At 67.7% G+C, this 230,686-nt stretch carries 189 protein-coding genes, 1 pseudogene and 2 CRISPR repeat arrays (1 of these 192 cut by a window edge); of the genes and pseudogenes, 80 read left to right on the top strand and 110 right to left on the bottom strand.

The window, feature by feature from the left end:
* Together CW348_RS05145 and CW348_RS05140 are read right to left on the bottom strand one after the other, a co-directional pair.
* Positions 1 to 14: the 5' portion of a carbohydrate ABC transporter permease gene (locus tag CW348_RS05145; protein WP_016188731.1), read on the bottom strand. 877 nt of this gene lie to the left of the window's left edge; the window shows 14 of its 891 coding nt (coding positions 1-14); the start codon lies at positions 12 to 14; its stop codon lies beyond the left edge, outside the window.
* Positions 11 to 1,315 (bottom strand): ABC transporter substrate-binding protein, encoded by a 1,305-nt coding sequence (locus tag CW348_RS05140; RefSeq protein ID WP_011292045.1) that lies wholly within the window; start codon positions 1,313 to 1,315, stop codon positions 11 to 13. The genes CW348_RS05145 and CW348_RS05140 overlap by 4 nt, the downstream gene beginning before the upstream one ends.
* Before the next feature lie 295 nt (positions 1,316 to 1,610).
* Here CW348_RS05140 and CW348_RS05135 point away from each other — a divergent pair, with 295 nt between their 5' ends.
* The gene (locus tag CW348_RS05135) at positions 1,611 to 2,624 is read left to right on the top strand and encodes a LacI family DNA-binding transcriptional regulator (RefSeq protein WP_104612933.1); all 1,014 of its coding nucleotides are present in this window, start codon (positions 1,611 to 1,613) and stop codon (positions 2,622 to 2,624) included.
* A gap of 285 nt (positions 2,625 to 2,909) precedes the next feature.
* Here the strand turns inward: CW348_RS05135 and CW348_RS05130 are convergent, their stop codons facing one another.
* A complete protein-coding gene (locus CW348_RS05130) occupies positions 2,910 to 4,328 on the bottom strand; it encodes a polysaccharide deacetylase family protein (RefSeq protein WP_227480873.1) in 1,419 nt (472 codons plus the stop codon).
* Positions 4,329 to 4,718: 390 nt separating this feature from the next.
* Between CW348_RS05130 and CW348_RS05125 the strand changes: the two genes are divergently transcribed.
* The gene (locus CW348_RS05125; RefSeq protein WP_011292048.1) at positions 4,719 to 5,720 is read left to right on the top strand and encodes an NAD-dependent epimerase/dehydratase family protein; all 1,002 of its coding nucleotides are present in this window, start codon (positions 4,719 to 4,721) and stop codon (positions 5,718 to 5,720) included.
* A 178-nt stretch (positions 5,721 to 5,898) separates the two neighbouring features.
* Here CW348_RS05125 and CW348_RS05120 read toward each other — a convergent pair whose 3' ends face one another.
* The gene (locus CW348_RS05120) at positions 5,899 to 6,999 is read right to left on the bottom strand and encodes a dual specificity protein phosphatase family protein (RefSeq protein WP_011292049.1); all 1,101 of its coding nucleotides are present in this window, start codon (positions 6,997 to 6,999) and stop codon (positions 5,899 to 5,901) included.
* Positions 7,000 to 7,148: 149 nt separating this feature from the next.
* Between CW348_RS05120 and fdhD the strand changes: the two genes are divergently transcribed.
* Positions 7,149 to 7,976, top strand: coding sequence for a formate dehydrogenase accessory sulfurtransferase FdhD (gene fdhD, locus CW348_RS05115; protein WP_016188736.1), 828 nt, complete (start codon positions 7,149 to 7,151; stop codon positions 7,974 to 7,976).
* Positions 7,977 to 8,053: 77 nt separating this feature from the next.
* On the opposite strand, the gene CW348_RS05110 is transcribed toward fdhD, so the two are convergent.
* The 5 genes from CW348_RS05110 to CW348_RS05090 form a co-directional block, all read right to left on the bottom strand.
* Entirely contained in the window at positions 8,054 to 9,028 is a 975-nt protein-coding gene (locus CW348_RS05110; protein ID WP_011292051.1) for a DMT family transporter, read from the bottom strand.
* Positions 9,029 to 9,155: 127 nt separating this feature from the next.
* Positions 9,156 to 9,881, bottom strand: coding sequence for a FadR/GntR family transcriptional regulator (locus CW348_RS05105; RefSeq protein ID WP_011292052.1), 726 nt, complete (start codon positions 9,879 to 9,881; stop codon positions 9,156 to 9,158).
* 138 nt (positions 9,882 to 10,019) lie between these two features.
* Positions 10,020 to 12,941 (bottom strand): glycoside hydrolase family 9 protein, encoded by a 2,922-nt coding sequence (locus tag CW348_RS05100; RefSeq protein ID WP_016188738.1) that lies wholly within the window; start codon positions 12,939 to 12,941, stop codon positions 10,020 to 10,022.
* A gap of 253 nt (positions 12,942 to 13,194) precedes the next feature.
* Positions 13,195 to 14,334, bottom strand: coding sequence for a YeiH family protein (locus CW348_RS05095; protein WP_016188739.1), 1,140 nt, complete (start codon positions 14,332 to 14,334; stop codon positions 13,195 to 13,197).
* Positions 14,334 to 14,468 carry a hypothetical protein gene (locus CW348_RS05090; RefSeq protein ID WP_258076890.1) on the bottom strand — a complete coding sequence of 45 codons (135 nt, stop codon included), beginning with the start codon at positions 14,466 to 14,468 and terminating at the stop codon, positions 14,334 to 14,336. Before CW348_RS05090 ends, CW348_RS05095 begins: the two co-directional genes overlap by 1 nt.
* A 198-nt stretch (positions 14,469 to 14,666) precedes the next feature.
* Here CW348_RS05090 and CW348_RS05085 point away from each other — a divergent pair, with 198 nt between their 5' ends.
* Positions 14,667 to 16,058 carry a GH1 family beta-glucosidase gene (locus CW348_RS05085; RefSeq protein ID WP_104612935.1) on the top strand — a complete coding sequence of 464 codons (1,392 nt, stop codon included), beginning with the start codon at positions 14,667 to 14,669 and terminating at the stop codon, positions 16,056 to 16,058.
* Between the two features lie 210 nt (positions 16,059 to 16,268).
* Positions 16,269 to 16,514: a hypothetical protein gene (locus CW348_RS05080; protein WP_146088111.1), complete on the top strand. Its 246-nt coding sequence runs from the start codon at positions 16,269 to 16,271 to the stop codon at positions 16,512 to 16,514.
* A 191-nt stretch (positions 16,515 to 16,705) separates the two neighbouring features.
* Here CW348_RS05080 and CW348_RS05075 read toward each other — a convergent pair whose 3' ends face one another.
* The 5 genes from CW348_RS05075 to CW348_RS05055 form a co-directional block, all read right to left on the bottom strand.
* A complete protein-coding gene (locus tag CW348_RS05075) occupies positions 16,706 to 18,844 on the bottom strand; it encodes an ABC transporter ATP-binding protein (RefSeq protein ID WP_016188740.1) in 2,139 nt (712 codons plus the stop codon).
* Positions 18,841 to 19,779 carry an ABC transporter permease gene (locus tag CW348_RS05070; RefSeq protein WP_011292057.1) on the bottom strand — a complete coding sequence of 313 codons (939 nt, stop codon included), beginning with the start codon at positions 19,777 to 19,779 and terminating at the stop codon, positions 18,841 to 18,843. The genes CW348_RS05075 and CW348_RS05070 overlap by 4 nt, the downstream gene beginning before the upstream one ends.
* Positions 19,772 to 20,782, bottom strand: coding sequence for an ABC transporter permease (locus CW348_RS05065; RefSeq protein WP_011292058.1), 1,011 nt, complete (start codon positions 20,780 to 20,782; stop codon positions 19,772 to 19,774). Before CW348_RS05065 ends, CW348_RS05070 begins: the two co-directional genes overlap by 8 nt.
* A gap of 68 nt (positions 20,783 to 20,850) precedes the next feature.
* A complete protein-coding gene (locus CW348_RS05060; RefSeq protein ID WP_276527020.1) occupies positions 20,851 to 22,362 on the bottom strand; it encodes an ABC transporter family substrate-binding protein in 1,512 nt (503 codons plus the stop codon).
* A gap of 638 nt (positions 22,363 to 23,000) precedes the next feature.
* A complete protein-coding gene (locus CW348_RS05055) occupies positions 23,001 to 23,855 on the bottom strand; it encodes a putative RNA methyltransferase (protein ID WP_041428040.1) in 855 nt (284 codons plus the stop codon).
* A 199-nt stretch (positions 23,856 to 24,054) separates the two neighbouring features.
* Here CW348_RS05055 and aroQ point away from each other — a divergent pair, with 199 nt between their 5' ends.
* From aroQ to CW348_RS05040, 3 genes are all read left to right on the top strand, one after another.
* Positions 24,055 to 24,504, top strand: a complete 450-nt coding sequence (gene aroQ / locus CW348_RS05050) for a type II 3-dehydroquinate dehydratase (RefSeq protein ID WP_011292061.1) — start codon at positions 24,055 to 24,057, stop codon at positions 24,502 to 24,504.
* 102 nt (positions 24,505 to 24,606) lie between these two features.
* Positions 24,607 to 25,713, top strand: a complete 1,107-nt coding sequence (gene pstS, locus CW348_RS05045) for a phosphate ABC transporter substrate-binding protein PstS (RefSeq protein ID WP_104612937.1) — start codon at positions 24,607 to 24,609, stop codon at positions 25,711 to 25,713.
* 86 nt (positions 25,714 to 25,799) lie between these two features.
* Positions 25,800 to 26,591, top strand: coding sequence for a nucleotidyltransferase domain-containing protein (locus CW348_RS05040; RefSeq protein WP_104612938.1), 792 nt, complete (start codon positions 25,800 to 25,802; stop codon positions 26,589 to 26,591).
* Between the two features lie 8 nt (positions 26,592 to 26,599).
* Here CW348_RS05040 and CW348_RS05035 read toward each other — a convergent pair whose 3' ends face one another.
* The 6 genes from CW348_RS05035 to CW348_RS05010 form a co-directional block, all read right to left on the bottom strand.
* Positions 26,600 to 27,412 (bottom strand): CPBP family intramembrane glutamic endopeptidase, encoded by an 813-nt coding sequence (locus CW348_RS05035; protein WP_104612939.1) that lies wholly within the window; start codon positions 27,410 to 27,412, stop codon positions 26,600 to 26,602.
* A 134-nt stretch (positions 27,413 to 27,546) separates the two neighbouring features.
* Positions 27,547 to 29,046 (bottom strand): glycosyltransferase, encoded by a 1,500-nt coding sequence (locus CW348_RS05030; RefSeq protein WP_159055960.1) that lies wholly within the window; start codon positions 29,044 to 29,046, stop codon positions 27,547 to 27,549.
* Positions 29,047 to 29,428: 382 nt separating this feature from the next.
* Positions 29,429 to 30,379 (bottom strand): D-alanine--D-alanine ligase, encoded by a 951-nt coding sequence (locus CW348_RS05025; RefSeq protein WP_016188746.1) that lies wholly within the window; start codon positions 30,377 to 30,379, stop codon positions 29,429 to 29,431.
* Between the two features lie 53 nt (positions 30,380 to 30,432).
* Positions 30,433 to 31,755 carry a PLP-dependent aminotransferase family protein gene (locus tag CW348_RS05020; RefSeq protein WP_011292067.1) on the bottom strand — a complete coding sequence of 441 codons (1,323 nt, stop codon included), beginning with the start codon at positions 31,753 to 31,755 and terminating at the stop codon, positions 30,433 to 30,435.
* A gap of 381 nt (positions 31,756 to 32,136) precedes the next feature.
* A complete protein-coding gene (locus CW348_RS05015) occupies positions 32,137 to 32,580 on the bottom strand; it encodes an RNA-binding S4 domain-containing protein (RefSeq protein WP_011292068.1) in 444 nt (147 codons plus the stop codon).
* A gap of 88 nt (positions 32,581 to 32,668) precedes the next feature.
* Complete coding sequence (locus CW348_RS05010) at positions 32,669 to 34,306, bottom strand: RICIN domain-containing protein (RefSeq protein WP_234351649.1); 1,638 nt, start codon at positions 34,304 to 34,306, stop codon at positions 32,669 to 32,671.
* Between the two features lie 254 nt (positions 34,307 to 34,560).
* Between CW348_RS05010 and CW348_RS05005 the strand changes: the two genes are divergently transcribed.
* Positions 34,561 to 37,125: a penicillin acylase family protein gene (locus CW348_RS05005; protein WP_287462966.1), complete on the top strand. Its 2,565-nt coding sequence runs from the start codon at positions 34,561 to 34,563 to the stop codon at positions 37,123 to 37,125.
* 110 nt (positions 37,126 to 37,235) lie between these two features.
* On the opposite strand, the gene CW348_RS05000 is transcribed toward CW348_RS05005, so the two are convergent.
* Complete coding sequence (locus CW348_RS05000) at positions 37,236 to 38,069, bottom strand: SAM-dependent methyltransferase (RefSeq protein ID WP_011292071.1); 834 nt, start codon at positions 38,067 to 38,069, stop codon at positions 37,236 to 37,238.
* A gap of 156 nt (positions 38,070 to 38,225) precedes the next feature.
* The gene (locus tag CW348_RS04995; RefSeq protein ID WP_104612942.1) at positions 38,226 to 38,927 is read right to left on the bottom strand and encodes a TetR/AcrR family transcriptional regulator; all 702 of its coding nucleotides are present in this window, start codon (positions 38,925 to 38,927) and stop codon (positions 38,226 to 38,228) included.
* 142 nt (positions 38,928 to 39,069) lie between these two features.
* Between CW348_RS04995 and CW348_RS04990 the strand changes: the two genes are divergently transcribed.
* A complete protein-coding gene (locus CW348_RS04990) occupies positions 39,070 to 40,227 on the top strand; it encodes an acyl-CoA dehydrogenase family protein (protein ID WP_016188750.1) in 1,158 nt (385 codons plus the stop codon).
* Between the two features lie 1,547 nt (positions 40,228 to 41,774).
* Positions 41,775 to 43,259, top strand: a complete 1,485-nt coding sequence (locus tag CW348_RS04985) for a catalase (RefSeq protein ID WP_258076891.1) — start codon at positions 41,775 to 41,777, stop codon at positions 43,257 to 43,259.
* 143 nt (positions 43,260 to 43,402) lie between these two features.
* Here CW348_RS04985 and CW348_RS04980 read toward each other — a convergent pair whose 3' ends face one another.
* The 6 genes from CW348_RS04980 to CW348_RS04955 all read right to left on the bottom strand — a co-directional run bounded on the left by CW348_RS04980 (position 43,403) and on the right by CW348_RS04955 (position 48,541).
* A complete protein-coding gene (locus CW348_RS04980) occupies positions 43,403 to 43,873 on the bottom strand; it encodes a DUF421 domain-containing protein (RefSeq protein ID WP_011292076.1) in 471 nt (156 codons plus the stop codon).
* Between the two features lie 13 nt (positions 43,874 to 43,886).
* A complete protein-coding gene (locus CW348_RS04975) occupies positions 43,887 to 44,390 on the bottom strand; it encodes a hypothetical protein (RefSeq protein WP_011292077.1) in 504 nt (167 codons plus the stop codon).
* 118 nt (positions 44,391 to 44,508) lie between these two features.
* A complete protein-coding gene (locus CW348_RS04970) occupies positions 44,509 to 45,276 on the bottom strand; it encodes an SDR family oxidoreductase (RefSeq protein ID WP_011292078.1) in 768 nt (255 codons plus the stop codon).
* 247 nt (positions 45,277 to 45,523) lie between these two features.
* Complete coding sequence (locus CW348_RS04965; protein WP_011292079.1) at positions 45,524 to 46,357, bottom strand: alpha/beta fold hydrolase; 834 nt, start codon at positions 46,355 to 46,357, stop codon at positions 45,524 to 45,526.
* Positions 46,358 to 46,933: 576 nt separating this feature from the next.
* Positions 46,934 to 47,644: a DUF6882 domain-containing protein gene (locus CW348_RS04960; protein ID WP_287462959.1), complete on the bottom strand. Its 711-nt coding sequence runs from the start codon at positions 47,642 to 47,644 to the stop codon at positions 46,934 to 46,936.
* Between the two features lie 453 nt (positions 47,645 to 48,097).
* Positions 48,098 to 48,541, bottom strand: coding sequence for an ATP-binding protein (locus CW348_RS04955; RefSeq protein WP_227481039.1), 444 nt, complete (start codon positions 48,539 to 48,541; stop codon positions 48,098 to 48,100).
* A gap of 313 nt (positions 48,542 to 48,854) precedes the next feature.
* Between CW348_RS04955 and CW348_RS04950 the strand changes: the two genes are divergently transcribed.
* Positions 48,855 to 49,658 carry a helix-turn-helix transcriptional regulator gene (locus tag CW348_RS04950; protein WP_011292082.1) on the top strand — a complete coding sequence of 268 codons (804 nt, stop codon included), beginning with the start codon at positions 48,855 to 48,857 and terminating at the stop codon, positions 49,656 to 49,658.
* Positions 49,655 to 49,861 carry a DUF397 domain-containing protein gene (locus CW348_RS04945; RefSeq protein ID WP_016188755.1) on the top strand — a complete coding sequence of 69 codons (207 nt, stop codon included), beginning with the start codon at positions 49,655 to 49,657 and terminating at the stop codon, positions 49,859 to 49,861. Before CW348_RS04950 ends, CW348_RS04945 begins: the two co-directional genes overlap by 4 nt.
* Positions 49,862 to 50,073: 212 nt before the next feature.
* On the opposite strand, the gene CW348_RS04940 is transcribed toward CW348_RS04945, so the two are convergent.
* Entirely contained in the window at positions 50,074 to 51,687 is a 1,614-nt protein-coding gene (locus CW348_RS04940) for a serine/threonine-protein kinase (RefSeq protein WP_287462956.1), read from the bottom strand.
* Between the two features lie 595 nt (positions 51,688 to 52,282).
* On the opposite strand from CW348_RS04940, the gene CW348_RS04935 reads away from it, so the two are divergent.
* Positions 52,283 to 52,684 carry a nuclear transport factor 2 family protein gene (locus CW348_RS04935; protein WP_104612700.1) on the top strand — a complete coding sequence of 134 codons (402 nt, stop codon included), beginning with the start codon at positions 52,283 to 52,285 and terminating at the stop codon, positions 52,682 to 52,684.
* A gap of 389 nt (positions 52,685 to 53,073) precedes the next feature.
* On the opposite strand, the gene lhgO is transcribed toward CW348_RS04935, so the two are convergent.
* From lhgO to CW348_RS04910, 5 genes are all read right to left on the bottom strand, one after another.
* Positions 53,074 to 54,279, bottom strand: a complete 1,206-nt coding sequence (gene lhgO, locus CW348_RS04930) for an L-2-hydroxyglutarate oxidase (RefSeq protein WP_038043772.1) — start codon at positions 54,277 to 54,279, stop codon at positions 53,074 to 53,076.
* Between the two features lie 704 nt (positions 54,280 to 54,983).
* On the bottom strand, positions 54,984 to 55,895 hold the full coding sequence (locus CW348_RS04925) for a metal ABC transporter permease (protein WP_011292087.1): 912 nt from the start codon (positions 55,893 to 55,895) through the stop codon (positions 54,984 to 54,986).
* A complete protein-coding gene (locus CW348_RS04920; protein ID WP_011292088.1) occupies positions 55,892 to 56,623 on the bottom strand; it encodes a metal ABC transporter ATP-binding protein in 732 nt (243 codons plus the stop codon). The genes CW348_RS04925 and CW348_RS04920 overlap by 4 nt, the downstream gene beginning before the upstream one ends.
* A complete protein-coding gene (locus CW348_RS04915) occupies positions 56,620 to 57,516 on the bottom strand; it encodes a metal ABC transporter substrate-binding protein (protein WP_016188759.1) in 897 nt (298 codons plus the stop codon). The genes CW348_RS04920 and CW348_RS04915 overlap by 4 nt, the downstream gene beginning before the upstream one ends.
* A 115-nt stretch (positions 57,517 to 57,631) precedes the next feature.
* Positions 57,632 to 58,321, bottom strand: a complete 690-nt coding sequence (locus tag CW348_RS04910) for a metal-dependent transcriptional regulator (protein WP_011292090.1) — start codon at positions 58,319 to 58,321, stop codon at positions 57,632 to 57,634.
* 420 nt (positions 58,322 to 58,741) lie between these two features.
* Here CW348_RS04910 and CW348_RS04905 point away from each other — a divergent pair, with 420 nt between their 5' ends.
* Positions 58,742 to 60,052 (top strand): lytic polysaccharide monooxygenase, encoded by a 1,311-nt coding sequence (locus CW348_RS04905; protein ID WP_258076862.1) that lies wholly within the window; start codon positions 58,742 to 58,744, stop codon positions 60,050 to 60,052.
* A gap of 88 nt (positions 60,053 to 60,140) precedes the next feature.
* On the opposite strand, the gene pabB is transcribed toward CW348_RS04905, so the two are convergent.
* A complete protein-coding gene (gene pabB, locus CW348_RS04900; protein ID WP_061783671.1) occupies positions 60,141 to 62,243 on the bottom strand; it encodes an aminodeoxychorismate synthase component I in 2,103 nt (700 codons plus the stop codon).
* Between the two features lie 282 nt (positions 62,244 to 62,525).
* On the opposite strand from pabB, the gene CW348_RS04895 reads away from it, so the two are divergent.
* Positions 62,526 to 62,921 carry a MerR family transcriptional regulator gene (locus tag CW348_RS04895; protein ID WP_016188762.1) on the top strand — a complete coding sequence of 132 codons (396 nt, stop codon included), beginning with the start codon at positions 62,526 to 62,528 and terminating at the stop codon, positions 62,919 to 62,921.
* 213 nt (positions 62,922 to 63,134) lie between these two features.
* Here CW348_RS04895 and CW348_RS04890 read toward each other — a convergent pair whose 3' ends face one another.
* A complete protein-coding gene (locus CW348_RS04890; RefSeq protein ID WP_011292094.1) occupies positions 63,135 to 64,553 on the bottom strand; it encodes a sugar porter family MFS transporter in 1,419 nt (472 codons plus the stop codon).
* Positions 64,554 to 64,816: 263 nt separating this feature from the next.
* Here CW348_RS04890 and CW348_RS04885 point away from each other — a divergent pair, with 263 nt between their 5' ends.
* The 3 genes from CW348_RS04885 to CW348_RS04875 all read left to right on the top strand — a co-directional run bounded on the left by CW348_RS04885 (position 64,817) and on the right by CW348_RS04875 (position 67,640).
* Positions 64,817 to 65,782 carry an LLM class F420-dependent oxidoreductase gene (locus CW348_RS04885; protein ID WP_011292095.1) on the top strand — a complete coding sequence of 322 codons (966 nt, stop codon included), beginning with the start codon at positions 64,817 to 64,819 and terminating at the stop codon, positions 65,780 to 65,782.
* A gap of 155 nt (positions 65,783 to 65,937) precedes the next feature.
* Positions 65,938 to 66,408 (top strand): GNAT family N-acetyltransferase, encoded by a 471-nt coding sequence (locus CW348_RS04880; RefSeq protein ID WP_011292096.1) that lies wholly within the window; start codon positions 65,938 to 65,940, stop codon positions 66,406 to 66,408.
* A gap of 476 nt (positions 66,409 to 66,884) precedes the next feature.
* Positions 66,885 to 67,640, top strand: coding sequence for a class I SAM-dependent methyltransferase (locus tag CW348_RS04875; RefSeq protein ID WP_011292097.1), 756 nt, complete (start codon positions 66,885 to 66,887; stop codon positions 67,638 to 67,640).
* 22 nt (positions 67,641 to 67,662) lie between these two features.
* Here the strand turns inward: CW348_RS04875 and CW348_RS04870 are convergent, their stop codons facing one another.
* Together CW348_RS04870 and CW348_RS04865 are read right to left on the bottom strand one after the other, a co-directional pair.
* Positions 67,663 to 68,664, bottom strand: a complete 1,002-nt coding sequence (locus CW348_RS04870) for a Gfo/Idh/MocA family protein (RefSeq protein WP_011292098.1) — start codon at positions 68,662 to 68,664, stop codon at positions 67,663 to 67,665.
* Positions 68,665 to 68,711: 47 nt separating this feature from the next.
* On the bottom strand, positions 68,712 to 70,286 hold the full coding sequence (locus CW348_RS04865; RefSeq protein ID WP_011292099.1) for an alkaline phosphatase: 1,575 nt from the start codon (positions 70,284 to 70,286) through the stop codon (positions 68,712 to 68,714).
* A gap of 187 nt (positions 70,287 to 70,473) precedes the next feature.
* Between CW348_RS04865 and CW348_RS04860 the strand changes: the two genes are divergently transcribed.
* On the top strand, positions 70,474 to 71,451 hold the full coding sequence (locus CW348_RS04860) for an aldo/keto reductase (RefSeq protein ID WP_016188767.1): 978 nt from the start codon (positions 70,474 to 70,476) through the stop codon (positions 71,449 to 71,451).
* 29 nt (positions 71,452 to 71,480) lie between these two features.
* Here CW348_RS04860 and CW348_RS04855 read toward each other — a convergent pair whose 3' ends face one another.
* A complete protein-coding gene (locus CW348_RS04855; RefSeq protein WP_011292101.1) occupies positions 71,481 to 72,305 on the bottom strand; it encodes a hypothetical protein in 825 nt (274 codons plus the stop codon).
* An 89-nt stretch (positions 72,306 to 72,394) separates the two neighbouring features.
* Between CW348_RS04855 and CW348_RS04850 the strand changes: the two genes are divergently transcribed.
* The 5 genes from CW348_RS04850 (at position 72,395) to CW348_RS04830 (ending at position 76,966) form a co-directional block, all read left to right on the top strand.
* Positions 72,395 to 73,414, top strand: coding sequence for a MoxR family ATPase (locus tag CW348_RS04850; protein WP_011292102.1), 1,020 nt, complete (start codon positions 72,395 to 72,397; stop codon positions 73,412 to 73,414).
* Complete coding sequence (locus CW348_RS04845) at positions 73,411 to 74,382, top strand: DUF58 domain-containing protein (RefSeq protein ID WP_011292103.1); 972 nt, start codon at positions 73,411 to 73,413, stop codon at positions 74,380 to 74,382. The genes CW348_RS04850 and CW348_RS04845 overlap by 4 nt, the downstream gene beginning before the upstream one ends.
* Positions 74,379 to 75,326 (top strand): VWA domain-containing protein, encoded by a 948-nt coding sequence (locus CW348_RS04840; protein ID WP_011292104.1) that lies wholly within the window; start codon positions 74,379 to 74,381, stop codon positions 75,324 to 75,326. Before CW348_RS04845 ends, CW348_RS04840 begins: the two co-directional genes overlap by 4 nt.
* Positions 75,327 to 75,422: 96 nt before the next feature.
* Positions 75,423 to 76,160, top strand: a complete 738-nt coding sequence (locus CW348_RS04835) for an HAD family hydrolase (RefSeq protein WP_011292105.1) — start codon at positions 75,423 to 75,425, stop codon at positions 76,158 to 76,160.
* A complete protein-coding gene (locus CW348_RS04830; protein WP_104612704.1) occupies positions 76,157 to 76,966 on the top strand; it encodes an NUDIX hydrolase in 810 nt (269 codons plus the stop codon). Before CW348_RS04835 ends, CW348_RS04830 begins: the two co-directional genes overlap by 4 nt.
* A gap of 61 nt (positions 76,967 to 77,027) precedes the next feature.
* Here the strand turns inward: CW348_RS04830 and CW348_RS04825 are convergent, their stop codons facing one another.
* Positions 77,028 to 78,293, bottom strand: coding sequence for an APC family permease (locus tag CW348_RS04825; RefSeq protein ID WP_159055992.1), 1,266 nt, complete (start codon positions 78,291 to 78,293; stop codon positions 77,028 to 77,030).
* Between the two features lie 143 nt (positions 78,294 to 78,436).
* On the bottom strand, positions 78,437 to 79,195 hold the full coding sequence (locus CW348_RS04820) for an SDR family oxidoreductase (protein WP_011292108.1): 759 nt from the start codon (positions 79,193 to 79,195) through the stop codon (positions 78,437 to 78,439).
* 114 nt (positions 79,196 to 79,309) lie between these two features.
* On the opposite strand from CW348_RS04820, the gene CW348_RS04815 reads away from it, so the two are divergent.
* From CW348_RS04815 to CW348_RS04795, 5 genes are all read left to right on the top strand, one after another.
* The gene (locus CW348_RS04815) at positions 79,310 to 79,927 is read left to right on the top strand and encodes a class I SAM-dependent methyltransferase (RefSeq protein ID WP_061783675.1); all 618 of its coding nucleotides are present in this window, start codon (positions 79,310 to 79,312) and stop codon (positions 79,925 to 79,927) included.
* Positions 79,928 to 79,980: 53 nt separating this feature from the next.
* A complete protein-coding gene (locus CW348_RS04810; protein ID WP_011292110.1) occupies positions 79,981 to 80,535 on the top strand; it encodes a TrmH family RNA methyltransferase in 555 nt (184 codons plus the stop codon).
* A 241-nt stretch (positions 80,536 to 80,776) separates the two neighbouring features.
* Positions 80,777 to 82,156 carry a hemolysin family protein gene (locus tag CW348_RS04805; protein ID WP_016188772.1) on the top strand — a complete coding sequence of 460 codons (1,380 nt, stop codon included), beginning with the start codon at positions 80,777 to 80,779 and terminating at the stop codon, positions 82,154 to 82,156.
* Positions 82,153 to 83,175 (top strand): hemolysin family protein, encoded by a 1,023-nt coding sequence (locus CW348_RS04800; RefSeq protein ID WP_011292112.1) that lies wholly within the window; start codon positions 82,153 to 82,155, stop codon positions 83,173 to 83,175. Before CW348_RS04805 ends, CW348_RS04800 begins: the two co-directional genes overlap by 4 nt.
* A gap of 125 nt (positions 83,176 to 83,300) precedes the next feature.
* Positions 83,301 to 84,077 (top strand): aldo/keto reductase, encoded by a 777-nt coding sequence (locus CW348_RS04795; RefSeq protein ID WP_011292113.1) that lies wholly within the window; start codon positions 83,301 to 83,303, stop codon positions 84,075 to 84,077.
* Positions 84,078 to 84,184: 107 nt separating this feature from the next.
* On the opposite strand, the gene CW348_RS04790 is transcribed toward CW348_RS04795, so the two are convergent.
* Positions 84,185 to 85,705 (bottom strand): aldehyde dehydrogenase family protein, encoded by a 1,521-nt coding sequence (locus CW348_RS04790; RefSeq protein ID WP_051122469.1) that lies wholly within the window; start codon positions 85,703 to 85,705, stop codon positions 84,185 to 84,187.
* A gap of 102 nt (positions 85,706 to 85,807) precedes the next feature.
* Positions 85,808 to 86,890, bottom strand: coding sequence for a VIT1/CCC1 transporter family protein (locus CW348_RS04785; protein WP_016188774.1), 1,083 nt, complete (start codon positions 86,888 to 86,890; stop codon positions 85,808 to 85,810).
* 193 nt (positions 86,891 to 87,083) lie between these two features.
* Here CW348_RS04785 and CW348_RS04780 point away from each other — a divergent pair, with 193 nt between their 5' ends.
* The 5 genes from CW348_RS04780 to CW348_RS04760 all read left to right on the top strand — a co-directional run bounded on the left by CW348_RS04780 (position 87,084) and on the right by CW348_RS04760 (position 92,318).
* Positions 87,084 to 88,175, top strand: coding sequence for an ABC transporter substrate-binding protein (locus tag CW348_RS04780; RefSeq protein ID WP_011292116.1), 1,092 nt, complete (start codon positions 87,084 to 87,086; stop codon positions 88,173 to 88,175).
* Entirely contained in the window at positions 88,172 to 89,014 is an 843-nt protein-coding gene (locus tag CW348_RS04775) for an ABC transporter ATP-binding protein (protein ID WP_011292117.1), read from the top strand. The genes CW348_RS04780 and CW348_RS04775 overlap by 4 nt, the downstream gene beginning before the upstream one ends.
* Positions 89,007 to 89,852 (top strand): ABC transporter permease, encoded by an 846-nt coding sequence (locus tag CW348_RS04770; protein ID WP_016188775.1) that lies wholly within the window; start codon positions 89,007 to 89,009, stop codon positions 89,850 to 89,852. Before CW348_RS04775 ends, CW348_RS04770 begins: the two co-directional genes overlap by 8 nt.
* Before the next feature lie 25 nt (positions 89,853 to 89,877).
* The gene (locus tag CW348_RS04765) at positions 89,878 to 91,227 is read left to right on the top strand and encodes an LLM class flavin-dependent oxidoreductase (protein WP_011292119.1); all 1,350 of its coding nucleotides are present in this window, start codon (positions 89,878 to 89,880) and stop codon (positions 91,225 to 91,227) included.
* A gap of 167 nt (positions 91,228 to 91,394) precedes the next feature.
* On the top strand, positions 91,395 to 92,318 hold the full coding sequence (locus CW348_RS04760) for a sulfite exporter TauE/SafE family protein (RefSeq protein WP_011292120.1): 924 nt from the start codon (positions 91,395 to 91,397) through the stop codon (positions 92,316 to 92,318).
* Between the two features lie 60 nt (positions 92,319 to 92,378).
* Here the strand turns inward: CW348_RS04760 and ctaD are convergent, their stop codons facing one another.
* A complete protein-coding gene (gene ctaD, locus CW348_RS04755) occupies positions 92,379 to 94,091 on the bottom strand; it encodes a cytochrome c oxidase subunit I (RefSeq protein ID WP_104612708.1) in 1,713 nt (570 codons plus the stop codon).
* Positions 94,092 to 94,916: 825 nt separating this feature from the next.
* On the opposite strand from ctaD, the gene CW348_RS04750 reads away from it, so the two are divergent.
* From CW348_RS04750 to CW348_RS04730, 5 genes are all read left to right on the top strand, one after another.
* Positions 94,917 to 96,812, top strand: a complete 1,896-nt coding sequence (locus tag CW348_RS04750; RefSeq protein ID WP_104612709.1) for an ABC transporter ATP-binding protein — start codon at positions 94,917 to 94,919, stop codon at positions 96,810 to 96,812.
* A 279-nt stretch (positions 96,813 to 97,091) separates the two neighbouring features.
* Positions 97,092 to 98,618, top strand: coding sequence for an NAD(P)/FAD-dependent oxidoreductase (locus CW348_RS04745; protein ID WP_011292124.1), 1,527 nt, complete (start codon positions 97,092 to 97,094; stop codon positions 98,616 to 98,618).
* Positions 98,615 to 99,553 carry an alpha/beta fold hydrolase gene (locus tag CW348_RS04740; RefSeq protein ID WP_011292125.1) on the top strand — a complete coding sequence of 313 codons (939 nt, stop codon included), beginning with the start codon at positions 98,615 to 98,617 and terminating at the stop codon, positions 99,551 to 99,553. Before CW348_RS04745 ends, CW348_RS04740 begins: the two co-directional genes overlap by 4 nt.
* Complete coding sequence (locus tag CW348_RS04735; RefSeq protein WP_016188778.1) at positions 99,550 to 100,455, top strand: SDR family oxidoreductase; 906 nt, start codon at positions 99,550 to 99,552, stop codon at positions 100,453 to 100,455. Before CW348_RS04740 ends, CW348_RS04735 begins: the two co-directional genes overlap by 4 nt.
* Before the next feature lie 275 nt (positions 100,456 to 100,730).
* Positions 100,731 to 102,752 (top strand): acyltransferase family protein, encoded by a 2,022-nt coding sequence (locus CW348_RS04730; protein ID WP_016188779.1) that lies wholly within the window; start codon positions 100,731 to 100,733, stop codon positions 102,750 to 102,752.
* 111 nt (positions 102,753 to 102,863) lie between these two features.
* Here CW348_RS04730 and CW348_RS04725 read toward each other — a convergent pair whose 3' ends face one another.
* The 3 genes from CW348_RS04725 to CW348_RS04715 are packed head-to-tail and all read right to left on the bottom strand — an operon-like array spanning position 102,864 to position 106,050.
* Positions 102,864 to 104,192 carry an ABC transporter substrate-binding protein gene (locus tag CW348_RS04725; protein ID WP_011292128.1) on the bottom strand — a complete coding sequence of 443 codons (1,329 nt, stop codon included), beginning with the start codon at positions 104,190 to 104,192 and terminating at the stop codon, positions 102,864 to 102,866.
* An 18-nt stretch (positions 104,193 to 104,210) separates the two neighbouring features.
* A complete protein-coding gene (locus tag CW348_RS04720; RefSeq protein WP_061783680.1) occupies positions 104,211 to 105,086 on the bottom strand; it encodes a carbohydrate ABC transporter permease in 876 nt (291 codons plus the stop codon).
* Positions 105,076 to 106,050 (bottom strand): carbohydrate ABC transporter permease, encoded by a 975-nt coding sequence (locus CW348_RS04715; RefSeq protein ID WP_011292130.1) that lies wholly within the window; start codon positions 106,048 to 106,050, stop codon positions 105,076 to 105,078. The genes CW348_RS04720 and CW348_RS04715 overlap by 11 nt, the downstream gene beginning before the upstream one ends.
* Before the next feature lie 490 nt (positions 106,051 to 106,540).
* On the opposite strand from CW348_RS04715, the gene CW348_RS04710 reads away from it, so the two are divergent.
* Complete coding sequence (locus CW348_RS04710) at positions 106,541 to 107,875, top strand: Gfo/Idh/MocA family protein (RefSeq protein ID WP_011292131.1); 1,335 nt, start codon at positions 106,541 to 106,543, stop codon at positions 107,873 to 107,875.
* A gap of 179 nt (positions 107,876 to 108,054) precedes the next feature.
* Here the strand turns inward: CW348_RS04710 and CW348_RS04705 are convergent, their stop codons facing one another.
* Positions 108,055 to 109,575, bottom strand: coding sequence for an aldehyde dehydrogenase (NADP(+)) (locus CW348_RS04705; RefSeq protein ID WP_104612710.1), 1,521 nt, complete (start codon positions 109,573 to 109,575; stop codon positions 108,055 to 108,057).
* 162 nt (positions 109,576 to 109,737) lie between these two features.
* Here CW348_RS04705 and CW348_RS04700 point away from each other — a divergent pair, with 162 nt between their 5' ends.
* From CW348_RS04700 to CW348_RS04655, 10 genes are all read left to right on the top strand, one after another.
* On the top strand, positions 109,738 to 110,892 hold the full coding sequence (locus tag CW348_RS04700; RefSeq protein ID WP_104612711.1) for a Gfo/Idh/MocA family protein: 1,155 nt from the start codon (positions 109,738 to 109,740) through the stop codon (positions 110,890 to 110,892).
* Positions 110,889 to 111,746, top strand: a complete 858-nt coding sequence (locus CW348_RS04695) for a PmoA family protein (protein ID WP_104612712.1) — start codon at positions 110,889 to 110,891, stop codon at positions 111,744 to 111,746. Before CW348_RS04700 ends, CW348_RS04695 begins: the two co-directional genes overlap by 4 nt.
* Positions 111,747 to 111,769: 23 nt before the next feature.
* Positions 111,770 to 112,684, top strand: coding sequence for an NAD(P)-dependent oxidoreductase (locus CW348_RS04690; RefSeq protein ID WP_016188785.1), 915 nt, complete (start codon positions 111,770 to 111,772; stop codon positions 112,682 to 112,684).
* 71 nt (positions 112,685 to 112,755) lie between these two features.
* Positions 112,756 to 113,790: a LacI family DNA-binding transcriptional regulator gene (locus tag CW348_RS04685; RefSeq protein WP_011292136.1), complete on the top strand. Its 1,035-nt coding sequence runs from the start codon at positions 112,756 to 112,758 to the stop codon at positions 113,788 to 113,790.
* Positions 113,791 to 114,059: 269 nt separating this feature from the next.
* The gene (locus tag CW348_RS04680; RefSeq protein WP_011292137.1) at positions 114,060 to 114,740 is read left to right on the top strand and encodes a GntR family transcriptional regulator; all 681 of its coding nucleotides are present in this window, start codon (positions 114,060 to 114,062) and stop codon (positions 114,738 to 114,740) included.
* A gap of 120 nt (positions 114,741 to 114,860) precedes the next feature.
* Positions 114,861 to 115,838 (top strand): tripartite tricarboxylate transporter substrate binding protein, encoded by a 978-nt coding sequence (locus CW348_RS04675; RefSeq protein WP_011292138.1) that lies wholly within the window; start codon positions 114,861 to 114,863, stop codon positions 115,836 to 115,838.
* Positions 115,839 to 115,843: 5 nt separating this feature from the next.
* Entirely contained in the window at positions 115,844 to 116,344 is a 501-nt protein-coding gene (locus CW348_RS04670; protein WP_011292139.1) for a tripartite tricarboxylate transporter TctB family protein, read from the top strand.
* 133 nt (positions 116,345 to 116,477) lie between these two features.
* A complete protein-coding gene (locus CW348_RS04665) occupies positions 116,478 to 117,980 on the top strand; it encodes a tripartite tricarboxylate transporter permease (RefSeq protein WP_011292140.1) in 1,503 nt (500 codons plus the stop codon).
* A 30-nt stretch (positions 117,981 to 118,010) separates the two neighbouring features.
* Entirely contained in the window at positions 118,011 to 118,877 is an 867-nt protein-coding gene (locus tag CW348_RS04660; protein ID WP_104612713.1) for a dihydrodipicolinate synthase family protein, read from the top strand.
* A gap of 73 nt (positions 118,878 to 118,950) precedes the next feature.
* Entirely contained in the window at positions 118,951 to 120,669 is a 1,719-nt protein-coding gene (locus tag CW348_RS04655) for a dihydroxyacetone kinase family protein (protein ID WP_219821483.1), read from the top strand.
* Positions 120,670 to 120,802: 133 nt separating this feature from the next.
* On the opposite strand, the gene CW348_RS04650 is transcribed toward CW348_RS04655, so the two are convergent.
* The 11 genes from CW348_RS04650 to CW348_RS04600 form a co-directional block, all read right to left on the bottom strand.
* The gene (locus tag CW348_RS04650; protein WP_011292143.1) at positions 120,803 to 121,882 is read right to left on the bottom strand and encodes a mandelate racemase/muconate lactonizing enzyme family protein; all 1,080 of its coding nucleotides are present in this window, start codon (positions 121,880 to 121,882) and stop codon (positions 120,803 to 120,805) included.
* A gap of 4 nt (positions 121,883 to 121,886) precedes the next feature.
* Positions 121,887 to 122,792 carry a 5-dehydro-4-deoxyglucarate dehydratase gene (locus tag CW348_RS04645; protein ID WP_011292144.1) on the bottom strand — a complete coding sequence of 302 codons (906 nt, stop codon included), beginning with the start codon at positions 122,790 to 122,792 and terminating at the stop codon, positions 121,887 to 121,889.
* 58 nt (positions 122,793 to 122,850) lie between these two features.
* The gene (locus tag CW348_RS04640; protein WP_011292145.1) at positions 122,851 to 123,732 is read right to left on the bottom strand and encodes a sugar phosphate isomerase/epimerase; all 882 of its coding nucleotides are present in this window, start codon (positions 123,730 to 123,732) and stop codon (positions 122,851 to 122,853) included.
* Entirely contained in the window at positions 123,729 to 124,895 is a 1,167-nt protein-coding gene (locus CW348_RS04635) for a dihydrodipicolinate synthase family protein (RefSeq protein ID WP_011292146.1), read from the bottom strand. Before CW348_RS04635 ends, CW348_RS04640 begins: the two co-directional genes overlap by 4 nt.
* Positions 124,892 to 126,046, bottom strand: a complete 1,155-nt coding sequence (locus tag CW348_RS04630; RefSeq protein ID WP_011292147.1) for a Gfo/Idh/MocA family protein — start codon at positions 126,044 to 126,046, stop codon at positions 124,892 to 124,894. Before CW348_RS04630 ends, CW348_RS04635 begins: the two co-directional genes overlap by 4 nt.
* Before the next feature lie 1,017 nt (positions 126,047 to 127,063).
* Positions 127,064 to 127,663, bottom strand: coding sequence for a cyclase family protein (locus CW348_RS04625; RefSeq protein WP_159055912.1), 600 nt, complete (start codon positions 127,661 to 127,663; stop codon positions 127,064 to 127,066).
* Between the two features lie 9 nt (positions 127,664 to 127,672).
* Positions 127,673 to 128,164, bottom strand: coding sequence for a nucleoside deaminase (locus CW348_RS04620; RefSeq protein ID WP_016188791.1), 492 nt, complete (start codon positions 128,162 to 128,164; stop codon positions 127,673 to 127,675).
* A gap of 317 nt (positions 128,165 to 128,481) precedes the next feature.
* A complete protein-coding gene (locus tag CW348_RS04615) occupies positions 128,482 to 128,919 on the bottom strand; it encodes a hypothetical protein (RefSeq protein WP_234351614.1) in 438 nt (145 codons plus the stop codon).
* Between the two features lie 94 nt (positions 128,920 to 129,013).
* A complete protein-coding gene (locus tag CW348_RS04610; RefSeq protein WP_041428065.1) occupies positions 129,014 to 129,424 on the bottom strand; it encodes a VOC family protein in 411 nt (136 codons plus the stop codon).
* A 48-nt stretch (positions 129,425 to 129,472) separates the two neighbouring features.
* Positions 129,473 to 130,138 carry a peptide deformylase gene (gene def, locus CW348_RS04605; RefSeq protein WP_011292152.1) on the bottom strand — a complete coding sequence of 222 codons (666 nt, stop codon included), beginning with the start codon at positions 130,136 to 130,138 and terminating at the stop codon, positions 129,473 to 129,475.
* Positions 130,139 to 130,445: 307 nt separating this feature from the next.
* On the bottom strand, positions 130,446 to 131,129 hold the full coding sequence (locus CW348_RS04600) for an HAD family hydrolase (protein WP_011292153.1): 684 nt from the start codon (positions 131,127 to 131,129) through the stop codon (positions 130,446 to 130,448).
* Between the two features lie 419 nt (positions 131,130 to 131,548).
* On the opposite strand from CW348_RS04600, the gene CW348_RS04595 reads away from it, so the two are divergent.
* The 3 genes from CW348_RS04595 (at position 131,549) to CW348_RS04585 (ending at position 136,672) form a co-directional block, all read left to right on the top strand.
* Entirely contained in the window at positions 131,549 to 132,871 is a 1,323-nt protein-coding gene (locus CW348_RS04595) for a multidrug effflux MFS transporter (protein ID WP_011292154.1), read from the top strand.
* Between the two features lie 386 nt (positions 132,872 to 133,257).
* A complete protein-coding gene (locus tag CW348_RS04590; protein ID WP_287462914.1) occupies positions 133,258 to 135,267 on the top strand; it encodes a tetratricopeptide repeat protein in 2,010 nt (669 codons plus the stop codon).
* A gap of 424 nt (positions 135,268 to 135,691) precedes the next feature.
* Positions 135,692 to 136,672 (top strand): glucosyl-3-phosphoglycerate synthase, encoded by a 981-nt coding sequence (locus CW348_RS04585; RefSeq protein WP_011292156.1) that lies wholly within the window; start codon positions 135,692 to 135,694, stop codon positions 136,670 to 136,672.
* A gap of 10 nt (positions 136,673 to 136,682) precedes the next feature.
* Here the strand turns inward: CW348_RS04585 and CW348_RS04580 are convergent, their stop codons facing one another.
* From CW348_RS04580 to CW348_RS04560, 5 genes are all read right to left on the bottom strand, one after another.
* On the bottom strand, positions 136,683 to 137,114 hold the full coding sequence (locus tag CW348_RS04580) for an SMI1/KNR4 family protein (protein ID WP_011292157.1): 432 nt from the start codon (positions 137,112 to 137,114) through the stop codon (positions 136,683 to 136,685).
* 138 nt (positions 137,115 to 137,252) lie between these two features.
* Positions 137,253 to 138,218 carry a glucosyl-3-phosphoglycerate synthase gene (locus CW348_RS04575; RefSeq protein ID WP_104612715.1) on the bottom strand — a complete coding sequence of 322 codons (966 nt, stop codon included), beginning with the start codon at positions 138,216 to 138,218 and terminating at the stop codon, positions 137,253 to 137,255.
* 504 nt (positions 138,219 to 138,722) lie between these two features.
* Positions 138,723 to 140,567 (bottom strand): long-chain fatty acid--CoA ligase, encoded by a 1,845-nt coding sequence (locus CW348_RS04570; protein WP_011292159.1) that lies wholly within the window; start codon positions 140,565 to 140,567, stop codon positions 138,723 to 138,725.
* Between the two features lie 676 nt (positions 140,568 to 141,243).
* Complete coding sequence (locus CW348_RS04565) at positions 141,244 to 142,551, bottom strand: multidrug effflux MFS transporter (RefSeq protein ID WP_104612716.1); 1,308 nt, start codon at positions 142,549 to 142,551, stop codon at positions 141,244 to 141,246.
* 276 nt (positions 142,552 to 142,827) lie between these two features.
* Positions 142,828 to 144,000, bottom strand: a complete 1,173-nt coding sequence (locus CW348_RS04560; protein ID WP_258076863.1) for a DUF5685 family protein — start codon at positions 143,998 to 144,000, stop codon at positions 142,828 to 142,830.
* Between the two features lie 287 nt (positions 144,001 to 144,287).
* Here CW348_RS04560 and CW348_RS04555 point away from each other — a divergent pair, with 287 nt between their 5' ends.
* The 4 genes and pseudogenes from CW348_RS04555 to CW348_RS04540 all read left to right on the top strand — a co-directional run bounded on the left by CW348_RS04555 (position 144,288) and on the right by CW348_RS04540 (position 151,257).
* Complete coding sequence (locus CW348_RS04555) at positions 144,288 to 145,511, top strand: AGE family epimerase/isomerase (RefSeq protein WP_104612718.1); 1,224 nt, start codon at positions 144,288 to 144,290, stop codon at positions 145,509 to 145,511.
* Between the two features lie 257 nt (positions 145,512 to 145,768).
* Positions 145,769 to 148,088: pseudogene (locus tag CW348_RS04550) on the top strand (FdhF/YdeP family oxidoreductase).
* A 185-nt stretch (positions 148,089 to 148,273) separates the two neighbouring features.
* A complete protein-coding gene (locus CW348_RS04545) occupies positions 148,274 to 148,696 on the top strand; it encodes a hypothetical protein (RefSeq protein ID WP_104612719.1) in 423 nt (140 codons plus the stop codon).
* A gap of 107 nt (positions 148,697 to 148,803) precedes the next feature.
* Complete coding sequence (locus tag CW348_RS04540) at positions 148,804 to 151,257, top strand: SpoIIE family protein phosphatase (protein WP_061783689.1); 2,454 nt, start codon at positions 148,804 to 148,806, stop codon at positions 151,255 to 151,257.
* A gap of 30 nt (positions 151,258 to 151,287) precedes the next feature.
* Here CW348_RS04540 and CW348_RS04535 read toward each other — a convergent pair whose 3' ends face one another.
* Positions 151,288 to 152,193, bottom strand: a complete 906-nt coding sequence (locus CW348_RS04535; RefSeq protein ID WP_011292166.1) for a LysR family transcriptional regulator — start codon at positions 152,191 to 152,193, stop codon at positions 151,288 to 151,290.
* Positions 152,194 to 152,277: 84 nt separating this feature from the next.
* Here CW348_RS04535 and CW348_RS04530 point away from each other — a divergent pair, with 84 nt between their 5' ends.
* Positions 152,278 to 153,210: a threonine/serine dehydratase gene (locus CW348_RS04530; protein WP_011292167.1), complete on the top strand. Its 933-nt coding sequence runs from the start codon at positions 152,278 to 152,280 to the stop codon at positions 153,208 to 153,210.
* 19 nt (positions 153,211 to 153,229) lie between these two features.
* On the opposite strand, the gene CW348_RS04525 is transcribed toward CW348_RS04530, so the two are convergent.
* The 6 genes from CW348_RS04525 to CW348_RS04500 form a co-directional block, all read right to left on the bottom strand.
* Positions 153,230 to 154,075, bottom strand: a complete 846-nt coding sequence (locus CW348_RS04525; RefSeq protein ID WP_011292168.1) for a glycosyltransferase family 2 protein — start codon at positions 154,073 to 154,075, stop codon at positions 153,230 to 153,232.
* A gap of 282 nt (positions 154,076 to 154,357) precedes the next feature.
* Positions 154,358 to 154,711 (bottom strand): DUF952 domain-containing protein, encoded by a 354-nt coding sequence (locus tag CW348_RS04520; protein ID WP_011292169.1) that lies wholly within the window; start codon positions 154,709 to 154,711, stop codon positions 154,358 to 154,360.
* A 284-nt stretch (positions 154,712 to 154,995) separates the two neighbouring features.
* Positions 154,996 to 156,528: an aminopeptidase P family protein gene (locus tag CW348_RS04515; RefSeq protein ID WP_011292170.1), complete on the bottom strand. Its 1,533-nt coding sequence runs from the start codon at positions 156,526 to 156,528 to the stop codon at positions 154,996 to 154,998.
* Positions 156,529 to 156,878: 350 nt separating this feature from the next.
* Positions 156,879 to 157,028 (bottom strand): DUF397 domain-containing protein, encoded by a 150-nt coding sequence (locus tag CW348_RS04510; RefSeq protein WP_081430414.1) that lies wholly within the window; start codon positions 157,026 to 157,028, stop codon positions 156,879 to 156,881.
* A gap of 426 nt (positions 157,029 to 157,454) precedes the next feature.
* Positions 157,455 to 157,724, bottom strand: coding sequence for a DUF3099 domain-containing protein (locus CW348_RS04505; protein ID WP_258076861.1), 270 nt, complete (start codon positions 157,722 to 157,724; stop codon positions 157,455 to 157,457).
* 20 nt (positions 157,725 to 157,744) lie between these two features.
* Positions 157,745 to 159,070, bottom strand: coding sequence for a phosphoribosyltransferase (locus CW348_RS04500; protein ID WP_011292172.1), 1,326 nt, complete (start codon positions 159,068 to 159,070; stop codon positions 157,745 to 157,747).
* 323 nt (positions 159,071 to 159,393) lie between these two features.
* On the opposite strand from CW348_RS04500, the gene CW348_RS04495 reads away from it, so the two are divergent.
* Positions 159,394 to 160,758 carry a cytochrome P450 gene (locus CW348_RS04495; protein WP_011292173.1) on the top strand — a complete coding sequence of 455 codons (1,365 nt, stop codon included), beginning with the start codon at positions 159,394 to 159,396 and terminating at the stop codon, positions 160,756 to 160,758.
* On the top strand, positions 160,725 to 161,846 hold the full coding sequence (locus tag CW348_RS04490) for a cytochrome P450 (RefSeq protein WP_011292174.1): 1,122 nt from the start codon (positions 160,725 to 160,727) through the stop codon (positions 161,844 to 161,846). The genes CW348_RS04495 and CW348_RS04490 overlap by 34 nt, the downstream gene beginning before the upstream one ends.
* A gap of 90 nt (positions 161,847 to 161,936) precedes the next feature.
* On the opposite strand, the gene CW348_RS04485 is transcribed toward CW348_RS04490, so the two are convergent.
* Entirely contained in the window at positions 161,937 to 162,278 is a 342-nt protein-coding gene (locus tag CW348_RS04485; protein WP_227480881.1) for an XRE family transcriptional regulator, read from the bottom strand.
* Between the two features lie 551 nt (positions 162,279 to 162,829).
* On the opposite strand from CW348_RS04485, the gene CW348_RS04480 reads away from it, so the two are divergent.
* The 3 genes from CW348_RS04480 (at position 162,830) to CW348_RS04470 (ending at position 167,066) form a co-directional block, all read left to right on the top strand.
* Complete coding sequence (locus CW348_RS04480) at positions 162,830 to 164,209, top strand: amylo-alpha-1,6-glucosidase (protein ID WP_104612720.1); 1,380 nt, start codon at positions 162,830 to 162,832, stop codon at positions 164,207 to 164,209.
* A 277-nt stretch (positions 164,210 to 164,486) separates the two neighbouring features.
* Positions 164,487 to 165,155 carry a class I SAM-dependent methyltransferase gene (locus CW348_RS04475; RefSeq protein WP_016188810.1) on the top strand — a complete coding sequence of 223 codons (669 nt, stop codon included), beginning with the start codon at positions 164,487 to 164,489 and terminating at the stop codon, positions 165,153 to 165,155.
* A 135-nt stretch (positions 165,156 to 165,290) separates the two neighbouring features.
* A complete protein-coding gene (locus CW348_RS04470) occupies positions 165,291 to 167,066 on the top strand; it encodes a SpoIIE family protein phosphatase (RefSeq protein ID WP_104612721.1) in 1,776 nt (591 codons plus the stop codon).
* Here the strand turns inward: CW348_RS04470 and CW348_RS04465 are convergent, their stop codons facing one another.
* The 5 genes from CW348_RS04465 to CW348_RS04445 all read right to left on the bottom strand — a co-directional run bounded on the left by CW348_RS04465 (position 167,067) and on the right by CW348_RS04445 (position 173,825).
* A complete protein-coding gene (locus CW348_RS04465) occupies positions 167,067 to 169,277 on the bottom strand; it encodes an ATP-dependent RecD-like DNA helicase (RefSeq protein ID WP_011292179.1) in 2,211 nt (736 codons plus the stop codon).
* Between the two features lie 275 nt (positions 169,278 to 169,552).
* Positions 169,553 to 169,906, bottom strand: coding sequence for a hypothetical protein (locus tag CW348_RS04460; protein WP_011292180.1), 354 nt, complete (start codon positions 169,904 to 169,906; stop codon positions 169,553 to 169,555).
* Positions 169,907 to 169,939: 33 nt separating this feature from the next.
* A complete protein-coding gene (locus CW348_RS04455; RefSeq protein WP_011292181.1) occupies positions 169,940 to 171,151 on the bottom strand; it encodes a zinc-dependent alcohol dehydrogenase in 1,212 nt (403 codons plus the stop codon).
* Positions 171,152 to 171,556: 405 nt separating this feature from the next.
* Positions 171,557 to 173,326 (bottom strand): serine/threonine-protein kinase, encoded by a 1,770-nt coding sequence (locus CW348_RS04450; protein WP_287462895.1) that lies wholly within the window; start codon positions 173,324 to 173,326, stop codon positions 171,557 to 171,559.
* A 112-nt stretch (positions 173,327 to 173,438) separates the two neighbouring features.
* Positions 173,439 to 173,825 carry an Rv3235 family protein gene (locus tag CW348_RS04445; RefSeq protein WP_049754951.1) on the bottom strand — a complete coding sequence of 129 codons (387 nt, stop codon included), beginning with the start codon at positions 173,823 to 173,825 and terminating at the stop codon, positions 173,439 to 173,441.
* Between the two features lie 198 nt (positions 173,826 to 174,023).
* Here CW348_RS04445 and CW348_RS04440 point away from each other — a divergent pair, with 198 nt between their 5' ends.
* The 3 genes from CW348_RS04440 to CW348_RS04430 all read left to right on the top strand — a co-directional run bounded on the left by CW348_RS04440 (position 174,024) and on the right by CW348_RS04430 (position 177,325).
* Entirely contained in the window at positions 174,024 to 174,815 is a 792-nt protein-coding gene (locus tag CW348_RS04440) for a glycerophosphodiester phosphodiesterase (RefSeq protein WP_011292183.1), read from the top strand.
* Between the two features lie 62 nt (positions 174,816 to 174,877).
* Positions 174,878 to 176,260, top strand: a complete 1,383-nt coding sequence (locus tag CW348_RS04435) for an MFS transporter (protein ID WP_011292184.1) — start codon at positions 174,878 to 174,880, stop codon at positions 176,258 to 176,260.
* Positions 176,261 to 176,935: 675 nt separating this feature from the next.
* Entirely contained in the window at positions 176,936 to 177,325 is a 390-nt protein-coding gene (locus CW348_RS04430) for an RNA polymerase-binding protein RbpA (protein WP_011292185.1), read from the top strand.
* Between the two features lie 59 nt (positions 177,326 to 177,384).
* Here the strand turns inward: CW348_RS04430 and CW348_RS04425 are convergent, their stop codons facing one another.
* The 3 genes from CW348_RS04425 to lnt all read right to left on the bottom strand — a co-directional run bounded on the left by CW348_RS04425 (position 177,385) and on the right by lnt (position 180,777).
* Complete coding sequence (locus tag CW348_RS04425; RefSeq protein WP_038043809.1) at positions 177,385 to 178,164, bottom strand: HAD-IIA family hydrolase; 780 nt, start codon at positions 178,162 to 178,164, stop codon at positions 177,385 to 177,387.
* Positions 178,165 to 178,502: 338 nt separating this feature from the next.
* Positions 178,503 to 179,045, bottom strand: a complete 543-nt coding sequence (locus CW348_RS04420) for an FxsA family protein (RefSeq protein ID WP_016188816.1) — start codon at positions 179,043 to 179,045, stop codon at positions 178,503 to 178,505.
* Positions 179,046 to 179,193: 148 nt separating this feature from the next.
* Complete coding sequence (gene lnt / locus CW348_RS04415) at positions 179,194 to 180,777, bottom strand: apolipoprotein N-acyltransferase (protein ID WP_011292188.1); 1,584 nt, start codon at positions 180,775 to 180,777, stop codon at positions 179,194 to 179,196.
* A 566-nt stretch (positions 180,778 to 181,343) separates the two neighbouring features.
* Here lnt and CW348_RS04410 point away from each other — a divergent pair.
* Entirely contained in the window at positions 181,344 to 182,576 is a 1,233-nt protein-coding gene (locus CW348_RS04410; RefSeq protein ID WP_011292189.1) for an ABC transporter ATP-binding protein, read from the top strand.
* A gap of 82 nt (positions 182,577 to 182,658) precedes the next feature.
* Here the strand turns inward: CW348_RS04410 and CW348_RS04405 are convergent, their stop codons facing one another.
* From CW348_RS04405 to CW348_RS04375, 7 genes are all read right to left on the bottom strand, one after another.
* On the bottom strand, positions 182,659 to 183,789 hold the full coding sequence (locus CW348_RS04405; RefSeq protein ID WP_041428078.1) for a glycosyltransferase family 4 protein: 1,131 nt from the start codon (positions 183,787 to 183,789) through the stop codon (positions 182,659 to 182,661).
* A 464-nt stretch (positions 183,790 to 184,253) separates the two neighbouring features.
* A complete protein-coding gene (locus CW348_RS04400) occupies positions 184,254 to 187,097 on the bottom strand; it encodes an RNA helicase (protein WP_061783694.1) in 2,844 nt (947 codons plus the stop codon).
* Positions 187,098 to 187,194: 97 nt separating this feature from the next.
* Entirely contained in the window at positions 187,195 to 188,070 is an 876-nt protein-coding gene (locus tag CW348_RS04395; protein WP_287462887.1) for a YegS/Rv2252/BmrU family lipid kinase, read from the bottom strand.
* A gap of 38 nt (positions 188,071 to 188,108) precedes the next feature.
* Positions 188,109 to 188,492: a DUF397 domain-containing protein gene (locus CW348_RS04390; protein WP_011292193.1), complete on the bottom strand. Its 384-nt coding sequence runs from the start codon at positions 188,490 to 188,492 to the stop codon at positions 188,109 to 188,111.
* A gap of 48 nt (positions 188,493 to 188,540) precedes the next feature.
* Positions 188,541 to 189,353 (bottom strand): twin-arginine translocase subunit TatC, encoded by an 813-nt coding sequence (gene tatC / locus CW348_RS04385; protein ID WP_016188819.1) that lies wholly within the window; start codon positions 189,351 to 189,353, stop codon positions 188,541 to 188,543.
* 137 nt (positions 189,354 to 189,490) lie between these two features.
* Positions 189,491 to 189,796, bottom strand: coding sequence for a Sec-independent protein translocase subunit TatA (gene tatA / locus CW348_RS04380; protein WP_011292195.1), 306 nt, complete (start codon positions 189,794 to 189,796; stop codon positions 189,491 to 189,493).
* A gap of 293 nt (positions 189,797 to 190,089) precedes the next feature.
* Complete coding sequence (locus CW348_RS04375; protein ID WP_287462883.1) at positions 190,090 to 192,117, bottom strand: YafY family protein; 2,028 nt, start codon at positions 192,115 to 192,117, stop codon at positions 190,090 to 190,092.
* 82 nt (positions 192,118 to 192,199) lie between these two features.
* Between CW348_RS04375 and CW348_RS04370 the strand changes: the two genes are divergently transcribed.
* A complete protein-coding gene (locus tag CW348_RS04370) occupies positions 192,200 to 193,273 on the top strand; it encodes a DUF3866 family protein (RefSeq protein ID WP_173668143.1) in 1,074 nt (357 codons plus the stop codon).
* Between the two features lie 84 nt (positions 193,274 to 193,357).
* Here CW348_RS04370 and CW348_RS04365 read toward each other — a convergent pair whose 3' ends face one another.
* The 11 genes from CW348_RS04365 to CW348_RS04315 form a co-directional block, all read right to left on the bottom strand.
* Positions 193,358 to 194,494, bottom strand: coding sequence for an FKBP-type peptidyl-prolyl cis-trans isomerase (locus CW348_RS04365; protein ID WP_011292199.1), 1,137 nt, complete (start codon positions 194,492 to 194,494; stop codon positions 193,358 to 193,360).
* Positions 194,495 to 194,645: 151 nt separating this feature from the next.
* A complete protein-coding gene (locus CW348_RS04360) occupies positions 194,646 to 194,969 on the bottom strand; it encodes an Lsr2 family protein (RefSeq protein ID WP_011292200.1) in 324 nt (107 codons plus the stop codon).
* Positions 194,970 to 195,351: 382 nt separating this feature from the next.
* Positions 195,352 to 196,437 carry a Zn-dependent alcohol dehydrogenase gene (locus CW348_RS04355; protein ID WP_011292201.1) on the bottom strand — a complete coding sequence of 362 codons (1,086 nt, stop codon included), beginning with the start codon at positions 196,435 to 196,437 and terminating at the stop codon, positions 195,352 to 195,354.
* Between the two features lie 35 nt (positions 196,438 to 196,472).
* The gene (locus CW348_RS04350; RefSeq protein WP_011292202.1) at positions 196,473 to 197,891 is read right to left on the bottom strand and encodes an aldehyde dehydrogenase family protein; all 1,419 of its coding nucleotides are present in this window, start codon (positions 197,889 to 197,891) and stop codon (positions 196,473 to 196,475) included.
* 21 nt (positions 197,892 to 197,912) lie between these two features.
* Positions 197,913 to 199,064: an acyl-CoA dehydrogenase family protein gene (locus CW348_RS04345; protein ID WP_104612957.1), complete on the bottom strand. Its 1,152-nt coding sequence runs from the start codon at positions 199,062 to 199,064 to the stop codon at positions 197,913 to 197,915.
* Between the two features lie 211 nt (positions 199,065 to 199,275).
* Positions 199,276 to 202,029: an AAA family ATPase gene (locus CW348_RS04340; RefSeq protein ID WP_011292204.1), complete on the bottom strand. Its 2,754-nt coding sequence runs from the start codon at positions 202,027 to 202,029 to the stop codon at positions 199,276 to 199,278.
* Between the two features lie 189 nt (positions 202,030 to 202,218).
* Positions 202,219 to 203,535 (bottom strand): ABC transporter substrate-binding protein, encoded by a 1,317-nt coding sequence (locus tag CW348_RS04335; protein ID WP_011292205.1) that lies wholly within the window; start codon positions 203,533 to 203,535, stop codon positions 202,219 to 202,221.
* An 84-nt stretch (positions 203,536 to 203,619) separates the two neighbouring features.
* On the bottom strand, positions 203,620 to 204,693 hold the full coding sequence (locus tag CW348_RS04330; RefSeq protein ID WP_016188825.1) for a branched-chain amino acid ABC transporter permease: 1,074 nt from the start codon (positions 204,691 to 204,693) through the stop codon (positions 203,620 to 203,622).
* Between the two features lie 3 nt (positions 204,694 to 204,696).
* Positions 204,697 to 205,560, bottom strand: a complete 864-nt coding sequence (locus CW348_RS04325; protein ID WP_104612955.1) for a branched-chain amino acid ABC transporter permease — start codon at positions 205,558 to 205,560, stop codon at positions 204,697 to 204,699.
* Positions 205,561 to 205,569: 9 nt separating this feature from the next.
* Positions 205,570 to 206,295, bottom strand: a complete 726-nt coding sequence (locus tag CW348_RS04320) for an ABC transporter ATP-binding protein (protein WP_011292208.1) — start codon at positions 206,293 to 206,295, stop codon at positions 205,570 to 205,572.
* Positions 206,288 to 207,082 carry an ABC transporter ATP-binding protein gene (locus CW348_RS04315; RefSeq protein ID WP_016188826.1) on the bottom strand — a complete coding sequence of 265 codons (795 nt, stop codon included), beginning with the start codon at positions 207,080 to 207,082 and terminating at the stop codon, positions 206,288 to 206,290. The genes CW348_RS04320 and CW348_RS04315 overlap by 8 nt, the downstream gene beginning before the upstream one ends.
* Positions 207,083 to 207,374: 292 nt before the next feature.
* Here CW348_RS04315 and CW348_RS04310 point away from each other — a divergent pair, with 292 nt between their 5' ends.
* The 4 genes from CW348_RS04310 (at position 207,375) to CW348_RS04295 (ending at position 210,838) form a co-directional block, all read left to right on the top strand.
* A complete protein-coding gene (locus CW348_RS04310) occupies positions 207,375 to 208,145 on the top strand; it encodes an SDR family NAD(P)-dependent oxidoreductase (protein ID WP_011292210.1) in 771 nt (256 codons plus the stop codon).
* 2 nt (positions 208,146 to 208,147) lie between these two features.
* The gene (locus CW348_RS04305; RefSeq protein ID WP_011292211.1) at positions 208,148 to 208,882 is read left to right on the top strand and encodes a FadR/GntR family transcriptional regulator; all 735 of its coding nucleotides are present in this window, start codon (positions 208,148 to 208,150) and stop codon (positions 208,880 to 208,882) included.
* Positions 208,879 to 210,024, top strand: a complete 1,146-nt coding sequence (dgoD, locus tag CW348_RS04300) for a galactonate dehydratase (protein ID WP_011292212.1) — start codon at positions 208,879 to 208,881, stop codon at positions 210,022 to 210,024. Before CW348_RS04305 ends, dgoD begins: the two co-directional genes overlap by 4 nt.
* Before the next feature lie 94 nt (positions 210,025 to 210,118).
* Positions 210,119 to 210,838 carry a FadR/GntR family transcriptional regulator gene (locus CW348_RS04295; RefSeq protein ID WP_011292213.1) on the top strand — a complete coding sequence of 240 codons (720 nt, stop codon included), beginning with the start codon at positions 210,119 to 210,121 and terminating at the stop codon, positions 210,836 to 210,838.
* A gap of 98 nt (positions 210,839 to 210,936) precedes the next feature.
* On the opposite strand, the gene pafA is transcribed toward CW348_RS04295, so the two are convergent.
* From pafA to CW348_RS04275, 4 genes are all read right to left on the bottom strand, one after another.
* Positions 210,937 to 212,295 (bottom strand): Pup--protein ligase, encoded by a 1,359-nt coding sequence (gene pafA, locus CW348_RS04290; protein WP_011292214.1) that lies wholly within the window; start codon positions 212,293 to 212,295, stop codon positions 210,937 to 210,939.
* A gap of 70 nt (positions 212,296 to 212,365) precedes the next feature.
* Positions 212,366 to 213,109, bottom strand: a complete 744-nt coding sequence (gene prcA, locus CW348_RS04285; RefSeq protein WP_016188829.1) for a proteasome subunit alpha — start codon at positions 213,107 to 213,109, stop codon at positions 212,366 to 212,368.
* Positions 213,110 to 213,158: 49 nt separating this feature from the next.
* Positions 213,159 to 214,007 carry a proteasome subunit beta gene (prcB, locus tag CW348_RS04280; RefSeq protein WP_011292216.1) on the bottom strand — a complete coding sequence of 283 codons (849 nt, stop codon included), beginning with the start codon at positions 214,005 to 214,007 and terminating at the stop codon, positions 213,159 to 213,161.
* 174 nt (positions 214,008 to 214,181) lie between these two features.
* A complete protein-coding gene (locus tag CW348_RS04275) occupies positions 214,182 to 214,385 on the bottom strand; it encodes a ubiquitin-like protein Pup (protein ID WP_011292217.1) in 204 nt (67 codons plus the stop codon).
* A 285-nt stretch (positions 214,386 to 214,670) separates the two neighbouring features.
* On the opposite strand from CW348_RS04275, the gene CW348_RS04270 reads away from it, so the two are divergent.
* Entirely contained in the window at positions 214,671 to 214,889 is a 219-nt protein-coding gene (locus tag CW348_RS04270) for an EF-hand domain-containing protein (protein ID WP_016188830.1), read from the top strand.
* Positions 214,890 to 214,956: 67 nt separating this feature from the next.
* Here the strand turns inward: CW348_RS04270 and CW348_RS04265 are convergent, their stop codons facing one another.
* A complete protein-coding gene (locus tag CW348_RS04265) occupies positions 214,957 to 216,576 on the bottom strand; it encodes an amidohydrolase (protein ID WP_104612954.1) in 1,620 nt (539 codons plus the stop codon).
* A 72-nt stretch (positions 216,577 to 216,648) separates the two neighbouring features.
* A complete protein-coding gene (locus tag CW348_RS04260; protein WP_011292220.1) occupies positions 216,649 to 217,950 on the bottom strand; it encodes an MFS transporter in 1,302 nt (433 codons plus the stop codon).
* Between the two features lie 196 nt (positions 217,951 to 218,146).
* Here CW348_RS04260 and CW348_RS04255 point away from each other — a divergent pair, with 196 nt between their 5' ends.
* The gene (locus tag CW348_RS04255; protein ID WP_041428090.1) at positions 218,147 to 219,667 is read left to right on the top strand and encodes a PucR family transcriptional regulator; all 1,521 of its coding nucleotides are present in this window, start codon (positions 218,147 to 218,149) and stop codon (positions 219,665 to 219,667) included.
* Positions 219,668 to 219,694: 27 nt separating this feature from the next.
* On the opposite strand, the gene dop is transcribed toward CW348_RS04255, so the two are convergent.
* The 6 genes from dop to CW348_RS04230 form a co-directional block, all read right to left on the bottom strand.
* Positions 219,695 to 221,212, bottom strand: coding sequence for a depupylase/deamidase Dop (dop, locus tag CW348_RS04250; protein WP_016188833.1), 1,518 nt, complete (start codon positions 221,210 to 221,212; stop codon positions 219,695 to 219,697).
* 796 nt (positions 221,213 to 222,008) lie between these two features.
* Positions 222,009 to 222,280: direct repeats of the CRISPR family, unit length 28 nt; unit sequence GGACCATCCCCGCATGCGCGGGGAGCAC.
* 532 nt (positions 222,281 to 222,812) lie between these two features.
* The gene (locus CW348_RS15925) at positions 222,813 to 223,046 is read right to left on the bottom strand and encodes a tyrosine-type recombinase/integrase (RefSeq protein WP_081430418.1); all 234 of its coding nucleotides are present in this window, start codon (positions 223,044 to 223,046) and stop codon (positions 222,813 to 222,815) included.
* 1,021 nt (positions 223,047 to 224,067) lie between these two features.
* A complete protein-coding gene (locus tag CW348_RS04245; protein WP_258076937.1) occupies positions 224,068 to 224,190 on the bottom strand; it encodes a helix-turn-helix domain-containing protein in 123 nt (40 codons plus the stop codon).
* Between the two features lie 104 nt (positions 224,191 to 224,294).
* Positions 224,295 to 224,810, bottom strand: a complete 516-nt coding sequence (locus tag CW348_RS04240; protein WP_104613129.1) for a helix-turn-helix domain-containing protein — start codon at positions 224,808 to 224,810, stop codon at positions 224,295 to 224,297.
* Between the two features lie 505 nt (positions 224,811 to 225,315).
* Positions 225,316 to 225,507: a DUF397 domain-containing protein gene (locus CW348_RS04235; RefSeq protein ID WP_011292226.1), complete on the bottom strand. Its 192-nt coding sequence runs from the start codon at positions 225,505 to 225,507 to the stop codon at positions 225,316 to 225,318.
* An 11-nt stretch (positions 225,508 to 225,518) separates the two neighbouring features.
* Complete coding sequence (locus tag CW348_RS04230; protein WP_287462870.1) at positions 225,519 to 226,397, bottom strand: helix-turn-helix transcriptional regulator; 879 nt, start codon at positions 226,395 to 226,397, stop codon at positions 225,519 to 225,521.
* A 341-nt stretch (positions 226,398 to 226,738) separates the two neighbouring features.
* On the opposite strand from CW348_RS04230, the gene CW348_RS04225 reads away from it, so the two are divergent.
* The 5 genes from CW348_RS04225 (at position 226,739) to tgmC (ending at position 229,759) form a co-directional block, all read left to right on the top strand.
* Positions 226,739 to 226,906, top strand: a complete 168-nt coding sequence (locus tag CW348_RS04225) for a hypothetical protein (protein ID WP_227480885.1) — start codon at positions 226,739 to 226,741, stop codon at positions 226,904 to 226,906.
* A gap of 63 nt (positions 226,907 to 226,969) precedes the next feature.
* The gene (locus CW348_RS04220) at positions 226,970 to 227,407 is read left to right on the top strand and encodes an ATP-binding protein (RefSeq protein WP_011292229.1); all 438 of its coding nucleotides are present in this window, start codon (positions 226,970 to 226,972) and stop codon (positions 227,405 to 227,407) included.
* A complete protein-coding gene (gene tgmB / locus CW348_RS04215; protein ID WP_011292230.1) occupies positions 227,404 to 228,354 on the top strand; it encodes an ATP-grasp ribosomal peptide maturase in 951 nt (316 codons plus the stop codon). Before CW348_RS04220 ends, tgmB begins: the two co-directional genes overlap by 4 nt.
* A complete protein-coding gene (tgmA, locus tag CW348_RS04210) occupies positions 228,354 to 228,623 on the top strand; it encodes a putative ATP-grasp-modified RiPP (RefSeq protein WP_011292231.1) in 270 nt (89 codons plus the stop codon). Before tgmB ends, tgmA begins: the two co-directional genes overlap by 1 nt.
* 5 nt (positions 228,624 to 228,628) lie before the next feature.
* A complete protein-coding gene (gene tgmC, locus CW348_RS04205) occupies positions 228,629 to 229,759 on the top strand; it encodes an ATP-grasp peptide maturase system methyltransferase (protein WP_011292232.1) in 1,131 nt (376 codons plus the stop codon).
* Between the two features lie 174 nt (positions 229,760 to 229,933).
* Positions 229,934 to 230,204: a CRISPR direct-repeat array (repeat unit 28 nt; unit sequence GGACCATCCCCGCATGCGCGGGGAGCAC).
* Positions 230,205 to 230,686 lie beyond the last annotated feature (482 nt).

Below are 230,686 nucleotides of genomic sequence, written 5' to 3'. Positions count from 1 at the left end.
GTAGCCGAGGTCACTGGGTGGCCTCCATGGCCTCAGCGAACTCTTCAGGAGTCATGTCACCCAGGAAGACCAACTGCAGGTTGGTCAGCATCGTCTCGGCCGCCGCCGGCGGGATCGCCTGGTCCCAGGACTGGGTGAAGCTGGGCGCCTCGGCGACGAGCTGGTAGGTGAAGGTGGTGAACTCGGAGTGCTCGGTCTCGGCGAGCTTGTCTTCGATGCCGGCGACCGCGGGCACGTGGCCGATCTCGATGAGGTCCTCGACGTAGGCGTCGGAGGCCATGGTCTCGACGAGGAAGTCAATCGCCTCGTCCACGTTGTCGCTGTCCGAGTTCACGGAGAAGTAGTTGCTGGGGTTGCCGACGATCGCGGCGGGGTCACCCTTGCCGTCTTCCAGGGCGGGGAAGGCGATGAAGCCGAGGTTTCCGTCGGCCAGGAAGTCGGGGTTGTGCTCCTGCTGGTTGGAGATCTCCCAGGTACCCATCAGGTACATGGCACCCTTGCCGCTGGCGAGCACGGTGGAGGCGCTGCCGTTGTCGGAGGTGAGGGAGGAGAAGTTGTCACCGAAGGCGCCGCGCTCCACCAGGTCCTGGCACATTTCGAGGGCCTTGATGATGGCCGGGTCCTTCCAGGCGCCTTCCTTGCCTTCGGCGATGGCCTGGAACACTTCGGCACCGCCGATGCGGTCCGTGAGGTACTCCAGCCACATCAGCTCGGTCCACGCCTGGGCACCGGGCAGGACGATGGGGGTGATGCCTTCCTTCTTGAAGGTGTCGACCAGGTCGAGCAGCTCGCTGTAGGTGGTGGGCGGTTCGACGCCGACTTCCTTGAAGACCTTCTTGTTGTAGAAGAGCACCACCGGCAGCACGCCCTGCATCGGAACGCCGTAGTAGCTGCCGTCGATCTTGGCCACGTCCAGGACGCTGGGCAGGAAGGCGTCGCGGAACTCGGGGTTGGCCTCCATCGCCTCGGTCAGGTCAACCACCTGGTTGGCCTTGACGTACTGGGCGAGGTTTCCACCACCCCAGTTGAAGAAGACGTCGGGAGACTCGGGCGAGCCGAGCGCCACCTGGATGCGCTGCTTGTAAGCGTCGTTGACGTAGGTGACGAGCTCGCCGTCGATTCCGGCGTTCTTGCTGTAGGTGTCGATGGCGCTCTGCACGACCTCGTTGACCGAGGCGTCCTCGACCATCCACACTTCGACTCCGGCCTTGTCGCTATCAGCGCCGGGTCCGGAGGTCCCGCACGCGGTCGTGAGGCCGAGCGCGAGCGCCGCCAGGGCGCTGCCGAGCATGTGGGTCCGGGTTATGCGTCTCATGAACGGGACACCGTCCTCGGGTTAGTTTCAGGGGGATTTCGACGACAGCAGCCGAACTCCGAAATTTTTCGAGAGTTTTCGGGATAAAGACGCTAGGTGTGTCGAAAATCTCCGTCAACCCCCCAGACGTCTCATTCAGGTAACAGCACTCACATCCCTGAGAGAGCCCCCAGCTCAGACGAGTACGATCTGCTACAGAGAAGGACAAAGCTCCACACTCCACCCCGAAAGATTTGTCGAAACCTTTCGGTCTAGGATGGTGGGGTAACCGCGTTCCACTGCCCTGAGGAGGCCCGTGTCCAGACGACGCCCCACCCTGGCCGAGGTGGCCCGTCAGGCCGGTGTCTCGGTTTCGACCGTCTCCAAGGTGGTCAACGGCCATCTCGATGTGGCGGCCGAAACCCGACGCCACATTGAGCAACTTCTGGAGCAGCACCAGTACCGGCCGCGCCGCTCACCTGGCCGCCAAGCCGTGGGTCTTATCGACCTGGTCTTCCACGACCTGGATAACTCCTGGGCGATGCAGATCCTGGCCGGGGTGGAGCAGGCTGCCCACGAGCACGGTGTTGGCGTAGTGGTTTCCGCGGTGCGCAACGACAACGACCGTTCGGGGCGCCGTTGGCTGGACAATGTGCGCGCCCGGGGAACCGACGGCGTCGTGCTGGTGCTGTCGGAACTGTCGCCTGAGCAGCGGTCCCAGTTGAAAGCGCTGGGAGTTCCCGTGGCCGTGGTCGACCCGGTCGGTGACCTTTCCCACGAGGTCCCCGCGGTGGGCACTACGAACTGGGCTGGTGGCCTGGCCGCCACCCAGCATCTCATCGAACTGGGCCACACGCGTATCGCCACCATCAGCGGGCCCACACACATGTTGTGCAGCCGGGCCCGGGTGGACGGATACCGCAGTGCGCTTGACGCGGCAGGGTTGACCGTACCCGACGAGTACATCGGCTACGGCGACTTCACGATCCCCGGCGGGCACGCGGAGACCCACCGGTTGATGGAGCTCCCTGAACCGCCCACGGCGATCTTCGCCGGGTCCGATATGATGGCCCGGGGTGCCTACGAGGCCCTGTTCGAACGCGGCCTGCGGGTCCCGCAGGATGTGAGTGTGGTCGGTTTCGACGACCTTCCCGAAGCTGCCTGGGCGGCGCCGCCGCTGACCACGGTGCGTCAGCCGCTCAGTGAGATGGGACAGATGGCGGCCCGCACCCTGCTGCGCATGGTCGCCGGGGAAAAGCCTCACCCTCGCCGCGTGGAACTCGCTACCGAACTGGTGAAACGCGCGAGCACCGGTCCCCCGCCCAGTTAATAAAACATGCCGCCGGGAAAGCGCTCACATGCGGACGTCCACGGGGGTACGCCCGCAACCGCCTTGCCCGCCGGTGCAGCGCCGCGGCGCGGTGCCCTTTGGCTTGAGCGAACCCGCTGCTGACCGGGCCTGCGGTGCGGGCGGCTGGGTGGCTCGCTCCACAGCTTTCCCCCACTGCGATGCGGGTCGGACGAACGTGTCTACCCCGTGCGGGTGAGGGGGCGACAGCTCGAGCTGTCGCCCCCTCTGCCTGTCCAGTGGGTTTTCTGGCAGGCGCTGTGGCGGTCAGTCGCGCCGAGTGTAAGCCACGCCGGGTTCGAGAGTCCGACCACCGAAGAGCTCGGTGACCGTCACAAAGTGGTACCCCTTGGCGTGCAGCTGGCTGAGCACTTCGGGGATGGCGTCCACCGTGGGCCGGTGGATGTCGTGGAAGAGCACGATGCTGCCGGGCCGGGTGCCGGACACGGCCGCTTCGATGGTCTTCTCGGTGTCCCGGTGCTGCCAGTCCAGGGTGTCGACGTCCCACAGGATCAGCGGGTAGTCGATGCTGGCCTGGGTGGTTTCGTTGTACGAACCGTAGGGCGGGCGGACCGTGGTCCGCGTCACCCCGGTCGCCTCCTCGATCGCCTTCCACGTCTTCTCAATGTCGTCCTGCACGGCGTTCCCGCTCTTGGTGGCGAGGTTGTCGTGCTTCCAGGAGTGGTTGGCGATCTCGTGCCCGGCTTCCATCGCGGCCCGTACCGTGTCCGGGTCGCCTTCGGTGAGCTGGCCCAGCACGTAGAAGGTGGCCTTCGCCGAGTAGGCCTCCAAGTGCTTCAGCAGGAGCGGGGTGTCCGCTCCTGGCCCGTCGTCGAACGTCAAAGCCACGCACGGCACCCGGTCGCAGTCGATGGTGTAGGTGGGGACGGTGTTCGAGGGCAGCTCCAGGCTCTCCTCCCCGTCCCGGACGGCTTGCCGGGCGCTGCGCCCGAACCGGGACAGCAGCGGTTCACTGTCGGCCACGGTCACCTGGACCTCGTTGTCGGCGACTTCGCCAGGGCTGAAGCTCACCACGAGATCCCCCGCAGCGTCGAAGCCGAGGTCTGCGAGCGGCGAGTCTTCGTGCTTTTCCGCGCTCTTCCACACTGCTTCGGGGTCGACCAGCGCGGGCTCGGTGTCTTCCGCGTCCGGCAGTTCGTCTTGCGGGGTGGGCAGCCCGTCGGGCATGGCGTCAACGGCCACATCGTGGTCCTTGTGCAGCGCTAGCGCGACCCGGGCGGCGAGCTGGTCGACCGCTTGGTCTCCGTTGAGGAGCGCAGTCCACGGCAGTGCCTCTCCGGAGGCCACGTCGTACCAGTGGGTGGAGGCGTCGACCCGGTCTTCGTACTGGGAGATCACCCGGGCACCCAGCACTCCGTTCGAGGCGACGAGGAACTCGGCGTGCTGGGTCAATTCCCCGCCGCCCCCTTGGGTGATGAATTCGGTCTCCCGCTCGGCCATCGTGGTGCGGATGTCGACGGTGAAGTCGGTGGCTCCTGGAACCACCGGATATTTGCTGGTGATCGTCGTACCGTCGACGGACACGGAGTGTTCGGCAACGGTCAATCCGTCGATCCACGTGGGTTCGATCGTGTGCAAGCCGTCAGCGAGTCTTTCGCGTCCTCCTTTGAGGGCGCCGAGTTCTTCCCACGACGTACAAGCAGTGAGCGGCGCTGTGACCGCCATGACCGCGCACCAGCTGACCAGTTGCCTTTTCCAGGTTTTCCACACCACTGCGACCCGACCTAACCGACGAAGAAGGGCATGCGGGAGTTGAGACGATCCGGGATCAGGGATCGGTTCGGCGCCGTTGACACCGTTGACTGTACGTTATGTCCCACCACCGAACCACAGGGGAAATAAACGCGCGGTCCAGTGACAGACTTGGGTTTTTCCATGGCTGGACACAACCATTCTGGCGGTAACTGTTGGTGGGGGGAGACAGATCGTGTCACCTGGGTGCGTCTTCCACCAATGGTCGGGACACACCTGCCTGCCTCTCTGCAACTATCGCTCTGTGTAGTTATATGAGCATTGACAGTGGTGGCGGCGAATACGCCTCGGTGGGTGATCGTTATGCGGGCTCTAGTGACCGGAGGAGCCGGATTTATCGGTTCCCACCTGGTTGACTTCCTGCTTACCCACGGCCACGACGTGGTAGTCCTCGACGATCTGTCGACTGGGTCACGCACCAACCTGGTCTCCGCACTGCGGGACCCCCGGATGCGGTTTATTCACGGGTCGGTGCTCGACGATCGGGCGCTGCGCACCGCGATGGCCGGCCGGGACACGGTCTTCCACCTGGCTGCGCTCGTAGGCGCCCGGGTGGTGGGGGTCGACCCGGTGCGTGCCATCCACGTCAACATCACGGGCACGGAGCGGGTCTTGGCTGCCGCTTTGGAACAGGGGTGCCGTTTCCTGTTCGCTTCGGGAGGCGAGGTGTACGGCCGCTGCGACGGGGAGGCGCTCCGGGAGAACGACGACCGTCTCTTGGGCTCGGCCCAGGAAGGGCGCTGGTGTACCGCGGCGAGTAAAGGGCTGGGCGAGTACTTGGTCACCCGCTATGCCCGGGAGTATGGGATGCCCGCGGTGATCGTCCGCCTGTTCGACGTGACGGGGCCGCGACAGAGCGCTGATCAGGGACATGTGGTGCCCACTTTCGTGGAGCAGGCCTTGCACGGGCGTCCGCTCACCGTGCACGGGGACGGGTCGCAGACGCGCTGCTTCTGCTCGGTGCGCGAGGTGGTGGCGGCGCTCCTCGCCCTCATCGAACAGCCTTTGGCGTACGGGCGTGCCGTCAACATTGGTGCGACCCGGCCGGTGAGCATCCGGGATCTGGCGGTACGGGTCCGGGATCTCACCGGTTCGACCAGTCCGATTGTGAGCATTGACCATCGCGTGGCCCGCGGGCCGCACTACGATCTGACCCGCCACCGCACCCCGGATACGACGTTGGCTGCAGCGTTGATTGACTGGCGGGCCACTGTCGACGTGGACACGATCATCACGGAGATGATCGCCGACTATTCCACGCCCGCGTCCTTGTTTCCGCTGCTGGACGGCGACGTGACGGTCTAAGGTCCGCAGGTTTCCCGCGGGGGGCGGTTGCGGGTTCGGGCACGCTCCAGGGAACCGGGTGCGGTCCACGGCTTTCCGGTGTCGCTGGGCCCGAGTGCCAGGTTGCTGTGCCGGGCGCGGTTGTCGGTCTACTGCGGGGCCTGTGTTCGCGGGCAGCACTGTTTTCGGGAGTGCCCGCTCAGATTCGCGGGGCGCGGGTGAGTGTCGGCAGCCCCTCGGGGAAGAGCACAGCGGCCGGGTCGGGGAGTTCCACTCCCGCCAGTTCTGCGGCAGCGCGGCTCAGTTCCGGGTTGTTGAGGTGTCCTGCCACAGTCGTGATGATCTCCCGTAGCGCTGCCACCACGTCTGCTCCGCGGTATGCGGAAGCGTAGCGGGCGGCCACGGCCGGGGTCCGCGACTGGCATGCCGCGCAGTGCAGCAGCACCCGCTTGTTCTCGTCGCGCAGCTGCGCGACCATACGGGCTGCTTCGTCCAGCACGAAATGCAGGTTGGGGTTGGCTCCGGGTAGGTCGTGCAGCCACACTTCCACGATGTCGCGGCGTGGCAGATGCGGTGGGTGGTCGCGAGTGCCCATCCGGCACAGCGACACTACTGCGTCCGCGTCAGTGCTGTCACGGACGTATTCCATGGTGCACAGCACGACCCCCGGGTCGTGAGGGTGAGGGATCGCGAAGGGTTGGCGGTGTTCCCGGTCAAGACCGGGCACCACTTGGGTGTCGCGTTGCGGCCAGGCTGCGGGGTCCGGGCCGCGGGCGGCGACGAGCGCGGCGGTGACGAGGACGCGCTGCGGTGTGGCTGCGGCGAGTTCCCGCTGCACGGACAGCGGGATAGCGGAGACTCCCCAGCGGGCGCCGGCGAGTACGCCCGCGTACTGGGCGGCGGCGAGCCCGCCTTGGGTGTAGGCCCGCTGGACTGCGGCGGTGAGCTGAGTGCAGGGGAAGAGGCCGCGTGCGAGGTCCAAAGGCGGTGTCGGAGTTTCTGCTGCCGCCCGCCAGCCCACGGCTGCCGGGTGTGCGCTGTCCGGGAAGACAGGGTCGGGGAGGATGCCGTCGACTACTCCGCGTTGCACTGCTGCGGCCCAGTGGCGGGCAAGAGGAGTGCCGGGCAGTTCGCGAGGCCCGGCGGTGAGGTCCCGGATCGCTTCCCTGGCCTGGCCGCCGATTCCTGCCAGGTATTCCTCGGCTGGCTGGGGGTCTTCCCCCAGCAGCAGGCGGGCTGCTGCCCCGCCGACCATTGCTCCGGCGGCCCGGTCCCAGACCACGTGCCATTCGTCCCACACGGCCGTACGTGCTCACCCCCCGAGTATCCGTAGTGTGCCGCACCGTTTTTCTCTTCCGTGCTGGCCGGTGCTCTTTGCGGAAGCTCGGCGCGGGGAGAAGAGGTAGTTTTGGGGCCGTCCCACCGGTGCGAGGAGCGGGAGGAGTGGGTATGGGGCGGGTCACCACCCGGGTACGGGTGCGGCGGATCAGCGGTTCCGTGGCGCGTGACCGCATGGACACCCTCGTGGTGGAAGAACCATTGGAGATGCGGCTCGGCGGTCAAGTATTGACCGTCACCATGCGCACTCCCGGACACGATTTTGAGATGGTGACCGGGTTCCTCATCGGTGAGGGCGTGATCGCTGATGCTTCCGACATCCACTCCCTGCGCTATTGCGCGGGCGCGACCGAGGACGGCGTCAATACGTACAACGTTATCGACGTCGTCTTAGCTCCCGGTGTTCCGGAACCGAATGTCGCTGCGGCACGGAACTTCACCACTACCTCGTCGTGCGGGGTGTGCGGGAAGACCAGTCTGGAAGCGGTGCGGACGAAGAGCCGTTTCGTGGTAGCTGACGACGGGGTGTGTTTCTCCACGGCTGTCTTGTCTGCTCTGCCGGACCGGTTGCGGGAAGCACAGAAAGTGTTTGCGCGCACGGGCGGGCTGCACGCTGCTGCGCTCGTCACCCCCGGCGGGGAGCTGCTGTGTGTCCGGGAGGACATCGGTCGGCACAACGCGGTGGACAAGGTGATCGGGTATGCCGCTGGCCGGTACGGGCTGCCGTTGCGGGGCATGGGGCTGCTGGTGTCGAGCCGAGCTTCGTTCGAGTTGACGCAGAAAGCCTTGATGGCGGGGATTCCGGTGCTGGCCGCGGTCTCCGCGCCGTCGTCGCTGGCGGTGGAGCTGGCCGACCAGTCGGGGATGACCCTCATCGGGTTCCTGCGCGGTCCTTCGATGAACGTCTACGCCGGGGGGCACCGCGTGGTCGAGGATTGACTGCTCCCCCGCCTGAGGGCCGGGACGCCTCTGGGGCTCTCGGTGACCGGGCCCTCGGCGGGGTGTTTGGGGGATGGTCAGCGGGCGGAACCGGTCTGCGGGGCCGGGTCCTGGGCGGTGGGCAGCGTCTCCGGGCCTTGCGCGGCACTGGTGTCGGGGACCGCGGTCTGGGCGAGGAACGCACCGGTCACCACGGCGGCCGCCCCGACAAGCTGGGCGACGCTCAACGCTTCCCCGAGCAGCAGCCAGGCCAGGACGATAGAGGTTACGACCTCCAGGTAGGCCACTCCCCCGGCGACGACAGGGGACAGCCGCCGTACCGCGGCCACCCCGGTGAGGTAGGCGATGGTGGTGGCGACCAGGGCAAGCCACACCAGGAGGATGAGGGCGGGGATGTCCAGCCCGCCGAACCCGACATTCTGGGCCAGGATGCCCCACGGCAGGGTCCACGGGCGGGCGAGGAGGCTCAGGAGTGCGGTGGCGATGAGCGCGCCGTAGGAGATGACAGCGAGAGGGTCGACGTCGTCGCGGGCCGTGTCCGACAGCAGGAAGTAGGTGGCCTGGCAGACCGCTGCAGCCAGCGCGAGGATCAGGCCGACCGCGTCCAGGCGGATGCCTGCCCAGACTTCGACGAGGCAGCCCAGGCCGATGACTGCCAGGGCCACGCCGAGGGATGCGGCGCGGGACACGGGGATGCGCCGCACGAGGCGGGTCCACAGCAGGACGAGGACGGGGCCGAGGAATTCGATGAGGAGCGCCACCCCCACGGGGATCCGGGAAATGGCTGCGAAGTAGAAGGCTTGGACTCCCGCCATCGGGAAGACGCCGTAGGCGAGGAGAAGGGCGGGGCGGGTACGCAGGGTGCGGTGGTGGCGGAAAGCGACGGGAAGCAGGAGTAGAGCTGCTCCGGCTACCCGGAGCCACGTGACGTGCAGGGGGTCGAGTCCGGCGTCGATGAGCGGCCGGGCCACGGGGCCGGAGCCGCCGAAGGCAAGTGCAGAGGCGATCGCGAATGCCAACCCGGAGGACCGGTTTCTGGTGATGTCGGCCATGACTCCCCCTGACATCGAAATTGTCCGCTGATAGGACCTTGACGGCCGCGTTGATCCTAGGCCATCCGGAGACAGTCGGATCCGGGGGTGTCGTGCCGGTGCGGGGCATGGGGCAGCGGACGTCGTGTTAGACGGCGATGCGGTCGCGGAACCGCTCTTCCAGGCGGAGGAGATGGAGGGTGGTTGCGGCCTGCGCTGCCTCCGGGTCCCGGTTCTGCAGGGCGCGGTAGATGATGTGGTGGTCGCCGCGGAGCTGTGCCGCCCATTCTTCCTCGTCGGCTGCCGGGTCGCGGTGGATCCGCGCTCCCAGCGCGGGTGAGGCCAGCCCGTCGATGAGTGCCGCCAGGGTCGCGTTTCCCGCGAGTTCGGCGAGGGTGCGGTGGAAGGCGGTGCCTGCCTCGGTCGCGGCCAGGCCGCAGGCGTGGTCTTCTGCGTCCAGGAGGGCGGCCAGGGTGCTCAGGTGTGTGTCGCTGGCGCGGACCGCAGCGAGTGCTGCGGCGGCCGGTTCCACGATGCGGCGCACGTGGAGCATTTCCAGCAGGGTGGTGCCGCGGCCGACCTCGGCGAGGACGGAGAAGGGTTCGAGCAGTCTGCGGGGGTGGAGTTCGGTGACGTAGACGCCTGCGCCGTGCCGCGCTTCCAGTACCCCCAGGGTGGTCAGGACCCGGATCGCTTCCCGCATGGAGCTGCGGGAGAGTCCCATTTTCGCGGCGAGTTCCCGCTCGGTGGGGAGCCGCTGGCCGGGGTGGAGTGTTCCGTCGGCGATCATCGCCTTGATCTGTTCGACTGCTCGGCGGGTCACCGTCATCCGTCCGGCACGGGGGGCCGCGCGCACGGGGCTCTCGGAGGTCACGTTGGCGCCTTCCTCGTCTTACCAGACCAATGAGGGGAGCACCATCCCCGCACAGGGGGGTGTGCGGGGATGGTGCCGGGTGTGGCCCCCGCCGATGACGGGGGCCACGGCGGCTTACATCCGAATCCAGGGCGAGGTTCAGCCGATGGAGCAGACCGCGCCGTTGACGGTGAACTTCTCAGGTTTGGTGTTCGAACCGCCCCAGGTTCCGTTGAAGCCGATGTTGACTGAGCCGCCCGGCGGAACTGATCCGTTCCACGGCAAGGAGGTGGCGGTCACGTCACTGCCGCTCTGCTGCCAGTTGGCGCTCCAGCCGTGGCTGACAGTCTGTCCCGACGGGAAGGTGAAGCGCAGTTCCCAGGAGTCCCACGGGGTGCTGCCGGTGTTGGTCAGCGTCACCGAGGCGGTGAAGCCGCCCGGCCAGTCGTTGGTCTGGTACGTCACCGCGCAGGAGGCGCTGGGCGTGGGAGTCTCGTCCTCCTTCTCGGTGGTGAAGGTGACGGTGGCTGGCGTGGAGAGGTTGCCTGCCGCGTCGTAGGCGACCACCTGGACGGTGTACTCCTGGTCCGCGCTCAGCCCGGTGAGCGTGTAGCTGGTCTGCGCGGTGGTGCCCACCTCTTCAGCGTCACCGTCGCGGACCAGGGAGACCTTGTAGCCGACCACTCCGACGTTGTCGGTGGAGGCGTCCCAGGTCAGGGTGGCGCTGGTCGCGGTGATGTCGCTGGCCTTCAGGTTCCCAGGCTTGCTCGGCGGGGTCTCGTCGTCGCCCGGTCCGGGCTCTTCTCCGCCGGGCTCGCCGGCGTCGTCCTGGTCGGCGATGAAGGACGCGATCCACGACAGGGGGGCGTTCCAGTTGATGGTCAGCTCGTTGGTGGACCACGACTCGATGTGGTCGATGTAGCACATCTGGGGGGCGCACCCGGTCAGCTTGGACTGGGCCACCGGGTCCCAGGTGGTGGAGTCGGAGTTGGGTCCACCGGCCAGCGTGCCCTTGGGCGGGTTGGGCAGCCGGGGGTCGAGCTGGTGGGCGTACCAGCGGCTGTGCTGGTTGCGGGAGTCCTTGTCGCCGTAGCCGGTGACGTAGGACTGGTTCAGCGCGTTGCGGCCGAAGATGTAGTCCATGCCTTCCAGCACGCCGTCGCGGTATTTGGTGTCACCGGTGAGGTCGAAGGCGACCGCCAGGATCACCATGTTGTTGAGGACAGCGCTGTTGGAGCCCCAGACGAACACGCCGTTGTTCGGCTTGTAGGCCAGGCCCCACGGGCTGGTCTCGACGTTGGCGAGGTACATGTCGGCGGCATCGACCACGGACTGGCGCACCCGGTCGCGGTCGGCGAGGTCGTTGGGGATCGTGGCCAGCTGGAGGCGGGCCAGCGCAGCAGTCCATCCCCAGTCGAAGGCGCCGTCGCGGAAGACCTCTTCGTCGTCGGTGTGCAGCGGCGACGAGGTCACCGCGTCGCGGTACTCCTCCTTGCCGGTGGTGAGGAACAGTTCGGCCGCGGCCCAGTAGAACTCGTCGGTGACGTTGTTGTCGTTGTACGGGCCGCCGCCTTCACCGAAGGCAGGCGCGTAGATGTTCGGGTTGGCCTTGGCGGCGTCCCACGCGGTTTCCGCGGCAGCCAGGCACTCGGCGGCGAAATCCTCGTCGAAGGGTTCGAACACGCGAGCGCACTGGGCGGCGGTGGCGGCCAGGTTCAGCGTGGCCGCGGTGGACGGCGGCTGCAGGTAGCGCGGCTGCGGGTCAGCGGAGGGCAGCAGCGGCAGCCCGGTCCACTGTTCGTCGTGGATCTTGTGGTGCGCCATGCCGGCGAGCGGTTCGCCTTCGGGCACCTGCATCTTGAGGAGGAACTCCATCTCCCAGCGTGCTTCGTCGAGCACGTCGGGCACGCCGTTGCCGGTTTCGGGCAGGCGCAGGGTGGAGTCGGCCAGCTTGTCGGGCTGGGCGGTGTCGGCGAGCTGGGAGCGCTCGTAGATGCTCATGATCTGGTGCACCGAGATACCGCCGTTGACCACGTATTTGCCGTGGTCGCCCGCGTCGTACCAGCCGCCGGAGACGTCCAGGGAGTAGTCGCAGGTGCCGGGCGCGCACGGCACGTCGGTATCGCCCTGGTTGGGGGGCACGCCGATGTGGCCGGCCGGGCGTCCGTAGCCGGGGGCGATGGAGTCGAGGATCTCGATGCCGCTGCGCTGCGGGTAGTAGAACGACAGCGCGTCGACGCGCAGTTCCTCGTAGACGCTTTCGTCGATGTCGAAGGGGTAGCTGGTTTCACCGTCGACGGTGAGCGTGTAGTCGCTTCCCTTCGTGGTGTAGGAGCTGAAGTCGACGGTGTGGACGTTGAGCCCGGAGCTGGAGTCCGCGCCGTGCGGCTTGGTCTGGCCGCTGGCGACCACGTTACCGTCGGCGTCGGCAAGCTCCCAGGTGAGCGCGCTGGTGGCGTCGGTGACCACGGTCGCCTTCTTGGGACCGTGCGGGAGGTAGCCGACCTGGTTGACGCGGACCCGCGGTCCGGTGTCGGGTTCGTAGACCGGGGGTTCGGCGCCGCCGAGCAGGGCGACGTCGTCGAGGCAGAAGGTCCACGGTTCGTCGGAGCCGCCGATCTGGAAGGCGACTTGGGCGTCGTCCCAGTCGACGTTGGAGGTGAAGACGAATTCGTAGGTTTCTGCCTCGGGGCCGAGCAGGGCACGCTCGTCCATCTGGGTGGTCCACGGCTCCACGGGCTCTTGCACCAGGGCGCGGATGGAGACGGGGACGGTGCTGGAGGCAGTGAAGGAGAAGGCGTAGGACTCACCTTCGATGAGGGGGATGTCGTCCTGGCCGATGATCACGTCCCACGGGTTGACGGTGCCGCCGGGGACGTCGACGCACAGCATCCCGTCGGTGACGTTGAGTTGGATGTTCTCGGTTCCCCACCAGGGTGCGGTGCCGGAGCTGAAGTCGCCGTTGCGAATCTGGTTGACTTCGTCTGCCTGGGCGGGAACCGCCGTACCCCCGAGCGCGACTGCGCAAGTCGCCGCGGTGAGGGCGACAAGGGGGGATCGAGATCTGGGTCTCCTAAGCACGGAAGTCCTTCCGTAGGGGGATTCGAACTGGGAGGATGACCTCACAGCGGAGGCCCACCATGGGAGCGCTCCCATTTCATGTGACCTATGACATAAAAACAGGATCACTCAGCGGTGTCAATAGGTTACGCTCGGATCAGGACTTTCCGGCTGCTCTTTCCTCCCGCAGAACAAAAAGGGCCCCGCTACCCGCGGGGTTATTCTCTGCTCGTCCAGCGTTCTCCCCGGGGCAGCGGGCCCTATTCCCGCCGTTTTACACACTGAATCCGCGGAACAGCAGGCTGGCCAGAATCAGGCCTACGACCAGGTTGAACAGCGTGGCGAGCGCGAAGACTCCGATCGGCCGCCAGCCGACCTCCTTGAGCGAATTGACGCTGAATTCCAGGCCAATACTGGTGAACGCCGCAATGAGGAACCAGTCACGCAGGGCTTTGGCCGTATCGAGCCCGGCCGCTCCCGCTTCGCCCATGGCACTGGCCCACAGGGTGGCGATGATGGACGCGGCGAGGAAGCCCAGCACGAACTTGGGGAATCGGTCCCAGAGAGTGCGTGCCCAGGTGCCGATGCCGACCGTCGCCCCGCCTGCCGGAGCCACCCGGAAGGTGAAGTAGGCGGTGAGCAGGACGGCGGCCACGCCCATGAGGATGTTCTGCGTGGACTTGACGATAGAGGCGATCTGCAGCGCCCCCTCACCGACGATGGCGCCTGAGGCGGCCACCGCCGCTGTCGTGTCGATGTTGCCGCCGATCCAGGCTCCTGCCTGGGCCGCGTTGAGACCGATGATCTCCACGAGCCAGGGCAGCAGGAAGATGGACGGCAGCGCGAACAGGATCACCAGGCTCGCGGTGTAGGCGAGCTGTTCCTTACGGGCCTGCACGGCTCCGGCTGCAGCGATCGCGGCGCTCACCCCGCAGATCGACACGGAGGAGGCCAGCAGGGCGCGCAACCGGTCGTCCAGTCCGAAGCGGCCGCCCAGCCACCAGGTGAAGAGGAAGACCGCGCTGACCAAGAGGATCGCCTGGAGGATGGCCGGTCCTGCGGCTTTGATGATCACGTCGAACAGGACTGTGGAGCCGAGGAGGACCAGACCGGTCTTGATGAAGAACTCGGTGCGGAATCCTCCGGCGAGCCGACGGCGGATTCCCAGGGCGCTGAGCACGGCGTTGGCCGCCAGTCCCAGCAGGATCGCGTAGACGGGATATTCGACGGCTTTGGCGACTCCGGCGAAACCAGTGCCTTCGGCGGCCGCGGGGACAGCGGACTCCAGGAACCGGGTCACTGCGGCAAGGAGGACGACGACGGCGACTCCGAGCAGCGCCCAGTACCAGGGGCGGGCGGGGTCGGCGCCGTCAGGTGCTGCAACGTCGGGGGGTGTCGTAGTGCTCTCGCTCATCAGGGCACCAGTCCCGTGGGGATAATCCCGATCAGGGAAGCGGCCAACAGGACGAGGCCGAGGACGGTCGCGGCCCAGTCTTCGCTGAGTCGGAAGCGAGGTGCACCGGTGGGATGGGATGCTCTGTCGTTCATGGCGTGTCCTTACCGGCAGACGAGTGTGCAGGGTGCGGGAGTACCGCGCGCCCACCTTAACTCAAGTAATCCTACCTATTTAGTATAGATATGGGCTACTTTTCCGAAAAGACCGCCTCGCTCCCCTGCCTGCGACGCACTACCCTGGGCTCCTGAACCGGTTCACATGCGAGCATGCACCAGCTACCAGGAGCGCTAGTGAGCAACGACCACCTCCCCGAGTTCCCGGCCGGATTCTGGTTCGGCGCGGCTACGGCCAGCTACCAGATCGAGGGTGCGGTCCACGCGGACGGACGCGGCCCGTCCATCTGGGACACCTACAGCCACACACCGGGCCTGGTCCTCAACGGCGACACCGGCGACGTGGCCTGCGACCACTACCACCGCTACCCCGAGGACGTGGAGCTCCTGCGCCGCCTGGGGGTGGACGCCTACCGCTTCTCCATCGCCTGGCCGCGCGTCATGCCCACGGGATCAGGCGACGTCAACCAGCGCGGCCTGGACTTCTACGACCGTCTCGTCGATGCGCTGCTCGAAGCGGGGATCACCCCGGTGCCCACCCTCTACCACTGGGACCTGCCGCAGGCCCTGGAGGATGCCGGCGGCTGGCGTTCCCGCAGCACCGCGGAGCACTTCGCCGCCTACACCCGGGCGGTCGTTGCCCGTCTCGGCGACCGGATCCGCCACTGGATCACGCTCAACGAGCCGTTCTGCAGCGCTTTCCTGGGCTATGCCGTGGGCCGGCACGCCCCCGGGGCCCGGGAAGGCACGCCTGCGCTCGCCGCCGCGCACCACCTGCTCCTCGCCCACAGCCTGGCAGTGCAGGAACTGCGCGCTGCCGATGCGGGCGAGGTCGGCATCACCCTCAACCCCGACCGGATCCTGCCCGCCTCCGACAGTGCGGCCGACCGCGCGGCTGCCGACCGCGCGGAAACCCTGCACAACCGGGTCTGGTTCGACCCGCTGTTCGCCGGCCGCTACCCCGCGAACGAAGCCGACGTGTGGGGAGAGCTCGCGGACGGCTCGTACCGGCGCGACGGCGACCTGGAGATCATCGGCCAGCCGCTGGACTTCCTCGGCATCAACTACTACCGGCCGCTCAAAGTCGCCGACGGCCCGCTGACCGAAGCCGACCCGGCACGCCGCACCGCCGTAGACATCCGCGCCCACCAGCAGCGTTTCGATGGAGTGCGGCACACAGCCATGGACTGGCCGGTCGTCCCCGAATCCTTCACGGACCTGCTGCTGGACCTCACGGAGCGCTACCCGAACCTTCCGCCCATCTACATCACAGAGAACGGCTCAGCCGAGCACGACGTCGTCTCCCCTGACGGACGGGTGCACGACACGGACCGCATCGCCTATCTCAACGACCACCTGCATGCCCTGGCCGCGGCGATCCGCGCCGGGGTGGACGTGCGCGGCTACTTCGTCTGGTCGCTGCTCGACAACTTCGAGTGGGCGTTCGGATACGAGCGGCGTTTCGGCATCGTCCGGGTGGACTACGACACCTTGGAACGGCTTCCGAAGGACAGCTACTTCTGGTATCAGCGGCTCATCGAGCACCACCGCGCCCGCCACCGCGGCTGACCCCTCGTCTGCGGGCTGCCTGGGGCAGCGGCTGCACAGCCGCTACCCGGACTGGCCACGATCCGCTCTGCCGTAACGTGCGCACCACGGTGTCGATACTCTCCAGGGCCGCACAGCATCGACAGTCCGGCCTCTCCCCTACATACGCCCCTCCGGTTCGCCCCACAGGACAATCTCGATCTTTCAACCTCGGTGGAGCGTGGACCGGGCGTGGACGAATCGGTGGAGGTCTGCCGGGAACACGACGCGGTCTCCTGCGGTGCGAGCGGGAACGGCTTGGTGGCCTGGCTCGTCGGCTCCGCCCCGCTGCCCACTCCTCCGCCTGGGCCGCTGACCCCGAGCACTTTCGGGTTGCCGGGCAGCAGGCACGGCTCGTCCCTGCTGCCGGTCCGCGGCCGGGTGACGTCAACATTGGGAGCTCCTCACCCAGGAGACCGCCGCTCCCGATGGTCCTGATGCCCCTTGTGCACAGCAGCGGCCCACGCTGGGGCCGTGCGCACTGCGGCGGCTCCGGCTTCGGCGCTGCAATGCACGGCCATCGTGCTCTCTTTTCTCGTCACGCTGGGGAGAGTGCCCGCTCCGCCTCACGTTACGGCCATGACTTGCCGAGACAACGGACCCTAATCCCGACCCTCATGTCTGGTTTTTCACGGTGTGCGGTGGGGTGGGAAAGCGTCGCCGAGCGGGGAGCGGGGGACGGCGTAGTGGCATGCCACAGCGTGGTCGTTGCCGTGGTCGGCCAGGGTCGGCACCTCTGTTGCGCAGCGGGCCTGCTCTGCTTCCGTGAGACGGGCGAACACGGGACAGCGGGTGCGGAACCGGCAGCCCGAGGGGGGATGCATCGGGCTGGGCACGTCGCCGCGGAGCACAATCCGCTGCCGGGCACGCTCCCGGCGCGGGTCCGGGATCGGCACCGCGGAGATCAGCGCCTGGGTATAGGGGTGGGCTGCCGCGGTGAACAGGCGTTCCACGGGTGCGGTCTCCACGATCCGCCCCAGGTACATCACCGCGACCTGGTCAGCGAGGTGCCGGACCACGGCCAGGTCGTGGGAGACGAAGAGGTAGGAAAGCCCCAGCCGCTCCTGGAGTTCCTCGAGGAGGTTGATCACCCCGGCTTGGACGGACACGTCCAGCGCGGAGACCGGCTCGTCCAAGACGAGCACTTCAGGTTCTAAGGCGAGGGCGCGTGCAATCCCGACGCGCTGCCGTTGGCCGCCAGAGAACTCGTGCGGGTACCGGTTGCCGTGGGCCGGGTCCAAACCGACGAGCCGGAACAGCTCCCGGACCCGTTCTGCTCCCCCGTTGCGGAACTGGCCGTGGATGCGCAGCGGTTCAGCGACCGCATCGAACACGGTCATCCGCGGGTCCAGGGAGGCGAACGGGTCTTGGAACACGATCTGCATGCTGCGACGCAACGGCCGCATCCGGGACGAGGACAGTCCGGTGAGAGTCTGCCCGCGGTAGGACACCCGGCCGCGGGTCGGAGGGATGAGGTTGAGCAGCATCCGGGCCGTGGTGGACTTCCCGCACCCGGATTCGCCTACCAGCGCCAAGGTCTGGTGGGCGTGCAGGGTGAGAGAGACGTCGCATACCGCGTGGATCTCCCCGCTGCGGCGCCGGATCAGCCCTTTGGAGCGCACCGGGAAGTGTTTGACGAGGCCTTCGGCGACGAGCACGGGCTCGCCGCGGCTGCGGGTGCGCTCCACCGCCTCTGGAAGCGGGTTCGCACTCGGAGCCGTATTAGAGGCGAACAACTCTTCCGGTCGGATACCGGCCAGTTGGTCAGCGAAGTGGCAGGCTGCGGCATGGGTGTCGCTGACCGCAGTGAGCTGCGGGGTGCTGGTACGGCACACCGGTTTCGCGAGCGGGCAGCGGGGCGCGAACGCGCATCCGGAGAGCTGGTGGTCCGGGGAGGGCGGGGCGCCGGGGATGGGGACGAGCCTGCTGTGGGGTGCGGCGTCCATGCGTGGCTGGCTGCCCAGCAGGCCGAGAGTGTAGGGCATTTGCGGGGAGGAGAAGACCTCGTCCACGCTTCCGGTTTCCACGATGCGTCCCGCATACATCACCGCGACCCGGTCGACGTGTCCGGCGGCGATGCCCAGGTCGTGGGTGATGAGCACGAGCGCGGCACCGGTAGCGCGGCGTGCGGCCTGCAGTGCGTCGAGGACTTGTGCTTGGACGGTCACGTCCAGGGCGGTGGTGGGCTCGTCGGCGATGATCACGTCGGGGTCGTTGGCCATGGCGATGGCGAGCACAACCCGCTGGCGCATGCCGCCGGAGAGTTCATGCGGGTAAGCGTCGATACGCTGCTCCGGTTGGGGGATGCCGACGGTCCGCAGGAGTTCCACGGCGCGTTCGCGGGCGGCAGCGCGGGACACGTCCCGGTGGGCGTGGATCGCCTCGGTGATCTGCGTGCCGATCGGGTGGACGGGGTTGAGCGAGGTCAGCGGGTCTTGGAAGACCATGGCGACGCGGGCGCCGCGGATCCGGGTCAGTTCTGCGTCTTTGCGGCCGACGACTTCGTAGCCGGCGACCTGGATCGAACCGGAGACGCGGGCCGTGCGGGGCAGGAGTCCCAGGACAGCGAGTGCGGACACGGACTTGCCGGATCCGGATTCGCCCACGATGCCGAGGGCTTCGCCGCGGCGCAGGTGGTAGGAGATGCCGCGCACGGCGTGGACGTCCCCTTCGCTGGTGGGGATCCGGACGTGTAGGTCGGTGACGCTGAGCACGGGGGCGTCTGCGGCAGCGGTTGCAGGGTTCGGGGCGTGGTTGGTCGAAGTCATCGGCGTGTGATGGTTTGTCGAGGGTCGAGGGCGTCGCGCAGGCCGTCACCGATGAAGTTAATCGTCAGGCAGATCATCACGATGAACAAGCCCGGCGGGTAGAAGAGCCACGGCCGGGTGAAGGCGGCGGTGCGCGCGTTGTCGATCATCAGGCCGAGGGAGATGTCGGGTGCCTGGATGCCGAAACCGAGGAAGGACATGCTCGCTTCGAGCAGGATCGACGTGGCAATGAGGAGGGTGGCGGCGACGATCGTGGGACCGGCCGCGTTGGGGAGCAGGTGGTGGAGGACGATGCGGGCGTCAGAGGCGCCGGCAGCGCGGGCCGCTTCCACGAACTCCTGTTCCCGCAGGGAGAGCACTACGCCGCGGACGACGCGTGCGATCGTGGTCCACGAGAACAGCGCGATGATGAGCGCGACCGCCCACCAGGTGGTGCCGCCGCGCACGTTGCCGCTGATGGCGGCGACAGCGACGAGGAGGGGGACCACCATGAGCACGTCGACGATACGCATCATCACCGCGTCGATCCAGCCCCGGTAGTAGCCGGCGACCGCGCCCCACAGCGCACCGAAGGCGGTGGCCAGCACGGAGACGGTGAGCGCGACTTTGAGGGTCTGCTGGGTGCCGCGCATGAGCTGGCCGAGCACGTCGTGTCCGGCGTTGGTGGTGCCGAAAGGGTGGGCCCAGCTGGGTGGCTGGTTGGGCAGGATTTCCCGGTGCACGGTGTGGTCCCACGGCCACAGGAGGGGGCCGAGGAACGCGAACAGCACGGTGAGGACGAGCACGGTGAGGCTGGCCATGGCCATGCGGTGGCGGAGAAACCGGGTGGCGACCATGCGGAGTTGCCCGTGCTCGGCACTGCGGTCGACAGGATCAGGTGATGCCGCGCTCGCAGACGGGGCGGGGGTGCTGGCGGGCGGGTGGAGGTCACTCATAGCGGATCCTCGGGTCGAGTACGCCGTAGAGCAGGTCGGCAATGAGGTTGGCGATGATGACCGCGGTCCCGCTGAGCATCAGCCAGCCCATGAGGGCATAAGAGTCGTTGCGTTTGATCGCTTCCACGAAGAAGTCGCCGAGGCCGCGCCATTGGAAGACGGTTTCGATGAGGATGACTCCGTCCACGGTTCCGGCGACGGTGACGGCGACGACGGTGGTCAGCGGGATGAGGGCGGTGCGCAGGGCGTGTCTGCGCAGGACGACGCGGTTGGGCAGGCCTTTGGCTCGGGCGAGGCGCACGTAGTCGCTGTTGAGGACTTCCAGCATGGAGGTGCGCTGGTAGCGGCTCCAGGCGGCGTATCCGGTGAGCATCAGGGTGAGGGTGGGGAGGACGAGGTGGCCGAGGTGGTCGGCGAGGAGTTGTGCGGTGGTGAAGCCGCGAGTGTCGGCGGAGGTTGCGCCGACGGTGTAGAAGATCGTGTAGCCGGTCTGCTGGTTGACCCACACTCCGGCTTCCTTGATGAGCGCGCCCAGCCAGAAGGTGGGCATGGCGAGGGCGAGGAAGCCGATGAGGGTGAGGGTGTAGTCGACCATCGAGTATTGGCGGAGTGCGCTGATGACTCCGCTGAGGATCGCTAGTCCGAGTGCCAACAGCAGGGCGGCACTGACCAGGCGCAGGGTGGTGCCGAGTCGTTCGGCGAGGGCGTGTCCGATGTCGTAGTCGGCTCCTTGGACGGAGGGGCCGAATTTGCCGCGGAGCAGGCCGATGTCGCCGTTGCCTCCGATGCCGGTCAGCCACAGCACGTACCGTTCCGGCAGGGAGCGGTCCAGGTAGAGCCGGGCTTCTTCGGCTTTGATCACTTCTTCGGGAACGGGGGGCTGCTGGACGCGCAGGTCAGCGAGCGGGTCTCCGGACAGGTCGATGAGGAGGAAGGTGAGGATGGAGGCCGCGAGCAGCAGCGGGATGGTGCCGAGCAGGCGGCGGACGGTGTAGGCGAGCATGGGGGTCCTCGGGATGCGGCGCGGTCCTGGGCGAAGGGGTGATCCCCTCCGCCCAGGCTCGGGGGTCACTATTGGGCGACCAGTCCCCACTCGTGGTGCTGGTAGAGGGCGCGCAGGCTGGATGAGGGGTTGTCGCGGACGTTGACGTAGTCGTCGGTCACGAGGATGTAGACGGGCATGTTGAACAGCGGCAGGACGTAGGCGTCCTGGGCGACGATGCGGGCCGCTTCGTTGGCGTATTCGGCGGCTTCGTCGAGGGAGGAGGCGTTGCGGGCGCGTTCGACGAGTTCGTCGACTTCCTCGTTGTGGTAGCGGCCGAAGTTGCTGTCGCTAGTGCTGCTCCAGTACTGGCTGGGCGCGGTGGCGAAGGACGGGGTGCTGCTCCAGCCGTACTGCATGATGTCGTAGTCCTGAGCGGCGAGGGTGCCGCCGAGGTCGTCGGTGGGTTCGATGGTGACCTCGATGCCGATCTCCGCCAGGTAGGACTGGATGAGTTCTGTCGAGGTGTCGCGCACCGTGTTGCTGGTGGAGCGCAGCCGGAACGGGCCGACTTTCTCCCCGTCGCGGGTCAGGGTGTCGCCTTCGTAGGTGTATCCGGCGTCGAGGAGGATCTGGCGGGCGGCGTCGATGTCTCCGCTGCCTTGACCGGTCTCGGTGATGACGTCGGTGTGGTAGGGGCTGTCGTTGGAGAAGACGTGGTTGGTGCGGGGTTCTGCCTCGGGGTAGAGCTGGGCGATGGTGCGCTGCGTGATGTCTTCGACGTCGATGGCGGTGAAGATGGCGCGGCGGAGCTCAACGTCTTTGAGCCACTCGTTGTCGAGGTTGAAGTCGATGTGCTCCCAACTGGGCCCTTCGGTGATGCTCACGTTGAGGTTGGGGCGCTGCCGGGCTTGTTCCACGGTGTCTTGGCCGAAGGCGACGGGTGAGGTGCCGTGGGCTTCACCATTGTCGAGGGCGCTGATCCAGGTGCCTTCGTCGGTGAGGAAGCGGATGACGACGGTGTCGAGCGTGGGCTGGACTTCGCCGTACCACTGTGGGTTGGGTTCTTTGATGACCTGGGTTTTGAGGTCGCCTTCGACGAGGCGGTAGGGGCCGCCGGAGAAGGTGGGCATGGTGGTGTGCAGCCATTGGAAGTATTCGCCCACACCTTCGGGGGTGGTGATGTCGAATCCTTGCTCTTCGGCGATGTGGGCGGGGTAGATGCCTCCGGCGATGTTGTCTGCGCTGAACCGGTCCCGCCATTCGGGGTCGGCGACACCGTCGACGAGGGTCACGGTGACGGTGGAGCCGCCGTCGCTTCCTTCAACGCTGGCGATCTGGTTGTAGGTGTCGGAGCGCGGCTGGCATCCCTTGCAGTGGCCGGCTTCTTCGGTAGTGCTGAGTTTCCAGGTGATTTCGAAGTCGGCGGCGGTGATGGGGGTGCCGTCGTCCCAGACGGCTTCGGGGCGGATCTTGAACTGGTAGGTGAAGGGGTCTTCGTCGATGAGTTGGGGTTCCTCGGCAAGGAGGTCCAGGTTGGTGGTGAAGGTGGCGCCGTCAGGCTCCCAGTAGCCGGTGTTCGGCAGGATGCCGTGGAGCATTTGGAGGGTGTAGACGCTTCCCCCTTCTGGTGAGAGGGAGGCCCAGGCTCCGGGGAGGGAGTCGACGATCCAGGTGATGCTTCCGCCTTCAGCGCGTTCTCCGCTGTTGCACGTGTTGGGGTTGTCTGCACAGTCCGCGAAGGCATCCGTGTTTTCGCTGCCTTCGTGGGGTGCGCAGGCGGTGAATGCAAAGAGCGCCGCGATGAGCAGCGCGGCGCCTACGGTTGGTCTACTTTTTCACGCATGGCCTCTCCCCTGGGCTGTTCGTGTCCGTGGCAACGAACCCCGAAAAACCGAACAAGCTGGGAGTAATAAGACCATTACTCTCAATTAGTGCAAAGATTTATCTGAGTTTTGTGATGCAGTCGCAATCTTCCCTTTGCCCCGCCGCTAGCAGGACATTGTGACCGAAAGAATCGCAGCGTGGAAGGGTGTATCGCAAGGTGTGACTCTTCACCGGAGCTTCCTTGCGTCACACGAGAAAACAGCGTCACCCAAAGCGACATTCTTCACAAAAAATAAGAAAATGAATTTCTGCTTTATGTCAGAAATAACCACTTTGTCGCAGTATGGCAGACATATCGGAGTTCTACCGCTGGGGTTCCGCTGCGACTCCCCCATGCGCTCCTGCGGCGGGCTCACCGGCGCCGGTACACCGACAGCCGGAAGACCGCGGTCACCTCGACCGGTTCGGGCAGCCGGGCCAGGCGGGAGCGCACCGCCTCAGAGGTGGTGTGGCGGGCGTTCGGCGTCATCCCCACCAGGGTTGCTGCCTCGGCGTGGGAGAGCCGCAGAGGCAGCGTGAACTGCTCGTCGGCTTCCTGGGTGAAGCTGCGGTGCAACTGCGCGGCCAGCCGTTCCTCTTTGCGAGGGTCCACGGCGATCAGCTCCACGTGCGACCGCAGCTCAGCGAGGTGACGGCGGCCCGGGGTGACGACCAGCAGTGTTCCCCCGCGCTGCACGACCCGAGCAAACTCCGCCCCGTTCCGAGGTGCGAACACGTTGAGCAGCACTCCCACGGAGTCTGCCGCCAGCGGTAGGCCCCGCCACACGTCACAGCCCACCGCTCCCGCCCGAGGATGGGCGCGGGCGGCCCGCCGTAGCGCATATCGGGACACGTCCACGGCCAAGCCGTACGCCTTCGGCAGGGCATCCAGCACAGCGGCCAGGTGGTGTCCGGTACCCGCACCGATATCCGCTACCAGTCCCCCAGTCCACCGCTGCGCAGCGTGGTCGGCCAGTACCGCCGACAGCGGGGCGTAGTGCCCCGCGTCGAAGAATGCGCTGCGGGCCTGCACCATGTCCCGGTCGTCCCCCGTGGTCGCCGGGCGTCCCACGGTGAGGTTCACGTAGCCTTGGCGGGCAGCGTCGAAAGAGTGCCCCGTCCTGCAGGCCAGCGCAGTCCCCTGCTGCTGCATCCCGTTCCCGCAGTGCGGGCAGGCCAGCGCCGCCGCCACGGGATCGGGGATCCGCAGCCGTTGCCTCTCCCCCATGACCGTCCAGGCTACTGGCGCCTGGCCCTTCTAGCCTCCGAGCATCTCGCCTCGCGCACCATGGTCCGCGGCCAGCGCACTCCCGGCACCGGGTCCTCGCGGGCGGCCCTCCGCTCACGCTACCGGTGTGCTCAGGGCTGGCGCAGGTCAATAGGCTGGTGCCGCTTGCTGCTCAGCCTGGACGAAAGGTTGTGATCCTATGGCGTCCCGTCCCACCGTGCTGCTGCTCAACGGCCCCAACCTCAACCTGCTGGGTTTGCGCGACCCCGCCCAGTACGGCACCACCACGCTCGCCGAGATCGAAAAACGGGTCGTGTCGCTCGGTGCCGAGCTGGGAGTGGACGTGGTGTGCGCGCAGAGCAACCACGAAGGCGAGCTGATCGACCGCATCCACGCCGCCCGCGAGCTGGACGGCATCGTGTTCAACCCGGGCGCTTACGCCCACACCAGCGTTGCACTGCGCGACGCTATCGACGCGGTCCCCACCCCGTGTGTGGAAGTCCACATCTCCAACATCTACGCCCGGGAACCGTTCCGGCACACGTCGATGACCGCCCCGGTCGTCAACGGCATCATCGGCGGCTGCGGGGTGCACGGCTACGAACTGGCGCTGCGGCACATCGTCTGGCTGATCACCCAGGGCAGGTGAACCGGCCGCACACCCCCTCCCGACGCCACGGGTCGTTCACCTCTGGTTAAATTCTTCGACGGCAGAGAACCACTGTGTGTTCAGTCGGGGGATGAGGCAACCGTGTCGAGGGCAAAGCGCCGCGCAGGGACCGTAATCGCGCTGCTGGGCGCGTTGACACTGGTAGCCGGGTGCGGCAGCGACAACGCGGTACGCGGCGGCGCGCAGATCCCGGTGCCCGAAGACCTGGAGTGTTTCGACGGCGCCATTCGCGGCGCCGGCTCCAGTGCCCAGGAACTGGCCATGCAGGTGTGGATCTCCGCACTCCAGACCGCCTGCGACGATGCGCGGATCTACTACGACGCGATCGGCTCAGGCGGCGGACGGAACCAGTTCATCGACGGCGCGGTGGACTTCGCCGGGTCCGACGCGGCCATGGACGAAGGCGAACAGGAGGAGGCCCGCCAGCGCTGCGACTCCGACGTCATCCACCTGCCCGCCTACGTGGTACCGATCGCGGTGGCCTTCAACCTGGAGGGCATCGACTCGCTCAACCTGACCCCCGACACGCTTGCCCGCCTGTTCAGCGGCGACATCACCCGGTGGAACGACCCGGCGATCGCGGAGACCAACCCCGACGTCGACCTCCCCGACCTTCCCGTGGTCCCGGTCAGCCGTTCAGACGAGTCCGGCACTACGGAGAACTTCACGGCCTACCTGGCGGCTGCTGCTCCTGACGCATGGCCTCACGACCCTGACGGGCAGTGGCCCTTCCCCCCGGTGGAAGCCGGGCAGGGCAACAGCGGCGTGGCCCAGGCGATCCGTGGCGGTCAGGGCACGATCGGCTACCTGGAGGCGTCCCACGCTGAAGGCATGGCCACGGTCCGCGTGGGCTCGGGGGACAGCTTCGTCGCCCCGTCGCCGGAGTCTGCGGCACGGATCGTATCGGTCTCCCCGCGGCGGGACAGCACCACCCCGCACGACCACGCCATGGCGTTGGACTACTCCGCTACCGAAGCCGACGCCTACCCCATCGTGCTGGTCAGCTACGAGATCGCCTGCCTGTCGTACGCGGACGCCGCCACCGCGGAGGGAGTGCGCACCTTCCTGTCCTACCTGCTCAGCGCGGAAGGCCAGGAAGCAGCGTCTCAGGAATCCGGGTCGGCTCCGCTCGACGCGGAACTGCGCGCAGAGCTGCTGGAGTCCGTGGCGGCGATCGGCACCCACTGACCGCTCCCCTGCACTGCCAGGGCTGCGGACTGGTGCCAGGAGGGTGGGCCGCTGCGGCCGTGACTGGAGACCGAACGGGGGTATCGGTGATCGACACAGAGTTTGTCGACCATGTTGCTGACCGGCTGGCCGCCCTGCCCGGGGTGACCGCGGTGAGCCTGGGTGGCTCCCGGGCCGTGGACACGCACCGCGCCGACAGCGACTGGGACCTGGCCATCTACTACCGGGACCGGTTCGACCCGCAAGACTTGCGGGACCTCGGCTGGCCCGGTGAAGTCTCGGAGATCGGCGGTTGGGGCGGCGGGGTGTTCAACGGGGGTGCGTGGCTGACCATCGACGGCCGCCGGGTGGACGTGCACTACCGGGACCTGGCCGTGGTGGAGCACCAGATCACCGAGGCGGAGCACGGCCGGTTCGAGGTTGAGCCGCTCTTGTTCCATCTCGCGGGGATCCCCACCTACCTGGTGGTGGCGGAGCTCGCGCTCAACCGGGTGCTGCGCGGCAGCCTGCCGCGGCCGGTGTTTCCGGAAGCGCTCCGCGCCAGTGCCCCGCCCCGCTGGTGGGGCACGGCGCGTATGACGTTGGACTATGCGCGCAGCAACCACGCACCCCGCGCCCAGGTTGCGCAGGTGGCCGCGGGAATCACGGTAGCTGCCTGCCAGGCCGCGCACGCGGTGCTCGCCGCCCGCGGCGAATGGGTCACCAACGAGAAAACCCTGCTGGACCGGGCGAACGTGCGCGGTATCGACGGGATTGTTGCCGGGCTGCGCGCTGATCCGCACGCACTGGCCGAGGCAGTGGATGCGGCTCGCGCGCTGTTGACCGAGCGGGTCGACGCCGCTCTCAACCAGCGGCCTGGCCCAAGCCCGAGCCGTTAACCGTCCTGTCAGTGCGGTTCAGGCTGGGGCGGGCGCGGCTTCCAACGGAGGCGGGTCAGCGTGCGGGCTTCCCACAGCACGACCACGGCTCCCGCGGCGAGTGCGGTGAGCACCGCGCTGGTCGCATGCGCCGCCACCGTGTGATATGTCGGGGTGAGCGTGCCCCACAGGTTGATCAGCATGTGGCTGACCACGACCGCGGCGACACTTGCCCCCGTGTTGACGTAGACCCACGTCCATAGCACGCGTAGGGCGACCGTGGCGAGGAACTGCCAGGCCACCCAGTCGGGCGGGTGGACCTGGCTCCACGGCACGACATGCCAGGCCGCGCTGACGACACCGATGACAAGGGCTGTGGTCAGCGCACCGTGGCGGGCACGCAGCGCGTCGGTGGCGTACGCCGTCCAGCCCACTTCCTCGGCTGCAGCCGCGCCGAGGTAGACGCAGACCAAGGCGAGCACCCCGGGCAGGGTCGGCTGCGGCATACTGGCCGGCTCCCCGGCAAAGCGCAGGAGGAGGTGGGTCAGCACGGGCCCCGCGGAGACCAGGGGTATCGCGGCATACCAGACCCACCGGCGCGGGCGGGGCGGGACCAGCAGCCGCCCCCACAGGGCACGGACCGCGGCGGACCTCCCCTCCTGCCAGGCCAGCAGGGTAGCGGCGATGGCCGGGCAGACGAACATGAGCGCGCTGACCGGCATCGCCATGGGAACCGCGTCGGGGCTCTCGACGAGAAACCCGAGGATCCAGAAGGGAACCGCGAACAGGAACGTCAGCAGGAAGAGGCGGAGCGGCGCCACCAGTGTCGGCGTGTCGGTCACGGCTACGGACTCCGTGGTTGCTGGTGCAGAAGGCCCCGGCGCTTTGTCGGGTGCTGTCCGGTTCGACAGGGCTGCGGGGACCGCGGTTCCCTGTGCTGCGGGCCTGGGAGGGCCGGGTGTGGTGGATGGAGTGCTCAGTGTTCCCGAGGACGGCGTCGGACAGCGTCCCGGCTCCGGTGCCACACGGCGGCGAGCCGGTTCCAGCCGTGGCGGAGCAGGGTCAGCGGCCGCGGGCGGCGGGCCCCGATCCCCCAGTCGTGGGGGACGGCGATCGCGGACAGGTCCACCGTGTCGGCTCTGCCCTGCATCCGGTAGCGGCCGTGGATCGCGGCTACTGCCGTGCTCAGGTCGTCTGGTTCGGCGGCGGTTCGGGCGAGGGCCCGGGTGCGCCACAGGGTGAGCTGCTGGGGCGTGTCGTGGACGAGTTCCACGACCCCGGCGTTCGCCCATTCAGCGCGGTCCACGAGCTGGGCCACGGTCCGCGGCGCCACCCCGCAGGTCACTGGCACGCGGAGCAGGTAGGGTGCGGGGAATCCGGTGCGGGGTGGGTGCGATGCGAACCGGACGCGGGGTTCGGCGAGATAGTGGGCTTGGATCAGGCGGGCTTCCACCCACCAGTCGGCCTCGGTGTCCCAGTCGGCGACGAGGACCACGTCCACCTCCACGCCTGTGCTGGCGAGGAGCCGGTCCACGCAGGCGCGCACGAGTTCGTAGGGGTGCTGGGCCGCGTCGACGACGGCGAGCACCATCGGCACCCGGTGTTCTCCACGACGCCGCGGCCGGTAGGCGGGGCGGGCGTAGGGCACGAGGGTGCTGAGTGCGTCGCTGCGCAGTCCGGGCACACGGGTGCGGGTGGCGGTGGCGCTGCCTACGTGCCAGGCGCGTGCCTCCCGGTCGGGGATGAAAATCGCCCCGTGCTGCCACAGCCGGTAGCCGAGTTCGGTGTCGTGGCCCAGGGTGAGCGCGGGGTTGACTCCGCCAGCGGATTCGTAGAGGGCGCGGCTCATGGTCACGCATGCGCCGACGAAGGCCTGGTAGCTCAGGCTGTCGGCGTCGCGGAGGTCGTTGGTGCGGGCGAGCAGCCGGGCGATGCGGGGATGGGGTGGGGCGTCGGGGAAGCGACGGCGGAGGGTGCGGGCCACGACAGGGTCGGCAGCGTCCACCGGGTCGGGATCGTGGTCGAGCGCGTAGCGGAGGTCGGCGAAGGACACCGCGTGGGAGTGCGTGTGCTGCCAGCGGACCAGGGTTTCGATGAGGGTGGCTTCGACTAACAGGTCGGGGTCGAGCCAGCACAGGACTTCCCCGCTGCTGATGCGGGATCCGTGGGCGCGGGCATGTCCAGGCCCCCAGCCGTCGGGCGGGGCGGGTTCGATCCGGCACCGGTGGGGCCGCCGGTCGGGAAGGCGCAGCCGGGGTGTGGAGTGGTCGTCGACGACCACGACTTCCATCAGGTGCGCGGGGTAGGTCTGGTGGGTGAGGCAGGCGAGGAGCCGGTCGAGCTGCCGCTGGTTGTTGCGGGCGGGGATGACGATGCTGACGGTGGGGCCGGGTGTCCAGGAGCCCACGGTGGGCGGGGTGAGGGTGCTCCAGTCGTTGCGGAATACTCGCGGATCAGTGGGTTCGGGCGGTGACACACCCTCGATTGACAACTCTGTGTAACTAAATAGATTCACACGGTCACTATAGGGGGCAAGCGGGCAGGGTTCTGGGAATGGCCTGCTCTGCAGCCGGGGGCGTCGCCGAGTCCGTCCTCCTCGGCGACGCCCCCATGACCGCACGGTCACCGTCGCGGCATTCCGACGCTATCCGCAACCAGAGACACTTTTCAGTTTCCCCCGCCGGCCACGGCTTTACTCTCCCACCAGGACCAACGCTTCGTGACTAAGATCACTTACCACAGTGATCTCGGTAACGAAAAATTGGTGCGGGGTGGCGGCACGGCTATTCCCCTTCCCGTGCACCGGTCCCTCCGGAAGAGAGCCGCGCACCAGCGGTGCCCGCCTCCTGTCTTGCGGCTCAGCCCCGCAGCAGGGCGCGGTGGGCCAGTTCACGGCAGACCACCGCGAAGTCCATTCCCGCGGCCTCCACAGCCAGCGGCAGCGTGGACGTGTCGGTCATTCCCGGAGAGACGTTGACCTCGAGGAAGTAGACGCGCCCAGTCTCATCGATGATGAGGTCGGTGCGGGAAACGTCCCGCAGCCCAAGGGCGCGGTGCGCGGTGACCGCCGCATCCGCGGCAGCGCGCGCCACCTCGTCGGAGAGCCGGGCCGGGCTGAAGAACTCGGTGCGTCCCGCGGTGTAGCGGGCCGCGTAGTCGTAGACACCTCCGTCCGGCACGATCTCCACGGCGGGCAGCGCCACCGGGCCGTCCCCCAGGTCAAGCACGCCAACCGCGACTTCGACCCCCGTCACCTGCTGTTCGATCAGCGCGGTGTCGCTGTAGGCAAAGCAGCTCACCAGGGCCGCGGGCAGCGCGGACGCTTCCGTGACGGCCGTCGCCCCGAACGCGGAACCGCCCTGGGCGGGTTTCACAAACAGCGGCAGCCCCAGCATCGCCACGATGCGCTCCAAGACCGCGTGGGCACCCAGGTCGTGGAAGAGCGACTTGGGGAGCGCCAGTCCACGCGGCACGGCAATCCCCTGCTCGGCGACGAGGGTCTTCGCGATCGGTTTAGCGTAGGCGGCCCGGCAGGCATCGGGACGGGCACCCACATAGGGGACCCCGGCCAGCTCCAGGACTTCGCGGATCGCCCCATCCTCCCCGGACGTGCCGTGGAGCACCGGGAACACCACCTGCGGCGGATCATCCGTCAGCAGATTGAGCAGCTCAGGACCGACATCGCAGGTCTGCACCTCCACGTCGAGACGGCGCAGCGCCTCAGCGACACGCCGACCGGAGCGCACCGACACCTCGTGTTCGGGTGACAACCCTCCGGCTAGCACGAGCACCCGGTTCAGGTCGGCCACGGTCCTGCCCTCTCTTCGTCCCTGTTCTGCTGTGGTCACGACTGCTCGGTCTCCTACGGCAGGTCAGGCGCTGGCGCCTCGCCGCCCCGCCCGGTGGAGGAGGGGACACCACCGAAGGTGTCACGCAGCTCGATCTCGCTCTCCAGGACACTCACCAGGCGGCGCACTCCCTCGCGGATCTGTTCGGGAGTGGGATAGCAGAACGACAACCGCATGTTGCGTTCTCCGCCGCCACCGTAGTAGAAGCCGGTTCCCGGAACGTAGGCGACCCGTTCGTTGACGGCGCGGGGCAGCATCGCCTTGGAATTGATCCCTTCGGGGAGGGTCGCCCACACGAAGAAGCCGCCGCTGGGCCGGGTCCACGAGCATTCCGGCGGCATGAGCGCGTCCAGGCTCGACAGCATGGCGTCGCGGCGGGCCCGGTACATTTCGTTGAACTCTTTGATCTGTTCCGGCCACGGCTGGGTGGCCAGGTAGCGGCCCACAATCGCCTGGTTGAAGTTGGAGTGGCTGAGCATCGCCGACTCGACGGCCAAGATGAGCTTGTCACGCACCGCTGCCGGAGCCAGCGCCCAGCCGATCCGGAACCCGGGGGACAGCGTCTTCGAAAAAGACCCCAGGTAGATGACGTTGCGTTCCGACTCGGCGCGGAGCGGACGCACCGGATCGCCTTCATACCGCAGCAGGCCGTACGGGTTGTCTTCGACGACCAGCAGGTTGAACCGCTCGCAGATCTCCAGGACGCGGTGGCGCCGCTCCGGGGCCAGGGTGACCCCGGCAGGGTTATTGAAGGTCGGCACCGTGTAGAAGAACTTGACCCGTTTTCCTTGACGGGTCAGGGCGGCGAGACGTTCCTCGAGCGCTTCGGGGATGACCCCGTCGTCGTCCATGGGGATGTGCTCGATGTGGGCCTGGTAGGCGGCGAAGGTGTTGATCGCGGTCACGTACGTGGGCCCCTCGGTCAGCACCACGTCGCCGGGGTCGACGAAGACTTTGGTGACGAGGTCCAGTGCCTGCTGGGAACCGACGGTGACGATCACGTCGTCCGGACTGGCGTCGATCTCCTCGAGGGCCATAACCTCGCAGATCTGCTGGCGCAGCACCGGGTCGCCTTGGGCTGAGCCGTACTGCAGGGCGGTGCGGCCCTGTTCGACGACGACCTGCTGAGCGAGTTCCCCGAGAGCGTCCAGCGGCAGGGCGCTGATGTTGGGCATTCCCCCGGCGAGGGAGACCACTTCGGGTCGGGAAGCGACGGCGAACAGTGCGCGGACTTCCGAGGCCACCATCCCTGCGGCGCGTGCCGCGTAAGCGTCGACGTAGGGGTCGATACGTGAACCCTGCGGGTTGGGTTGGGACTCTCGGGGATCAACGGACACGATCCACCTCCGCTTGTGAAGGACCCGTACGGACCGGAACCGCCGACAGGCGGGGCCGCGTACGCGGTCCATATCTGGAGGACGGCGGGCAAAGCGGTCATCCCCCTCTTTTTCCGCCGTCGACGCCCCGGTTAATGAGGCAAGTGTACGCACTTGTCAACCTCAGCACCCCCAATGGCCGCATCCGCAGCGGTGTAAACCTCCTCACGGCCGCTAAGTTGGGAGGCGCCCGCGGGCGAGCGGGCACGGCGCCCTACTCGGGGAACGTCGGCAGGAAAGCGGTAAGCCGCTGGGCGGAGACGCGCTCCGCCTGGCGCGTGGTTCGCGTCGTCCCGTGGACAGCCCAGCGGACCGGGGGACGCGTAGGGGGGACGGTTCCGGTCAGCGGGTGAAGCCCCGCAGCCGGTCAAGCTGGCGACGTTCACGCTTGGTGGGGCGTCCCGCACCGCGGGGGCGGCGGGCCACCGGAACGGCGAGCTCGGGCGGCACCACAGGAGTGTGGTCGATGTAGCAGCGGGTCGCGATCGGCGCACCCACGCGTTTTTCGATGATGTGGGTGACCTCGACGATCCGGGTGACTCCGTTGACGCGAGCCCGCACCCGGTCGCCTACCTTGACCGAGGTGGCGGGTTTAGCGGGCTTGTCGTTGACCCGAACGTGCCCGGCCCGGCATGCCTGGGCCGCGTCCGAGCGGGTCTTGGTGAGGCGTACCGCCCACAGCCACCGGTCCACGCGCGTAGCGGGGGGACCGGGCGGGAGCGGAGGAGCCGTTTTCTGCGGTTCTTCCGAACGGGCCGGTTCCTGCCTGGGATCGTGGTCGTGCACGGTCCCCAGGGTAGCGTCGGCTCCCTGGGTTTCGAAGGGGCCGGGGCGGCCCCGGTACGGTACGGCGCCGCCCCGAGTCAGGCACCGGTCAGCAGACGTTGTAGCTACTGTTGATCCGGGTGATGTTGCGGAAGGTGATGTTGATACCGCAGGGGTTCTCCCGGATACCGGTGTTGGTCACCGTGAGGTTCTGGATGGTGACGTTGGCGGTGTTGGGGAACTCCGACCGCGCAGCGATACGGATCTCCCCGGAGTCGCGCACCGTTCCGGACTGTCCGGCCACGGTGACGTTGTAGCAGTTCTCGATGAGGATGGCGTTGTTTCCGGTGTTGGCCAAGTCGATCCGGTCGATGACCGCACCGCCGCTTTCGGAGACGCAGAAGACGCCGCGTCCGCCGCCGCGGGCCCGCACTTCACCCACGCGGATGTTGACGGGGTAGCTGTCGCCGATCCGTCCGTTGCGGTTGGCCATGCGGAACGCCGCGTACCCGGTGCCGGTTCCCGCGTTCTCCGCGTCCACCAGGCCCACGTTCGCGTTGATGGTGTCGTTGAGCAGCAGTCCGGAGTAGGCGACGTTGCGTGCCACGACAGTGCCGATCGTGATGCCGTCCACGCCGTAGGTTTCCACGCCGTGATTCCCCGTGCCCGACACGTAGACGTGGTCGATGCTGACGTTGCGGGTGCGGACACTCCGGTTGTCATGGTTGTCGATGCGCATGCCCAAGCCGCCGGAGAGCCGCAGGTCCACCTGGCCGAAGTGGACGTTGGACGCGTTGCGCACAAAGATGCCGAAGTAGGGGTTGCCGGTGACGCTGATGTTGGGGACCTCAACGTCGTGGGCGTTGCGGATCCGCACTGCCGCGTGGTTGGCTGACGGGCTGCCGGTCACGTTGATCGTGCCGCACACGTCCAGCACGGTGTAGCTGGGCAGGTCGAGCGAGCTTCCCGCGCTCATCGAACCGGAGCCGCGCACCACCACCCGCTCCTTGTGAGTGCGTCCGGGGGTGAGGCTGTTGACCGCTGCCCGCATCGCCTGGAGCATGTCGCTTCCGGTGTAGAGGGTGCTGCCGCCTTTGCGCGCGGTCCACGTGGTGCCGTTCTTCGTGACTTCGGCGTGGTAGGAGCCGCTACCGCAGGTGTCGGAGCCGCCGCCGTTGTCGGTGACTTTGATGAGCTGCCAGCGCTGGTTGGCGCCGTCGTGGTCGGTGTACTGGGAGATGCGGGCACCGTTGGCGGTGGACCATTCCCAGACCTCCAGGGCTTTGCCGCTGTTGCGGTTGATCAGCCGGATGTCGCCGCCCGCGGAGTCGACGACCCGGAACTGCTGGTTGTACCCGCCGTGGTGGTCGTACTGGCGGATTTCTGCGCCATCGGCGGTGGAGCGTTCCCACACGTCGACGGCTTTGCCGCTGTGCCGGTTGACCAGCGCATAGTAGCCGTCGCCGGCGGGGACGAACCGGAACTGCTGGTTGTACCCGCCCAGGTTGTCGTATTGGCGGATCTCGCCGCCGTTGGCGGTGGACCATTCCCACACGTCCATGGCTTTGCCGCTGTGCCGGTTGACCAGCACATAGTAGGCGCCGGTGTCGATCGTCGCTGCCATAGCCGGGCGGGCGACAACCGTGAGCAGCGCGGCGAGGAGCGCAACAACGCCGCCGCAGGTCATCACGAGTCGCACCGATGAGGGCCATTCTCTCCGGTGGACTAGGGAGGGGGTGAGGGACACGTGTACCTCCGTGGGGATCATGTCCGGCACTGCGCCGGACGGGAGGGGCCGCATGTGCGTCCCAAGTGACGCGCTCGCCGAAGCGAAAGCGTTGTCCGAATAGCTAAGGAAATATCACTGAGCGCGTCAATACCCCTACGTTCCGCAGCGGCGCCATTGTACCCCGGTGAGGCCCGCCCACCAGCGCAACCGGCGTTGCGGAAGCGATATGAAGAATGCGCCAGAGTGCACACCCCCATTCATAGAGTCATCCCATGTCTGTTTCCGTCCCTCGTGTACGGCGGTGGCTGCTCGGCATCCTCGCCGCCGTCCTCGCTGTCGCTCTCATCACTGCTGGACTCGCGGTCTGGACAGTGCGGCGTTCTTTCCCCCAGGTTTCCGGGGAACTGGAGCTTCCCGCGCTGAGTGCACCCGTCACCGTGTACCGCGACGAGTACGGCATCACCCACCTGTATGCCGACACCCCGGAGGACCTGTTCACCGCCCAGGGCTATGTCCATGCCCAGGACCGCTTCTGGTCCATGGACTTCAACCGCCACGTCACCGCGGGACGTCTTGCCGAACTGTTCGGTGCCGACCAGGTCCCCACCGACGCCTACCTGCGCACCATGGGCTGGCGCCGCGTTGCCGAAGCCGAATACGACCTCCTGGCGGAGGAGACCCGGCGCTACCTGGACGCCTACGCCGAAGGCGTCAACGCCTACCTCGAGGGAAAATCCGCCACCGAGGTGAGCTTGGAATACGCGGTGCTGGCGGCCACTAACAGCGAGTACGAGATTGAGCCGTGGAGCGCCGTCGACAGCCTGGCCTGGCTCAAAGCGATGGCGTGGGACCTTGCAGGCAACATGCACGACGAGATCGCCCGTGCCTCGCTGCTGGCTCGCGGCCTGCCCCGGGAACAGGTCGAGGAGCTCTACCCGGCCTACCCGGAGGAGCAGCACGCCCCCATCCTCGCCGGCGGCCGGGTCCGCGACGGAAAGTTCGTCCTCGACTCCGACGAGGCGGAGCAGCGCGACGAGGACGCTGCCGACATCCCCGCCACCGCTGCGGTGCGCGCGCTGGCCGGGCTGCAGGAACCGCTGGAAGCGATCCCGCGCACTTTCGGTTCTGCCTCCTCCGACCTGGGCTCCAACTCTTGGGTGGTGTCCGGCGAGCACACTGCCTCAGGGCTGCCGCTGCTCGCCAACGACCCCCACTTGGGCGCGGTGATGCCGTCCATCTGGTACCAGATGGGCTTGCACTGCACCACCGTCGACGAATCCTGTCCGTTCGACGTCACCGGGTTCACCTTTCCCGGCCTGACGGGGGTGGTCATCGGCGCGAACGACACGATCGCCTGGGGGTTCACCAACCTCGGCCCCGACGTGATCGACCTGTACCTGGAGAAGCTCGACGGAGACTCCGCGATCGTCGACGGCGCCCCCGAACCGTTGGAGACCCGCACCGAGACCATTCGGGTTGCGGGCGGCGACGATGTCGAGATCACCGTCCGGTCGTCCCGCCACGGTCCGCTGCTGTCCGACCCGGAGCTCGGCGCGCAACTACGCACGTTCGCCGCCAAGGCGCCGGTCACTCCCGAAGGGGAGCCTGCCGAGACCGCCCAGGACGGCGACTATGCGGTCGCCATCAGTTGGACCGCGCTCACCCCGGGGCGGACCGCAGACGCGATCTTCCTACTCAACCGGGCCCGCACGTTCGACGAGTTCCGGGAGGCGGCGCGCACTTTCGAGGTTCCCGCCCAGAACCTCATTTACGCGGATACTTCCGGGAACATCGGCTACCAGGCCCCGGGGAAGATCCCGGTGCGGGGGAAGGGTGACGGCCGCTGGCCGGCACCGGGGTGGGACTCCGACTACGACTGGAAGGAGTATCTGCCTTTCGAGGAGCTGCCCACCGTCGTCAACCCTGATTCGGGGTTCATTGTCACCGCCAACCAGGCGGTGGTGGACTCCGGGTACCCGCACCTGCTCACCACGGACTGGGACTACGGCTACCGTTCCCAGCGGGTCGTCACGCTGCTGGAAGCTGCGATCGCAGACGGCGGCCTGACCGTCGAGGACATGGTGGACATCCAGTTGGACAACGAGAACAGCGGGGCGCGGGCCCTCGTCCCCTACTTGGTAGAAGTGGACGTGGAGGGGGCTGCCGCGCAGGCCCAGGAGCTGCTCGCCGGCTGGGACTTCCAGCAGGACGCTGACTCGGCTGCCGCGGCGTTCTACAACGCCACCTACCGCCACCTGCTGCCGCTGGTCTTCGACGAACTGGGCGCCAACCCGAAGATCGAGGCGTCACAGGCCTGGCTGCTCTTGACTTCCCTCGTGGAGTCTCCCGAATCCGAGTGGTGGCGCGGCGAGGAGGTCTCCAGCCGGGATGAAGCGCTGCGCGTGGCGATGGAGCGGGCCGCCGCGGAGCTGACTGAGCTGCTCGGCGAGGACGTGGCTGCCTGGCGGTGGGGTGACCTGCACACGCTCACCGTCCGCAACGCGTCCTTCGGGGAATCCGGTATCGCCGCGGTGGAGTGGTTGTTCAACCGGGGCCCGGTCGCGACGGGCGGGGGTTCCAGTGTCGTCAACGCCACCGGCTGGGACCCGGCCCAGGGGTACGAGGTCACCACGGTGCCGTCGATGCGCATGGTGGTGGACTTGGCGGACGTGGACAACTCCCAGTGGATCAACCTGACCGGCAACTCGGGGCATGCGTTCCACCCCCACTATGCCGACCAGCTCGAGCTGTGGGCTGCGGGGACGATGCTTCCCATGCGGATGACCCGGAGCGCCGTGGAGGAGGCGGCTGAGCACACCCTCGTCTTGCGTCCCTGATCCACCATCGGTTGTGGCGAGGCGGGGTGCCGCGCGGAGCAGGCAGCGGCACCCCGCCCGGTACGGGCCGGGGTTCTACCCTGGTCGGAGGTCCGAGGACGGCCGGGAACCTACGGTTTGCGGGCCAGTCCTCCGGCGAGCAGGTGGTGGGTGGTGCTGTCGGTGGGGGTTTCGGCGTCCGGACGCCACTCGTTGGCGGCGACCACCCCCGGTTCGAGCACGTCCATTCCTTCGAAGAACCGCTCGATCTGCTCCTTGGTGCGGAACCAGCCGCTGCCCAGGCCACCTTCGAGCAGCGCCTGTTCGACTTCGCGGCAGACCGGGTCACCGGAGTCGTAGAAGTGGGTGATCAGCATGTAGCTGCCAGAGCTGATGCGGTCCCGAATCTTCCGGGACAGCGCCCACGGGTCGTCGGAGTCGTCGAAGTGATGCAGGATCGACGCCAGGAACACCGCGACCGGCTGGTCGAAGTCCAGCAGGGCACGCACTTCGGGGTTGTCGAAGATTCCGTCCGGGTGGCGCAGGTCTGCTTGGACAACAGTGGTGGTGACTTCGTCGGCGAGCAGGGCACGGCCGTGGGCGAGGACCACCGGGTCGTTGTCGATGTAGACGACGCGCACTTCCGGGTCGATCTCGTGCGCGATTTCGTGCACATTTCCGGCGGTGGGCAGGCCGGAGCCGATGTCGAGGAACTGGCGGACACCGGCACGGACCAATTCCCGGGTGGCACGGCGCAGCAGCATGCGGCTTTCCCGGCCCAATTGTTTGCCCTGGGGGAAGACCTTCTCCACGGCGGCCGCAGCGGCCCGGTCGGCGGGGAAGTTGTCCTTCCCGCCGAGGAAGTAGTCGTAGACGCGGGCGATGCTGGGGACTTCGGGGTTGATCTCAGCGGGGAGGTTGGTGGGATCGGGTGCCTGCGTTTTCATCCAGGATTCACTGGCCATGGAACCGCTCTTTCACCTGAGGGAACCGCTGGGTAACAAGGGTTGTCGAGATCATCAAACCACAGGAATGGCCAGGTAATGTCCGTGTTTCCCGAAATTGATCCCCGCCAGACAACAAAAGCGACAAATGCCCTGTTTTAGGACAATTTCTCGGGGTTAGTTCCGCGGTGATTCCAAGGCCGCGCGGACCCGTGCCAGCACTTCTTCGTGGGACGCCCCCGCTGGGTAGACCGCCACAAGCACCGCACTGTCCCCCCGCTCATCCGACCGCTGCTCACCGCTGCGGCGTAGTGCGGGCGCCATCATGTCCACGACGAACGCCAAGGCCTGGTCGAGCCGCTCCAGCGGCGAAGGCGACGTGACTTCCGGAGCGCGCAGCCACATCCGTAGCACATGGTTGTGCGCGGCAATTACTGCCGCAGCCACTACTTCCGCGGCGAGCACCCGCGACTCGTCACTGTGCCCGCCGGTCAGGTGCTGGGTGAAGAGCGACTGGTAGCGCGCCGTCATTGCGATTTCGCGGTCCCGTAGCGCAGGACGGGTCCGCACCAGGCGATAGCGGCGCACGGCCAGGTCGGGCTGGCTGGTGTAGGAGCGGAGCACCATGCGCGCCGCCGAGCACACGGCGCTCACTGGGTCTTCGGGCGAGGAGGCGAGATGGGTGCGCACCGCCTCCACCAGCTCTTCTTGGTCAGCGAAGAGCAGGTCGTCTTTAGACCCGAAGCGCCGAAACAGGGTGCTGCGGCTCACTCCGGCGGCGACCGCGACGTCGTCCATCGTGGTCGCTTCGAAGCCTTTCTCGTCGAATAGTCGCAGCGCCGCGGCAACAACCCCGCGGCCCTCCGTACGCCCCGCCATCACCTCTCCTCGCACTCGTTCGACCCCTGGGAACCGCCGCCCCATTCTGCCCGCATGACTACCTATCCCCCATACTGACACTTAGTTCCGTTTATTGACACTTAGTGTCATACTGGGGATGTTCGCGACGCTAGGAGACCCCATGAGTGACTTCGACCTCTACCGGCCCACCGAGGAGCACGAAGCCCTCCGCGAAGCCATCCGCTCCGTCGCTGAAGACAAGATCGCCCCGCACGCGGCCGACGTCGACGAGCAGTCCCGCTTCCCGCAGGAGGCCTACGAGGCGCTGCGCGCCAGCGACTTCCACGCTCCCCACGTCGCGGAGGAGTACGGCGGTGTTGGCGCAGACGCGCTGGCGACCTGCATCGTCATTGAGGAGATCGCCCGGGTGTGCGCCTCCTCTTCCCTCATCCCCGCGGTCAACAAGCTCGGCTCGATGCCGCTGATCCTCTCCGGATCTGACGAGGTGAAGCAGCGCTACCTGCCCGAACTGGCATCTGGCGAGGCGATGTTCTCCTACGGGCTCTCCGAGCGCGAGGCGGGATCCGACACCGCGAGCATGCGCACCCGTGCCGTCCACGACGGCGACGACTGGATCCTCAACGGCCAGAAGTCGTGGATCACGAACGCCGGAATCTCCAAGTACTACACGGTGATGGCGGTCACCGACCCGGACGGGCCGCGCGGACGCAACATCAGCGCTTTCGTCGTCCACATCGACGATCCCGGGTTCTCTTTTGGAGAACCGGAACGCAAGCTCGGCATCAAAGGTTCGCCCACGCGCGAACTGATCTTCGACAATGTCCGTATCCCCGGCGACCGCCTGGTGGGCAAGGTCGGGGAAGGACTGCGTACCGCGCTGCGCACCCTCGACCACACCCGCGTCACCATTGGCGCCCAGGCTGTGGGCATCGCCCAGGGGGCGCTCGACTACGCCCTGGGCTATGTCAAGGAGCGCAAGCAGTTCGGCAAGGCCATCGCCGACTTCCAAGGCATCCAGTTCATGCTCGCCGACATGGCCATGAAGCTGGAAGCGGCCCGCCAGATGGTTTACGTCGCTGCCGCCAAGTCCGAGCGCGACGACGCCGACCTCTCCTTCTACGGTGCCGCCGCTAAATGCTTCGCCTCGGATGTGGCAATGGAGATCACCACTGACGCGGTGCAACTGCTCGGCGGCTACGGCTACACCCGGGACTACCCGGTCGAGCGGATGATGCGCGACGCCAAGATCACCCAGATCTACGAGGGCACCAACCAGATCCAGCGGGTGGTCATGGCCCGGCAGCTCTTGAAGAAGTGAGCGAGCAGCGCTGGCGAGGCCAGTGCTGCTGACCGGAGGATCCGTTTGCGCCCCTCGGAGCCCAGCTCCGAGGGGCGTTTCCTTGGCACGGCCCGCCCGCGGTCCCCGGTCCCCGGGGCCGTCTCTTACCGATGGTCGAGCGTGCCTGGCTCTCGAGACGGTGAGCTGCCGCTGACCTTGCGGTGAGTTTTCCGATTATCAGCCGACATTGTCGGGGCGGATTATTCACAATAGAGAATTCCGTCCCTTTTTTATGTCGTGTGAGGTGCGCATGCCCAGCGGTGAGCGGTACTGGGTCCGCGGCTATCGGCGCAGAGACGGAAGCTATGTCCGAGGGCACTACCGCAGGTATCCACGGTCGCGTTCGACATCCGATCCGGGGAAGGCTGTCTTTGGGCCGTGGTTGTTCTGCTGATCCTTGTGGGGCTAGGGATTATGACGCTCGTCTAGCCCGCAAAACTCACCCCGGATGGAATGGTGATCGAAACCCCTTGGGGCGACCTACTCCTGTCAGCCTGCTCGACAAACGGTGGAGAGAACAGCAACATCCGCCCTTCGGAGCATTGTTTCCGAAGGGCTTTTCCGTTGCATCCTCGCAGCGACACCCTGCGGACCATCCGGTGCATGGGCAGCGTATTCACTGTTCAGGACGAGTGGTAGGAGAGATGCTCCTGTCGCACCGGGCTGCGCGTATGCTCTCCTCCCGTGCACTCCCCTGGCTCCAGCACAGTACGGCGACCGGGAGAGGAATCGCGATGACGCGGCTGCGCGAACCGCTTCTCTCACCGATGTGCTTCCCCCACCAGAACCACTCTCTTCTCTCCTGCAGAGCAGCCCGGAAATCTGCAGCAGAATCCTCATACTCTCCTTTCCCGCCGACCGAAATCCGTTATCACCAACTCCAGCAGTTCCACATTTCCATAAAAGGAAACCCATCACTAGTGATGTGGTATTGGCGCTGGCGAATAATCTTTTCCCCGGCTCTCTCCTGCAGCAGTGTTACAGGAAATCCAGAGATCTTGCTGGGCGAGCGGAAAATCCGGTTTTGCTCTCCTCTGCACTTCAGCGGTGTCGGTGCACTCCGGCGACGGAAACGCGGCTCTCTGTCAGAATTGCCCGGCGGGTGGGGGTGCTTCGCTGCCGGAAGCGTCGATGCTCCACGCTCGTCGACCCATGGGAAAGACTGGCTGTAGCACGGGACGAATGCGGGGCAGAAGTAGGGTCAGACCACCGTCCCGCATCTCTCGTGCGTCGTGCAGCCGCGAACTGGGCGCTCCGCTCCACATCCGCCCACTAAAGTGGCATAGGTCACACCACCCAAGAGACTTGAGTCCCTAGTTTTCTGGAATGATTCCAGAAAAGATATGTTGGGAAGAGGTGGGCGCCTCCCTCCGGGGAAGTGTCGGGTTGGCCCCGCACATTGGCCCAGCCGACTCTCGTCCGCTGAGGTGAGCCCCACCACGCGGGCACTGTCGCGCCACACCGGAACTTCCGGGCCGGCGCCGTCCCGATCTCTACCAGCCATATCCACGATCAAGGAGACCGACTTGACCGAGACCAACGAGGCACTGTCCACTGCGAGCAACGCCACGGGCTCCACGCTCGACTCTGGTGCGCCTGCGGCTAGCGACCGCAACTCGCTGAGCGTGGGCAGCAACGGCCCGCTGCTGCTGCACGACGTACGGCTCGTTGAGACGCTCGCCCACTTCAACCGTGAGCGGGTCCCCGAGCGCAACCCGCACGCCAAGGGCGCCGGTGCCTTCGGTGTCTTCGAAACCACGGAGGACGTCTCCCAGTACACCAAGGCTGCCCTGTTCCAGAAGGGTGCCCGTACCGAGATGCTCGCCCGGTTCTCCACGGTCGCTGGTGAGCAGGGCTCCCCGGACACCTGGCGGGACGTGCGCGGTTTCGCTCTGAAGTTCTACACCTCTGAGGGCAACTACGACCTGGTCGGCAACAACACGCCGATCTTCTTCGTCCGCGACCCGATGAAGTTCCCGCACTTCATCCGCTCCCAGAAGCGGATGCCGGACACGGGTCTGCGCGACAACAACATGCAGTGGGACTTCTGGACCCTCAACCCGGAGACCGCCCACCAGGTCACCTACCTCATGGGTGACCGCGGCCTGCCGCGGACCTGGCGCCACATGAACGGCTACGGTTCGCACACCTACATGTGGATCAACGCCAAGGGCGAGAAGTTCTGGGTCAAGTACCACTTCAAAACCGACCAGGGCATCGAGAACATGACCAACGAGGAAGCCGAGCGTCTCGCCGGTGTGGACGCCGACTTCCACCGTCGTGACCTGGTCGAGGCCATCGAACGCGGGGACTACCCGAGCTGGACCCTCTACGTGCAGGTCATGCCGTACGAGGACGCCAAGACCTACCGGTTCAACCCGTTCGACCTGACCAAGGTCTGGCCGCACAGCGACTACCCGCTCATCAAGGTCGGCAAGATGACCTTGAACCGCAACCCGGAGAACTTCTTCGCCGAGATCGAGCAGGCCGCGTTCGCGCCGTCGAACCTGGTCCCGGGTATCGGCGTCTCCCCGGACAAGATGCTGCTGGGCCGCGTCTTCGCCTACGCGGACGCCCACCGGGCCCGGATCGGCACCAACTACTTCCAGCTGCCGGTGAACAAGCCGCGGGTGAAGGTCAACTCCTACACCTTCGACGGGCACATGACCTACGAGCACTCCGGCAAGGCCCCGGTGTACGCGCCCAACTCCTACGGCCGTCCCTGGTCTGACCAGACCGGCCCGGTCGAGGACAGCTGGGAGGCCGACGGCGAGCTGGTGCGCAGCGCCTACGAGCTGCACGCTGAGGACGACGACTTCTCGCAGGCCGGCACCCTGGTCCGCGAGGTCTTCGACGACGCCCAGCGGGACCGGCTCGTGGAGACGGTCGCCGACCACCTGTCCAAGGGTGTCGTCGAGCCGGTGCTCTCCCGGGCCTTCCAGTACTGGAAGAACATCGACGAGACCATCGGCGAGCGGATCGAGAAGCGGTACTACGAGATCGCTCGGTGATACGCTGCTGACCAGGTGACCAGCACAGGTCAGTAGTTTCCGCGGTGGTGCGGGCCCCTCCCCCGTGCCACCGCTTTTCTTGTTCCGGCTCCAAGGGCTCTGTTTCCCGCGGAGCGGGCATGGTCTGCGGCTGCCCGGCAGGGTCACTCCCCCAGAGGGCTGGTGGGCGCTTTCCGTTTCGGCAGGATGCTGATCGTGCCCGACTCCTCCAAAATGGCGTAGTCGATCTGCTCCATCCGCGAAATCCCCTGGCTGCTGCGGGCGACTTCGAGGATCTCGCTTTCGTCGATGTGGTTCCTGGCCAACTGCTCGGCCAGCACCTTCCCCTGGGCGACGAGCACCACCGGCACACTCTGCGTCAGCCGGGCGAACCAGGGGAACCGCCACCTCAGAAAGTCGGCGGTGCGTCCCACGGCGACCAGGGTGAGGATCGCCAGGGCGGCGTTGGTGACCGAATAGTCGTTGCCGAGCAGTGCCTGCTGGGTGGCTTCGGAAATCACCAACAGCAGGAGCAGATCGAATGTGGTGAGCTGCGCCATGCTGCGTTTCCCGGCGAGCCGGAAGACCACCACCAGAATGACGTAGATCGCGACCGCACGCAGCACCGAGTCCACAAGCTTCTCCCTCTTACGGGTAGATGAACTGCCACCACCGCGCTGGCACCGCCCCTTCGACACCGATCCGCGCCCAGTGCAGTCCGGAGTGCTCGGTGCGGAGGTCGAAGGTGACTTTCACCGGTTCCCCCTCGTGGGGGGCAGTGAACCGGTAGACCACCCGGTCGGCTCTGCTGGCCACGGCAGCCGGCACCGGGGTGATACCTTGAACCGTGACCGCTTCCAGGAACTCGTGGGACAGCCCGAGTGCGACCTCCCCCTCCCGCACCGCCCGGGGAGCAATGACGACCTTCAGGGTGGTGGAGGTGGCGACCCGCACAAACCGCTCGTAGTCGACCTGCACGGTCTGGTCGCTGCTTCCGGCACTGGCCCGGCTCAGCGGCCCTCCCCCGAACACACCCAGCAGCGCGAGGGCGAACAGGAGTGCGGCCAGCACCCACGCAATCCGCTCCACCCGCCATTCGAACCGTTGGGACGCCTCGCTGCTGGAAATCACCTCCTGCTCGCTGTCCCCCATTCCTCCCCTTCCCGCGCAGCCAGGGCAGCCCGGTATCGGCCGCCCCTGCCCGCCGCGTTCGCGGCCGCCCCGCCCCACCAGCGTCGCAGCGCACCGCAGTGAGACCCCTGGCACGGCGCTATCCCGCACCTACCCGTTCCGCAAGGAAGTCCTCCCACGTCCTGCTGCCCGTGTCCGCTTCCGGTGCGGCAAGGTTGTCTCCCTGCCGGTAGGCACGGCCGATCTTCCCCGGGATCGGCACTGAGAGCAAAGGCCGGTGCGCGCCGCGTTCCCGCAAGTAGCTGCGGATAAGGTCGCCTGTCGCATACACTCGCGGCCCGGCCAGGTCCGGGACCCGCCCGGCAGGCCCGGCAGCAGCCAGGGCCACCAGCCGGGCAGCGACATCGCCTGCGTCGACAGGTTGCAGACGCAACCCACCGGGGACCGGCACGACCGGCAGCCTCGCGAGGTTGCGGACCGCATCCAACACCAGGTCGTGGAACTGGGCGGCGCGCAGCGTCGTCCACGGCACACCGGAAGCAGCCACGATCTGCTCGGCACGGTGCTTCGTCCGGTAGAACCTGAGCGGCACCCGGTCCACTCCAATGATCGAGATGAACACCAGGTGGCGTACCCCGTGGTGTGCAGCAGCCCGAACAAGGGCCTGGGTTGCCGTGTCGTCGCCCCGAGGCGCCCCGGCCAGGTGCAGCACCGTGTCGACCCCGGCTACGGCGGGCGCCACCCCGATGTCGCGGCGCAGGTCGCCGACGACGTATTCGACACCGTCTGCGTCCGGATGCGGGTGGCGGCTGAGCACCCGCACCTTGCGGCCGGACTCGCGCAGCAGCGGCACGACGTGCCGGCCGAGCGTTCCCGTGCCCCCGGTAACCAGAACAGGTGAAGTCATCGTTGTCTCCCCGTGGTCTTTGGGATCCGCTTCCCCCACTTGCGGGGAGCATGCGTTCCCGCACGGGACTCACCGTGCATCACTGGCAGGGCGGGACTGCGGTGCCACGGGCAGGGAAACGGCTCCCCGCTACGCGGGCGCGCCCGGTGGCCTGCTGTTTCCGGGCGCGCCCACCGTCGGCTGCCCGGGCCCGCTCATCCGGCCCGGGACTGTCCTCACCCGGCTGCTTCACCGAGGGGCGCGAATATCATCCCCGCAGGAAGCCGAGCAGTGCACTGTTGACTTCCTCGGCGTGGGTCCAGTTGATCGCGTGCGGCCCGCCATCCACCACCATGTACTCCACTTCGCCGAGCAGGTCGGGCAGCCGGTCCGAGGTAGCGCTGATCGGCAGGATGCGGTCGGCTGAGCCGTGCATGACGAGCACGGGAACGTCGATGCGCGGCAGGTCGGGGCGGAAGTCGGTGAGCCAGGCCTGCACGCAGGCGTAGGTGGCGTATGCGGAGGAGGAAGCGGCGACGTTGAAGCTGTTCTGCCATGCTTCTTTGCTGATCCGCTTCCCGCCGAAGACGTCGACGTTGTAGAAGTTGTCGAGGAAGTTCTTGAAGTAGGCGAACCGGTCGTCGAGGATCGCCTCTTCGATCTTCTTGAACACTTCGGCGTCCACGCCCTGGGGGTTGTCGCCGGTTTTGAGAAGGAACGGCTGGAGTGCGCCAAGCAGCACAGCCTTGCTGACCCGGTCAGAACCGTAGCGGCTCAGATAGCGGACCACCTCACCGGTTCCCATGGAGAAGCCGACGAGGATGACGTCGGAGAGGCTCAGGTGGTCGATGAGAGCTTTCAGGTCGGCGGCAAACGTGTCGTAGTCGTAGCCGGTCGTGGTGTGGGTTGACCGGCCGAAGCCGCGCCGATCGTAGGTGATGACCCGGTAGCCCGCTTCGAGCAGTGCCCGCTCCTGCTTCTCCCAGGAGTGGCCGTTGAGCGGGTATCCGTGAATGAGGATGACCGGTTGCCCGCTGCCGTGGTCTTCGTAGTAGACCCCAATAGCGGAAGAGTTCTCTGTTCCCACGGTGACAAAAGACATATCGGCTCGCCTTCTTCATTCATCAGACGGTCAAGGCAGTTGCACTCTGCTGGTCCGCCGTGGGGTAACTACCGGCCACATCCTTCCTTCAACTCTCCGACCGCGGATATTAGGAAGAATCGCCGTACTTTTGACGAAATCCCGGCGTGCCGCTCACCGGTTCTCTACTGAGAGCTCTGCTCCCTGGTGCCAGGGAGGGGGCATGCCTGTCCGGGACGGGCATGGCCGGCACGCAGCGGGCGGCGACTGCTGCGTGCCCGTCCGTGCTGCTCCTTACCTTGCGCTGCCCCAGGTTTTCCGCCCTGCAGGGTCTCGCATCGGTTGCGGTACAGTTCTCCGACTCTTTGTTTCGGCTGCTCGGAGGGCTCTTGAGACCCGCAGCACCCGGGTACCGGGGAGGCGGTTCCCGTCGCTGAAAGACATCGGCAAGCAGAGACGGGGACCTGGATACGTGGACCGGCTCCGTACGCACGGGCCGGCAGAGGGGAAGCCGCGCTGCCGCTCGCTGGCCCGGGCCCTGTCCGGGCCCGGGCACGGCACAGGTTTGGCCCCTTTCCTCCCTGGGACGCGGCGACGCTACTGGCCGGGGTGTGCGGTGAGGTTGAGGTGGGTTATCAGTCCTTGGTCGTTGAAGTCGGCCCTCACGTCGAATCCGGGTCCGGTGAGGATAAGACCGTTCCCGTCCGGGGTGGTCTGCTGCTGGAAGCCGCGCAGTGCGGCGTAGCTGGACAGGGCGCGCCTGTGGTTGGACAGGGGAAGATCGGCGAGCGCCTGCTGGATGACTCGCATGGTCCGCGCCGGCTCGGGGGCGGGGAGCATGAAATCGGGATGTTCCATGAGGAAAGCGACGCGGGTTCCTCCGCTGACCTCACCGGTGTAGAAGGTCCAGCATCCGCTCAGGGCTTTGGCGGCCTCAGCGAACAGGAACGCGACCTGGACCGGGTGCTCCGGGTTCTTCGGTAGCTCCGCAAAGGGGATTTCGGCGCGGGTCAGCTCGGGGATGCCGAGCCGTTCACCGTGGGCGCGCAGCTCGGCGGAGAGGCGGGTCAGCTCTTCGGGGAAACCGCTGGAGTTGGCCCACGCCCACAACCATGACCGGGGGCCGGGGGCAGCGGTGCCTAGCAGGTGGAACCGTTCACAGACCAGGGTCTTCTCCGGGCCAATGAATTCGAGCCGTGGTGCGCGCAGGTCAGCGTGCCAGTCGTGTTCGCCGAGCACGTCCACGAGGTGGAGCTGGTGTTCCAGGGAGAAGAGGGCGGCGTCGTCGATCAGGTCTGTCAGTGTCATCGGTGTGGGCATGCTGGGGATGTTAGGGGGAGGTGGTGACACTTTCCGCCTCCGCCGCTGAGGCCTGCTCCCCCATGGTTGACCGACCCGTCACCGTGTCCTGTCGACTGTCCTCGGAGACCGGTGACCGCAGCTCCTGCGGTCTGCCGTGAGCCGGCCTCAGCAGGATCCCCGCACTGCACCGGTCGGTTCTGGAGCTGTCCGGGGCTGAGGAACCGTGGGCCGCTGCGCAGCTTTCCTGCGCGTTTCCGGAGCGGGGGCCGACTGTTCAGGTTGGCACGGACTGGGTGAAGCAGTGGCGGCTGGGGGCGCGCCGCGGCAGCGGAGGCTTCAGCTCTTCCCGTAGGAATTCCTGAGCTCGGTGGGATGGCGGCACCGACGAGGACAGCCATCCCACCAGCGTGGGACCGCGGTTGGAGCACGGCGTTACCCCGCCCTGGCCGGGACGGGGCGTCACCGGTTCCCCGCCTGATCCTCGGCGAGGCAGGGATCACCGTCCCAGCGCACGACGGAGTAGACGCCCTCCGTCCAAGGGCCCAGCGTGCCCCACCGGTGGGACCACTGGTCGACCAGGTAGAGGCCGCGTCCGTGTTCCCGGGACGGGTCGTCGGGTGTGACGACGTGCGGAACCGAGTCCCACTGGCGCGGTGGGAGGGTGTGCACTTCGATCCGCACTCCGTGCTCGTTCACGTCCACTCGGACGGTGAAGGAGTTTCCGGGGTCGCCAGAGCGGGTGTGCCGGAGGGCGTTGGTGGCGAGTTCAGACACGATCAACGCGGCCCGGTCAAGCACGTCTGCAGCGGTAGTGATCCACGGGCACGAGCGGACCACCTCGACCACAAAGCGGCGGGCGGCAGCCACGCTGTCGGGGGTTCCAGGTAAGGCGATAGAGGTCATGCTCACCAGACCGCAGCCTTTCCACAGAAACACAGAAATGGACATTTAGGGCAATAAATAATGAACGAATCCCGTGTTTCGTGGAAAGAACGAAGTGGAGGGTGGCGCATAGGCTCTCTCCTCGCCGCTACTCGGGTTCAGTAGGTAAGTACTAACGGAGTGGATGTGATCGCTCCGGGTACTGCCGCCTGGTCAGAGGCGGTTCAACACTCCAGCACCGAGCAACGGTTTTCCAGCCTTAGCGCTGTTCTTTGAATATTTATGAAGACCTAAACTGAATAGTTCTAGTCCGGTTCTAAGGAGTCATAGAACTGTGGTGAAACACCCTGCATGGTCCCGCTTCGGCGCCGAGGTCCGCCGGTTACGCGTCCAATCAGGGTATTCACAAGCCCAGCTCGCCAGAGCGATCCCGCTCAGCCAGAGCATGCTCAGTGGTATCGAACTAGGTCGCAAAGGAGCCAAAAGGGATCATGCGGAGGCACTGGACCGGGTTCTCAACACTGGTGGAAGGCTCGTCCGCCTTTGGGATTCCTTGAACTCTATCCCCGCTCACCCTTCGTGGTTTCAAAACGTCCTTGCCCTGGAACGCAAGGCGGTCGAAATCCGCGAGTATCAAATGGTCGTTTTGCCAGGTTTACTGCAAACCGAGGACTATGCACGATCTTTGATTCGCCCTGCTCAGCCATGGGCTAACGCCGAAAAAGTGGACGAGCTTGTTCACGCCCGCATGAGTAGACGTGAGATCCTGACTGCACCAGACCGACCGCTCTGCTGGTTTGTCGTGGATCAAGTCGTCATAGATCGTGTCACCGGTAGTCCAACGGTGATGAAAGAGCAATTGACATACCTTCTCAACCTGATCGAGGACCACACGATCAGGTTTCAAGTGTTCCCGCAAGAAATCCCCCTGCATCCTGGGCTGACAGGGCCGATCAGAATCATGTCCTTTGACGACCGCCCCACCATGGCCTATGTGGAACACACACTCGGTGGCCTGCTGACCGACCAACAGCAGGAGGTTCGCTACTGCTCAGCGATATTCTCAGCACTACAGTCCGAGGCGTTGTCTTCTCACGCCTCTGCGGACTACATCCGCAGAAGAAAGGACCAGCTATGAACTCTGGCTACACGGATCTCAGCAAACTCCGGTGGCACAAATCCAGCTACAGCAGCGGCAATGGTGGCAATTGCATCGAGGTGGCAGAAACCCCCACAACTATCCTCGTCCGCGACACTCAACACCGTAACCTTGGATACCTCGTTTTCCCTCTCACCGAATGGACTCTTTTCCTCAGAAACCTCAAAAACGGTTTTTGTTAACCGTTTTCTGCCATATTTCCGGGGTCGCGATCAGTGTGTAGCCGTGGCCCCGGTCCTCAGACCCGGTTGGTACACCGGGCTCCCATCATGGGGTGGAGTGCCCTCGGGCAAGGCTTCGGACTCCCGGGCCTCATGGGGAAAAGGACGTCACCCCTGGTCCCAGGCCGTCTCGGCATCGCGGTGCAGGCGCGACCTTATCGTCCGCCCACGTCTTAGCCCATCTGGTTGAGATGGTTCAGGGCGCGGGTGTTGCCGGTCTGGGCGGCCCGCTGCCACCAGTACTGAGCGCTGCCCATGTCGCCGCGGCCGTGCAGCAGGTTGCCGAGGTTGACCATCGCGTCGATGTCCCCCGCGTCGGCGGCCCGGCGATACCACTGCTCCGCACCGAACGTGTCACCGCGCTGCTCCAGCAGATTGCCGAGCACTCCCATAGCGCGGATGTTTCCGGCTTCGGCGGCCCGGCGCCACCAGGTTTCGGCTTCTGCGGTGTCGCCTTTGCTGTAGAGCAGGTTGCCGAGAGTGTGCATGGAGGCGATGTGTCCGGCTTCCGCGGCCCGGCGATGCCAGAGTTCAGCCTCCGCACTCTCCCCCCGCTCCTTGAGCAGGTCCCCGAGGTTGACCATAGCGTCCACGTCGCCTACCTCAGCGGCACGCCGATACCACGATTCGGCTTCCACCAGGTTGCCGCGTTCCCGGGAGAGGAGGGCGAGGTTGAACATGGAGTCGAGATGTCCGGCTTCCGCGGCCTTCCGGTACCAGGACTCGGCTCCGGCAATGTCGCCTTGTTCACGGTGGCGCAGCCCGAGAGTGAACATCGTCTGCGGGTCGCCCTCCGCGGGCGGGTGGGCAGTGGGATGAGGCTGCGGGGCCGCAGGCATCCACTGGCTGGGTGCGGCATACCCGGTCGCATGAGAGGGCTGCGGCGGTACAGGTGCTGCCGTGGGCGGTGCCGTGGGGAGCGCCTGCGGGGCGATCTGCGGGCTAAAGAACGCTGGGGAACCGGACGCCTCGGGTGCGGCAGCCCGGTAGATGAGCTCCCCCAGTTCGTGGCTGTCGGGACGGGCGGCAGGGTCCTTGGCCATCATCCGGGCGACGAGGTCCGCGAGCTCCAAAGGCACGTCGGGCCGGAACTCGCGGATCGGCGGCGGATCCTGGGTGAGGTGCTGGGCAAGCAGGGCGGGCAGCGGACCGGTGAACGGGATTCTGCCGGTCAGCATGGTGTGCATGACACCGCCGAGCGCGTAGACGTCGCTGCGGGAGTCGACTTCTTCGCCTTTCCACTGCTCTGGGGGCATGAACGCGGGGGTGCCAAGCGCGGTACCGACCGCGGTGAGCTGGCTGGTGGCGTCCGCGATGTGGGCGATGCCGAAGTCGCAGACCTTGACATGGCCGGTGTCGAGGAGGAACAGGTTGCCGGGTTTGAGATCGCGGTGGACGACCCGGTGGGTGTGTGCGGCTCGCAGGGCGTCGGCGGCCTGCACTGCTACAGACACCACAAGGTCCAGCGGCATGCCTTGCGGATGGTCGGCGAGGACGGCGCCCAGGTCACGGCCGCGCAGCAGCTCCATGACGAGGAACAGTTGGCCTTCGTGGTGGCCGAAGTCGTGGACAGCGGTGATATTGGGGTGTTGGATGTTGGCGGAGATACGGGCCTCGCGCTGGAAGCGTCGAATGAGGACACCGTCGTTGTCCCCGCTAAGGATGAGCTTGACGGCAACCTCGCGTTCCAGGTGCGGGTCGAAGGCCCGCCAGACTTCCCCCATGCCGCCTCGGCCTAGCCGTTCTTCCAGCCGATACCGTCCTGCCAGCACCGCCTCGGACTGCACACGCAACTCCCTTGGACATCTGCCATTGTCTTCCTCATTCTTTACCGCAGTGGGCGGTGACTCTCGCCACCGTCCGGTAGCAGAACTCATTGCGCCTCTTCACACGGCTTCGGTGTGGTGGACGTCCGGGGCCGGTGCGCAGCGCAGGGCCGTGGACGCCTCCCGACGGTCGTTGGTTTCCCTTACTTCTTGCGGGGGCGGTCCGCCGCGGCGCAGGGACGGTCCACCCAGCGGGGCAGACCAGATCCGATCTGGATAGCGACCAGGAAGAGTCCTTAATGTTTCGGGGTATGGGGTGGTGCTCCCGTCCGCGGAGCGGGAAGACGGTTCTGTCCCCTACCTCGCCCAGCACGGTATGCGTCCTCCGGGGCAGGCAGTCCAGTGTTGGGGCGGCGCCCTCTACAGCGGAAGGTGTGCGACGACTCTCGATAGTCCTTTCGTCGTAATTCCTGGTCGGTGCGGGTCCGGTCGCACCGAGGACGGGGTTTCGCTCCGCTCATGGTGGGAATCCCGTCCCCGGTGTTCCTCCGGTGTCCGGGACGTCCTGTCCTCGGGCACCGGCCAGGCGCTCGGATCCACACGAAAGGTGACGTACGTGTCGCAGCCCGGCCTCTTCAACGATCTGCTCCGATGGGAACAGCGCGGATGGGACGCCCTGTGCGCGGGCACGGGAGCGGACTTCTACACCTCGCTGATGACTGAAGACGGGGTGATGGTGCTCGCCAACGGGCTGGTGCTGGACCGTGCCGCCGTGGCTGTCTCCTTGAACGAGACCCCGCCGTGGAGCGGCTATGAGATCAGCGATGCGCGACTGGTCGCTGCCGGTGACGACAGTGCCATCCTCGTCTACACCGGGGCCGCATACCGTGCCGGAGAGCCGTCCGTGTTCCGTGCCCTCATGTCGAGTGTCTATGTCCGGCGGCAAGACCGCTGGCGGCTGGCCCTCTACCAACAGACTCCGCTTCCCGGCCCGGAGGTGAGGGGAGCCCGCACGTGACCCGCGGCCAGCGACGGCTCTCCTCAGGGTTCTCACCAGAGGCACGAGTTCGCGCGGGAGCACCCGGCACCGTTCGGCGGGCTGACTATTAAGGTCCCTTCGCGCGTGTAGTCGGCGCGGTCGCCCTCCCCGGACGGGGAGCGCTGAGCCCCGGTTGACGCCCGCCTCCGTCCCTCAAGGCGATGCACTCCTCGGCTGAACGGGTCACGACAGTGTCCGTTGAACTCCATCCGTTTCCGCACCCCGGGGTTCAGGGACGGTCCGGGTTGTCTTCTCTTCACATGTGCATCGAGGCGTCCACGGCGGGCAGGCCTTGTCCACTCTCGGGGGCTCGGGATGTGTTTCCGGCACGCAACCGGCCGCTGAAGAATTCGGACAGGTTCGGAGGCCTACTGGGATTTTGGGCCGTGAATAACGTCGACCACGTATTCGGCAATAGCCATGCACGACGTTGCTGCGGGCGATGGCGCGTTGCGGACCGCTGTAATACGCCCCATTTGATTGATGCGGAAATCGTCGACAAGGCTGCCGTCACGGTCGAGCGCCTGGGCGCGGACCCCGGCCCCGCCGCGGACCACGTCGCCAGGACCAATCTCCGGCACATACCGTTGCGCGGCCTTCATGTAGGCGCGTTGGGACACCGACCCGTACATCTCCTTCAGCCCGGTCACCCAGTGTTTGCGGGCCATCGCCCAGAACCCGGGCCAGGAGGCGATAGCGCCCAGGTCGGCCAGGTTGACCGTGGCGAGCCGGTAGCCTTCGCGGGCGAACGCAAGCACCGCGTTGGGGCCGACCTCTACTTCCCCGGAGACTCGGCGGGTGAAGTGTACGCCGAGGAACGGGTAGCGGGGATCCGGGACCGGGTAGATCAAACCGCGCACCATGTGCGCCTTCTCTGGTTTGACCAGCATGTACTCGCCTCGGAACGGGATGATCCGCGGTTCGGTCCCGTCGCCGGCGAGGCGCGCAACCCGGTCGGTGTGCAGTCCTGCGCAGATGATGAGGCGGTCCACGGTCACCGGCTGACCGCCGGCGACAACCTCGATCGAGTCGCTGACTTCCCGGATGCGGGTGACCGGCGCAGTGCAGCGGATCTCCCCGCCTGCCTCGGTGATGTCTTTCGCGAAAGACGCGCAGATGAGCGGATAGTCGGTGATGGCGGTGTGCGGCGAGTGCAGGGCGACCAGCCCGGTGGCGTGCGGTTCGATTGCGCGGATCTCCTCGGGCCCGATGCGGCGCAGCCCGGGCACCGCGTTGCTGTCGGCGCGGGCGTAGATGGCGTCGAGCCGCCGCACGTCTTCGGAGTTGACCGCGACCACGAGCTTGCCGCACTCCTCGTAGGGCAGGCCGCGGTCGGTGCAGTATTCGCGGAGCATCTCCCGACCGCGTGTGCACAGCCGGGCTTTCAGGCTGCCGGGCTTGTAGTAGAGTCCTGCGTGGACGACTCCGGAGTTGTGGCTGGTCTGGTGGGCAGCGATCCGGTCTTCTTTTTCCAGCACGACCACGCGCGTGCCTGGCCACCGGCGGATGATCTCCCGGCCGATCGCCAGCCCGATGATGCCGGCGCCGACGATGCCCACAACCTCGTCAGCCATTCCCGTCTCCCTGTTTCCTGTCCGGTAGGTGTGCGATCCAGGCTCAGCGCCGTTGTCGACCGCGACCTGACGGTAGTCGACCGCGTCGATGCAGTGGTGCGCAGCCCTGCGGTCGCGGGCGAAGACCACGGCGAACAGCCCGTAGCTGAGCCGGTGACAGCCGCTCCCGCCTGGGTGGGTGTCTCCCCGGCGCAGACTGCCTCCGCTGCAGCGGGGCGGGCACGAACGTGTGCTGCGCTGGCCAAGAACGGAGGCCCGGAACCGGAATCGGAGCAGGGAAAACCCCGGGTTCGGAGGGCGTGTCACTCCCCCCAATCCGGGGTTATGGGATGTCGGATCCGAGGACCAGTCGGCCGACGGGGTGAAGCCGGGGTTTCCCCTCCAGCTCGCTGCCCCAGCACATGCGGGCAACGGTCTCCACGGGGACCAGCTTACGGCGCTGCTGCTCCTCGTTGAGCGTGGCCTTGCCAGGGCAGAGAAGCTCGCGCTCGGACTGACCGCCGCTGTCAGCGGTGTCCTTGATCCCTGCTGGGGTGGTCCCTGCGACGGACGATGCGGAGCACCTCTCCCTCGAGGACCAGACGGTCCAGGACGGGCCTCCCCGATGCCTGCGCGGCCTGCTCTCTTCTCCACCCGGGCGCAGCGAAGGAATCCGTGGGCATCCTTGGGCACGCGGTCGTTCTCCTCCGGGCCGCATGCCCAAGCTATCCCTGGACCCGCTCTGCGGAAGCGGTCCCCTGGGCCGCCTCGGCGGTGTCCAGGACGGCTGCTCTCCGTGCCCCTGCCCGGCGGGCGAGCAAGCCGTAGCGGGGTGCCAGCAGATAGGCGGCAGCGAAGAGCAGCGCCTGCACGAGGACGATCATGCCGCCGGGCGCCACATCCAGCAGGAAACTGGCGTAGACCCCCACCACCGAGGCAGCCACTGACGTGGCCACCGCGATGAGCATCATCCGTTCGAAGCGGTCCGTGAGCAGGTAGGCGGTCGCGCCCGGGATGATCAGCATGGCGACGACCATGATGATGCCGAGCACCTGGAGTGCGATGACCACGGTCACCGCCAGCAGCCCGAGCAGCAGTGCTTCCAGGCGGCGCGGCCGCAGCCCGATCACGTGCGCGTGGGCCGGGTCGAAAGCGTACAAGGTCAAGTCGCGGTGGGTGAACGCCACCACGGCCAGCGTGACGACGGTCATCACCACGATCTGCAGGATCTCGACGTCGCTGACGCCGAGCGGGTTACCGAAGAGGATGTGTCGCAGGTCGGTGTCGCTGGAGATGCGGGAGATGATGACCACGCCGAGCGCGAACATCGCGGTGAACACGATGCCGATCGCGGCGTCCTCTTTGACGCGGGACGTGCGGTTGACTGTGCCGATCAGCGCCACCGAGCCTACGCCGAAGACCAGTGCTCCCACCGCGAACGGCAGCCCGAGCAGGTAGGACAGCACTACGCCGGGCAGGACCGCATGCGAGATGGCGTCCCCCATCAGCGACCAGCCGATCAAGGTCACCCAGCAGGACAGCACCGCGCACACTGCGCCCGCGAGCACGCTAGCCAGGAGTGCCCGCTGCATGAACTCGAACGTGAAGGGGACGGTCAGCCAGTCGATGAGGGTCATGCGGGCTCCTCTAGTCCGAAAGCGCGGAGCATCAGCTCGGGTACGAGGACGCGGTCCGGGCTGCCGTGGGCCAGGACGCGCCGGTGCAGCAGGATGGCTTCGTCGCACAGCTCCCCCACTCCGGCCAGGTCGTGGGTGGAGACCAGCAGGGTGGCTCCTTCGTCGCGCATCTCCCGCAGCACGCGAACGATGGTGCGTTCTGAGGGCTTGTCTACGCCCGCGAACGGCTCGTCCAGCAGGAACACGGTGGCGCCTTGGGCGATGCCGCGGGCGATGAACGCGCGTTTCCGCTGGCCGCCGGAGAGGGCTCCGATCTGCCGGTGGGCCAGGTCGGTGAGTCCGGTGCGTTCGAGGGCTTCGGCTACCGCGTCACGGTCGGACTTGCGGGGTCGGCGGGTAAGGCCCATGTGACCGTAGCGTCCCATCATCACCACGTCGATCACCCGCACCGGGAAGGCCCAGTCCACCTGTTCGGACTGGGGGACGTAGCCCAGCAGGCCGTTTTTGCGGGCCTGGGCGGGCGGTAGGCCGTGGATCCGCACGTGTCCGCTCTGCGGGGTGACGAGTTCCGCGATGGTTTTCAGCAGGGTGGACTTGCCGGAGCCGTTGGCGCCGAGCAGGCCGCACACGACGCCGCGTCCAATCTCCACGGTGACGTTGTCGAGTGCCAGGACGTCGCCGTAGCGGACGGTGACCTCGCGGACTTCGAGTGCGGGCGGGGTGGTCACGAGCGGCCTCCCTGTCCGGTGAGTCCGGCGACGATGGCTTCCGCGTCGTGGCGCAGCAGGTCCAGGTAGGTGGGGACTGGGCCGTTTGCGTCGGAGAGCGAATCCACGTACAAGGGTTCCCCGAGGACGGCACCGGTCTCGCGGGCGACCTGGCGCTGGGCGCTGTCGTTGACGGTACTTTCACAGAAGACCGCGGGGACGTTGTGCTCACGGACGAACTCCACCACGGAGGCGATCTGCTGGGGGGTGCCTTCCCCTTCAGCGTTCATCGGCCACAGGTACTTCTCGGTTAGCCCTGTGTCGCGTGCCAGGTAGGAGAATGCGCCCTCGCAGGTGACCAGGACCCGCTGTTCTTCGGGCACTGTGGCGAGTTCAGCACGGAGGAACTCGCCGATCTCGGTGATCTCAGCCTGGTAGGCCTCGGCGTTGGCCGCATAGTCGGCGGCATGGTCCGGGTCGAGTTCGCTGAGCGCATCCCGGATGTTGTCGACGTAGACGAGGGCTTCGTCCGGGGACATCCACGCGTGCGGGTTGGGGTGGCCCGCATAGTCCCCGGAGGCGACAGGGATGGTCTCGACTCCCTCGGTGACCACGCGGGTGGGGACGTCGAGCGGGTCGGTGAACTGCTCAAACCACAGTTCCAGGTTCATGCCGTTGGCGAGGAGGAGGTCAGCGGCCTGGGCACGGACCAGGTCGCTGGGGGTGGGCTCATATTCGTGGATCTCCGCACCGACCCGGGTGATGGATTCCACGCGGGCGTGCTCCCCGGCGACGTTGCGCGCCATGTCAGCGAGGACGGTGAAGGTGGTGAGCACGACAGGCCGGTCGTCGTCGAGCTGTGTGGCTGGTGAGGTGCCGCACGCAGCAAGTGCTGCGAGGACAATACCGAGCACACCGGTTTTTAAGGTACGACAATCTTTAAATTTCGCCACGCCTAACTTTTACCACTATGCCGGCCCGCCAACCATGTCCGGGCCGGTGAGATGTGCGGGATTCGACTACGCAGCGTTAGTGGTCTGTCGCGATCCAGAGCGCTTCGGCGACCCCCGTGCCGATGGACCGCTCTTCAACCCCTTCGTCGGTGTGCAAACGCACGACGAGAGGGCCGCCGAAAGGTTGACGTTCCACAAGCTCGATCCGCATGCCGATGCCGATGTGCTGGCTGGCCAGGTAGCGCAGCAGCGCCGGGTCGGAGTCGTTGACACGGACGATCGTCCCCCCGCTTCCCGGGTCCACGTGGGCCAGCAGGCGGGTCTCCTGTGTCGGAACGCGGCCGTCGCTGGTCGGAATGGGGTCGCCGTGCGGGTCGACCGTGGGATGGCCCAGGCGTTCGGCGATACGTTCCACAAAACGGTCCGAGACGACGTGTTCGAGGACCTCCGCCTCGTCGTGGACCTCGTCCCAGGAGTACCCGAGTTCCTCCACGAGGTAGAGCTCGATCAGTCGGTGACGGCGCAGTACGGCCAAGGCGACCTTGTCTCCCGTGGGGGTCAGTCGCACGTCGCCGTAGCGCTGGTGGTCGACCAGCCCCAGTTCACCGAGTTTGCGCAGCATGCCGGAGACCGAGGAGTTGGACACGGCGAGCCGCTCGGCGACCCGGGAAATGGTGACTGGGCCACTTCCGCGTTCCTGAAGGTCGTAGATGACCTTGACGTAGTCCTCGACCGACGTTGACGGCCGGTTCGCAACAGGCGCCATAGAGCCACGCTATCGCGTTCCCCGCAAAAAGTCGGGGCCTCCGGGCAAGGGCGGCCGCGAAGAGGGGACGCCCTTCACTCGCTGAGCCGGTTCGGGGAGTTTTTCTTCTCGCGGTCCGCCCGCGACGGGGACATGATCTGCGGTTTCGGTCCGCCAAAACAGGCAGATTTCCTTTCGTTACGTCATTTATAGGACACAATCTGTTGACATAGCCCGTGATACGTATCACGATTCTGGTACAACCCCTAGCTGGGAGCGCTCCCAACTCCTTTCCGCATCCATCCCCATCCCGGGGGCGTTCCAGGCGGGGGAGACCATTCCGGATCGTCCCTCGGACGTTCCGGGCCGGCCGCCGCGGCCAGCCCCCACAGGTCGCGGCGGTCCTAGCCGTAACGTCTCTCAAGGAGTTCCACGGTGAGAATGAGAAGCCGGCTCGCTGCTTTTGGCGCACTCGCTGGCTTGACTGCAACCCTCGCCGCCGTCACACCGGCCGAGGATGCTTACGCGCACGGCGCGATGACCTACCCCCCGACGCGTAGCTACATCTGCTACGTCAACGGCATCGAGGGGGGCCAGGGCGGCAACATCGCGCCCACCAACCCCGCTTGCCAGAACCTGCTTGCGGAGAACGGCAACTACCCGTTCTACAACTGGTTCGGCAACCTCATCAGCGACGCTGGTGGCCGGCACCGCGAGATCATCCCGGACGGCCAGCTCTGCGGCCCCAACCCGCAGTTCAGCGGCCTGAACCTGGTCAGCGAGCACTGGCCCACCACCACGCTGGTGGCCGGAAGCACCATCACCTTCCAGTACAACGCCTGGGCACCGCACCCCGGCACCTGGTACCTGTACGTCACCAAGGATGGCTGGGACCCCAACTCCCCGCTGGGTTGGGACGACCTGGAGCCTGTTCCCTTCCACACGGTCACCGACCCGCCGATCCGTCCTGGTGGCCCCGAGGGACCGGAGTACTACTGGGACGCCACGCTGCCTAACAAGTCGGGCCGCCACATCATCTACTCGATCTGGCAGCGCTCCGACAGCCCGGAGGCCTTCTACGACTGCACCGACGTGGTGTTCGTCGGCGGCGGCGACGACGGCGGTTCGGGCGGTCCTCAGCCGGACACTGAGGCGCCCACTGCTCCCGGCACCCCGGTGGCTGGTTCCCTGAACGGCACCTCCGCCCAGATCAGCTGGCCTGCTGCAACCGACAACGTCGGTGTCGCCGAGTACCGGGTGTACAACGCGGCCAACGACGAGCTGCTGGCCACGACTCGCACCACCAGCGTCACCCTCACCGGGCTGACGCCGAACACCGACTACTCGATCTACGTCGTGGCGCGCGACGCGGCGGGCAACACCTCGAGCCCGTCGGCGACGCTGACCTTCAACTCGGGTGACGCTCCCGCGCTCGCCTGCGAGATCGAGTACAGCACACCCAACACCTGGTACGGCGGATTCACCGCCCAGGTGCGGATCTACAACGGCAGCCACGAGTCCATCGACGGCTGGGAACTGACGTGGGACTTCACCAACGGTGAGACCATCAACCAGGCGTGGAACGCCACTGCCCAGCAGTCCGGAACCACCGTGACGGTCACCAACGTCTCGTGGAACAGCACCATTCCGCACCACGGCTCGGTGGAGTTCGGCTTCAACGCCAACTCCACGCGGGAGCCGGGAGTGCCGGAGAACTTCAAGCTCAACGGCAGCCTCTGCTCCGTGGCCTAACGGTTCTCCCTCCCTCAACTCGGTGACGACGAGTCCCTCCCCTCCGTCACCGGCCCGAGCCCGCTCCGCCACTGGCGGGGCGGGCTCTTCACGCTTCGAGGGCACGCAGCGGCACCGCCGCTTTGAGCAGCATCTCGGCGTACTCGCGCTCCGGCACCGACTCGAGTACGACAGCCCCGCCTGCTCCCACGGTCACCTGCCCGTCATGGCAGACAGCGGTGCGGATCACCACGCTCAGATCGGCGGTCCCTGAGAAGGACAGGTAGCCCAACGCTCCCGAATACACCCCTCGCGCGCTCGTCTCCAGCCGGTCCACGATCTCCATGGTGCGTTTCTTAGGCGCCCCCGTCATCGACCCGGGCGGAAAGCACGCCGCCACCGCGTCCACCGCGGACCGGTCTGCGCGCAGCCGTCCGCGGATCGTGGAGATCAACTGGTGCACCGTGGCGTAGGACTCGGTGTACAAGAACGCGGGCACCTCCACGCTTCCGATCTCGCAGACCCGTCCCAGGTCGTTGCGGAGCAAGTCCACGATCATCAGGTTCTCCGCCCGGGTTTTCGGGTCGCCGCGCAAGGCGTCCCGGGCGCGCGCATCGCGGACCGGGTCGTCGTGGCGCGGTGCGGTCCCCTTGATCGGGCGGCTCTCCACCCAGCCGTCCGGGGTGACCCGCAGAAAACGCTCCGGGGAGGCGCTATACACGGCGGTCTCCCCCGCGTGGAGCAGGGCCGCGTACGGGGCCGGGTTAGCGCGGCGCAGCCTCAAGTAGAAGGCTGTGCCGTCACCGGGTGCTGGCAATCGTGCCCGGGTAGTCAGGCAGATTTCGTAGCTCTCCCCCGCGGCCAGCTCCTCCAGGCACCGTTTGACGTCGGCCACGTAGTCGTCCGGGGAACGCTCCAGGAACGGGGTCGGATCCACTCCCCTGCCGGTCTGCTGCAAGGCTGACGGGGATCGCAGTCCGCTGAGTGAGCGCGCCATGGCGTCCAGCCAGGCTTCGTCGCCGTCCACGGCGACCAGGTAGGTGCGGTCCGCTGCGTGGTCGACCGCGATGAAGCGGTCGCAGCGCAGCCATACCGCGTCAGGGGTGGCGGCGCGGTGCACGGCCGTGCCGCCGCAGTCGGCTTTGAGTTCGTAGCCGAAGTAGCCGACATAGCCGCCCAAGAAGTCGAAAGGCAGGTCGGGATGGCCGTAGGGGGCGGAAGCGGTGCGGGTCGCGAGCGCGTCGAAGATCGTGCCGGGCTCGGTGTGCGTCGTGCCGTCGGCAGAGCGCACGGCTACCGTGCCGTCGCCTACCCGGTAGGTGAGCACTTCGCTCTGAGGGCTGTCGAGACCGCCGAGAAACGAGAACCGTGCGGTCCCGCCGGTCAGGCTGCTGTCCAGCCAGAAGGCGTAGTCGCGTCCGGCATAGCAGGTGAGGAACGCTGCTTCGGTGTCCACGGCACGCGGCATGACCCGGAACCGCAGGGTTTTCCGCACCTCGTGGAGAGCCCGCGGCGCTGCCCCGGTGGGCGGTACCCCCTGCTGTCCTGGTCGCACCGGGGTCGTGTGGAGTGCGGGCCGCGGGCTTCCGCTCTGCTGCGCGGTAGCTCCGGGACGTCCAGCAACCACCCGGCGGTGGGCCCGGGCCAGGCGAACGAAGTTGGCGACCAGAGTGGGGCCGTGGTCGCTGGCCACGGATTCGGGGTGGAACTGGACGCCCCAGCGTGGCAGGACGCGGTGGCGCAACGCCATGACCACCCCGTCCTCGGCCCAGGCGGTAGCTTCCACATCCTCCGGCAGCGGCGAGGCCACGCACAGCGAGTGGTAGCGCACGGCGGTGAAGTCCTGGGGAATTCCCGCGAAAAGAGCGGAATTGTCGTGGCGTACCCGGCTGAGATGCCCGTGGCGGGGCCGGGGGGCCGAGACCACCGCGGCACCGGCGTGGTGGGCGATGGCTTGGTGGCCCAGGCACACGCCGAGGATCGGCAGGTGCGGTTCGTCCAACACGCGCCGCGTGTGCCCCACGTCGCTGGCCCGCTGGGGTCGGCCAGGGCCGGGAGAGATCACGGCGGCGTCGAAGTCAGCGGGGTCCAAGCACTTCCAGCGCGGATCGTCGTTGGTGACGACCAGCGGTTCCTCGCCTAGGGTGCGCGCAAGCAGATGGACGAGGTTGTAGGTGTAGGAGTCGTGGTTGTCCACGAGCAGCACCCGCATGCCGATCCTCCCTTCCCTGCCGCACCGCGTTTCAGGGTACGCCTGTCAGCGCCGCGCCGATCATGGCGCAGGCTGGCGGCAGCAGGCTGGGGACAAGGGCTGCGCGCCTTCCCCGGGCTGATCCGCTGGTCTGCGACGGCGGGAAGGCGCAGGTCTTCGCATACCAGGCAGGACTAGTGCTGCGGCCCGGACTCCCGGTGCTGCTGTGGCCTGGAGACCCGCCGGTGTCTGTACCGTTAGGGGAAATCGTGGTGAGGAGGTGGCCCGGTGGGCAGGGACCGCATGCAGATCGGCGAAGTAGCCGAACGTACCGGACTGTCGTTGCGGACGATCCGCTACTACGGCGAGGTCGGGCTTGTCGTGCCGTCTGCGCGCTCCAAGGGGGGCTTCCGCCTCTACACCGAATCCGATGTGGCACGGCTGCTGCTGATCAAGCAGATGAAACCCTTGGGGTTCAGCTTGGAGCAGACCCGCGACTTGTTGGGTGTTCTTGACCGGCTCGACTCCCCAGGGCTCGACGACGCGGAGCGCGCCGCGCTGACCGACCAGCTTGACCGGTTCGAAACGGCTGTCGCGGCCCGCTGTGCTGCGCTGCGGGAGCAACTGGCCTTGGCCGAAGAGTTCGGTGCCCGGCTGCGCGCCCGGCGCGGCGCAGCCGTCCCCCGTGCCCGGGCGTGAAGACGCGAGCAACCGGTCCGGAACCGGGTTTCCGCAGCGTGCTGGCCTATCCGCGCCTCCCTGTCATAGCTACTCTCACGGAAGGGTAGAGTTCCTGGCCGGGAACCGGCCCGCTTCCGACGCGTACTCACCGGTTCCCGCGGCGGTGTGGACCTTCGGTGTTCGCGCCGCCGCATTCCGCTGCCTCGGCCGGGGCAGACCTCCCTGCTGTGGTCACTGTCCGGCGAGTTCGTCCATCGACTCCAGTGTCCGGCCTTTGGTTTCCCGCACGAACCGGAGCACGAACCCGAAGGACAGCAGCGCGAACGCCGTGTACACCAGGTAGGTGCCGGGAAGGCTCCAGTCACGCAGCGACGGGAAGGTGACGGTCACCAGCCAGTTGGTGATCCACTGGGTGGCGGTGGCCACGGCCATGGCTGCAGCGCGAATCCGCAGCGGGAACATCTCGCCGAGCAGCACCCAGGTGACCACTCCCCAAGAGAGCGCGAAGAACAGGACGAACGTGCTGGCGGAGACCAGGGCGGTCAAGGCCCACGCCGTTGACAGCACCACGTCGTCTCCTTCCCCTCGGGCGTGGCTGAACGCGAATGCGGTGAAGGCCAGCGCCACCGTCATCCCCGCCGATCCGGCCAGCAGCAAGGGTTTGCGTCCCACCCGGTCTACCAGGCCGATCGCGATCAGGGTGCCGACGATGTTCACGATGGACGTGAACAGGCTCAGCAGCAGCGAGTCGGTTTCCGCGATACCCACCGACTGCCACAGCACCGCCGAATAGTAGAAGATCACGTTGATGCCGACGAGCTGCTGGAACGCGGACAGGGCCATGCCCACCCACACGATGGCCAGCAGCCCGTAGCGGCCGCGCAGGTCGCGCAGGCGGGGGCGGCGTTCCCGGCCGAGCACCCGGCGGATCTCCGCCACACGGCCGTCCACGTCACCGCCTTCGACTTCAGCGAGGACGCGGCGTGCGCGGGCATCGCGGCCGATGCGGACGAGGTGGCGGGGCGACTCGGGAATGACCAGGGTCAGTACAAAGTACGTGGCGGCAGGCAGCACTTCGATGCCGAGCATCCACTGCCAGGCCTGCAGCGGGCCGAGCCGGTGGAGGGCGCTGCCACCCACCGCGGCGGCCAGCCCGTAGTTGACCAGTTGGGAGGTGGCGATCCCGAGGACGATGGCGAGCTGTTGCAGCGAGGCGAGGCGGCCGCGGAACGCGGGCGGGGACACTTCGGCGATATAGGTCGGGGCGATCACCGAGGCGATACCGATCGCCACGCCGCCGACCACGCGCCACCAGGCCAGGTCCCAGACGGTGAAGGGGAGCGCGGATCCGACCGCGCTGGCCGCGAACAGCACAGCCGCGAGCTGCATGACCCGGATCCGACCGATCCGGTCGGCCAGGGCACCCGCGATCGCCGCCCCCACCGCGGAACCGATCAGGGCAGCGGCCACCGTGAACCCGATGACAGTGGAGCCGACCCGAAAGGTGTCCTGGATCGCGCTCACCGCACCGTTGATGACGGCACTGTCGTACCCGAACAGGAATCCGCCCATCGCCGCGGCTGCCGCAATCATCACCACGTGGGCGATGTTCACTTCACCGCTGCTGGGGGCCTCTCCCGTTGTAGACACGTCACTCCTCGCCCGGTTTTCCCCATGGCCTGACCTTGACCACGAGCACGGCCCGCCATGCGGTTCTGTTCCTCTAGCCGAGACCGCGGGTTTTACACCCTGTCTCGGGGCAGGCGTGTCTGGGGCGGAGGCGCGCGGTTCGGACAGCCGCTGCCCGAGCGGCGTTCTTCGTTTCGGTAGCCGGGGGCCTGGCTGGTGGATTAGCGGTCTTAAGCCCGGTTAGCGGCATCGGAAGACGACTGCTGTCCGGGAGAGGAGTTCGGGTGACTCGCTTCGGATACTTTCTCGCCTGTGAAGAGCACGGGCCTCGGGAACTGGTCCGCCAGGCCCGGCTGGCAGAGGAAGCGGGCTTCTCGGCCCTGTGGATTTCCGACCACTTCCATCCGTGGCTGGACGAGCAGGGGCACAGCCCGTTCGTGTGGTCGGTCATCGGAGCGCTCAGCGAAGCCACCGACTTGCCGGTGACCACCGCGGTCACCTGTCCCATCATGCGCCTCCACCCGGTCGTCACAGCGCAGGCTGCGGCGACCGCTGCCTGCCAGTTGCGCGGCGGTTTCACGCTGGGGGTGGGCACCGGCGAGGCGCTCAACGAGCATGTGGTCGCCCAACGCTGGCCTCCGGCCGCGGAACGGCGGGAGATGCTGGCCGAGGCGGTGGAGCTGATGCGGCGGCTGTGGCAGGGCCGTCTCACCACGCACCGGGGCCGGCACTACCAGGTCGACACGGCGCGCTTGTACACCCTTCCCGACCAGCCGCCTCCCGTGTTCGTCTCCGCGTTCGGCCCGTACGCTGCCCGGCTTGCCGGACGTATCGGGGACGGGCTGATCACCATGGGGGTGAGTCTGCCTCTGATCGAGGAGTTCCGGGAGCACGGCGGGGCGGCCAAACCGATCCAGGCGGGGGTCAAGGTCTCCTGGGCGCCGGACCGGAAGCAGGCCGTGGAGCATGCCCGCCGGCGGTGGCCGAACGACTTCCTGCCGGGGCAGGCCAGCCAGCTGCTTCCGCTCCCCCAGCACTTTGCCGCCCTGGCTGAACTGGTCACGGCCGAGCAGGTTGCGGCCCAACTGCCGTGCGGCTCCGACCCCGACGAGTACCTCACTTTGTTGTCGGAGTACGTGGAGGCGGGGATCGACGAGGTCTATATCGGCAACGTCGGGCCGGATCCCGACGGGTTCTTCGAGTTTTTCGCCACGCAGTTGAAGCCTGTGCTCTCCTCGAGCCCTGAGTGAGGGCTCCCGGGTGTTTCGGACGTTCTTTCGAGAGCGCGGAAGCACTACCCCATCGTTCCGGATCGTCCCGATCACACCGGTGCTGCGACGGTCAGTGACGGTCATTTCACCGCGTTTCCGAAGCGCGCACTGGGGATCGGGGTAGCCTGCTGAATGTGGGAGTGATCGTAGAAGCCACAAGCTGGGACGACCCTGTAGGCGTGCGGCTGCGCCAAGAGCAGGAAGCGGAGATCATCCAGCGGTACGGCGGTGATCTGGAGCAGTGTCCCAAACCGTCCGCGGAGGACGTGGACGTGTTCCTGATCGCCCGCGACGCTGAAACGTCTGTGTCGGTGGGTTGTGGCGGACTGCGCCGATTGGACGAGGTGACGTACGAGATCAAACGCATGTATGTCACCCCTGCGTGGCGGGGACGCCGTATCGGCGAGGTGCTCCTGCGGGCTTTGGAGGAGGCCGCGATCAGCAGAGGGGCACAGCGGATGCGTCTGGAGGCCGGTACTCGGCAGCCTGAGGCGCTGCGGTTGTACGAGCGGTGCGGCTATCAGCGGATTGAGCCGTTTGGGCACTACGCGAACTGCGCGGAGAGCATTTGCTTTGAGCGGATCCTGGTGCCTTCCGCGGCATAACCGCGCGTGGTTGGGCGTTTCTGTCCTCTGTCTCTTCCTGGCCATGGCGGGGATGGTCCACGGCGGGGCAGGTTCCTGGCTGCCTGGGTTGGGCCCCGCGGCCGGTCTGCCCCGGCCGCTCTAGGGCCAGGCGGTGTGCGTTTCTGTCGGCTATGCGGCTCGGCGAGGGCTTCCCCGGTACGGCATCCACGTGAGGACAGGAAGGGCGGGGTGTGCCGCAGCAGTCCCGGTGGTGCCGGGTGCGCGGTTTCCGGGACAGGGCAGCCTTGGGCACCGGGATTCCTGGCGTGCAGCGGCGCCGGCGCGCTGTTCGGGCGAGGAGGGCCCGTCCGCTCCCGCTGTTCCGGCAGGTCTTTGCGCGCGCGGCCTACGGTATCCGGCACTGTCCGGAGCCTGATCAGGCATGAAAACTCCCCAGCGTCTCAATTATTGAGATATTTGTTTCTCATAGCGAGACGCAAGGGTAGGTTCGCGGTATGACCGCGCATGTCTGGGACGCCGAACTGTACGATGCACGCCACTCGTTTGTCGCCGCGCATGGCACCGCGCTCCTCGACCTGCTCAACGCGGCCCCCGGGGAACGCGTCCTGGACGCCGGGTGCGGCACCGGAGACCATGTGGCCCAGCTCGCGGCCGCCGGGGTGGATGTCCTCGGCGTAGACATCAGCCCGGAGATGGTGGCGCGGGCGGCCGCGCGTTTCCCCGGCATCCCCGTCACCGTGGCCGACCTGCGCGCCCTGCCGTTCCGGGAGGAGTTCGACGCGGTACTGAGCAACGCCGTCCTCCACTGGGTGCCCGAAGCCGACCAGGCTGCCGCCTCCCTGCGTGCCGTGCTGCGCCCCGGCGGACGCCTGGTCGCCGAACTCGGCGGCGCAGGCAACATCGCTACGCTCACCACCGCCATCCACGAGCTGCGCGCCGAGTGGGGCCTACCGCAGGCCGCCTCACCCTGGTACTTCCCCACGGTCGCCCAGTACGCGCGCGTCCTGGAGAACGCCGGATTCGAAGTCCGCGCCGCATGGCTGTTCGACCGGCCCACCCCGCTTACCGGTGCGGACGGCCTGGGCTCGTGGGTGCGCATGTTCGCCACGTCCCTGCTGGCCGGGGTCACCGACACCGACGCGTTTCTCACCGCACTGGAACAGCGGCTGCGTCCCGCCCTCTACCAGGACGGCTCCTGGTGGGCGGACTACCGGAGGCTGCGGGTGGTGGCGGTGGTGCCGTCCCGTTGAGACCGTCCGCGCTCGGGCCAGGTCACGGGGTGTCGGCGTAGGGGTAGACGACACCGAGACGCTGGCGCACCTCGTCCATGATGCGCATGATCCGCAAACTTTCCGCCCACGGCATCAGCGGACTCTCCTGCTCGCCTGCGGCGATGCAACGAGCCACTTCCTCAGCCTCATGCTCATACCCGTTGGCGCGGTGCGGGAAGGCGTACGCTTCCGGTTCGCTGCCGTCCCGGTAGAGGACGAAGTCGGTGGGGCACCACCAGCGCTCCACTTCGATCCGGCCGCGGGTGCCGATGAGGGCGACCCGGTTGGGGAGCGGCGCCTCCAGTGAGCAAGCGAGCAGTCCGGTCACCCCGTCGCGGTTCTCCACCAGCACCGTGCTCTGGGCGTCCACCTTCCCCTGGGGGTCGAGGCGGCCGCTCACCCCTACAACGGTGAGGTCTCCCAAGAAGTGGGAGGCCAGCGCAATCGGATAAACCCCCAAATCCAGGAGGGCCCCGCCGCCCAGTTCGGGGTTCCACAGGCGGCTGGCCGGATCGTAGGGGACGGCGTTGCCGAAGTTGGCGATGAGCATCCGCAGTTCACCGATGGCCCCGGCGGCGAGGAGGTCGCTGATCTTCCGGCTGGCCGGGGCGAAACGGGTCCACATGGCTTCCATGAGGAAGCGCCCGTGGCTGCGGGCCGCGCCGATCATTTCGGTGACCTGCCGGGCATTCATAGCCAGCGGTTTTTCGCACAGGACGTGTTTGCCTGCGGCGAGGCAGGCCAGTGTGCCCGCATGGTGGGCTGAGTGGGGTGTGGCGATGTAGACGACGTCGACGTCAGGATCCTCAGCCAGCGCAGTGACGCCCACGTGCCGGTTGGGGATGCCCCAGGTGTCGGCGAAGCGCTCGGCTGCGGCCGCGCTTCGCGAACCGACCGCGGTGACCCGGGCCCCGTGGACGGCGCGCAGCCCTTCAAGGAAAGCGGTGGCGATCCACCCGGTGCCGAGCACGCCCCACCGCAGCACACCCCTGTCTGTCGTCATGCGCCCACTTTACTGAATCGGTTCAGGAGCGGGGTAGGCCGCAGCGGTCACCCTTCGAGCAGCCCGGGATGCCCGTCTTCGACGACAAAAGACGCCCGGGTGGAGACGGGAGCCCCGGGTGAGGTCACGTACGGCACCACGCGGAAGTCGGTCTGCCACAGCTCGGGGGTCACGAAGCACCGCGCATAGCCGCGCTGCTCGTTGACGAACCGCAGGTGCGGGTTGGCCGCGAGCAGAGCCTGCCCTTGTTCCCCCAGGTCCTGCCCGTCCTGGCTGCTACTGATCGAGGTGCCGACGAATTCCGTGCCCACGGTCGCAGAATCCGGGTCGGCGTAGTCGGCTTTGAGTTCGGCCGCGTAGTTCTGGTGCCGGTCTCCCGTCACCACCACCAGGTTGCGTACCCCGCGTGCCGCAGCCTCGGCCAGCACCAGGTCGCGCTCTGCGACATAGCCGTCCCAGGAGTCCAACCACACCCGGGTCGCAGGCCCCGGATCGAGGTCGCTCTGCGTCATCGGCACCTGGTTGCCCAGCACGTGCCAGCGGGCGGGCGAGGTCTCGAACCCGTGCAGCAGCCACTCGCGCTGCTCCGTGCCGAGCAGGCTGCGGCCGGGGTTGAGCCGTGCAGAGCAGGTGGCGGACTTTCCGTCGTGGCAGGCGTGGGCGTCGCGGTACTGGCGGGTGTCGAGGATCGTGAAATCCGCCAACTGGCCCCACGAGATCCGGCGGTGCAGTCCCATGGCAGGCCCGACGGGGAGGGCGGAGCGGCGCAGCGGCAGGTTCTCGTAGTACGCCTGAAATGCGGCCGCGCGGCGGGCCAGCTCGGCCTCACCGGTGTGGGCCCCGGCCCAGTTGTTCTTAACTTCGTGGTCGTCGAGCACGGCGATCCACGGGAAGCGAGCGTGCGCCGCCTGCAGGTCGGGGTCGCTCTTGTACAGGCCGTAGCGCACCCGGTACTGCTCGAGAGTCTCCGTCTCGGTGGCCAGGTAGTCGGGGATCTCGACCTGGCGGATGGCTCCGCTTACCGGGTACTCGTAGAGGTAGTCGCCCAAGTGCACGACGAGGTCCAGGTCTTCTTCGGCCAGGTGGCGGTAGGCGGTGTAGTAGCCGTCGTCCCACTTCTGGCAGGAGACGAAGGCGAACCGGAGCAGAGCCGGCTCGGTTCGGGGGTCGGGTGCGGTGCGGGTGCGCCCTACCGGGCTGATCTCCCCCAGGGCTTGGAACCGGTAGAAGTATTCGCGGTCCGGTTCCAAACCGGTGATCTCGGGGTGGACGGAGTGGGCGAGTTCGGGGGAGGCGACGGCTTCTCCCTCGTGGACCACGCGGCTGAAGCGCTCGTCTGTTGCAACCTGGTAGCGGACCGTAACCTCCTCGTCGCCCATGCCGCCCCGGCCGTCGGGGGCGAGCGGGTCGGGGGCCAGGCGGGTCCACAGGACGACCCCGTCGGGGTGCGGGTCCCCGGAGGCGACCCCAAGGGTGAAAGGGTAGGAGCTGGCGGAGGCGGAGCGGTGGGACGGGGCGGGAAACAGACCGGTCCCCAGGGCTACGGCGGCCGCAGAGGCAGCACCGATGCCCAGGAAGCGGCGTCGGGACGGCGGGACTGCAGAGAGCGTGCGACGCACCATGAAAACCCCATTACAAAAAGTGACAACCACTACTCTCTGCGCATACTCCATGTGCCGAACGTCAGGAACGTGCAGGGCAATCGGCCGAACAAGGAAAATTTGGTGACCTTTGGCTACTAGTTGGCGCCAGTCCGCCACCGCCGGCATCTTTTCCAAACCGGTTAAGTCCCCTCTAGGATCACCAGCTATGGAGACTCGACGACTCGGTAGGACCGGCAGGAATGTCGGCGTGGTGGGGTTCGGTGCCTGGCAGATCGGTGACGCGTGGGGGGAAGTCAGCGAAACCGACGCCATGGGCGCGCTGCACGCCGCAGTGGAATCCGGGATCACCTTCTTCGACACCGCCGACGTGTACGGGGACGGCCGCAGCGAACGCCTCGTCGGCCGCCTGCTACGGGAATACGACGGGCTGACCGTAGCCACGAAAATGGGGCGGAGGGTGCCCCAGTCCCCCGAGGTCTACAACCTGGAGAACTTCCGCGCGTGGAACGACCGCTCCCGCGCCAACCTCGGAGTGGACACCATCGACCTCGTCCAACTGCACTGTCCGCCGTCAGAGGTCTACGCCGACGACGCGGTCTTCGACGCACTGGACACCATGGTCGAAGAGCAGCGGATCGCCGCCTACGGGGTCAGCGTGGAAACCTGCGAGCAGGCGCTCGCCGCCATCCGGCGCCCCAATGTGGCCACCGTCCAGATCATCCTCAACGCCTTCCGCCTCAAACCGCTGGAAGAAGTGCTCCCCGCCGCCCGCGAAGCCGGGGTCGGGATCATCGCCCGCGTCCCGCTCGCCAGCGGCCTGCTGTCCGGGAAGTTCACCGCGGACACCACCTTCGCCGCGAACGACCACCGCTCCTTCAACCGCAATGGTGAAGCGTTCGACGTGGGAGAGACCTTCTCCGGGGTGGACTACGCCACCGGCCTGGCCGCGGTGGAACGGCTCCGTCCTCTGGTCCCTGAAGGGGCGACCATGGCCCAATTCGCCCTGCGGTGGATCCTCGACCAGCCGGGGGTCAGCGTGGTCATCCCAGGGGCCCGCAACGCTGACCAAGCGCGTAGCAACGCTGCCGCGGCCTCTCTGGCCCCGCTCCCGGAAACCGTCCACGCCCGTGTCCGCGCGGTCTACGACGAGCTGATCCGCCCCCAAGTCCACCACCGCTGGTAGCCCGGACGCCCGCCGGCTCTGCGTCCCGGCTACAACAGGTCTTCGGGGCGCGCGGGCCCGATCGGGAAGGGGTGGTCCTCTTCCGGTTCGAGTGACACTGACGGCACCGGGGACGGCGACGGTCCCGGGGACGACGAGTCGCGCGGCGACGGCTCAACAGAGGGACTCACCGCCGGGGACGGCGAGCCGCGCGGCGACGGCTGGACAGGTGACGGGCTCACCTCCGGTGCCGGGGACGGCGGTGCCTCCGGAGGCGGCGCATACACTTCGCGGCTCATCGAGGCCATGAGGAAGTAGAGCACAAGCAGCAGCGCGGCAAGCAGCGCGATCAGCGCCACCACCCCGGCCACCAGGCCAGGGTTGGAACCGGGGTCCGCGCCCGCGCCGCGCAGCGCCCGAAGCCGCGTCGGCCACGGCCAGCGCGCCGTTGCCGGCGCGGCAGCGGACGCCCAGTAAGGCACGTACGTGGGCCCGCTGCCCCGCCGCGGCTCAGGTGCTGCCACCGCGTCCAGAAACACGTTCGCGGCGTCAGGCCGGGAAGCAGCCACAGCCACCCACACCACCGGACCGGAGAGGGTGGAGGCCAGCACCCGGGGACGCTCCGCAAGCCCGGCGCCGTCGACCACCGCGGCCCGGAACCGGTCCAGCACGGCCGGGTCACTGGCGGCACCCGAGCTCAGCACCGCGACGCTCACCGGCTCCCCCGCGGCGCCGCGCGCCGCATAAACCACGCCTTCTGGGCGGTGTACTCTACGCTCCTGGATCCGGTAAGCCCCCACCTGACGCGGATCAGCATCCCGCAGAGCCTCGTGCGCCACCTCCGCGCCGTCCTCTCCCATCCACTGCCGTCGCAACGGGTAGTCTCCCCGTTGCACACCTTTCCGCAGTCCAACGTACCCGCGCCCCGCGCGGAACCCAGCCCATCTCTGGGAGGCCACTGCCGATGTCGTCGACCGCTGAGGAGCCTACCGAGGCCACCACCCTGCTGCGCAGGGTGCTGCAGGAGGTATCCACCGTTATCGTCGGCCAGCAGGCCATGGTGGAACGCACCCTCATCAGCCTCGTCGCCGGGGGCCACTGCCTGCTCGAAGGGGTTCCGGGGGTCGCCAAGACCCTCGCCGTCTCCACCCTCGCCTCTGTGGTCGGCGGGACCTTCAACCGGATCCAGTTCACGCCCGACCTGGTGCCGTCCGACATCATCGGCACCCGCATCTACCGGCCGTCCACTGAAGCGTTCGACGTCGAACTAGGGCCGGTCTTCGCGAACTTCGTGCTGGCCGACGAGATCAACCGTGCCCCCGCCAAAGTGCAGTCGGCGCTCCTGGAAGTCATGTCGGAAAAACAGGTGTCCCTGGCGGGCACCACCTATCCGGTGCCGGACCCGTTCATCGTCATCGCCACCCAGAACCCCATCGAATCAGAGGGGGTCTACCCGCTCCCGGAAGCGCAGCGCGACCGCTTCCTGTTGCGGGTGCGGGTGGACCATCCGCGCGCCCACGAAGAGTTCGAGATCCTGCGCCGGATGAGCACCACCCCTCCGCGGCCCACCCAGGTCCTCAACCTGAGCGACCTGCTCCGGCTCCGCGAACAGGCCCAACAGGTGCAAGTGGACCAGCTCGTCGCCGACTACGTGGTGCGCCTCGTCATGGCGACCCGGGAGCCCGCCGCCTACGGCCTGGCCCCGCTCCAGCATGTCATCGAAGTCGGCGCCAGCCCGCGGGCCACCCTCGGCCTGGTCGCCGCTTCGCGGGTGCTTGCGCTGCTGCGCGGCCGCGCCTACGTCCTCCCCGAAGACGTCCAAGCGCTGGTCCACGACATCGTCGACCACCGGCTGGTCCTCACCTTTGACGCGCTCGCCGACGGGGTCACCGCCGCCTCCGTGGTCGACCAGATCCTCGCCGCAGTCCCCCCGCCCCGCGTCATCTGGGACGACGTCCCCGAGTCCGCCCCGGCGCGGCCATGACTCCTGACGCACGCCAGCGGGAAGCGCTGCGCCGTCTCACCCTCACCGTGACCCGGCGGCTGCACGGGCTGCTACACGGCGAACACCTCGGGCTGCACGCGGGCCCCGGCAGCGAGCCGGGGGACGCACGGCTCTACCAGCCCGGACAGGACGATGTGCGGCGGATGGACTGGGCGGTCACCGCACGCACCACCCACCCGCACGTCCGGGACTTGGTCGCCGACCGGGAGCTGCACACGTGGACCTTGCTGGACTTGTCAGCCAGCATGGACTTCGGCACCGCGCAGGCCAGGAAACGCGACATCGCCATCGGTGCCCTGGCCGCGATCACCCTGCTCACCCGGCGGGTCGGCGACCAGTGCGGCGTCCACCTGCTGAGCGGGGGACGGGTCGCGCGGTGGCAGGCCCGGCCCGGCATGTCGGTCGACCAGATCGTGGCGGGCGCGCTCGGCCAGCTCAAACAGGCTCCTCCGCTCCGTCCGGGGGAGCCTCCCCTCCGCTTGGCGGACGCGCTCGCAGACCTGTCGCGCACCCGCCGCCGCCACGGGCTGCGGGTGATCGTCTCCGATTTCCTGGACACCCCGCCCGGCGGGGTCCCCGACTGGCAGACCCCGCTGCGCCGGATGAGCGCCAACTGTCAAACCATTGCCATAGAAGTCGTGGATCCCCTGGAACTGGACCTGCCCGCCATAGGATTGGTCGCGATGACCGATCCGGAGACCGGCCGCACTCGCCACATCCATTTGACGGAGAAGGTGCGCCAGCGCTACGCCCACGCCGCCGCTGAACAGCGTTCTGCTATCGCCGCGGCGCTGCGCGCGTCGGGCGCGGCCCACCTGCGGCTGCGCACCGACCGCGACTGGGTCCGCGACATCGCCCAGTTCGTCGTCGCCCAGCGCCGTACCGCCCACCGGCTGGCCCGGCACACCGTGCCCCGACCCGCCATTCCGACAAGGACCGCACCGTGACCTTCCTGGCTCCCATCCACCTGTGGTGGCTGCTGGCCGCGGCAGTCCTCCTCGTCGCCTACCTGCTGATGCAGCGCAGGCGCACCGAGTACGCGCTGCGTTTCTCCAACCTCGCCCTGCTCGAGCATGTCGTGCCGCAGGCGTCGGCGTGGCGGCGCCACGTCCCAGCCGCGCTGTTTCTGCTCACCATCATCGTCTTGATCCTGGCGCTGGCCCGGCCAGCCATGGACGTCCAAGTTCCTCGGGAGCGCGCTACCATCCTCGTCGCTATCGACGTCTCCCCGTCGATGGCGGCTACCGACGTCGCCCCGGACCGGCTCACCTCAGCCAAAGAGTCCGCGCAAAGCTTCATCGAATCCTTGCCGCCGCGGTTCAACGTAGGTTTGGTGGCCTTCTCCTCGGTCGCTACCGTTGTCGCATCCCCCACCCAAGACCACCAGGCGGTCGCCGACTCCATCGCGAACCTGACGATCTCGTCGGGCACCGCGATCGGCGAAGGAGTGTTCGCCTCCCTGCAGGCCATCCGCTCCTTCGACGAGAAGGCCACCGATGATCCGCCGCCCGCAGCGATCGTGCTGCTCTCCGATGGGGAGAACACCAGCGGTCGCCCGGTGGCCGCCGCCGCTGACGAGGCGCGGGCTGCGGGGGTGCCCGTGTCGACGATTGCGTTCGGCACCGGAGTGTCGATCATCGAGATCGAGGGCCACTACGTGCCCGCCAACATCGACAAGGAGACCTTGAAGGAACTCGCTATGACCACGGGTGGCCGTTTCTACGAGGCCGAGTCCACCGGCGAGCTCAAAGACGTCTACGCTGATATCGGCTCTTCCTTGGGCACTGAGACCGTGCACAAGGAGATCGTTGTTCCTTTCGTCGTCGTAGCCTTAGTCCTCGCCACGGCGACCGCGGTGCTCTCGCTGGCATGGTCGCAGCGTCTGCCCTGATTTTTTTGAGAGCCGATTCTCCCTCAGCCCGAAATAACCGCTACCGTGATCCCGTTTCCACCACCCGCATGTCACGGAAACGGAAACCCGAGAATAATGCCTTACCACCCCACGACGACTCCCCCTGCCGCCATCCTGTTCAGCGTGGACGACACCCTGGTGGACGACTACAACGCTGTCTCTCAAGGGGTGCGCGTCCTCATGGAGCGCCTTGGCCACCCCAGCTTCTCGGCTGCTCGCGTCCTCTGGGACGTTCAGGGCATCCTGTCCACGAGCGCCTACCGTGCTGGGCGGATCCCCTTGGCGGAGAAGCGGCGGCAGCTCGTCCGCGCGTTAGCTACCCAGGCAGGGCACTCCCACATCTCCGACCAGCACTGTGATGAGCTGTACCAGCGCTACTTAGACGCGCACCGCGCTGCCTGGCGGACCTTCGACGATGTCGCCCCTACCCTCACCCAGTTGGCACAGCGCAACATCCGCCTCGGGGTGATCACCAATGGCGACCAGAACCGGCAGCACGACAAGCTCTCCACGCTCAACCTCGCCCACCACTTCGGGGCGGTCGTGTGCGCCGAGGCGGCAGGGACCAGCAAACCCGACCCGCGGATCTTCCTGCTGGCCTGCCAACAGCTCGGGGTAGCCCCCCACCAGACGTGGTATGTGGGCGACCAGATGTATGAGGATGCGATCGGGGCGCTCAACGCGGGCCTCTACCCGGTGCTGTGCGACCGGCACCGTCTGCTCCCTGCCACCGAGATCACCACGATCCACACGTTGACGGAGCTGTCCGCGCTGACCACGGGCACGCGTTCTCCCGGAGCAAGCCTGCTGTGAGTACTCCCGGTCCTCAGCCTGTGCGCCGGACCACCGCCCATCTGTTACCGACCACCGCTGACGGGGGCGTGCACGCCCCCACTGCCACGCTGGTGTCGGTACGCCTCGATTTCGGCGACGATCCGGCGGCCCGGTTGCGCGAAGCGGCGCGGCTTCCTGCCGCTGCACCGCTGACCGCGGTCGACGTCCGCACCGAGACGGTCACCGTCCAGCACGGTGACCACGTGCTCGACATGCACATCGACCGGATCTACTACGCCACTCCCACCACGTCCCCGGCAACCCACTCCCTCGCGGAAGCCCTGGCCCTGCCCAGTCGGCCCACCCCCGAGGAACTGGTCCCCGAGGAGGTCCTTCCCGCTACGGCGCTCCGCCGTTTCGCGGTCTACGGACTGGTCACCGACCCGGCGGCGCGGCTCCTCCTGTCCCGGATCGCTCCCGGCTATCCCGGGGAAGGCACCTGGCACCTGCCGGGTGGCGGAGTCGCCCACGGGGAGGACATCCGTACCGCCTTGATCCGTGAGATCGCTGAGGAGAGCAGCCAGGAAGCCCAGCTGGGACGGCTGCTCGCGGTCACCCACCACTATCGCAACCACCCGGACGGCCCCTACACCGACATCTACTCCCTGTGGGTGTTCTTCCACGCGCACGTCGACGACCCAGGCCCGGTCCGGGTAGCAGAGACGGACGGCTCCACTATCGAGGCGTCCTGGTTCTCCCCGGAACAGTTGCCGCACCTGCGTCTCTCCGTGCCGGCGCGGCGCGGCCTGGCTTTCCTCGTGGAGTCCTCTCCAGCTGGGCGATAACGAAAGCGCCTCCCGTTTCGGGAGGCGCGTGGTCCCCTCACCAGAAGCTGCTGCGGCGCGGTCAGGCCCGTGCCGTCCTCCTCCGCCACCAGCGCCGCGCCACGAACACTGCGACGCCCGCACCGACCGCAGCCAGCGCGTACAGCACGGCTTTAGGCGGCAGGCACAGCGCCAGCACGATACAGCCCACGAGTCCCACTACGGGGAGTGCCAGCCACGGCCGGTGCTCGGTGGGGCCGAGCCGCAGGGCTGACGCGTTCGTCACCGCGTAGTACACCAGGTTTCCGAACGCTGCCACGCCGGCCGCGGCCCACAGGTCGAGGTCGGCGACGATGACGGCCGCGGAGGCGGCTCCTGCCGCGAACAGTGCCCGCTCTGGAACGCCAAGCGGGCGGCTTCCCCCGCCCAGCCAGCGGGGCACGTGCCTGTCAGCGGCGAGCACGGCCACGCTGTGCGCTGCAGCAAGCAGCGCCGGGCCGAGGACGCTCGCGCACGCCAGCGCCGCGCCCGCAGCAACCACGGACGCGGCGACGTCACTGGCAGCGCTGCGGAGCACCACATCCACCAGAGGGACCGTGGAACGCGCTAGCTCTCTCGGCCCCAGCACAGCCAGGGCGGTGACCGCTACCGCGCTGTAAACGCCCAGGGCGACGCCTAGCGCCCAGCCGAGCTGCTGCTCTGAGCCGCCTAGCCGCGGAGAGGTGATGGGGCGCCAGCCGGTGAACGCGAAGAACAGCAGCCCTGCCGCGGACAGGACCGCGGCCAGTCCGTGCCACCGCAGCGCCGCGGCAATCCGCGCAGTGTCGGCGGCGCCTCCGCCCCAGGCGAGCACCACCACCCCGGCGAGGATCGCGACCACGACCGCGCACGCGGCCGCCGCAGTTCGGGGGGAGGGGCGGAGCCCGCTCCAGGCGAGCACTGCCACTGCGGCCAGTACCGCCAGCGCGCCCGCCCTAGGGTGGCTGGGCCAGACGTGGACGCCGAAAGTCAGCGCGACCGCGCTGCAGGCGGCTACTGCGCCCACAGCGGACGCCCATCCGGCGAGGACTCCCCAGCCTTCGCCGAGTCGGCGCTGACCGTACACGTAGGCGCCGCCCCGCCCGGGATGGTGGAGGGACAACCGGGTCTCGGAAACGGCGCTGCAGTAGGCCACCGTTGCTGCGATCAGCAGTGCCAGCGGCAGCCACACACCGGTTGCGCGGGCCGCGGGGGCCACGACCGCGAACACCCCGGCGCCTACCATCGCGCTGAGGCCGGCGCCGACAATACGTATGCCGTGCAGCCCTCGCTGGGCCGCGGCGGGTCCAGAAAACAGTGAGGTTCCCACGTCGTGAGTGTGCCGCATCTGCGGCACCCCCGTGTGCCGTCGTGCCGTTCCCCACCTGGCAGACGGCTGGTGCTTGTGCCGGGCGCCCCGCATGCTGCCACGCGGAGCACCCGCTACGGTGAGCCCGTCCGAACGACCGTGAGCTATTCCACACCCGCGCGCAGGGTCTTGCCGCCGTCCAAAGTGATGACCTGTCCGGTCACCCAGGAAGCGTCCGAGGACGCCAGGTAGGCGACGGCTGCCGCGATGTCATCGGGTTCACCCAGCCGTCCCAGCGGGTATCCGGCCGCGACTTTCTCTTCGTTCTCCGCGTACAGCGCTTCGGCGAAACGGGTTTTGACGACGGCGGGTGCGACCGCGTTGACCCGGATCCGTCGGTGCGCCAGTTCGTAGGCCAACTGCTGGGTGAGGTTGATCAGTGCCGCCTTGCTGGCGCCGTAGATGCCGATCCCGGGCGAGGGGTGCTGGCCGGCGAGGGAGGCCACGTTGACGATCGCCCCGCCGTGCTCCCCCATCCACGCGTTGTAGACCTCGCGCACCCAGCCCACCGCGGCGATCACGTTGACCTCGAAGATCTTGGCCATGGCTGCCTCGTCGACCTTGAGGATCGAGTCGAAGACAGGGTTGATGCCGGTGTTGTTGACGAGGACGTCGACACGGCCAAACGTGTCCAGGGTGCGTTGGACGACTTCGGCGCGGTGGGCCTGGTCGTGGGCCCGTCCTGCGATGCCCAGCGCGTGTTCGGGGCCGCCGAGCTGGGTGACGGCTTCGGCGAGGGCTTCCGCACCCCGCGCGGTGACCACCACCCGGCCTCCTTCGTCGACGATGCGGCGTGCCACGGCGAATCCGATGCCTCGGCTGGCGCCCGTCACCACCGCGACTTTGCCTTCGAAACGTTTCACGGCACAACTCCTTGCCACAACGGGGCGGAACAGACGCCACCACGATACCGACCAGTAGGTCTGTCCTGGTGGGGTGCCTGCGGATCCCGGCCGCCCCTGCTACCCTCACCCGACGTGGCCTCGCACTACTTCGACTCTGATCCGACCGCGCCCAGCCGCACCGCCACCGTGACCCTGCTCCTCCCCGACCTGCACCTGCGGCTCGCCACCGACCGGGGCGTCTTCTCCCCCGACCGGATCGACCTTGGCACACGGATCCTGCTCGAGACCGTTCCCCCACCTCCCGACCACGGCACTCTGCTCGACCTCGGCTGCGGCTACGGCCCCATTGCGCTGGCCATGGCACTGCGCGCCCCGAAAGCCACCGTCGTGGGGATCGACACCAACCAGCGCGCCCTCGCGCTGGCACGCCGCAATGCGGAAGCCAACGCTGTCCCCAACGTCTCCTTCCACCGCGCGCCCGGCCCCGAGGACCCCGTGGACCCGCTCCTGCGCGGCCCGTTCGCCGCCCTGTGGTCCAACCCGCCCATCCGCATCGGCAAACAGGCCCTGCACACCCTGCTGACCACGTGGCTGGACCGCCTCGCCGACGGCGCGTACGCCCACTTTGTCGTGCACAAGCACCTCGGCGCCGACTCGCTACACCGCTGGCTGGACGCCTCCGGCTACCCCACGGACCGAGTCGCTTCCCGCGCCGGTTATAGAATCCTGCGCACCATGCGCCGACCCTGACCCGCCGCTAGACTCGGCTTTCGGAATCGACACCACACGAGGACGCACTCCAGGTGAGCACACAGCTCCGCCCTACTGACGTCAAACGGCTCAATCGCCACTGGCGCAGGCACACCCACAACCGCATCAGCCTCATCGTCGAATCGGTCACCCAGCCGTTCAACCTCGGCTCGATCCTGCGCACCGCCGCGACGTTCGGCGTCGACACCCTCTGGTTGACGGGAAACGCCGTCACCCCAGAGCACCGTCAGGTCCACAAGACCGCACTGGGTACGCAGACCAAGGTGCGTTGGGAGAAGACCGCGACGAGCGCCGAGGCCGTTGCTGCGGCCCGCGCCGCTGGCTACCGTGTGGTGGCTCTCGAACTCGCCCACGGCGCGGTCCCCTTGCACCGTGCTCCCCTCACCGGGGACGTGTGCCTGGCTGTGGGAGCTGAGGACCACGGCTGTTCCCCGGCACTGCTCGCTGCGGTGGACGCCGTCACCTACATCCCGCAGACCGGACGCGTCGGCTCCCTTAATGTCGCGGTTGCCACCGCGATTGCCATCGCCGAAGCCCGCCGCCGCGAATGGGAGACCCTTCCCGACGGCGACGACGGCACCGAGTGAGCCGGGCCGGGAATATCCACCCCATCTCGTGGGATTCAACCCCACGACAGAGGGGAACTTTCTCAGCCCCGGCACTCGTATCCAACTGGTAACAGGTTCACCGTCTAAAGAGAGAGGCAATGGACCCGTCCCGAAGTAGCAGCAGCGTCACGAGACGCTGCTGCTCCGACTCTGACGACCCCCACTCAGCCGGTCGCGCACTGACCGAACTCCCCTACGACTCCGAGGCGGTATGTGCGCGATGAACGTCGGCGTCACAATTCTCCTCGGAGTCTTGGTGGTCTTCCTGATCACCGCGGTCACCGGCTACTTCGTCGCCCAGGAGTTCGGCTTTGTCGCCGTTGACCGTTCTCGGCTCAAAGCCCGAGCTGCCGCCGGGGACACGCAGGCCCGGCGCGTCCTCGACATCACTTCCCGCACCTCGTTCATGCTCTCGGGTGCCCAGCTCGGTATCACCGTCACCGGTCTCCTCGTCGGCTACGTCGCCGAACCCATGATCGGGGCGGGGATCGGCGAACTCCTCGGCGGTATCGGAATTCCCTCCGGTACCGGAGTGGCTATCGGCACCGTCGCGGCGCTGCTGTTCTCCACCGTCGTCCAGATGGTGTTCGGCGAGCTGTTCCCCAAGAACCTCGCGATTGCCCGCCCGGAGCCCGTTGCCCGCAGACTGGCCCTATCGACCAGCATCTACCTGCGTCTCTTCGGGTGGCTCATCTGGCTGTTCGACCGGGCATCCATGCTGCTGCTCAAAGCGGTGCGCATCACACCGGTGGAAGACGTCCAGCACGCCGCCACCCCGCGCGACCTGGAACGCATCGTGGAGGAGTCCCGCGACAGCGGCGACCTGCCCGCGGAGCTGTCCACCCTGCTGGACCGCTCCCTGGACTTCCACGAGCGGACCGCGGAACACGCGATGATCCCGCGCCCGCAGGTCACCTTCGTGGAGGCCGACGACCCGGTCAGCCGGGTCGTGGAACTCATCACCACTACCGGCCACTCGCGCTTCCCGGTACTCACCGGGGTGGAGACCGTCACCGGGGTGGTGTGCCTCCGCGACATCCTCGGTTTGGATCCTGCCACGTGGGAGACCACCCGGGTCGCGGATGTCGCCCGCACCGCTGTCCTCGTCCCCACTTCCCTTCCGCTGCCGACCCTTGTGGCGCGGCTGCACGAGGCGAACGAGCAGTTCGCCTGCGTGGTCGACGAGTACGGGGGCTTGGCCGGGGTGGTCACGACCGAAGACATCGCGGAAGAACTCGTCGGGGAGATCGCCGACGAGCACGACCCGGAAGACGAGTCGCAGGCCCGGGTCATCGAAGACGGCAACTGGCTGCTTCCCGGTGCGCTCCACATCGACGAAGTGGAGCGGCTCCTCGGCCACGACCTTCCCGCGGGCGACTACGAGACCCTCGGTGGTCTCGTGATCACCCGGCTCCGTCGCCTGCCCCGTCCCGCAGACCGGGTCACCGTGGCCCTGCCCCGGCACCCGGGGGCTGACGACGACGAGCCCGACTGGGTCGTCAACCTGGTCGTGGAGGCAGTGGACCGCCACGTTCCAGAAACTATCCGTCTCGAACTGCGGGAGAGCCCGCAGAGCAGCTGGACGGGGGTGACCGCATGAGCGGGCTGAACCCGGTGGTGGCCCTCGTGCTGTCGGTACTCATCATCGGGCTGTCGGCGTTCTTCGTGGCTATCGAGTTCGCTCTGGTGGCTGCGCGCCGCTACCGGCTGGAAGAAGCCGCGGAGACCAGCCTGTCAGCGCGGGCCGCGCTGCGCAGCGCCCGCGACCTGTCTCTGCTGCTCGCCGGGTCCCAGTTGGGGATCACCCTGTGCACCCTGGCGTTGGGTGCGATCACCAAGCCGGCCGTCCACCACCTCATCGAACCCTTGTTTGACGGTCGGCTGCCCGAAGCAGTCTCCTCCACGGTCTCCTTCGTGGTGGCCTTGGTGATCGTCACCTTCTTCCACCTCGTCATCGGGGAGATGGCCCCCAAGTCCTGGGCGATCTCCCACCCGGAGCGGTCGGCGATCCTGTTGGCCATCCCTATGCGGGTGTTCATGTGGTTCACCCGGCCCGCCCTGGTCGCGCTCAACGGCATGGCCAACTGGTGCCTGCGCCGCCTGGGGGTGGAGGCCGTCGACGAAGTCGCCTCCGGCCACAGCCCGGAGGACCTGCGGGAACTGGTGGAGCACTCCGCTAAGGCGGGAGCGTTGGATCCGGAGCGGCGCGCGCAATTGGCGACCGCTTTGGAGGTCAACTCCCGGCCGCTGCGGGAGATCATCACCCCGAAGGAGGAGTTCGCGCAGGTCGGCCCGGATGACGACATCGCGGAGATCCACCGGGTAGTGCGGGAGAGCCGGCATCTGCGTCTCCTGGTCGGCGAGGACGAGCCTTTCGGGGTGCTGCACGTCCGCGACACGTTCACGTGCCCGCCCGGCACCACCGCCGCCGAGCTCATGCGGCCAGTCCTGACCTTGGACGCCACCACCCCCATCTACGCGGCGCTGAGCATCATGCGGGAAAGCCGCACCCACTTGGCGCTGGTGGAAGAGGAGGAGGAGCTCATCGGCCTGGTGACCATGCAGGACATGCTGGACCGGCTCCTGCTGGCAGGCACTCCCGAGCCCGCGGGACGCTAACCGGCAGCATCCGTCCTTCGCGGGGCCGCCCCAGTGGCGGCCCCGTTGCCATGCAGGCCTGATTGGAGCGCCCTGCTGGGGGTATCCGTCTCCGCGGAGTTTCCGCTGCGGCGAGGAGTGAAGCTATGGCAGTCCCTACTGTCACCCTCAACAACGGGGTCACCATGCCCCAACTAGGGTTCGGCACCTGGCAGGTAGGCTACGACGCGGTCGCTGCGGCGCTGGCGGCCGGGTACCGCTGCTTCGACACTGCCGAGATGTACCGCAATGAGACTGCGGTCGCCGCGGCGCTCGCTGACTCCGGGCTGGACCGCTCGGACGTGTTCATCACCACCAAACTGTGGAACAACCACCACGGATTCCAACCGGCCTTGGACGCGTTCCACGCCAGCCGCCGCAGGCTCGGCCTCGACGTCATCGACCTGTACCTCATCCACTGGCCCAACGCGTCCGATGCAGTCAACGTGGAAACGTGGCGGGCCCTTGAGCAGTTGTACGCGGAAGGCGTGGTACGCGCGATCGGCGTGTCGAACTTCTCCCCCGCCCAGCTCGCCGTCCTCCTTGAGGCCTGCGACGTGGTGCCAGCGGTCAACCAGATCGAGCTCAACCCGTCCCGGCCGCGCCTCGAAGAGCGCGTCTACCATGCCCGACACGGCATCGCCACCCAAGCGTGGGCACCGTTGGCGAAAGGGGGAGCCCTGCTCACCCACCCGGTGATCACTGAGATCGCGGAAGCCCATCAGAAGACCCCGGCCCAAGTGGTGCTGCGCTGGCACCTGCAGCACGGCATCCTGGTCATCCCCCGCTCTGCCACGCCGGAGCGGATCCGCAGCAATTTTGCTGTAACCGACTTCTCCCTCGCCCCGCAGGAGATGGCTGCCGTGGATGCCCTGGGCGCGTGACACGCCCGGTCTGGCAGCGGGCCGTGCGGCCCGGTCAGGCGGGGGCGGTCTGCTGGCTGCCGCGGCGTGAGCAGACCGCAGTCGGAAGGCCGTGCCCTGCGGGGCGGTCAACCCGGATAGGTCACGGTGTGCGTTTCGCTCATCTCCATGAGGCCTTCGATGCCTTTCTGCAGGCCGATGCCGCTCTGCCGGAATCCGCCGGACGGGGCGCGGTCGTCCTCGGCGAGCACTCCGGCACCGTTGATCCAGGTGGTTCCCGTGCGGAGGCGGGCGGCGACTTCGCCGGCACGGTCCAGGTCTGTGCTCCACACCGAGGAGCACAGCCCGGCCCGGTCCTGGTTTACTGCCGCGACCACCCGGTCCACGTCGTCATAGGGCAGGATCGGCAGGACCGGCCCGGACTGGGCTTCGACCACGATGCTCTCGTCCAGGGGCGGGTCGAGGACCAGGGCGGGGCGCAGGAAGTAGCCTCCGCTCTGCTGGGTCTCTTCGCCGATTTCCCCGAATTCCCGCACTTCGCAGCCGATGGCGCGGGCACGGTCGCTAAGGTCGCGGGCGTGGTCGCGATCCCGGGCGTTGATGAGCGGCCCCATGGTGGTGTCCGGGTGCAGCCCGTGTCCGATCCGGTGGTTGGCGAGCTGCGCGGAGAGGGCTTCGACCAGTTCCTGGTAGCGGGAGCGGTGGACGTAGAGGCGTTTCACTCCCCGGTGCAGTTGGCCCGCGATCATGAAGGCGCCGACGGCGATCCGTTCGACGGTGACCGCGTCAAGGGCGACGTCGTCGAGCAGGATCGCGGGGTTGTTTCCGCCGAGTTGCAGCGTCACCCGGGTGATGGTGTCGGCTGCGACCCGCAGGATGGTCCGGCCCGCCTCCGGACTGCCGGTGAAGACGATCCGCCGTACCCGGGGGTCCCGGATGGTCGGGGAGACGGCTTCGTCGCTTCCGGTGACAACGTTGAGGACTCCGGCGGGGAGCCGTTCGGCAAGCAGTTGGAGGGTGCGGACGACGGTCAGCGGAGCGGTCGGCGAGGGGGTGACGATCACGGTGTTCCCCGCGACGAGGGCGTGCGGGAGACTGGTGGCGAGGACCGCCAGCGCCCAGGTGGGGGGAAGGATGATCGTCACCGCGCCCAGCGGCATCACTGAGATTTCGGAGCGGACCTGGTCCGGGGCGAGCCCTTCCCTCAGGGGAGCGTTGAACGGGGCCTCTCCTTGTCTGGGCTGAGGCAGGAGGCGGCGGACTTGCCGTAGTTCTCCGGCGATCCCGGCGGCTGTGATGCACCGCTGTTCGAACACGGAAAGCTCAAGCTGTGCTTCGGTCCGGGTGAGTCCGCTTTCCCGGACGAGGAGGTCGCTCCGCGCCTCGGCGCTGTCGTGCAGGTCCCGCAAGGCTTCGAGGAGAAGTTCGGCGCGCTGCTCCGGTTCCTGAGCGCTCCAGCGTGTCCATGCAGTGTCGGCGGCGTCCACGGCCCGGCGGGCCTGTTCCGGGGTGGCTACCGCGGCGTAGCCGACGACCTGGTGGGGTGCGGCCGGGTCGAAGACCGGAAACCACTCGTCAGCGCCTTCGATCTCTCCGTCGATGAGCAGCCCAGTCCGGGTCTCCTGCCAACTCCCCATGGTCTGAGTCATCCCTGGTGCCCCCTGTGCCTGACGGTCGTGTCGTGCCGCGTCGCTACCCGGCCTTCTGGGCCGCAAACCACCGCTTGGCCTGGGCCGACGGCGGGCTTCGGGCTAGGTGGCGACCGTGTTGAACAGCAGTCCCAGCAGGTAGGTGGCGGCAGCGGCTCCCACGCCGATGGTGAGCTGCCGCAGGGCGCGCCGCAGCGGCGACGATCCGGAGAGCACGCCGACGACCGCTCCGACAGCGAGCAGCGCGATTCCGGTGACCGTGCAGGCCACCGCTACCGCGGCCAGGCCCGACATGCCGGCGAGGAACGGCAGCACGGGCAGAGCTGCACCCACGGCGAAGAACACGAAGCTGGACGCGGCCGCGCTCATCCCGGTGCCGACCACTTCGGGGTCGGTGGTTCCGGGCAGTTCCGGGGGCGGTCCGGTTCTGCTGAGGCGCAGCATCGTCGTGGCGCGGTGCTGCGCTTCGTCCGCGGGGACGCCGCGGGCCCGGTAGACGAGAGCGAGTTCGTTGTCCTCGGCGTCGAGGCGGGGGATGGATTCTCGGGCCGCCTCGTCGGGGACGGATGCGGCAAGCAGTTCCCGTTGCGAGCTGACTGAGACGTATTCGCCCGCAGCCATGGACAGCGCCCCGGCAAGCAGCCCGGCCAGCCCGGTGAGCAGCACAGTATCGGCGGTGGCGCCGCCGCCGACGACGCCGAGCACCAGGGCGATGTTGCTGACCAGGCCATCGTTGATCCCGAATACTGCGGCGCGCAGTCTGCCGGAGAGCCGGGACCGGCTTCGGACAGCGAGTCCGCGCACCACCTCCGCGTGGATGCGTTCGTCGGCCACGATCCGCTCGGGCACGTCGGGCGCTTCATAGGGGATGCGGTGCTCGGCTCGTTGCAGGAGTGCCAGGGCGAGCACCCAGCCGAGATAGCGGGCGAGGAAAGCCAGGGCCCGCATGCGCCACGAACCGCGCCGCGGTTTGCCCACCCGGTCGCCGAGAAGACGCTCCCAGTAGGCGACGTGGCGCGCTTCGGCTTCGGCCAGGGCGAGAAGGATCTCCCGTTCTTCTCCGTCGCGGCGGTACGCCAGCTCCCGGTAGGCGCGGGCTTCTTCCCGTTCGTCGGCGAGCATGCGCCGCCATCGGCGCAGGGTGGCGGGCGACGGGTCGGAAGACGCGGTGTGCTGCTGGTCCATGCAGATTCCTCTGCCCTCCTCCTGGTCAGCTATACCGCCGGCCGGGGCACGGGTGCCTTCCCCGCCCATATTCACACTATTCCTACTTATTTAGTTGACTTTAGGGAGAGGGGAGCATTAGCGTCATTACCGCCGGTAGTCACCGCAGGCATCCCGGCACTGTCCCCTCCCGACCCTGACGAAGAGAGCAGCCATGCACACCAGACGCGACTTCCTGCGGTACACCACGGCCGTCGGAGCAGCCCTCCCCCTGCTGGCCGCGTGCGGCCCTTCGCGCGGCTCAGACGGCACCGGGGAGGCCACTGTCCTGCGCTACCAGGGCACTACGGGGTCCGTCACCCTCCCCGAACTCGCTGCCGACCTCGGCTACCTCGACGGCATCGACCTGGAATGGCTCAGCGACACCACCAGCGGCCCCCAGTCCATCCAGGCCGCCGCCACCGGCGACACCGACTACGGGGGAGCCTTCAACGGGGCGATCCTCAAACTCGTCGCCGCCGGGTCCCCGGTCACCGCCGTCATCGCCTACTACGGCTCCGACGAGGAGACGTACAGCGGCTACTACGTGCTCGAGGACAGTCCCCTCACCCAGCCGCGCGACCTGATCGGCGCCACCGTCTCCATGAACACCCTCGGTGCCCATCACGAGTTCGTGGTCCGCGAATGGCTGTCCCGCAACGGACTGACCGAGGAGGAGATCGCCCAGGTCGAACTGACCGTCGTCCCCCCGGTCAACGCCGAGCAGTCGCTCCGCAGCGGCCAAGTGGACGTCGCCACCCTCAGCGGCATCCATCGGGAAAAAGCCTTGGAGCGCGGCGGACTGCGCCCCCTGTTCACCGATACCGACCTCTATGCGTTCAGCTACGGCAGCCTCGTGCTCCGCAACGACTTCATCGAACGCCACCCCACCACCACCCGCGCGTTCGTCGAAGGGGTGGCCCGCGCCATCCGCTGGGCCCAGACCAGGCCCCGCGAGGAGGTTGTCGACCGGTTCGTCTCCATCATCGAACGCCGCGGCCGCAACGAAGACACCGAGACCATCCAGTACTGGAAGAGCGACGGCGTCGCAGGCCCCGGCGGGGTGATCGCCGACAAGGAGTTCTCGGTCTGGCACGACTGGCTGGTGCGCAACGGGGAGCTCGCTGAGGGCCGCATCTCCCTCTCCGAGGTGTACACCAACGAGTTCAACCCCTATGCCAACGGCACCTACCCGCCCGACTCCGGGCCTGACGGCGAACCGATCGCCGCCACCGCCGGCGGCGGAACCACGGGAGAAGGCCAATGACCCCGAAACTGCGCCTCGACCGGGTCCGGCACGAGTTCCCCGCCCGGAGTGCCGGGCGCGGGCGCCGCTCCACCGGCCGGGTGACCGCGCTGGAAGACGTCACCCTGGACATCCGCGCCGGGGAGTTCCTGGTGCTCGTCGGCCCCAGCGGCTGCGGCAAGTCCACCCTGCTGGACCTGCTCGGCGGCCTAGCCCGCCCCACCTCCGGGCAGATCCTGCTGGACGGCGTCCCCGTTACCGGACCCGGCCTGGATCGGGGCCTGGTCTTCCAGCAGTACGCGCTGCTGCCCTGGCGCACTGCCCAAGGCAACGTCGAATTCGGCCTGGAAGCCCGTGGGGTCGGTCGCCGCCAGCGCGCCCAGCTCGCCCGCGACTACCTGGAACTGGTCGGGCTCGCCGGATTCGCGGAGCGCTACCCGCACGAGCTGTCCGGCGGCATGCGGCAGCGCGTCGCTATCGCCCGCAGCCTCGCTTTCGACCCTGACGTGCTCCTCATGGACGAGCCGTTCGCCGCGCTGGACGCCCAGACCCGCGAAACGCTCCAAGACGAACTGCTGCGGATCTGGGAGCGCACCGGCAAAACCATTCTCTTCGTCACCCACAGCATCGACGAAGCGGTCTACCTGGGCCAGCGGGTGGCTGTGATGACCTCGCGACCCGGGCGGATCAAGACCGTGCTCGACATCGACCTCGACCGCAGCGTCGCAGAGGACCCGCGCTCCGACCCGGCCTTCCGGCGGTACCGGCACGCCGTCTGGGCGGAGCTGCGCGGCGAGGTGACCGCTGCCCAGCAACTCGAACGGACCGTCCCCTCGTGGAAGGACCGCCCTCATGACTGACACGCTCGCTCCCCCCGCCCCCGCCGCCCACCCGCGCGGCCAGGACCGGCCCGCATCACCACCCACCGGGCAGTTCGCCCGGCTGGCCGCGCTGGGGGCGAGACGCTGCGCTGCCCCCACCGCCTTCCTGCTGCTGTGGGAGCTGGCCCCACGGCTTGGCCTGGTGGACCGCGTCTTCCTGCCGCCGCTGAGCGAAGTGCTCGACACTCTCCTCGTCCTGGTCCGCAATGGCCAGATGGGAGAGCATGTGGCCGCGAGTCTGGGCCGGGGCCTGACCGGATTCCTCATCGCCGTGGCCACGGCGATCCCGCTCGGCATTCTGGTGGCCTGGTACCGGCCAGTCTGCGACCTGCTCGCCCCGCTGCTGGAAGTGTTCCGCAACACCGCGGCACTGGCCCTCCTCCCGGTCTTCGTGCTCCTCTTCGGGATTGGCGAGACGTCCAAGATCGCGCTGGTGGTCTACGCGTGCACCTTCCCGATCCTGCTGAACACCATCACAGGGGTACGCACCGTGGACCCGCTGCTGGTCAAGGCCGCGGTCTCCCTCGGCTTTTCACCGGTGAGCGTGTTCACCAAAGTGGTCCTGCCCGCCGCAGTCCCCTCCGTGTTCACGGGGATCCGCATGGCGGGCACCTCCTCGATCCTCGTCCTGGTGGCCGCAGAAATGGTGGGGGCCCGCTCCGGGCTCGGCTACCTCGTCCAAGCCTCCCAGCTCAACTTCCAGATCACCCACATGTACGCGGGGATCATCGCGATCGCCGCGGTAGGCCTGCTCCTCAACCAGCTCCTGGTGTCCCTGGAACGGCGCTTCTCTCGCTGGCGCCTCGACCATGTCTAACCCATCCACACGAACAGGAGAAGTCATGCCCCAGGCTGAACGGCAGATGCACCTCAACGCTTTCCTTATGGGCGTCGGCCACCACGAGGCCGCGTGGCGGCACCCCCGTACGGAGGCGTCCCGTATCTTCGACGCCGCGCACTTTCAGGAGCTGGCGCGTATCGCCGAGCGCGGCAAGCTCGACGCGGTCTTCTTCGCCGACACCCTGGCGGTCGGGCACCGCCTCGAGCACAACGTCACCACGGTTTTCGAACCGATCACCCTGCTGGCCGCGATCGCCGCGGTGACCGAGCGGATCGGTCTCATCGCCACCGCGTCCACGGGGTACAACCACCCGTTCACCCTGGCCCGGGCGTTCGCGTCGCTCGACCACATCAGCGACGGCCGGGCCGGGTGGAACATTGTCACCTCCGGTGGTGCCGACGAGGCAGCGAACTTCGGCCTCGACCAGATCCCCGAGCACGGGGAGCGCTATGCGCGCGCCCACGAATTCCTCGAGGCCGCAGTCCGGCTGTGGGACAGCTGGGAAGACGACGCGATCGTGCTGGACGAGGCGAGCGGAACCTTCGCCGTCCCCTCCCGGGTCCACCGCGTCGACCACACCGGGCATCGGTTCACCATCCGGGGGCCGCTCAATAGCCCGCGGCCTCCACAGGGCCGCCCGGTGCTGGTTCAGGCAGGCTCCTCCGAGGACGGCATCGCCTTCGCGGCCCGTTGGGCGGAGGCCGTGTTCACCGCGCAGCAGACCTTGGAGGAAGGCCAGCGGTTCTACGCCGCCCTCAAGGGCCGGCTCGCTGCCCACGGCCGTTCCCCCGATGAGCTCAAGGTCCTGCCGGGAATCGTGCCGTTCATCGCCGATACCGAGGCCGAGGCCAAAGCGTTGGAGCAAGAGTTCACGGAGCTCATCTCCCCTGCCTACGCGCTGCGGCAGCTATCGCAGATGCTGGGGGTGGATCTGACCGAGCACTCCCTGGATGCCCCGCTGCCGCCGCTTCCGCCGGTGCACGAAATCCGCGGCAACCAGAGTCGATTCCAACTGGTAGCAGACTTGGCCCAGCGCGAGTCGCTCACCGTGCGGCAGCTCATCGCCCGGCTCGGCGGAGGGCGCGGCCACCGCACGTTCGCGGGCACCCCTGAGCAGGTGGCCGACGAACTGGAGACGTGGTTCACGCAGGGAGCAGCCGACGGGTTCAACGTCATGCCTCCCTACCTGCCCGGAGGCCTGGAGGATTTCGTCGACACGGTGGTGCCCATCCTGCAGGAGCGCGGACTGTTCCGCACGGACTACACGGGACGGACCCTGCGGGAGCACTACGGGCTGCAACGGCCTGCCGGAGTCTTCACCCGTTCCTCCGGCGCACAGGTCGCGGTCTAATCCTTCCCTTCGCGGCCTGCCGCATTGCTGCTGCGGCAGGCCGCTCCCTGAGCGGGCGCGCAGCCGGGCATGGCCGCGGTTCGTACGGAAAACAGGTTCCTCCAACCCATAAAACCGACTAAATTAGTCGAGAATCATTTCGCCTCCCGACCCGAAAGGTCCGTCCCATGCGTGCCCTGGTCCTCCTGGCACTAGCGGGCTTCCTCGCCCAACTCGTCGACGGCAGTCTCGGCATGGCCTACGGCGTCACCTCCACCACCCTGCTCCTGCTCATCGGTACTAATCCGGCTGCCGCCTCGGCTACGGTCCACCTGGCGGAGATCGGCACCACGCTCGCGTCAGGTATCGCCCACTGGCGGCTCGGTAACGTTGACTGGAAAGTGGTGGGCCGGATCGCTGTGCCGGGGGCGATCGGGGCTTTCGCTGGGGCGACCTTCTTGAGCAGCCTGTCCACGGAGACCGCCAAGCCGGTGATGTCGGCGATCCTGCTGGTCCTCGGGGTGTACATCCTCATCCGCTTTACCGCCTGGGGGGTGTCCACCCGCGACCTCAACAAGCCTGTACGCCGGCGCTTCCTCGTCCCGCTGGGCCTGTTCGGCGGATTTGTCGACGCGACCGGAGGCGGCGGCTGGGGTCCGGTGGGCACGCCCGCCCTGCTCGCCAGCGGGCGTATCGAGCCCCGCAAAGTCATCGGCTCCATCGACACCAGCGAGTTCCTCGTCGCCCTCGCTGCCAGCGCCGGATTCCTCGTCGGACTCGGCTCTGCCGGAGTGAACCTGGGCTGGGCGGTGGCGCTGCTCATCGGCGGTGTCGTCGCGGCTCCCATCGCCGCGTGGATCGTCCGGGTCTTCCCGCCGCGAGTCCTGGGGTCCGCGGTCGGCGGGCTGATCCTACTCACCAACACCCGCACCATTCTCAATAGCGACTGGGTCGCTGTCTCCGGTCCGACCCAGACCGCGATATACGCGATCATCTGGCTGGTCTGGCTCGGCGCAGTCGCCTGGTCGGTCCGCGCCCACCTGGCCGACCAGCGTGCCGCGGCCGTCATAGAGACGCCGCCGGTCCCCCGCCCCGCGCCGGTGGAAGACTGACGCCCACTCGCTGGCGGGGGACCCTGCCGGAGCGGTGCCCCGCGAGCTGTTTCCCTCAGGTCAGGACGGTTCCTGGCCTTCGTCTTTCTGCTGGGCTTGTTCCTGCTGGCCCACCAGGGGTTCCCGCGTGGGATGCAGCCGGTGGCCGTGGTGCAGGTCGAAGGCGGGCCGCTCAGAACGGATCCGCGGCAGCGACGTAAAGTTGTGCCGCGGCGGCGGGCAGGAGGTCGCCCACTCCAAGGAGGCGCCGTAGCCCCACGGGTCGTCTCCGTGGACCTTCTCGCCGTGGCGGGCCGTCCACCAGACGTTGTAGAGGAAGATGAGTGTGGACGCGCCCAGGATGAACGCGGACACCGACGAGATCTGGTTGAGCAGGGTGAACCCGTCCGACGGCAGGTAGTCCGCGTAGCGGCGCGGCATGCCTTCCGCACCCAGCCAGTGCTGTACCAAAAACGTGCCCTGGAAACTGAGGAACAGAACCCAGAAGTGCCACTTGCCCAGCGTCTCGTTGAGCTTCCTGCCGGTGAACTTCGGCCACCAGAAGTAGAAGCCCGCGAACATCGCGAACACCACGGTGCCGAACACCGTGTAGTGGAAGTGGGCCACCACGAAGTACGAGTCGGTGACGTGGAAGTCCATGGGCGGGGAGGCCAGGATCACCCCGGTGAGGCCGCCGAGCAGGAAGGTGGCGAGGAAACCGATAGCGAACAGCATCGGCGCTTCGAAGGTGAGCTGGCCGCGCCACATGGTGCCGATCCAGTTGAAGAACTTCACGCCGGTCGGCACCGCGATGAGGAAGGTCATGAAGGAGAAGAACGGCAGCAGCACCGCGCCGGTGGGGAACATGTGGTGCGCCCACACGGTCATCGACAGCCCGGTGATCGCCGCGGTCGCCCCCACCATGCCCTTGTAGCCGAAGAGCGGCTTGCGGCTGAACACGGGGATGACCTCGGTGACGATGCCGAAGAACGGCAGCGCGATGATGTACACCTCCGGGTGGCCGAAGAACCACAGCAGGTGCTGGTACATGACCGGGCCGCCCACCGCGGGGTTGAACACCTGCGCCCCCACGATCCGGTCCGCGGCCAACCCGACCAGCGCCCCGGTGAACACGGGGAAGGACAGCAGCACCAGGATCCCGGTGAACAGCACGTTCCAGGTGAAGAGCGGCAGGCGGAACATGGTCATGCCGGGGGCGCGCATGCACAGGATCGTGGTGATGAAGTTCACCGACCCCAGGATGGTGCCCAGACCGGCGACGATCAGGCCGAGCGCCCACAGGTCACCCCCGATGCCCGGGGACCGCACCGCGTCCGCTAGCGGCACGTAGGAGAACCAGCCGAAGCTCGCCGCACCTCCGGGGGTGACGAATCCGAGGAGGACGGTGAGGCCGCCGAACAAGAACAGCCAGTAGCTGAACATGTTCAGCCGCGGGAACGCCACATCGGGGGCGCCGATCTGCAGCGGCACGACGAGGTTGGCGAACCCGGCGAACATGGGTGTGGCGAACAGCAGCAGCATGGCGCCGCCGTGCACCGTGAACAACTGGTTGTAGGTCTCGTTGTTCATCAACTGCAGGCCGGGGAACAACAGTTCGGCCCGGATCAGCATCGCCATGATGCCGGCCGCCAGGAAGAAGAAGAACGCGGTGGCGACATACAGATAGCCGATGACCTTGTGGTCGGTGGCGGACAGCCATGAGGCGAGGACCGCCCCTTTGGGCCGTTTCCGGGGTGCCGCGGTGGTCGGTTGCACCACGTCTGAGGCAGTCATGGTCGTCACTCACCCTTTCTCTGCATCATTGCGGTCCCGGAACAGGGATTGCGGCGCATACGGCCGTGCGGGCTCGCCTTGAAGGAGCACCCAGCGGACTCGACTGCCGGTTGGTGGGCGGCGTTGTGGGACGCGGGAGCATCGCCCGGTGCGGGACCGTTGCGGTCCGAAATCGGGTGCGCTGCTCCCGGCTGCTTCGTGGACTGGGTGGCTGGGGCACTGTCACTGGAGACGGCCCACGCTCGGCGAAACGCAGCGGAGTCCGCGGGAAAGCGGACGCTGCAGGGCTGGGCGAGCCGAGCCGGCTGTCCTGGGCTGGCAGGGGTTCCCTGCTGGAGGCCGGGGTGGGCCGCCTGTCCATGGCGGCCTGTCCGCGCTCGGGCCTGCATCCGCTGCAGCCCGGGCCGGGGCGGACGAAGCTGCGGTCTCCGTCGCAGCACGACCTGGTCACGTGTCTGCTCCTGCCGTCGTCGAGCAGTTCGGTGACGGTGTCGATGCCCTCCATGCTTCGCCGTTCCGCCAGCGTCCCCGACGCGATCTGGGTCATGGCGTCCGGACTATCCCCGGCGTGGGCGGCCAAACCCTTGGCACGCCACCAAATTCAGCGGCATCGACCCGCCTGCCACGCCTCAGCGTGCCCGGTCAGTGTCCGCCGGCAGCGGAGGCGCTGCCTGCCATGACCAGGTTTCGACCGTGTCTTTCCCTGCCGCCCGAAACCTTGACCTCAACTTTGGTTGAGGTTTTAGGCTGCCGCGCGTCGGTCACGGCGTGGTTTCCTCGCCCGCCCCCGTTCCTGTTTCTGGCTGAAAGGTCGGTGCCCGTTCCATGAGCATGGAGATGACGGCGTGGCACGCGCTGTACCACACCACCCAGGCCCCTGAGGAGCGGCGCCCGCTGTCCTTGGCCACCCTGCGGAGGATCGGGGGATTCGCCCGCCCGCACGCGGCGCTGCTGGGCTCTTTTCTGGTGTGCAGCGTGCTTGGCTCGGTGCTGGCGGTGGCGACCCCGGTGGTCGCAGGCCAGGCAGTCGACGGCATCGTCGGGGGTGCCCCCATCGGTGTTGTCGGGGGATGGGCGCTGCTCATCGCCGGTATCACCCTGGCCGAGGCGGGGGTGGGGCTGGTCGCGCGGTGGCTGTCGGCGCGGATCGGTGAAGGGCTCATCCTGCGGTTGCGGACCGCAGTCTTCGACCACGTACAGCGCATGCCGATCGCTTTCTTCACCCGCACCCACACGGGTGCTCTGGTCAGCCGGTTGAACAACGACGTCATCGGCGCACAGCGGGCGTTCAGCGACACCCTGTCCGGTGTGGTGGGCAACGTGGTGACGCTGGCGTTGACCCTGGTAGTGATGGTGGGGCTGTCGTGGCAGGTCACGGTGGCGGCACTGGTCCTGCTGCCCGTGTTCGTGCTGCCCGCGCGCCGCGTGGGTTTCCGCCTTGCCCGGCTGGAGCGGGAGGCGGCCGAACACAATTCGGCGATGAGCACGCGGATGGCCGAACGCTTCTCCGCTCCCGGGGCAGCCCTGGTCAAGCTGTTCGGGGACCCAGGGCGGGAGTCGGCGGAGTTTGCTGCCCGAGCCACGCGCGTCCACGACATCGGAGTGCGCCAAGCCATGCTGGAGCACGTGTTCTTCACCGCGCTGACCCTCGTCTCCGCGCTGGCGTTGGCGCTGGTCTACGGGCTGGGTGGCTTTTTTGCGCTGCGCGGCCACCTGGATGCCGGGGCGGTGGTGGCGCTCGCCCTCCTGCTGACCCGCTTGTACGCTCCGCTGACGGCCCTGGCGCATGCGCGAGTGGAGATGATGGGGGCGCTTGTCAGCTTTGAGCGGGTTTTCGAGGTCCTGGACCTGGAACCGCTCATTCAAGAGCGTGCGGCTGCCCGAACGGTGCCGGAGGGGCCGGTGTCCGTGGAGTTTGACCGGGTACGGTTTGCCTATCCGGCCCCGGACGAGGTTTCGCTGGCCTCCTTGGAGGAGGTGGCGCAGCTGGAGGCGCGCGGCGGAGCGGACGTGCTGCACGGTGTGTCGTTCCGTGTGGAACCGGGGCAGCTGGTAGCCCTGGTCGGGTCCTCGGGGGCGGGAAAATCGACGATTGCGCACCTGTTGGCTCGGTTCTACGACGTGGACGAGGGCGCGGTCCGGCTGTCCGGGGTCGATGTGCGGGACCTGTCGTTTGCGTCCCTGCGTGCCACCGTGGGCATGGTGCCCCAAGACGGGCACCTGTTCCACGACACCATCCGCGCTAACCTGCTGCTGGCTCGGCCGCAGGCGAGTGAGGAGGAGCTGTGGGAGGCGCTGCGTCGGGCACGGGCTGCTGACCTTGTCGCGGCGCTGCCCGACGGTCTCGACACGGTGGTGGGTGAGCGTGGTTACCGCTTTTCCGGCGGGGAACGCCAACGGCTCGCCCTTGCCCGGCTGCTGCTGGCTCGGCCCCGCGTAGTGATCTTGGACGAAGCCACCGCGCACCTGGACGCCGACTCGGAAGCACAGGTCCAGGAGGCGCTCGCCGAAGCACTGGCGGGACGCACCGCGCTGGTGATCGCCCACCGGTTGGCCACGGTCCAGACCGCCGACCTCATCGTGGTGGTGGAGGACGGGCGGATCGTGGAACGAGGCACCCACGTCGAACTGCTCGCCGCGCGCGGCCGCTACGCGCAGCTCTACTGGACCCAGTTCGCGCAGCCCGCAGGGGGGCAGGCCGCCGACGGCTCGTATGCGTGAGGTTTCTCTCCCGCAGGCCGTGGCTACAACGCCTCAGCTCGCCCTAGGGTGGCTTCCGAAAGCCGTATCCCCGCAGTTCAGGTGCGTTCTTTCCTGGCGGCACCGTTGTGCACCCCGACAGCCGAGGCTGGCGGACACCACCGGGCACCCCACCCCCACAAAGATGTGATCTGCACCTCGGTCAAGCGTGACTCAAATCTTCCAATGAGCATTGTCATGGTTTACGCTCAAACATTACAACGCTCATTGTTTCAATGGTCATCGACGAGAGGTAGTGCTATGGGCTCCACGGCAACGCCCGCAGCGCCCCACGTGCGGATCGCGATCATCGGATCGGGATTCGGCGGGATCGGACTGGGCGTCCGCCTCCGCCAGGCGGGCCAGACCGACTTCGTCATCTTGGAACGCGCCGGCGACGTCGGTGGAACCTGGCGCGACAACACCTATCCCGGATGCGCCTGCGACGTTCCCTCCCACCTGTACTCGTTCTCTTTCGCCCCCAACCCGCACTGGCCGCGCAGCTTCTCCGGCCAGCCGCACATTCGCGCCTACCTGGAGGACGTGACCGACCGGTTCGGCCTGCGTCCCCACATCCGGACCGGCCACGAGGTCGTGGAAGCCCGCTGGGACCCTGCCCAGCTGCGCTGGACCGTCCGCACCACCGCCACCACCTACACCTGCGACATCCTGGTGAGCGCTGCCGGGGCGCTCGCCGACCCCGTCATCCCCGACATCCCCGGCCTGGACGGCTTCCCTGGACAGGTGTTCCACTCCAGCCGCTGGAACCACGACCACGACCTTGCCGGCGAACGCGTCGCGGTGATCGGCACCGGAGCCTCAGCCATCCAGATCATCCCCGCCATCCAGCCCCTGGTGCAGCGGCTCGTCGTCTTCCAGCGCACCCCCGCCTGGGTGATGCCGCGCGCCGACCGTCCCATCACCCGCCTGGAGCAGTGGCTGTTCCGCACCATTCCCGCCACCCAAAAACTCGCCCGGGCAGGCGTCTACCTCACCCGCGAATCCATGGTCGGCGCTTTCGTGCGCTACCCCGCCCTGCTTCAAGCCGCCACCGTCGTCGCCCGTGCCCACCTGCGCCGCGCTGTCCGCGACCCGGAACTCCGCGCGAAACTCACCCCCGACTACGTCATGGGGTGCAAACGCATCCTGCTGTCCAACGACTACTACCCGGCGCTGAGCCGCCCCAACGTGGACGTAGTCGCCTCCGGTCTGCAGGAAGTGCGGGGCAGCACCCTGGTCGCCGCCGACGGCACCACCCACGACGTGGACACCGTCGTCTTCGCCACCGGTTTCCACGTCACCGACATGCCGATCGCCAACCGTATCTACGACGGCGCGGGACGATCGCTCGCCGACCACTGGCGGGACGGCATGAGCGCCCTGCGCGGCACCACGGTCACCGGATTCCCCAACTTCTTCCTCATCGTGGGCCCCAACACCGGGCTGGGCCACAGCTCGATGATCTACATGATCGAATCCCAGCTGAACTACATCCTGAGCGCCCTGCGCCACCTCGACTCGACCGGAAGCGCAGCGCTCGAACCTCGCCGCTCCGCCCAAGACGCATGGAATGCCCGGCTCCAGCAGCGGATGCGGCGCACTGTGTGGGCCCGGGGCGGCTGCGCGAGCTGGTACCTCGATGCCCGCGGCTGCAACACCACCCTGTGGCCCGGCTCCACCCTCAGCTTCCGCGCCGCCACCCGCCGGATCGACCCCGCCGAATACCACCTGTTCCCGGCCCGCACCCCCACTGCACCGTCCGCCCCGACCGCACCGGAGGTAGTGTGAGACTCCCCGACACACTCCGCCCGCCCCGCCCCACCCGCGTCCTACGTGTGCGCTCCGCCGACGGCACCATGCTGCACGCTGAAGTCCACGGCCCCGAGGACGCCCCCACCGTGGTGTTCAGCCACGGCTGGACCTGCTCCACCCTGGTGTGGCTCCCCATCCTGCGTGTCCTCGGCGACAGCATCCGCGCCGTCCTCTACGACCAGCGCGGGCACGGGCGCAGCGAAACTCCGCGCCGCAGCGGCTACAGCACCACGGCTCTTGCCGACGACCTGTGCGCAGTGCTGCATGCCACAGTCCCCCGCGGCACCCGGGTCGCCGTCGTCGGCCACAGCATGGGAGGCATGACCCTCATGGCCGCAGCGGACCGGCCCGAATTCCGCTCCCGGGTGGCGGCTGCGCTGCTCGCCAGCACCGGCAGCCACGAGCTGGTCCCCGGCGCCCACGTGGTCGGCGGCCCGTCTCTCTTGCGCTCCGCCTTCCACCGGATGCTGCTCACCGCTCCGCTGCCGCTCGGGCCGATCACCCCGCTGACCCGCGCCGGGCTGCGCTACGTCACCATGTCCCCCGGCTCCTCCCCGGAGATGGTGGACCTGTGCGTCCGCATGGTCCACGCCTGCCGGGCGCTGCCGCGCGCCCGCTGGGGGGCGGTCCTCCGCGACCTCGACCTGTCCGCTGCCGTGCCCCGCCTCGACATCCCCACCCGTGTCCTCGTGGGGACCGCCGACCGGCTCACCCCGCCTTTCCACGCCCGCCGACTCGCCGAGGCCCTCCCCGCCTGCGAGAAGCTCACCCTGCTGCCCGGCCTCGGCCACATGACCCCGCTCGAAGCCCCCGAGCAGGTCAGCGCGGAACTGCAGGAGCTGCTGCGCAGCCACGTCGCCCCGGCTGCCGCCACCGACAGCGCAGCCCCGCCCCTCGAGGAGGCTCAGTGACGAAGCACCGTTTCCCCGACGGCACAGTCGCGGTGGTCACCGGCGCGGCCCGCGGTGTGGGCGCGCTCCTCGCCCGCCGGCTCGCCGCCTGCGGCGCACGCGTAGCCCTCGTCGGCCTGGAACCGGAGGAGCTCGCCACCACCGCGGCAGCATGCGGCCCCGAGTCCAGTTTCTGGGAGGTCGACGTCACCGACCGGGCAGCGCTCGCCGCAGCCGCCCGGGAGATCGAAGACCGGTACGGACGCATCGACATCGTGGTCGCCAACGCGGGGATCGCCGTGGGCGGGCCGTTTCTCGACTCCGACCCTGTCTTCTTCGACCGGGTCATCGAAGTCAACCTGCTGGGGAGTGTGGCGACTGCGCGCGCTTTCCTCCCCGCACTCCTGCGTCACCGCGGCTACCTGCTGCAGATCGCTTCCCTGGCGGCCCTGACCCCCGCTCCCATGATGTCCGCCTACTGCGCCAGCAAATCCGGAGTGGAGGCGTTCGCCCAGGCGGTGCGCGTCGAAGTCGCGCACCGCGGCGTGGACGTGGGGGTCGCCTACCTCAGTTGGACGGACACCGACATGGTGCGTGGCGCCGACGCCGACACGGCCCTGCGGGAACTGCGCAGCCGCCTGCCGTGGCCGCTCAACCGCACCTATCCGCTGCCGCGCACCGTCGACGCCCTCGTCGCCGGGATCGTGCGCCGCGCTCCCCGCGTCTACGGGCAGCGGTGGCTGCCCGCTATGCAACTGGTGCGCGGCATCCTGCCGCCGCTCCTGACCCGGTTGGGCTCCCGGGAGGTGGCCCGCTTGGAGCCGAAGCTCAACGCCACCCGCAACCAGCGCCTCCGCCCGGTCGGCAAGGGCGGTGCCGCTGACGTAGCAGCACAGCACAACAGGAACGCTTCACCCTCCTAGAGGGCTGCGTGCGCCGACCCGGGTGGGGCCCATGTGACATGGTCCACCACCCGGGTCGGCGCGTCTCTATACCCCACCCCCGATGTGCGTTTCTGAGTAATGTATGAGAGTTTTCTGAACATACTCTGAGAGGATCTTGTTCTCCGAGTACGTTCTGCTACGCGACGCGGAGACCGTCTCAGGTACTGGCCCCTGCTTCCGACCGACGCTTGGAGCGATACCTCGTGTCAGTGGATGCCCCCGCCGTGCCTCCACGTGCATGCCCCTCCCGTCCGATGCCCCGGCGCTTCCTGCCCGAGGTGCAAGGGCTGCGCGCGGTAGCCGTACTCTTAGTACTCGTCTACCACCTCAACGCCGCCGTCCTCCCTGGCGGCTACGTCGGAGTCGACGTCTTCTTCGTCATCTCCGGTTTCCTCATCACCTCCCTCCTGCTACGTGAGGTCCACGACCACGGCAGGATCTCGGTCAGCCAGTTCTACATCCGCCGGGTCCGCCGCATCCTGCCCGCGGCCACCCTCGTGCTCCTGGCCACCGGGATCGCCACGGTCCTCCTGCTTCCCGTCACCCGTCTGGAGCAGGCCGCGCTGGAACTCGCTGCCAGCGCCGCCTACATCGAAAACTTCGTGCTGGCCGCGCAGACCGTGGACTACCTGGCTGCGGAGGAAGCGCCCAGCCCGGTCCAGCACTTCTGGTCCCTGGCGGTGGAAGAGCAGTTCTACCTGGTGTGGCCGCTCCTGTTCGTGGGCTGGGCAGCGCTGCGCTCCCGCCTCTCCGAACAGCGCCGTGAACTCGTCCTGGGCGGCGCCATCACCGTGATCATCACCGCCTCCCTGATCTGCTCGGTGGTGATGACACAGACCGACCCCACCTCCGCCTACTTCGTCCCCTTCACCCGGATGTGGGAGCTGGCCGCAGGCGGCCTGCTAGCAGTCGTCCTCGCCCGGTGGAACCTGCCTGACCGGCTGCGCGACCCCGTGGGATGGGCCGGCCTGGTCGCCATCGGCGTGGCCGCGGTCTACTACAACGAGCACACCGCGTTCCCCGGGTACGCCGCTGCCCTGCCGGTCCTGGGCGCGGCCGCGGTGATCGCCGCGGGGGAAGGCAGGAGCCGCTACAGCGCCGGGCAGCTGCTGAGCACCCGCCCCGCCCGGTTCATCGGCGACATCTCCTATGCCCTCTACCTGTGGCACTGGCCGCTCATTGTGATTGCTTTGGGCATGTTCAACGAGACAGAGCTGTCCTTCGGGACCGCCGTCGCCCTGGGTGCCCTCTCCATCCTCCTCGCCTGGCTGACGAAGATCACGGTGGAGGACCCGATCCGCATGCGCGGCCTCCTCAGCACCGGACGCACCGCACTGGCGTTCGCACTGTCCGGGATCATCGTGGTGTCCGGGACCGCGTGGGGCATCAACTCCCACGTCCAGCAGATCCGCTCCGTCGAATTCAACCCGGAGGTCCACCTCGGGCCGCAGGCCCTGGACGAGGAGGACCGGCCTGAGGAGCTCACCGCCCCGCCCTACCCCTCGGTGCTGACCGCCGAAGACGACCTGCCCGACCTGTACGAGGACGGCTGCCAGTCCTCGGAGGAGGACACCTTTCCCTCCCCGTGCGTCTACGGTCCTGACGACGCTGAGACCACGGTGGCGCTGGTGGGCGACTCGCACGCCGCCCACTGGTCCCCGGCACTGCAGGAGATCGCTGAGGACCGCGACTGGCAGCTGTACACGTTCACCAAGTCTTCGTGTGCGTTCACCGCGACCCTGCTCGTCCGCCCCGGGGAGGAGACCCCCTACACCCAGTGCCAGTTGTGGACCGAGAACGTCCTCTCCGAACTGCACAAACTCGATCCGGACTTCGTGATCACCAGTTCGCGGGCCAAGGCGACCCCCTACGGCATGGACGGCGATGAGGAGGAAGCCCGGCGCGCGGTGGCCGAAGGCATGTCCGCGCTGTGGCAGCTTCTGGACGAGGCGGGCATCACCGTGGTGGCCCTGCGCGACACTCCCACCACCCGCAGCCGGATCGTGGAGTGCATCGACCTGCACAGTCCGGACGTCGAAGCCTGCGTCCGGGAGCGGGACAGCGCGCTCAACGGCGAGGACCCGCAGGTCATTGCGGCTGAGGAGGGCGACGTGGACACGCCGATCGTGGACTTGAGCGACCGCTTCTGCCTGGACGACATCTGCCCGGCGGTGATCGGCAACGTCCTCGTCTACCGGGACAGCCACCACATCACGGCCACCTATTCGCGCCTGCTCTCCGACGACCTGGCTGAACGGCTCGAAGAGGTGCTCTGAGCGCGTCCGGCCCTCGGCGGAGGGCAGGGCCCCGCCCGGACACGTGCGGGCCCGCCGCGTGGGAGGAACGCGGCGGGCCCGCTCATGGGGAGGGAGTGAGGAGGGAGTGGCTTAAGAGGCCTTGGTGGCGTCTTCCACTTCCTTGATGAAGCGGTCCGCGGCCTCCGCCGGGGTGAGCCGGCCGAACATCAGGTCGTCGTTGATGCGCTTGATGATGTCGACCACCTGGCCAGCGCCGATGGGCGGCGGCGGGTTGCCGTCGACGATCGTGCCTTCGATCTCGGCGAGGAACTCGGCGCTGCGGCGGTCCGCTTCAGGCAGCGCGTCCACGATCGACTCGCGGACCTCCACGTTGGCGGGCAGGCCCCGGTCGGCAAGCAGGATCGCGGCGGCCTCCTCGCTGTTGAGCAGGAAGTCGACGAACTTGGCGGCCTCCTCCGGGTGCTCGGTGCCCGCGGAAATGGAGTAGTACATGGCCGGCTTGAAGTACATGCCGGTGCGTTCGTGCTCGGTCTCCCCGGGGTAGCGGAGCAGTTCGATCTCCCGGCCCGAGGAAGCGCTGATCGCGCCGAGCTGGTTGGTCCAGAAGTGCGCCATGGCGCCCTTGTTGGTGGCGAGGACCGACTGGTCGGGGCCGCCAGCCTCAATCTCTACGCTCTCGGACGCGCCCGGCTGCGCTCCGCTCTCCAGAAGATCGACCGTGTACTGGAACCACTTCTCCAGGGTCTTCTTGGAGAAGCCGAGCTTGCCGTCCTCGGTGTAGAGGGACTCGCCGTGCTGGCGGGCGAAGATCGCGAACCCGGTCTCGTTGTAGCCCATGGCCTGGGTGCCGACGATCTCGCCGTTGCTCTTCTCGCTGATCTCCGCGGCAATCTTGACGTAGTCGTCCCACGTCCACGTGTCGTCGTCCGGCATGTCCACGCCGGCGTCGGCGAACGCCTGCGGGTCAGCGAGGATCGCATAGGCGTTGACGCCGGTCGCCACCCCGTAGGTGGCGCCGTCGAGGTCGCCGCTCTCCGCGACCAGCGGGTCGATCTTGGACAGGTCCAGGCCGTCCAACTGGGACAGGTCGAGCAGTGCACCCCGCTCCGCATACTCGCGCAGGTAGCGCTCTTCCTGGGTGATGATGTCGGGGGCGTCTCCCGCCGCGGTCGTGGTGGCGAGCTTGTCCCAATAGGATGCCCAGTCGGTGTACTCGCCGACGATCTTGATCCCGGGGTTCTGCTCCTCGAACAGTTCGATGACCTCCTGGGTCATCGCATGGCGTTCATCCGACCCCCACCAGGAAAACCGGAGTTCGACAACACCGTCCGCGCTGTCGCCACCCTGGCCGCCGCAGCCGCTCACGACCATGGTGAGCGCGGTGAGGGCTGCGGCCAGAGGGAGGGTCCGGGAGCGGAGGCGGACTGAGGGGCGTCCGCTGGGGGATTCTGCTCTCATCGTCACTGTTCCCTTCACTTATTTGATCCCGGTGGTGGCGATGCCTCTGACGAGATACCGCTGACCTGCGAGGAAGAAGCCGAAGACCGGACCGAGGGCGACGATCGACATCGCGAACAGCGGGCCCCAGGAGGTCTGGCTCGTGGAGTCCACGAACGTGCGCAGCGCCACGGGGACGGTGTACATGTTCGGGTCGGTGAGGAAGATCAACTGGCTGAAGAAGTCGTTCCACGTCCAGATGAAGGTGAAGATCGCCGTGGTCGCCAGGGCCGGCATGGACAACGGCAGGATCACCTGCAGGAAGATCCGCACATGCCCGCACCCGTCGATGCGTGCCGCCTCGTCGAGGTCCCGGGGCAGGCCGCGGATGAACTGGACCATGAGGAAGACGAAGAAGCCGTCGGTCGCCAGCAGTTTGGGGACGATCAGCGGGTAGAACGTGTTGATCCAGTCCAGCTTGGCGAACAGGATGTACTGCGGGACGATCACGACGTGGATCGGCAGCATGATCGTCATCAGCATGATGGCGAAGAACAGCTTCTTGCCGAAGAACTCCAGCCTGGCGAAGGCGTAGGCGGCCATGGAGCAGCCGAGGAGGTTGCCGATGATCGCCCCGGCCACCACGATCGCCGAGTTGAGCAGGTAGTGGTGGAAGGGATGCTGGAGTGCGGTCCAGCCTTCGGTGTAGTTCCCCGGCATGAAGGTGCTGGGAATCAGACTGGGGTCGCGGAAGATCTCCTCGGTCGGTTTGAACGAGCTGGAGAGCATCCACAGCAGGGGGTAGAGCATCACTACGCCGAAGGCGACCAGCCCTGCGTGGATGAGGAGGCGGCGGATCCGCTCGTTGCGCGCCTTCTTCTGTCCCGTGGCAGTCGCGGTTGTCTTAGTCACCATAGAAGACCCAGTACTTGGAGGCGATGAAGTTCACTGCGGTGAACCCGCCGATGATCATCAGCAGCAGCCAGGCCATCGCCGAGGCGTAGCCCATGTCGAAGGCGCCGAAGCCCTTCTGGTACAGGTAGAGCGTGTAGAAGAGGGTGGAGTCGCTCGGTCCCCCCGTGCCGCCGCTGACGATGAACGCCTGGGTGAACGTCTGGAAGGCGTTGATCATCTGCAGCACAAGATTGAAGAAGATGATCGGGGTGAGCAGGGGGATCGTGATGGTGAAGAACCGGCGCACGGGCCCGGCTCCGTCCACGGCAGCGGCTTCGTAGTACATGGTGGGGATCTGCCGCAGGCCGGCGAGGAAGATCACCATGGGCGCGCCGAACGTCCACACGTTCAGGACCACGAGGGTGCCCAGCGCGTAGTCGGGGTGGGAGACCCATCCTTCCCCTTGGATTCCGAAGAACCCGAGAATCTGGTTGATCAGGCCGTTGGCGCCGAAGATCTGCCGCCACAGGATCGCGATGGCGACGCTGCCGCCGAGCAGGGACGGCAGGTAGTACACCGAGCGGTAGATCGACAGGCCACGCACTCCCCGGTCCAGCACGAGCGCCAGGGCCAGGGCCAGGGCGAGCTGGAGCGGCACCGAGACGAAGACGTAGATGAAGGTGACCTTCATCGAGGTGTGCAGCCGCTCGTCGTCGAGCATCCTCCGGTAGTTGTCCAGACCGACCCAGGAGGGCTCGCCGATGAGGCTGTAGTCGGTGAAGGAGAAGTACAGCGAGGCGAGGATCGGCCCGAGCGTGATGCAGAAGAGCCCGATGAACCAGGGTAGGAGGAAGCCGTAGGCCGTGAGCGTCTCGCGGAGTTTGCGGGGAGCCCAACGGCGCGGCTTCGGCTGCGGAGGTGTGGCTGGTGCGGCGGAGGGAGGTGACCCGGACGTGACGGGACGCCGCTGCAGCAGCGCGCTCATGGCGCCTCACCGTCCAGGTAACCCGCCCCCGGCACGGCGGTAGATCCGGTGACCAGGTCTGGGTTCATAACGTGGAACCGCCCATCTACTGGCTGAACGTGCTCTGGGACGAACGTGCAGAAAACCACTCTGGGATTATCCTGCAGCGAGCTTGGTAAGCGCTATCCATAAGGTATGGTGTTCAGTTTCTAGCACCGGGTGACGAGGGTGTCAACGATTTGACCAACAGAAAAACTCCTCTTTTCCTCGGATGTTCAGCAAAATCCCTGATCGGACGCGTGTGCAGCGGTGAGAAACCATCTCAGCACACTCCGTGCCCCGCATCCCCGCGCCAGCCCTTTTCGACCTCCCGGTCGAGGTAAGCGGTATCCCTACCTGGAAAACCGAGAACCATCGTGAAGAGGGGGTTTCCCGCAGGAATCCGGGGTTCTGCCGCACTTCTCCCACCTCCCTCTGCACAGAGTCATGGAAAGCGTTTACCATATGGAGCGTGAACGAACACACACCACAGCCAGGAGTCGAACCCTCTCCCGCACCACGCCGCTACGCGATCGTGGGCACCGGGTCACGCGCCCGGATGTACACCCGTGCCCTGGTCACCACCCATGCCGACCGCGGCCGTCTTGTCGCCCTATGCGACCCCAACCGCACCCGGATGGCCGTGCATAACGAAATCGTCACGCAGGCAGGATACGACCCGGTCCCCACCTACCACCCCGACGACTTCACCCGGATGCTCGACGCTGAGGCGGTCGACGAGGTGATCGTGTGCACCGTGGACCGGCTGCACGCCGACTACATCGTGGCCGCCCTGGACGCGGGCCGCGACGTCATCACGGAAAAACCGATGACCGCCGACCTTGAGGGCTGCCGCCGCATCTACGCCGCCCAGGAGCGCACCGGCGGTCGGGTCACCGTCGGCTTCAACTACCGCTACAACCCGGTCCACCGCCAACTGCACACCCTGCTGCGCTCCGGCGTTATCGGAGAGATCGGCTCTGTCCACTTCGAATGGCTGCTCGACCTGCGCCACGGGGCCGACTACTTCCGCCGCTGGCACCGGGACAAGCACAACTCCGGCGGCCTGCTAGTGCACAAGGCCAGCCACCACTTCGACCTCGTCAACTGGTGGATCGGCTCCCGTCCCACCGAAGTCTTCGCCTGGGGCGACCTGTTCTTCTACGGGCCGGAGAACGGCCGCCGCCACGGGGTAGCCGCCGACTACGAGCGCGCCCACAACAGCCCCGCGGCCGAAAACGACCCGTTCGCCCTCCACCTGCGCGACAGTGCGGACCTCACCAAGCTCTACCTGGACGCTGAGCACGAGGACGGCTACCGGCGCGACCTCAACGTCTTCGGCCCCGGCATCACCATCGAAGACGACATGTCGGTGCTGGTGCGCTACGCCTCGGGAGTCAAGCTCACCTACCACCTGGTGGCCTACGCCCCCTGGGAGGGCTACCGACTCGCGATCACCGGCAGCCGGGGCCGCCTCGAGCTTGACGTCACCGAATCCCCGTGGACCTCGCCGCACCAGGACGAGACCACACCGGTACGGGGCATGCCCGCCCCCAAGGAGAACACCACTGCCACCTTGACCCTGCGCCCCCACTGGGAGCCGCCGCAGAACATCCCCGTCGCGGTCGGCGAAGGCTCGCACGGCGGCGGCGACATCCGCATGCTCGACTCGCTGTTCGGCGGCGGAGACGACGGTATCCGTCCCGACCACAACGACGGCGCCTATGCCCTGCTCACCGGGCTTGCCGCCAACAAGTCGATGGAGACGGGCGCCCCCGTGGTGGTGGACACGCTCCTGCACGACTAGCCCGCACCCGAGAGTCCCGCGCCGCTGTCCCCTCCTGAGGCGCGGGATCCCTGCGCCCCCGGTGGAAGTGGCCGCCGCCGGGGGCGCCTCGCCTGTCGGCCGCTCATTTCATCCGGGACAGCGCCTCCAGGGCTGCCCGGCGAGGTGCCGAGCAGCCCTGGGCACTGCGCAGCGCCCCTTTAGTGCTCCGGCAGCACCAGGCGGCCGTTCACCCGGCGCGGCACCGGGTGTTCCGGGTGGTCCCGCAGTTCGTCGGGAAGCAGCCGCTGCGGAGCGTTCTGCCAGGTCACCGGCTTCAGGAAGCGGCGCATCGCGGTCATGCCCACCGAAGTGTGCAGCGCGTTGGTCGTCGCAGGCCACACCCCGCCGTGGGTCATCGCCCAGCTCACCGCCACTCCCGTGGGGTAGCCGTTGTAGACCAGGCGGCCGGCCATAGCGCGCAGTACCGGCGCCACCTCGTCGGCGAACTCCTCGTCGTCTTCGGCGATGAGGGTGGCGGTGAGCGAGTCCGGCACCTTCGCCAGGGCCGCGCGCAGGTCGTCGAGACCGCGGTAGGTGACGAGCACGGTCACGGGGCCGAAGCACTCCTCGGTGGCGGCGACGGTGAGCTCTTCGGCGCTCGTCTCCAGCAGCCGCACCGGCACGCTCCAGCCGGCGGAGTCGGCGGGGGCGCCTTCGGCACGGCGGCGCACCGCGGGGTCGTCGGCGGTCTGCTCCCAGCGGGCCAGGTAGTCTCGCTGGATCGCGGCGTTGAGCAGCACCACGGGCTGCCGCTCGGCTACGGCCGCGGCAATAGCCTCGCCCACCTGTTTTCCTGCCGCATCGTCGGGGAGGAAGACCAGCCCCGGCTTCGTGCAGAACTGGCCCGCGCCCAGGGTGAAGGAGCCCACAATTCCTTCGGCGATCTGCTGTGCCCGGGCGGCAGCCGCTGCCGGGGTGACGACGAGCGGGTTGATACTGCCGAGCTCGCCGTAGAAGGGGATGGGGTCGGGGCGAGAGGAGGCGAGGTCGAAGAGGAACCGCCCGCCGCGGAGCGATCCGGTGAAGCCCACGGCCCGGATCACGGGATGACGTACCAGGGCGGCCCCGGCCTGCTGCCCGTAGACGATGCCGAGGACACCGTCGGGGGCCCCGGCCTCCCGCAGGGCGCGGACCATGATGTCGTAGCAGAGCTTCGACGTCGCCGGGTGGGAGGAATGTGCTTTCACCACCACCGGGCAGCCCGCGGCGAGCGCCGAGGCGGTGTCCCCACCGGGCACGGAGAAGGCGAGCGGGAAGTTGCTGGCGCCGAAGACCGCGACCGGGCCGAGGGGCACGAGCATACGCCGCAGGTCGGGGCGGGGCCCCATGGGGGTGTCCGCTGCGTGGTCGATCGTGGCTTCCAGGTAGGAGCCTTCTTCGAGGGCGGCGGCGAACTGCTCGAACTGGAAGCAGGTGCGGGTGAGTTCACCATTGAGGCGGGTTTCGCCCAGCGCGGTCTCCCGGTCGGCGACCGTGACGATGGCCGCGCGCTCCGCCTCCAAGGCCTGGGCTACAGCGCGCAGCAGCGCGGCCCGCTCAGCGCGGGACATGGCGGCTAGGACGGGGGCGGCCTGCGCGGCGGCCCGGCACAGCGCATCCACCTCGGCGTCGCCGGTGGTGGCGGCCACGGTCTCCACGGGCGTGCCGGTGCGTGGGTCGATGCTGACGACGTCTGCCATGGGCGGTTGCACGTCCTCTCGTTGACATGGCATTCCGGCGCCGCCTACATTGGGCAAGCGCTTTCCATTGACGATAGCAGCCAAGGGAGTCGATGTCGTGAACACCGTCACCGCCACACACCCCAGGCCGATTCCCCTTCGCGGACCTCGGGTGATGCCGCGATGACCCCCACCCTCCCCATCCCGGTCGTCCTCGCCGGCGTGCACGGGCACGGCCGCTCCCACCTGCGCACCCTGCAGCGCCTCAGCGAACAAGGGATTGTCAGGCTGGTGGGGGTGTGCGACCCCCGTCCGGTACCCCCCTCCCTGTTGGACGGCTTCGGGTCGGTGACCTACTCCCCCGACCTCTCCGACGTGCTGCGCACCACCGGCGCCGCGATCACCATCCTCGTCACCCCCATCCACACCCACCTGCCGCTCGCCCGGACCGCCCTCGAACACGGCTCCCACCTGCTGGTGGAGAAACCCCCCACCGCCACGCTGGCCGAGTTCGAGGAGCTGTGCACGGCCGTGGCCCTCTCCGGCCTGGCCTGCCAGGTGGGTTTCCAAAGCCTCGGCTCTTCCGCTGTGGCAGCCGTGCGCAGTCTCATCGCCGACGGGGCAATCGGCGCCGTGCGCGGCATCGGCGGGGCGGGCACCTGGATCCGCACCTCGGCCTACTACGAGCGCGCCGCGTGGGCGGGCCGCCGCCGACTGGACGGCCGCGACGTGGTCGACGGGGCCCTCACCAACCCCTTCGCGCACGCCATCATCACCGCCCTGGCCGTCGCCGACGCTGAGGGGGCCGTGTCCGGCCCCATCGAACTGGAGCTCTTCCACGCCCACGCCATCGAAAGCGACGACACGTCGTGCGTGCGGTTCCGCTCCTCCACCGGCGTGCCAATCTCGATCGCGGTCACCCTGTGCGCCGCCGAACATCGCCCGCCCCAGCTCGTAGTACACGGGGATACGGGGAGGATCATCTTCGAATACACCCTGGACCGCGTCACTCTCGACCGGGACGGCGCCGACCCCGTCACCACGGTGTATCCCCGCACCGGCCTCATGGAGAACCTGGTAGCCCACATCACCCGGGAAGTGCCGCTCCTCGTCCCGCCCGAGGCCACGCGCGGCTTCATGACCGTCCTGGAAGCGGTCCGGTGTGCGCCCGACCCGCGTCCCATCCCCGAGTCGGCCCAGCAGGTGTCGGTCACCGCGGAAGGAACCCGCCGCATCGTGTCCGGCATCGACGAGCTTGTCCACCGCAGCGCTTCCCACATCGCCCTGTTCTCCGAACTCGACGCCCCCTGGGCATCGATGACCGAGGTGGCCCCGTGACCAATCCGACCCCAGCTCCAGCAACCCTCTCGGTGTGCGGCACCGTCGTCGCCCGCTACTGCGACGGCTCCGACGTCGCCCCCACCCTCTCCCCTCGCCCCTACCTGCACCCTGTCACCACCCTCGGCCAGACCACCGTCACCGAGGTCTACCCCGACGACCACCGGCACCACCTGGGGGTCAGCATCGCGGTCGCCGACGTGTCCGGAGTGAGCTTCTGGGGTGGCCGCACCTTCACCCGGGACCGCGGCTCCGTCATGCTCGACAACCACGGCCGCCAGCGCCACGTGTCCTGGATCACAGTCGATGACGCACACCTCGTGGAACTGGTGTCGTGGACTGCGCCGGACGGCACAGAACTGCTGCGGGAGGAACGCTCCTGGACCGCGCGTCCGATAAGCCCCGACGCGTGGGCTCTCGACGTCGCCACCCGGCTGTGCAACACCAGCGGACGGGACCTGAGCATTGGCAGCCCGGCGACCAACGGGCGTCCCCGGGCCGGCTACGGCGGCTTCTTCTGGCGGGCCCCGATCGCCGCAGAACCGCCGCGGGTCTTCGGCCCCGGCCTCGACACCGAAGACCAGTTGCACGGCTCCCGCGCCGCCTGGCTGGCGCTGGTCGGCCGTTCCCCGCAAGGACGCGCCTGGACCTTGGTGTTCACCCAGGACGGCCCGGAACGCGACCCGTGGTTCCTGCGGGCCGCGGAATACCCCGGCGTCGGCACAGCCCTCGCCTGGTCCCGCAGGCTCCCCGTCCCCGCGGGGAGCACCCTGGAACGGCAGGTGACCACGGTCATCGCCGACGGCTGCCCCGACCCGGCTGCGCTCGCCGACGCGGCCCGGAAGCGTCCATGACCTTCGGTAGAAAGGCGGTATCCATGCGTGTCCTGGTCACCGGCGGTTCGGGACGGCTCGGCCGCAGTGTGGTCGCGGTGCTCGCCGACCGCGGTCACGAGGTCACCTCCGTCGACCTTGTGGACGGCCCGTGCCCTGACGGGGTCCGCGGCGTGGTCGCGGACCTGCTTGACGACGACGCCCGCGCCCGCGTATTCGCGGAAGCCCGTCCGGAAGGCGTGGTCCACCTGGCGGGCATCGCGGTCCCGTTCGCCCGCCCCGACCTGGAAATCCTCGACATCAACACCCGGCTGGCCTGGGCGGTGCTCACCGACGCGGTCGCCTGCGGGGCGCGCTGCGCAGTAGCCGCGTCCAGTCCCACTGTTTTCGGGTATAATACTCCCTCTTGGCGCCCCCGTTACCTACCCTTAGATGAGGAACACCCGGTGGCGCCGTGGCACGCCTACGGGTTGAGCAAGCTCATCATCGAAGAGACAGTGCGTGCGGTGGCCCGCACCAGCGGCGACTGCGTGGTGGCGACGGTACGGCCCGGATACGTGATCGCCCCGGAAGAGTGGGAGGGCGCTCCCACCCAGCAGGGGCACACCGTAGCTGAACGGCTGGCCAATCCGGAACTGGCAGCGGTCTCGCTGTTCAACTACATCGACGCCCGCGATGCAGGCGAACTGTTCGCACTGATCCTCGAACATCCGGAGCGGGTGGCTAACGGACAGGTCTTCCACGCCATCGCCGAGGACCCGCTGGCCACTCGTCCGTTGCGGGAACTACTGCCGCAGTTCCATCCCACCACTGCGGGACTGGCCGAGACGCTGGCCGACAGTCAGGCAGCTTTCAGTTCAACCGCTGCCTTCAAGGCCCTAGGCTGGCGTGCTAGGAGGCAGTGGCGTACTGAACTTCGGGAGAACGTCCAGGGCGGAGGCGGTGGTGCGGGCTCCTGAGCCGCCACCGCCGCCCCACGAGCAGAAAGGAAAGAGTTTTCCTGGTGGCACGCAGGGGAAAGGGCGACGGGGTGGGATCCGGGTACGTGACACTGGAGCAGGTCGCTAAACACGCCGGGGTCTCCCTGGCAACCGCGTCGCGCGTGATCAACGGAAGTACCCGGCAGGTCGGTGAGAAACTCCGGGAGCGCGTCACCGCGAGCGCCCGCGAGCTGGGTTACCTGGCCAACGCGTCAGCACAGACACTGGCCCGCAACACCAGCTCGCTGGTGGGGCTCATCGTGCACGACATCGCCGACCCGTACTTCTCCAGCATCGCCGCTGGAGTCACCCGCCACGCTGAGGGTGAGGGTCTCGTCGTGGTGCTGGGCACGACCGGACGCGCTCCGCAACGCGAGGTGCAGCTGCTCTCGACCTTGCGCGCGCACCGCGCCCGCGCGGTGGTCCTGGTGGGTAGCCGCACGATCGACGAGGAGAGCACCCGCAAACTCGCTGACGAGATCCGCATCTTTACCCGGCAGGGCGGGCGGGTCGCCTGCGTTTCCCAGGAGGGCCTGCCCGCGGACACGGTGGTGCCCGACAACCGCAACGGCGCTGCCGCGCTGGCCCGCCACCTCATCGAGCTGGGGCACCGCAAGTTCGCGATCTTGGCTGGCCCCACCGACCTGTGCGCTGCCCGCGACCGGCTGGACGGGTTCCACTCGGCCCTGTCGAGCGCGGGGATCGAGCTCGCCTACCACAACGTGGTGCACGGCGCGTTCACCCGGGACGGGGGGTATGAGTCGACCAAACGGCTGATGGCCACGGGCACCGACGCGACCTGCCTGTTCGCGGTCAACGACGTGATGGCCACCGGTGCGATGGCGGCTTTGCGGGATCTGGGGCTGCGAGTGCCGGAGGACCTGTCCGTGGCAGGTTTCGACGACATCCCCACCCTCCGCGACCTCACCCCGGCGCTGACCACGGTGCGTCTGCCCTTGGAGAAGATGGGCGAAGAGGCGGCCCGGCTGGCCCTGGACGGGGAGACGCCTGACGAGCCGCGGGTGATCCCCGTGCAAGGCGAGGTCATCGCCCGGGAGAGCACAGCACCGCCCACCCGGAGCTGACTGCTGTCCACCATCTCTGGCTTTGCCTGCTTCCAGCCGCAGGCCCCGCGGGGCCTGCGGCTGTCGTCGTCTTGGCCGTGTCGTGCACAGCGGTGGATGCCCTCTCGCTATCCCCCGCCAGAAAATTCGCTGTCCGACGACAACCCCTGCCCCTCGGCGTTTTCCGTTACTTTCCCTGTTCAGATGCGAAAAACCGCACGCAGCGGACTTGACGTGCGCCACATCGCACGCCAGTCTGTTAACTGTCAACGGTTAACCGAAAGGAAACGATGCCGGAGATCTCGCCCATTAGACCGCAGGCTCTAGGGGATCAGGTCGCCAGTGAACTACGGCGCCTCATCATCACTGGCCGCTACGCTCCAGGCACCCCTCTCGTGGAAAGCCACCTGGCTGCGCAGTTCGACCTGAGCCGCGGACCGATCCGCGACGCCCTCAAGATCCTGGCGGCCGAAGGGCTCATCGATACCAACCGCCGCAGCGCCACAGTTGTGGGGCTCAGCGGGGCCGACATCGACGAACTGTTCTCTTTGCGGGAGGCGATGGAACGGTTGGCACTCCGCATCGCGCTGGACCGGGACCGGGCCAGCCTGGTCGCCGGACTCAACCGTGCACTGCATGCCATGCGCCGCGCCGCAGAGGAGCACGACCCTACCGCCTTCACAGCAGCCGACCTTCGTTTTCACTCGGTCTTCTACGACGTCGCCGAACACCGCAGGCTCGGCGACGTCTGGGCTCAATACCGGCCCACGATCGAAATGCTGCTGTTGGCATCCAATGAGCGCTACACGGACCTCACCCCCTCAGTCAGGGCGCACGAACTGCTCGCCCGCCTCATAGAGGAGGGAAACCCCGAGGCCGTGTTCGCAGAACTACATGAGCACCTGGACAACGCCAGGCGCCGGCTCCGTCAGCCTTACACAGCCCAGGAGACCACTTCAGCACAGGAGTAGCAGTCCCCCGCGTTGAGAGCGCCCCCACAAGGGGCCAGCCAGTGAATACCTCCGATCATCGGATCTCCGGATCAGCAAACACTGTTAACGAAAGTGACTCGTCACATCAAAGGAGGCGGCATGCGCCCCACCATCATCCGCACCGCGAGCGGTGTGCTCACCTTGGCCGCCCTCGTGACCGTCGCGGGCTGCGCCGACCGCGGAGCGACTGTTGAGGACGCCGCGGACTACCCCAGCAAAGACGTCACCCTCATCGTCCCCTACCAGGCTGGCGGCGCTTCTGACCTGGCTGCCCGCACGCTCGCCAACCAGATGGAGCAGCACCTGGGGACCAACATCATCGTGGAGAACCGCACCGGAGGCGCCGGTTCAGTGGGCTTGCAGCACCTGGCCGAGGCCCACGCCGACGGCTACACCATCGGCTACCTGCCGGTGGAGACCGTCATGCTGGGATTCCAGGGATACGACATCGACCCCGCCAACTATGATCTGATCGGTCAGATGGTGTCGGTCCCCGCGACTATCGCCGTCCCCGCCGACAGCCCGTACCAGACCCTCGACGACCTGCTCAAGGCCGCTGAGGAAGCCCCAGGAACCATTACCGTCTCCAACTCCGGGGCGGGCTCCATTTGGGAAGCCACGACCACGGCCCTGGGTGAGGCCACCGGCACCGAATTCAAACCGGTTCCCTTCGACGGTGGTGCGCCTGCCGTGACCGCCGCCATCGGCGGCGAGGTCGACGCCGTCATCGCCGGAATCTCGGAAACCACACCTGCCCACGCTGAAGGCCAGCTCCGCGTCCTCGCTGTCTTCGACGAGGAGCCGTCGCCCAGCCTGGAAGGCGTGCCCACCGCGATCGAGGAAGGCGTGGACCTCACCATGGGCGGCTGGGGCGGCATCGGCGCGCCCGCCGGACTCCCCGAAGAGATCAAGCAGACCTTGGAAGAGGCGTTCACAGCCGCTGCCTCTTCTGAGGAATTCACCAAGGTCATCACGGACTCCGGCAACATCCCGGTCAATGTTCCCGCGGACGAGTTCGCCTCATTCGTGGAAAGCGAGGCGCAGAACTTCAAGGCCCTCCTGAGCGACCAGGACTGATCGGCATGGCCGCTTCGCCTCCCCACGGCAGTGGCGGGCCGTCCCCTGTGGCGGCCCGCCCCGCCTCACCAGTACGTGAACTGATTCCGGCGCTCGCTGGGATCGCTGTAGCCGCCGGTGCCCTGGCACTGGCAGCAGAGATTCCGGAAAAAGCGGGGCTGACCAGTTTCAGTCCGCGCTGGTGGCCGGAAGGACTTGCGTTCCTCCTGCTGGGGCTCAGCGTCCTTCACGCCGTCCTGGCCTTGACGCGACCCGCAGCTGCAGCAGAGCGTCCTGCAGCAGCCCACCGCACTGGGGTGCTCCGGCTGACCGCGATGCTGCTGTCGATCCTCGGCTACGGCGTCCTCTGGTACTACGTGGACTTTCGAGTCTCCACGACCGTACTGCTCATTGCGCTGGTCTACCTGGGCGGTGGCCGGGGCTGGAAGGCGCTACTCGTCTTCCCCGCGATCGTCACCGCCACCCTCTACCTGCTGTTCGGCGTCCTGTTGAAAGTCCCGATCTGATGCGCCCACCACAGCGTGACCGTGTGCTCCGCCCCTGCGGCGGAGCTCCATCCGCCCCTCCCACTCACCCACCGAGAGGAGGCAAGGGCCTGCCTCCGCGCCCGTTACCGGAGCAGACGGCCCTGATGATCCGATGAGTCCTCTCGTTGCAGGCTTCAGCTCGCTGCTGGACCCCACCGTCCTGTCGTGCATCGCCCTAGGAGCGGTCCTAGGCATGCTGGTCGGTGCTTTTCCCGGTATCACCGCGACCATGGCTGTCGCGTTGGCCAGCGGCTTCACCCTGACTTTGGATCCTCTGCCGGGTCTGGCGGTGCTGCTGACCATCTACGTGTCCTCCAACTTCGGCGACCGGGTCCCCGCGATCCTGGTCAACACCCCGGGAACACCCGCCTCCATCGCCACGACCTTCGACGGCTATGCGATGGCTCAACAGGGCAAGGCCGGCCTGGCATTGACCTCGTCAGCGTTCGCCTCGGCGGTCGGCACGTTCGCCGGCCTCCTCCTGCTGATGTTTGCGGCCATCCCCTTGTCACGACTGGCCCTGCAATTCGGCCCTGCCGAGATGTTCGCCCTGGTCGTCTTCGGTTTGACGATGATGATCGGGGTTTCAGGGGGCCGAGTCGTCAAAGGGCTCATGGCCGGTGCCTTCGGGCTCCTCCTCGGTGCGGTCGGCCGTGACCCGATCACCGGCGACCTCCGATTCACCTTCGGCCTCGTAGAACTGTCCGACGGGGTTCCCTTCATCGCCGCCATCATCGGCCTGTTCGGTATCGCCGAAGTCTTCGACCAGATCATCACCCACCGCTCCGGAAGCAGCGCAGCACCGATCACCCAGTTCGGTAAGTGGTTCCCCACTCGCGCGGACTGGCGCACCATGCTCAAACCGCTGGCTGTGGGCAGCGGAGTGGGTGGTGTGGTCGGCGTAGTTCCCGCCACCGGCGGCGACATCGCCGGGATTCTCGCCTGGGATCAGGCACGGCGCGTCTCCGCCCACCCGGAGAAGTTCGGCAAAGGATCCCTCGAAGGCCTCACCGCTGCCGACACCGCCTCCAACGCCACCTTGGGCGGGTCTACCACCACCTCGCTGGCTCTCGGTATCCCCGGTGACTCGGTGATGGCTGTGATGATCGGCTCCATGATCGTCTGGGGCATCCAGCCCGGGCCGTCACTCTTCACCAGGAACCCTGAACTGGTCTACAGCATCGCGGGGATCATGATCGTGGCCACGCTGCTGGCCCTCGGACTGAGCTTGCTCCGCATGCGCAGCGTCGCCAAACTGCTCGACCTGCCGCGCCACTTTCTGTGGACGATCATCCTGATCTTCTGCATGGTCGGCACCTACGCCGTCAACAACAGTATTTTCGACGTCGGCGTGATGCTGCTCTTCGGCCTCGTCGGCCTGTTCATGCGGCGTTTCTCCATCCCGGCCGGCCCGGTCGTGCTCGGCCTCCTGCTCGGCAAGCTTGCCGAGAGCAATCTGCGCCGCGCCTTGGAGATCGGCGGGGTGTCCAACATCCTGACCAGCCCGATCGCCGTGGCAATTCTGGCGGTAAGCCTGCTGGCTCTGGTGCTGCCCGCGCTGCGCGCCATGCGGCAGCGCCGCCGCACCACCCCCGCGACCCCCGTCGCTGAGTGACCTTCCTGCCCCACGTCGAGGAGACCGCGCATGTTCGAGGCGCAACTCATTACTGCTCTGCCCACTCCCTTCACCGCTGATGAACGGCTTGACACCAGCGGACTGGCCACCCTGACCACATGGATCCGCGACAGCGGAGTCGACGGTGTCTTCGCCGCAGGCACCACCGGCGAATTCACCGCTTTGGACGACGATGAACGCCTGGAAGTGCTGCGGGTCGTGCTAGAGGTGTTCGGCCCCGACCGCACCTACGCCCATGTAGGCGCGGCCACCTCCCGGCAGGCCGAACGGCTCGCCCGAGCCGCGGTGGCCGGCGGAGCCCGCAAACTCGCCGCCATCACCCCGTTCTACCTGCCCGCTCCCGAAGACGCGGTCCTGCGCTACTTCGAACGGATCGTTGCTGCAGCGGGGGACGCTCACGTGTTCGCTTACCTGTTCCAGGCGCGTTCCACCACCCCCGCGACTCCGCCTCTCCTGCGTCGGCTTGCCGACGTCGGCGTGCGCGGAGTCAAGATCAGCGGGGAAAGCGACGCGACCGTCGCGGCGTTCCTCGCCGAGGCTCCTCACGGCTTCACGTTCTTCTCCGGAAACGACCTGTCCTATGCCGAACTCGTCCGCTCCGGTGGCACGGGGGTCGTCTCCGGAGTCTCCTCGGTGTTCCCCAAACCGTTCATCGCCTTGCGCGATGCCCTGCGCACCGGCGACGCCGCACGGGCGGCCAGCGCGCAGCCACTGGTGGAACGGGCGGTCGCCGCGGTCAAAGCAGGCAACATCGCCCACCTCAAAGCGGCACTAGCCCTGCAGGGCCTTCCCGCAGGACCGCCCCGGGTCAGTTGCGAGTCCGTCTCCGACACCGACCTCGCAGAACTGCGGGCAACGATCGCCGTTGCGGCCTGAACTGGCCGCACCCCACCCATCCACCCGGTGTGGCGGACCCCGTTGTCCGTTGTGCTGTCCCACGAAGAAGCGAGTGAGCGACGTGGCATTGAAAAAGATCATCAACAACCCCGACGACTTCGTCGACGAGTTGACCGAGTCACTGCTCCTGGCCCACCCCGACCGGCTGCGCGCGGCTTCCCCAAACCGGCGCGCTCTCGTCCGCGCGGACGCGCCCGTGCCAGGGAAAGTCGGGATCGTGACCGGCGGCGGCTCGGGTCACCTGCCCCTTTTTCTCGGCTATGTCGGCCAAGGGCTGGCGACCGGTGTCGCAATCGGCAACGTCTTCTCTTCTCCCTCCGCCGAACAGATCGCCGCAGCCACCCGCGCCTCCCACGGCGGGAAAGGCGTGCTCTACCTGTACGGCAACTATGGGGGTGACATCTACAACTTCGACTTGGCCGCTGACATCGTCGCCGCCGAAGGAATCCGCACAGCGACCGTGCTGGGCACTGACGACATCATGTCGGCGCCGAAAGGCAAGGAGGCGACGCGGCGCGGGGTGGCCGGGCTGTTCTTCGCCTACAAGACCGCGGGTGCGGCTGCCGAACGCGGCGATGACCTGGACCGTGTCCGGGCCATCGCGCAACGCACAGTCGACGCCACCCGGACTATGGGGGTGGGGCTCTCACCGACGATCCTGCCCGCAGCGGGGGAGCCCACCTTCACCCTGGCCGACGGTGAGATGGAGATCGGTATCGGCATCCACGGCGAGCCGGGCAGCTACCGGGGCCCGTTGGAGACCGCGGACGAAATCACCGACCGGTTTCTCACCGAAATTCTTGCTGAACTGGACCCCGCCCCGAACCAGCGGGTCGCGGTCTTGGTCAACGGGCTGGGGGCTACTCCGCTCGAGGAGCTCTACCTCATCTACCGGCGGGCCCACCAGATCCTCACCGAACGCGGAGTGATCATCCACCGCCGCTACATTGGCGAGTTCGCCACCAGCCTGGAGATGGCGGGAGCGTCCCTGTCGCTGCTGCTGCTCGACGACGAGCTGGCGGAACTCCTGGATGCGCCTGCCGCTTCCCCGTTCTTCTCTCAAGGACAGACCGCGCCCGTAGAGCCGGTCGAGTCCGCCACCGATGTTCCTGGTACCCAAGCGACCGCGGCAACCGACACGCAGGTACGGCGCACCGGGCGGGCCAGCACCCTGCGCACCCTGCTCCTCGATGTCCTGGCTGACCTGCCCAGGCACGCTGAAGAACTCCGTGCCCTGGACGCCCGCCTCGGCGACGGTGACCTGGGAATCACCGTGTCCGCCGGTGCGGACGCGGTCCGCGAGGCACTGCTGGCTTTGCCGGAGGATGTCCACCCGGCCGACCTGCTGCGGGCCGCAGGGGTGGCGTTCGCTTCTGCTAACCCCTCCACTTTTGCCGCGCTGGTCGGCGCCGGACTCTTGGGGGCTGCGGCCGAAGCTGAAGACCTCACCGAACTCACCCTGGCACACGCCGTGCCGATCACCACGGCTATGGCCCGGCGCGTCCAGGAACGCGGCGGCGCCCAGCGCGGCGACAAGACCTTCCTGGATGTGCTGTGGGCGGTCGTCGACGCGCTGCCTGCCGCGTCTGATGCGCGGACAGCCGCCGCAGCCGCGGCCAACGCTGCGGAACGCACGGTCTCTGAGACCCGGAACCTGGTTTCGGCTCGGGGTCGGGCTGCTTGGGTGGGCCAGCGCAGCGCCGGAGAACTCGATCCCGGGTCGGTGGCAGTGCTGCGTTTCCTGGAGGATCTGCGCGACCGGATCAACTGAGATCCTGCCGGTCTGCTGCTTCGCTTGATCGCGCAGCGGCCCCTTTCTTCTCTGCTCCGGTCGCCGTGGCCCGGCACGGGTTGTGCTCTCCTTCACACGGGCGGGAGGAGAGCACAACCCAGGGCGGTACAGGTCACCCGATGGGGGCCAGGTCGGCCGCGAACTCCAGTCCGTGGCCCGGGCCGGTCTGCGCGGTCGCCCACCCCGCGCTGATCTCCACACCGCTCGGGCGGGCCAACGCTCCCAGCGCCGCGAACGAGGCGCGGTCGATGTCTTCGACCATGGCCACCCTCGGGAGGCACAACGCTAGTTGGGTGGAGAGTTCCGGCAGCAGGTGGGGGGCTACCGGCACGCTGTGCCGGGCGGCCAGCTCCGCGATCCGGAGAAACGGGGTGATACCGCCCACTCGCACCGCGTTGGGCTGGGCGATGTCACACACCCCCAGTTGCAGCGCGGTTTCGAATTCGGCGATCGTGCGCAGGTTCTCCCCGATCGCCAGCGGAATCCGGGTGTGTGCCCGCAGCCGCGCATGCGCTGCCAGGTCATCGGCGGGCAGCGGCTCTTCCACGAAGTACGGGTCGAACCGTTCCATGGCGGCGAGGGCCCGGATCGCTGTCGGCAGGTCCCAGCGCTGGTTGGCGTCGATCATGAGGAGCCGGTCCGGTCCGATCAGCTCCCGGACGGCTGCGACCCGTTCCACATCGCGTTCCAGCTCGGGCGAGCCCACTTTGATCTTGACCGCGCGGTGGCCGGCGGCAAGCCAGCCTCGCACCTGCTCCAGCAGCTCGTCCAGGGAGTAGTCGAGGTTGACTCCGCTCCCGTAGGCGGCCACCCGGTCGCGCCGCCTCCCGATCAGGTCCACCAGGCTTGCCCCGGCGGCCCGTGCGGTGAGGTCCCACAGCGCGATGTCTACCGCGGCGATCGCCATGAGGGTGAGCCCGCTGGTTCCGGCTTCCCGCAAGTGCCAGCGCAGCTCCTCCCAGCGGGCGTACGGATTCGCATCGCGGCCCAGCAGCACAGCCGGGCAGTCGTTGCGGAGCAGGGCCAGCACCGCCCCCGCCCCGATCAGCGGAGTCCAGGCGAACCCGGTACCGGTCTGTCCGGTGTCGGTGGCCACTCGGACCACGACCACGTCGTTGCGGTCCACCCCGCCGTCCCAGGCCCGGTGCAGCGGCAGCCGGTACGCCTCAGCGGTGATCTCGGTGATCCGCATAGGGTCACTGCTCCTTGAGCAATGCCAGGCCGGTGTCGATGATCGTGCGCAGTTCCGCGAGGTGCTCTTCACTCGGGTCGACGAATGGCGGCCGCACCCCGCCCACGTCCGCGCCACGCAGCCGCGCCCCCGCCTTGATCAAGGAGACCGCGTATCCGGGGACGCGGTCCCGCAACCGCACCAACGGGTCGTAGAAGTCGCGGAGCAGGCGGTCGGCGAGTTCCTCGCCCGCGTGGGCGGCCCGGTAGAACGCGGTGGCAACCTCGGGCACGAACGCGAACGCCGCCGAAGAGTACAGCGGCACCCCGATCCCCTGGTAGGCGTGGAAGGTCAGTTCGGCGGTGGGCAGGCCGTTGAAGAAAACAAAGTTGTCGCCGCGCCGCTGCCGGACGGTCAGCACGATCTGGCGCATGGTGCCCACGTCGCCCACCCCGTCTTTGAACCCCACCACTGTGGGGATCTCCGCGAGCTCGGCCGCGCTGTCCGGGGTGAACACCATGGTGCCCCGCTGGTAGACGATGACCGGAATGTCCACGGCGGAGGTTACTGCGCGCACGTATTCCACCAGGCCGCGCTGGGGGGCGTGCACCAGGTAGGGCGGGAGCAGCAGGACCCCGTCCGCGCCCAGTTCCCGGGCCGCGGTGGCCTGCTCGATCGCGGTGCTCACACTGCCCCCGGCGCCCGCGATCACGGGGACCCGTCCCGCGGTCACCGCGACGGCGCGGCGCACGACGCGGGCGTGCTCCTCAGCGGACAGGGCGTGGATCTCACCCGTGCCGCAGGCCGCGAAAACGCCGCCCGCCCCATGGTCGAGTCCAGAAGCCACGTGCTGTTCGAACGCGGCCTCGTTGACGTCTCCCCGCTCGTCGAAGGGGGTCAGCGGGAAGAACAGGATTCCGTTGAAGTCCATGTGGGCTCCTTGGTTGGTGGTCCGGGAAAGATTTCCCGGACCACGGGGGTGGGTTGGCTCAGATGACGTACTGCACGTGTCGGCGGGCCACGGTGGCGATCACGGCGTCGCCGTCGGCCTCCCACACGTCAGCGTTGAAGATTTCGACTTCGATGTCGCCGGTGTATCCGGCGGCGTCCACGGCGCGGCGCAGTCCACCCACGTCGGCGTAGCCGTCACCGACCATGCCGCGGCCGAGCAGGGCGTCCGCGGGGATCGGCAGCACCCAGTCACACGCCTGGTAGATGGCGATCCGTTCCCCGGCCCGAGCGATCTGCTCGTAGACCTGGGGGTCCCACCACACGTGGTAGGAGTCCACCACCACGCCCACCGCTGCGCTGGGGAAGTTCTCGGCGATGTCCAGGGCCTGGCCGAGCGTGGAGAGCACGGCTCGGTCGGCGCAGAACATGGGGTGCAACGGCTCCAAGCCGAGACGCACCCCTCGTTCCAGGGCGTAGGGGACCAGTTCGGCGAGGCCGTCTACCACGCGGGCCCGCGCCCCCGCCAGGTCGCGGTCGCCATCGGGGAGCCCGCCCACCACCATGACCAGGCAGGGGGCGCCGAGTTCTGCTGCTTCGTCGATGGCGCGCCGGTTGTCGTCCAGGGCTGCCTTGCGGTCGGGGCCGGTGAGGAATCCGGCACGGCAGTAGGAGGAGACGCGCAGCCCGGAGTTGCGGAGCAGCCGGGCGGCGGCGGCCAGTCCCATGTCCGCAACGGGTTCCCGCCACGGCCCGATCGCGGGGATTCCGGCGCGCTGGCAGCCGGCGACGGCTTCGGCCAGGGTCCACCGTTTGACCGTGGCCTGGTTGAGGGAGAGGCGGGCCAGCCGCGGGTCACCGGGCTGGGGGGTGGGGATAGCCGCGGGCTTTCCGGACGGAACGTCGATGGCGGTGTCGGTCACTGGTCCACCCCGTAGACGGTGAGGAGGGTCCGCATCCGGGACACTGCGGTTTCCGGGTCGGTGAGCACCCCTGCGGCGTCGGCGAGGCGGAACGCGGTCGCCAAGTGCGGCAGGTCGCGGGCGCTCTGCAGGCCACCCACCATGGAAAACCCTTTCTGGTGTCCGTTGAGCCAGGCCACGAAGGTGATGCCGGTCTTGTAGTAGTAGGTCGGTGCGGCAAAGAGGTGCCGGGACAGCGGCACGGTGGGCGCCAGGAGGGCGCGGTAGCGGTCGGTGTCGCCGTCGTCGAGGGCGCGCAGGGCCTCGGCAGCGGCCGGGGCGATCGCCGCGAAGATGCCGAGCAGGGCATGGGAGTGGCCGTCGGCATCCCCCAGGATGAGGTCGGGGTAGTTGAAGTCGTCGCCGGTGTAGAGCCGCACCCCGTCAGGAAGCAGGGTGCGCAGCCGCACCTCCAAGGTGTCGTCGAGCAGGGACACTTTGATGCCGTCGACCCGGTCGGCGTGGTCGGCGATGAGCGCGGCCACGGCGTCGATTGCTTCAGCGGGGTCGGTGTACCCCCAGTAGCCGTCAAGGGCCGGGTCGAAGACCGCGCCCAGCCAGTGCAGGATGACGGGCCGGTCCACGTCGGCGAGGAGCTGCCCGTACACCTTGGCGTAGTCGTCGGGGCTCTGCGCGGTGGCGGCGAGTGCGCGGCTGGCCATGATCACGGGGGTGGCTCCCGCGTCCTGGACCACCGCCAACTGTTCCCGATACGCCTTGATAACGCTTTCCAAAGTGGCCTGGCTGGGCTCGAGGTGGTCGGTTCCCACCCCGCAGACCAGGGGCGCGTTCCGCGCGGTGGCTTCAGCCGCGCTCCGCCGGATCAGTTCGGCGGTGGCGGCCCAGTCCAACCCCATCCCGCGCTGGGCGGTGTCCATCGCGTCGGCGACCCCCAGGCCCTGGTCCCACAGGTAGTGCCGGAAGGCGAGGGTGGCGTCCCAGTCGAGCTGGGCGGGCTGCCCAGGCCCGTTGCTGCCCAGCGGGTCGGCGACGACGTGCGCGGCAGCGTAGGCGACACGCGACCGGGCCGGGGTGGTGCGGGTCGGGGTGACGGGAGTGCCGAGGACGGTGTACGTCTCCAGCTCCCCGGTGGGAGTGGGCAGCCGCAAGGTCAGCGAGGTCACGGCAGCGAGACCTCCTCCAACTCCACGGTGCGACCGGTCTTGGCGGACTGCAGCCCCGCTTCGGCGAGTTGGAGGCCGCGCACGCCCGAGAGCAGGTCGTGGGGGAAAGGCACATCCGTGTACAGGTGGGTGAGGAACAGCTCCCACTGGGCACGGAAACCGTTGGGGAAGTCGCCGTTGTCAGGAACGACCTCCCACTGGTCGCGGTAGCCGCCCGGGTCCACCGCGTCGGGGTCCCACACGGCCTTGGGTGTGACGGAGCGGTGCTGCACCTTGCAGTGCCGCAGTCCCGCAACCGCGCTGCCGTGGGTGCCGTCCACCTGGAACTCCACCAGTTCATCCCGGTTGACCCGCACCGACCAGGAGGAGTTGATCTGCGCGACGATTCCGCCTTCCAGTTCGAACACCGCATAAGCGGCGTCGTCGGCAGTGGCCTGGTAGCGCTGCCCGTTTTCGTCCCAGCGTTCAGGGATGTGGGTGGCGATGCGCGTGGTCACGGTGCGCACCGGGGCGAAGAGCTGCTCCAGGATGTAGTGCCAGTGCGGGAACATGTCCAGCACGATGCCGCCGCCGTCTTCGGCCCGGTAGTTCCAACTGGGGCGCTGCGCGGGCTGCCAGTCGCCTTCGAACACCCAGTAGCCGAACTCGCCGCGGATGGACAGGATGCGGCCGAAGAACCCGCTGTCGATGAGGCGGCGGAGCTTGAGCAGGCCGGGGAGGAAGAGCTTGTCCTGGACGACGCCGTTCTTCACGCCGGCGTCGCGGGCCAGCTTGGCCAGTTCGATGGCGGCACTGAAGTTGTCGGCGATCGGCTTTTCGACGTAGACGTGCTTGCCCGCGTTGATGGCGCTCCGAACCGCGGCTTCGCGGGCGTGCGTGATCTGCGCGTCGAAGTACACCGAGATCGAGTCGTCAGAGAGGACCGTGTCGAGGTCGGTGCTCCACCGCTCAATGCCGTGCCGCTCAGCGATGGCGCGCAGCTTCTGTGCGGACCGCCCCACGAGCACCGGTTCCGGGATGATGCGGGAGCCGTCGGGTAGCTCCACCCCGCCGTCCTTGCGGATGGCCAGGACCGACCTGGTCAGATGCTGGCGGTATCCCATGCGTCCGGTGACGCCGTTCATGGCGATACCGAGCACGCGATCACCCATATGTCGTCCCACCTTTCTCATGAAAGCGCTTTCCAAAGTATGCCAAACCCGCGCCGAACGCCAGTGCCCAGGCGAATCCTGCTGCGCTGCCACAGGAGAAAGATCCTCGCCCCGACCTGACTGTACGGTGATTTCTCACTCCCCGTACCGGAGAGGTAGACGATCGGCTACTTTTTTACCCGTTCGACGGCCTCTTCGTCCCCTCCCCACCGTTCCAGGGAAACCGGTTTCACCCCCGACTCGGCGGTTCTCCCGGACTTCACGCCGGGTAGTGCCAAGGGCTTACGCCGCTGTCTCCTGAAGGCCGGGCTGCCGTGCTCCTGTCCGTGTCGGCACGGGGAGGGGAAGCTCCCCCGGCGGGAGCACACGCTCTTCCCTGGTGCTATCCGGACTGTCTCGGGGGATTCTCCGGTCAGCCCACCGGCAGATCGTCTCGGGAAAGGTTTTTCCCTCGCATTTGCGCGCTCCGCTTCTCCGACATATTTCTGTTCTCCCAGTCCTTGGGCCTCGGTTGCTCCCGGAGGTTTTCGCAGAGCTTTCCCATGGCGTGCGGCCGAACGCCTCGGACAAGGGAATACCCGTCTCGGCAAGAGAACCGCGCTTCCCCTTTCCAACGGCGCGCAAAAGGACGACGGTCCCTCAGTCTTCCCTGCTGTGACGATGGGGATGCATGCCCGGAGCGGCGGAAGAGGGCTTGCTCGACCCCATCCGGAATACGCAACTCCGCCGCACTCGATACCACCAGGGGAGCCTTTGCTGCCTTTCCAGCAAAGGCTCCGAACTCATTTAGAAAATCGTAGGGGACACATTATGTCCGCAATTCTGTTCGGAGAGTCGGGCAATACGCGGGGCAGCGCCGCGTCTACCGTCTGTTTTCCAGCGGCGTTCTTTCTTCGCCCGGGTTTTCCTCGCCGCGTTGCCCGGAGCGGAACCCAGGGGACGTACCGCTCCCCCACTTCTGTGTGCTCAGAGGCCGGAGCGTGGTGTCCGGCCCGAGCCGGAGCAGAACAGAACAGCTCAGCTCAATTCGGCCACCACGCGCACCGGCGCGCCGTCCGCTGCCAAGCGCAGCGGCAGCGCGTACACCCGGAAGTCCCGTCCCGCCACGCGCTCCAGGCCGGTCAGGTTCTCCAAGATGAGCACGTCCCCGCGCAACAGCGTCTGGTGGACCGCGAACGGTTCATAGTCGACGCTGCACATGTCCACTCCCACCATGGACACTCGGCATTCCACCAGGTATTCGGCGATGTCCAGGGGAAGCGGCGGATAGTCGGTGAAGTAGGACGGTTCATAGTAGCGGTCGGCCATACCGGTGTGGAACACGACGATGTCGCCCGCGGCGATCCCCGCCTGCTGGACTGTGTCCAGCGCGAACCCGCCGCGCGCGTCGATGTAGCGTCCCCGGCCAACGAAGCGCTCCACGGGGTAGCGGTCCAGGTGGGCTCCGTCGGCCACCATGTGGCTGGGCGCGTCGACGTGAGTGCCCGCGTGCGTACCTAGGGAGACGCGGTGGCAGCGGTAGCCGGCACTGTCGATGTCGGTCACAGGGTCAACCCGGACCTCCGGGTCGCCGGGATAGACCGGGGTCTGCGCGGTGACGGGCACGGACAAGTCCACGAACACGGCTCAGCCCCGGTTTGCTGACACGCGGTGGAAGCGGCGGTGCAGCTCCCGGACCTGCTCGGCAAGTTCCGGCACAGGACCTTCGACCGTGACTCCGGGGACGACCTCGCGAATCGGCAAGGCCCGCACCGGAGGAGCGGGAACCCCGAGCTCAGCGAGCCACTCCATGAGCTGCGCTGAGGAGCTGGCGTAGACGATGCGGCCCAGGCCCACCCAGCCGTGCGCGGCCGCGCACATCGGGCAGTGCTCGCCCGAGGTGTACACGGTGGCCTCAGCCCGTTCGTTGGGGGTGAGGTTCCGGGCCGCCCACCGCGCTAGCGCGAACTCGGGGTGGCGGGTGCGGTCCCCTGACGCCACCCGGTTGTGGTCTTCGGCGAGCACCGTGCCGTCGCCCGCGACCAGTACCGAGCCGAACGGTTCATCCCCTGCTTCCAGGGCCTGGGCCGCGAGTTCCACGCAGCGGCGCAGGTGCCGCACGTCAGTCTCGTCAACCATCGGTCCTCCTTCCCACCGCTATGCCCCATCGTCACCGGGGCGCCGGAAGCGACCTTAGCTGCTGGGGTGCGCACTGTCGGGATAGCGGTGGCGTCGCCGTTCAGGAACGCTGCAGGGCGCGGCCCGATCCCGATCAACGGCAGCCACACCTTCAGGCTTGTTGCTACCGGTAATGCGCTCATCACCCCCAGCACCACCATCTGTCGCGGCGCCTCGTCGCTGACCTGCACGCCTGACGGCCCGCCCGGGAGTGTGCCCAGGGCAGGCCCACACTTCTCCCGGGCCTCTCCGCCAGGTGGCGCAGCCCTGGCCTGCTGCTAGCCCTGGCCGAGGAGCGGGCGCAAGTCAGCCGGATCGGTGATACGGCGCAGCGCGGTCAGCCCGGCCGGCTCTGCGGGAGCGAACACCCGCACCACCCAGTCCGTGTCGAGCACCGCGGCCGCCACCCAGGACTGCGCCGTCTGCAGCACGGTGAAAGAGCGCGGCGTCCCGTCCACGGTGAGCGTGCGCTGCGACCAGGCCGCGTCCGGCGCGGGCGCGGGTGCCGCCCAGTCGGCTGCGCCCACCGTGCAACGCTGCATCAGGTCGCGTTCCGCGCAGAACGCGCGCAGCCACCGCTCCTCTGGAGGCGTGTCGGCGGCCCAGCCGCGGACCGTGATCTCCACGTCCAGGTGGGCGTCGACCGAACGCCACCCGAAGTCCACGACCACCTTGTCCGGCAGGGTGCTCCCCGATGGCACCGTGGCAGAACTCACCCGCCCCCGCTCAGTCCAGCCGACCGGAGCGAAAAGCGGAACAGCGGAGACCAGTGCGGCCACTGAAACAGGCGTGCCATTCATCGTCGACAGCTCAGCCTTCTCTCGTATCAGGCCAGGGCCGGTAGCGCAGCGGATGGTCCTCAGGAACCTCCACCACACAGATCCGCAGTCCATCCGGGTCGGCGATCCACATTTCGATCAGCCCCCACGGCTCACGCCGAGGCTCCCGGAGGATCGTGGCGCCACGCGCCGCCAGCTCCGCGTGCGCGGCAGCGGCGTCGGGCACTTGCAGCCACAGTTGCACAGCCTCCGGGTCCGGGGGACGGTCACATCCCCCGGACAGCTCCAGGAAGCCACCGCCGAGGAAGAACACCGTCCCCCGCTGCGTGTCCGTGTCGAACTCGCGGTAGATCGCCAGCCCGAGAACGTCCCGGTAGAACACGCGGCTGCGTTCCAAGTCGGTGGGGCGCAGCAGGATACGGCTGCTGAGGACGTGCACCATGCCCCGATGCTACGGGGACGTCCCCGTTTCCCAGCGGAGGACAGGCAGCTATTCGAAACGCATCGACTCGGCGTTCTCCGCGCGGCGGGCAAACACCTGGTCCCTCATCTCCTCCATGGCTTTCAGGACCTTCTTGCGTTCCCGCTTCGACAACCGGTCGATGTAGAGGCGTCCCAGCGTGTGGTCGGTCTCATGCTGGAGGCAGCGCGCAAAATAGCCGGAGCCTTCCACGGTCACCGGGTTGCCGTCACGGTCGAAACCGGTGACCCTCGCGTACGGGGCGCGGGCAAGTTCGGCGTGCGGGCCAGGCACCGACAGGCAGCCCTCGTTCTCCACCACTAGCCCTTCCTCTTCAGCCCCCCACGTCTCCAGCACCGGGTTGATCACGTGTCCCACGTGACGCACCCCGTCGTCGTCAGGGCAGTCGTAGACGAACACACGCAAGTCCACCCCCACCTGGTTGGCGGCCAACCCCACGCCTTCGGCGACGTACATGGTGCGGAACATGTCGTCGATGAGCGTGTGCAACTCGGGGGTGCCGAACTCCGTGACGTCGGCGTTGCGGCGGTGCAGGACGTCCTCACCGACGACGGTGACCCGCAGCACCTTGCCGCGGGCGGCTTCAGGCGCCCACGTGGGGTAGGAGTCCACTGGCTTGCCTTGGACTCGGACCCGGGTGTCGATGGAGCTTTCGGACACGTGCTGCTCAGACATCGCTTGACTCGTCTTTCCAGATGATCGGGCGGCCGCCGCACCGGGCTAGGAGACGGGTGGCCGTACCCCGGACGTCGTAGCGCCAACAGTTCGGGCATGGTACCGGTGACCGCACCCCGGTGTTCCTGACGATAACGGACACTCGGGAGTGGGATGTCCCCGTCCAGGGATGGTGCTGCGCACGTCGCGAGACGAACCGTGCCCAGGAAGCCGGTCCCGGCACTGTTCCCACTATGCTCGGGAGCCTTCCCCGCCATGCCCTGCTTTCGCCGCCGCGCACAGTCACGGCCGTGCCGGGGTGCGGCCCCTACGGCGAGCGATCCGCAGGATCCGCGGTGAGCAGCCAGTCCACGAGCTCCACCACTCCCCTACCGTTGGGGTGGGCGGTGACCCGGTCGCTGGCCTGCTTCACTGCTTCCAACGCGTTGGCGACCGCCACCCCGTGCCCGCACATGCGCAGCATGGTGCAGTCGTTCTCCGCGTCCCCTACCGCGACCGCGGCCCGCGGGGAATGCCCTAGGCGACGCAGGGCAGCGGCCACCCCTGACGCCTTGTCCACCCCGCGGGGGAGCACCATGACGGCGCCCTTGTTGTGGATCACCTGCAAGGCCAGGCCCAGCTCTCGGATGCTGTCGTCGACAGCACGGTCGTGCGGGTCACGAGTAGCGACAATCACCTCGCCGACGGCGAGCGGGTCCACGCCGCGGGCGCGCAGCCGGGCCAAGAACTCGGCGGGAGGCGGCGCAGCCAGCGGCCAGTGGACAGGACGCCTGGGATCGTAGAGCACCCCGCCGTTTTCCGCGACGACCAGGTCGAACAGCGCCACGTCGGGGAAGACGCTGCACAGGTCGTCGAAACGGCGGCCGGTCGCCAGAACGAGACGGCGGCCTGACGCGGCCAGCCGCGCCAAGGCGGCCACGACCGCGGCGTCAACCTTGCCTTCTGAGGCGAGTGTGGCGTCATAGTCGCAGGCCAATACGTGGTACTGCATACCCGTCTCCATCGGATCGGGAATATTTCGCCGCGTCCCGCCCAGCCCTCGAATGCGGGGAAGCGGAGTGTGGCGCGTGGTCTTATCGGACGCGCACCGCCGCGGTGGCGGCCCTCACAGCCCGCGGTTTCCCCTGCGACGACGCTGTTTCGGGAACGTGCCGCACGTCACGCCCCCATAACCGGATTTCGGTGGATTATCCCTGCCGCCCCGTGTTGTTGTCAGGCGCGTATCCCCGCGAGGTTCTGGTCTGACCTCGGTCGGGACTTCTGGTTCTCGTGCGAACCGCCTCCGTGTGAGGGCACGACGGAGGGGACACCCCAGGTGTTCCGAGTGCGGCCCCAGCGGATTCTCCTGCGCCCCCGTCTGGCGCACCGTCTTCCTGTCTCGTCCCTTCGACGTGTTTCCGGAGTCTGCCGTTGTCTCTGACCGCTCTGCGTTCTCGCACGCCTGTGATCTCCGCCGTGCTCCGGGCGCCCGCTCCTCGGCGTCCGACCTCTGCGCCCCGGCCGCAGCAGCGGCCCCAGCGTTCCGCGGCGCTGCTGGTCTTCGTGCTGAGCCTGCTGACCGCCACGAGCGCGCTGGCCACTGACCTGTACCTGCCTGCCTTCCCGGAAATCGCCGCTGACCTGGGGGCGACCGAGTCCCAGGTGCAGTTGACCCTCACCGCGATCATGGTGGGTCTGGCCGTGGGACAGCTCGTGCTCGGCCCGCTCAGCGACCGCTGGGGGCGTCGGCTTCCTCTCCTGATCGGCGCGGCGGTGTTCACCCTGTCTTCGCTCGCCAGCGCGGTAGCCCCCTCCACGGAGGTGCTGAGCGCCCTGCGGCTGCTGCAAGGCTTCTCCGCCGCGGCCGGCGCGGTGATCTCCCGCGCCGTGGTCCGGGACATTTTCCACGGAGAGGACAGTGCCCGCTTCTTCTCCCGACTGTCTCTGCTGACCGGAGTGGCGCCGATGGTTGCCCCGATGCTGGGCGGCCAGCTCCTGCTGGCCGGCTCCTGGCGGCTGCTGTTCGTGGTGCTCGCCCTGATCGGCGTGGCGAACCTGGTCCTGGTGTATGTGGCGTTGCCCGAGACCCTGCCCCGCACTCCGGCTGCCGGCCGCGGCACCCAGCGCGGCTCGGTTCTGGGTGCGCTGCTGCGGCTGCAGCTCGACCCGCGGTTCATGGGGCCGACCCTGGTGATGTCGCTGAGCTTCGCGATGACCTTCACCTACATTTCCGCGTTCTCCTTCGTCTCCGAAAGCGAATTCGGCACCACCCCGCAGCAGTTCAGCCTGATCTTCGGGGTCAACTCGCTGGGCATGGTGCTGGGCAACCAGGTCAACACCATGCTGATCAACCGGATGGACGGCCCGCGCCGGCTGTTGGCCGGGCTGCTCGGCGCTCTCGCCTCGGTCGCTGTCCTGGTGGGTCTGGCGATCTCCGAGCAGGCGAACGTGGTCGTCGTAACCGCCGCACTGTTCACGATGATGTTCTTCACCGGGCTGATCTCGCCCAACGCTACGACGCTGGCGATCGCCAGCCAGCCCTCCTCGGTGGCGGGCACCGGTTCCGCCCTGCTGGGCGCGTTGCAGTTCGCGATCGGCGGCGGCCTGGCCGCGACCACCGGCATGGGGGAAGGCGGCGAGGCGAGCCTGCTGTCGATGTCCGTGGTGATGCTAGTGACCGCGGCCGCGGCCGGCGCGGTCTTCGCCGGGTGGGCGTTCCTGGCCCGCCGGGTTCCCGCGCCGCGCACCGCCTGATTCCAGGCTGGAAGGTTGGTGGTTAAAGGGCCGCTCCGTGCAGAGGAGCGGCCCTTGTCCTGTCACGACTGCTTAGACGCACTGGCTGGGCCAAGGCGTCGGCTCCCCGCGGGATTCGCCGGTGCGTACCCTCGCAGGATCATCGGCAGCCCTGGAGTGTCCAAGGTGGGCCGCGGCTAGGTATCCCGGCCGATAGCAAAGGTCTCGTATGGCGTGCCGCGAGCCGTGCAGGAAGCCGGAGTCGCTGCTCGGCGCGTACTTACGCGCTCTGTTGTTGCGCCACAGGGGCGGCATTCCGGCTTGTTGCTGTTTTCAGGGATTGGGATGCTTGTCTCTTGCGTCTCATCGAAACGGAAATGGCAAGCTGGCGGGGCGAAGGTGCGGGTATGCGGCGACGTTCACTCTGGTCGTTTCTCATAGCAGGGTTTTTCGCGCTGGTGGCCGTGGCTCCACAACTGCTGGCCGCCTACCAGGTCACTGTGCCCTGGGCAGTGACTGTGGCTACCGTGATCGCCGCATTGGCCGCACTAGCGCTGGGGGCATGGCAGCACCGCTACGAGCAGGACGCTACACGCCGTGACGAGCAAGATCGTGCCCTCAGCGAGGGCTGTCTGACCTTACCTTCGGGCAGGCTCCCCAAAGTCCGGGATTTCAGTAACCCCCGAGACTGGGGGGTGCACCCTGCTGCCACTAGCGGTGCAACCGCGTCGATACCGCCTTTCGTGCCCCGTGACGTTGACGAAGAGCTCCGCACCCACCTTGCCACGAGTACGTTTGTGCTAGTGGTGGGGGACTCCACCGCAGGCAAAACCCGGTGCGCTTTCGAAGCAGTCCAAGCCGTACTTCCTCACCACACTCTCATCATCCCCACCACTGTCTCAGGGATTGCCGCTGCTTTGCGGGCCGCTGAGCAGCACCCCAAGTGCGTGCTGTGGCTCAACGACATCAACACCTGGTTTTCTGCCCCCGAGCTGACCCGGGAAGCTGTCTCTCGGCTGCTCGCCCCCGCTCGCCGTGGGCACCGCGTCGTAGTGGCCACTCTGCGTGCCGCTGAAGAGAATCAGTGGCGCACTATTCCCGAGGACAGCGCGGTCGCAGACACTCATCGCAAGGTCCACGACCTGCTGAGCCGCGCCCACCGTATTTTCCTGCCCCGCCTGTTCACCCCCGCTGAGCGGGAACGCGCCCGGAACTATGCCCGCGATCAGCGGATCGCCGACGCTTTGCAGCAGGCCGATGAATACGGGATCGCTGAGTACCTGGCCAACGGCCCCCAACTGCTGGCGGAATGGGAGAGCGCGTGGAGTGCGAACACCGATCCCCAGGCGCCCAGCCACCCTCGCGGCGCCGCTCTTATTGCAGCCGCTGTCGACCTACGCCGCGCCGGCTATGCTTCCGTGCTCCCCCGGCGTCTCATCGAGGAGGTGCACGGCCACTACCTTGACCAGCAGGGCGGCCACCGGCTCAACCCCGAGGCCCTGGACGACGCCTGGCAGTGGGCCACCCGCCCACGCCGTGGCACCACCCGTCTTCTCACTCCCCACGATCCTGACCACGTCGACGTGTTCGACTATCTGGTCGACTCCGTCCAACGCCGCACCCGGGCAGGTGATCACGTGCCCGAACACGTCATCACCACCGCTCTGACCTACGCCGCCGCGACCGACGCCCACTCCATCGGTATTACCGCCAAAGCCGACGGCCGCTACCGACTAGCCGAACACGCCCACCGCCAGGCCTACACCACACGCGCTGACGAGCACGGCCCCACCCATCCCGACACCCTGGATAGCCGCAACAACCTCGCCCTGGCCCTGCACGACCTGGGACGTTTGGAAGAAGCCGAGACCGAGTACCGTGCCGTCCTCGACGCCCACCGCCGCATCCTCGGCGACAACCACCACCGCACCCTCGCCATCCGCAGCAACCTCGCTTCACTCCTGCAAGCCCTAGGACACTTCGAGAAAGCCGAGGCCGAATACCACGCTGTGCTCGACGCCCACCGCCGCATCCTCGGCGACAACCACCCCCACACTCTCACCATCCGCAGCAACCTCGCTTCACTCCTGCAAGCCCTAGGACACTTCGAGAAAGCCGAGGCCGAACACCGCGCTGTGCTCGACGCCTACCGCCGCATCCTCGGCGACAACCACCCCCACACCCTGATCAGCCGCAGCAACCTCGCTTCACTCCTGCAGGGTCAAGGACGCTTGGTAGAGGCCGCGGCCGAACACTGCGACGTTCTCGCCATCCGCCGCCGCGTCCTCGGCGACAACCACCCCCACACCCTGATCAGCTTGGAAAATGTCGCTTCAGTCCTGCAGGCCCTGAGGCTCTCAGTCGAAGAACTCCGCGGCGACGACAGTGACCGCAACGCTCCAGAGTGCCGCGGTTGAGCACCATCCTCCGCGGAGAGGCATCCCCGACGGTGAGGTATCTCAGAATCTCTGTCTGGAATGTGGGTCCACGTTCGGGCTGAGCGTGCGCTGACACGAGTGCTCACAACCGGCTTGAACCAGGATGGACGATTCTGGTGCCCCGTCCCTCAGGAAAGCCATCGTCACCCCGGTTCAACCCGCAGTCCGGGGTCCTCGGCTGCTTTGCCACGACTCCGCCTCAGTACGGGTCCGCCCGCCTCACACCCGGGGGTGTGGGGCGGGCGCCGTCATGCCGAAATATGGGGATCCTCCCACCAAACCAGTACCTGGATGTTCATATCGGGCAATCTTGGTTAGGGATAGTGCGCATATCCGCTGGGCTTGACGCCCCCGTCCGGGGTACCGGGCGGTCGACTCCTGCCGCAACCGTGAGGAGTTGCCCATGATGCCAACGCGCACCCGCCAGTGGCTGTCCAACCGGATGAGTTCCCACCTCGAGTGGCCTGCCTCCCGCGTTGCCGACCTTAAAGGAGACACCACGGTCAGCGTCGTCTTGCCCGCTAAAGACGAACAGGAGACGGTGGGAACGATCGTCACCACCATCCGGGAATCCCTCGTGGAACAGATTCCGGTCGTCGACGAGATCGTCGTGATCGACTCGCGGTCAACCGACGAGACCGCGAAGGTGGCGGCGCGCGCAGGGGCCACGGTCTACGCCCAGGACGACATCCTGTCCGACCTGCCCGGACTGTGGGGCAAAGGCGAAGCACTATGGAAGTCGCTGGCTGTCACCAACGGGGACATTGTGGTCTTCGTCGACTCTGACATCCGCAACTTCGGGACGCATTTCGTCACCGGCCTGGTTGGCCCGCTGCTCGCCGACCCGTCCCTGGCCTACGTCAAAGGCTGCTACAGTCGCCCGCTCCGCCAAGCCAACTCGTACAGTCCCTTCGACGGGGGACGGGTCACGGAACTGCTGGCCCGTCCACTGCTCAACATGTGCTGGCCGGAACTGTCCGGATTCATCCAGCCTTTGGCCGGAGAGTACGCCGGGCGGCGCGACGTCCTCGAGTCAGTCCCGTTCGTCTGCGGCTACGGCGTCGAGTTCGCGCTGCTTGTGGACTTGGCTGAGCTGGTGGGGGTCGACCGGATGGCCCAAACCGACCTGGGCAGCCGGGAGCACTCCCACCAGTCCACCGCAGCCCTGGGCCGTATGGCGGGGCAGATCCTCGACACCGCGTGGTCGCGAATGCACCGGCAGGGCATCGTCGTGCCCAAGCATCCGTTTTCGCGGGGAATCACCCAGTTCGTGCAGACCGATTCCGGCTACGAGTCACTGGACTGGGACGTCCAAGTCAGTGAGCGCCCGCCGATGCGCCACGTGCTGGAGGAACGCGGGGTACCCCGCCCGCGGCAGCCGTGAGCAGTTCCGCTCACCGGAACCAGTCGCTGCCCTGGGTGAAACGGCGCACCAGGTAGTCCCGCAGGGACACCACCACGAGCCTGCGCTCGTCGGTTTCGTGGTCCCAGGAGATGATGCCCGGCCCATAGCCCGTATGGACATAGGCGAACTGGGGCCCCATGTCGCTGTCCCCGAAGAACATCAGGTTGTCGAACGGCGCATACAGCTCCCGGTAGTCCGGTTCGGAACGCATGGCGAGGTTGTCTTCGATGATGCGTTCGGCTGACCACACCACGGCGTCGCCGTACTCGTTCCACACCCCGTTGGTCTCCCGCAGCAGCTCCACCAGTTCCCAAGGAACAGGCATGCCGAGTGCCTCCTCGATCCGCCAGAACAGCGCTTCCTTGGCCGGTTCGAGGAACTCCACCTCGGGGTACAGCTCACCGATCAGTAAACGCCACACGAGTGCATCATCACAGTTGTGCCCCGGTCAGCGGAAATCGGCGGGCGGATTCCCGGGGAGATCCCCGGAAACACGCCAGTTCACCCCGGGCGTAGCAGGCAGGGCTGCTATCCGTGGTGCCCGGAGCGGGGAAGGAGGTCATGTCAGCACGGGTTCGGCCACGCTGTCCACCGGCGGCCGCTCCGTGATAGCGGTCTCGCGCGGATACGGCACATAGGAGCCGTCCGCTGCTTCGTCGCGCACATACTGCACGAGCGTGGTGGCAACCTCGCCGGTCTCCACCACCCGCCCCGAACGCAGCAAGCGGCTGCGCGCGGTGTGGTGGATCTGCGCGGCCATCACCCCCAGGTCCGGGGTGCTCTGGTGGGTGTGCTCCCGCACCCCCAGGTCCACTTGGGCGAGCGCGTCCAGCCCTGCGGTTTCCAGCAGGTCGATGAGCAGCCCTAGCTCCACCCCGTAGTGGGAGACGAACGGGAGGCGGCGCAGCACGTCAGCCCGCCCGGCATACTCTCCCGCCAGCGGTTGGACGAACCCGGCGAGCTGCGGCCAGTACTGGTTGAGCAGCGGGCGGGCCACGAGCTCCGTGACCCGTCCCCCGTCGTAGGCGCTGCCTGGCGCGCCGGGGAGCGGCCGGTCATAGCAGGCTTTGACGTAGACCACGTCCGGGTCGGTGAGGAGCGGGCCGAGCAGCCCAGTCACGTAGTCGGGGGTGAAGCTCACCAGGTCAGCGTCGATAAAGACGAGAAGGTCCCCGTTCACCACGAACAGCGACTTCCACAGCGCCTCCCCTTTCCCTTCCCCGGGGGCCAGGTCGGGGCGGATCTCGTCTTGGTGGTAGACGGTAGCCCCTGCCTGGGCTGCGACCTCAGCGGTGTTGTCGGTGCTCCGCGAGTCGATCACCACGATCTCGTCCACGAGGGGGGTCTGCTCGCACAGGGCGGTGCGGATGCTGGACACGATCGTGCCGACCGTTGCGCTCTCGTTGCGTGCCGGGAGGACCACACTGATCCGCTGGCCTTGCTTGTTGCCGGCAAGGACGTCAGCGTCCCAATCCCGCATATGGCTGGTACGCCGCTCGAACCATGCCTCTACCTCTGGCAGCACGGTGCCTCCCCTGAGTCCACTCGGTTGATGCGACGTCCCCAGAATCCCGGCGGCTTCCTCGCGCCTGATGGTTCGGAGCCTGCGGCGGTACGGCCGCCGCCCAGGGCGGGACGACGCGCTGGTGCTCTACGAGTCACCGTGCCACGCGGTGCTGTTCCCCACGCAGGTGGGGTCGGTAGTCCTGGGCGCACGTCCCGGCACGACCGGGCACGGCCGTCCGCGGGTCTGCCGTCCGGATGTCCGGGGCAGGCCGGACGCCGGGTGGTCCAAGGAGCGCTCCGGGATACCTCGGTACAGGCGGGGCCGAAGACAGCAGGACGCCGGAGACGCTGGATACCGTGATGCGCGCGGTGCGGGCCGTGCCTCAGCCTGCCGCAGGCACCGGCTGGGACACGGCCCACACCGCCAACGTCTCCCGGCTCTGGTGCTCACCAGTGCTCTGCCCACTGCACCGGGCTGCGGGGTCCACCCGCCGGGCCCGCCCGCACGACCTGCCACAGCGGGTTACTGGTGTCCTTCCTCCTGGGACGACGGCGCATACAACGCTTCGATCTCCTCAGCGAACGCTCGCAGCACCGCGTCCCGGCGCAGCCGCCCGGAAGGCAGCAGCAGCCCGCTCGCCGGGGTGAACTCTTCCGGAAGCACATGGAAGGCGCGGATCGTCAACTCCGGCGGCATGCCCTGGTTGATCTCCTCCACCACCCGGCGGATCTCCTCTCCCACCTCCGGGGTCAAGGCGACCTGCTCCAACGGGGTGGTCAACGGCATGTTGTTCACCAGCCGCCAGTACTCCAGCTGGTCCCGTTTCAACGTGATCAGCGCGGTCGCATAAGGGCGGCCTTCGCCTAGCACGATCGCCTGGCTGATCAGCGGATGCTCCAACAGGCGCGCCTCCAGGACCGCGTAATCGGCGGCCACGACCTTGCCGACCGCGGGCGGCTCCTCCACCACGCTGCGGGAGGGAGTGTCTCCCTTCCGGCCCCACAGGGTCAGCCATCCCCGGTCGTCCAACTCCCCGCGCCAGCCCGTGGCCAGCCAGCCGTCTTGCGCTGCCTGGCCGCCGTCGTAGATCGCGTTGTGGTATCCGGTGAACACTCCTGGGCCGCGGACCAGGATCTCGTTGTCCTCAGCGATCTTCAGTTCCGTGCCCTCCAGCGGGGGGCCCACGGTGCCGGGACGGCATTCTCCCGGGACGGTCAGGGTGGCGAGCCCTCCGGCCTCCACCAGGCCGAAGCCTTCCAGCACAGAGATCCCCAGGCCCGAGTAGTAGTAGGCCACCTGTTCTTCCATCCCGCCCTGCGGGCAGACCACGGCGCGCAGTCGGCCGCCGAAAGCGTCCCGGACTCGGGCGAACGCCCAGTCGTATAGGGCCCGCGACACCCGCTGCCAGGGGCGCCGTTTCTTCCGGCCCAGGTCGACGGCCAACCGGGTAGCGGCTTCGAACCCTTGGGCGCCGTCCCAGCCGCCTTGCTGCTGGGCCCGCGAGCGTTCCACTTCGTAGACGCGGGTCAGGAATTCAGCGTCTGCCACGAGCAGGGTCGGCGCGAACGCCCGGACCTGGTGGGCGAAGACCTCGCCGGGTCGGGGGAAAGCGATCCGCACCCCGGCCAACGTCCCTGCCACGACTGCCAGGCAGGTGGCGAATCCTTGGAGTTGCGGGCCGAGCAGCGCTACAGCATCGGCGGGCCGCAGCTCCCGCAGCACCGGGGAGAGCCGTTCCATGAGGGCCGTGGCCGCGCCCAGCAGGTTGCGGTGGGACAGCACCGCGCCCCGCACCCGCCGCCGCGTGGTCGGCGTGTAGTAGATCAGTGCCGGGTCTTGAGCGTTGCCTTCTTCGACGCGGAACCGCACTGCGGTGCCGTCCATGTAGGCGCCAGGCTTGGCGATCGCGTCCAGCCCGCCCTCGTCCAACGCCCACACCCGTCCCAGGTCCACAATCTCGTGCTGCAGCGACGCCGCCACTCGCGCCTGCCGCTGGTTGCGCAGGACTGCGACCGCGGGACGGCTGTCCCGCAGCGCCCACTGCAGCAGCCCTGGCGAGCACCGGGACGGTACCCACGCCACCACTCCGCCTGCGGCCCACACCGCAAAAGTCAGCAGTGTCCGCTCGTAGCCGTCGGGGGCCGCAACAAGTACCCGGTCGCCACGTACGACGCCCGCGGCGATGAGTCCTTTCGCCAGTTTGGTGACCGAGGTCAGGAACTCGGTGGCGCCCACGTCTCGCCACCCATCCGCGTCAGGACATTGCAGGACCGCGTTGTCGCCGTCACGCTCGGCGCACAGGTACACCAACTCGCCCAGCACGTTCACGCGTGGCAGCGGTGAATCTGAGGTCCGTGACTGGCGCATGACCTTCCCACTCCCTCACAGCAAGGCCGGAGGACCTCCCCCCGTTGTCCCCGGTCATCCGAACGTGCCCTACTGTGCACTGAATCGTTACTTTCCGGCAAGCTCACGGTCTGTCAACAGCTCGCAGGGGTGGGCCGCGGCCGCAGCGAAGCGGGGCGCGCCGGTATTCGACCCGCATCCCCCACACTACCGGGGAGTAATCAGAAGAAAACACAAGGTAAAAGTCGGACCACTCCGCTGCCTGCCTCGCGCGGAGCCGAAGCGCGGGCAGCATCCGCCCCCGAAACACCGGAAGGGCCGGCACTGCACTACAGTGCCAGCCCTGAGCCACCACCGTGGAAAGCCCGCGCCATTCTCCTGGTCAAACAGCAAACACGGGTGGGGCCGGGCCGCTACCCGCCCAGTTTCAGTGTTTTTGGTCACAATTGGCGCGGCGGTAAGGGTGTTCGCGGCCGCCACAGAATGCCTCCGGCACGGGAACGGGCAGCAGGAAAGCTGCGGGGTGGTGCCGGGATGCCGCCCCCTCGGAGCCAGGGCCGGGCCCTAACCGCGGGCGTGCAGCCGCCCGCGGGCAGCCTCCCCTATTGGACCCGGCCGCACAGACTCGCGGGGCGCTCGCAGCACAACGCCCGGCACAGAACCGCTTCCAGGATGCGGGGAAGAAGAAAACGCCCGCTCAGGCTACGGCGCGCCGTTCCAGCGCGGCGCTGAGCGCGAAAATCCCCAGGGCCAGCGCTCCCGTCACAGCCATCACCCAGACCATGCTCGCCAGGGACGCCTCGCCCCCGGCAGCGATTCCCGCCACCGCGGCCAGGATGCCGCCGAACACGAACCGGGCCGACCCCGCGAGAGCCGACGCGGTCCCCGCCACAGACGGCGGCTGCGACGACAGAGCCAGCGTGGTCGCGTTGGGGAACACCAGGCCCATACCGGCCATCATGACGGCCAGCGCCGCCGAGATCGCGACCAGCCCGGCTGTCCCCGTCACCTCCATGACCACCATGGCGGCCACTGCGCCCAGCCCTAGGACGAGTCCGCCCATGAGCCGTCGGACCATACTCACCCGGCCGATGAGCAGGCTGTTCACCTGGGTTCCTGTCACCATTCCCACCGCGTTGACCGAGAACAGCATGCCGAACATCTGCGGTGACGCGCCCAGCTCGTTCTGTGCCACGAACGAGAAGCAGGAGATGTAGGTGAACATCATCCCGAAGTTGAGGCCGAGCGCCAGCATGGGTCCGACGAACCTCGGATCCCGCAGTAGGCGCCCCACGGTGGCCAGCAGCGGCCGTATCCGCATGGGCTGGCGGTCGTGTCGCGGCAGGGTTTCGGGGAGGAAGAACAGCACGGCGAGGAACCCCACCCCGTTCATCAGGGCGAGGAGGGCGAAACTCAACGGCCACGGACCGACCAGCAGCAGCTGTCCGCCCAGCAGGGGGCCCAGGATCGGCGCCATCCCCGAGACGAGCATCAGCCGGGAGAAGAACCGGGCTGCTTCGTCTCCTTCGTACAAGTCGCGCACGACCGCGTGGGAGACGACGGCGCCCGCCGCTCCGGCCAATCCTTGCACAAACCGGATGGCGATGAACATCTCCACTGAGGTGACGAACATGCACAGCAGTGACGTCACCATGAACAGCGCGGTGCCGACGAGGAGCGGGGTGCGCCGTCCCCACGCGTCACTCATCGGTCCCACGGCGAGCTGTCCCAGGGCGAGGCCCAGCATGGACGAGGTCAAGGTCAACTGGACGCGGGCCTCGGTGGTGGCCAGGTCCTCGGCGATGGCCGGGAACGCGGGAAGGTACAGGTCGGTGGCGAGCGGACCGGCGGAGACCAGGACGCCCAGCACGACGGCGAGGAAGGCGGTGGACCGCCGTCTCGGTACGGGCGCGCTCGGCTCGGAGTCACTCTCCGGGCAGGGCGGAGGGTTTTCTTGGGAATTTCGGGATGGGGTTACTGGGGGGCAGGCTTCGCTGCGAGTCACTACACTCCTTCAGCGCGCAACAGTCCCACGGCAAGGGACACGGAGGGGTACCAACCGCTCTCAACACTCGACGGGGAGTAAAAAATCCACACCATCTCATCCGATGATGTGATCTTTATTACTCGAGGTGGTCTCCCCGTGGCATGCCCGCCCTGGACCGGCCTGCGGACCTGGGCTTCCGGTCACTGCTGGCGATCCAGGACGTCGGCTGCCCGGGCTTGCCGCAGCCCGGGCGCTCCCCCGACAAGCGGCCCCGCGGTGGACCGGACGGTGCGCTCAGCAGCAGTCGCAATCACAGCAGTTGCAGTCGCAGTCACACGACGTGCACCACGCGTCACGAGGCTCGCCCGTCCACGGCCCCGGGTAGGGGTCGCGGCAGCATATCTGGCCGGTACAGGTCATGAACAGCGCGACCGCGCAGCCCTCGAACCCGCCGCGACGTCGCGGCGGGTTACTGGCCTTGGGCGTAGTGCAGCACCAGGAGCCCTGGTCAGGAACCTTGCGGGACCGCGGGGACGAACGGTCAGCATGGTCACCGCCCGGATGGTCCACCGGCTGCGGGCCCCCAGGGTCCCGGTGGTGTCCCCCGCCGTAACCTGCTTGAGCAAAAACGCGTCGCACCGCACGCTCCAGCTCGTGCACGAGCAGAGCGTGGACGAGGCGGTCGTCGGTGAACTCGGCGTCGGCGAGAGCAAGCCGCACGCCCAGGACAGCATCGTCGCACAGCTCCCGTACCCGGGCGAGGTCCGTTTCGGTGGCGACGATCGGATTCCAGGTGCCGGAAGCACGGTCGGCTTCCAGGTCCTCCACCGCGTCCAACAGGTGGGCGATCCGGCCGAACAGCCGTCCTGCTTCACGCAGCGGAGCCTCATTGCCGGGCCGCCCGGCCAGGTGCGCGGTGGAGGCGAACACGTCCCCGGTCGCCTCCTCGGTGGGTGCGGTCACCTCCAGAAGGTCGCTTCCCGGCCCGACGCGCTCCTCTACCTCGCGCTGCCGGTCCAGCACGGTCAGCAGGAGCCCGCTGTCGAATCCCAGCCGCCGTCCAGTGTCGTGGGCGTCAGCCGCCCAGTGCCGGGACAGCCTGCTGGCTGCGCCGCGCACCAGCGCTTTCCCGTACACGCCGTCTCTGTCAGCGACGTGGTCCGCCACGGTGGTTGCGGCGAGGAGCAGGGAAACCGACGCTGCCAGGCGTGCTCCCGCGCCGACAGCAACCGGAGCGCGGAGCATGCCCCGCAGCGGGCACGGTCCGGCCAGGCGCGTCTGCCGGCCCGTGTCGGTCTGAGCGGCAACCAGGGCAGAGACCATCAGTCCGTCGTAGTTGGTGGCGAGCCGCGCTGCCTGGCCGTAGTCGTCACGCAGCGCTAGGCACAGTCCGCACAGGTGGGACAGCCACTGGGTGGCCAGATCGTGCGGCAGGGAATGCCGGCATGGTCTCAGGATTCCGAACACGTGCACCGTCGCTTTCGACCTGTCGAAAGTGGTTCGTCCTTACTGATTCGGTTCGGTGGTTTCTGGTTCCGGGCAGGTAAGGAACAATCCCCGCTACCTTTATGTCGTAGATCAGCAGGAGTTCCGAGGTGCGGCCCCTCCGGCGCGGTGAACCAGGTGGAGGCCCGGTAAGCCCGGCGGGTATCCTCCACGCGGCGCCGTGCGCGTATGCCGTTGCACCGCACCGACGGCACGGAGGGAGGGACGGCGTTTCACACGTCCGCATCTGACCGAGGGGAACGCCACCGATGACCTTGTGGACCACGCGAGCTGCACACCGGGCCTGGCTGGACGCCGAGGCGCGCCGCCTGGTGGACTTTGCCGCTGCTGCCGACCACCCCGAGCACGGTTTCGCCTGGCTTGACGGGAGCGGCGCACCGCTCCCCGAGCAGGGAGTGCACACCTGGATCACCTGCCGGGTCACCCACGTGGCCGCACTCGCCCACCTGGAAGGGATTCCCGGGGCGAGCGCACTCGCCGACCACGGGCTGCGGGCCCTGGCGGGGCCGCTGCGCGACCCGGAGCACGACGGCTGGTTCACCGCCCTGGACTCCCGCGGCACGGTCGCCGACTCGCGCAAAGAGGCCTACCAGCACGCGTTCGTGCTCCTCGCAGCGGCAAGCGCTACCGTGGCCGGACGGCCCGGCGCGCGGGAACTCCTCGACGCCGCCGCGGCAGTGATCGAACAGCGGTTCTGGGAGGAAGAGACAGGCCGCTGCCGGGAGAGCTGGGATGCCGCGTGGCACGCCGACGAGCCCTACCGGGGCGCTAACAGCAACATGCACCTGGTAGAAGCGTTCCTCGCGGCGTTCGACGCCACCGGGGACCGGGTGTGGGCGGAGCGTGCGCTGCGGATCGCCCACTTCTTCGTCCACGAGGTGGCCGCGCCCCGCGACTGGCGGCTCCCCGAGCATTTCACCCCCGACTGGCAGGTCGTGGCCGACTACAACACCGACGACCGCGCCCACCCGTTCCGCCCCTACGGGGTCACCGTCGGCCACGTCCTGGAATGGGCCCGGCTCCTGGTGCACGTGGAGGCGGCGCTGCCTGACCCGCCGTCGTGGCTGCTCGCCGACGCGGAGGCGATGTTCGCCGCCGCCGTGGCACGCGGCTGGTCGGTGGACGGAACGGAAGGCTTCGTCTACACCCTCGACTACGACGACACTCCGGTGGTGCGCTCCCGGATGCACTGGGTGGTGGCCGAGGCGATCTCCGCTGCGGCGGTACTGGGGCAGCGTACTGGCGACGAGCGCTACGAGCACTGGTACCGGACGTGGTGGGACCATGCCGCCACGTATTTCGTGGACACCGTGCAGGGCAGTTGGCACCACGAGCTCGACCCGACGCTCGCTCCCCCGCCCGGCGGCACGTGGAGCGGCAAACCTGACGTTTACCACGCCTACCAGGCGACCCGGCTGCCGCTGCTGCCGCTGGCGCCCAGCCTGGCGGGGGCGCTCGCCACGGTGGGCTGACCGCCAGGGGAAGAGCCGCGCGCCCGGCCGGGGCAGGCCGGGAATGGTACGAGGTGGGCGGACCGCACCTGCCCGGGTCTGTGGTCCGCCGCCCGGGCAGGGCAGCGGGCTCGGCCCGCGTCCGCACCCGGTCCGAGTCCGCTTCCTTGTCCCGGGCTTTCTGTGCTTCTCCGCGGCCCTCAGGTGGGAGAGAATGAGGGCGGTCCGGCCTGTCCGGGCCTGGAGTGGACGATTCTGAGCCGGAGAAGGGCCCGAGCATGTCACGCGCGCCGCAGGAAGACCCCCGTCAGGACACGCCCGCGATCAGCGCTCCGACCCGGTCGGCCGCGGGTATCCCGGCGGTCATCAACAGCCTGCGGGTGGTCAGCCGCCAGTCCGGTGCCGCGCGCGGCCTGGCAACCTTGCGTGACGTCAACCAGAAGACAGGCTTCGACTGCCCGGGATGCGCCTGGCCGGAGGGGAAGCGCCGCCACCTCGCGGAGTTCTGCGAAAACGGCGCCAAAGCGGTGGCGGAAGAAGCGACACGCCGCGCAGTGACCCCCGAGTTCTTCGCCCGCTACTCGGTGGCGGAACTGGCCACCCGCTCCGGCTACTGGCTGGGCCAGCAGGGACGGCTCACCCACCCGGTCTTCCTGGACAAGGGCGCCACCCACTACGTGCCGGTGTCCTGGGAGCGCGCTTTCTCCCTGATCGCTGAGGAGCTAGCCGCACTGGACTCCCCGGACGAGGCCGTGTTCTACACCTCGGGCCGGACCAGTAACGAAGCAGCGTTCCTCTACCAGCTTTTCGCCCGCAAGTTCGGCACCAACAACCTGCCGGACTGTTCCAACATGTGCCACGAGTCCTCCGGGGTGGCGCTCACCGAGACGCTCGGCGTCGGCAAAGGCAGCGTGCTGCTGGAGGACCTCTACCAGGCGGATCTGATCATTGTGGCCGGGCAGAACCCGGGCACCAACCACCCGCGGATGCTCAGCGCCTTGGAGAAGGCCAAACGCGGCGGCACCCGCATCATCACGGTCAACCCCCTGCCCGAAGTGGGGCTGATGCGGTTCAAGAACCCGCAGAAGGCGCGCGGCATTGTCGGGGGCGGCACCCGGCTCACCGACCTGTTCCTGCAGATCCGCCTGGGCGGGGACTTGGCGCTCTTCCGCGCCTGGAACCGGATGCTTGTCGAAGCGGACCGGGACAACTCCGGCTCAGTGCTGGATCGGGAGTTCATTGCCGAGCACACCCACGGCTTCGACGCTTTTGTCGACGAACTGTGCGCCGACAGCGACGAGAAGTTCTGGGCCGACGTCGACACCGCCACGGGCCTGCCGCGGGAGCAGATCACCGAAGCACTGGAGATGATCCAGGCCAGCAAGCGGATCGTCGTGTGCTGGGCGATGGGGCTGACCCAGCACAAGCATTCGGTGCCCACGATCCGCGAGGTCGTCAACTTCCTGCTGCTGCGCGGCAACGTGGGCCGCCCCGGAGCAGGCGTGTGCCCGGTCCGCGGGCACAGCAACGTGCAAGGCGACCGCACTGTCGGCATCGTGGAGAAGCCGAAAGAGGAGTTTCTCGACGCGCTCGGCGCAGAATTCGGGTTCGAGCCGCCGCGCCACCACGGCTATGACACGGTGCGAGCAATTCGTGCCATGCGGGACGGCAAGGTGGGGGTGTTCTTCGCGATGGGCGGCAACTTCGTGTCCGCCTCCCCCGACACGCTTGTCACCGAGGACGCGATGCGGCGGTGCCGGCTGACCGTGCACGTGTCCACCAAGCTTAACCGTTCCCACGTGGTCACCGGGGCTCGGGCGCTCATCCTCCCCGCCCTAGCCCGCACCGACCGCGACCTGTCGGGCGGCAAGGAGCAGTTTGTCACGGTGGAAAACTCGATGGGGATGGTGCACTCGTCCCGCGGGTCGGTGCGGCCGCTCTCTGACCAGATGCGGTCGGAAGTGTCGATCGTGGCGGGCCTGGCCCGGCGGGTGTTCGGCCCGAACGACCCGGTGCCGTGGGAGGACTTCGCCCGCGACTACGACCTGATCCGCGACCGGATCGAGCGGGTCATCCCCGGTTTTGCGAACTACAACGAGCGGGCGCGCCGCCCCGGCGGGTTCCTGCTGCCGCATGCGCCGCGCGACAGCCGCCGCTTCCCCACCGCCACGGGGAAAGCCAACTTCACGGTCAACCGGATGACTCCGCTGACTGTGCCGGAAGGACGTCTGCTGCTGCAGACCCTGCGCTCGCACGACCAGTACAACACGACGGTCTACGGGCTCGACGACCGATACCGGGGGGTACGCGGCGGCCGACGGGTGGTCCTCGTCAACCCGGAGGATGCGCAGCGGCTCGGCCTGGCTGACGGCTCGTACACCGACATTGTCAGCGAATGGCCGGACGGTGTGGAGCGGCGGGCCGCCCACTACCTGGTCGTGTACTATCCGACGGCTCCGGGCTGTGCCGCCGCCTACTATCCGGAGACCAACGTGCTTGTGCCGTTGGACTCGACCGCGGAAGGGTCGAACACGCCCCACGTCGAAGTCGATCGTGGTGCGGTTCGAACCGGACAGCGGTCCGGTGGAGACTGGTTGAGCGCTTCCGCATCCAGGTTTTCTCCCTGCTCTCCGGTTGGGAAAGCGGTCCCTGGGTAACCGCGAAAGCAGACGCCGGACAACGCCACGGTTGGCCGGTCCCGGCCACGATGCGTCTTTGCGGCGCTTCTGGTGCATCACACCTAGAGAGGCGCCAACGGGGCGTCACACCCAGCAGGAAGGACAATGATGTCCACGACCGCTTCGCAGCCCGTTCGGCTCAACGCCCTGGAAATCGGCATCATCGCGCTCGTCAGCGACTCCCACGCCCTTGCCCGGTGCGGTCGCCCTATGGCTCTGTCTGTGGCCGGGCACGATCACCACATCGTGTCCGTGCAGCCTGTGGACGCGCCCTTGGAGACGCCGCTGATCAGCCGGGACGCGGCGCTGGCTGCACTTCCGGGGCGTGATGCCTCCGCAGACGAGGTGTTGGCCGCCGTGGCGGCATTGGCTAGGCGAATCGCCCCGCCCGGGCATCTGGTGGATGTGGGGGCGCGCGGGGTGTTTGTGGACGCCGCCGCCAAGACGCGCATCCCCGCACCCGTGGTCATCACGCCGCAGGAAGAGTGGGGTGCGGTCCGCGCCGTCGTGTCCCGCTGGGCCGCGTGAGCGGTCTGCGTCGACGGCCTCGCCAAACATTCACGGTGAAGATGCCCTGAACTGGGAAGTTCCCCTGGCAGCGGCGTGCTCGGCGACCAGCGTCAGCGAGGTGAGGCATGGACAGCGACAGCACTTTCCAGGGAACCTCCTACGATCCGGTTCCCGGTGGGAGCATGGCCTCTGCCACGGTTGACGTGCACGGCACTGTGGTGGCGTGGAGCTTGGGGGCCCAGTGGCTGTTTGGCTACCTCCCTTCAGAGGCGGTGGGTCGTCCGATCACCGAAGTGTTCGGGCTCGGCGGTCCCGCACCGATCGACTTCGCGTCGTATCCCGCGGCGTGGGTCGGCGAGGTGAACGCGCATGCCCGGGACGGTACTCCGCTGCCGTTGCAGTTGTATGCGCACCCGCTGCACGGCCCGCAAGGGATTGTCCACTGGTATCTGACCATCTTGGACCGGTCTGCGTCTCAGGAGAACCAGCCGCCGGTGGAGGACCCGGATCTGGCACACCTGCGCGAGTGGACGCTGGCCCAATCGCCGCTGCCAGTGGCGATCTTCAACCACAAGGGGCAGCTCGCCGAGATGAACGATTCGATGGCCCGCCTCTCCGGGATTCCCGTGCAAGAAGCCTTGGGGAAGCGGCTACGGGAGCTCACCCCGCTGCCGATCTTCACCGAATTCGACGACCTTGTGGCACGGACCCTGCGGGAAGGGAAGCTGATCCGCCACGAGGTGCGCAGCCAGTTGCGCGAGGACTCCCCGGAACGTGCCTGGACGCTGTTCTTTGCGCCGCTGAAGGACCCTGCCGGGCACAACCGGGGCGCCGCCTGCACGGTGTTCGACACCTCTGAGCAGTACTGGGCGCGCCGCCGCTTGGCCGTGCTGAACGACGCCAGCATGCGGATCGGCACCACGTTGGATATGACCCGTACCGCAGAAGAGACCGCGGAGGTGCTGGTCCCCCAGTTCGCCGACTCGGCTTTCGTGCTGCTGCTGGAGTCGGTCTTCAAGGGCGCGGAACCGACGTTCGCTCCGCTCCACGACCCGGTTTCCCTGCGGTGCCTGGTCCGCCGCTCCACTTTGCGGGAACCCCTCCATATCGAGGGGATCCCTGAACCGGGCAAGGTGGCGCGCTTCCCGTTGAACTCGCCGCTGGGCCGGTGCCTGTCGGAGCAGCGCTCGGTACGGTTCCGGGTGGACTCCGCGGAGCTCGAGGAATGGCTGGAACGGTACCCCGCCTACCGGGAGATCATCCAGGCGGCCGGGGTGCGGTCGTTCATGATGCTGCCGCTGCTGGTTGGTGGCCGCCCGTTCGGTCTCATCCTGCTCACCCGGCGCCACGGCTTGGCGCCGTTCAGCAAGGACGACCTGCTGTTGGCGCAGGACATTGCCACCCGGGCCGCGGCGCGGATCGACAACGCCCGCCGCTATTCGCGGGAGCGCAGCGCTGCGCTGACTCTCCAGCGGAGCCTGCTGCCGCAGCGGCTGCCGCACAATTCCGCGGTGGAGGTCGCCACCCGCTACATGCCTGCCGGTTTCCGGTTCGGGGTGGGCGGCGACTGGTATGACGTGATCTCGCTGTCGGGGGCGCGGGTGGCGCTCGTGGTGGGGGACGTCACCGGGCACGGGCTGCACGCTTCCGCCACCATGGGGCAGTTGCGCACGGCGGTGCGCGCCCTCTCGGATGTGGACTTGGTGCCGGAAGAGCTCCTCACCTACCTGGACGATCTGGTGATCCGACTCAACACGGAGGAGGCGACCTACTCTTCCGCCGAGGAAAGCCCTCGGCCGGACACCATGCCCGAGATCGGCGCGACCTGCCTGTATGCGATCTACGATCCGGTGTCGCGACGCTGCTCTATGGCGCGGGCCGGGCATCCTCCGCCTGCCGTGGTCCACCCGGACGGGTCGGTCGAGTTCGTGGCCATGCCCGCGGGGCCTCCGCTGGGGGTGGGCGGGGTGCCGTTCGAGTCGGTGGAATTCGAGGTGTCACCCAGCAGTCTGCTGGTGCTCTACACCGACGGCCTGGTGGAGTCGCGGACCACGGGCATGGACCAGGGGTTGGAGCAGTTGCGCGCGGTCTTGTCGCAGTCTTCCTCGTCGCTGGAGGGAGTCTGCGATTCGGTGGTGCGCACCCTGCTGCCGGCTGGTGCGATCGACGATGCAGCGCTGCTGGTGGCCCGCACCCGCGCCTTGGATTCCCGCAAGGTGGCCACGTGGGACCTGCCTGCGGACCCCGCAGTGGTGGGGGAGGTCCGCGCGTGGACGACACGGCAGTTGGCCGCGTGGGGGTTGGAGGAGTTGGCGTTCACCACCGAACTGGTGGTCAGCGAACTGGTGACCAACGCGATCCGCTATGCCAGCGCCCCCATCCAGTTGCGGCTGATCCAGGACGGGACGCTGATCTGCGAGGTCTCCGATGCCAGCAACACTGCGCCGCATCTGCGGCGGGCGCGGACCTTTGACGAGGGGGGACGCGGCCTGTTCCTGGTGGCGCAGCTCAGTCGCCGCTGGGGGACGCGACACCGCACCAACGGCAAGACGATCTGGGCGGAGCAGGCCCTGCCGTAAAGCGGTCCGAGCAGCTGAGCGGCTTCCGGTTCAGGCGAGGGCGCGCCGGGCAGCGTCCCGGAGGGTAGCGGCCATCGCGGCGACGGGCTCGGGCAGGCGCGGCCGGTATACGAGGAAGATGGTGCGGGCCAGGTCGGTCCCGGAGAGCTGGTGGGCGTGCCACTGGTGTTCGGGGTGGGTCCGGAGGATGGTGGCGGGGACGAGGCCGATACCCACGCCGGCACGGATCAGCGCGAGGGTGACCTCGTAGTCGCGGGTCTCGTAGGCGACGGTCACTTCCACGCCGGCTTCGGCAGCCGCGGTCTCCAAGGCGATTCGGTTGTGGATGCCGGGTGCACCGCAGATCCACTCTTCATCGGCGAGGTCGGCCAGGGTGATCCGGGGCTTGTCGATGGCTGGGTGCCCGTCAGGCAGGACGAGCATCAGGGGGTCGGTTAGGAGGCGTTCCCGGCGGAGGCCGGTGGCGGACGGCAGCTCGGTCCCGGGATAGCAGTGGGTGATGAGCAGGTCGAGGTCGCCGGAGGTGACGAGCCCGTAGCCGTCAGGGGGTTCCACGTCGCTGAGGGCGAGCCGCACGTGGGGGTGGGCGCGGCGGAATTCCGCGAGGGCGCTCGGCAGGAGGGTGGTGCCTGCGCTGGCGAAGGCGCCCAGGCTGAGGGTGGACGGGTGCTGGCCGAGGGTGGCGCGCACGGCCCGTTCCGCTTCGCGGAGTTCCCCGAGGACGCGTTCCCCGTGGTCGAGCAGGACCCGCCCGGCCTCGGTGAGCCGCACCCCGTTGCGGCCGCGTTCGAGGAGTGCGCAGCCAAGTTCCCGTTCGAGTTTGGCGAGCTGTTGGGAGAGCGCGGGCGGGGTGAAGGACAGGCGTTCCGCGGCCGCGGTAATGGACCCCGCGCGTGCCACTTCCACGAGGACTCGCAGTCGGTTCGCGTCGAGCACCACACCCCCATGCGGCAAGAGATTCTTAATCTTCTTTAGAAAGAGTAACTTTAACTTAATTCCTCTGGTGGGCAGAGTGGAACCATGACGTCACGCATCACTGTGTCCCGTCAGGTCCCCACGACCTTCGACGTCCACCTCGCTGTCCAACGCACCGCTCCCTATCTGCGTCGCACCCCGCTCCTGCGCACTCGTCTGCGGGGCCGCCCCCTGCTGCTGAAGCTGGAGCATTTGCAGCTCACCGGTGCGTTTAAACTACGCGGCGCCTTGAATGCGCTACTCACCGGGGACAGGGGTGAACGGGTGGTTACCGCCTCGGGTGGCAACCACGGCCTCGGAGTGGCCACCGCCGCGCACCTGCTCGGCGGTACGGCCACCGTGTACGTACCCGAGACCGTTCCCGCGGTCAAGGAGCGGCGGTTGCGGGACGCCGGTGCCGACGTGGTTCGGGCCGGCACCGAGTACGCGGCAGCGGAAGCCGCAGCCCGCGCCTACGCGGACACCGAAGGGCTCCGCTACATCCACGCCTACAACGACCCGGACGTGGTCGCAGGCCAAGGCACGCTCGGCCACGAGATCGTCGCCGACGCACCCGACTGCGATGCAGTCGCCGTGGCCGTAGGCGGCGGCGGTCTCGCCGCAGGCGTGAGCCTGGGCATCGGCGACGAACGGCTCACCGTCGCGGTAGAGCCGCGCGGCTGCGCCAGCCTGCACGCCGCATTCGCCGCCGGCGAGCCCGTGGACACCCCGGTCGATTCAGTAGCGGCCTCGGCCTTGGGCGCCTCCCGGGTGGGCGACATCCCGTTCGCGGTACTGCGCGACCGCAACGTGACCTCCACCCTCGTCTCGGACCCCGAGATCCTTGCCGCCCGCGACCTGCTGTGGGAGGAATTCCGGATCGCGGTGGAGCCCGCCGCGGCTACTCCCATGGCTGCCTGGCTGGCCGGGCACGTCCCCGGCGAACTGCCGTGCGTGGTGATCTGCGGCGCCAACGCCGACTGGCGTCCCCTGGACTGACCGGTGACGCGGCCACCGGTCAGGGGATAGGCCGCGACCCCGGTGCCGCCCCGCGGGAGAACAAACGGCGCAGCGACAGCCTCCCCTGCTCCGGGGCATAGGCGCGCAGCAGCAGCCCCACCAGCGGGAAGAGCACGACCAGCCCAGCCAACGTCAACATCCGCGCCCCCGCGGCCGCCCGGCGCTGCCCGTGCAGCGCGTAGGTGCGGTCCCAGGTGCGCAGATAGCGGTAGAGGTCGCGGAGCGGCCCCCCGATGCGGCGGGCGGAGACCGGGGCGCGCAGCCGGTCGCTGTAGCGCACCGTACGTCCCAACCGGTGCAGGTGGATCGCCAAGTCCAGGTCTTCGAAAATGTCCGGCCCGGGACAGGCGTGGTCGCGGAGCTCCCGCCAGCATTCCTTGGTCACCGCCATGTTGGACCCCCACAGCATGGGGTGGCCGGAGAGCACCCGGTTGACCCGGTGGCACAGCAGCCGCTGGGCGGCCAGCCCGGTGCGGCGCAGCGGCGCATCGTAGAACCAGGACGGTCCGGTCGCGGCCGCCACGTCCGGATCAGCGAACGCTTCCGCGAGCCGCTGCGACCAGTCCGGTTCCACCACGGTGTCGGCGTCGATCCGCCCCAGAATGTCTCCGGTGGCTTCGTCGAATCCGCGATTGCGCGCTGGGATCAGCCCTTGGACGGTTTCACGGATGACCCGGACCCCGTACTCGCGGTACTTCTCGGCGATCTCCGCGGTGCGGTCAGTGGAGTTGTTGTCGACGACGAGGATCTCGTCCACCGGCACGATCTGGTTCACTAACGCATTCAGACAGCGTTCGATCACCGCCTCCTCGTTGTAGGCGGGCACGACCACCGAGATCTTCATCGTCTCCCCACCGTCCAGGCCTGGGTCAGTTGACTAAGACCGGCCGGCGGGACGGGCCGCGTCACCCAACCGGCTCCGCGTCCCACCGGCCGCTGCACCGCACTGCGCGGATCATCCTGTTGCTTCGACTGCCGGAGTGACCGCACCCGATTCTCCATCGGACGCATCCGCACACTAGTGAAACCGCGGGTGATGTCTCCATTCACCGCTAGCCCCACAGCATTCCGGACAGGCCCGCACCGAGGAAAGCCCGGGACGCGGGCGCGCCGGGCGGCGCGGCGGTCAGCAGCGGGGGACGAGCGCCGTGTAGCGGCCGCTCTCGTCCCGTTCGAGGTCGAGCAGTGCCACCACCGCAGAGCGGTCGATCGGGCCGTAGACGTGCCGGAACACCACCCCGTCTTCGAATCCGGGCGGTGCGGGGACGACCCGCTCGTCACGGACTTCCACCCCTTCGGCGAGTCCAGCCTCGTCGATGACGAGGGCGATCACCGGGCTGGGCGGATTGCGGAAGAAGGCGTTGGCGACCCGCAGTGTCATCTCTTCGTCGGCCACGCCGTGGATGAATCCATCCCGCTGCAGTGACGCGGGAGCATACGGGCGATCAGGGTTGGCCCGCCATCTCTCAATCGGTGCCACGTGGTAGATCACTGAACATTTCTACCGCGATTTTCGCCTTCTTCGTCACGTTCTTCCGCGGATCACGCGTTCTCCGACTTGAAATCCCAGGACAAGTTGAGTGAGAAGTTTGTCTCCCTAGAGGCAGGGTCGGGCTTCTGCTAGAAAGTTGTCTATTTTCTGTTTGTTTGCAGCGGAGATTCCCCACCGCTTCTCCGCGGATGTTCCCAAAAACGCACGGGGCGCCCCGGCAGGCCAAGCGTGCTGCCGGGGCGCCCCGTGCGGGTGGCGAACGTCAACCGCTCTTATGAGGAGCGGGGCAGGAGTTCCGCCATCCACGCTTCGACGTCCGCGGAAGTGCGCGGCAGGGCTGCGGACAGGTTGCGGTTACCCTCCGGGGTGACGAGGATGTCGTCTTCGATGCGCACCCCGATCCCGCGCAGTTCCTCGGGCACGGTCAGGTCGTCGGGCTGGAAGTACAGGCCCGGCTCCACGGTGAGCACCATGCCGGGCTGCAGGATGCCGTCCACATAGGCTTCGGTGCGCGCCACCGCGCAGTCGTGCACGTCCAAGCCGAGCATGTGCCCAGTGCCGTGCAGGGTGTAGCGGCGCTGCAGGCCGAGTTCCAGCACGCGTTCCACGGGCCCTTCCAGCAGCCCCCATTCGATGAGCCCTTCGGCGAGGACCCGCTGCGCGGTGTCGTGGTAGGCGCGGAACGGACGGCCGGGACGCACTTCGGCGATACCCGCCTCTTGGGCGGCGTAGACCAGGTCGTAGACACGGCGCTGCACGTCGGTGAACCGGCCGCTGACCGGAAGAGTCCGGGTGACGTCCGCGGTGTAGAGCGTGGTGGTCTCCACACCCGCGTCGAGCAGCAGCAGGTCACCGGGGCGCACCGGTCCGTCGTTGCGCACCCAGTGCAGCGTGGTGGCGTTCGGCCCGGACGCAGCGATCGTGCCGTAGCCGACATCGTTGCCTTCCACGCGGGCCCGCAGGAAGAAGGTGCCTTCAACGTAGCGTTCCGAGGTGGCCTGGGCCTGCGGCAGCGCCCGGACGACGTCTTCGAAGCCGCGGACCGTGGAGTCGACGGCCCGCTGGAGCTGGGCGATCTCCCAGTCGTCTTTGACGAGACGCGTGTCGTGCAGGAAGATCGCGAGCTCTTCGTCGCGCTTCTTGTCCTCTTCCGCGGTAGTGCCTTCCGAGGAGCGGCGCAGCGTGACCACCGCTTCCAGGGTCGAATCGTGGCCCCGCAGGATCCGGGTGGGTGCCTCAGGGGCTTCGCGCAGCACCTCAGGCAGGGTGCGCACGTCGCGGGTGGGCAGCCCGTAGAGGGTGGCTGCCTCAGCGAGGCTGTTGCGGCGGCCCACCCACAGCTCCCCGTAGGCGTCGAGCCAGAATTCGCCGTTCTCCCGGCTGGAGCGGGGCCGCAGGTAGAGCACGACGTCGTGACCGCCGTCCTCCCGCGGCTCGAACACCAGGCAGCCGTCCTCGGACTGGTCACCGGTCAGGTACACGTAGTCGCTGGCCGCCCGGAAGGGATAGTCGGTGTCATTGGACCGGGTCTTCAGGTTTCCGGCGGGGATCACTAGCCGTTCACCGGGGAACCGGGCGCTCACCGTGGCGCGCCGCTTCGCGGTGTAGGCGGCTTGTTCGATGGGCTCCAGGTCGCGCCGTTCGGTATCAGCCCAGCCGGTGCGCATCCAGGCGGCAAGCTCAGGGGAGACGTCTTTATAAGGACCGTTCTTGCGCCCCTTGAACTGCGGTTGCGCGTCCTTCTTCGCGCCGCGGTCCTGCTGGGTTCCGGGGTACTGCTGCTCGGTCACGGCTGCCCTCCTCATCGCGTGTCCCACCCGGTCCAACCCCGTGAAGGGTGGTTCTGTTTCCCATGCTAGGAGGAGGCAGTCGTGAAAGGCCTTTCCGGTCATCGGGACGCAACGGAACGGTGAAAGTTTCATCTCACCAGGCCGCCAGCGGGGTATGCCCCGAAGAGAGGCGCGGCAGCCTTAAGCCGTCGCGGGCCCTGGAACACGCCCCGCACGCTCGGGGATCGACCTCCCCTGTCCAGGTGAAGGCTGCCGAGCCTCCCCCATCTGCGGCCCGGGTGCGAACAATCTGACCGTCGAACGCGGCCGCGCCCCGCCCTGTCGGGTGTCCCGACTGCGGCTGCCCCAGCGGCGAGGAACGCCTGTCACTCGACAGCGGGGAACGCCAGATACCTCCGCTCGGGATGCTGAGCATCCCGCACCGCCGCACCAGGAGCAGGGAGAGGAGCTGCTTCGACGCAGCGGGGTTCCGGGCGGCTGCAGCTGCTCTTACGGAACACCGGTCCGTGATTCATTCGCTGCTTCTCAATCTTTCAGGATCATTGAGATGATTTCAGCGGCGTGCGCTGCATTCACTATCGCTCTCCGCAATATCCCCAAAAGCGGCGATCGACTGCTGCACGTCTTTGGGCCGTTCCAAGCAGAGCGTTTCCACGCACACGATGGTGGGGCCGAGAAGTCGGAAGAACCCCAGAGTAGTGAACGAGGCAGTCAGCGCGGTGTGGGCACCACAGCGAGAAAAATCTGCACATCAATGAGTGCATTTTGCCCTATGCGGTAGGTAACGCCGTTTCCATTCACCTCGCGGCCAACGAGGAGCAGACGCAGCAGGGCCGGCTCATCGAGGAAAGCCCGCGCCGGTGTCGAGGACGCGTGAGCGGCCCGGTCCGCTCACCGCAGTTGCGTAGCCCCTCCCCGCTCCCCGGCAGGGCATGCGGGGGTCAGCGCGGGGCGTTCGGGCCGTACCTCGCGTCGTGGTTCTTCGGGTCCCGCGGATCGGCGATGTTGCCGAGGATCACCGCAACCGGCGGGATTGCCGCGGCCACCACGCACATCACGATCCCCCAGTCCGCTCCGGCCAGGGCGCCCACCGGAGCGGCCAAGGCAAACAAGAGCAGGCAGACCGTCATCAGCACGACATAGCGTTGCTTACGGCGCGGCTGGGTCTGCCAGCGCCGCCGCAAGGCACCCCGGTGCTTGGGCTTGGGCACGGCTCGCAGCCCGTCCGCGGTCAGCCCTGCACCGGGCGCGGCGCCGACGCCAAGTGGGTGACGAACCAGTCGCGGGCCAGCTCCGCCACTGTCTCCAATGCGCCTGGCTCCTCGAACAGGTGGCCTGCCCCCGGGACGATGGTGAGCCGGTGTTCGCTGCGCAGCCGCACCTGGGCCTGCCGGTTCACGTCGAGGACGTGCACGTCGTTGCCGCCCACAATGAGCAGGGTGGCGGCACGTACCGACTCCAACGCCTCCCCAGCCAAATCCGGGCGGCCGCCGCGGGACACCACGGCCTGCACATCACTGTCCGGTGAGGCCGCCGCCACCAGTGCCGCCGCGGCCCCCGTACTCGCCCCGAAATAGCCGATCGGCAGGTGTGCGGTCTCCGGGCGCTCCCGGATCCACTCGGCTGCCACGGCGAGCCGCCCCGCCAACAGCTCGATGTCGAACACGTTCTCCCGGTCCTGAGCTTCGGCTTCGCTGAGCAGGTCGAACAGCAGCGTGCCCAAGCCGCCCCGCTGGAGTTCCGCGGCGACGTAGCGGTTGCGCGGCGAATGCCGTCCACTGCCGCTTCCGTGGGCGAACACCACCATGCCCACGGCCCGTTCCGGCACGGTCACATGCCCGGGAAGGCGGATCGGTCCGGCCTGGATCTCCACTTCTTCGTCCACCCTGCCCGGTGCGGGCGTCTGCTCCACCCGCGGACGGGCGGCCGCGCGCGCCAGCAGCTCGGTGACTTCCCTATCCGGTGTCTGGGTGAAGTCGGTGTACCACTGGCCGATCGCGGAGAAGATCTCCGGCACCAGGGGGCAGATCACCTCGTCGGCTTCCTCTTCCAAGCGCGCCACTGCGTCCGGCGCGCCCACTGGGATCGCCACCACGACGCGGCTCGCCCCCAGATGTCGAGCGACCTGGCAGGCGGCGCGCGCCGTGGAACCGGTGGCAACCCCGTCGTCGACGATCACGGCGGTTCGTCCCCGCAGCGGGATGCGCGGCCGGTCTCCGCGGAACTGGCGGATCCGGCGTTCCAGTTCCCGGCGTTCGCGTTCCTCTACCTCCGCGAAAGCTTGCTCGCTCACCCCGGCCATGGTCATGGCTCGCTGGTGAACGATGCGGGCCCCGTCCTCACCGATCGCACCCATGGCCCACTCGGGGTGGAACGGCACGCCGATCTTGCGGACCACGATCACATCCAGCGGGGCGGAGAGCGCGGTAGCGATCTCGAACGCTACGGGGACGCCGCCGCGCGGCAGGCCGAGCACGACGACGTCCTGGCCGGCGAGCCGCCGCGCCACCTCTCCGGCGAGCCGCCGTCCCGCATCTGTCCGGTTGATGTACGACATCTGGGTCCTCCCCGGCACAACTCCCGTGGGGCAGGCGCTACCCGCGAGGTCTCTTCTAATGCGGAAAGACCACCGTCCCTCCGGACATCACCTTGTTTCCACGGTTTTGCCCCTGTAAGGGGACTACTGCCCCGCTATCCCCATGAGGGGCATGACATTCGACCAGAAATCTGTTCATGATCTTGAATTGTGAACATGATCCTGTCTTTCATGTGCCTGTTGTCTCGACTCCAGGGCGGTGGTCAGTGACCCATCCGCTTTACCCTGTGGGCAACTCCGACACACCTCACGATCGCAACGCGGGTTCGTCCGAGGGCTGCCCGGTGTCGCTCGACGACCGCGAAGCGCTGCACCGTCTCGCGGTACCGGTCTACGGGGAACTCGATGCGGACCTGCCCGACGTACTGGAACGGCTGCGGAAGCAGTTCGGGCGGATCGCTCCTGTGGAGGTCGCGCCCGGAGTAGCCGCGTGGATCCTGCTGGGCTACGACGTCAACCGGCGGGTGCTGCAGGACTCTGCCGAGTTCGCCCGGGACCCGCGCCGGTGGCGGGAAGCCCGTGAAGGGCGCGCCACTCCGGAGAAGGTGCCGGGACCGTTCTGGTACTTCCGGAACGCGCTCGCCTCCGATGATCCCGACCACAGCCGCTACCGTCCGGTGATCGTGGACGCGCTCAGCGGGATCACCGCTGACGGCACACGGCTGGCGGTGCGGCGGATCGCCACTGAGCTGCTCGCTCCCGTGGCGCTCACCGGGAAAGCAGACCTGGTTGCCGACTTCGCGTTCCGGGTGCCGCTGCTGGTCCTCAACCGCTACTTCGGCCTGTCCGCAGAGGAAGGCCTCGAGCTGGTCGAGCTGATGCGGCAGGTGTGGGACGGCGGTGAGGAAGCGGAGAAAGCACGGCTGGGCCTCTTCGCCTACGCCCAGTCGGTGACCGCGCGCCGGCGCGAGAATCCGGGAAGCGACATCGTCTCCCGGATGGTCCGCCACCCCAACGCATTGGACGACGAAGAGATCGCGCACCAGCTCATCCTGCTTATTTCAGCGGCACACGACCCGCTGATGAACCTCATCGCCAACACCGCGCACACCCTCCTCACCGACGAGGAGGTCCGCTACGACCTGGCCGGCGCCCACCTGCGGGTCGAAGAGGTCGTGGACACGGTGCTGTGGCGGTCTCCGCCGATCACGCTGCTGCCGGGGCGCTACCCGGTGCGCGACACCCTGCTGGAAGGCGCGTACGTGCAGGAAGGCGACTGCTTGATCATCGGCTACGGTCCGGCACACGCCGACCCGGCGGTTGCCCCGTACATCGACCCGCTCAGCCCGTCCGGGATCCGCGGCCACCTGGCGTGGGGGACCGGGCCCCACGCGTGCCCGGCGCAGCGGATCTCCCGGCAGATCGCGGTCGACGCGGTGAGTGCGCTGCTGGACCTGTTGCCGGACGTGCGTCTCGCGGTTCCCCCCGAGTCGCTGGAGCGGCGCCGTTCCCTGTTCGCCCACGGACTCAAGGCGCTTCCTGTCACCTTCACCCCCGTCGACATCACCCCACCAACGGAGGCACCATGGCAGCAGTCCCAGAACCCATCGTCCTCGTCCCAGGAAAATCCCGCGAGCAAGCCCTCCAGCTCCGTGAAGCGGGGCCGCTTGCCCGAGTGGTGGTCGAAGGTCTGGAAGTTTGGGCGCTGACCCACGACCGGGAGCTGCGGGAAGCACTCATCGACCCCCGGTTCCGCCGCAACTGGCGTACCTGGCGTGCGCTCAACGAAGGCGAAGTGGCCACCGACCACCCGGTGGCGGCGATGGTGTACCTGGACAACATGCTCACCGTGGACGGTGAAGCCCACCGGAGGATGCGGAGCCCGGTGGCACAGGCGTTCACCCCGCGGCGGGTCGAACTGCTGCGTCCGCGGGTCACCGAGATCGTCAATGCCCTGCTGGACCAGCTTGCGGAGCGGGACGGTACTGTCGACTTCAAAACCGAGTTCGCCTATCCGCTGTCCATGCGCGTGTTCAGCGCGCTGTTCGGAATCCCCGAGCGCGACCACGGCCGCATGCAGCAGATGGTCAACACGGCGTTCTCCCCGTCCTCGCCGGAGGAAGTGCGTGCCATGCGGGAGGAGTTGGACGCCTTCCTCGACGAACTGATTGAGGACAAGCGCCGCTCCCCTGGCGAGGACCTCACCTCTGCCCTCGTCACAGCCACGGACGAGGAGCACAAGCTCAGCGACGCGGAGCTGCGCGACACCCTGTGGCTCCTGGTCACTGCCGGGTTTGAGACCACGTCCTCTGCGCTTGCCAATGCGGTGCAGACGCTGCTGACGCACCCCGATCAGTTGGCGCACCTGCGGTCCGGATCGATCGCGTGGGAGGATGCGATCGAAGAGGTGTTGCGCCAGTCCAGCAGCGTGGCGACGCTGCCGTTCCTGTTCGCAGCCGAGGACGTACAGATCGGCGACCGCACGATCCGCGCCGGGGAACCGGTGCTGCTCGCCTACTTGGCGGCCAACCTCGACGTTGAGCGGTACGGCGAGGATGCGGCCGAGTTCGACGCCACCCAGTCGCGGCCCCGGCACTTGGCGTTCGGCCACGGACCGCACACCTGCCTGGGCGCGGCCCTGGCCCGCCTGGAGATGGAGGTGGCGCTGACGACGCTGTTCACCGAGTTCCCGGAGGTCAGCCTCGCTGAGGGGGAGGCGCCCCGTCTGGAGTCGGTGTTCATCCACGCCCCTGCCGCGCTGCCGATCCGGCTGGGTCCCCGCCGGACTGCCGCATAGCAGCGGGATGTAACAAGTCACGTGCCGTCCACTGTGCGACTGCCGTCACGGCACTGGGCCGCGCGATAGTCCCAGTGGACGGTCCGTACGTTATGGCGCGGGATCGCCGACCTGGTCCGGCTGCTTCTCCCACGGCCGGGGCAGCAGTCCGAGGAAGTGGCCGGGAATCCGCATACCGTCGCAGATCTGGAGGATCTTGTCGTAAGTGGTGACTGCTCCGTCACCCCGGGCCAGCCGTCCCACCCGCTCGGGTTTGATACCGCAGGAAGCGGCGATCTTGCTGTAGCTGATGCCCGCCCACTTCCGGGTGAGGTAGAAGAGCTTCCCAAAGTCCCTCTGGGCTAGCGCCTCCTGGACGTCGGGCCGTTGCAGAACGTGCTCGGGGAGTGCAGCCGGGGGAATGTAGTCGCTCATCGGTTGTCTCGCAGGCACCGCCAATCATCAGCCGCGTCGTCCACGGCGTTTACTCGCGGACGGTCTGGAATGCAAAAAATCCGACCTTTATTTCGCGATGATCATAGCGTCTGTCAGAAAGCTTCGTCTGGCAACCCTTTCTTATCCCAGATCCTGCTTCCTTTAGTCTGCCCGCCGCGCCAATGCGCATCGCGAGCCAGGTTAGGCGCTGGACCGGTGTCAAACCCGCGGGCGCGGGTCTGCGATCCTGGTTCTGCACCTCCGCGAGGCTGCGGTGCCGCCGCACGATGGCTGGCAGCCCTCTCGGGTGTGTGAATCGGTGTGACCGGCTGGGCTGCCGGGGAGCTGCCCGCACGGCGGAACATCAAGGGCGGTGCCGCCGTTCGCGCTTAATGCACAGCGTTATCGCTGATCAGACACCCCCAAGGGGTGCCAATCCGAGGCTGTGCCTGTAAAGTTTTATTAACGTGCTCGCCGCCCGTCCCCCAAGTTCACACTAGGCGTCCGAGCACTTCCGCAGCACCACAATCCACCGCGCTCGACGTGCAGCTTGCTCCTTGGAGACTTCCATGACCACGGGCTCCATCGGCCTGTTTACTCCCCACCCACAGCGCCCCCGTTTGGGAAGTATCGCGCTTGCCTCTGGGGCGGCCTGGGTCCTGGCTGGCAACGACACCGGAACCATGGTGACGGCCTCGCCGCGTCTCTACCCGCACATGTGGAGCTGGGATTCGGCGTTCATCATGGTCGGCCTGGCCCAGTTGGATGTGGACCGCGCCTGCCGGGAAATGGAAACCCTGCTGAGCGGACAGTGGGAGGACGGCATGATCCCCCACATCGTGTTCAGCGACGAAGACGGCTACTTTCCCGGTCCCGACCGTTGGCAGACGGCGGTGGTGTGCGAGCACGCTCCCGCTCGCCCGCACACTTCCGGTATCTGCCAGCCTCCGGTCCACGCCATCGCGCTGCGCAAGATCGTCGATGCGGGACGGCGACGCTCCGGCGCGGACCGCCGCCGCGCCGAGGCGCTGCTGCGGTCCACCTGGCCCCGGCTGTTCGCGTGGCAGCGGTGGCTGGCCACCTACCGGGACCCGCTCGGCACCGGACTGATCGCGGTCACCCACGGCTGGGAGTCTGGGATGGACAACTCGCCCCGCTGGGACTCCCCCTACGCGGCGGTGCAGCCCGGGGACGACCTTCCCCCCTATGTGCGCCAGGACCTGGACAAGGTGTGCGAGGCGGACGAGCGTCCCACCGACGAAGAGTACGACCGCTACCTGTGGCTCATCGAAGAGATGCGCCGCGTCGGTTACCGGGCCGACGAGGTGGTGCGGATCGGCAGTTTCCTGGTGGGCGACGTGTTCTTGACCGCGCTGTTCGCGCTCTCCTGCGACGTCTTGGCCAACCTGGGGGAAGAATCCGGCCAGGACCCCGAGAAGATCGCCCAGTTGCGCCGGTGGGCTGCGCGTTCCCGGACGGCGGTGCTCGACACTCGCGACCCGGAGACCGGACTGGCCCGCGACTACGACATGCGCGCCCACAAGTGGATTGCTGCGCCCACCATCGCCGGATTCGCGCCGCTGCTGAGCGGCGGACTTGCACCGCAGGACCAGGCGGCGCTGCTCGCTACGCTGGAAGGCCCCGACTGGATGGGCCACCCGGACTTGGTCGCTGCAACCCCGCCCACGGTGTCCCCTTCCTCCCCCCAGTTCATGCCCAAACAGTACTGGCGAGGGCCGCAGTGGCCAGTGATTAGTTGGCTGTTCAGTTGGGCGATGCGCCGCAACGGCTTGCACGACACTGCGGCCCGCATCCGGGAAGAGACGCTGCGGCTCGTGTCGGACGGCACCTTCGCCGAGTACTACCACCCACTGACCGGTGCACCCCTGGGCAGCCGCAGCCAGTCATGGACTGCCGCGGTCGTGCTGGACTGGCTCTACGAAGACTAATCCGGCGGTTTCCGCTGCAGCATCGCCCCTTCTGCTCCCGCCCAAGGGTGCTCGGGTTTTTTCTTTCTCTTTCCCGTCATAACACGCCCGGTTTGGGATATTGGGATATATAGCGTTGAATGCAACGGTCAATCCGTTATTCGGGGCTGCTGCTACCCGTTTCTCCTTCGGGCGTGACTCCAAGATCACTAAGGGGTAAGATCACATCCCATTTCCGGGTAACTGTACTTTCTGTCCAGCCAGCAATTCCGGCGAGCATGCAAGGGGCGATAACGCTATGACTGGCGAAGCGCAGGACACCACCGGTACCGAGACGTGGCGAGACCGAGCAGCGAGCCTCGCCGCAGCGTTTGACAATATCGGCGACAACTACGACGAAGCCTTCCCCCATAAGGAAGGCCAGATTGAGTCCGTGCAACGGCTCTCCAGCCGGCTCCCCCAAGGAGCTCGTGTTCTTGACCTGGGCTGCGGTACCGGACTGCCCACCAGTCGCCAGCTCGTGGACGCGGGATTCCAGGTGGTCGGCACCGACATCTCCCCCACCATGGTGGAACTGGCCCGCCGCAACGTGCCCGAGGCGGAATTCCGGGTCGCCGACATCATGGGCCTCTCCGAAGAGCAGGCCTACGACGCCGTGGTCGCGTTCTTCTCCCTGCTCGTGCTGCCGCGTAAACGCATTCCGGAAGCTTTGAAAGCCATCCACCGGGCTTTGGTGCCCGGCGGCTGGCTCTGCCTGTCCATGGTCGAAGCAGACCTCGACGACGTGCCCATCCAATTCCTCGGCCAGCAGGTGCGGGTGAGCTGCTACCCCCGTGACGAGCTGCGCACCGTCGTGCAAGACGCAGGTTTCTCCATCGAAGACGAAACCGCCTTCTCTTACGCCCCGGCCAGCACCCAGGCCTATCCCGAAGTTCAGCTTTTCCTCATCTGCAACCGCGTCGGCTGAGACATTCCTCCTGGTCGCAAAGTCGGGGAAACGGGGCAGAATCCCTGGTGGTGGGGGTGCCGCTGTGTCGTTTCCCCGACACGCAATCCCCCACCGTCCCAGGCCTCGTTCATCGAACGCGGAGAACCCACACCCATGGATTCCAGATCCCGGAGGCACACCGCCTCCCCCACCACGTCCCGCACATTCGGAGTAGACGACCGCACCGCATCGTCTCCTGACGCTTCCCGACAATGCACCCTGCTCCGAGACCGCCTGGGGTTCCTCAACGACGCCACGATGGCGATCGGCGCCAGCCTCGACCCGGAGAAAACCGCGTGGGGTCTCGCGGACGCGCTGGTGCCGACCTTGGCGGACTTCGCCGTGGTGTACCTGGCTGACGCGCTGCGCCTGCCCCACGACCTGGACGCCAACCCGCCGGAACTGTTCTCCTCGTCGCGGCACCTGTGGCAGGCCGCGGTCACCCACGACAACCATCCGCGCTGGGAGGCCCTGACCGTTAAAGACGACACGTGGTCGCCTGAGCCCACCCACCCGGTATACCGGGCAATGGCCAGCGGAGACCCGGTCACCTTCAGCGTCGACGCGGACATTGCCGCTGTCCTCGACAGCAGCTCAAGGCACGACCTGGTGGGCTGCTCCCTGCTCGTCGTCCCGCTGAGCGTGCGCGGCCGGAAACTCGGGTCCGCCGTCGTCGCCCGGCACCCGGGCAGTCCCGGGTTCAGCGAGGTCGACATCCTCACCGTGCGCCAACTCGCCGCGCAGACCAGCCTCGGAGTCGACAACGGCTACCTGTACCGGGCCCGGTCCCGGGTCGGCGACTGGTTGCAGCGCAGCATGCTGCCGCAACTTCCGGAACGCCTGTCCAGCGTGGACATCGCCTACCGGTATGTCAGCAGCAGCCACACCGCCCAGGTCGGCGGCGACTGGTTCGATGCGATCCCGCTGCCTGGCAACCGGGTGGCGCTCGTCGTCGGCGACGTCATGGGCCACGGCGTACGGTCCGCTGCGGTCATGGGCCAGTTCCGGACCGCTATGCAGACTTTGGCAGCCATGGATCTGCCGCCCGACCACATCCTGCGCCACCTCGACGACCTTGCCCACCAGCTCGGTGACAGCTACCTTGCCACCTGCCTGTACGCGGTCTACGACCCGGTCATCCACCGCTGCACTATCGCAAGCGCCGGGCATGTGCCACCGGTCCTGCTGCGCCAGGACGGCACCACGGAGATCCTGCGGACACCCACGGGAGCACCGATCGGCCTGGGCGGGGTCGCGTTCGAATCCTTCGAGTTCACGGTGGCCGACGGGGACGTGCTCGTGCTGTGCACCGACGGGCTGGTCGAAACCCGCACCCGCGACGTGGAATCCGGGTTGGAGGTGCTCCGCTCCCACCTCACCGACCCGCAGCGGCCCGTGGAAGAACAGTGCCGCACCCTCCTGCAGGCGTTGAGCACACCCGATCAGGAAGACGACGTGGCGCTGCTGGTGGCCCGCCTGCGCGGGATTCCCAGCGGCGATTTCGCACAGTGGATGCTGCAGCCGCGGCCCACCACTCCCGGGCTTGCCCGCCGCCTGCTACGCACCACCCTCGCCGAGTGGGGGTTGGAAGAAATGACGGACCTCGTGGAATTGCTCGCCACCGAAGTCATCACCAACGCGGTCCGCTACGCGTCCCGGCCGATCGACCTGCGACTGCTGCGCACCGACATCCTGCTGTGCGAGGTCACCGACGACGACCAGCACCGCCCCGTGCTGCGCCAGGCGTCCGCCACCGACGAGAACGGGCGGGGCCTGCAACTGGTCAGCCACCTGTCCCGGCGGTGGGGTGCCAGCGCGAAAACCACCGGGAAAGTCGTCTGGTTCGAACTGGACCTGCCTGAAGGCGCCCGGCGGGGCACCGCAGACTGATCACCGCTGCAGCCGGTAGTCCAATGCGGTATGGCGGCGCCCCGAGGACGCGTTCCGGATCGCCTGGGCGATAGCACGCCGCGACCCGACCAAAACCACGAGTTTCTTCGCGCGTGTCACCGCGGTGTACAGCAGGTTGCGTTGCAGCATCATCCACGCACTTGTCGTCACTGGCACCACCACGCACGGGTATTCACTGCCCTGGGAGCGGTGCACGGTCAACGCATAAGCGTGGGTGAGCTCGTCAAGCTCCGTGAACTCGTAGCCGACCTCTTCGTTTTCGTCGGTGAGGACGGTCAGCGTCTGGTCGTCCAGGTCGATCGCGGTCACCGTGCCGAGGGTGCCGTTGAACACGCCGTTGGCGCCCTTGTCGTAATTGTTGCGGATCTGCACGACCTTGTCGCCGACCCGGAAGACCCGGCTGCCAACCCGCCGTTCCGCCACGCCTGGACGGGCCGGGGTGAGTGCTTCTTGGAGCAGCATGTTCAAGTTCCCGGCCCCGGCGGGGCCCCGGTGCATCGGGGTGAGTACTTGGATGTCGCGGCGCGGGTCCAGCCCGAACCGGCGGGGGATACGGCGGGCGACCACGTCCACGGTCAGTTCCGCGGCCGCTTCGGTGTCCTCGCAGGGGAAGAGGTAGAAGTCCGTCATGCCCTCCAACAGGAGGGGCTTGCCGGTGTTGATGCGGTGCGCGTTGGTGACCACCCCGGACTGGGCGGCCTGTCGGAACACGTGGGTGAGGCGGACACTGGGCACCGGTGAACCGTCGGCGAGCAGGTCGCGGAGCACTTGGCCTGCACCGACTGAGGGAAGCTGGTCGACGTCGCCGACAAGGAGCAGGTGGGCGCCGGGCGGCACCGCTTTGACCAGCTTGTTGGCGAGCAGCAGGTCAAGCATGGACGCTTCGTCGACGACGAGCAGGTCGCAGTCAAGCGGGTTGTCGCGGTCGTACGCGGCCTCGCCGCCGGGTTTGAGCTCCAGCAGCCGGTGCACGGTCGACGCGTCATACCCGGTCAGTTCAGTGAGCCGTTTTGCGGCGCGTCCCGTAGGCGCGGCCAGCATGATCTTGGCGCGTTTGGCTGCGGCCAGTTTGATGATGGAGGCCACGGTAAAGGACTTGCCGCACCCCGGCCCGCCGGTGAGTACGGCGACCTTGTTGGTCAGCGCGAGTTTGACGGCTTTTTCCTGGGCGGGGGCCAGCTCGGCGCCGGTCTGGCTCCGCAGCCACGCCAAGGCCCGGTCCCAGTCCACGGTGGCGAAAGACGCCAGCCGGTCGTGTTCGGTGTGCAGCAGCGCGCGCACCTGGTTGGCGAGGGCGGTCTCCGCACGGTAGAAGGGGAGCAGGTAGATAGCGGTCACTGATTCGCCGTCCCGGTCAGGGACTTTTTCGCGGACCACTCTCTCCTCAGCGACCAGCTCCGCCAGACAGTCGATGACGAGCGCCGAATCCACCTGGAGGATTTTCACGGCCTCGTTGATCAAAGTGTCCTCAGGCAGATAGCAGTGCCCGTCGTTGGTGAACTCGGAAAGGGTGAACTGGATTCCGGCTTTGACCCGCTGCGGACTGTCGTGGGGAATACCGACGGCTTGGGCGATTGAGTCCGCGGTTTTGAACCCGATCCCCCACACATCCGCGGCGAGCGAGTAAGGCTCCTCCCGCACCACGCGAATAGCGTCGTCGCCGTACTGCTTGTAAATACGCACGGCCAGGGAGGTGGACACTTTCACGGTTTGCAGGAAGACCATCACCTCTTTGATGGCTTTCTGCTCCTCCCAGGCCTCGGTGATGATTTTCGTGCGTTTCGGGCCGAGTTTCGGCACTTCCAGGAGCCGCTCCGGGGAGTTTTCGATAACGTCGAGCGCTGCCGCCCCGAAATGGTTGACGATGTGTTCTGCCAAGCGGGGGCCTATCCCTTTGACGAGCCCGGACCCCAGATAGCGGCGGATCCCCTGGACGGTGGCGGGCAGGACCGTGGTGTAGTTCTCCACCTGGAACTGCCGCCCGTACTGGGGGTGGGAGGTCCACCGGCCTTCCATGCGCAGCGATTCGCCGGGATGGGCGCCGAGCAGGGCGCCGACGACGGTGACCAGGTCACTGCCGCGTCCCGTGTCGACGCGGGCCACGGTGTAGCCGGTCTCCTCGTTGACGTATGTGATGCGTTCCAGCACTCCTTCCAGCACCGCCGGGCGGAAGGGTTCACCGGACGCCATCGAGGTACCTCCCAAGTGGTCTGAGGGGACAGCGGGGTTACCGCTGACGGTACCTGACGGCGCCGACCGGCGGCGGGGAAGTTCCGCGTCGCTTCTGGACACCCCGGTGCCGCGGTTGCCTCGCGGCATGCTGCGGCCCGCGGCCGCCAAGCCCCACTCGCGTCGCGGAACGCTTCGAGCTGGTAGGCCCGCCCTGCTGGCAGGGCGCTCCGGTGCGGGGTGGCCGTCGTGCCGCGGGCCGGTTGGGCATGCCCGGGCCCGGCACAGCCGGGCAGTCAGACCGGGCGGTCCCCTTTGGGGCGGCCCGGCTGAGCAGGGTCCCCGTGTGGTGGCGGACTACTGGGCGGGCTCTGCCCTGCTTCACTGACCGGAGACCCGCCCCGTGGTGCTGGCGGAGCCTCCGGGGTGAACGTCTGGTCCCCGGTTGAGGGCTGCGCCCCTTCTTCCAGGCTTTTGAGCCGCTGCTGCATCACTTCCAGGACCGGAACCCGCCGGGCGTGCGCCTCCTCGTAGGCGATGAGGTCCCGCAACTGTTCCTGCGACAGTGCGCGGATGCGGTGCTGCAACGTCCCCAAAGGCAGGTGCTCGTAGTCCGGGATCACCAGATCGTCACGGCGGAGTTGTGGCATGGGATCTCCTCGTCGTCGGTGTGGCCCGGCAGGTCACACAGTGGTGAGCGCCACCTTGGTCCAGCCCGGTTTGTGCTGGCCGAAAGCTTCATAGGCGCGCAGCACGTCCCCGGTGATCGGTTCTTCCTGGGTGAGCACCGACGTGATGTCGAGCTGCTGGGAGGTGATCATGTCCAGCAGTTTCGGGATGTACTTGCGGTGGTGGCAGCTTCCCGCGTTCAGCGTCAAGTTCTTGTTCATGGCCAAGCCGATCGGGAAGATGCGGGCGTTCAACGGGTAGTTTCCGATGATCGCCAGCGTGCCGGCTTTAGCGACCGCTTCCACGGCCCACTGCAGCACTTGGGCCCGCTCGTCGCTGAGGATTTGTGCGGTCTCCCCGGGGCGGGCGCTCGGCACTGTGGCGGCGTGCTCCTTCTCCAAGCGGTGCACGTCGTCTTCCGCGGCCACCGCGGGGCCGCTCTCCGGACGCTGCGCGTCTACTCCGACCGCGTCAATGACCCGGTCCGGGCCGATTCCGCCGGTCAGTTCCACCAGGGCGGCCACGGGGTCTTCCACGTTGTAGTTGATCACTTCGGCGTGCAGGCCGCGTGCCTGTTCGAGGCGGCTCTCCACCCCGTCGACGGCCAGGACCCGGCCTGCGCCTTGCTGCCAAGCGCTGAGGATGGTGAAAAGTCCCACGGGGCCGCAGCCGAACACCGCCACCGTATCGCCGGGGGTGACTTCGGCGAGCCGGGCACCGAACCATCCGGTGGGGAACATGTCGGCCAGCAGAATGCCTTCCTCGTCACTGACCCGCTCCGGCAAACCGATCAAGCCCACGTTGGCGTAGGGCACGCGGACGCGTTCCGCCTGGGTGCCGTGGAAGGCGCCGTTGGCTTCCGGTCCGCCGAGGAACGCGGTCCCGGACCGACGCCCGGCAGGGTTGGCGTTGTCGCATTGGGAGAAGTAGCCGGCACGGCAGTAGCTGCACGCGCCGCAGCCGATCGTCGGGGAAATCACGACGCGGTCCCCGGGGCGGAAGTTACGCACCCCGGGGCCGACTTCGGTAACAACCCCCACCCCTTCATGGCCCATGATGGTGCCCGGCCGCATGCCCGGGATAGTGCCGCGCAGCAGGTGTAGGTCGGTGCCGCAGATTGCGCTGGTGGTGAGCTGAACGATCGCGTCCTGGGGATCTTGAATGGTCGGTTCGTCGACGTCCTCGACCCGGATGTCCCCTACTCCGTGCCATACCACGGCTCTCATGTCGTCTCCTCCTCGCATCAGTGCGGACCCCCGCGACGGCACAGCCCAGCGGCCGTGTGCGGTGTGCCGCCGCTGTCTCGCAGCTCCCCGGACGCGTGTGACATCTATCCAGGGGCACCGCTCTCAACCCCCGATTTGCGAGAAACCAGGGGCGACGCTGCGGCAGCCGGGGCATCCCCGGCAGCAGGCGGGAGGAAGAACACCCGCGGGATAGGCAGGCCGTTGACCTGCGAGGGCCGTGGACGCGATCGGGTTGCGCTAGGCAGCTGGGCTGTGAGGAGGACACTCGCGAGCCGGGATCCGCTACGGCGTCCGAGAAACGCGAGGTGAGAGCGGTCATCCTTTGCCGGATGCGCTCTGGCCGCCCCGGAGTGTGGAAGACCGTCTACCGATGCGCGGCCCCGTCTAGCCGAAGAACCCGAAGTACCACAGTGCGCAGTTCGTGCCCACAGCGGCGGCCAGGGCGAGCATCACCCCGGTCACCGACCCGGAGCGCAGGCAGCGGACCAGGTACTCCAGCGACACCACGTTGTTGAGCAGGAAGTACCCCAGGTAGAGCGCTTGGAAGAAACCGTCGATGGTGAGCAGTCCAGGGTAGTACCAGCCGTCACCGGTGTACAGCTCGGTGGTGGCGAACCACTCCCAGGCGATTGATGCGCCCCAGCCGAGGGGAATCTGGATGATCGGGATGATCAGCAGGGGGAGCAGTTTCACGAAGCTCCACAGGCTCGGCTGCTCGGCGTAGCGGGCGCGTTCGGCGCGCCGCCGGGCTCGGGCGAGCTCCTCCTCGTAGCGGCGCCGCTCTTCGTAGCGCTGCCGTTCTATTTCTTGGGCGCGGCGGCGCTGCTCTTCATAGCGTTGCCGTTCCCGTTCCTCGGCGCGGCGGCGCAACTCCTCCTGTTCCCGGCGTCGCCGTTCTGCTGCGGGCGAGTCCCGGTACAGGTCGGCGTAGGCGGCGTCGCGGGACGGCGGGGTGGGCGGGGTCGCAGGCGGCATTGCCGCGGTCGGCGGGGTCTGCCCGCCCGTGTTCTGTCCGTACACCGCGGTCGGCGGAGTCTGTCCCCCGGTGTTCTGCCCGTACACCGCCGTAGGCGGAGTCCCGCCTCCCGGCCCGGTTCCCGTGTTGAGCACCGACGTCGGCTGGTGGGGGTCGGCCCCCGGGGGAGTAGCGATCGCCCGCGTCGCCTGGTGATCCCCCTGCACTTCGGTAGCGGCATACCCCCCGCTCTGCGTCCCCAGCACGGCGGTCGCATCCCCCTCAGTGGCGGGTGCCCCGTTGAGCGCCGCGTTCATCCGGGCAACCTGGTCCTGGATGCCGCGCATGAAGACCGGAGGCAGCCACGACGAACCGACCGGCACGTCGCCGAGCGCGTCCAGCACGTCCCCCGGGCTGGGGCGATTCCGCTCGTCCTTGGCCAGACAGGCTGCAACCAGGCCGCGCAGGCTCTCCGGCACCCCCGACAGGTCCGGTTCGTGCTGCAAAACCCGCATCACCATGGTGGGCATCGCGCCCTCACCGAACGGGCCCACGCCGCTAGCCGCGTACACCAGTACCGCGCCGTAGGCGAACATGTCGCTCTTCGGGGTGAGCGGAGCGCCCTGGACCTGCTCGGGCGACATGAACCCGGGGGTTCCGATGATCGACTGGGTGGCAGCAGTGCCTTCAGTGGCCCGAGCGATACCGAAGTCGATCACCCGCGGCCCGTCCTCCGCCAACAGCACGTTGCCGGGTTTCAGGTCGCGGTGGATCAGTCCGACACGGTGGATCTCGGTGAGCGCTTCGGCCAAGCCGGCCGCCAGCACGCGCAAGCTCGGCTCCGGCAGCGGGCCGTGCTCCCGCACTGCCCGGTCCAACGGCAGCGACGGGACATAGGCGGTGACCAGCCAGGGCACCTCACCGTCAGGATCGGCGTCGATCACCGGGGCGGTGAACGCTCCGCTGACCCGGCGCGCAGCCGTGACCTCGCGAGCGAACCGCTCCCGGAACGACTGGTCGGCGGCCATATGCGGGTGGATCCGTTTCACAGCCACCGGTCGCCCTGCCGCAGAGCGACCGAAGTACACCTGACCCATACCCCCGGCACCCAGTCGCCCGATCAGCCTGTAGCGGCCGATCCGTTCCGGGTCGCCGTTCTCCAAGGGGCCCACATTGACCTCCGCTGTGCACCATGCCATCCCGACTTCTGCGATAGTAACGAAACCGGGAGCCTGCTCTGGGCGAGCCGAACGCGGCCCTCCCCGGCACCTGCCGGGCTGTTCCGCGTCCGGCTCGGTTCTCCTCGCGGTCTTACCGACTCGCGGTCTCAATATCGGTACACAGCCAACGGTAGTCGGCGTGGATCACCCGAAGCGCCAGCGCGTGGCGCCGCTCCCCGTAACGGACAACCCCGTTGATCTCGGTGACTCCCGGCTCGTAGGCCTCCATCCACACGTGGCGCAGCCGTGGCCGCTGCCGCATCGCGAAACAGCCGGCTTGCCCCTGCAAGCTCCGGTAGGCGTCCTCGGAAAGCCCCCACCGCAAGTGGTCAGGGTTGCGGTGGCCGGCGAGCACTTCGGCAACGAGCTGGGTGAAGTGCGGCCAGTCTTCCTCTGGCCGGATCCGGCGGCGGGCCGGGCACGGGGGGATGCGTCGAGTGTGGCGCACATAACGGTGGGCGTCCGCAGCGGTCGTCATAGCGCCTCCTTCGGAACGGCTGGATTTCCGGAATCCGTCACCCGTTCCAGAGTCGCTCCGCGGCCTTCTCGACCATCAGATCCGAGTTTTCCCGCGCACCTTTCCTGTTGGTCCGCATATCGACCAGTGCTTCACGATCTGCTGTTTTCTGTACCCCTCCTGTTATCCGGTGCTCGCCATACTGGTCGCGTGAGTGATGTGTACCTCGCCAGTCCCGTCCCCATCGGCCTCGCCCACCGGGGCGGCTGGCTTATTGATCAGCGCGGGCAGGTCCGTACCGATCTGGAGAACACCGCGGCCGCGTTCGAACACGCGGTGCGCTTGGGATACCGCTATCTGGAAACCGATGTGCGGGCGACTGCTGACGGGGTCCTCGTGGCTTTCCACGACCCCGTGCTGGACCGGGTCACGGATCGTTCCGGCGCGATCGCCACACTGCCCTACGCTGAAGTAGCCCGGGCGCGGGTCGGCGGCAGCGAACCGATCCCGCTGCTGGAAGACCTGCTGGGCTCACTGCCTGATGCCCGGTTCAACATCGACGTCAAAGCCGACTCGGCCGTCGAACCGCTGCGCCAGGCCCTGCGCCGCACCAACGCCTGGCACCGGGTGTGCGTGGGCTCCTTCAGCCAGGCGCGGCTCGAACGGGTGCGCCGCACCTTCGACCGGCGGGTAGCCCTGTCCAGCGGTCCGGTGGACGTGCTGCGGCTGCGGGCCGCCTCCCTCCTGCCGCTGCTGCTGCCGCTGGCCCGCCGCGACGTTTCCTGCGTGCAGATCCCCGTGCACTACCAGGGGTTTCCTCTGGTCACCCGGGACCTGGTCGCAGCCGCACACCGTCTCGGCATCCACGTCCACGTGTGGACCATCAACGATCCTTTTCTGATGGAACGCCTCCTGGACGCGGGAGTGGATGGCATTATCACTGACAACGTCACCGCCCTGCGGCGCATCCTCGTCGACCGCGGGCTGTGGCCCGCGACATCCACTTCCTGACTTCGGCGGCCTGGTGGCCGCTGGTGTTGTGACCCCATCCCCCACACGAGAGAAGCATCGCCGTGTCTACTTCCCTCCCGGCGTCCGCGCCCACCCCTTCCAGTTCCGACGCTGAAGCCAGGCTGCTCCGTAAAGAACGGCGGGCCTGGTACATGTACGACTGGGCGCAGTCGGTGTTCAACACCACTGTGATCACGGTCTTCCTCGGCCCTTACCTGACTGCGCTCGCCTCCGGGGCTGCCGGTCCTGACGGCAAGATCAGCGTGTTCGGCTGGATGATCACGCCCGCTTCCCTCTACCCCTATGCCACGTCCCTGTCCGTGCTGATCCAACTGGTGCTGCTGCCCGTGCTCGGCGCGGTGGTCGACACCAGCGGACGCAAACGGGAACTGCTGGGTGTGACCGCCTACCTCGGTGCGTTCGCCACCATGGGCCTGTACTTCGCGGCGGACGACCGCTACCTGCTCGGTGCAGCCCTGTTCGTCGTGGCCAATGTCGCGTTCGGGGCTTCTATCGTGGTCGCCAACTCGTTCCTGCCCGACATCGCCTCGGAAGAGGAGCGCGACACTGTCTCCTCCCGAGGCTGGGCGATGGGCTACCTGGGCGGGGCCCTGCTGCTCACCCTGAACCTGGCCCTCTTCCTCAGCCATGAGAGCTTCGGCTTGGAAGAAGGCCACGCGGTGCGGATCTGCATGATGTCGGCGGGCGTATGGTGGGCGATCTTCACCATCATTCCGGTGGCACGGCTCCGCAACCGGCGCGCCGGGTCGCTGGAGGTCCCGGCACAGCGGATCGCTGTGGGCCGCAGCTTCGCGCAACTGTGGCACACCATCACCAGTCTGCGCGCCTACCCCCGCACCCTGCTGTTCCTGGTCGCCTACATCATGTTCAACGACGGGATCCAGACCGTCATCGCCTTCTCGGCGACCTTCGCCGACCAGGCGTTGAAACTGGACCAGAGCGTGCAGATCGGCACCATTCTCATGGTGCAGTTCGTCGCATTCGGCGGAGCGCTGCTGCTCGGCGCGATCGCCCGACGGGTCGGCACGAAGAAGACCATCCTGGGCAGCCTCGTGGTGTGGACCGCGGTGGTCGCGGTGGCTCCCCTGCTGCAGGAAGGCGCGGCCGTGCAGTTCTTCGCGCTGGGCTTCTTCATTGCGATCGTGCTGGGCGGCACCCAGGCGCTGTCGCGGTCCCTGTTCTCCCTGCTCATTCCCAAGGGCAAGGAGGCGGAGTACTTCGGCCTCTATGAGATCAGCGACAAAGGCTCGGCGTTCCTGGGGGCGCTCGTGCTCGGTGTGGTGTTGGACACCACGGGAGGCGACTACCGGCTGGCGATCCTGTCGCTCATCGTGTTCTTCGCGCTCGGTTTCGTGCTGCTGCTGGCCGTCAACCTTCCCCAGGCGATCCGTGCCGTGGGGAACCGGGTCCCCGAAAAACTCTGAGCGGGTCTCGGCTGCGCGGCGCGTCTGCCGCGCCCGGGGAGGAAGGCGGGCCGTGGGCTCGCCTTCTCCCCTCGCCGCAGTCCGGACGCTTGTCCGGGGTGCCGTGCTCCCCGGTCTGGAGGCCGGGATTCAGCCTGCGCGGTAGGCGCACCACTTGGGTCGTTTCCTGTTTCGTCCGGTCCGGTCCGCTGGAGGCGGGGGCCTTCCCCGCCCGTCCAGCGGTGAGGAGGGTATGCGCGGCGTGGCTGAGCGCCGCCGAGCACCCGGCGGGCGAACCTGGGTGGCGGGTACGGAAGATCCGCCTAACGCGGACGCAGCCGGTCCGCTTTTCAGGACACCATGCTCAAGGGCTGCAATCCTGGTGTGCCTGGGCTGCACGCCCAGCAACCGGGTCCGGTCCAGCGGGCTCCCGGGTCCTGATGCTGCGTCTGCGCGTCCCGCTGCCCGGAACATCCCGCGCAAAGTTTCCCTAAAGCTCCTTTGAGCTGGGCAGATTCCGTGTCCGTGCCGCAAGGGCGGGCGTCCACAATGCGGAGGTCAGCGGTCCCGGCTGTGGGGCTGCTGTGAAGGCGGGGCATTGTCGCACGGTTGGGTACTCACCGTCCGGGGAATCTTGAGACCGACCACTGCGTTCATACCCATGAGACCGCAAGAGCGCCTGGAGGCACCCATACGATGGCCGAGCGAGCACTTCGCGGAACCCGACTTGGGGCGATTAGCTACGAAAACGACCGCAATACCGACCTGGCTCCGCGCCAGGAGGTCACCTACACCTGCCCTCGGGGCCATCGCTTCGCCGTCACTTTTGCCTCGGAAGCGGAAGTCCCGGTGACCTGGGAGTGCCGCTTCTGCGGTGAGAACGCTCTAGTGGTCAACGGCGAGAAGAAACCGGCAGAAGAGAAGAAGACCAAACCTGCACGGACCCACTGGGACATGCTGCTGGAGCGGCGCAGCCTGGAAGACCTGGAAGAGGTCTTGGCGGAGCGGCTGGAAGTACTCCGCGCTCGGCGCCGCGAAGAGCAGAAGCAGATGCGTTCTCTGTCTCAGGAGCGGCGAAGCGCCTGAGGGCAGACGAAGGGCGGTCCAGGAGCGTCCTGGACCGCCTTTTGTCATTTCCGCGGTGCTCAGTCAGCGGAAGTCGGCGTGGTGAACGGATCGTGGCTGCGGCCCACCAGTTCGGCGATCGACCCGAAGACGGCGGTGGGGCGGTAGGGGAAGCGCTCTGCGGTGGACGCGTCGGAGATCCCCGTCAAGACGAGGATGGTCTTCATTCCTGCTTCCAGTCCGGAGCGCACGTCGGTGTCCATTCGGTCACCGATCATCACCGTGTTCTCCGAGTGCGCTCCCAGGGTGCGCAGCGCCGAGCGCATCATCAGCGGGTTGGGCTTGCCCACGTAGTAGGGCGAGCGCCCGGTGGCCTTCTCGATGAGTGCGGCCACTGCCCCGGTCGCCGGAAGCGACCCTTCACGGCTGGGACCCTTCTCGTCCGGGTTGGTGGCGATGAACCGGGCACCGTTCTCCACCAGCCGGATGGCGCGGGTGATCGCTTCGAAGCTGTAGGTGCGGGTCTCCCCCAGCACCACGTAGTCGGGGTCGCTGTCGGTGAGGACGTATCCGGCGTTGTGCAACGCGGTGGTCAGTCCTGACTCCCCGATCACGTACGCGGAGCCGCCGGGCCGCTGCTCCTGCAGGAAGCGGGCCGTGGCCAGCGCCGAGGTCCAGATGGACTCCTCGGGGATGTCCAGTCCGCTGCGCAGCAGCCGCGCCCGCAAATCCCGAGGAGTGTAGATGGAATTGTTGGTCAACACCATGAAGCGGGTGCCGTTGGCGCGCAGTTCCGCGACGAACTGGTCAGCCCCGGGGACAAGGTGCTCTTCCCGGACGAGCACCCCGTCCATGTCCATCAGATAGTTGTAACCGGATTCTTGCATCACGTACCGATTGTCCCATTGGTGGCCTGTACGGTGGGCCGCGCGACGCGGTGGCGGCGTCCGGTGAACCGTGGCTGGTGCCGTTTGCAGCAGGCCGGTTCCCTCTCTGGTGGCCCCGCTCCAGGTGTCCCGGCGCCGGACCGGTATCGCGGATCGTGTCCAAGAGGTCACGAGGGCGGCCCGCGACCGGAGTCTATGCGTCTTTGGCGGGGGGAGACAGGGGATCGCGGCAGGGTTTCGCCGTCTCGGCTTCCCGGGGTCCGGCAGAGTGCGACGGCGGCCCGCGGCCCTGGACGGGCGGAAGCGGGGGCTTAGCGGAGGGCGGGCGGGGCGCTGTCCCCCGGGCTGTTCCCCGGGTCGGGTTCGTCGTAGATGATGCGGCCCTGAATGATGCGGCCGGCACCGGGCCGCGGGTCACCGCCCGCGGGGGATGCGCCGGAGACGTAATCCTGCAAGGTGAGCAGGTCTGCTTCCATGCGGGCGCGCATCCGCTCCACGCGCCGCTGGAACCAGCGGTTGACGGCTCCGCGGAGCAGCGGGCGGGTCACGGGAAGGGCGAGGAGCGCACCCAGGATCCCGGTGAGGAACCCGGGGAGGATGAGAAGGGCGCCGCCAGCCAGCAGCATCAGAGTGTCCACCAGGTCAGCGCGGGGCGGCACCCCGGTGCGCAGCGCCTGCTGGGCGTCGAGGTAGGCGCCGCGTCCGGCTCGGCGCACCACCAGCACGCCGGTGAGACTCAACGCGCCCAGTGCCACGATCGTCCAGGCCACGCCGATCTGGCCGGCTACGAGGACGATCAGCCCGATCTCCACCAACGGCAGCGCCATGAGCGCGAGCACGGTCAACAGCGGCATAGTGCCCCATTCCACGCCGGATACCACTCTCTTCTTTTCAACGCGGCATTCCCGCGATGCGTTCCCCCTGCGGGGAATCCGCGCGGGAAGAACCCGCGCGGCAGGGCGGTCGGGCGGGACGCAGCAGGCCACCGTCCCGGCCTCCAGATCAGCCGGTGGGGGACGGTTCGGTCTTCTGCTGGTCCAGCTGCCCGGTCCGCAGCGCACTCCCCGCTGTGCGGCGGGCCCGGACGAGGGCAGCGACGACCGCACCCAGCCCGGCGAGGGTCAGCGCAAGCTCGGGAAGCGCGCCGAGCCGGGTTGCCGGGGTCAGTCCGCGCATCGCGGGAATCTCCGCGACGTGGACGGCGGGTTCCGCTTCGGGTGAGCGGTAGAGCACCTGTCCGCGGGCGTCGACCACGGCGCTGATCCCGCTCGTGGCGGCGATGACAGCGGGCCTGCCGTGCTCGACCGCACGCAGCCGGGTAATGGCCAGCTGCTGGTCGGACTGCCCGGTGAAGTTGTAGTTCGCGTTGTTGGTGGGCTCCACGATGATCTGCCCGCCTTCCGCGACGGCTTCGCGCACTGGGCGGTCGAAAGCGATATCGAAGCAGATGGCTACCGCGACCGTGGTGCCGTTCAGTTCCACCGCCCCCGGCTCGGTGCCGGGGACGGCGTCGCTGCTCACCTGTTCCAGGCGGGAGATGACGGTGGCGAACACGTCGCGGAAGGGCACATACTCCCCGAAAGGCACCAGGTAGCGCTTGGTGTAGTGGTCGCCGGGTCCGGTGTGCGGGTGCCACACCACGCTGCGGATCTCGCGTTCGGTGCCGTCGGGGCTGTAGCGGGTGATGCCGAACAGCAGCGGCGCCCCGATGTCCGCGGCGGCCTCGGAGATGAGGGAGGCGGCGTACGGGTCGGCGTAGGCGTCGATGTCGCTGGCGTTTTCCGGGAGGATGACCATCTCGGGCTGGGGCACTTCGCCTTCGCGGACCAGCCGTGCCAGTTCATGCACGCCGTCCACGTGGTTGCGCAGCACCTGCATCCGTTCGCCGAGGATGTTCATCTCGCCCACGTTGGGCACGTTGCCTTGGACGAGGGCGACGGTCACGGTGCGCTCCTCGTCCAGAGCGGTGGCGTGCAGGGCCAGGGTGCCTCCCAGAGGGAGGAGCACGATCGCGGTGAGTCCGCCGGTGAGGGCGAGCAGCGGTTGGCGTGCTCCCGGTTGGCAGTAGACCCCTTTCAAGGCGCGGGCTGCCGCGACGAGTGCCGCACCGGTCAGCGCGACCATGAAGGTGACCAGTGCGGAGGAGCCGAGGGCGGCATAGCCCGCGAACGGGCTGTCTGGCTGGCTGAACGCCAGCTTGCCCCAGGGGAAGCCGCCGAGCGGGAAGCGTGCGCGGACGAACTCCTGGACCACCCACAGTGCCGCGGTCCACAGCGGCCAGCCGGGCAGCCGCGCCACCAAGGCGATCCCCATCGCCATGGGGATGAAGTAGACGGTTTCCGCGGCGGCGATGACCAGCCAGACGTCGATGCCGAAGACTTTCTGCCAGTGGACGAGCGGGACCATGAGGGAGGCCCCGGACAGCGCGCCCAGCCAGGCAGCCCGCCGGAGGTCCACCCCGTAGACCGCGGCTAGCAGCAGTGCCGGGCTGAGAACCGCGAGAGGCCACAGGCCGTACGGTTCTAGGGCGGCCAGCTGGGCCAGCCCGGACAGTGCAGCAGCCAGTGCGCGAAGAAGCAGGGTCACGCGCCAAGCCTACGGGGTGGTGGCGGGCGAGGGGAACGCGCGGGACTGCGGGGGTGCGGAGAAAGGCCCGCCCACCCTTCGGACCGGTTCCGTCCCGTAGGCGGCGAGCTCGGAGACCGTTGTCTACTGGATGTTCGGGCCTTTTCCGGGTCCAACCCCCCGCCCGGCTGCGGTGTACTGGTCCTCCCACGCCGTGCGCCGAACCTGGTACATGGCGCGGCGTTTAACGCACGAGTGCCCAGGCCGCGAGCCGGTCCGTCCAGCGCTGGACTGGCCGCCAGCCTACCCAGACTCTCGCGCTGGTCCACCACCGCGTGCGTCCGTGTGTCGGCCGCACGAGGGCGGAAACAGCGCACGGCTGTGACGCCGTGGTCTGGTTGACGGCGCGTGTCAGGCTAACGCAATGCCGCTGCTGATGCCAGTCCTCACCGTCCCGAAAAAATCGATCAATTCGATCAGAGAATCGATCAATTTTTGCGGATAGGTAGACAAATCGATCACTCTGGTGTTCGATCTGAGTGACATACCGATCCGTCATCGGTCAGAGACGAAGGAGCTGTGCACTCATGGCCGAGATCGTCCTCAGCGGCGTCGACAAGGTCTACAGCGGCGGCGTCAAAGCCGTGGACAACCTCAACCTCGAGATCAAGGACGGCGAGTTCATGGTGCTCGTCGGTCCGTCCGGATGCGGCAAGTCGACCGCGCTGCGGATGATCGCCGGCCTGGAGGAGATCACCGCGGGCACCCTCACCATCGGCGGCAAGGTCGTCAACGACCTCCCGCCGAAGAGCCGCGACATCGCCATGGTCTTCCAGAACTACGCCCTCTACCCGCACATGACGGTGGAGCAGAACCTGGCGTTCGGTCTGAAGCTGCGCAAGACCCCCAAGGCTGAGATCGAGCGCCGGGTCAAGGAAGCCGCGGCCATGCTCGGTCTGGAGCCCTACCTCAAGCGCAAGCCGGCCGCGCTCTCCGGTGGTCAGCGCCAGCGTGTGGCGATGGGCCGGGCCATCGTCCGTGAACCGCAGGCGTTCCTCATGGACGAGCCGCTGTCCAACCTGGACGCCAAGCTGCGCGTGCAGATGCGCGCCTCCCTGCACCAGCTCCACGAGCGGCTGGGCGTCACCACCGTCTACGTCACCCACGACCAGGTCGAGGCGATGACCCTGGGCGACCGGGTGGCGGTCCTCAAGGACGGCAAGCTGCAGCAGGTCGACACGCCCAAGAACCTCTTCGACCACCCGGTCAACCTGTTCGTCGCCGGGTTCATCGGCTCGCCCGCGATGAACTTCGTCAACGCCCGCATCGAGGCGGAGAACGGCGGCGCCGCGCTGCGCTTCGCCGAGCACGTGCTGCACGTCAGCGAAGAGAGCCTGCGCGAGCACCCCGGCCTGGAGAAGTACTTCGGCCGCGAGATCATCCTGGGCATCCGCCCGTCCGACTTCGACGACGCCAACTTCGCTTCCCACCGCGGCAGCACCATCAACGTGACCGCCAACGTCACCGAGGAGCTCGGCACCGAGATCAACGTGATCTTCGCGGTGGACGCCCCGCCGGTGCAGCACGAAGCCACGGCCGCGCTGGCTGCCGGGGCCGCCGGCAACGGGGACAGCGACGACGCGGCGCTGCCGCTGGCCGGTGAGAACAAGACCTTCTTCACCGCCCGAGTCAACCCGCGCAGCTCGGTCCGCCCCGGCCACCCGATCTCCTTGACCGTGGACACCCGCCGCCTGCACTACTTCGACCCGTCCAGCGGTCTGGCCATCGGCCACCCCGCCAACACCGCGGCCGGCGTCTAGTCGACGGAGCGTTCATCGTCCACACTTCGGGGCGTCCCTTGCCGGGGCGCCCCGACTGCTTGCAGCCCGGTGCGGCCGCAGCTCAGTCCAGCAGCGCCAGCATTCGCTCCGCCGACGCCTGCCACGTCCACTCGGCCAGCACCCACTCCCGGCCGCGTTTACCCATCGTCTGCGCGGTCTCCGGGTCAGCCAGCAGAGCTGCGGCATGCTCGGCGACCGCCGCGGGATTCCGGCCGTCGACCACGAACCCGGTGTCGCCGTGCTGCACGGTGTCGGGCGCTCCCCCTGATGCGCCGACCAGCACCGGGAGTCCGCTCGCAGCAGCTTCCAGGTAGACGATGCCGAGCCCTTCCGCTTCCAAGCCGAACCGCCGGGTCCGCGAGGGCATAGCGAACACGTCGGCGGCAGCGAAGAACGCGGGCAGCTCCGCGTGCGGGCGGCCGCCCGTGAAGACGACGGCCTCGGCCACCCCCGCCCGTTCCGCGAGCGTGTGCAGACGCCGCTCATCCGGTCCTTTCCCCACGACCAGCAGCCGAGCGTCCGGAACCCGTTCCCGGATCTGCGGCAGCGCTCTGATCAGGGTGTCCACGCCTTTGCGCGGTACGAGACGCGCCACACACAACACGACCGGCGCGTCCCCCAGCCCGTAGCGGCCCCGCACCCCGGAGCCGTCCACGTCCGGGTGGAACAGGTCAGGGTCCACCCCGGGCACAAGCCGGACCAGTTTCTCCCGGTCCGCGGGGGCTAACGCGCGCTCCAACGCGGACCGGGTGAACCGGCCCAGGTAGGTGAGGGCATCGACATGCCGTCCGATACGGCGCAGCAGCGCCCGCGAACCCGGCAGCCGCGCCCACCACACTTCGTGTCCGTGCGTCATGGCGACAATCCGGCGGGCTCCGGCCGCGCGCAGGCGGCGGGCTGCTAAGCCCAGCGGGGCGGCCGCCCCGAACAGCACCCGGTCGCAGGCGTACTCCCGTAGCAGCGCGGCGGCCCGGGCAGCCACCCGCGGCGTGGGAAGCAGCGTGGTGGCGCGGTCCCGGACTACGGGAAAATCCAGCCGCGCGTCGAAATCGCCGTCCCCCGGCGACGTGGAGGTGTAGACGACCACGCCACCGTGGCAGGCCAGGCGGACGGCCAGTTCATAGCAGAACGTCTCGATTCCGCCCTGGCGCGGTGGAAAGTCGTTGGTCACCAAGAGTGTCCGCCCCGGCATCAGTTCAGGCCCCCGTCCTTTGTCGTTTCTGGTCCTGACCGTGGTTTTTAGTCGCCTCAGCCGCATATCCACAGCAAGACCCACCGGAGCCGGTCAAACGTTATACGGAAATCTCTCCCTTGCAGGGAGGACAGCATGAGGCATGCGCCGGCCCCTGCCCCTTCCTCTGCCCCCATCGCGCTGGAACGTGCAGACCTGGGGGGTTTCGCCGGTGACGCACGGCGCCAGGAAAAAGGCAACGGTCATACCCCACGGCGGCAGATGACCCGAAAAGCGGAGTCTGTCGCTGTGTTCCCGCAGCACCTGCCCGCTTGACCGCGCCCGGGCCGGTGTGGCGCCCCTTCCCGGCTGGTCGGCAGCACACCACGGGGATGCCGGAACCGGTGCACCGGCATCCCCCGTGGCTTAGAAGGACGGTCTGCGGCTCGGGATACTGCCCGCGGGCTGCCGCGGCAGTGGCGGTGTCAGCCCACCGAGGTGTAGGCGACCACGCCGCGCATCAGCTTGTCGGCGGCCTGCCGCGCCGTGGTGCGCACCCCGCTGTCCTCCGGCACGGCCTGGGCGATCTGCCCCAGCAGGTCGATGAGCTGCTTCGTGGAGCGTACGAAGTCGCCCGCCGGCATCCCCGCCTCGTTGAGGATGTGATCCAACTGGTCGCCGCGCGCCCACCGGTAGGTGGGCCAGACGAAGCCCAGATCCGGTTCCCGCAGGAAGGACACGCGGTGCCGGTGTTCGATATCGCTCAGCTCGCCCCACAGCCGCATCATGGCGTTCAGCGCCTCCTCGACAGGGCCGGACGGCACGCGGGCGAACACCTCGTCAGGCCGCCGCGACTCGTACACCAGCGCGGACACGCAGGCGGCCAGCTCCTCCGGCCCCAGCGCATCCCACACGCCGCGCCGCAGCGACTCGGCTGCCAGCAGGTCCAGCTCCGAGTAGATGCGGCTGAGCAGCCGCCCGTCCTCGGTGACGGTGTCGCCCTCCAAGTAGTCCAGTTCCTGCAGCACTCCGCAGACCCGGTCGAACGTGCGGGCGATGACGTGGGAGCGGCTTTCGATACGGCGCTCCAGTTCCTCGGTCTCCTTCTTCAACCGGAAGTAGCGTTCCGCCCAGCGGGCCCGGTCCTCCCGGCCTTCGCTGTGGTGGCAAGGGTGCTCTCGGATGCGAGCACGCAACTCCGCGATCTCCGGGTCCTCTGGGGCCCCGTCGCGCACCCGGTGCCGGATCGGAGCCGTGGGAAGAGTCTCCAGTTTGCTGCGGAGCGCTGACGCCAGGTCGCGGCGCGCCTGCGCGGAACGCGCAGAGAACGACTTCGGTATCCGCAGCCGCCCTGTCGGCTCCACCGGGATCGGGAAGTCGTTGGCGCTGACCCGTTTCACCTGGCGGTTCACGGTCAGCACGAGCGGGACAGGCAGCGGGCCCTTGTCCAGCCCCGGGTCCAGCACGACGGCGTAGCCGGCGTGGCGTCCCGACGGGATACGGATGATGTCGCCGGTGCGGAGCGCACGCAGGCTGCGTTCCGCTTCCTTGCGGCGTGCCGTGCGCCGGTTGCGTTGCGCGGCGCTCTCCAAGTCGGAGAGCCGGCGGCGCATCGCCGCGTACTCCATGAAGTCGCCGCGCGGGTCGTAGGCGGCTTTGGCGTAGCCTTCCAGCGCCTCCTGCTGGGCGCGGAGCTTCCGCACCAGACCCACCACGGAACGGTCCGCCTGGAATTGGGCGAAGGAGGACTCCAGCATGGCCCGGCCGCGTTCCCGACCGACCTGCGCGACCAGGTTGACCGCCATGTTGTAGGACGGCTGGAAGCTGGAGTTGAGCGGATAGGTGCGGGTGCCCGCCAGCCCGGCGACCATCTCCGGGTCGGTGCCTGGCTGCCACACCACGACCGCATGCCCCTCCACGTCGATGCCCCGGCGTCCCGCACGGCCGGTGAGCTGGGTGTACTCGCCAGGGGTGAGGGCGACGTGCGTCTCCCCGTTCCACTTGTCGAGCTTTTCGATGACGACAGTGCGGGCGGGCATGTTGATGCCCAGCGCCAGTGTCTCCGTGGCGAACACGGCGCGGATCAGGCCGCGGGAGAACAACACTTCCACCACTTCTTTGAAGGTGGGCAGCATCCCGGCGTGGTGGGCGGCGATCCCGCACTCCAATGCCTGCAGCCACTCGGAGTAGCCGAGCACGTTGAGATCCGCCGGAGGGATCTCGGCGCACTGCCGTTCCGCGTACTCGCGGATCTCTGCTGCTTCCTCCGGGGTGGTCAGCACCAGCCCGCTGGCCACGCACTGGCGCACCGCCTCATCGCAGCCCGCCCGGCTGAAGATGAACGTGATGGCGGGCAGCAGGCCTTCGCGGTCGAGCTGTTCGACGATCTGTGCCCGAGTGGGCGGCGCGAACCTGCTCCGCGGCCGGGGAGCACCGCCGCGGGCCCGCGCCTGCGGGTGGCGGCGCTGGTAGGCCAGTTGGGTGAGGCGGGCGTCCTCTTCGGCGAACCGGATGAGTTTCGGGTTGACGTGGAGCCGTTCCCCGCCGACCTCGATCTCCACGGTGCGCTGCCGGGCATGCCGGGACCGGCGGCGTTTCCGGGAGCCGCGTCCGTTCTTCTCCTCTTCCTGCCCGGTGTCGGTGCCCTCCGGTTCCACGAACAGGTCGTGGATGCGGGTGCCCACCATCATGTGCTGCCACAGCGGCACGGGGCGTTTCTCGTCCACGATCACCGACGTGTCGCCGCGCACCTGCTGGAGCCACTGGCCGAACTCCTCGGCGTTGCTGACCGTGGCGCTCAACGCCGCGATCTGCACGGATTCGGGCAGGTGAATGATGACTTCTTCCCACACCGCGCCGCGGAACCGGTCAGCCAGGTAGTGCACCTCGTCCATGACCACGTACGCCAGGCCCGACAGTGTGGCGGAGCCCGCGTACAGCATGTTGCGCAGCACCTCGGTGGTCATCACCACGACGGGCGCCTCACCGTTGATGCTGTTGTCCCCGGTGAGCAGCCCCACCTTGTCGGAGCCGTACCGGCGCACCAGGTCGGTGTACTTCTGGTTGGACAGCGCCTTGATCGGGGTGGTGTAGAAGCACTTGCGACCGTCACGCAGCGCCAGGTGGACAGCGAACTCTCCCACGACGGTCTTTCCGGAACCGGTGGGTGCGGCGACCAGCACCCCATGCCCCGTCTCCAAGGCTTTGCAGGCCCGGATCTGGAAGTCGTCGAAGTCGAACCCGTAGAGATTCTGGAACTCCTCGATGGTGGGGCTGGACTCCTTTTGTCGCCTGCGGAACTCGGCGTAGCGGGCGGCATAAGTGCTCATACTGGTCAGCCTAGAGGGTGGGAGGGGCAACGCGTCGTGTTCTTTTACTCACCGTGGCTGGCCGATGGCCATACCAGGCAAGACCGGTCTTATCGGTTCAGTGGTCGGTCACCATGCGCACCGAGCCGGGGCGGACCTCGCAGACCAGCGGGGGTGCGGCGAGACGTTCCCCGTCGGCGTGGGCGACGACGTCGCCGGCCACGCTGAGGGAGACATGTCGGCCCCGCAGCACGGTAACCTCGGGCAACTCCAGGTGGGATCCGGTGAAGACGCGAGGAAACAGGCGGAGGAAGCGGAGCCGGCCCACCTCGCGGACCACGATCACGTCGAGCAGCCCATCGTCGGGCCGGGCCTGGGGGCAGATCAGCATGCCGCCGCCGTAGCAGCGGGTGTTGGCCACTGCCACGAGCATTCCCGTAGTCTGTACGCGCTGCCCGTCGACGTCGACGGTGTAGTCGAGCGGGGTGAACGCGCCGAGCTCGGCGAGGACCCCGGCCACGTAGTCGAGACGGCCGAGGCTCCTCCGGAAACGGTTGACCCGCTCGTTGACGCGGGAGTCGAATCCGCAGGCGAGCAGACTCAGATAGTGGCGGCCCGCCACATGTACCGTGTCCACCTGCCGTGTGTGCCCGGCCAGGATAGCCTGGGCGGCCGCATCAGGTGCGCGGGGCAGCCCCAGTTCGCGGGCGATATCGTTCCCAGTGCCCGCACCCACCACACCCAGCGGGATGTCGGTGCCGACCACGGCTTGCAACGCCAAGTGGACCAGGCCGTCCCCGCCGACGGTGACGAGCACGTCGGGGCGCTGCGCGACGAGCTGGTCGACGAGCCGGGCACTGTCCCCGGCTGACTCTCCCATGAGCAGGCGCACCTGGGCGCCCCGCGCACGCAGCCGCTCACGCAGCGCGGACGCGACGACGGCGGCTCGGCGGCGCCCGGAAGCGGGGTTGACCAGCAGGGTGACAGTCGGCACGGGGGATGGAGGGGGTTGCGGCGCAGGCCGGGCCTGGCCTAGTCGGACTCAGTGGATGGAGCGGTCTGCTTGTTCAGCGGGGAAGGCACCGCGGTCACCGGGACTTCGCCGCGCTGGATCGCGATCTCCTCGGGGGTCAGGTACTCCTCAGGGATGTCGAACTCGCCGTCCTTAGCGCCGAGCACGAACGCTTCCCACTCTTCAGGAGTGAAGAACAGGATGCCTTTGTCCGGGTTCTTCCCGTCGCGGATCGCCCGGTAGCCGTCGTCGAATTTCGCGACCTCCACGATCGCTTCGGAGTCGTCCCGCGACAGCGAGGACCGCATCCACACCACGTTGCTGGTGTCGTGCCATTTCTCGTTTCCGCGAGCCTCAGGCGGAAGGTCGCGGCGGGGCGTGGCGGAAGTGTGCTGTTCGTCCATGGGGCTCTCCCGTGAATGGTGTCCGGATCTCACGACCGGCGCGGGATGCTAGCGGTTCGACGTGCTTTCGGTCGTGCTGTCAAAGTCATTGAGCGGGGAGATCTCGTCGTCGTCAAGCTCTGCCAACGGATCACGGTTCCTGCTGCGGCGCCGGTCGTTGATGAAAGCGATCAGTTCCGCTGTTTCAAACAGCGCCACCATCGGAATTCCCAGGGCCAGCATAGTGAACGGGTCCCCACCGGGAGTAGCAACGGCGGCAAACAGGAAGATCAGGAAGATGATGATGGACCGCCACTTGCCGATGATGCGGTGGGACAGCACCCCCATGAAGTTGAGCAGCACCACGATGAGCGGCAGGACGAAGGCAGCGCCGAACACCGCCAACATCATGATCATGTAGTTGAGGTAGTTGTCGAGGGTGATCAGCGCGGTCGCACCCTCGGGGGCCAGGGAGAACATGATCTCCATGCCCTTGGCGGTGACGTAGTAGGCCAGCACCGTGCCCGAGAAGAACAGCGGGACCGCGAACCCCACGAACAGGTAGGTGTAGCGCTTCTCCTTGCCGCGTAGCGCGGGCGCGACGAACGCCCACAGTTGGTACAGCCACACCGGGCTGGAGACCAGCAGGCCGACGATGACAGCGACTTTGAAGCGCAGGTTGAACCCGTCGAAGATGCCGGTGAAGTTCAACCCGCAGTGGTCGCTGCCGCGCACCTCGGCGGAGAGCGAGCAGAAAGGCTGCTGCAGGAATTCCCACACCGGGTCGAAGACGAGAAAGCCGACCACGAGGCCGACGCCGATGGACAGCATCGATCTGAGCAGCCGGTCCCGCAGTTCACGCAGGTGCTCCATCAGCGGCATGCGCGCCTCAGGGTTCGCCTTCCGCTGCCGTCGTGTCCTCATCGCTGTACGTGTTCTCCGCCTCACCCGGTACCGACCGCGTGCCTCCCCCGTCCCCACGGGTGGTCACGCGACTTCGCTGGTTCGCCCCTCGCGGCTCAGGTCCCGTAGGGGCGCTGGATGCGTTCCCCGGAGTTGTCCACGATCCGCTGACCTGGCGGAAGCTGCGGGTAGCTGCCCGACTGCTGCTGGGTGCCGGGCTGCTCGGTGCGGGCCTCGGCCTGGTGGGTCTGGTCTGCGGTCTGCTGGGAAGTAGTGTCTTCCTCGCTCAGCCCTTTGGCTTCCGCGCGCAGGATGCGAGCGCTGCGGCCCAAGGAGCGCGCCAGCTCGGGCAGCCTCTTCGCGCCGAAGAGCAGCAGCGCGATTACCAGCAGGATGAGGATTTCTCTGGGCCCGATGCTCATGGTTGTGTCAGCCTCTCTGTGCGGCACTGCCTGCGCCACCGATGGTACGTCCTGGTCTGGCCACCCGTCCGGCGGGTGGGTGGTGGCTGGTCTCGCGGACCGCCGCGCGCAGCAGGTCCCATCGCTTCCCTACCGCCGCGTGAGCGACGCGGAGTTCGTTCGCTAACTCCTGGGCACCCGTGCACGATTGCACCGCGCACGCCCCTGCAGCGAGCGCCCCGGCCGCAACGATGAGCACGGCAACGGTCCACAGCACGTCTTGAGCCTACTCAATCCAGGGCGTAACACCACCCTCAGCGCTGGGGAACGTCGGGTCTTTCCTCCGCATACCGCTGCAGCGCCCGTTCAGCCAGCTCCCGGACCCGTGCCGCGAGCTCCCCGGGGGCGACCAGACGCCCGGTAGCGCCCAGCCGCAGCGCCAGCCGCACCGCCCAGCCGGGCTCCGGCGTGCGCAGTGTGGCGCGCACCCGTCCTCCGGGCAGTTCCTGCACCTCGGAGCAGACGTACTCTTCAGTGACCCAGCGCGCCGCAGGCTCCAGTTCGAATGTGACAAAAGCATCGTCGGCGGAGCGCTGCAGCACCCCGCTGCTCAGGTCGCGGCTGCGTACCCCGGCGGGCACTTCGGCAGCCACCGGCAGCACGTCCAGTTCGAGAATCCGGTCCAGGCGGAACAGCCGCACGTCGCGGCGGAGGCGACACCACCCTTCCAAAAAGTAGTGCCCGTCCTGCACGACCAGCCGCATCGGGTCGACTTCGCGTTCGCTGACCCGGTCGGCATAGCCGGACAGGTAGCGCAGGTGGACTCGGCTACCGGACTCCAAGGCTTTGCCGATGCGGTGCCGCAGCTCGGCGACCTCCGGGTTGTCGTCCACGCGCACGTCGACAGCGTCGGCGAGCTGGCCGGCAGCGCCCGCCACGTCGCGGAGCTTCTGCTCCACCCGGGCGAGCGCGACACTGTCCACGCCGGGCAGGTCACGGAGCAGGCGCAGCCCGACGACGAGGCTGGCTGCCTCGTCCGCGGTCAGCCGCAGGGGGGCGGCTAGGGTGTCCGCGTTGGAGATGATGATCTCCCCGGTTTCGGCGGCAGCCTCCACGTCCACGTCGATGAGATCGCCAGGGGTGTAGCCGGGTAGCCCGCACATCCACAGCAGGCTCAGGTCTTTGAGCACCTGTTTTTCGGTGAGTCCGAAGTGGGCGGCGACCTCGCTGACCCGCACGTCGTGGCTGAGGGCGTAGGGCACCAGCATGAGCAGGCGGCGCAACTGCTCAGTGGAGGTTCCGGCTCGACGCGACGCGGGGGGACGCGGCGTGCCAGGGAGTGGCGCGGGCGGGTCTTCGTCTGTCGCGGCCGCGACGGGTGCAGCTACGACGGCGCGCAGGTGGGCGACCACGGCTTTCCGGGCCTGTTCCGGTTCGCGTACCACCACGTGCTCGCCGTATTCGGCGACCCGCGCAGCCAAGTCGGCTTCGTCGACGTACGGGTACTCCACCACGTCCCATCCGGTGCCGCCGGTGCGCTCCCCCGCGACGATGCGCCGGGCGGCGCGGCGCAGCGCGTGGGCGGCGTCGGTGCGCGCCTCCAGCACTGCTACCTGCTCGGGTTCGGGCGGGCGCGCGTTGATCAGGGAACGCACGTCCACATCCTTCGGCACTTGCACCGGGGGAGCGCTGGTGTGGATCTGCACGTCGCCGACGATCCGGCTGAGACGGAAGACGCGGCGGGCACGGCGGTCCCCGTCGTAGCCGGCGACATACCAGTGTCCGGCGACGTTGGCGACCCCCCACGGTTCAAGCTCCCGGGGTTGTGGCGGGTCCTCTCCGGGTTTGCGGTAGTCGAAGCTGATGGGGCGGCGGTCCCGAACCGCCTGCCACACCGAGGGGAACGCGGGCTCGTCGGCGCCGAGAACCGGGGTGACCGCGGGCAGTGCCGCAGCGTCCACAGGCACTCCGACGCTGCGCAGTTTGAGCAGGGCGTTGGCGGCGGCCTCGCCGAGGACAGCGTGCCGCCAGGCGCGGGCGGCCAGGCCGAGTACTGCGGCCTCGTCGGGGCGCAGGTCGATTGGGGGGAGTTCGTAGTCGTCGCGGGCGATGCGGTAGCCGTCTTCGTCGCTGAGCGGATCGTGGCGGCCGGTGATGATCGGAATCCCTGCGTCGCGCAATTCTTTTTTGTCGCGCTCAAACATGCGTTTAAAGGCCGTGTCGCTTTCGACGTCCCCGTAGCCGTGGACGGTCGCCCGAATCTCTTGGGCACTGAGGAAACGCCTGGTGGCCAGCAGGCAGATCACCAGATTGAGCTGCCGTTCGGTCTTGCTCTGCGACATTTCCCGCCTTTCTGGACGCTGCCCGCGTACACGTGCGCCGGTTTCCCGGAATCGCGCCACCATGAACGGTACCGTGGCGCGCGTGATCAGATGGCGTGATGGACGGGTCCGTGACCTTGGCCGCTCGTGGCCTGGTGCAGTGGAGCTTGTCGTGGAGCTGGCCAGCGGGGAAGGCGAATGCCGGGCACTGGCCTATCCGGCACTGGTCGGCGACCCGCAACCGGGTGACCGGGTGCTGCTCAACACTACGGCGTTGGCGCTCGGGCTGGGAACCGGCGGTTATGCGTTCGTGATCGCCTTGCCCGACCGTCTGCCGCCCGACCCGAAAGGCCCCGGCCACTTGGTGAAGGCCCGCTACACCCCGATGCAGGCCACCGTGCTGGGCGCGGACGAGCAAGACTCCGAGCACCATGCGCTGCTGCGGGACGCGGACGGGATCGCGGGGATGCCGGTGGTGACCGCGGACCTGCACTCAGCACTTCCCGCCGTGGTGGCGGGGGCGCTGGCGGAGCGTCCCACCGCCCGGGTGGTCTACGTGATGCTGGACGGCGGGGCGCTGCCGCTGTGGTTCTCCCGCACCGTGGCGCAGTTGCGCGCGGCCGGGCTGCTGGCGGGGTCGGTCACCGTGGGGCAGGCGTTCGGCGGGGATGTGGAAGCGGTGACCGTGCACACCGGGCTGCTTGCAGCCCGGCACGTGCTTGCCGCTGATATTGCGGTGGTGGCGCAAGGGCCGGGCAACCTGGGAACGGGCACGCCGTGGGGGTTTTCGGGGGTGGCCGTGGGTGAGGCGGTCAACGCCGCGGCAGTGCTCCAGGGCCGTCCCGTGGGGGCGTTGCGGGTGAGCCAGGCCGACCCGCGCCCGCGGCACCGCGGGGTGTCCCACCACAGTGTGACCGCCTACGGGCGGGTGGCGTTGGCCCGCGCCGACGTGGTCGTGCCGCTGCTTGACGGGGAGTTCGGCGCGCGGGTGCGTGCCGAGGCTGCCGTGCTGGGCGAGCGGCACACTCTCGTCGAGGTGGAGGTCGACGGCCTGTTCGCGGCGTTGGAGGCCGTCCCGGTGCGGTTGTCCACGATGGGGCGCGGGCTCGCTGAGGATCCGGCGGCGTTCCTGGCAGCGGCGGCTGCAGGCCGGTACGCGGCCCGGATGCTGGGTTGAGGGACCCGCTGCCCGGGTAGTGCGGCCGGACCACGACGCGGGGCGGGGATCGATCCCCGCCCCGTCTCCGGCTCCGGGAAGCCGCTACTCTTCGGAGTTCTCCTTGTCGTCCGTGGACTCGTCGTCCTTGGCCTCCTCGGGAGCGGCTTCGCTTTCTTCCACGACCTCCGGCTCCTCTTCCTCTTCAGGCTTGGAGTTGTAGGCGCCGAGCAGGTCGACGACAAAGACGAGGGTGCCTTCCGGCTGGCCGCGCTCCGCAGCCTTGTCGCCGTACGCCTTGTCCTTGGGGATGACGAGCAGGACACGGCTGCCGACCCGCTGGCCGACCAGGCCTTCGTCCCAGCCTTCGATGACCCCGCCGACCCCGATCTGGAAGTGGAGCGGGTCGCCGTCGGTGTCTTCGTTCTCCGCGGCGGCGCGGTCCTCCAGCCCGGTGTTCCAGGTGGAGTCGAAGACCTCCCCGTCGTCCCAGCGCACGCCGGTGTACTGGACGACGATGTTCTGCCCCTTGGTGATCTCGGGCCCGTCGCCTTCGATGAGGGGGATGGCCTTCACGTCCTTGGGCGGGTCGGTGTCCTCCGGGATCGTGATCTCGGGCATGGTGCGCCCCTTGTCGACGACGGTGGGCATGTCCTCGCCGACGTCGGTGATCTGCTCACCGGGGACCACGTCGCCCTTGCCGTGGCGCGCGACGATGTCGACCACGGACACGGACGCTCCCTCGGGGGGCTCCTGCCCCATCATCTCGTACTGGCTGCGCTCCTCTTCAGTCGGCGGCGGGAAGAGGAACACGATCCGGGAGCCAACCGACTGGTTGACGATGGATCCCGCGAGGTCGTCGGGCATCCGCGTCAACGACAGCAGCTCGGGGGCGTCGTGCTCATAGGTGGAGCTGACCTGCTCCCCCTTGCCCTTGTCGGTCCACTGGTACTCCACGATGTGGGCGACCACGAGGTCGGTGTCGCGGATGAGGGCGCTGTCGTCTGTCCCGTGGTGGGCGACACCCGCGATCCGCTCTGTGGGCGGCTCGATGTCAGGGAAGGAGATTTCGGGCTCTTCGCCGACGGCACCGCTGACGACCGGGAGGCGGCTGTCGTACTCCTGCTCCGTCCGCATCAGCGCGGGGGTCTGCCACTCTTCGGGGATGACCCCGCATCCGGACGCCCCCAGCATCAGGGCGCTCACCGGCACCGCAAGGGCCACAGCCGCACGTCGACGCATGTTGTCACTACCTCAAGAGTCTGGCCACGGTCTCCGACACACTATCGGAGAGGGAAGGATGCCGTATCCGAGTAAGAGGTCGTTAAGAACTTGGGGGCACGTAACGGAATCGCGGTAGTTCTGCGACGATTCCGTGCCGTGCCCCGCTCTGTCATGCGTCGCCGGTCCGCTTCTGGTAGGCGTCCAGGATGTGCTGGGGGATCCGGCCGCGCTCACTGACCTCGTACCCTTGGGCCTGCGCCCACTTGCGGACCGCTCTCGTGTCGACCTTTGGAGTGCGGCTCTTGCGCCGGGGCCGGTTGGCGACCTTGCGTCCGGCTTTCACGTACGCCTCGAAGATGGAGCGGAGATCCTCGGCGTGGTCGGCGGACAAGTCGATCTCGTAGGTGACCCCGTCGATGCCAAAGGTGACGGTTTCATCGGCTTTGGAGCCGTCGAGATCATCGATGAGTTCGATAACCGTCTTCCGTGCCACAGTCTCTCCCCCTTTATTCTCGCTTTGCCGGCGTAAACACTATCGAATTACTGGGAAATTCCCGCGCTGCTTCCGCCTTCCCTTCGAGTCTTTCCCTGATATTGCCCGAATGCGACTCTCCTCACACCGGGACTTTCCTTCACCGGCCTCTCTAAGGTCTATACCTCTGCGGACCGTTCTCCTACCTTGATTGAACACTATGGGGGATGCGTCCGCCAAAGTATAAAGAAGACCCCGCATTTCTGCGGGGTCTTCCGATAGGCTCCCGGCCCGGTTGGCCCGGTTTCCGCAAACCGGTCTCCGCGGGGTTTTCAGGAAATCTTTCCGATGCAATCCTTCAAAACGCGACCGTGTTTCGGAAACTCCTTTCCCAGGGTAGGGGTCAGAACTCGACGAGGCTGCGGGCACCGCGTCCGGCGTGCAGCTCGGCGAGGGCGTCCGGCACGTCGTCCAAACCGATGGTCCTGCTGACCAGGGAGGAGAGGTCCAGCTCCCCGTCGCGGTAGAGCTTCAGCAGTTCCGGGACGTCCGTAGCAGGGTCGCTGCTGCCGTACAAGCAGCCCTGCAGGGTGCGGGCGAAATGGGGGATCTCCAGGGCATTGAGGGTCAGCGTGTCCGTGGCCGCGCCGAAGCCCACCACGGTGGCGGTGCCGCCGCGGCGGGTGCAGGACCAGGCGGCTCGGATGGTAGCGGCCCGGCCCACGCATTCGATGGCGTGGTCGACTCCCCGCCCGTCCGCGAGGGCGCGGATGCGCCGGGACAGGTCATCGCTGGGGGTGAGGAAGTGCGTGGCCCCCAGGGAACGGGCCAGCTCCTCTTTTTCTTCGACCGGGTCGACCGCGATCACCATGGCGGCGCCTGCGAGACGCGCCCCCTGGACGGCTGCCAGGCCGACCCCGCCCAGGCCGATCACGGCCACGGACTGTCCGGGACGCACCTGGGCGGCGTTGCGCACCGCTCCGACCCCGGTGAGCACCGCGCAGCCGAGGAGCGCGGCCTCGGTCGGGGGGATGTCTGCGGGGATCGCCACGCACGCGCTTGCGGGGACCACGGTCTCCTGGGCGAATGCGGCCACCCCCAGGCACGGGTGGACGTCGGTGCCGTCGGCGAGGGTCCCCCACACGCGGCGGGAGGCGTCGGCGGCGTTGGCGCACAGGTAGGGCTCGCCGTGGGTGCAGTGCCAGCAGGAGCGGCACGGCGGATTCCAGTTGAGCAGCACCGTGTCTCCGACGGACAGGTCGGACACTCCTGCGCCGACGTCGACGACGTGTCCGACTCCCTCGTGGCCCAGCACGGCGGGCATGGGGTGGGCGAGCTTGCCGGAGGCCAGGGACAGGTCGGAGTGGCACACCCCGGCGGCGGCCATGCGGACCCGGACCAGTCCGGGGCCGAGCTCGGGCAGGGCGACCTCTTCGATGCGCACGGGTTCGCCGGGGGCGCGGACCACAGCTGCGAGTGTGGTGGGCATGGTTCTCCTCGGGGTGGGATTGGTCGTGGGTGAGGTCACGGGAGCTGGACTGCCTTGACTTCGCAGAACTCCTCCAAGCCGAAGCGGCCCAGTTCACGTCCGTTGCCGGACTTGCGGTAGCCGCCGAAGGGCGCGGAGGGGTTGAACCGGCCGCCGTTGATGGCGACTTGACCGGTCCGCATCCGGCGGGCCACGGCGAGGGCCCGGTCGGTGTCGGCCGACCAGACCGCGCCGGAGAGGCCGTAGTCGGTGGCGTTGGCCAGTTCCACTGCGTCGTCGACGTCGCGGTAGCCGAGCACGGTGAGCACGGGTCCGAAGATTTCTTCGCGCGCGGCTGCGGCGTCGCGGTCCAGTCCCGCCAGTACGGTGGGGGCCACGAAGTATCCCTGTTCGGGCACGTCGGCGTCGGGTCCACCGGTGGCGAAGACCGCGCCGTCCTTGCGGGCCTGCTCCAGGTGCCCCAGGACGCGGCGGTGGGCGTCGGCCGAGGCCAGCGGCCCGATACGGGTGGCAGGGTCAGCGGGGTCGCCCATGGGTTTGCTGCGGGCCGCGTCCACGGCGAGGGCGACCGCTTCCTCGTAGCGGTCGTGCGGCACGAGCAGGCGGGTCAGGGCGGTGCAGGTCTGGCCGGAGTTGAGCAGGCAGTCGGAGACGACGGCTTTCACCGCGGTAGGCAGGTCGGCGTCGTCGAGGACAACTCCGGCGGATTTGCCGCCGAGCTCCAGGGCGACCTTCTTGACGGTGGCGGAGGCCACTTCGGAGACGCGGCTTCCGGCACGGGTGGAGCCGGTGAAGGAGATCATGTCCACGTCCGGGTGGGCCGCCAGTGCTTCGCCGACTACGGGGCCGGTGCCGGTGACGAGGTTGAACACGCCGGGTGGGAAGCCGACGGAGTCGATGATCTCGGCGAGGAGGAGCGCCGAGAGCGGGGCGATCTCGCTGGGTTTGAGGACGACGGTGCAGCCCGCGGCGAGGGCGGGGGCGATCTTCGCGACGATCTGGTGCAGCGGATAGTTCCACGGGGTGATGGCGCCGACGACGCCGATGGGTTCGCGGAGGATGAGGGAGTTGCCGATCTTCTCGGTCCAGGCGAAGTCCCGGGCGGTGGCGACGGTGTCCCCGAGAACAGTGAGGGGGAGTCCTACCTGGATGCGGTCGGCGATCACCTTGGGCGCGCCCATCTCCGAGGTGATGAGGGCGGACATCTCGGTGGCGCGCACGGCGAGTTCGCGGCGCAGGGCGTCCAGGTGGGCGAGGCGCTCTTCCAGGTCGGTGGTGGACCAGGCGGGGAAGGCGCGGCGGGCAGCGTGGACGGCGTGGTCGACCTCCTCGGTCCCGCACAGCGGGATGGTGGCGATGTCCTGGCAGGTGTAGGGGTTTTCCACCGCCATGCGGTCGCTGGTCTGGGGGGCGATCCACTGGCCGTCGATGTAGATTCGGTCGGTGGTGATCACGGTGCCTCCAGGCGTGGTCGGTCAGGCGAAGGCGCTGATGCCGGTGAGGGCGCGGCCGATGATGAGTTTCTGGATCTGGCTGGTGCCCTCGTACAGGGTGGTGACGCGGGCGTCGCGGAGGTACTTGCCGGGCGGGTATTCGTCGATGTAGCCGTAGCCGCCGAAGACCTGCATGGCGTTGTTGGCGGCACGCACCGCGGTTTCGGTGGCGTACAGCTTGGCCATGGATGCGGCCGTGGAGAAGGGTTCTCTCCGGTCGATGAGGTCGGCGGCCCGCCACACGAGGAGGCGGGCGGCGTCGGTTTCCACCGCCATGTCGGCGAGCATTTCTTGGACGAGCTGGAATCCGGCGATGGGACGGCCGAATTGGACGCGTTCCTTGGCGTGGGCGAGGGCGCTTTCCAGGGCGCCGCGGGCGGCGCCTACGGCTCCGGCCGCCACGGAGACGCGTCCCTTGTCCAGGGCTGCCATGGCGATGCGGAAGCCTTGGTTCTCCTCACCGAGGATGGCGTCGGGGCCGACCCGCACCTCGTCGAGGAAGAGCTGGGCGGTGGGCTGCCCCCGCAGGCCGAGTTTGCCGTGGATGGTGGTGCGGGTCAGTCCCGGGGTGTCGGTGGGCACCAGGAAGGCGGTGATGCCTTTGGGGCCGGGTCCGCCGGTGCGGGCGAAGATGATGGCGACGTCGGCCCAGGTGCCGTTGGTGATGAACATTTTGGAGCCGGTGAGCACGTAGTCGTCCCCGTCGCGGACGGCCTTCAGGGACAGGGAGGCGGCGTCGGACCCGGTGTCGGGTTCGGTGAGGCCGAAGCAGCCGAGGAGCTCCCCGGAGCACAGGCCGGGCAGCCAGCGTTGCCGCTGCTCTTCGGTGCCGTAGGTGGCGATGGACTTGGCGACGAGGCCCAGGGAGACCGAGACCAGGCCGCGGACGGAGGAGTCGCCGCGGCCGAGTTCTTCCATGACCAGGGCATAGGAGACGTGGTCGCCGCCCACGCCGCCGTACTCTTCGGGGATGGTCATGCCGAGGAAGCCGAGTTCACCGAGGCGCGGTACCAGGTCCCGGGGGACGCTCTCGGCGCGGTCCCACTCTACGACGTGGGGGGTGATCTCGCGGTCGACGAATTCCGCTGCCATGGCGCGCAGCGCGGTCTGTTCCTCGGTGAGGGTGAAATCCATTCCGCACCCCAAAACCTATCGCTGTTAGTTTTCTTGCGTGCAGACTAGGACATCCGGCTCCGCTACAGAACCCCGGGGGTTTCCTTGACCGCGCGCTCTCTTGCTGCACTGAAGACGTCTGACATCTGATCCGTATCCAGGGTGCGGGACGGGCCCGTGGTGTCCCTCCGCTGCTGGACGGGACACCACGCCCTTGTCGCCCCTCTGTACGTCACTGTCCGCTGATCAGTCGGGCAAGCTCCACGCGAGAGCGGATCTGCAACTGGCGGAAGATGTTGCGCAGATGGTGCTCCACAGTGCGCGGACTGATGTAGAGGCGCTGCGCGATCTCCCGGTTGGTGGCGCCCTCCGCCACCAACCGTGCGATCTGCTCCTGCTGGGGGGTCAGCCCCGCGGTGGGTGCGGGAGTGTCGTCGAGCGCCTCCCCGGTGGCACGCAACTGCTCCTTGGCCTGCTGCAGCAGCAGCGGCGTCTCCAACCGGGTGAACGCCTCCACCGCGGCCCGCAGGTGGGGGCGGGCCGCGGACGGCAGCCGCGAGCGGCGCAGCAGCGTGCCGTACGCCATCCGGGTCCGCGCCTCCTCGATACCGCCGCCCCCGCCCCGGCGGTGCAGGTTGAGCGCCTCCTCGAAGTATTCGCGGGCGGTCTCGCCGTCGCTCAGCAAGGCCCGGCAGCGGGCGACGAGCGCCAAGTCGTTGGGGCTCTGCGTGGCGTTGGCCCACTGCTCGAAGCTGGCTAGCGCGGCCTCAGCCCGCTGGGTCTCCCCTATGTGCACGGCTGCCTCCACGTAGTGGGGCACGCTCAGCAGGCGGATCGTGGGGTGGCCCTGGCAGGGTTCGCTGCGCGCCAGCTCTTCGAGGCGGGTCGCGGCCTCGTGCATCCGGCCCCGGGTCAGGTCGAGGTAGGCCAGGGCCCACTCGGTGAGCGCCCGCGCCAAGCCCAACGGCCGGCTGTCGGTGTGCTCGGTGACGGCCGCCACCCGGGTGGCGCATTCTTCCGCGTCCCCGCGCAGTGCCGCCAGCATGGCCAGGACAGCCAGGTGGTGGGCGGCGCAGTTGCGCTGCCCCGTCTCCGTGGACAACCGCAGCCCCAGGGAAGCGTGTTCGGTCGCGGTGGCCAGCGAGCCGTGGAGGAACTCGCCGTAGACGGCGTAGGACAGTGCTTTGGGCACCATCGACACGGTGCCGCGTACCCCGGCGCGGGCGATCGCCCGGGCGGTCTGGCGGCGCGCCCCGATCGCGTCACCCAGGCGCAGGGACGCCACGATCGACCGGATCAAACCGAGCGGCTCATCGTCGTCCTCCACGAGCTCCACCGACCGGCGGAGCGGTTCCAGCGCCGCCGCATAGTTCCCCTGGAACGCCAGCATCGAGCCTTCCAGGTATGCCAGCCCGGAGTCGCGCTGCGGGTCGGACACGTCGAGGGTGAGCGCCTGGCGTGCCGCGGCGATGAAACGGCTGATGTCCCCGGCGAGGGAAGCGGCGTCAGCGGCGCGCAGCAGCAGGGCCCGGGCCTGCTGGGGGTTGTGGTCGGCGAGCTCGCGGGCCGCCGACATCAACTGGTCGCAGCCTTGGACCGAGTCTTCTTCTCCGACCGCCCGGTAGCCGTTGACCATGTCCGGCAGTCCGCGGATGCGGGCGATCGGCACATAGGGAGCGGCCTGTTTGATGAGGATGGTGCTGCGGCTGTACTGGCCTGCCGCCCACGCCTGGTAGGAGGCTTCCGCGAGGCGGTTGGCCCGCCGGCTGGGTTTCGTGGTCAGCTCAGCGGCCCGCTCCAGCAGGATCGACGCCTCCTGGGCGGTCAGGCCGGGCTCGCCCGCCGAGACCGCCGAGGTGATCTCGTATCCCAGTTCCTCGTCGGGGCCCCGGGTGGCTGCGGCGCGATGCCACAGCACCCGGTAGCGGGGGCCGCGGCCGTCCAGCAGCCGCGCCATCTCCAAGTGCGCCCGGGTCAGCTCGGCGCTGGTCGCGCGGCGGCACACCACTTCGCCCATCATCGGGTCGGTGAACTCCACCCGGTCGGCTTCCACGTAGAGCAGCCCGGCCCGCTCTGCCCGGTCAAGTGCCGCCACCGGGTCGTAGTCGCCGTCGCCCTCCGCGGTCAGGACCGGGACCGCCACCCCGGGTTCCACGGCGGCCAACAGCAGCAGCCGGGACACGTCCGCGGGCAGGAAGTCCAGTGTCTCGGCGTAGGCGTCCATGATCTCCGCGGGCAGCGGCAGCATGACCGACAGCGGTTCGGTGCCGGCACGCTGGGCGGGGGACAGCGATGCGGCGTAGTGGCGCGCGACCATAGGGTTGCCGTGGGCGCGGCGTACGAGTTCGCTGCGCACCGCCGGGTCCAGGTCGGGCGCGGTCTCCTCCAACACCTGGTGGAGGGTCTCCTCCGTCAAGGGGGCCAAGCGCATCCGGGGCAGCCCGGACAGTTCCCGGGGCGCGGTGTCCCGGGTGGCGAACAGAATCGCCGCCCGGATCCGGTTGAGACGGTGGGCGGCAAAAGAGAGCAGGGACAGCGAATCGGGGTCGACCCATTGGGCGTCGTCGACCACGCACACGAGAGGGCGTTCGTGGGACAGGGCGGTGACGAACGCTAAGACTGCGACCGATAGCGCCAACCGGTCGTCCTCGGCGTAGCGGCCGCGGCGCAGGGCGTCGTCCAGCAGCCGCTCGTGCTCCGGGCTGAGCGTTCCCCGGAGGTGCAGTACCGGCAGCAGCAATCCGTGCAATCCGGCCAGGGGGAGTCCGGATTCTGGGCGGCGGCCGTTGACCCGGAGCACCCGGTGACTGTCAAGCCGGTCCAGGACGGCGTCCAGCAGCGCGCTCTTGCCGATCCCCGGACTGCCTTCGACAACCAGTGCCCCACCGCGCCCCTCACGCCCGCGGGAGGCCAGGGTGACCAGGTGTTCGACCTCCGCACCCCGGCCGTATGTGCGGGAGGCCGGGGCCATCAGTACGTCTGCCATGTGACCCACGTTACCGAGACGTAGGTCACAGTCAACGGTGGGGTTGCTCTCCCTGCCCCGGCGAAACTCCGCCTGGTCCCACCATTCGGGCCCTGAGCTGCGGAAGAGGGATGCCGCGAGGCCCGGAGCTGGGCCGGGCCTCGCGAGAGGACGTGAAGGCTTTTCCGCCGCTGCGGCAGAAGGGCTCGGTCAGTCGTGGAAGTCGTACTCGTCGGGGCCGACCCGCTCGTAGTCGACGGGGGAGATCTCGCCGCCTTCCCGGTCGGTCACCATGGGCTCCTGGAGGCGCTTCATGGTGCCGCCGTCCTCACCGGCCTGGTACTGCTGCACGAGCACACCGGCGTGTCCGCCGTGGTCGTCCGCGGACGAGGCGAAGGGGACCAGCCCGGGGCCCTGCCACTCCATGTTCTCCACCGCTTCGATGAGGCTCTTGCGCGTCGGGTTCTCGCCCGCGGCTTTGAGCGCCTTGGCGAACATCACGGCCTGCACCATGCCGTAGATGCGGGTGTTGGTGAGCTCACCCTCGCCGTACTCCTCGTGGATCTTGGTGAAGAACTGCGTCCACGGGTCGTCGGTCATGTTCACCTGGGGCAGGTAGCCGCTGGTGATGATGCCGTCGAGGATCTGGTCGACCGGCAGCTCGTCGTCGTCGGCGTACTCCTTGAGCAGGCCGCGCAGGGTGGGGATGTCAGAGCCGATGCTGCTGATCACCCACTGCGGGTGGTAGCCCTGGCCGACCGCGTTGAGGATGCCCAGCGCAGCGAAGGCCGGGATGCAGGCGCAGACCACGATGTCCGCCTTGGCCTCCTTGAACGAGGCGATCTGCCCGCCGACCGCGTCGGGTGCGGTGGACTCGTATCCTTCGTCGGCCACGACCTTGTCGGCCAGGTACTGGTCGAGCCCGGCGATCGAGTCGCTTCCCACGTCGTCGTTCTGGTAGTAGTAGGCGACCTTGGCGTCAGGGAAGTTCTCTTCGATGTACTTGGCGATGACCTTGGCTTCCTTGGTGTAGTCGACCTGGTAGCCGTAGGTCAGCGGGTACTGCTCGGGGTCGTTCCACATCAACGCGCCCGAGGAGGGGAACAGGTCCGGGACGCCCTTGTCGTTGAGGTACTGGATGACCTTGGAGTGGGTGGGGGTGCCCAGACCGCCGAGCATGGCGAAGATCTGCTCGCCTTCCACGAGCTCCTGGGTCACCTCCACGGTCTTGGTCGGGTCGTAGACGTCGTCCTTGACCAGGTATTCGATCTTTCGGCCGTGGATGCCGCCCTGGTCGTTGATGTAGTCGAACATCGCCGAGGCGCCCTGGGAGATCGCCAGGTACCCGGCGGAGGCGGGGCCAGTGAGCGGCTGGTGGGTGCCGATGGTGACCGTGTCGTCGGTGACTCCGACAGACACGTCCAGGTCGGCCCCTTCAGAGTCCGCGACCTCGCCAGCGCCGCCGCAGGAGGTGGCCAGCAGCGACAGGGCCAGCATTCCCGCCGCCCACGTAATCGGTTTCCTCATCTCACGCTCCCACGTGTGGTGATGTAGGGGAATAGGGGGATATGCAGGGGAATCAGGTGATGGTTGTGGGAAGAACCGGTGGGCTCACCGTCGGCGCACCACGCCGCTGAGGCGGCTGAGCGCGCCGTGGATGCCCATCGGCCAGGCCATAACGATGACGATGAGCAGCGTTCCGAAGAACACCAGCGGCACGTTGTCGGCCACGCTGCTGCTCAACCCGAGCAGGTCTGCCAGCTCCTTTCCTGCCAGCTCCAGGTAGACCAGGGCCAGCGCACCCCAGAACGCGCCCCACAGGCTGCCCAGCCCGCCCAGGACGAGCGCGGCAAGCAGGCTCAGCGACAGTGCGAGCGAGAACGAGCTGGGGGTGGCGGTGCCCAGCAGATAGGCTTCGCAGGCTCCCGCCAGCGACCCGCATCCGGCGCTGATGACGAACGCGGTCACTTTGGTGCGTCCCACGGGGATGCCCGCCATGGCGGCGGCCGCCTCGTCGTCGCGGATAGCGCGTAGCCGCCGGCCCAGCCGTCCCCGGCTCAGCGTCGCCAGCACGACGAGGGCCACCAGCACGGTGAACCAGATGACCCAGGCCTTCCACTGGTTGTCGGTGACCAGCCCGGCGAGCTCGGGCGGGGCGCCGCGCATCTTGAACAGCAGGCCGTTGGACCCGCCGAGAATGTCGGAGAAGTACAGGGCCAGGGCAGGCAAACCCACCGCCAGGGCGAGGGTGGCCCCGGCCAGGTAGGGGCCGTGCAGCCGCGCTGTGGCCGCGCCGACCACGATCCCGGCGAGGCAGCCCACGACTACGGTGAGCACCATGATCGCTGCCAGCGGCACCATCGGCGCGTGCAGCACGGTCAGAGCCGTGGCGTAGGCGCCGATGAACATGAAAGCGCCGTGCCCCAGGGAGATCTGCCCGCTGGCGCCGACCAGCAGTTGCAGCCCGGCGATCGCGAGCATCAGGTAGCCCACTTTGGCGATGCGCAACTGCTCGATCGGGCCGACCAGGAAGGTCAGTGCGACGACCCCGAGGAGGGCGAGCAGGGCCGCAGCCAGGTGGGTGAGCAGCACGGGCCGGATCCGGGGCCGGGGGCGCGTGGACGGCGCGGCCTTGGGGGCGACCACGTCCGTCGGCGGGTCGTCTCGTCGCAGGGAGGAGGTCATCGGCTACACCTTTCGCACGGTCGCCCGGGAGAAGAGTCCGGCGGGGCGCAGGCTGAGCACGGCAATGAGGATCGCCAGGGCGGCGAGGGTGGTGAGTTCGGAGCCCACGTAGCCGGAGACATAGGACAGGCCCACGCCCAGCACCAGGCCGCCGGCCAGCGCGCCGAACGGGTTGTCCAAGCCGCCGAGTACGGCGGCCGTGATGCCGTAGACGAACACGGCGTCGAGCACGGTCGGGGACAGCAGCGGGGGCACCGCGAGCATTCCGGCAAGAGCGCCGATCGCCGAGGCGATGCCCCAGCCGAGGGTGAGCATCAGCCCGACCCGGACGCCGCTGAGCCGCGCGGACTCTGCGTGGAAGGCGGCGGCCCGCATCCGCAGCCCTAGCGGGGTAAAGCGGTAGAGGAGGAAGAGCACTGTGGCGACTACCCCGACCGCGGCGAGCGCGAAGATCTCCTCTGGGGAGATCGGGACTGCGGCCAAGTCGCGGAAGCTCATCGGCGGCGGGAAGGAGTGCTGCAGGTTGCCCCAGATCATGCCGGCCAGCCCTTGCAGCACCATCAGCAGGCCGAGCGTGAGGATGATGGCGTTGAGCGGGGACTTGTCCTGCACGGGGCGGACCAGCAGCCGTTCGGTGACCACACCGAGCAGGGTTCCGCTGGCCATGGCGGTGGCGAAACCGAGCCAGTAGCTGCCCGTCGCCTGGGTGACGGTGTAGGCGAGGTAGACCGCCATGAGCGCGAGGGCAGGCTGAGCGAAGTTCACTACCCGGGTCGCCTGGTAGATGATGACGAGGGACAGCCCCAAGGCCGCATAGATCGCGCCGTTGGCGATGCCCTCGAAGGTCAGACTGATGAACTGGTTCACGGGATCACCTCAGAAACCCAGGTAGGCGTGGCGCATCCGGTCGTCCGCGAGCAGTTCGGCGGAGCTGCCCCGCGCAACAACTGCTCCCTGGGAGAGCACGAAACCGTGGTCGGTGATGGACAGGGCGCTTGCGGCGTTCTGTTCCACCAGCACCACGGTCAGCCCAGTGCGGTCGCGCAGGTCGTGCAGCAGCCGCATGATCTGCTGGGTGATGAGCGGGGCGAGCCCGAGGGAGGGCTCGTCCAGCAGCAGCACGGCAGGTCGGGCCATCAGGGCCCGGCCGATGGCGACCATTTGGCGTTCCCCGCCGGAAAGGGAGGCTGCGGGCTGGTTGCGCCGCTCCACCAGGGGCGGGAACAGTTCGTAGACCTCGTCGAGGGCTTGGGCCCGGTCGCGCCGGTCGGCGCGCCACAGCCCGCCCAGCCGCAGGTTCTCCTCCACGGTCAAGTCGACGATGACCCCGCCGCCTTCCGGGACGTGGGCGAGACCGCGGCGGACCATGCTCTCGGCGGGGGCGCCGGTGATGTCTTCGCCGTTGACGAGGATCCGGCTGCCGGGGGCGGCGGGCTGGAGCCCGGAGATGGTGCGCAGCAGGGTGGTCTTCCCGGCTCCGTTGGCGCCCAGGACCGCGCAGATCTCTCCCGGCTGGACGGTCAGGGACACCGAGCGTAGGGCTTGGACCGCCCCGTAGTAGGTGGAGAGGTTCTCGATCTGCAGAATCGGGGTGTCACTCACCGGCAGCCTCCTGCACCGGGGTGCCCAGGTAGGCCTCCGCAACCGCGGGGTCTGCTTGGACGACGGACGGCGGACCGGAGCAGATGACCTGGCCGAAGTTGAGGACGACGATGTGGTCGCACACGTCCATGACCAGGTCCATGTGGTGTTCGACGAGGACGACGCCCATGGTTTGGCTGCACCGCCGGATCGTGGCGGCCAGGTCGGCCATGTCCGCGCCGGACAGGCCGCTGGCGGGCTCGTCCATGAGCAGCAGTTCAGGTTCGGCGACGAGGGCGCGGGCCAGGGCCACGCGTTTCTGCAGTCCGTAGGGGAGGGTCGAGGGGTAGGCGTGGGCGACGTCGGCGATCCCGAACTCTTCGAGCACGGCCATGGCCCGGTCGGTGAGCTCCCGTTCGTCGCGCTGGTAGCTGCCGAGTCCGGTGAGCATGCCGGGGAGTCGGGAGCGGCCCAGCGGGTCGGCGCCGACGATCACGTTGTCCAGGACCGTCATCCTCTCGAAGAGGTTGAGGCCTTGGAAGGTGCGGGCGATTCCCAGGCGTGCAAGCTGGTGGGGACGATGGTTGCGCAGGGGGCGCCCTTTGAAGGTGATCGTGCCGCGCTGGGGTCTCACCACGCCGGTCATCACGTTGAACAGCGTGGTTTTACCGGCTCCGTTCGGGCCGATGAGGCCAGTCACGCTCTGGGGGGCGATCGTCAGTCCGACATCGGAGAGCGCGGCGAGGCCTCCGAATCGGACGGTTACCCCCTCGACCTCCATCAGGGGGGAGGGTGCGGTAGGGGCCATGAAGCCTCTTTCTGTCAGTGCGGAGCCACCGCGTCTTGGACCACGGGGATATACCTCGCCGCATACCAACTGGTTGGCATGCGGCGAGGTCACGAGTGCGGCGCGCCGGGGAGGGACTGAAGAGGGGACAACGCCGCGGACCATCAAGTTACCTATGACCTGGATCACCTGGAAGTGGTCTCGCGCGGAACCGGTGATTTCACCGATAGGCCCTTGCACCGCGATGACCTGCGGCGTAAAAATAATTCAGATTTATTTAGGCGACTGTGACCGTCCGACTCCGGAGCGCATCGTGCCCCTTCCTGTCCGTACCGCCCGCTTCACCGACCGCGTCGCCCTCGTCACCGGGGCCGCAGGCGGCATCGGGGCCGCAACCGCACAGCGGCTAGCCGCCGAAGGCGCCGCCGTGGTCCTCACCGACATCGACACGGAACGCGGAGAACGCGTCGCCGCCCGCCTCCGCGACCAAGGCCACCGGGCGGTCTTCCAGTACTGCGATGTCTCCGACGAAGACTCCTGGGCCCACGCCGTCCGCACCGCCAACGACACGTTCGGCCCCGTCGACGCCCTCGTGAGCAACGCCTACCGCGTCACCATCGCCCCCGCCCACGCCACCTCGCTTGCCGACTGGAACGACCAGATCGCGGTGACCCTCACCGCTACTTTCCTCGGGGTACGCGCCTGCCTCACTGACCTCCTGGCCCGCAACGGCAGTGTGGTCGCGGTGTCCTCTGTGCACGCCATGGTGGGCCTGCCCGGCCGCCCCGCCTATGCCGCGGCCAAAGCCGGGCTGACTGGACTGGCCCGGCAGCTCGCCGTGGAATACGGGCCGCAGATCCGGGTCAACAGCGTCCTCCCCGGCCCGATCCGCACCCGGGCTTGGGACAACGTCAGCGAAGACGACGTGCGCCGCAGCGTGGAGCAGACCGTGGCAGGCCGCCTCGGCGAACCCGACGAAGTCGCCGCCGCGATCGCCTTCCTCCTCTCCTCCGACGCCTCCTACATCACCGGCACCACACTGCTGGTCGACGGCGGCTGGACCTCCTACAAAACCTCCGCGTGACCATGAGCAGCTCCTACCCCGGGCGGGGCGTCCACGGCCGCGTCGTCGAACTCCTCGGCGAACGCGTCGCCTCCGGAATGATCCGCGAAGGCGACACCCTCGACCTGCGCTCCTTGAGCGCCGAACTCGGTGTGAGCATGAGCGTGGTGCGGGAAAGCGTGCGGGTACTCGCCGCCAAAGGCCTCGTGGACTCCCGCCAGAAACGCGGCACCTTCGTGCGTCCGCGCACCGAGTGGAACCTGCTCGACGCCGACGTCGTGCGCTGGCGTGCCCGAGGCGGTGACACCGCCCGGCTCATGGCCGACCTGGCTGAACTGCGTGCCCTCATCGAACCCGCTGCGGCCCGCTTCGCTGCCCAGCGACGCACGGAAAACCAGCTTGCCGACCTGGACCAGGCCCTCGACTGCATGGACCGCACCCGTGGGGATCCGCGCGCCCACGCCCTCGCCGACCTCGAATTCCACCGCTGCCTCCTCGCTGCCTCCGGCAACGAACTGCTATCCCGCATGGACCTGCTCGTCGCCCCCGGCCTCGTGGAACGCGACATCCTCGTGCACTCCGCCGACCCGAAAGCCGACCCGGTGCCGGCGCACCGCGCCGTCGTCGACGCCGTGCGCGCCCGCAACCCTGACGCCGCCGAGCAGGCGATGCGCGCCCTCCTCGCCGCCGCCGACGCCGACCTCCGCCGCCTTGCCGGCACCGCCTTGGACCCGCCCAACCGGAAGGACCGCCCGTGAAGATCGTCCGTGTCGAAACCTTCGCCGTCCCCCCGCGCTGGCTGCTGTGCCGGGTCGAAACCGACGACGGGGTCGTCGGCTGGGGCGAACCCGTGGTGGAAGGACGCGCCTCCACGGTCCGCACCGCCGTGCACGAACTCGCGGAACTCCTCCTCGGACGCGACCCCATGCGTATCGAGGACCACTGGCAGTTGATGACCAAAGCGTCCTTCTACCGGGGCGGGCCGGTACTGTCCAGCGCGGTCGCCGGACTCGACCAGGCTCTGTGGGATATCGCGGGCAAAGTCCTCGGCGTCCCCGTGCACGTGATGCTCGGCGGCCCGGTACGCGACCGGGTGCGGGCCTACAGTTGGGTAGGCGGGGACGAGCCCAGCCAAGTCGCAGACGCGGTAGCGGAACGGGTCGACGCCGGGTTCACCGCGGTGAAAATGAACGCTTCCGGCCGCACCGACCCGCTCTCCACCGCGCACGCTGTCGCCGAGATCGTGGCACGCGCCGAAGCCGTCCGCGACGTGCTCGGCCCCGACCGGGACTTCGCCGTGGACTTCCACGGCCGGTTCACTACGGCGAACGCCCGGCGCGTCATCGACCACCTGGCCCCGCTCCACCCCTTGTTCGTCGAAGAACCGGTGCTGCCCGAATACACCCACCGCATCGGGGACGTGGTCGCGGCCACCACTGTGCCCATCGCCACCGGGGAGCGGCTGTTCTCCCGCTCCGACTTCCTGCCCGCCTTCCAGGCAGGCATCGCCGTCGCCCAACCGGACCTCTCCCACGCGGGCGGCATCTCCGAAGTGCGCCGGATCGCCGCGCTCGCGGAAACCTTCGACGTGCTCCTGGCCCCGCACTGCCCGCTCGGCCCGATCGCCCTGGCGGCCAGCCTGCAGATCGCCTGCTGCGTGCCCAACTTCCTCATCCAGGAGCAGAGCATCGGCATCCACTACAACCAGGGGGCGGATGTCCTCGACTACCTCATCGACCCGGACGTGTTCACCTTCACCGACGGTTTCCTGGCGCGGCCCACCGCGCCCGGGCTGGGCATCACCGTGGACGAGCGCGCCGTCCGCGACGCCGACGGATCCGTCCCCGACTGGCGGGGCCCCGTGTGGCGGCACCCCGACGGCTCGTTTGCTGAATGGTGATCTTTCATCTCAATCACCCCTCCGTGTGACCTCTTGCACATTAAGTGAGGGAATGTTACTTTCGCGGAAACCGACCTGTTTGAGGTATCCGCGCATGGGGAGTGAGAGTCTGGCCGACCGCCTGGCCGACCGCCTGCTCGACCAGGTGGTGCGCGGTGAACTCGCCGTGGACGAGGCCCTGCCCTCGGAAGCCGAGATCGCCGCAGCAGCCGACGTCAGCCGTCTGACCGTCCGCGAGGCGGTCAAAGTGTTGCGGACCAAGAACATCGTCCGGGTCAAACGCGGTCGGGGAACCTACGTCAACGCACCCGAGCACTGGACTGACCTGGAACTCATCCTGCGCATGGCGCAACGCCGCAGCGGGGCAGGCGCCGCAGCACTCGGACTGCTGGAAGTACGGCGCATCCTGGAAGCCGGAGCCGCCGAACTCTGCGCCCAACGCCGCAGCGACGCCGACCTCGCCCTGTTGACCACACACGTCGCGGAGATGGACAAAGCCATCGCCGCGGACGACGCCTCCACGTTCGCCCGCGCTGAAACCGCCTTCCACGAAACCATCGTGCGGTCCTGCGGCAACGTGTTCATCCCAGCGATCTGCGCCCCCGTGGACCGGCTACTGCTGCACCTGCACGCCCGGACCGCAACCATCGCCCACATCCGGGTCCGCGCCCAAAGCCACCACCGCCGGATCCTGTCCGGAATCGCCGCCGGCTCCCCTGCCGCAGCCCGGGACGCGATGCGCGCCCACTTCGACCAGCTCGCTGAAGACCTGCTGCGCCACGTCGTCGACCGCTGCGGTGTCAGCGAACCGTAGCCGGCTGCCGCACCCGACGGCAGAAGCGCAGCGCACAACTGCCTGGGCTGCGGCGGGGAGAAACGCTCCCGCTCCCCGCCGCAGCCCGGCATCACCACTCACATGCCAGCGATGAGCTTCTCCACCCGTTCATCCACCGCCTTGAACGGGTCCTTGCACAACACGGTGCGCTGCGCCTGGTCGTTGAGCTTGAGATGCACCCAGTCCACGGTGAAGTCCCGCCGCTTCTCCTGGGCTTTCTTAATGAACTCGCCGCGCAGCCGGGCCCGCGTCGTCTGCGGCGGCACCGACTTCGCTTCGAAAATCCGCAGGTCGCTGACCACCCGCTCCATCTGCCCGCGCTGCTGGAGCAGGTAGAACAGGCCGCGGTCCCGGTGAATGTCGTGGTAGGTCAAGTCGAGCTGGGCCACCCGGGGGGACGAGAGGCTCAACCCGTGCTTGGCCCGGTAGCGTTCCAGCAGCTTGTACTTGGCGACCCAGTCGATCTCCCGCGCCACCAAGTCCAAGTTGCCGCTCTCCACCGCCTCCAGGGTGCGCTGCCACAACTCCAAAACGCGCTTACCGGTCGCGTCAGTGCCGGTGCGGTCCACAAAGCTCTGCACCCGCTCCAAGTATTCGCGCTGGATCTCCAACGCGCTGGCCTCCCGACCGTTGGCCAGGCGGACCTTGCGGCGGCCCGTCATATCGTGGCTGATCTCGCGGATCGCCCGGATCGGGTTCTCCAACGTGAAGTCGCGCATGGGCACATTCGCTTCGATCATGCGCAACACCAAGTCGGTGGAGGCGAGCTTGAGCAGCGTCGTGGTCTCGCTCATGTTGGAGTCGCCCACGATCACGTGCAGTCGCCGGAACCGCTCCGCGTCCGCGTGCGGCTCGTCACGCGTGTTGATAATCGGACGGGACCGGGTCGTCGCCGACGACACACCCTCCCAAATGTGTTCGGCGCGCTGACTGACGCAGTACAGCGCGCCGCGCGGAGTCTGCAGGACTTTACCCGCCCCGCAGATGATCTGGCGGGTCACCAGGAAGGGAATGAGGACATCGGCGAGCTTCCCGAACTCCCCGTGCCGCGCCACCAGGTAGTTCTCATGGCAGCCGTAGGAGTTGCCGGCCGAGTCCGTGTTGTTCTTGAACAGGTAGATGTCCCCGGCGATCCCCTCCTCGCGCAGCCGCTGCTCGGCGTCGATCTGCAGCCCTTCCAGGATGCGTTCCCCGGCCTTGTCGTGGGCTACCAGGTCGAGCAGGTTGTCGCACTCGGGGGTGGCGTACTCCGGATGGGAGCCCACGTCCAGGTAGAGCCGCGCGCCGTTGCGGAGGAACACGTTGGAACTGCGCCCCCACGACACCACACGGCGGAACAGATAGCGGGCCACTTCGTCCGGTGACAGCCGGCGCTGCCCCCGGAACGTGCAGGTGACCCCGTACTCGTTCTCCAGACCGAAGATGCGGCGTTCCACGCGGCCTCACCCGTCCTTCTTCATCCGCGGCGCCGCGGACCCGCGGCCCGCGGCGCCTGCCGAATCACACTCAGTCAGTGGCGCCGCCGTCTTCAGAGGACTGCGCTTCAGCCGCCTCCTCGGCCTCGCGCGCCTCCTGGAGCATCCGGGCCAACCGTTCCCCCTGGATGCGACGGAACTTACGGTGCGGCCGCGAACGTTCCAGCACCGCCACCTCCAGGCTGCTGGCTTTCAGCTCGCGTCGTTCACCGTTTTCGTGCGCCAGACCGTGCACCGCGACCCGCAGCGCGTCGGTCAGGGACATGTTCTTGACGTACCGTTCCCGCAGCGCCGCAGTCACCCGCTCGGCGGAGCCGCCCATCGCCAGGAAGTCGCGTTCGTCGACCACGGAACCGTCGAAAGTAATCCGGTAGATCTGGTCGGAGTCGGGGGAGTCACCGACTTCCGCGACGACAATCTCGACTTCCCAGGGCTTGCTGCTCTCCGTGAAGACCGCGCCGAGGGTCTGGGCGTACGCGTTGGCCAGCATCTGGCCTGTGACGTCGCTGCGGTCGTAGGTGTAGCCGTGCATGTCGGCGAAGCGGACACCGGCAAGGCGCAGATTCTCGAACTCGTTGTAGCGGCCGACCGCGGCAAACGCCACCCGGTCGTAGAGTTCGCTGATCTTGTGCAGCGTCCGGGACACGTTGTCCGCCACGAACAGGATGCCGCCCTCGTATTGCAGTACGACGGCGCTGCGGCCCCGCGCGATCCCTTTTCGCGCGTAGTCCGCCTTGTCCTTCATGATCTGTTCGGGCGAGACGTAGAACGGCATCGACACCGGCGTAGTTTCCTTTACTGGTCGAAGAGCACGGATGACAGGGTCAGCTCACCGGGGCGGTGGGTCCGTCGGGGTGTTCAGCGCGGGCGGCTACCACCGTCTGCGCCAACGATTCGACTTCCTCGTGCGACATCCGACGGTGGCCGTCCTCGGTAATGACGTCGACCAGCGGGTAGATCTTGCGGTGCAGGTCAGGACCACCCGTGGCGGAGTCGTCGTCGGCCGCGTCGTAGAGTGCCTGCAGCGCAACCAGTGCAGCGTCGGTCTCGGCAAGGTCATCGCGGTACAGCTTCTTCAAAGCCCCTTTGGCGTAGACCGAACCGGACCCGATGGCGTGGTAGCGGTGCTCCTCGTAGCAGCCGCCCACCGGGTCGTAGCTGAAAATGCGGCCTTCTCCGCGGGACGTGTCGTAGCCCACGAGCAGCGGGACCACCACAAACCCCTGCATGGCCAGCCCCAGGTTGGAGCGGATCATGGTGGCCAGCCGGTTGGCTTTGCCTTCCAGCGACAGCGGGCGCCCTTCCCGCTTCTCGTAGTGCTCCAGTTCCACCTGGAAGAGCTTGGCCAGTTCAATACCGATTCCGGCCGATCCCGCAATACCGACCGCAGAGAACTCGTCGGTGCGGAACAGCTTGTCCATATCCCGGTTGGCGATCACATTGCCGGACGTGGCTCTACGGTCGCCCGCGAGCACGACACCGCCGGAAAAGACAACAGCCACGATCGTCGTGGCTTCGGGAGTCAAGTGGGCGGGGGAGCTGTCGGAGGGAAGGTTGGCGAAATTGGGCAGCCGGTCGGGACTCACCTGACGGAGGAAGTCGACGAACGACGTGGGCCCCGGACTCATGAACGCGGCGGGCAGCCGTCCACTACCCATGAACGCTTCAGACACGCGACTCCCTTCGGAGGTGCCCCGTCCACGTGGACGGGGCACCGCGGACTTGTTCGTTTGCCTTGCTGTGACCCTACTGACAGCTCAGAAGACGGAGGTACCCGCCGACGGTGACTTCTCTTTCAGCGAACTTCCGCCTGGGGACGGCATCGACGCCTGGGGTACGGTGCGGGACTACTCGCCGCCTTTCTGCACGAACTGCCGGACGAAGTCTTCTGCGTTGCTCTCCAGCACCTCGTCAATCTCGTCGAGGATGTCGTCCACGTCCTCGGCCAGCTTCTCGTTGCGCACCGAGGTCTCCGTGGTCACCTCGATCTCTTCAACCTCCTGGTTGCGTCGGGTTGCGTGCTTCTGACCCCCGGTTTCCTTCGTCGCCATGTGGAGGCTCCTCCCTGTGTTCGAGCTCTCGCCTCTATCTTGGCCACTTGACGCCCAACTCAACCCTTACGCAGAGCGTCGTTTCGCGCACGTTACCCACTGCGGCACACGTACACACGTTTGAACAGCCACAATGCACACCGTATCGCCTGGGAAAACAGAAAAATAGGGCCGGATTTCTCGCCTTGTCCTGCCGTGCTCGCCCGGGGCCAGGCCGCTGTAGGGTACCGGTCGTCCACGTATCGCGCTCACCCACACAGCGCAACGTCCGGAAAGGGGACGGCGGTGGCCGACACCAACGAGTACGCGGCAACGTTCAACCTGGTCGACAGCGACGGAGACCAGCGCATCTCCGCGCGGGAACTGGGGCGGCTCATGGAAGTGCTGGGCTCGCCGATCACCCTCGACCAGGCCGAAGAGGCCGTGCGCAGCATCGACTCCGACGGCGACGGGCTGATCTCGCTCGAAGAGTTCGCTGCCTACCTGGAGTCCGCCCGCAACTGAGGCGGGCCCTCCCCCCACGAAAAAAGGTGGGGGCCGACCCGCGGCCCCCACCAGTGCAGCACTGTGGTTACTGCTCTTCCGCCCGGTAGGCGATTCGACCGTCCAGCACGGTCAGCCACGCGTTCACGTCGCTGAGCTCCTCGGTGGGGATGGCTTCAATGTCGCGGTCCAACACCACCACGTCTGCGAGATAGCCCGGCTTCAACGCGCCCAGCCGGTCCTCCACGCCCAGCGCATACGCCGCGTCCCACGTGTGGGCGCGCAGCGCCTCGTGCACGCTGATCGCCTGGTCGGCGCCGATCTCCACACCCTCGCGGGTGGTGCGGCGGACCGCGTTGGCGACCGTGTCCATCGGACGCAGGCTGGACACGAACGAGTCACTCGACAGCACCGGACGCAGCCCCAAGTCCAGCTCCTCCCGCATAGGCTGCAGCCGGTGCGCCCGCTCCCCCAAGCGGCGCAGGAAGTCGCCGCCGCTGTCGTAGAGGAAGTTTGGCTGGTTCACCGGGATCACCCCGTAGTCGGTGAACCGCCGCGTCTGCTCAGGCGTCGGGTAGCCGCAGTGCTCGATCCGCGGCCGCGGGTCAGGCCCGGCCACTTTGACCGCCGCGTCGATCGCGGCCAGGGTCTGCTCCATCGCCCAGTCGCCCTGCGTGTGGATGGCGACCTGCCAGCCCTGCTCGGCCGCGCGCCGCACCAAGTCCACCAGCTCCTCGGGCTCGTGGTACATGCTGCCGGTGAACTCGCCGTGCTCCCCGTACGGCACGCTGAACCGGGCCGTGCCGCCCAGCAGAGTGCCGTCCGAGTAGAACTTCATCCCGGTCAGACGCAGCCAGTCGTCGCCGAACGGCGCCGCCAGCCCCACAGAGTGGAACGCGTCCAACTGGTGGGACAACGGCAGCCCGAAGGTCCGCACCGGCAGAGTCCCCGCCGCGTGCGCTGCCCGGTAGACCCGCAGCTCCCGCGCGGAAACCTGCGGGTCGCACACCGTGGTCACCCCGGCGGCGAGATACGTGTCCGCGGCATCCTGCAGCCAGCCCAGCAACTGCTCAGCGGGCAGGTCGGTGTGGAAGTTCGGCCCGTGGCAGCCGATGTCCACCGCCAGCGGCAGCAGCAGCTCCATCGCCGAATCCACCACCATCCCGGTCAGGCGGCCCGCCTCGTCCCGCAGGAACGCCCCACCAGGCGGGTCGGTGACGTCATCGGTGACCCCGCTCTGCGCGAGCGCGGCAGAGTTGACCACCGCCTGGTGCCCGGAAACGTGGTAGATGATCACCGGATGCTCGGTGGTGGCCTCGTCCAGCACGCGCCGGGTGGGACGGCCCTCCGGGTATTTGGCGTCGTCCATCCCGAACGCGCGGATCCACTGCCCCGGCGGGGTGCGCTCCGCCGCGGCCGCCACCGCCGCGACCAGGTCGGCGACACTCGTCACCGTCGGATAGCGGGCGTCGAGCGCCGCCAGCGACTCTGCGGTGGACAGCAGGTGGTTGTGCGGGTCGATAAACCCCGGCAGAACCGTGCGCCCGCCCGCATCAATCTCCACCGCGCCGGGACCCACCGCGGCCCGAGCCGCCTCCTCAGTTCCCGCGAGCAGGATCCGGCCGTCCCGGACGGCCAGCGCTGCAGCACGCGGGTTCGCCTCGTCCATGGTGATCACGGTGGCGTTGCGGATCAGCAGAGCGGACACAGCTCGACTCCTTCGTCATCGGTGTCACAGGGTGCGCCGCCAATGCGGCACAACCAGACAGGGTCCAACGGGTCAGGCTTCAGCAGCAGCGAGCACGTCGCTGTCGCGGTAGCGGGGCGCCTTGACCAGGCAGGCGATGCTCACCAGGGCCATGAGGATGAGCAGGCCCGCAACCGAGTAGATGGTTCCGGTCGCTGCGTACAGCGCGGTGCAGACCAGCGGGGACAGGCCACCGAAGATCGCCCCGGCCACCTGGTAGGCCAGCGAGACGCTGGTGTAGCGGGCCTCCGGCGGGTACATCTGGGCCAGCACCCGGGCGATCGGGCCGTAGGTCGCGGCCATCACCAGGCGCATCAGAGCCAGTGCCAGGAAGATCAGCGCCGTGCTGCCCGTCTCCAAGACGAGGAACTGCGGCACCGCCAGGATGATCACACCGATCAAGCCCAGCACCACCACGCGGACCGTGCCGAAGCGGTCACCCAGCCAGGACACGCCGAGGGTCGCGACCAGTTCCACGAAAGCCGCGACCGACAGGCCGTTGAGGATGACCTGCTCGCTCACGCCGACTTCCGTCACCCCGTAGCTCTGCAGGAAAGTGGTGACGACGTAGTAGCCGCCGACCGCCACCGGAAGCACACCGATGCCGAGCAGCAGCGGCTTCCACGAACCCTGCAGCGCGGCGCGCAGCGGCAGCTCCTTGGGGGCCTTCTCCTGAACCGCGGTGAAGACCGGGGACTCCTCCACCTTGAGGCGGATCATCAACCCCACCGCCACAAGCACGATGGAGGCGAGGAACGGCAGGCGCCACCCCCACGAGTAGAGGAAATCGTTGCCCACGGCAGCGATCAGGCTGAAGGACCCGGTGGCCAGCAGCGCACCCGCGGGGTTACCGAGCTGGGCAAAAGATCCGTAGAACGTCTTCTTGTTCTCGGGCGCGTGCTCCACGGAGATCAGCACCGCGCCGCCCCACTCGCCGCCCACGGCGATGCCCTGCACGAAGCGCAGCACCACCAGCAGCAGCGGAGCAACGAACCCGATCTGCTTGTACGTGGGCAGCAACCCGACCAAAAACGTCGCGGTACCCATCATGACCAGCGTGGTGACCAGCGCGGACTTGCGGCCCACCCGGTCACCGTAGTGGCCGAAAATGATGCCGCCCAGCGGACGGGCGAAGAAGCCCACCGCGAACGTGGCGAAAGAAGCCATGAGTCCCACGAGAGGATCCGTGTCCTCTGGGAAGAACGCGGTAGCAAAGATGAGGCTGGCAGCGGTGGCGTAGATGTAAAAGTCGAACCACTCGATGGTGGTACCGACGAACGACGCGATCGCGGCACGTAGCGGACTGCTGGTCGTTGGGGGACTCTGCTTACTCATGATGGCTCCGTGCGGGTCTCTTCAGACGCCTCCTCGTGGAGGTGCCGGTAAACTGCCTGAACTCCACGATGACCTGCGTAAATAGGAACAATGTGACGTTAGACTCCCCCATAGGGAACCGTGAAAGACGATTCGTATAGTCAAAACCGTGACTAATGTGCAGTACGCACAGTTTGCGGGCGGCAGACCGCTCACTATGCGCGCTTTGACCGCCCGACCTGACCTGGAAATCCGGATCCGCGCCGGCCACGGCGGACTGGACCGCACCGTGCGCTGGGCCCACGTCACCGAACTCCACGACCCGGTGCGGTGGCTCCGCGGTGGAGAACTCGTGCTGACCGTGGGGTTAAACGTCGGCGCCACGGAAGCAGAACAGCGCGCCTACGTCGCCCGGCTCGACACCGCGGGATGCGCCGGACTCGGCTTCGCCCTTGACACGTGGCTGACCGAAATCCCGCCGGCCATGGTGGACGAGGCAGAACAGCGCAACATGCCGCTGCTGTCCGTGGAAGGCAACACCCCGTTCATCGCGATCGTGGAAGCGGTCGCCGAACACTACGCCACCGAGCAGCTCCGCCTGCAAGGCAAAATGCTCACCGCCCAGGACGCCATGGTCCGCTCCGCCCTGCGCACGGGTCTGCCCGGTGTGGTCACGGAACTCGCCAAAGCAGTCGCCGGGGAAGCCCTTCTCCTCGACCAGAACGGGTTGACCACGCACTCTGTCCCCGGTGGCGAACACCCCTGGCACAGCACGGTGCGGTCCGCGGTCGTCCTCGACGGGGACCGGCCGCGCGGCATGTCGATCCTCGCCGACGGGGACGCCACCATCCTCCTGCAAAACCTGCGCGCTGGCGGCAGCACCCTCGGCTGGCTGGCGCTGCGCTGCTCCTCCCCCGCCTCCGCCCCCACCCGGATGCTCACCAACCACGCTGCATCCCTGCTGACCATGCACCTGCTGCGGTCCCGGGACGCGCGGCGCCTGCACCACCATGCCCGCGCCCCGCTGCTGCGCCTCCTCGTCACCGACCGCACCGCCGGAGCGTCCGCGGCCCGGCTCCTGACGCTCCCGCCGCCCCCGTTCGAAGTAGTGCACCTGGCCACCGACCGCCCTGACACGTTGGTCGACCAGGTTGTTGACGCGCTCGCCGACGTCATGGGCAGCGGCCCAGCCCTCGACCGGGCCGCGCTGTGCGCGCTCGACGACGGGGTCCTCGTCGTGCTCCCCGAATCACGGACCCGCCCCCGCCTGGGTGAACTCCTCTTCACTGATTTGGCGGCACGTCCGGAAGGCCCGCGTGCTGCGGGAGCATGCCAGGCCCGCGGCTCGGCGTACCTCGCTGATGCGGCGAACCGCGCCCGCCGCATCGCCGCTTCCGGTCCCGGCTACCGGCACGCCGCAGACACCGAAGCATGGTCGCTGCTGCGCGACTCCCTTCCCGCGGAAGCATCCGAAGAATTCCAGCAAACCGTGCTGGGCGCGCTCCGCGAGCACGACGCGCGCAACGGCACCGAACTCGTGGCCACGCTCCGCTCCTACCTGGAGCACAACTGCGGGATCGAAGCCACCGCCCGCGCCTTGGGCGTGCACCGCAACACGCTGCGCGCCCGGCTGCGCACCGCGGAACGAGTCATGGGCCGTTCCTTGGACGTGCCCCGGCACCGCCTGGAACTGTGGGCGGCCCTCGCATTGGATGCGGGCAGTGCTCCCGGCCCGTAGGGGATCCAGGCCGGGAGCACCCAGGCCTCAGCGTTTGCCCGTCAACGCGGCCACCAAGTCCGCAGCGGTTTCACAACGGTCCAGCAGTTCACCCACGTGCTCCCGGGTGCCGCGCTGCGGCTCCATGGTGGGGACCCGCTGCAGCGAGTCGTAGCCGGGAATGTCGAAGATGACCGAGTCCCACGATGCTGCGGCCACCGAGTCGGAGTACTTGGCCAGGCAGCGGCCCCGGAAGTAGGCGCGCGTGTCAGCGGGAGGCTCGGTGACGGCCCGCTGCACTTCCGACTCGTCGAGGAGCCGCTGCATGCGGCCGCGCGCCACCAGCCGGTTGTACAAGCCTTTGTCCTCGCGCACGTCGGTGTACTGCAGGTCGATCATCTGCAGGCGGGGGTGGTCCCACGCCAGGCCGTCGCGGGCCCGGTAGTTTTCCAGAAGCTTGAGCTTGGCCACCCAGTCGAGCTGGTCGGCCAGTTTCATCGGGTCGTCGGCGAGGGTCGTCAGCACCGTTTCCCACCGGTCGAGCACGTCGGCAGTGTCCGGGTCGACGTCGGTGCCGTAGCGGTCCTCCACGTATTTGCGGGCCTGCTCCAAGTATTCGCCTTGGAGCTGCAGCGCAGTCATCTGCCGTCCGTCACGCAGCCGCACCTGGTGGGTGAGGCTGGGGTCGTGCGAAATGGCCCGCAGGTCGGCGACTGGCGTCTCCAACGACAGGTCGTTGGTGAGGAAGCCGTCTTCGATCATCGACAACACGATCGAGGTGGTCCCCAGCTTCAAATAAGTGGAGATCTCGCTCATGTTCGCGTCGCCGATGATGACGTGCAGCCTCCGGTACTTGTCAGGGTCGGCGTGCGGCTCGTCGCGCGTGTTGATGATGGGCCGTTTCAACGTGGTTTCCAGGCCCACTTCGACTTCGAAGAAGTCGGCGCGCTGGCTGATCTGGAACCCGGCGTCGCGTGCGTCGATACCGATCCCCACCCGGCCCGCCCCGCACACCACCTGACGGGAGACGAAGAACGGGATGAGGTGCTGCACGATCTCCGAGAACGGGGTGGACCGGCGCATCAGGTAGTTCTCGTGACAGCCGTACGAGGAGCCCTTGTTGTCAGTGTTGTTCTTGTACAACTGGATGGGCTCCGCGGAGGGGAGCATCGAAGCGCGCCGGGCCGCATCCGCCACGATCCGCTCCCCCGCCTTGTCCCACAGGACTGCGTCACGGGGATTGGTGGCCTCGGGGGCAGAGTACTCGGGGTGGGCGTGGTCGACGTAGAACCGCGCCCCGTTGGTGAGGATGACGTTGGCCAACCCCAAGTCTTCGTCGGTGAGTTGGCTCGGATCAGCCGCCTCGCGCGCCAGGTCGAAGCCGCGCGCGTCGCGCAACGGGTTCTCCTCCTCGAAATCCCAGCGAGCTCTGCGCGCCCGCGCGGCCGAAGCCGTCAGGTAGGCGTTGACCACCTGGGTCGAGGTCACCATCGCGTTGGCACCGGGGTTTCCTGGCACGGAGATCCCGTACTCAGTCTCGATGCCCATAATCCGCCGCACAGTCATGTTGTGAAGGGTATCCACCGAGACACGCTTTGATGCATGACCCGCCGAATTGTGCTCGAACAGCCGAGTTCGCCCCGTACGCCACGGTGACGGCCAGTCCTCACTTCCGAGCTCGATTCGCGAGGGCGGGACCCAGGGTTTTGGGTCGTCCGACCGATGGTTCCCGCCAGCATCGGCGCTTTCTTAGCGAGAAGCCCCAGGACTACCAGCGAGCAGAATCGTCTCAATATCGGCTTTCGACCCGAGAACGTGACATCCCTCCCTGCACGCCCTCTGGCCGCAAGCTACCGAAATCCACAAATCAATACGAAAGTGCAAAACCTAAAACGAAGATCTTCCACCACCCCTTCCCCTTGAATCAGAAAATAAAAATCGCAAAATACTTGTAATTTTATTCAATTTTAAATCATCTTCATCAAACCACCAAAAATCCAATCTACCCCCAACAGCACACTGGACCGCCAGAACATTTCTCGCTGATTAGAGCCTACAAAGAGCCTTCATGGACACGAAAAACCGGAAATTCATGGAAACCACACAGGGCATGGACATCTCAAAGCTACGCGCAGCTAGAGACTTGTGCGCGGTTCTTCAAAACCGCATACAGGAGGACTGTTCGCCATACAGCTGATACGGAAGATCAACCCACTACCACGGTAGTGCCCAGCGGGAAGCGCCCCCTCAACCATGGATGGTTGAAGGGATAATCTCTGACGGTGTCACCGACATCGAGAAAAAGACAGTTGATCCATCTCTGATCAGCTCAATTCTAACGAGCCAGCTGTACAGCAATCCTTATATATTCCCGCATGCGCGGGGAGCACGCCCCACACCGGACGACTCTGACCCGATGATCAGGACCATCCCCGCATGCGCGGGGAGCACATGACTCCCCTCGCTCTTATGCCCTGCAGGGAAGGACCATCCCCGCATGCGCGGGGAGCACCCGAGTGCGACGTTTCCGCAGCCGGGGCCTCGAGGACCATCCCCGCATGCGCGGGGAGCACAAATAGAACCGCCGCTCTGGCCTCATCCGGAATGGACCATCCCCGCATGCGCGGGGAGCACCCTAAACGACCTGCAACTTTACCAGCGTGCAGCACCAATTTCATTCACTTCCGAAAAGAAGACCAAGCTCCCCAATAAGAAAATTTGGCCCAACAGGCATGGAGCATCAGGACAGAGTCGTCTCGCATAGCAATGAAACCACCGATGTGAGAAGCCTTCAGCACAAAGCCATTCCTCAGGCGTAGAAAACCCTCACCGCACATCCCACAGGTCCCCCTACGGACACGACGACAGTCCTGCACACCGACTAGAGCCCACGCGATCCCACCACTCCCCTTTACAGAGCTGGACAGAGCAGGTTCCGCGCCTGTTGGTAAGCCGACGGCCGCCAAGCAGAAAGAAGGGCCTGCCGGGGATGTCCGGCAGGCCCACCAAGTCGCTTGTTACAGGTACTGGCCAGTGTTGGCCACGGTGTCGATGGAACGACCAGCGTCGGCGCCCTTCTTGCCCGACACCAGAGTCCGGATGTAGACGATCCGCTCACTCAACCCATTTTCCGCAGGTCAACACTTCGAGCACCGACACCATGCCATCACATTGCTGACACGCTGACACCAGGCGTGTAACCGAGTTTCCGATACCCCTCATCCAACACCCGGCGGGCCGCCGACACCGACCCCCGCAACATGTGCCAGTAGACACGCTCCGTAGTCGCCGTGCTGGCATGCCCCAGAATCCGCGACACCTGTGGAAGCGGCATCCCCCCACTGATACACCGCGACGCGAAGTCGTGCCGCAACCAATGGAAAGTGAATTCGTCCGGCAATTCCGCGGCCCCACCCCGTCCCGGAAATCCTCATAGAACGACGGCCGATGAACATACGGAGCTGACCTCCCCGGGCACAGGAAACCATCCTCCGGGATCGACCACCGCTCCGCATGCTCCATAATCCGCTGGTACAGGAACTCCGGCACCGGCACCTCCCGGAACTGGTCAGCCCGCCTGTGCTTCAGCGGCGCCAACCGCTGCGCCCCCAACACCTGTCGGGTGATCCGCAGCACCCACCCCTCCTCGCCCTCCACCAACTGGTCGAGACGGACCGCCAACGCCTCACCGATCCGCAACCCCGCAGCATGCCCCAAGTAGGGGGCGATCTGCCACGGCCCGTGCAGGCGGCTCGCCAACGTGTCCAACTGCTGCAACGTGACCGGCACGAACACGCAGGACTCCACGTGCTCAGGCAGCGGTACGTTTGCGCATGGGCTCCGTTCGATTACCCCCGACTTCCGCAGATCGGTGAACACCGCGGCGACCGCGATGAAAATGCTCGCCACCGTGTTCGGCGCGAACCGGTCGGTGAGGTGACGCACCAACGATTTCACGTGCTCTCGGGACACCTCGACGTCCGCCAGGTCCCCGAACGCGACTCCCGCCGCAACTTCGAAACCGTACACGTGGTTGCGCAGACTGTACCCGTAGTGGGCGGTCGTACTCCGGTTCCCGACCCGGGTACGCAAGAACTCTTCCGCGGCCTCCCGGAAACTGCGCCGCTGCCCCTCGGCGCGATGACGACCTCGTGGATCGCCTTCTTCGCCTCCACCTGCTTGGCCCAACGCTCCGCCGCCCCCACTGGTCACCGTTGTAGGCCTTCGCAGAAAAACTCACGGTCTGCATCCGCGACCCGCGGCCGCCGGGTCTCCACTGCACGGTCACCGAATGGGGGCAACGTTTCCAGATCCGGAGCCTCTTCTTCTCATCGTCGACACCAGCCGCACATTTGCAGCGCTTGTACAAGGACGCCAAGGCTTCCTCCGAGGGGTGGATCGGATACCAAGGTCCTACCGAGTCAAGCCGCGGCCCGCTGTCTCTCCAACCAGGCGAGCACGTCACGTTCCAGCCAGCGCAGGTGCCTGCCAATCTTGTACGGACGCAGCCCCCACTGCCGCCACCGGTCGTATACCGTCTTCACCGGCACGTGCAGCCAGTCAGCCAGCTCCTGAGGGGTGACCAGCCGATTGGACCCCCCAACGTTCCCGTCTGCTTCACCTGTTCAGACATGCTTCTTCCTCCTCGTCACTCCGGTGGGACCTCGTTATCCCGCTCAAACGGCGTCTCGCCGAAGTCCCGCATCCACTCCACGACACGGTCCACGTCGTGGTACGGCGGAATCCCCTCGGGGCGAGACATGAGGAAGAAGTCCATCAACCTCCTACGAAGCTGCTCAGGGTCACGGGGCGCACCCAACGGCCACTGGCCGTCCAACCACCGCCAGGCATCATGCGCGGCCACGACCCCCACCCCGGTCACCTCCACCCAGCCCACAGCCGTGGGAGGAAGAAGCAACGCCGAGGGGGACACGTCCAGGACAGCGGCAAACGCGACCAAGTCGTCTACGTCCACCCGACGCCGACCGTGTTCCACGTTGGTGATCGCCACAGCGGTGATCGGTCTACCCCGCTCGGTGAGACGGCGGGCCATCTCGGTAGTGGACAGGCCGCGCAACTGTCGGATACGCCGAATGTTCGCGGCGACCTGTAGCCCGGTGGGGCCGAGCGTGTTGGGGCGGCGTGGAGTGCGTGACGTAGCCATGGGGTGAGTTTCCCATCCCACAGCTGCCACACAGGTTTCCACATTCACCTCCCCAATACTCCTCTAACATGATAGAGGAATCTTCTTAGATCTTGTTATAACCCATCAGTCCTGGGAGTTGTGTGCAGAAACCCCCGGCGGCGTGGGCGCACCAGTCCACGCCGCCGCCAGAAGAACACAGCACAGCGCGAACAACAACCACCACGGAGAGGATTAAAGACCCCCAAGTTCTACTGCGGACCAGCGCCCTCACAGGCATGCACCCTTTCCTTGACCTTGACCATCTACAGAGGGTTACAGGTCCGGAAAGGCGAAAACGCCGGGGTACAGACCAAAAAAATTTTCGGGGTTTACAGAGCCACAAAGAAATCCCTGCTCAAGGCGCCAGAGCAGGAGGGTCGAAAAACACCTGCCAAGAGACGACACAAATCGGTACACTCATCCGTGGTTGAATGCAAAGAGCCCCCGAGATGCTGATCTCGGGGGCTTTTCCACGCCTACAAGATCAGACCTGGCCTGCTTTCAGGGTGTGAAGAAACGCAGTCCACTCCTGCGCGCTGAATTTCAAGTACCCGAGGTGACGGTTCTGGGTGTCACGAACGAAGACGACAGCCTCGGGAGTCTCGGCCACCTCGACGCAGTTGTCGCCTGAACCGCTGTAGGAGGACTTGCGCCACTGTACGTTGGGTGAATGCATGTTCTCCCGCCTTACGCGATGAGGTTTTTCAGGTAGGCCACCGACCTTTGCGGGGTCTCCGCGGCACTACATGTGTGCCCGAAAATCCCCACATACCGTTGGACGACCTTTGGGTCTTCCAGATACAGATCGTCGGTGGCGGTTTCCAGGTACACCATCGGTGGATCTGCTGGGTCCTGGAAATCTAGGATCATGAAACTGCCATCGATCGCCGCGTGAGCGCCGAAGCTGTCTCGCACCACCTGAATGTCAACATTCGGCCGAGCTGCCATATCGATAAGGCGCTGGATCTGAGCGGTCATCACTTCCCGGCCGCCCACCTGCTTACGCAGCGCGGCTTCATCAATGAGCGCCCACAAGTACAGGGGATCGTCCCCTTCTAGCACTTGCTGGCGGCGCATCCGCCCGGCGACCTTCCGGGTAATGTCGTCGCCGTCCATGACGCGGCCGCTTCTCATGACGGCCGCCGCATAGTCTGGGGTTTGCAGCAGGCCCGGGATGAGCAGCGCCTCGTAGGTACGGATCATGCTCGCCCCAGCCTCGAAGTCCGCAAGGCCGCCACGGAGCACATCCCGGTATTCCACCCACCAGCCGCGCACACGGGACTCTCGGGCAAGGTTAATGACCGCTTCCCGCATTTCCGGGGACAGCTCATACACCTCGGCGAGGTCCTGCATGTCACGCGGGGACGGGCGTTTCCATTCGTTGCGCTCCATGCGTGACAGCTTCCCGGAGGGCCAGTCAAGTCTGCGGCTGACCTCGTCAATCGTCAGTCCGCGTTCTTCGCGCATTTTCCGCAGCAGCGCTGACAGCCGCCTGCGGCGCGCGCTGGGGCTGTACCTTCCGGCCATGCGGGTCACCTCCTCCTGCCTGGCGTGATCATAAGCCACGGCAAGGAAGCCGACATATCGGTCACATGATATTCGCATCTTGATTTTCTAAAGATGTGCATCGCATTATGACAGTAAGCATTCATCCGCATGGGCTTGGGCTGTGCAGCCCTCTAGCCCCGTAGGGGTAGGCAACCATGATCTTGAACGCTAAAGGGTCTCCTCCGCGCCGGAGGCCACTTTCACGTAACCGATCCCATCCTCGGCATGTTTGGCCTGACCAGCCAGAACAGTCCGCGGCCCATTTCGAAGCTCGAAACCCTGGCTCGTTTTGCGTATGGGTGCCCCATGAAGGGGTGTTCCGCGTCTGGGTGCATAGAGACCACCTCATTCATGGACCTGTGGTCGCCCCCGACCTCAACTATCTCGAGGCCGCCCTACGCGGGCGTGTTCCCGACGTGCACCTGAACGTCGCCACCCCACCGGAACAGGCCGACACCCAGCTCACCGCCAAGCTCACCGTCTACATCCGCGCCTACCTGACCCAGCGCAGCAAGCACGCCGACTAGCCCCCTGCAATGCAAGACTGCCCGGCTTGAGACGGAGGCTGAGGCAGTCCCCGAGGGAGAACCATGCACGCAGAAAAACGTCTGCCCGCCTGTCTCCACAGTGTTGCCGCCGCACGGGCATGGGTGTCCCGCATTCTCGACGGGTATCCCGAAGACGTGACCGAGACCGTAACCCTGTGCGTATCGGAAGCGGTCACCAACGCCATCCGATACTCCCGCAGCAGCCTGCCACGAGAAGGCGGAAATCTCGGCGAGGTCATCCTTCGCCTACACAACCTGCCCGGCTGTCCTCTCTACGTGGAGGTGCAGGATGAGGGCCCGCTCACCCCCAGTAGCCGCCCTCACGTCGTGGACGGCAGTGGCCCTCTGGCTGAACATGGCCGTGGCATGTGGCTGATCAGCACGCTGGCCAAACAGTGGACAGTCATGTCAGAGGAAAGCGCCACCCTGCTGAGTATGGCCTTCAACACCATGCCCTCCACCGGGAGGGCTGAGCCATGACCGTTCTCATCCTCACCAACCCGTTTGACATCACCGCTGACGACGTAATCCTGCGGCTCACCGAGCGTGGCGTACCCGTCGTCCGCTTGGACCCAGCCGATTTCCCCCAACAGGTGGTGCTGCACTCCGAAATCGGTGGCAACGGATGGACAGGCACACTTACCACCCCGCACCGCATTCTCGACCTGTCCACGGTGACCGGCATCTGGTATCGCAGGCCCAGGAAATTCCGCCTACCCGCCCAGATGAGTCAAGCCGAGTACGAGTTCGCGGCCACTGAGGCCCGCCGCGGCTTCGGTGGAATCATCAACAGCCTGACCGGCTGGATCAACCACCCTTCAGCGATCGGCCGCGCCGAATACAAGCCCTACCAGCTCCACCACGCGGTGCAAGCAGGGTTGAACGTGCCCCGAACCCTGATCACCAACGACCCTAAACAAGCCAAGGGGTGGTGTGCGCGGGTCGGCGACGTCGTCTACAAACCGCTTAGCGCCCCCTCGTGGTTGGAAAACGGCGACACGTATGTCGTCTTCACCACCCCGATCACCCCAGACCAGTGGGGTGATCCTGCCATCGGCCGCACTGCTCATATGTTCCAGCAACGGCTGGATAAAGAGTTCGAGGTGCGTCTCACCATGGTGGATGGCAAGGCGTTTCCCGCGGCCATCCACGCCCACTCGGACGCGGCTCGTATCGACTGGCGATCCGACTACGATGCGCTAACCTACAGCATTCCCACCGTGCCACAGCGTGTTCTAACAGGGGCGCGTGACCTACTACGCCGTCTACATCTGCGCTACGCGGCCCTGGACTTTATCGTCTCCCCGGACGGCCGATGGCACTTTCTGGAGGTCAACCCCAATGGCCAGTACGGGTGGATCGAGGAGCACACCGGACAACCGATCAGCGACGCAATCGCTGACGCTCTCACAAGGAAGGAAAACTAATGTCGACAGCGGTCACCGACGCCTTCCCGCTTGGCAGGGACGAGAACAGAAACGACCAAGTCACCGAGTGGCGCCCGTTCGGAATGCGGTACGGCGTACAGCCCACGCCTATCCCTGTCCCCCTCAGCGACACCAAGTATGACCCCGACCAGCAGGTCCTCGTGGTGGCAGACGGCCAGCCGTGCGCGAAAATCGAAAGAGCCGGCACCATGAGAGTCACCTATCCCGACGGCCAGAAGCCGGGGCAGAGCGACGTGGAAAAAGACTAGGGCTGATGACCACACAGCACACCTCATCGCCGCGTGCGCTAGCCGACAAGCTGGCACACGACGGCAAGCTGCGGGACCCCGCCTGGATTAAGGCCTTCGCTTCGATCCCCCGGCACCTGTTCCTGCCCCACATCTACCAGCCACACCCCGACGGCGGGTTTACTCTCGCCTCCACCCCTGAAGAGCTGGCCTACCAAGACGAGGGGTGGACCACCCAAATCAACGGGACCTTCCCCACCCCCAAGGATGGGGAACCCATCCAAGGACAGCCCACCTCCTCCAGCTCAGCGCCTGGGCTCATGGCGGTCATGCTGGAAGCCCTCGATGTGACCGACGGTGTGCGGGTACTGGAAGTGGGCACAGGAACCGGATACAACGCCGCACTGCTCTGCCACCGGCTTGGCGACCAGCACGTGGTCACTGTCGAAGTAGACCCCGTACTGGCTGAACAGGCCCAACAGCGGCTCGCAGAAGTCGGCTACCGGCCCATCGTGCACGTGGGAGATGGTGCAGATGGGTATCCCCCAGGCGCCCCCTATGACCGAGTGATCGTCACCTGTGCACTGACCTCCCTGCCGTGGAAGCTGATAGAGCAAACTCGGCAAGGCGGGGTGTTGGTGGTCCCAGTGTGGCGTGGCCATCTTCCCGCTGGACTGATGCTACGACTCACCGCAACCGGCGGCAGTCTCGCGCGCGGCCAGGTGCTTGACGCCTACGGCGGGTTCATGCCGGCCCGGAACACGCCACCTGCGGACGCCGTGCAACTGCTCCACCGCCACCAAGCAGCCGCGGATGAAGGTGGCACGGCACGAACCACCAGCCTCACCACGGGCACAAGCGGGGAACCATGGGCGTGGTTTGCTGCCCTTGTCGTGCCTGACGCCGTCTCCTTGGGGACCATCCACGACGACGGGCCTCCGCGCCACTGGCTGCTCACCGAAGACTCCTGGTGCTATCTCACCCCTGATGGGCGTGTCGTCCAAGGCGGACGGCGCCACCTATGGGATGAGATAGAAGCCGCCCACAGCACATGGGAACAACTCGGCCAACCAGCACGGCACCAATGTCAGGTCATCATCGACCCTGACGGCGCCCGGCTCACCTATCAAGGTCGGGAATGGCCGATCCTGCTCTAACCCGAATCCGGGCTGAACCCCTGAATTTCCCGGGAGTTCAACTTTTTTACATGCTTGGCGAGGCACGAGGGCCGGTGAATACGCCATGGCAACGACCGGTTCAGGGTGTAGGGCCTGGGCGAGCAGATGGTGCTGCGGCCAGTGGAGAGTGACGGTCGAGTAGGGGGCAGGACGGGACCATCCCCGCATGCGCGGGGAGCACTGCCACGGGTCGGGGTTGGATCCGTAGTCGGGGGACCATCCCCGCATGCGCGGGGAGCACCAGGTTTTCACCCGCCACCGGTAGGAGGCCCCGGGACCATCCCCGCATGCGCGGGGAGCACTCCGGCATAGCGTGTGGCAGTGGCCCCCGGGAAGGACCATCCCCGCATGCGCGGGGAGCACAAATAGAACCGCCGCTCTGGCCTCATCCGGAATGGACCATCCCCGCATGCGCGGGGAGCACCCTAAACGACCTGCAACTTTACCAGCGTGCAGCACCAATTTCATTCACTTCCGAAAAGAAGACCAAGCTCCCCAATAAGAAAATTTGGCCCAACAGGCATGGAGCATCAGGACAGAGTCGTCTCGCATAGCAATGAAACCACCGATGTGAGAAGCCTTCAGCACAAAGCCATTCCTCAGGCGTAGAAAACCCTCACCGCACATCCCACAGGTCCCCCTACGGACACGACGACAGTCCTGCACACCGACTAGAGCCCACGCGATCCCACCACTCCCCTTTACAGAGCTGGACAGAGCAGGTTCCGCGCCTGTTGGTAAGCCGACGGCCGCCAAGCAGAAAGAAGGGCCTGCCGGGGATGTCCGGCAGGCCCACCAAGTCGCTTGTTACAGGTACTGGCCAGTGTTGGCCACGGTGTCGATGGAACGACCAGCGTCGGCGCCCTTCTTGCCCGACACCAGAGTCCGGATGTAGACGATCCGCTC

Source organism: Thermobifida sp., assembly GCF_017577275.1.
Classification (GTDB): domain Bacteria; phylum Actinomycetota; class Actinomycetes; order Streptosporangiales; family Streptosporangiaceae; genus Thermobifida; species Thermobifida fusca.
This window is presented reverse-complemented; position numbering and strand designations above follow the sequence as displayed.

Excerpts from the sequence above, each read along its gene's own strand:
- CW348_RS05140 (WP_011292045.1), bottom strand. The coding sequence starts at position 1,315 with ATGAGACGCATAACCCGGACCCACATGCTCGGCAGCGCCCTGGCGGCG.
- CW348_RS05130 (WP_227480873.1), bottom strand. The coding sequence starts at position 4,328 with ATGGCGGTCACAGCGCCGCTCACTGCTTGTACGTCGTGGGAAGAACTC.
- CW348_RS05125 (WP_011292048.1), top strand. The coding sequence starts at position 4,719 with ATGCGGGCTCTAGTGACCGGAGGAGCCGGATTTATCGGTTCCCACCTG.
- fdhD (WP_016188736.1), top strand. The coding sequence starts at position 7,149 with ATGGGGCGGGTCACCACCCGGGTACGGGTGCGGCGGATCAGCGGTTCC.
- CW348_RS05110 (WP_011292051.1), bottom strand. The coding sequence starts at position 9,028 with ATGGCCGACATCACCAGAAACCGGTCCTCCGGGTTGGCATTCGCGATC.
- CW348_RS05095 (WP_016188739.1), bottom strand. The coding sequence starts at position 14,334 with ATGAGCGAGAGCACTACGACACCCCCCGACGTTGCAGCACCTGACGGC.
- CW348_RS05090 (WP_258076890.1), bottom strand. The coding sequence starts at position 14,468 with ATGAACGACAGAGCATCCCATCCCACCGGTGCACCTCGCTTCCGACTC.
- CW348_RS05075 (WP_016188740.1), bottom strand. The coding sequence starts at position 18,844 with ATGACTTCGACCAACCACGCCCCGAACCCTGCAACCGCTGCCGCAGAC.
- CW348_RS05070 (WP_011292057.1), bottom strand. The coding sequence starts at position 19,779 with ATGAGTGACCTCCACCCGCCCGCCAGCACCCCCGCCCCGTCTGCGAGC.
- CW348_RS05065 (WP_011292058.1), bottom strand. The coding sequence starts at position 20,782 with ATGCTCGCCTACACCGTCCGCCGCCTGCTCGGCACCATCCCGCTGCTG.
- CW348_RS05060 (WP_276527020.1), bottom strand. The coding sequence starts at position 22,362 with ATGCTCCACGGCATCCTGCCGAACACCGGCTACTGGGAGCCTGACGGC.
- CW348_RS05055 (WP_041428040.1), bottom strand. The coding sequence starts at position 23,855 with ATGGGGGAGAGGCAACGGCTGCGGATCCCCGATCCCGTGGCGGCGGCG.
- aroQ (WP_011292061.1), top strand. The coding sequence starts at position 24,055 with ATGGCGTCCCGTCCCACCGTGCTGCTGCTCAACGGCCCCAACCTCAAC.
- CW348_RS05005 (WP_287462966.1), top strand. The coding sequence starts at position 34,561 with ATGTCTGTTTCCGTCCCTCGTGTACGGCGGTGGCTGCTCGGCATCCTC.
- CW348_RS05000 (WP_011292071.1), bottom strand. The coding sequence starts at position 38,069 with ATGGCCAGTGAATCCTGGATGAAAACGCAGGCACCCGATCCCACCAAC.
- CW348_RS04995 (WP_104612942.1), bottom strand. The coding sequence starts at position 38,927 with ATGGCGGGGCGTACGGAGGGCCGCGGGGTTGTTGCCGCGGCGCTGCGA.
- CW348_RS04990 (WP_016188750.1), top strand. The coding sequence starts at position 39,070 with ATGAGTGACTTCGACCTCTACCGGCCCACCGAGGAGCACGAAGCCCTC.
- CW348_RS04975 (WP_011292077.1), bottom strand. The coding sequence starts at position 44,390 with ATGGGGGACAGCGAGCAGGAGGTGATTTCCAGCAGCGAGGCGTCCCAA.
- CW348_RS04970 (WP_011292078.1), bottom strand. The coding sequence starts at position 45,276 with ATGACTTCACCTGTTCTGGTTACCGGGGGCACGGGAACGCTCGGCCGG.
- CW348_RS04965 (WP_011292079.1), bottom strand. The coding sequence starts at position 46,357 with ATGTCTTTTGTCACCGTGGGAACAGAGAACTCTTCCGCTATTGGGGTC.
- CW348_RS04960 (WP_287462959.1), bottom strand. The coding sequence starts at position 47,644 with ATGACACTGACAGACCTGATCGACGACGCCGCCCTCTTCTCCCTGGAA.
- CW348_RS04955 (WP_227481039.1), bottom strand. The coding sequence starts at position 48,541 with ATGACCTCTATCGCCTTACCTGGAACCCCCGACAGCGTGGCTGCCGCC.
- CW348_RS04945 (WP_016188755.1), top strand. The coding sequence starts at position 49,655 with ATGAACTCTGGCTACACGGATCTCAGCAAACTCCGGTGGCACAAATCC.
- lhgO (WP_038043772.1), bottom strand. The coding sequence starts at position 54,279 with ATGGCTGACGAGGTTGTGGGCATCGTCGGCGCCGGCATCATCGGGCTG.
- CW348_RS04925 (WP_011292087.1), bottom strand. The coding sequence starts at position 55,895 with ATGACCCTCATCGACTGGCTGACCGTCCCCTTCACGTTCGAGTTCATG.
- CW348_RS04910 (WP_011292090.1), bottom strand. The coding sequence starts at position 58,321 with ATGGCGCCTGTTGCGAACCGGCCGTCAACGTCGGTCGAGGACTACGTC.
- CW348_RS04905 (WP_258076862.1), top strand. The coding sequence starts at position 58,742 with ATGAGAAGCCGGCTCGCTGCTTTTGGCGCACTCGCTGGCTTGACTGCA.
- pabB (WP_061783671.1), bottom strand. The coding sequence starts at position 62,243 with ATGCGGGTGCTGCTCGTGGACAACCACGACTCCTACACCTACAACCTC.
- CW348_RS04895 (WP_016188762.1), top strand. The coding sequence starts at position 62,526 with ATGCAGATCGGCGAAGTAGCCGAACGTACCGGACTGTCGTTGCGGACG.
- CW348_RS04875 (WP_011292097.1), top strand. The coding sequence starts at position 66,885 with ATGACCGCGCATGTCTGGGACGCCGAACTGTACGATGCACGCCACTCG.
- CW348_RS04870 (WP_011292098.1), bottom strand. The coding sequence starts at position 68,664 with ATGACGACAGACAGGGGTGTGCTGCGGTGGGGCGTGCTCGGCACCGGG.
- CW348_RS04865 (WP_011292099.1), bottom strand. The coding sequence starts at position 70,286 with ATGGTGCGTCGCACGCTCTCTGCAGTCCCGCCGTCCCGACGCCGCTTC.
- CW348_RS04860 (WP_016188767.1), top strand. The coding sequence starts at position 70,474 with ATGGAGACTCGACGACTCGGTAGGACCGGCAGGAATGTCGGCGTGGTG.
- CW348_RS04850 (WP_011292102.1), top strand. The coding sequence starts at position 72,395 with ATGTCGTCGACCGCTGAGGAGCCTACCGAGGCCACCACCCTGCTGCGC.
- CW348_RS04845 (WP_011292103.1), top strand. The coding sequence starts at position 73,411 with ATGACTCCTGACGCACGCCAGCGGGAAGCGCTGCGCCGTCTCACCCTC.
- CW348_RS04835 (WP_011292105.1), top strand. The coding sequence starts at position 75,423 with ATGCCTTACCACCCCACGACGACTCCCCCTGCCGCCATCCTGTTCAGC.
- CW348_RS04805 (WP_016188772.1), top strand. The coding sequence starts at position 80,777 with ATGAACGTCGGCGTCACAATTCTCCTCGGAGTCTTGGTGGTCTTCCTG.
- CW348_RS04800 (WP_011292112.1), top strand. The coding sequence starts at position 82,153 with ATGAGCGGGCTGAACCCGGTGGTGGCCCTCGTGCTGTCGGTACTCATC.
- CW348_RS04795 (WP_011292113.1), top strand. The coding sequence starts at position 83,301 with ATGGCAGTCCCTACTGTCACCCTCAACAACGGGGTCACCATGCCCCAA.
- CW348_RS04790 (WP_051122469.1), bottom strand. The coding sequence starts at position 85,705 with ATGACTCAGACCATGGGGAGTTGGCAGGAGACCCGGACTGGGCTGCTC.
- CW348_RS04785 (WP_016188774.1), bottom strand. The coding sequence starts at position 86,890 with ATGGACCAGCAGCACACCGCGTCTTCCGACCCGTCGCCCGCCACCCTG.
- CW348_RS04780 (WP_011292116.1), top strand. The coding sequence starts at position 87,084 with ATGCACACCAGACGCGACTTCCTGCGGTACACCACGGCCGTCGGAGCA.
- CW348_RS04775 (WP_011292117.1), top strand. The coding sequence starts at position 88,172 with ATGACCCCGAAACTGCGCCTCGACCGGGTCCGGCACGAGTTCCCCGCC.
- CW348_RS04770 (WP_016188775.1), top strand. The coding sequence starts at position 89,007 with ATGACTGACACGCTCGCTCCCCCCGCCCCCGCCGCCCACCCGCGCGGC.
- CW348_RS04765 (WP_011292119.1), top strand. The coding sequence starts at position 89,878 with ATGCCCCAGGCTGAACGGCAGATGCACCTCAACGCTTTCCTTATGGGC.
- CW348_RS04760 (WP_011292120.1), top strand. The coding sequence starts at position 91,395 with ATGCGTGCCCTGGTCCTCCTGGCACTAGCGGGCTTCCTCGCCCAACTC.
- ctaD (WP_104612708.1), bottom strand. The coding sequence starts at position 94,091 with ATGACTGCCTCAGACGTGGTGCAACCGACCACCGCGGCACCCCGGAAA.
- CW348_RS04750 (WP_104612709.1), top strand. The coding sequence starts at position 94,917 with ATGAGCATGGAGATGACGGCGTGGCACGCGCTGTACCACACCACCCAG.
- CW348_RS04745 (WP_011292124.1), top strand. The coding sequence starts at position 97,092 with ATGGGCTCCACGGCAACGCCCGCAGCGCCCCACGTGCGGATCGCGATC.
- CW348_RS04730 (WP_016188779.1), top strand. The coding sequence starts at position 100,731 with ATGCCCCGGCGCTTCCTGCCCGAGGTGCAAGGGCTGCGCGCGGTAGCC.
- CW348_RS04725 (WP_011292128.1), bottom strand. The coding sequence starts at position 104,192 with ATGAGAGCAGAATCCCCCAGCGGACGCCCCTCAGTCCGCCTCCGCTCC.
- CW348_RS04720 (WP_061783680.1), bottom strand. The coding sequence starts at position 105,086 with ATGGTGACTAAGACAACCGCGACTGCCACGGGACAGAAGAAGGCGCGC.
- CW348_RS04715 (WP_011292130.1), bottom strand. The coding sequence starts at position 106,050 with ATGAGCGCGCTGCTGCAGCGGCGTCCCGTCACGTCCGGGTCACCTCCC.
- CW348_RS04705 (WP_104612710.1), bottom strand. The coding sequence starts at position 109,575 with ATGGCAGACGTCGTCAGCATCGACCCACGCACCGGCACGCCCGTGGAG.
- CW348_RS04700 (WP_104612711.1), top strand. The coding sequence starts at position 109,738 with ATGACCCCCACCCTCCCCATCCCGGTCGTCCTCGCCGGCGTGCACGGG.
- CW348_RS04690 (WP_016188785.1), top strand. The coding sequence starts at position 111,770 with ATGCGTGTCCTGGTCACCGGCGGTTCGGGACGGCTCGGCCGCAGTGTG.
- CW348_RS04680 (WP_011292137.1), top strand. The coding sequence starts at position 114,060 with ATGCCGGAGATCTCGCCCATTAGACCGCAGGCTCTAGGGGATCAGGTC.
- CW348_RS04675 (WP_011292138.1), top strand. The coding sequence starts at position 114,861 with ATGCGCCCCACCATCATCCGCACCGCGAGCGGTGTGCTCACCTTGGCC.
- CW348_RS04670 (WP_011292139.1), top strand. The coding sequence starts at position 115,844 with ATGGCCGCTTCGCCTCCCCACGGCAGTGGCGGGCCGTCCCCTGTGGCG.
- CW348_RS04665 (WP_011292140.1), top strand. The coding sequence starts at position 116,478 with ATGAGTCCTCTCGTTGCAGGCTTCAGCTCGCTGCTGGACCCCACCGTC.
- CW348_RS04660 (WP_104612713.1), top strand. The coding sequence starts at position 118,011 with ATGTTCGAGGCGCAACTCATTACTGCTCTGCCCACTCCCTTCACCGCT.
- CW348_RS04650 (WP_011292143.1), bottom strand. The coding sequence starts at position 121,882 with ATGCGGATCACCGAGATCACCGCTGAGGCGTACCGGCTGCCGCTGCAC.
- CW348_RS04645 (WP_011292144.1), bottom strand. The coding sequence starts at position 122,792 with ATGGACTTCAACGGAATCCTGTTCTTCCCGCTGACCCCCTTCGACGAG.
- CW348_RS04630 (WP_011292147.1), bottom strand. The coding sequence starts at position 126,046 with ATGGGTGATCGCGTGCTCGGTATCGCCATGAACGGCGTCACCGGACGC.
- CW348_RS04620 (WP_016188791.1), bottom strand. The coding sequence starts at position 128,164 with ATGGTTGACGAGACTGACGTGCGGCACCTGCGCCGCTGCGTGGAACTC.
- CW348_RS04610 (WP_041428065.1), bottom strand. The coding sequence starts at position 129,424 with ATGGTGCACGTCCTCAGCAGCCGTATCCTGCTGCGCCCCACCGACTTG.
- def (WP_011292152.1), bottom strand. The coding sequence starts at position 130,138 with ATGTCTGAGCAGCACGTGTCCGAAAGCTCCATCGACACCCGGGTCCGA.
- CW348_RS04600 (WP_011292153.1), bottom strand. The coding sequence starts at position 131,129 with ATGCAGTACCACGTATTGGCCTGCGACTATGACGCCACACTCGCCTCA.
- CW348_RS04590 (WP_287462914.1), top strand. The coding sequence starts at position 133,258 with ATGCGGCGACGTTCACTCTGGTCGTTTCTCATAGCAGGGTTTTTCGCG.
- CW348_RS04585 (WP_011292156.1), top strand. The coding sequence starts at position 135,692 with ATGATGCCAACGCGCACCCGCCAGTGGCTGTCCAACCGGATGAGTTCC.
- CW348_RS04570 (WP_011292159.1), bottom strand. The coding sequence starts at position 140,567 with ATGCGCCAGTCACGGACCTCAGATTCACCGCTGCCACGCGTGAACGTG.
- CW348_RS04555 (WP_104612718.1), top strand. The coding sequence starts at position 144,288 with ATGACCTTGTGGACCACGCGAGCTGCACACCGGGCCTGGCTGGACGCC.
- CW348_RS04545 (WP_104612719.1), top strand. The coding sequence starts at position 148,274 with ATGATGTCCACGACCGCTTCGCAGCCCGTTCGGCTCAACGCCCTGGAA.
- CW348_RS04540 (WP_061783689.1), top strand. The coding sequence starts at position 148,804 with ATGGACAGCGACAGCACTTTCCAGGGAACCTCCTACGATCCGGTTCCC.
- CW348_RS04530 (WP_011292167.1), top strand. The coding sequence starts at position 152,278 with ATGACGTCACGCATCACTGTGTCCCGTCAGGTCCCCACGACCTTCGAC.
- CW348_RS04525 (WP_011292168.1), bottom strand. The coding sequence starts at position 154,075 with ATGAAGATCTCGGTGGTCGTGCCCGCCTACAACGAGGAGGCGGTGATC.
- CW348_RS04515 (WP_011292170.1), bottom strand. The coding sequence starts at position 156,528 with ATGAGGAGGGCAGCCGTGACCGAGCAGCAGTACCCCGGAACCCAGCAG.
- CW348_RS04510 (WP_081430414.1), bottom strand. The coding sequence starts at position 157,028 with ATGAATCACGGACCGGTGTTCCGTAAGAGCAGCTGCAGCCGCCCGGAA.
- CW348_RS04500 (WP_011292172.1), bottom strand. The coding sequence starts at position 159,070 with ATGTCGTACATCAACCGGACAGATGCGGGACGGCGGCTCGCCGGAGAG.
- CW348_RS04480 (WP_104612720.1), top strand. The coding sequence starts at position 162,830 with ATGACCACGGGCTCCATCGGCCTGTTTACTCCCCACCCACAGCGCCCC.
- CW348_RS04475 (WP_016188810.1), top strand. The coding sequence starts at position 164,487 with ATGACTGGCGAAGCGCAGGACACCACCGGTACCGAGACGTGGCGAGAC.
- CW348_RS04470 (WP_104612721.1), top strand. The coding sequence starts at position 165,291 with ATGGATTCCAGATCCCGGAGGCACACCGCCTCCCCCACCACGTCCCGC.
- CW348_RS04465 (WP_011292179.1), bottom strand. The coding sequence starts at position 169,277 with ATGGCGTCCGGTGAACCCTTCCGCCCGGCGGTGCTGGAAGGAGTGCTG.
- CW348_RS04460 (WP_011292180.1), bottom strand. The coding sequence starts at position 169,906 with ATGCCACAACTCCGCCGTGACGATCTGGTGATCCCGGACTACGAGCAC.
- CW348_RS04455 (WP_011292181.1), bottom strand. The coding sequence starts at position 171,151 with ATGAGAGCCGTGGTATGGCACGGAGTAGGGGACATCCGGGTCGAGGAC.
- CW348_RS04450 (WP_287462895.1), bottom strand. The coding sequence starts at position 173,326 with ATGGCATGGTGCACAGCGGAGGTCAATGTGGGCCCCTTGGAGAACGGC.
- CW348_RS04445 (WP_049754951.1), bottom strand. The coding sequence starts at position 173,825 with ATGACGACCGCTGCGGACGCCCACCGTTATGTGCGCCACACTCGACGC.
- CW348_RS04430 (WP_011292185.1), top strand. The coding sequence starts at position 176,936 with ATGGCCGAGCGAGCACTTCGCGGAACCCGACTTGGGGCGATTAGCTAC.
- CW348_RS04425 (WP_038043809.1), bottom strand. The coding sequence starts at position 178,164 with ATGGACATGGACGGGGTGCTCGTCCGGGAAGAGCACCTTGTCCCCGGG.
- CW348_RS04420 (WP_016188816.1), bottom strand. The coding sequence starts at position 179,045 with ATGCCGCTGTTGACCGTGCTCGCGCTCATGGCGCTGCCGTTGGTGGAG.
- CW348_RS04410 (WP_011292189.1), top strand. The coding sequence starts at position 181,344 with ATGGCCGAGATCGTCCTCAGCGGCGTCGACAAGGTCTACAGCGGCGGC.
- CW348_RS04405 (WP_041428078.1), bottom strand. The coding sequence starts at position 183,789 with ATGCCGGGGCGGACACTCTTGGTGACCAACGACTTTCCACCGCGCCAG.
- CW348_RS04400 (WP_061783694.1), bottom strand. The coding sequence starts at position 187,097 with ATGAGCACTTATGCCGCCCGCTACGCCGAGTTCCGCAGGCGACAAAAG.
- CW348_RS04390 (WP_011292193.1), bottom strand. The coding sequence starts at position 188,492 with ATGGACGAACAGCACACTTCCGCCACGCCCCGCCGCGACCTTCCGCCT.
- tatC (WP_016188819.1), bottom strand. The coding sequence starts at position 189,353 with ATGCCGCTGATGGAGCACCTGCGTGAACTGCGGGACCGGCTGCTCAGA.
- tatA (WP_011292195.1), bottom strand. The coding sequence starts at position 189,796 with ATGAGCATCGGGCCCAGAGAAATCCTCATCCTGCTGGTAATCGCGCTG.
- CW348_RS04375 (WP_287462883.1), bottom strand. The coding sequence starts at position 192,117 with ATGTCGCAGAGCAAGACCGAACGGCAGCTCAATCTGGTGATCTGCCTG.
- CW348_RS04365 (WP_011292199.1), bottom strand. The coding sequence starts at position 194,494 with ATGCGTCGACGTGCGGCTGTGGCCCTTGCGGTGCCGGTGAGCGCCCTG.
- CW348_RS04355 (WP_011292201.1), bottom strand. The coding sequence starts at position 196,437 with ATGCCCACCACACTCGCAGCTGTGGTCCGCGCCCCCGGCGAACCCGTG.
- CW348_RS04345 (WP_104612957.1), bottom strand. The coding sequence starts at position 199,064 with ATGGATTTCACCCTCACCGAGGAACAGACCGCGCTGCGCGCCATGGCA.
- CW348_RS04340 (WP_011292204.1), bottom strand. The coding sequence starts at position 202,029 with ATGGCAGACGTACTGATGGCCCCGGCCTCCCGCACATACGGCCGGGGT.
- CW348_RS04335 (WP_011292205.1), bottom strand. The coding sequence starts at position 203,535 with ATGAGGAAACCGATTACGTGGGCGGCGGGAATGCTGGCCCTGTCGCTG.
- CW348_RS04330 (WP_016188825.1), bottom strand. The coding sequence starts at position 204,693 with ATGACCTCCTCCCTGCGACGAGACGACCCGCCGACGGACGTGGTCGCC.
- CW348_RS04315 (WP_016188826.1), bottom strand. The coding sequence starts at position 207,082 with ATGGCCCCTACCGCACCCTCCCCCCTGATGGAGGTCGAGGGGGTAACC.
- CW348_RS04305 (WP_011292211.1), top strand. The coding sequence starts at position 208,148 with ATGAGCAGCTCCTACCCCGGGCGGGGCGTCCACGGCCGCGTCGTCGAA.
- CW348_RS04295 (WP_011292213.1), top strand. The coding sequence starts at position 210,119 with ATGGGGAGTGAGAGTCTGGCCGACCGCCTGGCCGACCGCCTGCTCGAC.
- prcA (WP_016188829.1), bottom strand. The coding sequence starts at position 213,109 with ATGCCGTTCTACGTCTCGCCCGAACAGATCATGAAGGACAAGGCGGAC.
- CW348_RS04275 (WP_011292217.1), bottom strand. The coding sequence starts at position 214,385 with ATGGCGACGAAGGAAACCGGGGGTCAGAAGCACGCAACCCGACGCAAC.
- CW348_RS04260 (WP_011292220.1), bottom strand. The coding sequence starts at position 217,950 with ATGAGTAAGCAGAGTCCCCCAACGACCAGCAGTCCGCTACGTGCCGCG.
- CW348_RS04255 (WP_041428090.1), top strand. The coding sequence starts at position 218,147 with ATGCGCGCTTTGACCGCCCGACCTGACCTGGAAATCCGGATCCGCGCC.
- dop (WP_016188833.1), bottom strand. The coding sequence starts at position 221,212 with ATGACTGTGCGGCGGATTATGGGCATCGAGACTGAGTACGGGATCTCC.
- CW348_RS04240 (WP_104613129.1), bottom strand. The coding sequence starts at position 224,810 with ATGGCTACGTCACGCACTCCACGCCGCCCCAACACGCTCGGCCCCACC.
- CW348_RS04235 (WP_011292226.1), bottom strand. The coding sequence starts at position 225,507 with ATGCATTCACCCAACGTACAGTGGCGCAAGTCCTCCTACAGCGGTTCA.
- CW348_RS04220 (WP_011292229.1), top strand. The coding sequence starts at position 226,970 with ATGCACGCAGAAAAACGTCTGCCCGCCTGTCTCCACAGTGTTGCCGCC.
- tgmB (WP_011292230.1), top strand. The coding sequence starts at position 227,404 with ATGACCGTTCTCATCCTCACCAACCCGTTTGACATCACCGCTGACGAC.
- tgmA (WP_011292231.1), top strand. The coding sequence starts at position 228,354 with ATGTCGACAGCGGTCACCGACGCCTTCCCGCTTGGCAGGGACGAGAAC.
- tgmC (WP_011292232.1), top strand. The coding sequence starts at position 228,629 with ATGACCACACAGCACACCTCATCGCCGCGTGCGCTAGCCGACAAGCTG.